Source organism: Pseudomonas paralactis, from assembly GCF_001439735.1.
In the GTDB taxonomy this organism is placed as follows: Bacteria; Pseudomonadota; Gammaproteobacteria; order Pseudomonadales; family Pseudomonadaceae; genus Aquipseudomonas; species Aquipseudomonas paralactis.
Genome location: NZ_JYLN01000001.1, coordinates 396,591 through 627,276 on the forward strand (window position 1 = coordinate 396,591; position 230,686 = coordinate 627,276).

The following is a 230,686-nucleotide window of genomic DNA, read 5'->3' on the forward strand; positions in this document are numbered from 1 at the left end:
GTAGCCCACCTTAGACCTAACAAGTGCACACGCTTCATCCATCAGACGCTCCCGTCTGTGCTTGATGGTGGCTGTGCGTAGGGCGTCCTCGGACGCGCCGGTTTTGTTAGGTTCCACCGGTCTACTAACCTGCGTACAGCTACCGCCCTTATTGTTTAGTAGCGATGGGGAAGTGGCCCAAGCAAGGAACTTAACCATGGTTAACGATTCAACCACCCTCTTCACCGTCGCCCCCAACGCCAGCAACGAAACCCTCATCACCAACAGCTACGAAACCTTCACCAGCGTCAGCACCCTGCTGCTCGACCTGTCCGAAGACCTCAACGGCAAACACCGCGACATCGCCCTCGCCATCCACCAACTAAGCGAACTGGGCGTACTTCTCACCGCCAGACTCCTTGACCGCGAAGCGCCCTGCCCTGGGTGATGATTAGCCCTTTAGCTCGCCGCGTCGTCATACGCCACAGAAAACGACTCGGCGATTTAGCTTCTGGTGGCCTTGGTGGCAATCGATGTGCCGCTAAGGCAGACGCTTTCTGCCAGAAGCGGACATTTCGATATGCATGTTGTTTTCTCTCGGGGATCCACTAGGCAGACCAGATTGAAACGCAATGAGTGACCATCACACGCCTTCGTTGCGGCATTTTTACACTACACTTATTTCAGACGTGCAACAGAGCACGTTACTAGACGGCAAAAGGTGAACAAATAACGCTTATTTGGTATTTGCGCATGGTTACGCCGTAGATGAGATATAACCTCAATATCTCATTTGAAGTTAAATGAGGTAACTTGAAGGAATAAAATATGAAAGCCTCGACATTAGCAGCCTTTCTTATCCTCACAGCCTCGACCAGCGCTCATGCTGATCGCTGCCCAGCCGACGATATGGGCTGCACGAAAGATAATTATCAACAAAAGTATGATGCGCGTATTGAGCAAGGGAAGCAGGAAGTAAAAGACGCAAAAAACATGAGAGAACGGGTTGATGCTGTGAAGTCAACCGTGGAAGACTGCGCTGACTGCGGCATGAAAGTTATATCTGATTCTGTTGGTGGCACCAGTGAACGCTAAGGTATAAACCCCCTTTCAAATCCGGCAAATAACCATTCTACGGTTATTTGCTGGCCTTCACTTCACGTTATCTTTTCAAAGCTACCGTCATCCCATACCCGGTGCTACATGACAAGCTGGGCGCATCGCATTTCTTAACAGCAATTGCTTGAATCGTATGGACCGAAAAGGGGATAGATTTATTTTCCTAGAAATAAATCTGTCCGCTTTTCCGCTATGAGCGGGCAACACAGTAAATATTGCGTTGCCCGGCGGTACTTACCCCTGTTCCCAATGAATGTACGGGATAGTGCAGCCGTCGTCTGCACGACATGGCTCATTGAAAGGATTTTTGCCAACGGCTAGCGCATTGGTGCCGAAGCCTAAAGCCAGCAAAGCAGAAAAAAGAACGATATGTAGTTTCATGAGGTCCTCCTTGAGCGACATTGCTCGCCTTAAGCGTAGTACGTGCTAGGCGGCAGGTCGCCCGCCCACACAGCGCTTAAAATCTGGTTCAGATTTTTCCTACACACCGTCGAGTTGATCGCGGAGCTGGGCGAAAGCGGCACAGATCAGGCGTTATGTTGAGCACTGCATCTTTCACCGCAATTGGTAGCGCCTGAAGGCAAAATCCGATTCACGCGCCGCGGCTTGCTCCATTGCCTACGCGTGCGTCAGAATCCGCCGGCTTGTGCGCTGAGGTAGCCGTCTCTAAGGTGGCTCGGTCGCTGAATTGTTCAGTGATTCGGGTTTAGTAGCCTGAATTTGGGTATCTATAAGTGCATGAGCGTCACCAATCAGACAGTGCGTCTGTGCTTGATGGTGGCTGTGCGTAGGGCGTCTTCGGGCGCGCCGGCTTTAGATATCCACCGGTCTACTAACCTGCGTACAGCTGCCACCCACTGTTTAGTAGCGGAAAGGTGGTGGCATCACTCAGGATGTCTACTCATGTCAAAAGCAGATTCAAGTGCCCTCTTCAACGTTGCCCCCAACGCCAGCAACGAAACCCTCATCACCAACAGCTACGAAACCTTCACCAGCGTCAGCACCCTGCTGCTCGACCTGTCCGAAGACCTCAACGGCAAACACCGCGACATCGCCCTCGCCATCTACCAACTGAGCGAACTGGGCGTACTCCTCACCGCCAGACTTCTTGACCGCGAAGCGCCCTGCCCTTGCTGATGAGCAGCTCTTCAACTCATTAGACCGATAAATCGCCGCGTCGTTGTAAGCCACATACAACGACTCGGCGAGTTGGAGGATATGGCCTTGGTGAATTCCGGCCTCAGCACAAACCCTCCGCGATGGCGAAAACGGCGACTGCTTTCAGCCAATAGCGGACGACTGGCAACGCTTGAAAAACAGGCTGAACCATCCATCGCGGTACCGATCTCTGCATCCGGCCAATGTCCAGAACTTTGTCAAAAGGTTAACTTAGAAAAAACCGCTTATGTAAATATCAAAAAATATAGGTAACCCATTGAAAATACATAATTTTTATAAATATGACAAGACTATGGATCAGGTGATGCCAGTTTGCTAGTGTGTTGAAATCTAACTGCAGCTCTCTCAAGGAAAATCATGGCCACAAAACGCGTGACTCAACAAACCACTCCTATGCCTTTAAAGCTGATTCAACCGCGTGACGAAGCAAAAAACAGGTTGGGAGAGCGAATTGAAAAAGGCCTAGAACTCAAGCAAAGGAAAGTCGACACCCGAGAAGCATATGACCTGTTATTGAGGGATTATCAGAAATGGGATGCTTTCAATAAGGAATTATTGAAGCAACTCTTCAGTACGGACGAACTAGCGAAAGAGTATAGCCATTATGGTGTAGCGGTGATTTCCATGCGAGAATCATCGCTAGGTGAAAAAATCGCGGACGCTTTCAAAAAAGTTGATAACAAAATTCATCGGATCGACTCAATTATTGAAAGAATAGAGCTGATCCCTATTGACGAAACCAAAGCTTCTGATTTGAGTACGCAAAACCATATCCCCTCTGAAAAACAACCTCGAACTAAAAAAGTATTTGTAGTTCACGGTCGCGATGAAATCTCCAAAACCAGTCTCGAAGTTTTTCTGCATGAAATAGGTTTGGAGCCTGTGGTACTCCACAGGCAAGCTGATGAAGGGATGACAATTATTGAGAAATTTGAAAAGCACAGCGATGTCGGCTATGTATTTATCTTGTTGACGCCTGATGAAATTGCATATCTAGTTGCTGAGGAGGAAAAACCCGATTCGGAGCGCAATAAAGAATTTAGAGCTCGCCCGAATGTGATATTTGAGTTTGGTTACTTTATAGGTAAATTCGGACGTTCAAGAGTTTGCTGCCTATACACAGGCAACGTTTCACTACCAAGCGATGTCAATGGAATTATTTATAAAAAATTTGACAAAAGCATCGAAGAAGTTGCTTATAGCGTAATTAAAGACTTAAAAGCATCAGGATATACTATTTCCTAATTCTTCCAGAAACTAAAAATCAGGATCAAGCGTCATGGATGAAAAGAACTTGAAAATAACAAGAAACCTTAAAGTTGGTGCACTTGATGCAGAGGCCGACACCGACCTGCTCAACAAGTGCTTTGTAGATAATGGCTATTTGGCGCAGATCATGGATGTCGACTCTCCTGCATCCATTGTTCTCGGACGAACTGGGTCGGGAAAGAGCGCTCTTCTTTATAAAATAGCCCAAACGACGCAGAAGCATGTGAGGCTGGATCCGAATGATGTGTCGATTAGGTTTTTGGAAAGCTCTGATATTGTTCAGTTTTTCGACACTTTGGGAGTAAGCCTTGATTTGTTTTATCGCCTCCTATGGCGGCATGTACTTACAGTAGAATTTCTTAAGCTAAGATATGATATAAAATCCGAGAATGATAGCAAAGGCTTTATCGACGGCCTTTTTAATTCATTTAGCAGAGATGTTACAAAGAGAAAAGCAATAGAATATTTTAACGAGTGGGGAAATAGTTTTTGGTTGGACACCGATGAGCACTTGAGAGAGATTACAAAAAAACTTGAAACCGATACGAAGAGCTCAATAGGTTTGAAGTATGCCGGAATCAATCTTTCGTCCGATGGAGCGTTAAAACTATCTGAACAAGAACGAACGGAAGTTAAACAAAGAGCCAGTCAAGTAGTAAGCAGCTTACAAATCAGAAAGCTTAATGAAATTCTGGAATTATTGTCCGAACATTCCTTCTCGGACCCACAAAAGAAATTCTTCATCCTTATAGATCATTTGGATGAAGAGTGGGCAGCAACTGAAACTAGAGTTAGATTTATTAGGGCGCTAATAGAGGAAATTAAAAGCTTTAGAAAGATAAGGCAAGTCAAAATAATTGCAGCATTGAGAGAGGACCTTTTAGATCAAGTATTTGATAGAACTCGAGACTCAGGATTTCAGCAAGAAAAATATGAGTCTTACTTAATGAGTCTTAAATGGTCAGTTGAGGACTTGACTAGAATGGTTGAGTTGCGGATCAATGAGGTCTTTAAAAGCCAATATACAAAACAACTAGTAATCATTAACGATCTCTTTCCTAAACCGAGAAAAGGCGGTGGGCAAACAGCAATTGATTTTATAATTGAAAGGACGCTAAGAAGGCCCAGGGACGTTCTTCAGTTTGTTAACGAATGCTTTGCGATCGCTTATGAACGCGAGAGAATATCTTGGAGAGCTTTACTTGCAGCCGAAGCTCAGTATTCCGAAAAGCGGCTGAAATCTTTAAAAGAAGAATGGGGAAATGTTTTCCCGAGCTTTGATGAAACAGTAGAAGTCCTACGAAACATCAAAGCAACCTTTTCCAAATCCATGGTAAAAGATACGATTTTAGAAGAAGTAATGATCGGATTGAGTGCCGGAGACCCTCGAGACCCGTGCGTTACAACAGTAAAGAAATATTACGAACCTAACAGCAACATAAAAGAATCCGACTTACTAATTGCTATGCTTTCATGCTTATATAGAGTTGGAGCAGTAGGCTTGAAAGCAAGTTCAGTGGACACTTACATTTGGTCTTATGTAGACCAATCGTCCGCCACAAGGGGTGAAATAAAAAGAGCGGAACATTTCAAGGTTCACAAAATGCTCTACCGATCTCTTGATATAATTGTTGAGCAGCATGAAATTTTCGATCAAGAGTTGATTGATTAAAAGAAAAAGGGGACGAAAAAGGGGACAAATTTATTTTACTTCTCTAGTTTTCTAGCGAATAGGAATTTTAAGTTTGGAAAATAAACCTATCCTTTTTTCGGTCCAAAAGTGCTACTGAACCTGGAGGTATCATTCCATTCCTGATGATAAGTGCGGATCCGTGAGCTGCGGTGAACGTCCTGCGATGCGCTTCGGTTAACCGCAAAGTTTCCCCTAATGCAGGTCGAGCTACGAGCCGTAGGCAACTCTCTGGAAGTTCAGTAATATTGAATTGTGCTCGGCCATGCCTGAAGCGTAATGAACGTGATTCGTGAGCAATTACTTGCGGTCATCGGGATTTCTGACCTTAACGTCCAGCCAATGAGCCGGGCTTTTCATTCGATGGAGCAGCGATGAAGCTGGTAGTGAACGAAGAGCAAGTAGCAGAAAACCTTGCTGAGCTGGACCGTGCGCGTTGTTCTGCCGGGGCTGATCGACAGATCTATCTCGACCTCGTCAAACATGGGAAGTGCTATCTGCCCTACCTAAATGAATCGGGTATCTCTTTTGCTCCATCACGCTTTATTGGTTACGAGAAAAACAAGATCCGAGTCCATGGTTCCAATCAGGACAAACACGGTAGCAGAACTAACGCTGCCCTTAACAGGATCTATGGTTCATACCCTGTCCAGAATGGAAGTTTGCAGCTCGAGTTCGAACGTTTCTGCATCTCAATTGGTGTTAAGCCAAGCCGCAATGGAAGCTTTGGTGCTACTCGAAAATATTGGCTAACCGAGGATGTGGCTGAGGTCATCGCAAAGGGGCAAGAGCAGCAGATTCTGGCTGACACGATGCTCACTGAAACAGAAAAAACTCAGATAATACTCGCGCGAGTCGGTCAGGGCGCTTTCCGCAAGAAACTGGTAGAGCTTTGGGGCAAATGCTCCGCCACGGGCTGCTCGCAAATCGACATTCTCAAAGCCTCTCACATCAAACCTTGGCGTGAGTCGAGCAACGCAGAACGGCTCGACGTATACAACGGGTTGCTTCTAAACCCAAGCCTCGACACCCTTTTTGACAATGGCTATGTTTCGTTTGACGATGAGGGGCACATCCTAATCTCGACGTACCTGTCTGACAGTGACCGGAAAATCCTGAATTGCTCAGTAGATTTGAACGTGAAGCTATCGCCTCAACACCTCAAATATCTCGCATGGCACCGGGAACATCTGTTTTGGGCTTGACCGAAAAGGGGACAGATTTAGGCTCACTAGTCGCCCGAGAACAGCATACAGGGCCACCCGCTATAGCGTTTACGCCGGACAACAAAAAAGGAAACGCACCATTTCCATGGACACTTCAGAAATCAAACAACGCCTGGTACGCCGCGCCGTAAAATTCAGTGCCGGCGGCTTTCGTCCTTCAGGCACCGACGAAGAAAGCTGGCTGGGCAATATCTTCCTGTTCCGTCCCGACGAAGGCGTGCCCACCAATCAGGCTGGGCAACAGCTGCTCCCCTATGCACAGTTTTACCTGCCCGCCCTTCCCTTCACCAGCCCTCGACTGAAAGGGGTTCGTGTTCTGACGGTGTTTATTTCAAACCCGTTTCCTGAGCATTTTGAGCCCATGGGCAATAACTGGGTAATCCGCGAATATGGGCCGCAGGATGTGTTGGTGCGTAAAGCGCTGCCGGTAGATGATTCATTTCTCAAAGCCTTCCCGCTAAAAGCCCAGGCAGTGCCGGAGGACTTTCCTCTGTGGGATGGCGGTAGCGTGCCGGCGGATGTTGAACAAGCAATACTCAAACTGGAACGTGCGGGCGAGATACAGAGCTATTACGACCTGATCACTCACACTTACGAACACAAGATCGGCGGCTACCCGTCGTTCTGTCAGGCGGGAGTGGATCCAGGTGAAGGTTTTGAGTTTGTCTTTCAAATTTCGTCAGACGCAAAGATCGGCCTGAATGTGATCGACAGCGGCAGCCTGATGTTCTGGAAGCACATCGAAACCGGCGAATGGGCGCTTTACTATGACTTTTACTAAGTTTTAGAGCGCTCAATGCATGAAAAGGGGATATTTCCTAGAAGTAAATCCGTCCCCTTTTCCAGACCTGCGCGTACTCTTCCAGCGAGGCAGGCGGTTCCCAGGACATGTAGCGAGTCAGAGACGGTGAGATACAAGAGAAAGACTCAACAGCGTCCTGCTCGCAGAAGGGCTCGATGCTCAGGCGTTGCGAGAGAATGCGGATTGCGTGGGTGTCCACTGGCATTGCAATTTCCTTCCTGGGGACCGTTACTCCATGTATGCCGTGAACATACCACGCAGGTCGCGTCATCAGTATCAGGCTCTCTATACTGAGCCCCCAGGATGGTAGCTAGAGCACCCAATATGCCCGTCGCACCCAATCAAAATTCCCCCATCACTTTGGCCCCAGTTCAACAAAGCGACTTGGATAACCTGGTAGCCATTCGAATTGAGGCCATGCGCGAAAGTCTGGAGCGTGTTGGGCGATTTGATCCAGCCCGTGCGCGGGAGCGGTTTGTCGGCGGCTTTGAAGCTCGCGACACACGCTATATCGAGGCGTCTGGAGAGAGGGTGGGTTTCGTAGTGGTGAAACATCACCCCAATGAACTCTTGCTCGACCACTTGTATGTAAGACCGAGTGCGCAAGGATCAGGGGTAGGGTCTGCTGTTCTCTCTCAGATTTTCAAAGAGGCGGATGCGGCTGCGCTTCCCATTAAAGTGGGGGCTCTCAAAGAAAGCGCTTCGAATCGCTTTTATACCCGCCATGGCTTCCAGTTCATCGAAAGCAGTGAATTCGACAATTATTATGTTCGTCAGCCTATTCCGGCGCTTGGCGCTCATTCCGGAACCATGAGCTGACGTGCACTACCCCTTCAGTTCACCAGCCCGATTGCTCGCCGCGTCGTCATACGCCACATACAACGACTCTGCGATTTGGCTTTTGATCGCCTTGGTGGCCTCCAAACCCAACACAAAACCCTCGGCTTTACCGCCAGCACGGTTGAGTTCTTCATGGGTGGAGGCGCCAGTAATAGCGTCAAGCAGCTTGGCGGCGTGGGGGCCGACGCCTTTGGGGAGGGAGATTTGGTCGATGGACATTATCGCTACCTTGAAAAATGGAGTTCGGGAGCGAGTGGAACCACTGCCGGGGCTGGCATGGTAGACCTGTTTGCCATGAAAGGGGTCGCTTTACGCGCAGCGGCGCTATTCTTTGCGGCTACGCAGTCAGATGGGGCCATTGGTAAATCTGGAGGGGTTTATGGAGTATTGCGTTGAGGGCTACTGCCTTCGGCCTTTGGCATGTGACGATTTCGAGAGGATCAGCCGTTACGAACGCGTCAACCGCAGGCATCTGCAACCCTGGGAGCCGCTCAGGGACGAGGAATACTTCACCACTGGCAACGCCAAGGCCAGGGTGGAGCAGCAGGTCAACAATATGCAGGCTGGCAACGCTCTATGTTTCCTCTTGCTTGAATCCGAAAGCGGAGAAGTTCTAGCGCGGTGTAACTACACAAACATTGTGAGGGGCGTTTTTCAGGCCTGTCATCTTGGCTTCTCGCTGGCGGAATCTGCCCAGGGTCGCGGCTTGATGAAAAAAACGCTTCAGGTCACTAACCGTCATTGCTTTGAGCAGTTGGGGCTTCATCGGATCATGGCCAATCATTTGCCCCGCAATGTGCGAAGTGAACGACTTCTGGAGTCGCTGGGGTTTGAGAAGGAGGGACATGCGCGAGCCTATCTAAAAATCGCTGGCGTTTGGGAGGACCATACGTTGAGATCGTTGATCAACCCTGAACAATAAGCGCCCCACCCCACTCAGGAATAAGCTGATGTCTACCGAGCCCCTCTGCCTGGTTTTCGTACCCGCCCTGGCAGCCGTGCTGACCGCCGCCGAATCGAAAAAAGGCGCCCCTCTCAGCGAAGTCGAAGTGTGCAATATCCGCGACCAGGCCACTTGCATTGCGGTAACCTTCTCCACCGCGTTGGCGATGGAACAAGAACGGGGTTACCCGGATATCGTTGCCGAGGATTGCTGGAATGAGTGGCAACGCTTGCGTCCCTCGCTTCAATAGCGCCCGCTCTGATCAGCATAGGTATCTACACAACTCTGTAGCGCTCAACGGTAACCACGATACGAAGCGAGTCGCTGTTGATCTTGATCTGCTTTTGATCTTGATCTCAGGCGCCCCGTTAAACCACGCTGGCCGGAATTCGACAGGGATTTGGGGGGTAAACCGGCAGGGATGCCGGTTTAGCCGCCCCGCGCCATGGATGGCGCGTGGCGGCGCCCCCCCCAAATCACTGGCGGATTACGGGCACACCGAGCCTAGGCGAGGTGCCGAGTGGTGGGGCAAGAGCGTTTTGCTTACTTTTGCGCTTTTCAAAAGTGAGCCGCCGTCAGGGCGGAACCCTAAGTGGCCGTTACCGCAGGAATGGATATGTACTCGGTATAGCTGTGTCGCCTATAAGGCCGCCTTCGCGAGCAAGCCCGCTCCCACAGTTTGATTGCGGGGTGTCAGGTAGATTGGCGTGGGCTGGCAGGCCGTCATCGCAGGCAAGCCAGCTCCCACATTTGGATTTCGGAGCGTCAGATGGATATGCATCGGCCGTCAGGCCGTCACGGGAGCAAGCTCCCTCGCCACAGATTTAGCGTCGTGCCGAAGTTGTGTAGATAGCTATGCTCTGATCAGCGCCCCAACCCACTCCCAGGACTCACAGACTTCCTTTATGCCGCCAGCCTCACGCGACCACGCCCGTATCGAACGCCGTCTAATTGCAGCCCTGACCGACGCCTGCGAGATCGCAAAAACCGAAATCCCGGGCTTCGACTGGTTGACCCACACCGTCGACTACCGCGCCTTCCCCCAAAGCCTGCGGGTGATCTGGGTGTTCGACAGCGTTGCGAGCAAGGCTCACGCCCTCGCGACCGGCGCGGACGCCCGTATGCGCGAGCTGACTACCGCCGCGCTGGATGACGCTGACGTGCACGTCCCGAACATCGCCCGCTGCGTCAGTTTCGACTCCGAAGAGGAATGCCACCTTCGGCATGGCGGCGATTGGCGTCGGCGGCTGGCTACTCTCCGGGCGATCTGAATCGTGCCACGGGTTGCTGACTTCGCTATTGCACCTTACACGTCAGCCAAGCCCCCCAGAACAGGCTGCTGAAGAAACGGGTCGCGTCGCCGAAGCCGGCGTCATGCAACAGCTTCTGAACCGCGGCCTCGGAATGGGGCGGGTCAGCGCCTTGAAGGATTTTGCCGAGCTTGGCCTTCACTTCGTCCGGGGTGGCGCCATGCTGGCGCCAGCGTTGGCCCCATGCCGTCAGCAGCAACGGCTGGCTGGCATACGCGTAATGATTGCCCGCGACGATCAGCGGTGCCCCCGGTTTCAGGTGCACCCGAATCGATTGCAGCATCCGGCCCTTGGCGTCGTCACCCTCCAGATGGTGAAGCACACCGATCAAGGTGGCGGCGTCGTATGACGCGTCCGCTGCCAGATCTTCAAGCGTCCCGAGATGCAGGGTGGTTCTATCAAGCAGGTGGTTGGCTTCCAACTGCTGCCTTGCCGCGTCCAGCATCGGCTGGGAGGGATCAACCGCCATGAAGCGCCAGCCCGGCTCAAGGTTGGCCATGGCGATGATCTCCTGCGCCGTACCGCCGGCGCCGACCACAAGTACCCTGGCCGAAGGGGCATCGCCAAGGCTCGCCGCGATCATGCAGGCTGCCAGATCCTGGCACGCGTCATAGCCCGCCAGCGCGATACGGCTTTGTCGCGCGTACTCGTTGGCTCTTGAGGTATCGAATTTGTCAGCAGGGTTGGATGAGGATGAGTTCAAGGCGGTTCTCCGTGGCCTTGACGCAAATTACGTTAACCGTCGCAGTAAGAAAAATGCATTAATTTTATGTGCTGCATTCCCGTGGGGAATGCGGGGCTGTGGGAGTGGAGGGGTTGCAGGATCGTACAAGCCTCTGACCTGTCGGCCCGGATAGTCTGGCCTTCTCACCGACAGGAAGGCTCAGCATGACTCACCTACAGCAACCCGCCCAACCGATAAACCTCGCGCAAAAAGCCTCGCTCATCGACCAACAATGGAGCCCAAGGGTAGTCGCCGAAATGAACGACTACCAATTCAAGGTGGTGCGCATCGAGGGCGAATTCATTTGGCACTCGCACCCGGAAACCGATGAGGCTTTTCTGGTACTTGAAGGCACGCTGCGTATCGACCTGCCGGATGGCCCGGTGTATGTGAAGCCGGGTGAGTTGTATGTGGTGCCGCGTGGCATTGAGCACAGGACGGCGGCCGAGGGAGAAGCCAAGCTGATGATGATCGAGCCAAGGGGCATCTTGAACACCGGACACGAAGGCGGAGAGCGGACGGCAGTCAACGATCAGTGGATTTGAGCGCAAGCGTACGCTGCTTAGCGCTGTACAACCCTTAACCAAAACCCATAAGATGAGAAGAGTTATCATTTAAGCCAAGCGAATCTCACATGTTCAACGACAGCACCGCCTCGCCGGTCGAGCAGTTATATACCCGCCACCGCACCTGGTTGCGGGGCTGGTTGCATCGACGCCTGGGGCACCGTGCCGATGCCGAGGACCTGGCCCACGACACCTTCGTGCGCGTGTTGTGTTCGCGCCAGGATGTGGGCGAACTGCGCCAGCCCATGGCGTTTCTGGCCAAGATTGCCAACGATCTGTTGATCAACCGTTGGCGGCGCCAGGCGATTGAACGCGCTTACCTGGAGGCATTGGCCGCGCGGCCCGAAGCGCTGGAGCCTTCGCCGGAGGAGCGGCTGCTGACCATCGAGACCCTGCTGCAACTCGACTCATTATTGGTGGGGCTGTCGATGCCGGTGCGGCGGATTTTCTTTTTGTCCCAGCTCGACGGCTTGACCTACCCGCAAATCGCCGCGCAGTTGAACCTCAGCGTGGCGCAGGTGCAGCGGGCCATGGGCAAGGCGTTCAGCGTGTGTTACGCGAGTCGTTTTGAATGAGCCTGCCGGTTGATCCGCAGGTCCGCGACAGCGCTATCGACTGGCTGGTGAAAAGCCAATCCGGGCTGATGAACGCTGCCGATTGTTTGGCTTTGCAGCAATGGCGCCAAGCCAATACCGAACATGAATACGCCTGGCAGCGCGTCAGCAGCTTGCCGTTGTCGTTGCAGCCGGGGGCGACGCTGTTGGCGGATGCCACCACGCGACGGGCGCTGGAAGCTGCCGGCAATGATCCACACCAACGCCGCCAGGTGCTCAAGGCCTTGCTCGCCGTCGGCCTGCTCGGCGGGTTGTCGTGGCAAGGTGCGCAGTCCACTGTGGTGCGTTCGGCGTTGACCACGTATAGCACCAGCACCGGCGAGCGGCGCCAATGGCGATTGGCGGACGGCAGTTCGTTATGGCTGAACACTGCCAGCGCGGTCAACCTGGACTTCAACGCCGCACAGCGCAGCGTGCAGTTGGTCGAGGGCGAGATGGCCCTGGACGCGCCCGTCGAATCGCGAGCACTGCAACTGAAGACACCCGACGCGACGCTGCACAGCCCGGGCGCTCATCTGCTGGTGCGCCATGACCGCCAGAGCACTCAGGTGACGGTCCTGCGCGGCTTGGTGCAGGTACATACGCGGGGCCACCCACTGCCCCTGCGGCTGGAAGCAGGTTGGCGCACCCAGGTGAACAGCCAGGGGGTCGCCGCGCCGGTCCCTGTCGATGGGTTCCTTGCTCAGGCCTGGCTGCGAGGTTTGCTGCCTGCCGAACGCATGCGCCTGGACGCGCTGCTGGCCGAACTCTCGCGCTATCGCCCAGGGATTTTGCGCTGTGGCGAAGCCGTTGCAGGCTTGCGCGTCACCGGCAGTTTCCAGCTCGACGATACCGATGCCGCCCTGGCCCTGCTCGCCCAAGCGCTGCCGGTGCGCATTGAGCGGCGCACGCGCTATTGGGTGAACGTGGTGCCGGCCTGAAAATATTTTCGTAATACAGCGCAGTTTTTTCCACGTCGCTTGGCCTATGGGAATAACCCATCGAAACAGGTGGGCCTTCACCCTCAGGAGCCCTGCATGACCTCCCCCCTCCATGTTCTGCGCAGCCGCACCGTCGGCCTGCTGTTTCTTGCCTTGCAACCGCTGTGCGGCGCGGCGGTGTTGGCAGCCGATGAGCGCCAGCGCTTCAACATCGACGCCGGTACGCTGGATCAGGTGCTCTCGCGCTTTGGCGTGCAGGCGGGCATCAGCATGGCGGGGCGTGCCACGCTGACTGCCGGCAAGAACAGCCAGGGCCTGACCGGCGACTTCACCACCGACGCCGCGTTGACAAAGCTGCTGGAAGGCACGCGCTTGAGTTATCAGCGCCTGGCCGATGGCAGCTACGAGCTGTACCAGGGCGGCACGGCCCTTGCGCTGCCCACGCAGAAAGTCATCGGCGAAGACCCGCAAAAACAGCAAGTGTATGCGGCGCCGCGTTCCTCCGTGTATATCTCCGGCGAGGACATGCAGCGCTTTGGCGTGATCTCCGCCGGCGACCTGCTCAAAGGCCAGCCCGGCGTACAGGTGGGTGACAGCCGCAACGGCGGCGGCCTGGATGTAAACATCCGCGGCATCCAGGGCCAGAGCCGCGTGGCGGTTACGGTGGATGGCGCGCAGCAAGCACTGGATGTGTATCGCGGCTACGCCGGCACCCAGCAGCGCAGTTACATCGACCCGGATTTGATCAGCGACGTGACCATCGACAAGGGCCCCAGCGTTGACTCCAGCGCCATCGGCGGCACGGTTAAAATGCGCACCCTGGGAGTTGAAGACATTCTGCGCGATGGGCAAAACATCGGCCTGCGCCTCAAGGGCGAGGCGTGGAACAACGGCGTTGCGCCCGCCTACCGCGACGGTCACTCATCAGAGGGCAGCCTGTACGCCGAACCGCACCGAAGCCGTGGCGGGTTGTTCGGCTCCCAAGCCGAATCCGGCAGCGCCGCGTTTGCCTACACCCATGACCTGTTCGATGTAGTCGCAGCCTACGCTCACCGCAATCAAGGTAACTATTTTTCGGGCAAGAAGGGCCAGGATCGCTACCGTACCTACGACCGCTATGGCGACGAAGAAAGCACGGTGGCCAGCACTTATAACGCCGGCGAAGAAGTACTCAATTCGTCGGCCGAGACCGAATCCTGGTTGCTCAAGACCACCCTCCGCCCCACCGACGAACACACCTTTGACCTGGGTTACCAGCGCTACAACGGGCACATCGGCGAGATCATGCCGTCGGACATTTTTCGGTTCGGCACCGGCGGCATCTACCAGTACCCACTGGGCCATACCCAGATCGACACCTATACCGCGCGCTACCATTACCTGCCCACCAACAACCCGCTGGTGGACCTTACCACCAGCTTGTGGATGACCGATGCGCAAACCAGCCAACTGACTTCAGTGCTCGCGCCCGCTTCCCAAGCCTACCGTTCGGACCGCAACTGGAGCCGCCAGGCCAACCGTCGCATCGGCGGCGACCTGGCCAATACTTCGCGGTTCACCAGCGACTATGGTGACCTCAAGCTGGACCTGGGCGGTGGCTTCCAGATCGAAGAGCTGCGCCCGCAAAAAGGCGTGGTCACCACCCAGCATGACATCAACGCCAACCGCAGTTTGCGCGATGGTTCACGCCAGGAATTCAACCTCAACGGCAAGCTCGAATACCAACCCGTGGACCGCCTGACACTATGGGGCGGTGGCCGCTATACCTATTACCGCACACAAGACCATGTGCCGCTTTCAACGGCGCGCTGGGAAGAGCGCCCGTTGCGCTACGTGTCAGCCACGAAGGCCGGGGCCTACGGCAACATGCTCTGGTTCCCCGACCTGAACGGGGACTACACCGACGCTACCGACCCGCGCCTGAACAACGGCATCGTTTTCAGTAACACGAACTACCCATTTGAAGGCCCGCGCTATGACGATTTCGGGGCCACGGATACCACGGTGTATGAGCCCCAGGTGGGCGAAGTGGTCAGCGGTTATGACTACTCCGGAAAAAACCGCAACAGCGGCGGCGCGTTTGCGCCTGCCTTCGGCATCAACCTGGAGGTGGCGCCCGACACCTTCGTCTACGCCTCTTACACTCAGGGCCTGCGGATGCCGTCGCTGTTCGAGACCAGCCAGGGCGTATTACAAACTTTACCCGGCAAAGGCTTGAAGCCCGAGCGTTCGAGTAACTGGGAAATCGGCGCCAGCACCCTCCAAAAAGGCCTGTTTGTGGCTGACGATGAGGCGGCGATCAAACTGGCGTACTTCAACAACACCATCAAAAACTACATCACCCGTTACTACGACCCCAGCCCAGGCCTGATGGGTCTGATGCAATTCAGCAACACCGACAGTTTCAAGACCAGCGGCCTGGAGTTGCAGTCCCATTACGATGCCGGCCGTGTGTTTGCCGACCTGTCATCCACCTACTACCTCAAGACCCAAACCTGCGACTCGGCGTTCGCCGCTCGCCTGCGTGCCAGCAGCAACCGCTATCGCGACACCAGCCAGACGCCCAACTGTACGCCCGGCAGTTTCATGGGCTCCTACACCAACACCCAGAACCCGCCACGCTTTGCCGCCAACCTGACCACCGGCCTGCGCTTTTTCGACCAGTCGCTGACGGTCGGCACGCGCATCACCTACACCTCCGGCCCCACGGTGACCGCCGATAAACCTTGGCAGACAGGCGCCACCACGCCGCAATTGGTCTATCGCGAAGTGACGCTGGTGGATCTGTTCCTCAACTACAAATTGCAGGACCACACCCAACTGAACGTCTCGCTGCAAAACCTCACCGACCGCTACTACCTGGACCCGCTGGCGCAAAGCTTTATGCCGGCGCCGGGCCGAATCCTCAGGGTGGGTCTACAGACAACGTTCTGACGCTAAGCTGAGCATCGCCCTATCGCCTTTGAATCTGCACCGTGGCAAACGTCGGCTCGTCGCGCGCCTGCTCCAGTGCATTTCTGGGCCTTTGCTGGGCCCGGGCTTGCACCTCGGGCCGTAGCTCAGGCGGCGGATGCAGGCGCATGTCCGAGCGCTCATCGCTGGGCGCAACGCCGAAGAAATCCCGGTAGCACTTGGAAAAATGCGGCGTAGACACAAAGCCGCAAATCACCGCCAGTTCGACAATCGAAATGGGCGTCTGCATCAGCAACTGGCGGGCACGGGTCAGGCGCAGCTTGAGGTAATAGCGCGATGGCGTGCAGTACAGGTGCTTCTGGAACATACGCTCCAACTGGCGGCGGGACACGTGCACGTAGGCGGCCAGTTCGTCGAGGTCGATGGGTTCTTCCAGGTTGGCTTCCATCAGGGCGACCACTTCTTGCAGCTTGGGCTGTTGCGTGCCGAGCAGGTGCTTGAGCGGCACGCGTTGGTGGTCGCGCTCGTTGCGAATGCGCTCGTACACGAACATCTGGGAAATCGCCGCCGACAGCGTGTGCCCGTGATCGCGGCCGATCAGGTGCAGCATCATGTCCAGCGGTGCAGTGCCGCCAGAGCTGGTAAAGCGGTTGCCATCGAGGGTGAACACGCTGGAGCTGACTTTGACGCGGGTAAACGCCTCCTGCATTGACGCCATCAGCTCCCAATGCACGCTGCACTGGAAGCCATCAAGCAACCCCGCCTGAGCCAGCGCCCAACTGCCGGTGCACACCGCGCCGAGACGTTTGCAGTACAAGCGCGCCTGGCTGCGCAACCAGGCGATGAGCGCAGGGCTGATAGCCTGTTGAATGCCCACGCCGCCGCACACGATCACCGCATCGAAGCCGCGCTGGTCCTGCGCGCAGGCATCCGGGGTCACCGACACGCCATCGCTGGCCCACACCGGCTGGCCGTCCAGGCTCAGGGTTTGCCAACGGTAGAGTTCTTCGCCCGCCAATTGGTTGGCCATGCGCAGCGGCTCGACCGCACACGACAGCGATATCAGCGTGAATTGGTCCAGCAGCAAAAAGCCGATGGTCTGGCAAACAGGTGCCTCGGTTTCCATCACCGCTACCCCGCAGGCGTGATCAGGACTGTTCCAGCGCCACCGGCTTGGGTGCCCGGTTGTGCTGGCGCGATGTGACCAGGCCAATAAAGGAAATCACCAACGCCAGGCCAATGGTCGAGGACACTTCGGTGCGGTGTTCCGGCGTCACCATCATCCCCCCCAGTGCCAGGCAGATGAATACGATCACCAGGTAAGTCAGCCAGGGAAACAGCCACATGCGAAAGGTCAGCTCGACGTTTTGCCGAAGCAGCAACCGACGCATACGCAGTTGCGAGATAGCGATGACCAGGTATACCAACAACGCGATGGCGCCGGAGCTGGCGAGCAGGAACTGGAACAGACCGGCAGGCATGAAGTAGCTCAGCAACGTAACGCCCGCACCGATGATGGTGCTGGCGATCACCGCCGCCCGGGGCACGCCCGCCTTTGAGGTGATTTTAAGTGCCGGTGGCGCATCGCCGCGTTTGCCCAGGGAAAACAACATGCGCGAAGAAATATAGATCGAGGAATTCATGCAACTGGCTACCGCGATCAACACCACCACATCGACCATGAACTTGGCGTTGGGGATGTTCATAATTTCCAGTGCTCGCTGATAGGAACCCACGGACGCCAGTAGCGGATCGTTCCAGGGCACCACGGAAATCACGACGGAGATCGACAGCAGGTAGAACACGCCAATGCGCCAGATCACCGAGCGCGTGGCCTTGGCGATGTTCTGCGCCGGGTTGCTTGATTCCGCTGCGGCGATGGTCACCGCCTCAGTGCCGATGAAGCTGAACATGATGGTAATAAACGCGCCCACCACTGCCGACAGGCCGTTGGGGGCAAACCCGCCGTGTTCCTCCATCAAGCGGCTCAAGCCGCTGGCTTCGCGATCCGGGATCCAGCCCATGAGTACGCTGAAGCCCAGGCCGATAAAGCCGATGATGGCAATCACCTTGGCCATGGCGAACCAGAATTCGAACTCGCCGTATTTGGCCACGCTGAACAGATTGGTGATCACCAGCAACACGATTGAGATCAACGCAAACAGCCACGCATCGACCTGAGGGAACCACTGGTTGAGCACATGCCCGGCGGCCAAGGCTTCGATGGGAATGACCAGCACCCAGAACCACCAATACAACCAGCCAATGGTAAACCCCGCCCACGGGCCAATGGCCTGGTCGGCGTAGGTGGAAAACGAGCCGGTGTCCGGGCGCGCCACCGCCATTTCCCCCAGCATGCGCATGACCAGCACCACCAGCAGGCCGGAAAACAGATAAGCCAGCAACACCGCTGGCCCGGCGGCGGCGATCGCGTGTCCGGAGCCGACAAACAACCCCGCGCCGATGATGCCGGCGATGGACAACATGGTCACGTGACGCGGCTTGAAGCCCTGCGCCAGCTGACCGTTGGAATCGTTGCAGTTGAGGCTAGTCATTGTTTTTGTTGTTCTCGGGCGGCCAATGACCTTCACCTTAAGTGCCCGAGGCCAGGCACAAGTAGCCTGGTTACGCCACCATCGTGCCTGATATCGACATGGGGAATAGTGGCATCCTGAAGTAACGGGCGGCGCGCCCTACTCTTGCGCGCTACGTATCAACGACCCGAACAGCTCGCCACGCGGCATCTTGCTCAGCTCGATATCGGCATTTTCAAACCATTCCCGCCCGGCTTCCGGATGCGGCCCGCTCAGCACAACCACGCCACGTTCGTAGGTATAGCGCGCCGCCGCCACGTCGCCATTGTGGTAGGTCGCGATGACCTTGTAAGGCGCAGCGGCGCTAGCTTTGGGGAAGTAAGGGCCGTCCTGATAGAACACAGAGTCAGGTTGCCCGTCCCACGTCACCTGCACGGCGGCGTCTTCAATGCCGGACACTTCAAAACCGGAACGGCCAGCTTCGGTATCAAGCGCCTGGGGGATCAGGCCGAGGTTGTTGTCGTCGGCCAGGTAAGCGCCCATGCACAGGCCGAGGTAGCGGCCGCCTTTGGCGACGTAGCCGCGGATGGCTTCGGCACGCGCATCGCCCAGGCTGTCGAGGGCGGCCGGGATGTCCTGGCCACCGCCGGGTTGCACATAGAGATCGTAGCGCGCCAGGGTTTGCGGGGTGATGTCGATGGGTTCGTCGGCACCGACGAAGTCGATCTGGTAATTGGGGTTGAGACGCTGCAGGGCGGTTTTCACGTTTTCCGAGCAGTCGGGGCAGCCTGCCGGGCCTCGGTAGATGGCGACATGGGTGATGGGGCCTGCGCCGTGTACGGGTAAAGGGTGCAGCGTCGCAACGGCGAGAAACGTGGCAGCGAGGGCAGGCAGTTTCATGGGTAGGCTCAACGGTCAGTTGAATGGGTTTGATCCAGACGTGGCAGCGCCAAGCCTATAACGATGAGCCTTTTGAATTCGTGAAGAGTTGTAAATCCAGGTCGGCCATTTATCCACTTCCCAGCATCTGCCACAACGACGCGCCCACACCAGTAATGCTCTCACCGGCGATCAGCCCCGCCGCTGCCGTGATCGCAAAGCGCTGCGTCACACTTGGCCAGCGACAGCTCACGGCCCAGGTCATGATCGCGCCAAGGGCCATCATCAGCGACACCGACGCAGGCAAGACAAACGCCAGTCCCAAGGCTGCCGCACTTGGCAGATAGCGGGCGCGATGTGTGGGTAATGTGCTGTCGAGTATGCCCAGCAGCACGCCGAACAAGCTTGCAATACCGATGGCCCAGCGGATGCTGGGGGACAGTGAATCCAAACCGTGGGTCAGGGTTTGGGCCACAGCTTTCCAGGTGGCGACGGCCGGGGCTGGCCATTGTTCGGTGAGCAGCATGGTTTGCGGGTCGGGGATCAACGCCAGGTACGCGAATACGCCGACGATGCTGCCGACAAAAATCCCGAGAATCTGGGCGATAACCTGTTTGTGCGGCGTCGCGCCAATCGCCTTGCCTACCTTGAAGTCATTCATCAGGTCCGTGCACTGCCCCGCCGAACCGCCGGCGGTGTTGGCGCTCATCAGGTTGATCGGCACCTGGCCCGGCGCAACGATGCCAAAGCTCAGTTGGGACAGTTGCCCGATGGCGCCAATCGGCGGAATACCGGTTGCCCCCACCACCCGCGCCGCCACGGCGGCCAGGCAGATCGCCAGGGGAATGGTCAGCAGCGCCATCCCAAGGTTGATACCGAACAACAGCGCTTGCAGGCTCACCACCAGCGCGATCGCCAAGGCGAACCCCACGGCAGGCCCAGGCTTGGGAACCGCCCAGGGCGTGCCGCCAGTCGCTCGGGTTGAGCGATGCAACGCCCACAGGCGAATCGCCAGGGACGCCAGGGTGGAACACACCATCAGGCTCACCCCGGGCCACAGCAGCCACTCCACCAGCGCGGCAAATTGTGGGCCGCTGCTGTCGGCGGGCAGGCTCACCAAGCCATTGGCCAACAGCCACGGCCCCAGCCCGCCCCATGCCAGCAAGGCGCCGAGCAGCAGGGTCAGGCCTACGCGAATGCCGATGATGCCGCCGAACCCCAGCAACAGCAGGGAGGGGTCGGCGGTGAAGGTCAGGCGCTCCAACTGGGCGTTCGGCGACCAGCGCGGGAAGGCCCACATGAAGGTATCCACCCACTTGACCAGCCCGGACAACAGCGCCGCGCCGAGCAGCACTTTCAAGCGCGTGGCGGCTTCGCGGCCATGGTTGTAGATGTGCAGCAGGGTTTCCAGGGTGGCCATGCCTTCGGGAAACTTCAGTGCCTTGTCATTTAGCAATGACGGCCGCAGGTACCACGCGATCCAGATCCCCAGGAAACTTACCGAAAACACCCAGGCAATCATCGGCAGCGCTGCCAGTTGGTTACCCGTCAGCAGGGTATACGCCGGGATAGGCGCGACCAGCCCGCCGGAAATGATCGACGCCGCGGCAGAGGCCACGGTCTGGTTGATATTGCTCTCGTGCAGGGTCCACGGCAGGTGTTCACCGGAACGCTTGGCCAGGCCCTGCCAGAGGCCATAGCCGATCAGCAAGGCGATGATCGACATATTGAACGACCAGCCGATCTTCAAGCCTGCGTACACGTTGGAGGGGGTCAGCAGGATACCCAGCACGATCCCGGTGATGACCGCCCGCAGGCTCAGTTCGCGCTCTACAGGCGCGATTGACGAGGTGGAGTGCATGCAGATTCCTTTCGAGAAAAGCCAGTGCCACCTCTTAAGTGAGCGCTGGGAGACTCGAAGGTTCACCTGCCAAAGCGGGTTAAACCGGTAAGGGACAAGCCCCGGTCACCTTCTGTAGGAGCGAGCTTGCTCGCGAAAAACCCAAAGGCGCCGCGTTCATCCAGGAAACACGCGTTATCGTTTACGTTTTTCGCGAGCAAGCTCGCTCCTACAGGAGGCGGTGTCGGTGGGCCCGCTATTTGGCGAACGCGTATTCCCCGCCCCGCTCCACCGCCTTGCGGTATGCCGGGCGCGCCTGGAGCTTTTGCAGCCACGCCGCGAGGTTCGGGTAGGCCTGCAATTTGCCCTGGGCCTGGGCGACTTCGCCGATAAAGCTCATCTGGATATCCGCGCCGCTGAGTGCGTCGCCCACCAGGTACGGCGTGTGGCCCAGCACATCATTCAGGTAGCCCAGGTAGTTGGCCAGTTCCGATTCGATCCGCGGATGCAGCGGTGCACCCGCTTCACCCAGGCGTCCGACGTAGAGGTTGAGCATCAGCGGCAGCATGGCCGAGCCTTCAGCAAAATGCAGCCATTGCACATAGCTGTCGTAGGCGTCGGTGGCCGGGTCGGGTTGCAGTTGGCCGTTGCCGTGGCGGCGGATGAGGTAGTCGATGATCGCGGCGGACTCGATCAGCACACGAGAGCCGTCTTCGATCACCGGGGATTTGCCCAGCGGGTGAATGGCCTTGAGTTCAGGCGGCGCCAGGTTGGTCTTGGCGTCACGCTGGTAGCGCTTGATGTCGTAGGGCAGGCCCAGTTCTTCAAGCGCCCACAGGATACGTTGCGAGCGGGAGTTGTTGAGGTGGTGAACAGTGATCATCGAGGCAACACCTTGGGGGGATTTAAGAGAAGACTACAGCGTAGCGGTGAAGTGCCGCGAATGTGGCTCACGCGAGCAATTGATCGATCCACTTCACCTGCTGCACGATCTCCTGCACTTTCTGCTCGGGCACCGCCTGCCGCGCCTGTTCGAGGCTGGCCAATGTCTTGCGCTTCTGGCGCAACATCCGTTGCCACTTCGCCACAAATACCGGGCGGCGGGCCTGCATTTGCAGCGGGCCGAAGTACAGTTGCTCGTCGGTGTAGGTCACCGCTCCAACACGTTCGGCAACGATGATTTCGTAGTAGAAGCGGTTTTCCAGCAACAGCTCCTCGTGCAGGATCCGGTAGCCGTTGCTCATCAACCATTGGCGCAGGGGCTGCTCGCCGCCGTTAGGTTGCAGGATCAAACGTTCCCGCCCGTTCAACCGCGCCTTGCCGCTGTCGAGAATATCGCGGATCGTCTCGCCGCCCATGCCGCACAGGCTGACAGCGGTAATGTCATCGCCGGCTTGAATCGCCGCCAAACCATCGGCCAGGCGCACGGTGATGTGCTGCGTCAGGCCATTGTCGGCCACGGTACGGTTGGCCGCATAAAACGGTGTCGCGGCCACTTCCCCCGCCACGGCCGCCGCAATAGCGCCGCGGTGTATCAGGGCCACCGGCAGGTAGGCGTGGTCCGAACCGATATCGGCCAGGCGGGCACCCGCCGGTATGTGCGCGGCCACGCGCTCCAGGCGCTGGGACAAGGTGTGTTGGTTCAACGGTGGTTCCTTAAGAGTGCCCGGAAAATCGATCCCGGCTGTTGGTCAAGTGCAGCACCATGGCCGCCCGTGCGGCGTCCGGGTCCTGGCGCTTGATAGCGTTGTAGATGGCCTCGTGTTCCAGGTTCGCCAACTGCCCCAGTTGGGCAAAGTCCGCGCCGCCGCGCTCGACGGCATTCACCTGGGTGCGCGGAATCATCGCCGTGCCCAGGTGCTGCATGATGTCGGTGAAAAACGTATTGCCGGTGGCTTCGGCGATCAGTTGGTGAAAGCGCTTGTCCTCCTCCACACAGCTGTCGTTGTTGGCCAGGGAGGCTTGGTAGTCGTCCAGTGCCTGGCGCATGTGGGCCAGCTGTGCCTCGCTCCTGCGCAGCGCGGCTAACGCCACCGCTTGCACTTCCAGGCCCAGGCGCAATTCGAGCATGTTACGCACGCTGGCGACCGTGTCCACATGCAGGCGCAGCCCCGGCTGCGTGTGCTGCTCCAGCACAAAGGTGCCGATGCCGTGACGCGTCTCCACCAGCCCCGACGCCTGCAACTTGGATAAGGCTTCACGCACCACGGTACGGCTCACCCCATGCTCAAGCACGATGGTGGATTCGGACGGCAGTTTTTCACCCGGCTTGAGTTGCCCCAACTGGATGCGCTGGGTCAGTGCCTCGACCACACCCTGGGCCAGGTTGGCGGAACGTTTGCGCACAAGCGGTGTGCTTTTAATCGGCATCGAGACGGGTCCACGGGGTTGGGCTGGGGGGAGCTTATCACCCTGAACGCACGGGGCGACGGGTGGCGGCGAAAAACCCCCAACTTGTATGACAACACACTCATCCCACATCACCAGACGCTGTCTTCGCTTTGAGAGAAGCGCACACCCCGTGCCGTCACCAGCGGGGCAAAACTCAATAAAATCTGGCAAATAACCAAAATAGCCAATCTCAATACCGGCTTATAAGAACAAAAACAGCCCTCCCAGGATTGCGGCCTTCAAAAAACAACTTGTATGATGTCTGTCAACAAAACACCAAGCCCGCATAAAAATAATCAGGGGGAGTTTTCATTCGTGAAGCATTCAAGCCCAGCACCTGCCGTACCCGAAAGTGATTCAGTGCTCGCCCGCGCCGTGAGCAAAGTGAAGGGCCATGTGCTCCCACTGTTCGTGGTCATGTTCATCCTCAACTACATCGACCGGGTCAATATCGGCTTCGTGCGCACGCACATGGAGCATGACCTGGGGATCGGCGCAGCGGCCTACGGCTTCGGCGCCGGGCTGTTCTTCATTGGCTATGCGCTGTTCGAAGTGCCGTCCAATATGCTGCTGCAAAAAGTCGGCGCCCGCATCTGGCTGACCCGCATCATGTTCACCTGGGGCATCGTCGCCACGCTGATGGCGTTTATCCAGAACGAAACCCACTTCTACATCCTGCGTTTCCTGCTGGGCGTGGCGGAAGCCGGGTTCTTCCCTGGCGTGATCTATTACTTCACGCGCTGGTTGCCCAGCGTGGAGCGTGGCAAGGCCATCGCGATCTTCCTCAGTGGTTCGGCGGTGGCGTCGTTGATCTCCGGGCCGTTGTCGGGTGCGTTGTTGCAGATCGAAGGTTTTGGTTTGCATGGCTGGCAATGGATGTTCGGCATCGAGGGCCTGGCCTCGGTGGCGCTGGGCTTCTTCGTGTGGTTCTGGCTGGACTCCAAACCCCATGACGCCAAGTGGCTGAGCCGCGAAGAGCAGGATGCGCTGGTGGGCGCCATCGATCAGGAGCAACGTGATCGCGAAGCCCTGACCACGGTGAAACCCACCCTCGGCAAGCTGCTCAAAGACCGCCAGATCCTGCTGTTCTGCGCTCTGTACTTCTGCATTCAACTGACGATCTACGCCGCCACCTTCTGGCTGCCGAGCATCATCAAGAAGATGGGTGACCTGAGTGATGTGCAGGTCGGTTTCTTCAACTCGATCCCCTGGCTGATCTCGATCATTGCCATGTACGCCTTTGCGTCGCTGTCGGGCAAGTTCAAGTTCCAGCAAGCCTGGGTCGCGGCGGCCCTGCTGATAGCGGCGGCCGGCATGTTCATGTCCACCACCGGCGGGCCGATCTTCGCTTTCGTGGCGATCTGTTTTGCGGCCATCGGGTTCAAGTCTGCGTCGTCGCTGTTCTGGCCGATCCCCCAGGGCTACCTGGATGTGCGCATCGCCGCCGCGGTGATCGCGCTGATCAACTCCATTGGCAACCTGGGCGGTTTTGTGGCGCCGACTACCTTCGGCTTTCTCGAACAAACCACCGGCTCGATTCAGGGCGGGCTGTATGGCCTGGCCTGCACCTCGGTGCTCGCGGCCATCCTGGTGTTCTTTGCCAAGACCTCACCCTCTGCCGTACCGGGCGTGCCCAGCGGCGCCACCATCAGCAAACCTCTTTGAACTCAGCCAGGAACGCGCCATGAATACCCCTGTCGTTACTCATTTCCAAGTAATCCCCGTCGCCGGCCACGACAGCATGTTGCTGAACCTCAGCGGCGCCCACGGGCCCTACTTCACGCGCAATATCGTCATCCTCAAGGACAGCAGCGGCAACACTGGCGTGGGCGAAGTGCCCGGCGGCGAGCGCATCCGCCAAACCCTGGAGGATGCCCGCGGCCTGGTGATCGGCCAGCCGATTGGCCAGTACCAGCGCGTCCTCAACCAGATGCGCAGCACCTTTGCGTCTCGAGACAGCGCGGGCCGCGGCCTGCAGACCTTTGATCTGCGCATCACCATTCACGCCGTCACCGCCATGGAGGCCGCGCTGCTCGATTTGCTGGGCCAGTTTCTTGAAGTGCCGGTGGCCGCCTTGCTTGGCGAAGGCCAGCAACGCGACGCAGTGAAGATGCTCGGCTACCTGTTCTATGTGGGGGATCGCAACGCCACCGACCTGGCCTACCGCAACGAGGCCGACGCCGATGATGAGTGGTTCCGCCTGCGCCATGAAACAGCCCTGACCGCCGACGCGGTAGTGCGCCTGGCCGAAGCGGCCAAGGCCAAATATGGCTTCAACGACTTTAAGCTCAAGGGTGGCGTATTGAGCGGCGACGCGGAAATCGAAGCCGTCACTGCGCTGGCCGAGCGTTTTCCCGATGCGCGCATCACCCTTGACCCCAACGGCGCATGGTCGTTGAAAGAAGCCATCCGCCTGTGCCGCGACCAGCATCATGTGCTGGCCTACGCCGAAGACCCGTGCGGCGCGGAAAACGGCTACTCGGGCCGCGAAGTCATGGCCGAATTCCGCCGCGCCACGGGCCTGAAAACCGCCACCAACATGATCGCCACCGACTGGCGTGAAATGGGCCACGCCATCCAGCTGCAATCAGTGGACATTCCCCTCGCCGACCCGCACTTCTGGACCATGCAGGGCTCGGTGCGCGTCGCGCAAATGTGCAACGAGTGGGGCCTGACCTGGGGCTCGCATTCCAACAACCACTTCGATATTTCCCTGGCGATGTTTACCCAGGTGGCCGCGGCCGCACCGGGCGAGATCACCGCCATTGACACCCACTGGATCTGGCAGGACGGCCAGCGCCTGACGCGCGAACCGTTGAAGATTGAAGGGGGTTACGTAAAAGTGCCGGCCAAGCCTGGCCTGGGTGTGGACATTGATATGGACGCCGTGGCCCAGGCCCATGAATTGTACAAAGGCATGGGCCTTGGAGCGCGGGATGACAGTGTGGCGATGCAGTTTCTGATCCCGGGTTGGAGCTTTGATAACAAGCGGCCTTGTTTGGTGCGGTAAATCGGCTTTATGAACGCTCAGCGCAATTTGAGCGTGACGCAAAAAATCCGATGCCCAAACAGGCATCGGATTTTAGTCAGATCAGAAGCTTAGCGGTTTGACATCCGGCACGTCTGCCAGAGGCCTCTTTGCGCTACTGCCGATTAGCGACCTCCAGATCCGCCTCATCCTGCTCCAGGCCAGAGAGATCAGTGCCATTGATCATCGGCCCATAACGGCGGCTGAATTCCCAATTGTAGGGCACGTGGTCTTTGCTGATCCCGTTGTCCCAATTCACCGACCAGGTCATCAGGCCCTTGATCGACAATCCTTTGTCGTGCAAACGCTTAAATGTATTGGTCACGGCTGTTGGGTTGATCACATAACCGGTGGCAGCCGCATCGACGTTAGCGGGCAGGCCAATGACGAACTTGTCGGCAGGGATTTTGGTAAACCCGCGCGTTCCGCTCACCAGACTTTCGGTCAGGTAAAACAGAAAGTCCTCTTTCATTGCGTCGTTGTTCTGGGCAATCCAGGCGCCGTTGCCGCTGTTGACCTCCTGCACCCAGATGCCGTCGCCACCCTGGTTGTAATACTGCGGGGCGATGAAGTCGTAATAGCCTTCCAGCGCCTGGATGTAACCGACGTATTTGCCGGCGGTGGTGAGGTACGGAAACTCCGGCGCCATGCTGATGATGAAGTGTTTGCCTTGAGCCGCGTAGTGGTCCTTGACCAGCTTCAACGCGGCGGGCAGGACAGTCTTGTTGTCGGCGAAATCAATCGCGCTCTGTTCAAGATCGATATCCAGGCCATCAAAGCCATAGGTTTCCACCAGGCGGATAATCTCGCTGGCCAGTAGCTGTTCGTTGCCTTTATGCAGTTCGATGTGTGCATCGGCGCCGCCAAGGGAAATCAGCACCGCCCTGCCCTGGCTGTTCAGCACACCCACCTGGCGACGGAACTCGGCGTCGGACATCTTGTACGGGGTGAAGGTTGGGATACCGTTACCCTTCATGAAAGCCACGGCCACCACGTTGTAATCCTTTGGCACATCCACCAGGCTCATATTGGCGAATTGGCCACGCTGGTAGCCATCGCTCGGGCCGGCAGGCCAGTTGTGCCAGAAGCCCATGAGGATCTTTTTGCCGGCAATGCTCGGCATCGGCGAAGCGGCATCGTTGAGCGGCGATTGCAGTGAGGTAAAGTCAATCTTTGACATGTTCTAATCCTTCAGAACGTGTGGGTTTAACGGCGCGGGCTTATTTGAAGTCCACGTCGAAGGCTTGATAGAAGGCGTTGCCGGTGTTGGCGACGATCCACATCAATACGATCACATGCTGGCCCTTCTTGTTGGCCGGCAGTTTCACCTCATGATTGACCTTGGCCTTCAGTTCGCCGGCATGGCTGTAGTACGGCACCTGGGCATAGAAGTCTTCAGCGAACGGCTGGGTTTCCAGTTGTGCGCGGGTGATGCGCTGTTTCGGATCCCAGCCATCCTTGGTGATCAGCCAGCGATAGCCACGGGTGGTGTGCGGCGCGGTGTATGCCCAAGTGACCTTGAAGGTCTGACCCGGCTCGACATTGAGCAACGGCCAGGTGAAGGCGCGGCCAAGTTTCTTGGCCATTTCCTCGTGGGTGAAGTTGATGCAGTCACGGGCATCGGTCTTGCCACCGCTGAGGATAAAGCCGTCGGCGGGAGGGGTGACGCTATCACTGTCGGTTTGATAAGGCGCCGGGAACGCACCGGCCGTCAGTGCCGGGAAGTTCTTGCCGCCTTCCATTTCATTGACCTGCCAGGTTTCCAGCAGGCCAAGATCCACGGCGACTGCGCCACGGCTGGAAGGGGATGTGACACGACCATGGCGAAGAGGTGTCTGGGTTTGTGGTTTGTTCATGTTGTGACTCCATTGATTTGATTAAGAACTCTCCTTTCTTGAAGGAGAGGACCTCAACCTAACGGAGTGGCTTTTTTTTGCCACAGGCCCATTTTTCACTCATTTTCGGTTCATGAGCGCGCAGACCTGCAAATACTGGATATATAACCAGTACAATAGTGGAACCCTTACGCTACCAGAGGTCGATTTCCTACAAGACCAGGCGCATTTCAATACAGCTTCTCTGTCAATCGCTTGGTCCCGTTCGTAAGGGATGGGCCTCGGTGGACAAAAAGGGACGTCACTATTTTCAATCAAATAAACCGTCCTCTGTTTGGTCCATCAGGTTTTGCCGACGACAGCCGTTTTTTTAGCGGTGGTCGCGGTAATCGGTCGCACCGTCAGTTCCACGCCCAATGCCAACATCAGCTTCTGGACCGTCTCATAACGCGTCTTTGAGCCGCCTTTGAGGGTTTTATACAGGCTCTCCCGATTCACCCCCGCCGCTTCGGCAACCTTGTTCACGCCCAGGGCCTTGGTAACCTCGGCCAGCGCCTTCATAAGAACTTGCGGGTCATGGCACGCCATGCTTTGCGCAAGATAAGCACTGATGGTTTGCGGGCTATCAAGGAAGCGCGAAGCCTCATAGGCACTGGTGCCGGATGTATCCAGCTCGAGGACCGGCATGTCCTCTGGTTTGAATGTTGACTGACTCATGTCATTGACCTCTCAGGGCATCGAGAATCTCTTTTGCCCGCTTGATTCCTCGGGCGTCCCGCCGATCGTATTGGTCACAGATTCAAATGTAGCCTACTGGCTACCTTTTTGTAGATGCCAGTGAATTTTTAATGTCGGTGTGCACCGCCAGAAAAAATCCTAGTTCAGCCGCTGCGCAGCCAGCCGAGCAATACTATTAGCCCTTATGTCCTCAAGACCGAAACGTTGCGTCGCGACTGTAGGAGCGAGCTTGCTCGCGAAGAACGTAAAGATAAGGTGTGCATCCAGAGTGAACGCGGCGCCTATGATTTTTTCGCGAGCAAGCTCGCTCCTACAGTGAGTGGGCCGGCGTTGATGTGGACCCGTCCTACAGCAAGCTTCACCACCTTGCTCCATTGCCTACAGTTGCGTCAGAATCCGCCGGCTTGTGCGCTTGGATGGGCGTCTCTAAGGTGGCTCGGTCGCTGACAGTTCAGTGATCGGGTTTAGTAGCCCGAGGGTCAATTACACTTAGTGCATGAGCTTCATCTATCAGACGTTCCTGTCTGTGCCTGATGGTGGCTGTGCGTAGGGCGCCTTCGGGCGCGCCGGCTTTGTGTAATTCCCCGGTCTACTAACCTGCGTACAGCTGCCCCCCTTTCGTTTAGTAGCGAAACGGTGTCGGCCCAACTCAGGAATTACGCATATGTATAAAGTCACGCCTAACCCTCCAAACGATCCAAACCTCAAGCTTGATCACGCATCCCTTAACCCCCCCGCCGAACCACCACCCTCACCGCTGTTCAGCGTTGCCGACGATGCCAGCAGCGAAATGCTCATCGCCAACAGCTACGAAACCTTTTCCTCGGTCACCGCATTGCTGCTTGATCTGTCGGATGAACTGACGGGTAAACAGCGCGATGTCGCGTTGGCGATTCATCAGTTGAGTGAATTGGGGGTTTTGTTGGTGGACAAATTGATGGCGAGGGAAAGTGCTTCAACGGTTAGCTAGCCTTGCAGCCATCAGTCGTCATGATCGACGTCACGACGACTCGACAGCGCCTTGCGCCGGTCAGGCCCTCGGAGCCTGGCGGGCGCTCTTTCTCTTGGTAGACGCTGGAGCCGCCCCTTCCTCGCGCAGACGATCAATCAGCATCTGCGCATTCTCGGCACATGCCATGCCCTCGGGCCTACCTTCGATGCCCTTGATGACGTTCAGCAACTGAGCCTTGTTTTGGGCCAGCCGTTGTTGCAGGACCTCGATTTCCTCGACCTTGTGCTTGAGCCCGCTGAGCAACTCTTCATGCTGCCAACCACCGGCACTTCTGGGCATTAACTGCCGGATTTCTTCCAGAGAGAAACCGGCTGCCTGGGCCCCCTTGATGATCTCCAACACCGCCTCGGTGCCGGGCGCATAGTCTCGATAGCCGTTGGATTTACGCGCAACCGATTGGATCAGGCCGCTCGCCTCGTAAAAGCGGATGCGTGAGGCCGCCAACCCGCTGATTTTTGCCAGCTCGCCTATTCTCATGTCCCACCCACAAAAACCCGTTGACCTTAAAGTTGACTTTAAACCTAAAGTCATTGGACGGCCAAGGCGACCGTTGCCCTCTACCTGAACGGCCCGTTTCAGTTCATGCTGCGCCCTCTCTTTCAAGGACGAAAAAAGCATGAAAGCCCCCCTCGCCGCTCTGCTGCTGATGTGCCTGAACGCTCCCGCATTCGCCGCCGAGAACCCCGTCGGCTTCCAAACCACCACCTTGCCGGACACCCACAACAACCGCCCGCTGGAAATGGCCGTGTGGTACCCCGCCACTACTACCGCGCAACCCAAGCTGATCGCCGACAACCGGGTATTCATTGGTGTGCTTGTGGTACCTGATGCCGCACCGACGCCCGGCAAGCATCCGTTGGTGGTGCTCTCCCACGGCTACGGTGGTAACTGGGGCAATCAGGCGTGGCTGGCCAGTGCGCTGGCCCGGCAGGGTTATATCGTGGCAGCGGTCAACCACCCGGGCACTACCAGCCAGGATCGCAGCGCCGAGGCCGCTGCGCAGTTGTGGCAACGGCCCAGGGATTTGAGCCGGGCCATCGATGCGCTGTTGGCGCAGCCCGAGCCATTCGGTGCGGTGGATAACGGCCGGATCGCGGTGGTGGGTCATTCCCTCGGGGGTTGGACGGTCATGGAGACGGCCGGTGCACGTTTCGACCCGGCGCTGTTTGCCCGGGACTGCAGCGCCCATCCGACGCTAATCGCGTGTACCGCCTACCGTGAGATGAACCCTGAGGGCACTCCCAACGGGAAGGCGCAATTGGCCGCGGACTTGAGCGACAAGCGCGTCAGCGCCGTGGTGTCTTTGGACCTGGGCCTGTCGCGCGGGTTTACCGATGCAAGCATGGCGGCGCTGCCGGTGCGGGCGTTGGTGATAGCGGCGGGTGTACCGTCAGCGGATTTGCCAGCGCAGATGGAATCGGCCGACATGGCCAAGCGGCTGCCAAAAGCCTCGACGCAGTACGTGGAGATCCAGGACGCCAACCACTTCAGTTTTATGTCCCAGTGCAAACCGGGCGCGGCAGCGGTGCTTGACGCTGATGTGCCCGGCGACAGCATCATTTGCCAGGACGGCGAAGGCGCGCGGCCACGGCCCGTGATCCAGCAGCAGATAACCACGCTGATCACCCGGTTCCTGGCGCGCTGAACCCGTGGCGAGGGAGCTTGCTCCCGCTGGAGTGCGCAGCGCTCCCAGCTTTTTTGGGGCCGCTACGCAGCCCAGCGGGAGCAAGCTCCCTCGCCACAGTTACCGGCTCTGCCTTAACTGACTGGTATTAACCCAGCGCCCGGTCACATTTGTTGAAACTGGTATCATCCGCGCCTTTCCCCTTCAGGCAACGAAACATGAACCGCCAGAAAAAACTCCAGCAGCTCTTCAAAGCCAAAGCGAAAAAGGCCAGTGCCAAGCTGGCGCCCAAAAGCAAAGACAAATACATCAGCAAGGCGGACCGCTTGAAGCTGGCGACCGAAGCCGGCCAAGAGTCGGTCACGGCTGTCGAGACGCCTGCTGAGTAAGACGCATGGCTGAAGGGGTTGCCGCTTCATATTTGCCCCAGATACGCCGCAGATGCCGCGCAGAACCAAAGCCTGCGCGCTCGGCGATGGCTTCAATGTCCAGGGCCGACTCGGCCAGCAGTTCACGGGCTACGGCCAGGCGCAGGCGGTGCAGATAGTCCAGCGGGCTGGTGCCGACATGCTCCTGAAACAAGCGCGCCAGGTGGCGGCTGCCGGTACAGGCCAGGGCCGCCATGCGGGTGACCGTCCAGGTTTCACAGGGGGCGGCGGCGATGGCGTCTTGCACACGATGCACCGCCGGGTGCAGGTGATTACGCCCGGTTATCCAGGGCGACAACTGCGGGTCGCTGCCGCTGCGGCGCATGTACACCACCATGTCTCGCGCCACCGCGCACGCCAAGCGTGGCCCGGCCAGTTCGGCAACCAGATGCAACATCAGGTCGATACCCGCTGTGACACCGGCGCTGCAACTGACCGGGCCATCGGTGACGTACAGGCGGTTTTCCAGAACCCGGGCCTCGGGGGCGAGGGCCTGCAAGGTGGCGCACAGCGAATGGTGCGTGGTGCATTGGCGCCCATCGAGCAGCCCGGCCCTGGCGGCACTCAATGCGCCGGCGCACACGCACACGAGGCGCTCGGCCGAGGGCGCGAAGACGTTTTGCAACCACTGGGTGAGCTGATGGCTGGCCGATTCGAAGGCCTTTTGGTGGGTTTTCGACACGTTCATCGTGGAGCCCACCAACACCACCAGCGTACCGGGGACCAGGGTCGGCGGCAGCGGCGCCAGCCCCGTCAGCGGCAAGCCGATGGAGGTGTGCAGCGTTGCCACCGGGCTGACGTATTGCAAGTCGAAATCCACCGCCGCCGAGTCATCGACCTGCGCGGCCAGGCGCAGCACTTCCGCAGGCCCAGCCAGGTCGAGCATCAGCACGTTTGGCAATAGCACGAACAGCACCGGTACGCTCACCGCGTCACTCCGCCAGTGCCTGGGCGACCGTCACGATGCGGGCGAAGCGGTCATCGAGGACCAACTCCGTGCGTTCGCGAATCTCGGCCGGCGTATAGACCCGGCCACTGCGCGCATGGGTCATCGGGAAGGTCAGGGTCGCCTCGCTGACAAAATCCACCTTGAAGCCGCTGTCCGCAGCCTGCCGCGTGGTGGTCTCGCAGCATTGCTCAGTGCGGATGCCGCTGATGATCAGCGTGGTGACGCCCATTTCCACCAACCGAGCGGCCAGTGGCGTACCGGCAAAGGCACTGTGGTAGCGCTTATGGATCACCAGTTGCGGATTGATCGACAGCTCGCTCAATGCCCTGACGTTGCCCGACTGCATGGAGAAATGCCCCTGGTCTTCAACATGGAAGACTTGTATCACCGGGATGCCCCGCTGAATACAACCATCAATGAGGGCCTGCTGTTTTTCCAGGTAGTCGGGCAGGTCATTTTCGGACCAGTAGGCTGAATGGCGGAAGGAATGTTGCGCGTCGATCACGATCAGGGCTTTATGGGTCATGGACAGTCCTTGTGGCTTGCATCAGTGGGTAAACGATGCACGCCATGGTAAGGACCACCCACAGTGCGCGACAGACGCAAGGCAGACTACTTCAGGACGGATTCGGACATGTCACCTGGCACGCCATGGCACAACGGCTGCCGGGTTCGAAGCCATGGGCGTACTCATCCGCCAGGATCGTTTCCAGACGCGAATCAACGTGAGGCGCAAAGCCCAGGCGCCGGTAGAACGGAGCATTCCAGGGTACATGCACGAAGGTGGTCAGCGTCACCGCACGCAGGTGTTGGGCGCGGGCATGATCTATCGCCGTTTCCACCAATCTGCGCCCCCAGCCCTGGCCTTGCAGCGGCTGAGCCACCGACACTTCATGGATATGCAGGTCGTCGCCAAAGCGTTCTGCGCTGAGGAAGCCTTGAAGGTGATCGTGGTCATCAACCACCACCCAACAGGTCGATAGCGCGATCCACTGCCGATGGCGTTCGATGCTGATCGGCGCGGCATCCGCCAGCCAAGCCAGCCCTTCGATTGCGCGAAACGCCTGGGCCGCGCACTGCTCGATGGCGGGCAAAAAACCGGCATCTTGCATGCGCCCCAGGCGAATGTGGGTGGACTGCTCAGCAGCCACTCAAGGCCACCTGGGGCCGTTCGCCCGCAAAGAAGAAGGGCTGCAGGCGCACGCCCACGCCGTTGCCGATAAAGGCCGCCACCAGCCACACCCAGCCATGCAGGCTGCCCGAGGCGATGCCACTGAAGTACGCGCCGATGTTGCAGCCATAGGCCAGGCGCGAACCGTAGCCGAGCATCAGGCCGCCGATCACAGCCGCGATCAATGAGCGCAGCGGGATGTTCAGGCTGGGCGCGAAACGCCCGGCCAGGCCTGCGGCCAGCAGCGCGCCGAGGACAATGCCGATGTCCATGACGCTGGTGATGTCTTCCCACACCGGTGCAGCCAGGGCCTTGGCATTGCCCGGCATTTGCCAGAATGCCCAACTGGCAACGTCCACGCCGAGCCCGCTCGCCACCTTGGCGCCCCACAGCGCGAACGCCGAGGTAATGCCCCACGGCCGCCCAGCCAGGGCCAGGGTGGCGTAGTTGAGCAGCGCCAGGCCAATTGCGCCCCAGACTAACGGCCATGGCCCGCGCAGAAAGCGGCGTAGCCCTTGGTGCTCGCTCTGCACGCCTTGTTCAAGCTGGCCGTGACGGCGCTTTTCCAGGCGCACGGTTACCATTGCAATCAGCCCGAACACCGCCAGGCTCAGAACCAGCGCCGGCAGCACACCGAAACTTTTGACAATGGAAACCGCCGGGAACGATGGCAGTGCAAACCACCAGTCGACGTGATGGGTGGCGATCAACGAGCCACAGATAAAGAACAGCAGTGTCACCAACATCCGCGCATTACCGCCACCGACGGTGAACAAGGTGCCCGACGCACACCCGCCGCCCAGCTGCATGCCGATCCCGAAAATAAACGCCCCGAACACCACCGACACACCCGCTGGCGCCACCAGCCCCACGACCGGCTGACCGAACAAAGTGCCCGCGCCCAGCGCCGGGAAAAACAGCAGCACCGCCAACGCCAGCATCACCATCTGCGCACGCAAGCCAGCGCCACGCCGATCATTGATAAACACACGCCAGGCCGAGGTAAAACCGAAGGCTGCGTGATACAGCGTCAGGCCCAGCGCGGCGCCGACCACCAGCAGCAACACCTGGCGTGCGCCGACCATGTTTTGCAGGAACAGCGCGCCCGCCACCAGGATGATAAAGGCGATCAGTGGCGCGACGGGCTTGCGCGCGGGCGTCAGGGAAAGAGACGTGCTCATGGGGTTCTCGATTGTTTGGAAGGAGGCAAGTATAGTCTCAGACGGCATTTGATCAGGTGGGGGCATTACCGAAAGGATCATCGTTTGAACCACCGCTATCGCAGCCTCGCTGAAGCTCGACAGCTCCCACAGGGGACCGGCTGTGTATGTGGAATCACGCTTTGCAGGGCCATCGCGCCAAGCACAACTCTCGACAGCAACACCGCCCAAATGTGGGAGCTGTCGAGCCCCAGCGAGGCTGCGATGGCGGCGGCACAGGCAACCTCTTCATCGCCTGCACCACTGCTTTCGCAGCCTCGCTGAAGCTCGACAGCTCCCACAGGGGATCGGCTGTGTATGTGGAATCACGCTTTGCAGGGCCATCACGCCAAACACAACTCTCGACAGCAACACCGCCCAAATGTGGGAGCTCCCGAGCCCCAGCGAGGCTGCGATGGCGGCGGCACAGATAACCTCTTCATCGCCTGCACCACTGCTTTCGCAGCCTCGCTAAAGCTCGACAGCTCCCACAGGAGATCGGCGGTGTATGTGGAATTGAGCTTTGCAGGCCATCGCGCCAAGCACAACTCTCGACAGCAACACCGCCCAAATGTGGGAGCTGTCGAGCCCCAGCGAGGCTGCGATGGCGGCGGCACAGACAACCTCTTCATCGCCTGCACCACTGCTTTCGCAGCCTCGCTAAAGCTCGACAGCTCCCACAGGAGATCGGCGGTGTATGTAGAATTGAGCTTTGCAGGCCATCGCGCCAAGCACAACTCTCGACAGCAACACCGCCCAAATGTGGGAGCTGTCGAGCCCCAGCGAGGCTGCGATGGCGGCGGTACAGGCAACCTCTTCATCGCCTGAACCACCGCTTTCGCAGCCTCGCTGAAGCTCGACAGCTCCCACAGGGGATGGAGGACTGACTAACCCAGGCTGATCGACTTCCACGCGGCTTCAGCCAGCAGTTCGCGGTACTCAAAGGGGCTTTTTTTGACCTTCGCCGACAGCCACGCACGCGAGTAGCTTTCGGCCGCGCCAATGATCAGCGAAGGGATAAGTTCTGCGGGCAAATGACTGAAGTGCTCCTTGCGCCCTTCCCCGCCCATCCACTCCTTCAACTGCTGGTTGCGCTGCTTGTTGCGGGCAATCAACTCGTCCTTGAACGGCCCGTTGGACACGGCAAAACGGCTCTGGAAAACAAACCGCGCCCAGTCCGGCTGGGCGGTGACCCACTCAACGTAGCTGTACACCAGGCCGACCACACCGGCATGGACCGTATCCGCCGCTTGCAAATAGTGGTCACGCAGGGCGGCCTGGTCTTCCAGCGCAGCGAAGAACAGCGCGGCGACCAGCCCTTCCTTGTTGCCGAAGTGGTGATAGATAGCGCCCACACTGGTGTCGCAGCGCGCACGAATGGTCTCGATGTTGGTCGCCTCGATGCCTGCCTCGTTAAAACAGGCCAGCGCCTCACGCAGGATGGTACGTTTGAGGTCGCTGCGCCTGCCGGGGAAGGTGCGCTCGATGAGATCGATGGAGTGCATGGGAGAACGCCAAATCAAAACAGTTTATAGGCTGAGCGACCAGCAGAGAAAGCTCAGGTTGACAGCTGCGGAATTAACAGAATATTGTTCTGTTACAGAATACTATTCTGCAACTAACCCTTGAGGATATTCCGATGAGCCAAGCCCTGAGCATGTTCAATAGCGTAGGCCCCGCCGCATTCAGCAACCTGGCGTGCCAAATGGCGCCGTACTTCAGCACCATCACTCCCGAGATCGCGGAGCTCAAACCCAACCATGCGGTGGTCACCGTGCCGTTTCGCAAGGAAATCACCAACCACCTGGCGTCGGTGCATGCCATCGCGCTGTGCAACGCCGCCGAACTGGCCGGCGGCATGATGACCGACGCGTCCATTCCTGCCGGCGCACGCTGGATTCCCAAGGGTATGACGGTGGAATACCTGGCCAAGGCGAAAACCGATATCCGCGCTGTTGCCGATGGCAGCGCTATCGATTGGCAAACCGCCGGAGACAAGATCGTGCCGGTGGAGATCTTCGATGCGGGTGGCGTCAAGGTCTTCACTGCTCACATCACCATGAATGTGAAGCTCGCTTAGGCACAATCGTTCAACATGCTCCAGGTGCGCCGTCTGCCGGCGGCGTGTCCCGCACGCTCGTAAAATCAAGAATGACCGTAAACCGTTGCTGCTCGCGGAGCACCTCAATCTGCCAGCCCAGCTTTGCGCATAACTGCCGCATCAACTGCAACCCTAAACCATATCCATAGTCGTCGGATTCCTGCCGCGGCTTGGCCTCGTTGATGTAATTGGCAATCACCAGCCTGGGGTATTTGAAACTGATGTCCACCGTGCCCTCTTCCGCGTATTGCAGCGCATTGCGCAGGAAGTTGCCGATCACGATACGGCACGCTGTAGGGGGTAACCGGCAAGGTTCGTTGTGGATGTCGATGCTCAGCTTGATGTCTCGGTTACCGATCAGGTAGCGGTGCTTTTCAATCAGTTCGCCGACGACCTCGCTCAGGTTAACGTCTTCCTCGGGCAACGATTCGGGACGCTCGCGGCTCATCCACAGCAATGTCTCGGCGATCAACTGCATGTTCAGCACAGAGCGTTCTATGCGCTGCAACGAGGGTGGCAGCACACCGCCCGATTGCAGGGCCAACAATTCGATATTGGCCTTGAGCACCGCCAGTGGCGTGCGCAGTTCATGGCTGGTGTAGCGCAACAAACGGCCTTCACGCTGGCTGGCGGCCTGCACCTGCTCAACACTTTTGGCCAGCGCATCGGCCAGCATATTGAACTCCTTGAAACTGAAACCAGGTCGAGCGCCGGTCAGTGCCTCAGGGTCTTTGAGTGTGCCGGACCATTGCACCAGGCGCCCCAGCGGCCGAACCAGCCACCAGACCAGCAAGGCGATGATAATCAGCGCCGGCACGAATACCGCCAGGCTGATGAACTTGACACTCTCTATGACCTGATCGAAATAGGCATCAGACAACGGCGTCTCCACCTCTCCACCTGCTTCCTTATCGTGGTCGATGTCGTACATGTAGAGGGTTTTGCCGTCACCCAGGGGCTGTTCGAGGATGATCTGGAACGGCTCATCGTCGTCATCGGAATAGAGATCGCCGAAGATATTCACCGCGCCAAAGGACAGGCTCGGCGATGTAGTGAGCAACTCGCGCACGTCCTGCGGCAACGCCTCCTTGCCGATGACGCTGGTATAGAAGTAATTGTGCGGCGTCGGCGTGGTCGGGTCCTGTTTGTAGTGCCGGAGAAAATACTGAGCCTCCTCCTCCATCATCGCGCTGGCGGTGTAGAACAGGCCCCGCACGGTGAATTCAGGCAGCAGCTTGCTGTAGATCACCAGCACCACCGCAATCAGGCACAGGAAGCTGCCGCTGATTACCCACTTCAGGCTCAGTCCGTTACGCATGGGGTTTTACCTGAATGCCGACACCCGCCAGGGTATGGATCAATGGCCGGCCAAACGGTTTGTCTACCGCCTTGCGCAGCCGATGCATATGTACTTTGAGCGAATTACTGTCGGGCGGCTCATCGCCCCAGATCTTCGCCTCCAGGCGCTGCCGAGAGACCGGTTGAGGACTTGCGCGCATCAGGTTTTCCAACAAGGTCCAACAGATGGGCGACAAATGCAGCTCCTGCCCTGCCCGGCTGACTTTACGCGTGGTCAGTTCCATTACCAGGTCGTCCACTTGCAGCCGACTGGTTTGGCCGCTGCGACGCAGGCTCAAGGCGCGAATCCTGGCGACCAGCTCGGCCAGTTCGAACGGTTTGACCAGGTAGTCGTCGGCGCCAGCGGCAAAACTGGCGAGCTTGTCGGATAACGCGTCCAGCGAGGTCAGCATCAGGATCGGCGTCTGGATGCCTTGCTGGCGCAACCGATCGCATACCTGCTGGCCGTCCAGTCGCGGCAGCATGATGTCCAGGAGAATGACGTCGTAATGCTGATTGAGGGCCAGGTTAAGCCCGGTCTGACCATTGCTGACGTGATCGCAGACGATGCCGCTGATGTCCAGGTACTCGATGACGGTGGTGGCCAGGTCCAGGTTGTCCTCGACCAGCAGCAGATGAATATGCACGGAAAAAACCCCTCGGGCAGGCAGTGCGCAGCGGTGTGAAGGATAGCGGAAGTCGGGCGGTTTCCCGTGATGTTTACCTGACGTTAACCCGGTGCGGCTTAGGCTAAGGCTCTTCTTATCCAGAGCTCGTCACCGTCATGAACCTGTATTCGATGATCAAAGGGGTGCTGTTAGCCGTGATTTTCCTCGCGCTGATGGTGGGCATCCTTCCACAGCAAGCGCAGTTGGTACGCATGGGAGGCAATGGCTGGTTTCTGGTTGGCCAGAATGTTGAGCAGACAGGGTCGTGTCATGTCGCCCGTACATCGTAATGAGATGGGCGCCAGCTATGCCAGCCAGTTGGTCGCCTGTGTGGTGCTGGTTATTGGCGTGGCGGTTTCGATGGCCATCTATATCGCGCGCTTGAATGCGCACCTGGATGAGCAACGCGACCTGTCCTCGGTGTATCTGCCTAACTGCCCTGACGGCCGCGGTGGCTTTATGGTCTATCCCGATGACAGGCGCAGCGGTGACCAGTGCTACACCGCCGATCAGGATGAGTCGATGGAGGTCGATGAGGTGCAGCGGCTATCAGGCTCGAACCTGGCGCAATGGTTCGACTCCATCCTGCCTGCGGTTCAAACCCCGAGCAGGCTTAGATAAGTAATGCCGTTCAGTGACCTTTGTAGGAGCGAGCTTGCTCGCGAAAAACGTCAACGATAACGCGTGCTTCCTGAGTGAACGCGGCGCCTGTGAGTTTTTCGCGAGCAAGCTCGCTCCTACGAGCCTATTGCTCTGGCCAGCCGCCGCATGGCTGTTTCGATTTCATGGGCGGTCAAGGATGAATACCCCAACAGCCAACCTTGTTTCTTCTCGTCTCCTGCGTACAACCGACTGAGTCCGGGCAACTGCACGCCTGCGCTGGCAGCTTGGCGAATGGTGGTTTCCTCCGACCAGCCATCGGCCAAAAGACAGGGCATCTGCAGCCCGCCATGGGGGCACAAGGCTGTGGCAATCCCCTTCAGGCGTTTGCCGATGGCGGTGAGCATGACGGCACGGCGCGCAGCGTACAGTTTGCGCATGGCCCGGACATGGGCGTGGTAGTGGCCGTCCTCCATGAAGCGCGCCAGCGTCAGTTGGAGGATCTGTGGCGTGTGACCGTCCATGATGCTTCGCGCATAGGTGAATGCGCTGACCAGTCCGGCAGGCAGCACCATGTAGCCCATCCGCAATCCGGGATAGAGGGTTTTGCTGAAGGTACCGAGGTAGATCGTGCGCTGGTACGGGTCCAGGCCCTGGACGCAGGCAATCGGCGGCCCGTCGTAGTGGAACTCGCTGTCATAGTCGTCCTCGATGATCCACTTGGCCTGCTCGGCCGCCCAGTTGATCAACTCCAACCGGCGCTCCAGCGCTAACGTGGCGCCGGTGGGGTATTGATGCGAAGGCGTCACATAGACGCAATTGGCACCGCTGCGGTCTACCCGCAACAGGTCGGTGCGGATACCCAGTGCATCAACGTCAATAGGCACCACCTGGGTCTCGGCCGCTTCAAAAGCCTTCTTGGCACCGTAGTAACCGGGGTTTTCCAGGAGGATGGGCTTGCCGGCATCCACTAATAATTGGGCACACAGGTACAGCGCCTGGCGAGTGCTGCTCAATACCAGAATCTGATTGGGTGAACATTTGGCGCCGCGTTCGAGGTTCAAATAGGTGGTGATCGCCTTGCGCAGGGGCTCGGCGCCTTGCGGGTCGCCATGCAGCAGGACGTTACCCCGGTAGTCCTTCATGGCCTGGCGTTGCAGACGCTCCCATATATCGACAGGAAAGGTACGGGTTTCCGGCAGCCCGGTGGCAAAGGCCTTCACCGCCTGTTGATCGGTCACGCCACCCGTGTCGAACATCATCCGGCCACGCCGGCTCAAGCCCGCCCCTGGCACTGCATCGCTGCGCTGGGTGTTTTGGATGTTGATGCGCTGGCGCGCAGCCCCGCGTAACTCGGTGCCCACAGCCTCCGATACATAGCTGCCAGAGCCCTCGCGCCGCACAATGAAGCCGTCCCGGTGCAAATGCACATAGGCGTTCTCGACCGTGTCGCGGGCAACGCCAAGCGTCTTGGCCAGCACTCGGGTCGCCGGCAGCTTGAGGCCCCCATCAAGGGCTCCCTCCAGAATCAATGCCCGCAGGGCGCGCTGAATTCGCAGGTGCAGATCCAGCCGCTGAAACTCGGCATCGTTGAGCCGTATTTTTAGTGTTTCGAGCTCGAAGGTTTTTGCCATGCGGTCTGCTTTATATGGATAAATTGGCCTGAAATAGCAGGCCAGTTTATCCGTAGACTCTGCGCTTCGCCATTTGCAAGGAGCAACGTAACGCCATGCCTTCGTCAACATCCAACGCATCGGTTCGCCTCAGCGACCTCATCCCGCCGATTGTCGCCGGCCTGATCTCGGTCATCGTCAATTATGGCGGCACCTTCATTCTGGTGTTCCAGGCCGCCAAGGTCGCTGGGCTAAGCCCTGAGTTGACGGCGTCCTGGGTGTGGTCGGTGTCCATCGGCGTGGGGGTTACCGGGCTGTTTCTCAGCTGGGTTTCCCGCACACCTATCATCACCGCCTGGTCCACACCGGCTGCTGCCTTTCTGGTTGTGGCCCTGTCCACCACGCCCTATGCCGAGGCGGTGGGCGCCTACATGATCTCGGCCGCGGCCTTCGTGCTGCTGGGCTTATCCGGCTATTTCGAAAAAGTCATCCGGCTGATCCCCTCAGGTGTGGCCGCCGGGTTGCTCGCCGGTATTCTGTTGCAGTTCGGCATCGGTGCTTTCGGCGGCATGAGCCTTGACCCGATGCTGGTCGGCTTGCTGATTGTTGCCTACCTCGTGCTCAAACGCCTGACCGCACGCTACGCGGTTGTGGGCATTCTGGCGTTGGGGCTAGCCTTCCTGCTGGTTCAGGGGCGGGTCGACTTGTCGGGCCTGGAACTGCAACTGGCGGCGCCCGTGTTCACCCGGCCTGAGTTCTCGCTCAATGCTCTGCTCAGTGTCGCGCTGCCGCTGTTTCTGATCACCCTGACCGGCCAGTACATGCCCGGCATGTTGGTTCTGCGCAACGATGGGTTCAACACCAGCGCCAACCCCATCGTGAGTATTACCGGGCTGGGCTCCTTGCTCATGGCGCCCTTTGGTTCCCACGCGTTCAATATCGCGGCGATCACTGCTGCCATCTGCACCGGCAAGCAAGCCCACGAAGAGCCCTCCAAGCGCTGGATCGCCGGCATTGCGGCAGGTGTTTTCTACATCCTGGTCGGAGTCTTCGGCGTGACCCTCGCTGCGCTGTTCATGGCCTTTCCGGCCACCTTCATCACCACCCTGGCCGGGCTCGCCCTGCTCGGCACTATCGGCGGCAGCCTGGCCGGCGCCATGGCCGATGCCAGCTCCCGTGAGGCTTCGCTGATTACCTTTTTGGCAGCGGCCGCCAACATCACGTTGTTCGGGATTGGCGGGGCGTTTTGGGGGCTGCTGATTGGGTTGGCGGCGTACGTCGTGCTTAATGGGCGGTTGCCGCGTCGGGAGCTTGATACTCGTGAGAACGCTGCTAACTGAGGCTCCACGACCTGGGCTCAAACCCTGCCCGCCTACCACGCAAACGCTTCGATATGACATTCGGTCATGTCTATACACGCCTTCCGACAAAGAAAACAGAACCTGGCTACGTAAACAGACGCCCGTTGCGCACGGAAATCCGCAGGCAATCTCTGCAAGATCAAGCTCCAACTGATCGGAGGGAAAATGGCGTGTGCACGGTATAGATCGTCACAGCCGATCATCCTGCCTGATCGTCCATTCATCGCTTTTCATACATATAAAATATGCATAATGAAAACTTTCATGGTTCAATTCGATAACACCAAAAACATCGCTAATCAGCGCAAGCATAAAGGCGTAAGCCTAGCTGATGCCGAACCGGTGTTTTACGACGAGGCAGCCCTGACCATGCAAGATTACGATCACGGAGAAGAACGCTGGGTGATCATGGGCACCGACGCAAATGGACGCGTGTTGGTAGTGGCCTACACCTACCGCGATCCCAATTTCGTACGCATCATCAGCGCCCGGCTTGCATCCAAAAATGAACGGCGTCAGTACCTGGAGGTTTGAGCCATGAAAGACGAATACGACTTCAGTAACGCCAAACGAGGCGCTATCGCCAGCAACAAAGGTAAAACCCGTATCACGATCATGCTGGACGATGCTGTGATCGAAGCCGCCCGTGAACGTGCCCAGAGTGCAGGCACCGGCTATCAGACCGTGATCAACAATCTACTGCGACAGGCATTGGTTTCCCAGGACACCTATAACCTAGCGCCAGCCTCGAAGAAGCAAGCCAAAACCTTGCAAGTCCTCAACAATGGCATCAGCGTCTCAGAGGTCGAAGCGTTGGAACAGCAGTTGATAGCGCTCGCTGGCGAATTGAACCGAATGCTTGTTAATCCACTGCCTGCCAAATCAAAAAGCAAACCTGTCTGAATCGAAGGGCTAGAGTTTGCCTCTTGCGAATCGCGCCATGCAGGCCAAATCCAAGGCAAAAAAAGCCTGCATCTCTGCAGCCCGTCTCCCGAGCAAGAGTCTCTCCCAGGTATCCTAGCTGAGCCAGACGCTACCAAGGCGGCTAGGAAAAAATTCCGTTTTGTGGAAGTTGTTTCTATCAGGTCGATGTAATTCATAGGAAATGAAAGCCATGTACTTCAAGTTCATCACTCTGCTCGCACTCGCATTGCTCACTGGCTGCACGACAATCCCCTACGAAAAACCGCAAGACCAGTTGAACATCCAGAAAGATCTGTCTTTAAAACCTGAGGAAATCGTCACAATGACCCAGGTGAATTGGTGCGCCTACGCCTATGGCGAAGTGACGCCTTGCCACCCTCAGGAAGCGCTGGGGGTTCAGACTCGGACAAAATTGATATTGGCCAGTTACGACAAGCCCCACTACAAAACAATGGTTGAAGTACAAGCCAGCGACATCATGTGCGCGCACCTGCAAACACCGGTAGATACCGCTCCCAATCTGTTTTTGTTCGCCCAAGACTATGCCGTGCAGATTTGGCCAGTAGAGCCGAGTTTTAAACCGGATATCGCGAAGAAAAAGCTCATTGTGGAAACCCTGCTCCAACCAGGAAAGCGAACCTTGGTGGGCACTGAAAAGGATTATGTAAGGGACACGGGGCGAGGGAGAGCGGGGATGACAATGACCTCCATCGTAAACCTGGTTAATCCTTGTTCGCTTTGAACTGTAGGATAACTGTAGCGCCCAGCGCTGCCAGAGGCTCCACATCTCTATAAAGCTGGAGCATTCCGCGCTGAAACTCCCTCGCAGTCAGCATATCGGGAGTGATAGGAAAAATAGCCATCTGAGCGCCTAGCAACGCCACTTCAAGGACAATGGAGCGTGCGCTCTGGGTGTCGACAAGGATCAGGTCGAAATCTTGAGCGAACGCCGGTATTAAATTCTGGAGGCGAAAGCGTCCATCGAGATGGCGTCATGCTAAGCGCGCTAAGCGTTTGGATTGCTGGGTCAAATTCCAAGCAAAAAAAAGCCTGCATCTCTGCAGGCTTTTCTCTATCTGGCTCCACGACCTGGACTCGAACCAGGGACCCAATGATTAACAGTCATTTGCTCTACCAACTGAGCTATCGCGGAATGCGCCGTATGTTACTGATTAAAAAGAAGAAGTCAAGCATCCTCAGAAACTTTCCGCAAATCGCCCCCCTGCTCGCTTGAATACGACGGTTCCCTGGCCAGATCCAACCAGGCCCGTGCTGCCGGTGGCAGGTGGGCGCTCGCGCGCCAGGCCAGGGCGATGTGCCAATCGGTGTGGGGCTCGTCCAGGGGGATCAAGGCGATGCCGGGGTGTTGGTGCTTGTGCGCCAGCATTCGCGGCAGGAAGGCGACGCCCAGGCCGGCGGTGACCAGGTCGACGATAAAGTCGATCTGCCCGCTGCGAGCAGTGACTTTGGGGGTTACGCCTTTGCGTTCGCACGCACTGAGAATCTTCGCGTTGAGGGCAAAACCCGCTTCGAACAGGATGAACGGCGAGTCCGCCAGGTCGGTGAAGTCGATGCGCTTGCGGCGGGCCAGTGGGTGGCTGATGGGCAGCACTGCGATCAGAGGTTCGTTGCGTACTGGCTGGTAGTCAAAGCCTTCGTCCACCGGCAGCAGCAGTGCGGCCAGATCGACCTCCCCGGCCTCCAGGCATTCGCGCAGTTTTTTACTGCCGTACTCGGTCAATTCGATGTCGATGCCTGGGTAACGGCTGCGGTAAGTGGCAAACATGGCCGCAAACAGCACACCGCACCCCACCGGCGGCAGGCCGATGCGTAGCACGCCACGGGTGAGACCGCGCAGGTCGTTGATTTCAGCCATCAGGTCATTGCGTTCGGCGAGCATCACCAAGGCTCGGCGGTAGGCAATTTCGCCGGCGGCGGTGAGTTCGTTCCTTTGGCCAAGACGATTGAGCAGCGGTGTGCCCAACTCGTCCTCCAGGGTCTTGACCGCCTTGCTGACGGTGGACTGGGTCAACGCCACCACCTCGGCTGCCTGGGAAAACCCGCCCTGGCGCACCACTTCGACAAACGCACGCAATGTTCGCAGGTTCATCAGCATTCCTTTTGCGACTGGAGATCAGTGATAAAAGTTGTTTTTATCATGTCACAACTTTGCTTATGGTGTAGCACTTTGCCCTGTGGAGACACCGTCGATGATCATCTCGTCCGCTTCCGACTACCGCGCTGCGGCCAAGCGCAAGTTGCCGCGCTTTCTGTTCGACTATATCGACGGCGGCGCGTACGCCGAGCACACGTTGCGCGCCAACAGTTCGGACCTGGCCGAGATCAGCCTGCGCCAGCGTGTTTTGCGCAATGTCGACAAGCTGAGCCTGAGCACCCACCTGTTCGGCACGGAGCTGGCGATGCCGGTCATCCTCAGCCCGGTGGGCCTGACCGGCATGTATGCGCGACGCGGTGAAGTGCAAGCGGCCAAGGCGGCGGCCAACAAAAACATCCCCTTCTGCCTGTCGACGGTGTCGGTGTGTTCAATTGAGGAAGTGGCCTCGCAAAGCCCGCAGTCGATCTGGTTCCAGCTGTACGTACTCAAGGATCGCGGTTTCATGCGCAATGCGCTGGAGCGGGCGCAGGCGGCCGGCGTGACCACGCTGGTGTTTACGGTGGATATGCCCACACCCGGCGCCCGCTACCGCGATGCGCACTCGGGCATGTCCGGGCCGTACGCGGCGCAGCGGCGCATGTTGCAAGCGGTGACCAAACCGCAATGGGCTTTCGATGTGGGCTTGATGGGTCGCCCCCACGACCTGGGCAATATCTCCAAATACCTGGGCAAACCCACCCACCTGGAGGACTACATTGGCTGGCTGGCCAACAACTTCGACCCGTCGATCAGTTGGAAAGACCTGGAGTGGATCCGCGAGTTCTGGAAAGGCCCGATGATCATCAAGGGCATCCTCGACCCGCAGGATGCCAAGGACGCGTTGAGTTTTGGCGCCGACGGTATCGTTGTGTCCAACCATGGCGGCCGCCAGCTCGACGGCGTGCTGTCCACCGCCAAGGCGTTGCCGCCGATTGCCGATGCGGTGGGCGATGACCTGACCGTGCTGGTGGACTCCGGCATTCGATCCGGGCTCGACGTCGTGCGTATGCTCGCCCTGGGGGCCAAGGCGTGCCTGCTGGGGCGTGCGACCACCTATGCGCTGGCCGCCGAAGGCCAACACGGGGTAGAGAACGTGCTGGATATTTTCGCCAAGGAAATGCGCGTGGCCATGACCCTGACCGGCGTCACCTCCATCGCACAGATCGACCGCACGACGCTGGTCCAGCCGTGATGGCCGTAGTGTAATTTATGTGCGCTTTAATGGAGGCGTGGTTTATTAGCGACAAACAACTCAAGCCACAGCGATAGTAAAGTTGAACGGGTCGACGGCAACGCCGGCCCAAACCAGCCAAATAACTGGCGCCATTATTTAAAAGACGTTTTTTGGTTTAAATACAATCTTTTGATTTATAAGAACTTTCTAAAATAAAACGATATTGGCACGAATCTCGCTCTCGCACTTTCCAAACAGGTTAAGTGATGACAAGACGTGCGGCACGTGTCTCGGGGTTATAACCCAATGCAAAGCGGTTTAAACTGTTCTCCATGTTTTACGGAATTGAAGGAACAGTAAGACGCCTGGCACTTGCCGCCCTCATCCCGCCTGTAAGACAGCCAAGTGCTTAGAGGCCACCCACTTATGAAAACACCCACCCAGACCAACGCAATTGACTTCGACAGTGCCAAATTGCAGCGCCTGGGATTTGGCCAGCCTTCCCTGCGCCCACGTCGCCCCGCAACCCTGACCGAGCTTTGCCAGCAACTGAGCCAGCAGCTGCAAACCAGCCTGGAGCCGGAGCGCATCCTCGGCCTGTTCTTTCGCGAAGTACAACGCCTGGTGCCGCTGGATGCGTTGCAGTACCGCCATGTCGCCAGCGACCTGCGCCTTGAGTTCGGGCATCGTGGCCACCATTCGGTGAGCTACACCTTGAGCCACGAAGGCGAGCACCTTGGAGAGCTGGTGTTTCGCCGCAACCAACGGTTGATCGATGAGGAACTGAGCCAGCTCGAATCGCTGTTGGTGACGTTGCTGTATCCAATGCGCAACGCCCTGCTCTACCGCGCTGCCACCCGCAGCGCCCTGCGCGATTCGCTGACCGAAACCGGCAACCGCGTGGCCATGGATCAGACGTTGCAACGGGAAATCGACATGGCCAGGCGGCATCTGCACCCCTTGTCCGTACTGATGCTGGACATCGACCACTTCAAGAGAATCAATGACACCCATGGTCACGCCGCCGGCGATAGCGTGCTGCGCACCGTGGCAGGGGCGATCAAACGCCAGCTGCGTAACGTCGACATGGTCTTTCGGTTTGGCGGGGAAGAGTTTCTGATCCTGCTGTCCAACACCGGGCGCGATGCGGCGAAGATGGTCGGTGAGCGCTTGCGCCAGGCGGCACAGAGCCAGGACTATTGGGTGGAAGGCACGCGGATCGAATTGACGGTGAGCCTGGGTTGCTCGACGCTGTTGGCGGCCGAGTCGGCTGAAAGCCTGTTGCGCCGGGCCGATAATGCGCTGTACGTGGCCAAGCGCGAAGGCCGTAACCGCCTGGCGATGGCGGGGTAAGCCGCAATAGGGTTGCACTGTGGCGAGGGAGCTTGCTCCCTCGCCACAAGTTACCGTCAGAACAGTTACATCACGCCTCGCTGGCAATGCGCACCGGGCGCTCGCGAACGGCTGGCGCCTTCTCTTTGTCTCTCTCTATGTTCTCAAGGCGCATGCAGCTTTCCAGGAACAGGTACATATAGTCGTAGCTTTTGCACACCGCCTGGCGCAACTCTTCCTGCAGGGCCTTGCTCGGGTTGTTGCCGGCCAGGGTGCAGATGATTTCCAGGGCTTCCCACGGGTGAGCGTCGTCGTACTGGGCGTGCATCTTCAGCCACTTCATCGCCCGCTTGCGATCTTCCTCGGGGAAGGCATCGGCATACACGCCGGTAGAACAGACCACCGCGGACCACTCCCCCGTTGCCCCCTCGATCGCATAGTTGGTGGCGGCAATCGCGACAATCAACGAATCCGCCGAGCTGGTGTGCCAGCACCAATGGCTCAGTGCATGCAATTCCGGCGGCACGTCCTGGGCTTGCAGCTCTTCAAGGCTGACATCATGGGCACGCGCCCAATTCACCCAATAATCGGCATGGTTGAGTTCCACGCGAATATTGCGCATCAGCCAACGCCGCGCCATATCCTCACCCGGGTGGCGAGCAAACTTGGTCTTGGTCAGGTTTTGCGCCATGTACAACGCAAACTGCTCCACCACCGGCCAACCACCAATCAGGTAGTGGCGCATGGTCTTGGCGCTGAGGGCGTTGTCGCGCATACGCTGATACAGTTCGTGCTCGACAACCCGACGCTTGCTCTCGCTACAGGCCTGGATCAATTGCTGCGCCCAGGCTGGGTAACTCGAGGCTTCCATAAGCGGCCCGGTTCTGTTGAATGTGTCGATCACTGTAGGGCTCCTTTTTAAGTGTGATTTTACAGACCAGCAAACGTTTCAGCGGAATGTGCCGGGCGCCTTGAATACCAGGGGCTGAGGCCGCACAGGTCGACACTGCAGGCTATCAAAGGTAAACAATTGCGGGCGTTCAATCAGGTAGCCCTGAGCGTAATCCACACCGATCTCAAGCAACGCTTGTTCGATCTGGGGTGTTTCAACAAATTCGGCAATTGTGCGCTTACCCATGACGTGGCCGATGTGGTTGATCACTTCGACCATGGCGCGGTTAATCGGGTCGTCCAGCATATCCTTTACGAAACTTCCATCGATCTTCAGGAAGTCTACAGGTAAATGTTTCAAATATGCGAATGAGGACATTCCGGCGCAAAAGTCGTCGAGTGAAAATTGGCAACCTAACGCTTTGAGTTCATTAATAAATCGAATGGCGCTACCCAAATTGGCTATAGCGCTGGTTTCAGTTATTTCAAAACAAATCATTTCCGGTGGAATGCTGTAAGTACCGAATTTCTCACGTAAAAAACCCAAGAAATCGTCATCGCCGATCGTTATTCCTGACAGATTAATCGCACACATGGCCATAGGACGGCCCGGACGTTCAGTCATGCATCGAGCAATGATCTTGAACACGTTTTCAACCACCCAACGATCCAGCGAGGTCATCAGGCCGTATCGTTCGGCTGCCGGAATAAAACTGTCGGGCAAAATGATGCGCCCGGCTTCGTCATGCAGGCGTAGCAGAATTTCGATGTGCCCATTGCCAGCTTCGGTGTGGCCCAACGGCGAGATTTCCTGGGCGTAGAGGCAAAATCGATCCTCTTCAAGGGCAATGTGCAGGCGCTGCACCCAGGCCATTTCGCCAAAGCGCAGCGACAACTCGGAATCATCGGCGTGATAGACCTGTATGCGGTTGCGCCCTTTTTCCTTGGCCATGTAGCAGGCCATGTCGGCAGCCCGCAGGGAGGTTTCCAGGGTGGTTGGGGTTTGCGAGATATGCACCAGGCCGATGCTGACTGTTGTCATGAACGGTCGGCCTTTCCACACAAAGTGCAGGCTTTGCACGGTATGGCGCAAGCTCTCGGCGATCTTTTCCGCCACCGGCGCCGGGCAGTTCTCCAGCAGAATGCCGAACTCGTCGCCGCCCAGGCGGGCCAACGTATCGCCCTCGCGCAAGTCAGATTGCAACAGCGCGCAGATATGGCGCAGGAGTTCGTCGCCTGCCGCATGGCCGCAGGTGTCGTTGACCAGCTTGAACTGGTCAAGATCAAGGAACATCAACGCATGTCGCCCACTTTGCTGGCGTGCCACCTGTTGCAGCACCTGCTCAAGACGGAACTCGAACTCACGGCGGTTGGCCAGGCCAGTCAAGGCATCATGGGTCGCCTGCCACGAGAGGTTGGCGATGTACTGGCGCTCCTGGGTCATGTCGTGCAGCACCAGCACCGCACCGCTGACCTTGCCGGCACTGCGAATCGGCGCGCCCACCAGCGTGACGGAGACAGTGCTGCCGTCCAGGCGCTGGATCAGCTTGGAATGCTCGCTGCCGCCACTGAGTTGGCCCTTGATGATGTGTTCAATCAAGGTGAAGCCGTCAGGCTCGGCGTTTTCATCCAGCAACTTGAACAATGCCGCCAACGGCAAGCCCTGGGCCTGTTCCGACCTCCAGTGGGTCAGCGCTTCGGCCGCGGGGTTCATATAGGCAATGGCGCCGTCGACGTCGGTGGTGATCACCCCGTCGCCAATCGACTCCAACGTGATCTGCGCCCGCTCCTTCTCCGCTTGCAGCGCGTCAGCGAAGGCGTGGCGCTGGGCCAACAATTTATGGGTACGCAACAGCGCCAGGACGATCAGCCCCAGGGCGGTGGCCAGGTTGGTGATCAACAACAGGCGCAGGATCATCCGCGAACCTTCGCCCAGCGCATCGCTGAACGCCTTGGCGGCCGGCGTTACGCCCTCATTGATGGCAATAATGCGCGCTTTCCAGGCGAGCACATCCCGATCGGTGACCTGATCGGTGCTGATGGCGCTGTGCATTTGCTGGGCCAGTTCGTCCAGTTGCTCAAGGTAGCCATCGCCCACCGTCCATAGCTCAATGGCTTTTTCCAGGTAGCTGAAATGGCGGAAGTTGAGGTACAGCCAAATCAGGCTGGGGACGTCGTCCGGGTGGTTGCCCCCCTTGAGGATCCCCAGGCGGGCGGCAGGCAGGTTTGGCGCAGCCCTGTCCAGGGCGATGCGCAGCTCATGGCCGCCTTGAGGCACGGCAATGGCGTTCTGGTATTTGAGATAGGTGGCGTCGTCGCGGCTATCGGCATAAAGCGTCAGGTAATAGATGGCATCCTTCTGGCCCTTGGACCATAAGCTTTCGCCTGCCACATAACCACGCACTGCAGAAAGCACGTAGAGACTGCCACAGCCCAACAATGCCTGGAACAAGACAACGGCAATAAAGGGCCAGACGATACCCAACAGCCGTGGCGTTCCGAGAGTCCGCTTTTGCTTCATGAAGTCCCTTACACATGCACAGCTTGATACGCACGCGAAAATCCGCTCCCGATAGCACAGCCTAAGCTAAATCAACGCACTTGTTGCAGATGTCCGTAAAGTTTGGCGTAGAGCCCGCCATCGGCGATCAATTGCTGATGATCACCATCCTCGGCGATATGCCCGCCATCGAACACCAGTACTCGGTCAGCCTGTTTCACCGCAGACAGTCGGTGGGCGATGATCAGTGTAGTACGCCCGCTGAGAAACCGCGCCAATGCCTGGTGCAGGTTGTATTCGGTCGCCGCGTCCAGTGCCGAGGTGGCTTCGTCCAGAATCACCACTTTTGGCTCGGCGAGTACCATGCGGGCGATGGCCAGGCGTTGCCGTTGACCGCCGGAGAAGCGCACACCAGAGCGCCCCACCACACTGTCCAGACCCATAGGCAGTGCTCTGACGGTAGCATCCAGTTGGGCGATTTCCAGCGCCTGCCAGCAAGCTTGATCGGAGCGGGTACGCCCCATGGTCAAGTTGGCGCGCACAGTGTCGTTAAACAGCGCCGGGTGTTGCAGCACCACGGCGACGTTTTCACGAATGGTTTCCAGGCCGATCTCCTGCTGGGTAGCCCCCCCAAAACGAATGCTGCCGGCCTGTGGTGTGTAGAGCCCCAGCAGCAACTGCACGAGGGTACTTTTACCGCCGCCGCTGGCACCCACAATCGCCACCTTCTCCCCCGGCGCGATTGCCAGGTTCAATTGGTCGAGCACCAGGTCCTCGCCGTAGCCAAAGTTCAGGCCACGCACCTCGATACCGACAGTGTCATGCCCGACAAACGGGTCTGCACCACCGGCATATTGCGGCTCATCGGCACGTGCCAACAGCTCATTGATCCGCGTCAGCGCGCCGCCCGCTGCGTAGTAGGCGTATTGCAGGTTCAGCAGTTGTTCAACCGGGCCGATCATGAACCACAGGTAGCTGAATACGGCGAGCATCTGGCCGATGGACAGGTCGGAGAACAGCACCGTCAGCATGGCTGCAGCGCGGAAAATGTCGATACCAAACTGGAACAGCAAACCACTGGCACGGCTGGAAGCGTCGGTTTTCCATTGGGAATGAATCGCGTAGTCACGCACTTCCCGGGCACGCTGGCCCAGGCGACCAAGGAAGAAACCCTGGCGATTGCCGGCGCGCACCTCCTGAATGGCATCGAGGGTTTCGGTCAACGCCTGGGTAAAGCGCGACGTGCTGTCGTTTTCCAGCTTTTTCAGGTGTTTGACGCGCTTGCCCAATTGCACCGTGGCGTAGATCACCAACGGGTTGAACAACAGGATCAACAGCGCCAGCTGCCAATGCATCCATACCAGGATCGCTGAGGTGCCGACCAGGGTAAGCATGGCCACCAGGAAACGGCTGAGGGTTTCGCCGACGAATTTGTCCAGGGTGTCCAGGTCGGTCACCAGATGAGTCGTGACCGTGCCGCTGCCCAGGCTTTCGTACTCCCCCAGGGAGATACGTTTGAGGCGTTCGATCAGGCGCACGCGAATGCGATAGACGATGTCCTTGGCCAGGCGCGCAAACAGGCGCGCCTGTACCACGTTGAACACCAGCGCACCACAGCGCAGGGCCAGGGTCACCAGGAGCATCAGGCCGATGTAACCGGCGGCTTTCTGCCAACCCAGGGGCAACGCGTGGTTCATCACCTTGAGCGCGGCATCGCCGTGGCCCAGCAGCACTTCGTCCACCAGCAATGGCAACAGCAAGGGGATAGGCACACTGCACAACGTCGCCAGCACGGCCACACCATTGGCGATCCACAAGGATTTCTTGTGACGCAGCGCCAGGCGGCGAATCTCTGCCCAGGTCAGGCGGTCAGTGCGTTGAGGTTGCTCATACACAGGCAGCTCGCTCCAGCCATCGACCCAATAACGGCGACAGCTCGGACAGCGGCTGATAACCATTGGTCAGCAAGGCCAACTGGCCATTGCGTTCTGCGAGCAACGTCGGGAAACCGGCGATCCCCAGATCCTGCACCCAGGTGAAATCCGCTGCCGTGGCGGCATGCTGCTCGGCACGATCGAACTCGCCTGCAAACTCGATACGCGGAATTCCAGCCTGCTCGGCCAGCTCCACCAACACGTGGGCGAGGGTCACGTCCCGTCCCTCGACATAGAACGCGCGCTGGATCAGCCCCAGCAGCGTCCAGGCGCAATCCGGCGCCAGGCTGCGTGCGGTGACGATGGCGCGGCAAGCAGGCTCGGTGTCATAGACGAAGCCGTCGGGCAATGCGCCGTCACGCTTGAACGTCTGGCCGGTGGCCTCGGTGACCGCCTGCCAGTGTTCAAGGATGTAGCGCCGGGTGGTCGGCTCCAAGGCTGCACCGCTGCCGGTGCGCAAGCCGCCCACCACCAGGTGCACGTCCACACCGGCCGCCTGGGCCTGCTCTACCAGCGCCTGCGCGACCGGGGCAAAGCCCCAGCACCAGGAACACATTGGGTCCATTACATAGAGCAGGCGCGCAGACATGGCTCAGGCCTCGGAAGGAGTTTGCTTATAGTTGAAGCCAATCGGGTGCGGCATGTTACGGGCCTTGGCCAGCTCGATCTGCTTCTGGCGATCGATCGCGCTGCGACGGGTCTTCTCCGGCAGCTTATCCCAGCAATGGGGGCAACTGATGCCGGCCACATAATGCTCGGAGGCGCGATCTTCTACGCTTACCGGTGTGCGGCAGGCATGACATTGATCGTAGTCGCCTTCGCTCAAGTCGTGGCGCACGGTCACGCGATTGTCGAACACAAAGCAGTCGCCCTGCCATTTGGTTTCTTCCTGGGGCACCTCTTCAAGGTACTTCAGGATGCCGCCCTTGAGGTGATACACCTCATCAAAGCCTTCGCTGAGCATGTAGCTCGACGCCTTCTCGCAGCGTATGCCGCCGGTGCAGAACATGGCGACCTTCTTGTGCTTGGCCGGGTCGAAGTTGGCTTTGATATAGTCGGGAAATTCGCGAAAACTGGTGGTTTTCGGGTCGATTGCGCCCTCAAATGTACCAATAGACACCTCATAATCGTTACGGGTGTCGATCAGCAGTACTTCAGGGTCGCTGATCAGGGCATTCCAGTCTTGCGGGTCGACGTAGGTGCCGACCTTTTTGTTTGGATCAACGCCTTCGACGCCCAGGGTTACGATCTCTTTTTTGAGTTTGACCTTGGTGCGATAGAACGGCTGGTCGTCGCAGTAGGATTCCTTGTGGTCGATGTCGACCATACGCGGATCTTTTTTCAGCCAGGCCATCAGGCCATCGATACCTTCGCGGCTGCCGGAAACGGTGCCGTTGATGCCTTCTTCGGCGATCAGCAAGGTGCCTTTGATGCCGTTGTCGACCATCGCCTGCAACAGGGGCTCACGCAGGGCGACGTAATCTTCGAGGGTGACGAACTTGTACAGTGCCGCCACGACAATCGGGTGGGTCATGGGTGTTCTCTCCAGGTGGCTACCCTCGTAAGGGGTGAACCGGATGCAAAAAAAACGCGCCGGCTAAGCGGCGCGTTGCGGATTCTATCAGGGTTACCCCGTCAATGTCCGCCGGCGCAGGTCGGCGAGGCCGGGGCTGCGTCGATTGTCGCCCATTCTTCGGGCGTATAGGTATGCAGCGCCAGCGCATGGAACTCGCTCATCAGGTCACCCAGCGTGGCGTAGACCTTCTGGTGGCGCTTGACGCGGTTGAGCCCCTCGAACTGCGGGCTGACCAGCACGGCCTTGAAGTGGGTCTGCAACCCACGGCTGTGCATGTGGCTTTCATCCAGCACACTCAAGTGTTGCGGGCCCAGGGCGGCGAGCGCCGTTTCGATACGCTGTTGCATGATCATTGCTGCTTACTTCTTCTTGGCCGGGGCGGCGGCTTTTGGTGCCAGCTCGTTGGTCATGTCTTCCAACAGCTTGTTCACCACCGGTACGGCGCTTTCCAGTTTGGCCTGGGTCATCTGGGCCGATTGCTGGGTCAGCTGCGGCATTTTTTCCAGGACTTTCTTGCCCAGTGGCGACTGGTAGAACGCTACCAGGTCCTTGAGCTCGGATTCGCTGAAGTTGGTGGTGTAGAGCTTGACCATGTCGGGCTTGAGCTTCGGCCAGCCGATGGCCTGGTCCAGAGCGGCGTTGGCCTTGGCCTGGTAGCTGTCCAGTACGGACTGCTTGGCGGCAGGCGCCTTGGTCTGTTCGAAACGCTGGGCGAACATTTGCTGCACTTGCATGTACACCGGGGTCCCCAGCTTGTCAGCATGGGCCAGGGTAAGGAAGGCTTCGGCACTGGCGTTGTGGCTGGCGGTATCGGCAAGAACCTGGCCGCTGGCGCAAACCAGAGCAACCGCGGTACAGATGGCACGAAGACGAGTCATCGAGTTTCCTTTTCTAGCAGGCGAGGTAAGACCCCAAGGGCGACCATTCTGCGCCTAAAAAACCTCGCGGCTCAACCCCACCCCTCGGCAAGCCCTGGTTTCACGGGGCGCGAGGGCACAAATGCGCTTTTAGGGAACCCACGCTGGCCGCCAGGGCCTAAACTGACCAATCACGACTGGATAAGGAGGGTGACCGATGAGCCGTATCGAAACCGACAGCCTGGGGGAAGTACAGGTCCCTGATGACGCCTATTGGGGCGCGCAAACCCAACGTTCGCTGGTCAATTTCGCGATTGGCGAGCAGCGCATGCCGCTGGCGGTATTGCATGCCTTGGCCTTGATCAAGAAGGCTGCGGCACGGGTCAACGACCGTAACGGCGACCTGCCCGCCGATATTGCCCGCCTGATCGAGCAGGCTGCCGACGAGGTTCTGGACGGCCAGCACGACGACCAGTTCCCGCTGGTAGTCTGGCAGACCGGCAGTGGCACCCAGAGCAACATGAACGCCAACGAAGTGATCGCCGGCCGCGCCAACGAACTGGCCGGCAACAACCGCGGCGGCAAGAGCCCGGTGCACCCCAACGATCACGTCAACCGTTCCCAGAGTTCCAACGACTGCTTTCCTACTGCTATGAGCATTGCTGCGGTGCAAGCGGTGAACAAGCAACTGCTGCCGGCGATCGCCACCTTGTCCGGTGGCCTGGCGGAATTGGCCGCGCGACATATGAAGCTGGTCAAGACCGGCCGTACCCACATGATGGATGCCACGCCGATCACCTTCGGCCAGGAACTTTCGGCGTTTATCACCCAGCTCGATTACGCCGAGCGTGCGATCCGCAGCGCCCTGCCCGCGGTGTGCGAGCTGGCCCAGGGCGGCACCGCAGTGGGCACCGGGCTCAATGCGCCCCATGGCTTCGGCGAGGCGATCGCCTCCGAACTGGCGGCGTTGTCGGGCTTGCCCTTCGTGACCGCGCCGAACAAATTCGCCGCCCTCTCCGGCCACGAGCCGCTGGTGACCCTGCACGGCGCGCTGAAAACCCTGGCCGTGGCGCTGATGAAAATCGCCAACGACCTGCGCCTGCTGGGTTCCGGCCCGCGCACCGGGCTGGCCGAAGTCAAGTTGCCGGCCAACGAGCCGGGCAGTTCGATCATGCCCGGCAAGGTCAACCCCACCCAGTGCGAAGCGCTGTCGATGCTGGCCTGCCAGGTACTGGGCAACGACGTGACCATCGGCATGGCCGCCAGCCAGGGGCACTTGCAGTTGAACGTGTACAAACCGGTGATCATCCACAACCTGCTGGAATCGATCCGCCTGTTGGCCGATGGCTGCAACAACTTCCAGGAGCATTGCATCGCCGGTCTTGAGCCAGACGCCAAGCAGATGGCCGAGCACCTGGAGCGCGGGCTGATGCTGGTCACCGCGCTCAACCCGCATATCGGCTACGACAAGTCAGCCGAAATCGCCAAGAAGGCTTACGCCGAAGGGCTGACACTGCGCGAGGCCGCGCTGGAGCTGGGCTACCTGACCGATGCCGAGTTTGATCAGTGGGTGCGCCCGGAAAACATGCTCGGCGCTTAAACCGACATCCGCAGCCGCCGGGCCCTGAGCCCGGCGAGCAGCGACGGCGCCAGTGCGACGGTTGCCGAACCCAGCACCACCACAAACGCGCCGAAGTAGCCCAAAGCATTGATCTCTTCGGCCTGCACATACTCGGGCCACAGCCACGCCGCCAAGGCAACCGCCACAAAGGTCACCAACGGCGTCAACGCCAGGGTCGCACTGACCCGCGAGGCTTCCCAATGCGCCAGGGCTTCGGCAAATGCGCCGTAGGCCACCAGTGTATTCATGCAGCACGCCAGCAGCAGCCAGCCTTGCAGCGGGCTCAACTGCAACGCCTCCAGCGGGTGCGCCCAGGGCGTGAGCAACACCGCGCACGACAGGTAGATCACCATCATCACCTGCAACGAATTCCACACCGTCAGCAACTGCTTCTGCCCCAGCGCATAGAACACCCAGATGGTGGTGGCGAGCAGGATCGTCAGCACACCGGCGGTGTAGGTGCCCAGGGACGTCAGCAACTCCACCAGGCGTTGGTTGAAGAACAAGCCAAAGCCTGCGATCAGCACCACCAGCCCCACCCCCTGCCCCAGGCTGAAGCGTTCCTTGAACACAAACACACTGGCGACCATCAGAAAGATCGGACCCATCTGCACCACCAACTGCGCGGTGCCCGGGCTGAGCATTTTCAGCCCAACCAGATACAGCACGTAGTTGCCGACCAGGCCGCACACCGCCATGCCCACCAGCCATCCGCCTTTGGGGCCAAGCACTTTGCGGCTGGGCAGACGCTTGGTGGCTGCCAGGTAAACGAACAGGCACGTGCCCGCTGCCATCAGGCGAAACCAGGTCACGGTGATCGGGTCCATCACCTGCAACACTTGCTTGAGCTTGATCGGCAGAATGCCCCACAGAAACGCGGTCAGCAGGGTCAGGAAAAAACCGTAGACCCAGCGGCCGGAAGAGATGTGCATGAGTGCCCCAGATGCCAGAGGAAGTGGAGCAGGCATTCTAGGGGCAAGTCACTGAGTTCGGATACGTCACAGTCTTGAATGTGGGAGCTGGCTTGCCTGCGATGGCGGTTTATCTGTGCCCAATCTGTCGCTGACCCACCGCTATCGCAGGCAAGCCAGCTCCCACATTGGCCGTATTCCAACCTGACTCAGCGTACGGCTTCGAAGAGTCCCGTAGCACCCATCCCGCCACCCACGCACATGGTGACAATCCCGTAGCGCAGGTTGCGCCGTTGCAGCTCGCGCACCAGATGCCCCACCTGTCGCGAGCCGGTCATGCCGAACGGGTGGCCGATGGAGATCGAGCCGCCGTTGACGTTGTATTTGGCGTTGTCGATCTCCAGCCGATTGCGCGCATACAGACACTGGGAAGCAAAGGCTTCATTGAGTTCCCACAGGTCAATATCCGCTATCTGCAACCCTTTGGCCTTGAGCAGCCTGGGCACCGAAAACACCGGGCCGATGCCCATCTCGTCCGGCTCGCACCCGGCCACGGTAAAACCACGGAAAAACGCCTTGGGCTTGAGCCCTAACGCGAGGGCTTTTTCCAGGCTCATCACCAGGGTCATCGAAGCGCCGTCGGAGAGCTGCGAGGAATTGCCCGCCGTCACCGAACCGTCCTCGGCAAACACAGGCTTGAGACCGGCAAGACTGGCCAGTGTGGTGTCGGGGCGATTGCAGTCGTCTCTGTCTACCACGCCATCAAGGATCTGCACCTCACCGGTATTTTTGTCTTCGACCTTGTACTTGACCGCCATTGGCACGATCTCGTCATTGAACAAGCCATCGGCCTGGGCCTGGGCCGTGCGCTGCTGGCTTTGCAGGGCGTAAAGGTCCTGGTCTTCACGGCTGACGTGATAGCGACGGGCAACGATTTCGGCGGTCTGGCCCATGGGAAAGTAGAGGCCGGGCACCTGCTCTTTAAGCAGCGGGTTGATCAGGTTATCGGTATTGACGCTTTTCATGGTCAGGCTGATGGACTCGACACCGCCGGCGACAATGATGTCGCTGCAACCCGAAGCAATCTGGTTGGCGGCAATGGCAATCGCCTGCAAGCCCGACGAACAGAAACGGTTGAGGGTCATGCCCGCCGTACCGGTGCCCAGTTGCGAGAGCACCGCCACGTTGCGCCCGATGTTATAGCCCTGGGCGCCTTCGTTGGAGCCGGCACCGACGATGCAGTCTTCCACCGTCGCCGGGTCAATGCCGTTGCGAGTCAATAGCGCATTGACGCAATGGGCCGCCATGTCATCGGGCCTGGTCTGATTGAATTTGCCACGAAAGGACTTGGCCAGGCCGGTTCGTACGCTGTCGACGATCACTACTTCACGCATGGGCTACCTCGATCTTTTGGTTGTAGATCGAGAATAGAGCCGGGCCTGGCCGACCGCGATGATCATTCATCCCATGGATGCAAAAGCATGGGGCCTTGGTAGGAGCGAGCTTGCTCGCGAAAAAACCCCAGGCGCCGCGTTTATTCAGGAAACACGCGTTATCGTTGAGATTTTTCGCGAGCAAGCTCGCTCCTACAGACCCTCCCACCCTAGATGGCTATTTCTTTTTCTTTTTGTCGTGCTTATCGCTTTTATCAAACGCCTCTTCCAGCGCACGGTTGATGGTGCGCAGCACCTTGACCCGCGCCCAGCGCTTGTCGTTGGCCTCTACCAGGGTCCAGGGCGCCACCTCGGTGCTGGTGCGGTCAACCATGTCGCCCACCGCCGCGCGGTAGTCGTCCCATTTGTCGCGGTTGCGCCAGTCGTCTTCGGTGATTTTGAAGCGCTTGAACGGGATCTCCTCGCGGGCCTGGAAGCGTTCCAGCTGGGTGTCCTTGTCGATGGCCAGCCAGAACTTGACCACGATCACACCGGCATCGCGCAATTGCTCTTCGAAGTCATTGATCTCGCCATAGGCGCGCATCCAATCGGCCGGGGTGCAGAAGCCTTCGATGCGTTCGACCAGCACGCGGCCGTACCACGAGCGGTCGAACACAGTGAACATGCCGCGCGCCGGGATCTTCTGCCAGAAGCGCCACAAGTAGGGCTGGGCACGTTCGTCTTCGCTGGGCGCGGCAATCGGCACGATGTGGTACTGACGCGGGTCCAGCGCCGCCGCCACGCGCCGAATCGCCCCGCCCTTGCCGGCCGCGTCGTTGCCTTCGAATACGCTCACCAGTGCGTGCTTGCGCATACGCTTATCGCGCATCAGCCCAGAGAAGCGCGCCTGCTCGGTGATCAGTTGTTCTTCGTAATCGTCCTTGTCCAGACGCAGGGTCATGTCCAGGCTGTCGAGCAGGCTCTTGCGGTCTACCGAGGCGAGCAACGGCGCCGGGTTCATGCCGCTGGCCTTGACCTTGGCCTGTTTCAACGCGCTTTGCAGGCCCTCCAGCAGGATCTTGCCCACGGTCAGCCCACGGTAATGCGGATCGACGCCTTCGATCACATGCCACGGCGCGTAATCTCGGCTGGTACGGCGCAACACACGCTCACCGAAATGCACGAACTTGTCGTAGGTCTTGGACTGTTGCCAATCCAGCGGGCTGATGCGCCAGCTGTGCAGCGGGTCATCGGCCAGGGCCTTGAGGCGCGCCTTCATCTGTTTTTTCGACAGGTGGAACCAGAACTTGAAGATCAGCGCGCCTTCATCGCAGAGCATCTTTTCCAGGCGCTCGGCACCGGCAATCGCCTGGTCGAGCCGCGCGTCCTTGATCTGCCCATGCACCCGACCCTGCAGCATCTGGCTGTACCAGTTGCCGAAAAAGATCCCCATGCGCCCCTTGGCCGGCAGTTGCCGCCAGTAGCGCCAGGCGGGCGGGCGGGCCAGTTCTTCGTCGGTCTGCTGGTCGAAGGTGCGCACTTCGATCAGGCGCGGGTCCATCCACTCATTGAGCAGCTTGACGGTTTCGCCCTTGCCCGCGCCTTCGATGCCGTTGATCAGAATGATCACCGGGAAGCGCTTCTGCTGTTGCAGCTCGTACTGCACCTCCAACAAGGCTTCACGCAGGGCCGGCACTTCGGCGTCATAGGTGTCTTTGTCGATGGCGTGACCGATTTCGGCGGATTCGAACATGGGCAGCTCCGTTTCAAGATGGCTCAAGACTAGCGGATTGGGCCGCAACAGGTGGAAGGAAATTCCACCGCGGCTTGCCGTGGGTCAATCCCCTGCCGTTTGATCGGCTAGAATGGCCGCCTTGTGTTTGCCTGCCGTTATTTTTATGAGCCGCCCATGACCCCCATCACCCACGCCCAGCTCGACTGGGATGACCAAGGTCGCCCGCATTCGCGAGTGTTCGACGACGTGTACTTCTCCGACCAGTCGGGCCTTGAAGAAACCCGTTATGTATTTCTCGAACAGAACCGCTTGCAGGAGCGCTTTGCCGCCTTGCCGATGGGCGGGCGGCTGGTGATCGGCGAAACCGGCTTCGGCACCGGTTTGAATTTTTTGTGCGCCTGGCAGTTGTTCGATCAACACGCGGTAGCCGGTGCGCGTCTGCATTTTGTCAGTGTGGAAAAATACCCGCTCAGCCATGCCGACCTGCAACGCGCCCTCGCCCTCTGGCCCGAACTGCAACCCTACGCCGAACAATTGCTGGCCCAGTACATCGCCATCCATCAAGGCTTCCAGCGCCTGGTATTGGACAATGGCCGTGTAACCCTGACCCTGTTGATCGGCGACGCTCTGGAGCAATTGCCGCAACTGGATGCACAAATAGATGCATGGTTTCTCGACGGTTTTGCCCCGGCAAAAAACCCGGATATGTGGACCGCCGAACTGTTCGCCGAGCTGGCGCGCCTGGCGGCACCGGGCTCGACCATCAGCACCTTTACCAGTACCGGCTGGGTCCGCCGGCTGATCAACGCCGCCGGGTTCAAGATGAAACGCACGCCGGGTATCGGCCACAAATGGGAGATCCTGCGCGGCGAGTTTCTCGGCTGGCCCGAACTAACGCCCAGGCCCGCCGTCACCGCCCCCTGGTTCGCACGCCCTGCGCCTCACACTGGCGAGCGCCGAGCGCTGGTGATCGGCGGCGGAATGGCCGGCTGCTGCACCGCCGCCAGCCTCGCGGCACGCGGTTGGCAGGTGTGCCTGCTGGAACGTCACGCGGCCCTGGCGCAGGAAGCGTCAGGCAACCCGCAAGGTGTGCTGTACCTGAAACTGTCGGCCCACGGCACCGCGCTGTCGCAGTTGATCGTCAGCGGCTTTGGCTACACCCGCCGGTTGCTTGAGCATTTGCAGCGTGGCGTCGATTGGGACGCGTGCGGCGTGTTGCAATTGGCCTTCAATGCCAAGGAAGCCGAACGCCAGGCCCAACTGGCCGAGGCCTTTGCGCCAGACCTGCTGCACAGGGTGGATGCAACCCAGGCACAAGCCCACGCCGGCATCCCGCTGGAGCAAGGTGGCTTGTTCTTCCCCGACGGCGGCTGGGTGCATCCGCCGGCGCTGTGCGAGTGGCAGGCCCGGCATCCGAATATCGAGGTGAAGCTGCATCAGGAGGCCCTGACCTTGCAGCGCGTCGATGGCCAGTGGCAGGCCCGGGACGGCGACACGCCGATTGCCGATGCGCCCGTGGTGGTACTTGCCGGCGCCGCCGAGATAAAGCGCTTCCCCTTCAGCGCCGCGCTGCCGCTCAAACGCATTCGCGGGCAAATTACGCGCCTGCCGCACACCGCTCAAAGCCAGGAACTGAGCACCGTGGTATGCGCCCAGGGCTATGTCGCCCCGGCACGGTTAGGCGAACATACCCTGGGCGCCAGTTTCGACTTCAAGAGCGATGATCTGACCCCTACCCTCGCCGAACACGCCGACAACCTGGAGCTGCTGCGGGAAATTTCCCCGACCTTGCTGCAGGCTTTGCACCCCGACAACCAGGCACTGGACACCCTGGAAGGCCGCGCCGCCTTCCGCTGCACCAGCCCGGACTATCTGCCCATCGTCGGCCCGCTGGCCGATGCCGACGCATTTGCACAGGCCTTCGGCATACTGGCGCGGGATGCGCGCCAAGTGCCGGATACGCCCTGCCCCTGGCTGGAGGGGGTGTATATCAATAGCGGCCACGGCTCACGCGGTTTGATCACCGCACCGTTATCCGCACAACTGCTGGCGGCATGGCTGGACAACGAACCGCTCCCCTTGCCCATCAGCGTGGCCCAGGCCTGTCACCCCAACCGGTTTGCTTTGCGTGAGTTGATTCGAGGCAAATCGCACAAGACACCATGAGCCAATAACGCACCAGCGGCACTTAACGAATCGCGCAAACATTGAGTGCCTCGGCGCGAATAGCCTCTTGGGTGAGCCGCTGGATCTCGGCACTTTCGGATGCCGCTTTATCACGACTGATGTGGTCCACACTCGCCGTTCGGGCCGCCTCATCGAGGTCCGGGTCGGCGAGTACCGCCTGTAAACGCGTATGAAACGGCGTGCCAATGGCTTCAAAGCTGTCAGCATGTGTGCGCTTGAGATACTTTTGCCAGTAGGGCAACTCGTGCATGAATGTCGGGAAAGCCTCGGTCGCCTCTGCCTCCCTGACCTCGCGTTCAGCAGCATCAAGTGCTTGGGGCGTCACCCCGGCTAAAATGCCGAAACGCATGTGCTGTGGCTGCCCTGGAAGATAAAAACGATTCGCCAGGCCGGTGCGAAAAGCCAGGCTCACTTCCAGGCCCTCGGTTGCCGGGTTTTTGAGGTGATAATCACGGGCAATCTGTTCCAGACGATCCAGCCGAAACAAGCCACGCCCCAGCTTCAGCAGTGGCCCGACGGACAGATTCCCACCCTCGATCTGCCGGCGCATCTCACTGACTTCAAGCAGGATCTCCAGATCGCCGAAGCTCACCGCGGCATCGTCGTCACAATTGAGTTGGGTGCCCGCCCATTCAAACACCTCATCGGCCAGATCGGCGCGCGCTCTGACCGCATCAAGCACTCGCCACACCCTGCGCGTCATGTCCTGCTTCACCCGTTCCAGATCCGCCGAGCCGCCCAGCTCGGCCAGATGCTTGAACAGGCCATCGCTGCCCCTGGCATCCTTGAGCATTTGCCAGGTAGTGAGCTTGGCCTGGTAGTCCGCCGCCAGCGGCTCCGGCAGCCAGAGTTGCCGCGCGGCCTGTTCGCTGATGATCGGAATATCATCTTCATAGACCCCCATGCCAAACCCTCTCAGGCGACGATATTCCAGAACTCGCATCCGCGTCGGCAGGGTCAACGGATTACGGCTCAAATTGATGGGGCGGGTGCGCGCCGGACCGGCGTTGAATAACCAGTTCGGCAGCTCGGTAATGTCGTTGTCCCGCAGGTCGACATGTTCAAGCAAAGCCAAAGGCGCCAGACCTTCGGGAAACGTTTTGAGTCGACAGTTACTCAGGAACAGCTCGCGCAAACCGATCATGCCATGCAGTTTGGGCGGATCAATCAGTGGGTTGCCCGCCAGGTTCAGGCTTTTGAGACTGCGCATGCCTGCCAACTTGGCGCGCGTGTAGTCGGTCAGCGTCAGTTGATTATTATCCAGGTACAACGACTCCAGTTGCGGCACGGTCGAGACAACCTCCGGCAGACGCGTCAAGCGGTTCCCCGACACGTCCAGGGATTTCAGCCCGGTAAAATGCTTCAGGAAATACGCCAGCTCGTCACTCACCTCCATGTTGCGCATCGATAGCTGGCGCACATGCTCAAAACCGACTGTGGGCGGCAACACAGGCAACGGGCCACCGAGCATGCCATCGAGTGATAGCCGATGCACCTCACCAGGGCCAGTCATACGCCGCCAGCACGCTTCAAGCCGCTGTGCGATGTTATTGCGGCTAAGCCGTGCTTGCGCCAACGGCCCGGGGATCTTTGCCAATGCCGCTTTATCGCTGCGCCAGGCCGTCAGTACGGCACACAGCGTTTGCAGGTTGCGCTGCAACGCCTTGACCGCCCGGGCGCGTGCCAGATGATCGGCTCCCAACGCCTGGACAAACGTCGACGCCTGGGCCTCGTCAAACAAGGGGAAGAGCTTTCTGACCTTGCGCAGCAGCGTCGCCGGCTGTTGCGGCACCTCGGGTGGTGCCGCCTGTACGCATCCCTCGCGCCAGGCAGGCAGCGGTTCGGCCGACGGTTCGCGCAGATAGCGCTCCACATCGGCACGTTCATCGCCGACCTGCCAACGCAACTTCAGTTGCAGCTGCATAGCCCCAGGCTCCCCTGTGTCGTAGATGCCCAGGCGGGTGCGCTGTGCAGCCGACAACGTATTGAGCAGTGCCTGGTAAAAACCGGAGGGCCCAGGGACAGGATCGTGCAAGGCAACGTCCCGCTCATCGAACGCCTGATAGCCCCGTGCAGACTTGACCACTTTGCGCAGAACACTCGCCGACGCGTTTTCCTGCTTACCAAGCAAGGCGCCTTCCAGGGTCTGCTCATGCAGCTGCACGCGCAGTTGCGCGGGCCAGCCCCGCAACTTGCCGAGCAGGGCAATCGCCAGGCGCTCGGTCGATTCGTTGGCCAACTGCGGCAAATAAAATCCCGCCACCGCACGGTCTTCCTGTAGCTCGTGCAACGCCAGCCTGGCACGCTGAGCCAGGCGCAGGGGCACGCGGCGAGTGTTATGCAGGTACAGGCGCTCCTGCGAGGTGGCCTGCAACAGCAGTTCCTGCGCCATTCCGGTCGGCAGGTGCGGGAAGTGATTCTTGAGCAGGGCGGCATTGCCCTGGGGGAGCGGGTCGGAGTCCAGGTAAAGCTGCTCGAACAGTTCGCCATAATGTTCTTTAACCACTGACAACAGACGGGCCGACAATGCCTTCTGCGCCTCCTCAGGCTCGACGTTCGGCCCCAGCAACGCCTCACGCTCTTCGTTATCGAGCGCGTCGAGCAAGGTTTGCATCAACTGTCCGTTATTGATCTGCTGTTCACTGACGTGAATGCTTAAATCTTCGTAATCGAATGGAGCGGTGTCCGGGAACCGCTGGAGTAAATCACCGTGTTCATCCAACAGCTCGAAAAAGCGCCCCTGGGGCCAGCCGTCCAGCAAAGGCAAGGCAAACATTTGCAGGCGAGCGGTAGACGGATGCGTCTGGCTCTGGAATTGCAATTGCCAGATCAGGTCATGAAACACTTGTTCCTGCCGCCAGCGCACCACACTGTCGCGCAGGCGTTGCGGCAATGCCTGGTTGCGCTCCACCAGTTGCCGTAACCAGGGTAATTGGCTGTTGGTCGTGGTGATAATTTCATCCAACTGGCTCTGCGACAGGGACTTGAGGTCCGGCGACAGCCGCTTGAGCACATAGGCCGGCGTGTGCCACTGATCGACTTGTTCGGACTGATGGCGCCAACCACCGACGCCATTGTGCTCCAACGGCGGGCGGTAAGCTGTGTCACGCACGGGATGCACTGCTCGCCAGCGCCCAAGGGCGGAATCAAAGTTAACCCGGTAAAGCGCGCCGTCCATCGCAGCATAAGAGCGCCCCCGATACTGGTAAATCCCTCGGTAACTGGGCGTGGCCAGTACCTCATCGCCGATGGTTTGCTGATACGGACGAAGGGAACGACGCCAAAGCCGCGCGCCACCGCCAGACAATCGCACCGCGTCAAACTGGTCGAAAAATGCAGCGGCCTCCTTTTGCGTACGCGTAAACATCGACCCCACAACCTTGCCCCCCGCCGCCAACACCATCATTGAACCGATGCCTTCCGCCACGTTGAACAAATGCTCCAGCGCCTGCGTCTTGCGGTGATGCTCCCAATCTTCAACGCCTTCATAGACTTCACCCAGCAACTGCCCTACCCCCACGCCCAGCATCAGTTGGCCGAGGCCGGGCACGAAAAAACCGGCGACATTGGCCAGGGTCAACCCCAGGTCCACATAGCGTTCGAGCAATGCAGTGCGTGCCTCCTCGTCCACGTCCGCCACGGGCACCGCCAGTACCCTGGCGTCCAGTTGCGCCTTGCCGACGTAAACGTCGAAGAAAAACCGCGCAATGCTGACGTTAACCGCAACCGCCTCCAGGCTTTCTACGGCATTGCGGGTATCGAACCGTTGGAAAAAATCCGGGCGCTCGGACTCGTCCAGATAGCCTTTGAAAAACTCGCGATAGGCAGGCACCTGCAATTGCCCTGACAGGTAACTATTGAATGCGGCGAGGGTGTCGTATTCGAACCAGGGCCGCTCCGGCTCGTTGGGCATATACACCACACAATGCCCCGAGGGCAGGCTCTGCGACGCACCGCCGGAAAACACCAACACACTCCACGCGCACGCCTGATCAACATTTAATCCGTGCCAGGTCAACGGCCCCCCATCCATCTGCAGAACCTTGCTCGGCGGGGTATCGCCATTGCTCTTGAGCTGCTTGAGCAACGTTGCAGCCGTGTCCTTGCTCACGTGCCCCTTGCCCGACGCTATGTGCAGGTCCAGGAGCATATCGCTCATCTTGAGATTGGCAATGTCCCGGGCCACCGGGTCATGCGTATGCGTAGTCGGCGGGGCATTCGGGGGCGGCAGATCGAACACCTCTCGCAGGTGCAGTTGGTAGGCGCCGCCCAAATCCAGTTCACGACAACAGCGCACAAATTCAAGGGCACTTAGGGTGTCGACTTTCTGGCCGGTAGCTTTGCTGCGGATCAGCGCACCGATTACCAGTCCACTGGACTGGGCCCGCGCAGCACTGAAGTTCTGCATGGCAGCCTGCAACAGGGTGTGCTTTTCAACGGTGACCGTCACTGTCAACGGCCCCATCAAGTCGGGGTTGAGGTTCGTCATCTCGCGATGCGGCATTTCCAACACGTCGTGCTGCACATCCAACGTATGCCCCTTGGATAACAGATAGGCTTCAAGGCGCTCGATGCAAAACTCATCGAGGGGCTCCAGCGCCTGCAACCGGGTATGGACAGTGTCTCGCAGCGGCCCACTGATTTCGTGCGCCTGCCAAATGGCGGTCCGCGTTTCGGGAGCGGTCTGCACCAACCAGCCAGGCAGGTTGTCGAGAAGCGTCTGGGCTATATCCAGATCCTGAGTCATTTCCAGCAATTTGCGCGGCAGCTGCGCGCTGAGTCGGGGGCCAACCACTTCATTTACCTGCGGCATGCGACCTCCCTGGGCCAAAGCCCGCCACACCGTTTCTGTCCTTGATCTGCATTCATTGATGACCGTCCTTGATGGCTCTGATGGTTAACGCTCGAAGATAAGCCCACCGCCGCCGCCGAAGGGTTTGAATACTCGCTGGATTGAGCGGCTTAACGCCCTGCAATTCCCATCAATTCTTGCCGTATTTACCGCCCTTTCGCGGCACGCCAAGCCAGCCGGCGAATGGGCAACGAGCCATTAGGCCTGGAAGGCTTATAACTTATCGTTCTAAAACTCCCTGGTTTTACCTGGGTCAGTTTCTGGGTACGCGCCCTTTTGGGCGTATTGAGTATTGACCCCTCCCCAACGGAAAAACCGGTAAGGAACTTATGTGTGGACTAGCTGGCGAGTTACGCTTTGATCATCAACCTGCCGACCTGGCAGCCGTAGAACGCATCACGCACCACCTCGCCCCCCGCGGCCCAGACGCCTGGGGCTTTCACGCCCAAGGGCCGATTGCCCTGGGCCATCGCCGCCTGAAAATCATGGACCTGTCGGACGGCTCCGCCCAACCGATGGTCGACGCCCAACTGGGGTTGTCCCTGGCGTTCAATGGCGCGATTTACAATTTCCCGGAACTGCGAAAAGAGCTGGAAGCCCTGGGCTACGCCTTCTATTCCGGCGGCGATACCGAAGTGCTGCTCAAGGGCTATCACGCCTGGGGTGAAGCGCTGCTGCCCAAGCTCAACGGCATGTTTGCGTTCGCCATCTGGGAGCGCGATGCACAGCGTCTGTTCATCGCCCGTGACCGTCTCGGTGTGAAGCCCTTGTACCTGTCACGCACCGGCCAACGCCTGCGTTTCGCCTCGGCGTTGCCGGCCTTGCTCAAGGGGGGCGATATCAACCCGATCCTCGATCCGGTTGCGCTCAACCACTACCTGAATTTCCACGCCGTGGTGCCTGCGCCGCGCACGCTGTTGGCGGGTATTGAAAAGCTGCCGCCCGCCAGTTGGATGCGCATCGAGGCCAGCGGCAAGACCGAACAGAAAACCTGGTGGACCCTGCCCTACGGCCCCCGCGAGGATGAACAGAATCTGAGCCTGGAAGACTGGACCGACCGCGTACTCGACAGCACCCGCGAAGCCGTGGCCATTCGCCAACGTGCGGCGGTGGATGTCGGCGTGCTGCTCTCCGGCGGGGTCGATTCGAGCATGCTCGTCGGCCTGCTGCGCGAAGTGGGCGTAGAGGATTTGTCGACCTTCTCCATCGGCTTCGAGGATGCCGGTGGCGAGCGTGGCGACGAGTTCCAGTATTCGGATCTGATCGCCAACCATTACGGCACTCGCCACCACCAATTGCGCATCGCTGAAAGCGAGATCATCGAGCAACTGCCGGCCGCCTTCCGCGCCATGAGCGAGCCGATGGTCAGCCACGACTGCATCGCTTTCTACCTGCTGTCACGAGAAGTGGCCAAGCATTGCAAAGTGGTGCAGAGCGGCCAGGGCGCCGATGAATTGTTCGCCGGCTACCACTGGTACCCGCAGGTGGACGGCGCCAGCGACCCGTATGCCGCGTATCGCGACGCTTTTTTCGACCGCAGCTACGACGACTATGCCGCCACCGTTGCGCCGAAATGGCTGACCGCCAACGACGCCGCCGGCGACTTCGTACGCGAACACTTTGCCATGCCGGGAGCAGACGCCGCCGTGGACAAGGCCCTGCGCTTGGACAGCACCGTGATGCTGGTGGATGACCCGGTCAAACGCGTCGACAACATGACCATGGCCTGGGGCCTGGAAGCCCGTACGCCGTTCCTCGACTACCGCCTGGTGGAGCTGTCGGCGCGCGTGCCGGGCAAGTTCAAATTGCCCGATGGCGGCAAGCAGGTGCTCAAAGAGGCTGCGCGCCGAGTGATCCCCAGCGAAGTCATCGACCGTAAAAAAGGCTACTTCCCGGTGCCCGGCCTCAAGCACTTGCAGGGCGACACCCTGAACTGGGTGCGCGAACTGCTGCTGGATCCGAGCCAGGACCGCGGCCTGTTCAACCCCGCCATGCTCGACCGCCTGCTGACGGACCCACAGGGTCAACTGACCCCATTGCGCGGCTCCAAGCTGTGGCAACTGGCGGCGCTGAACCTGTGGCTCAGCGAACAAGGAATCTGATCCATGAAACCTAACGCCGCGGCGTATAGCCAACGCTTGATCAAGGGCCAGGCGCCGTCCTACGAGCGCCTGCAGGCCCGGCTCGCCGAAGACGGCAGCCCGCAAGGCCCCGAACCGATTGCCGTGCATTGCGGTTGGGGGCGCTTGTTGATCGGGCATACCTTTGCCGACCCTGCCAGCCTCGCCCAGGAGCTGCTCAACGAACAACCCGGCGAGCGTGACATCGCCCTGTATGTGGCCGCGCCCCAGCAAATCCTCGGGATCGATCCGCAGCAATTGTTTCTGGACCCATCCGACACGCTGCGCCTGTGGTTCAGTGACTACCGCCCCGCCACCCGCGTGTTTCGCGGCTTTCGGATCCGTCGGGTGCAAAGCGAAGCCGATTGGCACGCCGTCAACCTGCTGTATCAGGGCCGCGGCATGTTGCCCGTCGACGCCGAACGCCTCACGCCGCGCCATCAAGGCGGCCCGGTGTACTGGCTGGCTGAGGACGAAGACAGCGGCGCGGTGATCGGCAGCGTAATGGGCCTCAACCATCAAAAAGCCTTTCACGATCCGGAGAACGGTTGCAGCCTGTGGTGCCTGGCGGTAGACCCGCAGTGCACCCGCCCCGGCGTCGGTGAAGTACTGGTGCGCCACCTGGTGGAGCACTTCATGAGCCGTGGCTTGAGCTATCTGGACCTGTCGGTGCTGCACGATAACCGCCAGGCCAAGAGCCTTTACGTCAAGCTGGGTTTTCGCGCACTGACCACCTTTGCGATCAAGCACAAGAACGGCATCAACCAGCCGCTGTTCCTCGGCCCCGGGCCGCAGGCCGGGTTCAACCCCTATGCGCGAATCATCGTCGAAGAAGCCCATCGGCGCGGCATCGATGTGCAGGTGGATGACGCCGATGCCGGGCTGTTCACCCTCAGCCACGGCGGGCGCCGCGTGCGCTGCCGCGAGTCGCTGAGCGACCTGACCAGTGCCATCAGCATGACCCTGTGCCAGGACAAGAGCCTGACCCACAAGGTACTCAAGGCCGCTGGCCTTAAGTTGCCTGCGCAGCAGTTGGCAGGTAGTGCCGACGACAACCTGGAGTTTCTCGACGAGCACCAGCGCGTGGTGGTCAAGCCGCTTGATGGCGAACAGGGCCAGGGCGTGGCGGTGGACCTGGGAACGATCGAGGAGGTGCAGCAGGCCATCGAAGCGGCACGCCAGTTCGACAGCAGGGTGTTGCTCGAAAGCTTTCACGAGGGTTTGGACCTGCGCATCCTGGTGATCGGCTTTGAAGTGGTCGCCGCCGCGATTCGCCGCCCTGCTGAAGTGATCGGCGATGGTCAGCATTCGATTCGCGCTTTGATCCAAGCGCAAAGCCGACGTCGTCAGGCCGCCACCGATGGTGAAAGCAAGATCCCCCTGGACGGCGAGACCGAGCGTACGCTCAAGGCCGCCGGTTACGACTACGACAGCATCCTGCCCCGTGGTCAGACGTTGGCCGTGCGACGAACCGCTAACCTGCATACCGGCGGTTGCCTGGAAGACGTCACCGCCATCCTGCACCCGACCTTGGTGGACGCTGCCGTACGCGCCGCCCGCGCCCTGGATATTCCCATGGTCGGCCTGGACCTGATGGTGCCCGCGGCCGATCAGCCGGAGTATGTGTTTATCGAAGCCAATGAACGGGCCGGGCTGGCCAACCATGAACCGCAACCGACTGCAGAGAAGTTTGTGGATTTGTTGTTTCCCCACAGTCAGCCGACGGCTTGAACGATGTGTCGCCTGCTCCGGCGCTATCGCGGGCAAGCCCGGCTCCCACAGTGACTGCATTCCAATGTGGGAGCCGGGCTTGCCCGCGATGAGGCCGGCCCAGGCGACGACGCTCCAGCCCCTTCATCGAAACCATCGATGCCCTCAACTCATCAGGAGTTTCCATGACCCGAACCATCCCAGAACCCGATCTCGCCTACCTGCAAAAAGTGCTGCTGGAGATGCTCGCCATTCCCAGCCCCACCGGGTTTACCGACACCATCGTGCGCTATGTCGCCGAGCGCCTGGAAGAACTCGGCATCCCGTTTGAAATGACCCGGCGCGGCACCATTCGCGCCACCCTCAAGGGCCAGAAAAACAGCCCTGACCGTGCCGTCTCTGCGCACCTGGACACCATCGGCGCCGCCGTGCGCGCGATCAAGGACAACGGCCGTCTGACCCTGGCACCGGTGGGCTGCTGGTCGAGCCGCTTTGCCGAAGGCAGCCGGGTCAGCCTGTTCACCGATAACGGTGTGATCCGCGGCAGCGTATTGCCGTTGATGGCATCCGGGCACGCGTTCAACACTGCCGTGGATGAAATGCCGGTGAGCTGGGACCATGTCGAGCTGCGCCTGGACGCTTACTGCGCCACCCGGGCCGACTGCGATTCCCTGGGCATCAGCGTGGGCGACTATGTGGCCTTCGACCCACTGCCCGAATTCACCGAGAGCGGGCACATCAGCGCCCGCCACCTGGATGACAAGGCGGGTGTCGCCGCCCTGCTCGCGGCGCTCAAGGCCATTATCGACAGTGGCGAACCGCTGCTGATCGACTGCCACCCGCTGTTCACCATCACCGAGGAAACCGGCAGTGGCGCAGCGGCCGCCCTGCCCTGGGATGTCAGTGAATTTGTCGGCATCGACATCGCCCCGGTCGCCCCGGGCCAGCACTCCAGCGAACACGCGGTAAGCGTGGCGATGCAGGATTCCGGCGGGCCATACGACTATCACCTGTCGCGGCACTTGCTGCGCCTGGCCGCCGATAACGACCTGCCGGTGCGCCGCGATCTGTTCCGCTATTACTTCAGCGATGCGCACTCGGCGGTCACCGCCGGCCACGATATTCGCACCGCACTGCTGGCCTTCGGTTGCGATGCCACCCACGGCTACGAGCGAACTCATATCGACAGCCTGGCCGCTCTGAGCCGCTTGCTGGGCGCCTATATCCTCAGCCCGCCGGTATTTGCCAGTGACGCGCAACCGGCCCAGGGTTCCCTGGATCGGTTCAGTCATCAGATCGAGCATGAAACACAAATGGAGAGCGACACCCGCGTGCCGTCGGTGGATAGCCTGGTCGGCAACAAGTCCTGACGCCGGCAACCGCTGCTACTGGCAACCTGGGTCCCGGCGCAGTAGCATCGCCGGGACCTGACACCTGAGGCTTGTATGCTGATTCCCTACGATGCACTTGAAGTCGACACCCTGACCCGCCTCATCGAAGACTTTGTCACCCGCGACGGCACCGACAATGGCGACGACACGCCACTGGAAACCCGCGTACTGCGCGTACGCCAGGCACTGACCAAGGGCCAGGCGCTGATTATCTTTGACCCCGAGAGCGAGCAATGCCAGCTGATGCTCAAGCACGATGTGCCCAAGCATCTGTTCGATTGAAAACCTGCCTAAGGGTTGGGTACCGGCACGGGATGCGTGACGGGCCCCTGGCGTTCGCGAATCTTGCGGTAGACCTCGGCACGGTGCACGTTGACGCCCACAGGAGCTTCGATGCCGAATTTCACGTGTGCGCCGTTCACTTCGAGGATATAGACGGTGATGTCATCGCCGATAGCGATGGCTTCGCCTATGGCGCGGCTTAAGACCAGCATGGCGTGTGTCCTTTTCAAGTAGCAGGACCTGGACCATGCACCCTTGAAAATGGACCGGCAATGGCTTGCTGGAAAATCAGGCACTACCTACGCTGGTAGGTAATTTGCCTGACAGACTCCACCTAAATCAGCCCTTAATAGCCTGCGCCTTGGCGCGCATCTTGTCAGCCATCAGGGTCATCTCGTCGTACAGCAACTGCGGGTTTTTCTGCTTCAATGCCCAGGCCATGCGCCCTTGTTCATGGGGCAGGATCATAAATTCGCCTGCGGCCACGCGCTGGTAGATGTAATCAGCGATATCGGCCGCCGAAATAGGTGAACTTTCAAGCAACTTGCCCACCTGCGCCTTCATGGCGGGGGTCGGACCACGGAAGGAGTCGAGCAGGTTGGTCTGGAAAAACGACGGGCACACCACGTGCACACCCACTTCCTGCTGCTTGAGTTCTACCAACAGGCTTTCCGACAACGCCACCACGCCAGCCTTGGCCACGTTGTAGTTGCTCATGGCCGGCCCCTGCATCAGTGCAGCCATCGACGCGATGTTGATGATCCGGCCCTTGCTCTTTTCCAATAGCGGCAGGAACGCCTTGCAGCCCTTGACCACACCCATCAGGTTGATTGCGATCTGCCAGTCCCAATCTTCCAGAGACAGTTCGGCGAAGAACCCACCCGAGGCCACGCCTGCGTTGTTGACGATCACATCAATGCCACCGAGCTTGACCTCACACGCCTGGGCAAACGCGGTGAGCTGGCTGTAGTCGCGCACGTCGCAGCGCTGGGTAAACCCGTCACCCCCCGCCTCGCGCACAAGCTTGAGGGTTTCGTGCAAACCGGGCTCGCTGACATCCGACAACGCCAACTGCCAGCCCTCACGGGCCCAGCGCAGAGCGATTTCACGACCCAGGCCGGACCCGGCGCCAGTGATCATCATGCGGTTTTGCATAGAAGTAACCTTGTGGTTTACCGAAGAAGTGACCGGCAGTGTAGCGAAGGTTTTTCCCGCACCCACGCACCATCAGATTGATGAATGCCAGAAGCAAACCCGTGGCTGGGTCGCAGCCGCACATATAGCTCAAGTTCCATTTTTTTCAACTGATTAGTTAAAGTTGCGTACGGGTTAAAAGAAATAAGCAACTAATCAAAATGTTTTAGAAAAACAATGAATTTTCTGCCAAGTGCATGAGTCGGAATGGTTAAGGCGTCCCAATACACATGGACGAGATAACGGTCAAACAGCCGGTTTTTGCACAGAACCTATAAGGAATAAAACATGAGCCTCATTCTAATCATTATCCTGATCCTTCTATTGGTCGGTGGCCTGCCGGTGTTCCCGCACTCGCGTAACTGGGGTTATGGTCCGTCGGGTATCCTGGGTGTGGTGCTGGTCGTCCTGCTGGTGCTGTTGTTGCTCGGCAAGATATAAACGCCGCGCTACGCTTTTTGTAGGAGCGAGCTTGCTCGCGAGAAACGTCAACGGTAACGCGCACTGCCTGGTTAACTGCGGTGTATCGACGTTCTTCGCGAGCAAGCGAGCGCCTACAATTCACAAGCAAAAAAAAGAGGCCCTCTCTCTAGAGGGCCTCTTTTTTATTGCCGGTCAGTTAGTCCGGTTTGCCATCTACCACACCTGCGGTGTTATCCAGCAGGCTCTTGGTAGCAGTCTGCAGGAACGACTCAAGTTTCTGCTTGAGTGCGGCTTCGTCCGGCGAATCGGGGATCACCTTGCCAGTGGGTTCTGCGCCCAGGGTGTATTCCCACAACTTGGGTGGCATTTCCTTGGGCAATACCAGCACGCGGTCACCGGTGAGCAAGGCGACGGTCTGGTCGCTGCCCGAAGGTTTGATCACGCCGAAGCCCTTGTCGCCTTCCGGCAGGTTCAACAGGTCACGCCCCCAGCACTGATGCAACGTATCGCCACCCAGGCGGCCCATGATGGTTGGCACGATGTCGATCTGGGTGCCCACGGTGTGGTCACGTACACCAAACTTTTCCTGCATGCCCGGTGCGATCATCAGCATCGGCACGTTGAAGCGGCCCAGGTCCATTTCGGTGATCTGTTGTTCGTTGCCGAAACCGTGGTCGCCCACAATCACGAACAGAGTTTCCTTGAAGTACGGCTCCTTGCGGGCCTTTTCAAAAAACTGGCCCAGGGCCCAGTCAGAGTAGCGCATGGCCGTCAAATGCTCGTTGAGGCTGCCACGGTCGGTGACTTTCTCAACCGGCAATGGCGTCGGCAACGCGTACGGCGTGTGGTTGGACAGGGTTTGCAGCAACGCGTAGAACGGTTTGCCGCCTTCGCGAGCCTTGAGCTCCTCCAGACCACGGTTGAACATGTCCTGGTCGGACACGCCCCAGGTGGGGTCGGAGAACACCGGGTCGACAAAGTCGTTGCGGCCGATGAAGTTGGTCATGCCCTGGTTGCTGAAAAAGCCCGACTGGTTGTCCCAGGCGAAATCGCCGTTATAGACATACACATCGTCGAAATCACGTGCACTGAGCAACTGCGGCAGGCCCGACAACTTGTGGCTGCCTTCGGGCGTCTGCATCAGGTATTCGAAGCCCGGCAGGTTCGGGAAGCAGGCCATGGTGGCGAACATACCCTGGTGGGTATGAGTGCCGTTGGAGAAGAAGCGGTCAAACAGCAAGCCTTCCTTGGTCAGCTTGTCGAAGTACGGCGTGATATCGCCCGGACGGCCCAATGCGCCCACCGAGTGACCGGCGAAGCTTTCCATCAGGATCACGACGACGTTCTTGATCGGCAAGGTTTTCTCGGCCGGAGGCGTGAAGTCACGGCGCACGGCAGCGGTGTCGGTGTCTACCAGCTTCTCTTGCGGCAGCACCAGCATGTCGCGCACGGTCTGGGTGGCCAGCGGTTGTTCCAGCGTCGCCTTCCAGATATTGGCGCGGTCTTCACCGAAGCGCGCCTTGGCCGCCGCGATCAGCGACAGGGTGCCATTGAGGCCCAACTGGTTGGCGAAATTGGAATCGGTGGTATAGACATCACCCCAGCGCAGCGGCGGGCCCTGGCGCAGGGTGCCGCGGATGGCGACCACGGCGACCAGCAGGCACACCACGAATACGGCGATGCGGCTGTACCACGGAGCCACTTGGCGCGTGCTGATGGTGCCGCCGCTGAACGGGCCACGCGGGCGCGTTGCACGGTCGGCGCCCTTGAAGGCCATGCTCAGAATCAGCGTGCCCACGGCCCAGGCGAGCAGGTAGCGCACCACCGGGAAACCGTACCAGAGCATGCTCATCACGGTTTTCGGGTCTTCCTTTACATACTGGAAGACCAGGCCGTTGAGGCGTTGGTGGAATTCACGGTAGAAGTCCATCTCCATCAGGCCCAGGAACAGGGTGATGCTGGACACGACGGTCAGCCACAAACGGAAGAATCCCCGTGCCGCCATGGCCCGTACACTGAACAATGCCAGCAGCAGCGGAATCAGCAGGTACATCACCAGGCGGATGTCCAGGCGCAGGCCATTGGCGAACGCTTCCAGGAAGGTCGAGGCCGGCGTGTCCAGGATCATCTCGCGGTTGTAGACCAGCAACGCCAGGCGCAGCAGGGAGAACATCACCATCATGACCAGTGCGCAGAGCAGCGTGTACGCCAGATGGGATTTGACGGTCGGTTGCAGCAGGCGATTTGAGGCTCGCTGCTGATTCAGGGCGTCCGGGTTTGCCATGTCGTTTTAGGACCCATTGGAAGTTTAAGTTGCGAAATAATGCAGTGGCGTCCGCCCTCGCCCAGGCTGGCTGGGGTAAGCGGTTTACGCGGTGGCACAAATGGTGCCCGATCAAGGCCGGCAAGGCTATTAATTACTGAACGTGTACCACGCTCCAACCTTTAAGAGCGTTGCAGTCAGAGCCTTGGCAAGGGGATAAAGCCGGCAAATTGTCTTGGATGGGATGTGAAAATTTCGTGCAGCGAATACTTTCGACACACAAATCCAGTTGTCGCAGTGAAAACCAATGTGGGAGGGGGCTTGCCCCCGATAACCATGGGTATCTACACAACTTTTTGTAGCCGCTGCCGACCTAACCACGATGCGAAGCGAGCCGCTCTTGATCTGCTTTTGATCTGCTTTTGATCTGCTTTTGATCTTGATCTCAGGCGCCCCGTCAAACCACGCTGGCCGGAATTCGACAGGGATTTGGGGGGTAAACCGGCAGGGATGCCGGTTTAGCCGCCCCGCGCCATGGATGGCGCGTGGCGGCGGCCCCCCAAATCCATGGCGGATTACGGGCACACCGAGCCTAGGCGAGGTGCCGAGTGGTGGGGCAAGAGCCCTTTTGGTTACTTTTGGGGCTCTTTTCCAAAAGTGACCCGCTGTAAAAGCGGAACCAATAGCAGCCGTTACCCAAATAACGGATATGTACTCGATCAAAGCCCAACATCCTGGCCGGCTCTTAGGCCGCCATCGGGGGCAAGCCCCCTCCCACATTGACTGAGCCCACTCCAGAAGGAGTGAGGTCTTAGATCCGCACGTTACCGCGTGGCCCGGCGATAGCCCAGATAATCAGACCCAGTACCGGCAACAGCAGGATCAACAGGATCCACAGCACTTTGGCGCCCGTGCTTGCGCCGCTTTTGAACACGTTGATGATCGCCCAGATATCCAGCGCGAGGATGATCAGGCCAATCAGACCGTTGAAAGTGGAACCCATGGTGTCGCTCCTAAAGTGAGGGCATGCACTTGTAGGATAGTCAGCCTTGGCGGGGGTTCCGTTTTAATTTCAGACGTGTACGGCGATCTTCAGTGCTTCAAGCGACGGTTCAGCCTTGATGCCCACTTCAGCGCACAGTTGCAGCACGCGCGGCAGGTCATTGCCGAACACCAATACGGCCTGGATTTCGTCATCCAGCAGTTGGCTGAAGTTCATCAGCACATAACCGCCGTCTTCCGGGCTCAGGGCGCTCATCTGGATCTGGATGCGGTTCAACGCCGTCAGGTCTTCAGTCTTGGCCAATTGCTTGGGTTTGAGATTGAAGGCCACGCCCGGACCAAACGAGGCGACGATCTGGGCAAACAGGTCGCCGTAGGTATCAGCCTGGAACAACACCGTATCGGGCAGACTGCCCACCACCACCCACTCTCCCAGCGGGATCGGGAAGCTGTCGTCGTAGTTGATATCCGGGTTTGCCGCCAGGAACGCTACCGGGTCTGCGTAGGCTTGCGCCGCTTCGTCGGCGATACGCGCCACCTCATCCTCAGCCATGACGCCGGCGCTGATTTTGCTGATGAGTTCGACGAGGGCGGTTTTCATGGGCGATCCTGTAGCGAGCGGGTTTTGGAGGGCGCGTAGCCTACACCAGTTTCTGCAACTGCGCCGCCGTATCCACCGCGCCCATGGTCTGTGCCGCCGCCAGCGCCGTGGCGCCTTGCGCGTCGATAGCCTTGGGATTGGCGCCTTGACCGAGCAGGTACTCGACCATTTCAACGCGGTTGAACATCGCCGCCATCATCAACGCCGTACGCCCGTCCGATGAGGCCGCCTCAACCGGCGTGCCGCCCTCGATCAGCGCCTGAACCACCGGCAGGTTGCCTTTAAACGCTGCGCCGGCAATCGGCAGCTGATTTTTGTCGTTGGCGATCAAGGGATCGGCCTTGAATTCGAGCAACACTTTCACCGCCTCGGCGTGGCCGTGGTAGGCCGCGAGCATCAATAAGGTGTCGCCATTGTGATTACGAAAGTTGGCCGGCAAGCCCTTGGCCAACAACGCAGCGAGCATGGCGGCGTCGCCGCGGCGAGCCACGTCGAAAACCTGCTCGGCAAATTCGGCAGCTTCGTCTTCGGTCATTTGTTTAGGCTGGTCTGACATGGGGGCTCCTTGCTGAGGCGGCTTGTGTAACTGGATAAGGCGCCCAGTGTCGCGATGGAGTTCCCCGCTGTCATGGCTTTTTTGTCAAAAGCCGCCATAGCCAGAATCAATAACGAAAGTGCCCGCCCTGGATCTGCGCCAACAACTGCCCGGTAACCGGCACGTAGCTCTGCGAACCCGGCAGCCAGGCATACACCGGGTCATTGCCGGCCAGGGCGGGGTCGAACGCTTCCTCTTTGAGTTTCATTTTCTGGTACTTGAAGGTGCCGGTGGTTTCCATCTTCACCTTGATCCGCAGGAACAGCGGCACCGCATAATGCGGCAACTGGCCGTGAGCAAATTGCAGCAGTTCGCGCATGTCCAGGGCAGCCAAAGACTCACTGGGGGTGATGGCGACCATGCCTGCACGGCCATTGGTGTTCGCGATCTCGACACCATAAGCCACCACTTCGGCGATTTGCGGATGTTGCAGCAGCACGTTTTCCACTTCGGTGGTCGAGACGTTTTCACCCTTCCATCGGTAGGTGTCGCCCAGGCGATCAACAAATTGCGCATGACCGAAGCCGATGCTGCGTACCAGGTCGCCGGTATTGAAATAGCGATCGCCTTTCTCGAAGACGTCGCTGATCACCACCTTGCGATTTTTCTCGGGGTCGGTGTAACCATCGAACGGCGACTTTTCATCGATCTTCGCCAGCAACAAGCCCTGCCCGCCCGTGGAGACCTTGTGCATGAACCCGTCACTGCCGCGCAACGGCTCCCCTGTATCAGGGGCGTAATCCACCAACGCCCAATGCTGCAGGCAAAAGCCGATGGTGTTGTCAAAATTCAGCACGTTGGTAAAACCGATATTGCCGTCACTGGCCGCATACAGCTCGCAGATATGCTCGACCTCATAGCGCTGTTTGAACTGCGCCCACACGCCGGGGCGCAGGCCATTGCCAACCATCTTGGTCACGCGGTTATCGCAATCCTGGTCGCTGGGCGGCTGGTCGAGCAAATAGCGGCATAACTCACCGACATAGCCGAGAGTGGTCGCGTTGAACCTGCGCGCATCCTCCCAGAACTGGCTGGCGCTGAATTTGCGTCGAATGGCGAAGCCGGACGCGCCGATAATGGCCGAGCCCCAGCACACACACAAACCGGTGCCGTGATACAGCGGCAAGGTGCAATAGAGGACGTCCTGCGTTGACATGTCCAGGGCAATGCTGCCGAAGCTCACGGCGGTCTTGGTCCAGCGTCCATGCTTCATGATGCCGGCCTTGGGCAGGCCGGTGGTGCCGGAGGTATAAATATAGAAGCAGGGATCGTTGTATGAAATCTGCGCGCAGATCGCAAGGTTGTCTACCGGGTGCCCGGCGCTGGCGGCCATCAGGTCGATATAGCCCTCGGGAATCGCACTGTCGGGTGGCTCCGCCACATACCAGGTGCGCTGGGGCGGAATCTGCACCTGATCGCGCACCGCCGCGTAGGCGCTCAGCAACTCTGCCCCCACCACAATGGCAACCGGGTTGACCAACGTCAGGCTGTGCACCAGCGTCCCCTGGGTCTGCGACGTATTGAGCATGGCGCAGACACCGCCCAACTTGGCCACAGCCAATACGTTGAGCAGCAACTCGGGACGATTTTCAATCAGTAGCGCCACCACGTCGCCTTTGCGAACACCCTGGTCGTGCAGGTAATGGGCGATGCGATTGGCCTGCTGATTGGCGTCGCGGTAGCTGATCACCTTGTCAGCGTAAAGCAGCGCAGCACCGTCAGGATTGCGCAAGGTCGCTTGCTCGAAATGCCAACCCAGGCCGCAAGGTTGCCTGGGGTCAGTGACATTGGCCGCACGCATACCGCGAACCACACGGGGGAGCGCTCGAACGATGGCTGGCACCTTTCGCAGCATCATGCCCCAGGTAATCATGTCGTTTTGCCGATGGCTCATGGCGGGACGTCCTTTTTCTTATTTTTGGTCGGGTCCGGATACATCGACAGGCCCTTGGGTTCGCGCGATGCGTTACAGGAAAATACGTCAGCCCTTCTTTGGCTGTACACGCGGGATTTGCAAAGTTTTGTATCCCAAAGGACAGCTGCCGCGATCAATGGAATTTTCCAGCAAAAAAAGCGGTCAATAGCGGTAAGGCAAGCCCGACACCGTCCCCAAGTCGTCGAGCAAATAACGCAAAATGCAGGATGCACGATGGCCTTTCATGCAAATTGCACGAAAATGAAAATCAGAAAATTTTATAACTTACTGATTTTAAAAGACTTTTTTCTTTAACCAATACTGGCACAATCACTGCACTTATCACTCCATGCTTGCCAACTTGAGCCAATGGAGCTGATAGACATGAGCCTGATCCAAGATAAATTCGCTTCAGTATTCTCCAACTACGACGTCACCACCCAGCCCCGTCCAGACGGTGGCATCCTGTTGACCTTGCGCAACAGCGAAGGCAAACAGGTCAAGCGCTCGATCTCGTACCAGCAACTGCACACCGCCGATCAACTGACTTGGGTGATCAGCGCCATTCGCCGTGACCTGGCCGAACAAGCCAGCGAGTTGCCACAGATTTCGATGCTGCAAAGCCAGAACCGCTTCGCGCTGCCGACTTACCATTCGGCATAAACGACAGACATAAAAAGGGCCGCGACGCCGTTGAGCGTCGCGGCCCTTTTTTGTGGCTTCAGCACAAGCCTTGGCGAGTGGCTTCGTTTTTCGCCTGTACCCGGTTGGTGACGTCCAGCTTGCCGTAGATATTGCGCAGATGGAACTTGACCGCCGCTTCGGAGGTGGCGCGAATCTGGCTGATTTCCCAGATGGTCTTGCCCTCGGAAGCCCACCGCAGGATTTCCAGCTCCGTTGGTGTAAGGGGCTTGCCGGACAAGTTCAGGCGTTTTCTGATAGCCGTCGGCACGCTATCCATGGGGTGACACGTCTGGTCTGGGCTGCTCATTGCTCTCTCCTTATATATGCTGATGCGGCACCGCCTTTCGGACTCCTCCTATTGACAGATGACATAAACATTGGCGCCGCACAGAGAGTTACATAACGAGCGGAATGAAAGCGTACAACACAGAACAAACAGCTTTACCCTACGAATATTCAGGCTTTTTCCCACAACAAGTTCCAACTTGCCTGGGTTGAACATTTAGATATGTATGCTTAGTCGTCCAGCCCTGGAAAACCAGCGGCAATAGGATCTGGGCTGAACGTCGGCACCTCGCCCTGGGCGGTGTTGAACAAACGCAGCGCCACCAAATGCGGGTTCTCGCCGATGTCGAACCAGTGCGGTATACCCGCCGGGATAACCAGCAGGTCATTTTTCTCGGCACGCACGCCGTATACGTAATCCCCCACATGCAACATGAACAGGCCCTGGCCGGCGATGAAGAAGCACGCGCTATCTTCACTGTAGGTGCGCTCTACCAGGAACTGATCACGTAACTCGGGCTTGTGGGGATGATCACCCGTCACGCTGACCACCTGCGTCGTGGCATAGCCAAGGGCATCGATCTGTGGACGGTACGCTGTGATCATTTGCGCCTCACTGGCGCCTTTCTCGATAACGCCGGGCTGCCAGCGTTCAAAGCCTACGCCGTGCTCGGCCAGGGTCGACTGGATGTCGTCGAAATGGGTCAACACCTTGTTGGGGGTGTTTGCAGTGGCGATGTGGTAGACGGCTACATAACTCATTGCACGGTTCCTTGGTTCGGCTCTTGCAATCGAAGGCCAATAATAATGGCGGCGGCCAGGGCCGCGAGGCTGGCGATACTGAATGTCAGGGTCGGACCCAAGAGGTTCCAGCTATACCCGGAATACAGAGCACCGAGGGCACCGCCGGTACCGGCCAAAGCAGCATACAGGGCTTGACCCTGGCCCTGCTGACGATCACCGAAGCTGCGCTGCACGAAGGCAATCGCCGCCGCGTGAAAACTGCCGAATGTGGCCGCGTGCATGAGTTGCGCCAACAGCAACACCCAGAAAAATTCGGCGAAGGAGCCCAGCAGCAACCAGCGCAACGCTGCCAGCACAAAGCTGGCCAGCAGCACCCGGCGCACCGAAAAGCGCGCAAGGATGCGGCTCATGGCCAGGAACATCAGCACCTCCGCCACCACCCCCAGGGCCCACAACATACCGATCACGCCACGGCTGTAGCCCAAGTGTTCCAGGTGCAGGGTGAGGAAGGTGTAATACGGGCCATGGCTCATTTGCATCAGTGCTACGCAGGCATAGAACGCCAGCACCCCGGGGCTGCGCAGTTGTTTGAGGAAGCCGTCACCGGCCAGGCGGTTGCCATGACTGGCCGGCTGGGCATTGGGCACCCACAGGCTGGCGCCGATGATGCCGGCCATGATCACCACCACCACGACCGGGTAGATATCCAGGCTCAGCCAGTCGAACAGGCGCCCCATGATCACGACGGTGAGGATAAAGCCGATGGAGCCCCACAGACGGATCTGGCTGTAGCGCGAGGTTTGCTTGTGCAGGTGGGCCAGGGTGATGACTTCAAACTGCGGCAGCACTGCGTGCCAGAAGAACGCGTGCAGGGCCATGACCATCGCCAGCCAGGCGTAGGTCTTGCTGAAGAAGATCAGACAAAAACTGGCCAGGGTACAGACCGCGCCAAATCGCACGATGGCCAGGCGCCGGCCGGTGATGTCGCCGATCCAGCCCCACAGGTTCGGCGCCACGCAGCGCATCAGCATGGGGATGGCCACCAGCTCGCCGATGCGCGCACTGGAAAAACCCAGGTGATCGAAGTACAGCGCCAGGAACGGCGCTGTCGCCCCGAGCAGGGCGAAGTAGAACAGGTAGAAGCTGGAGAGGCGCCAGTATGGGAGCACGGGGGTCATTTTATTGGGGCTGCTTCACCGCCCAGCGCGAGCAAGCTTGCTCGCCACAACAAGCTCGCTCGCGTGCCGGCGGCGATCACAGCTGACCCAGTACCGGTGTGGTCACACGCACATCGGCATTTTGCCCACGGTTGCGCAGCAGGTGGTCCATCAACACGATGGCCATCATGGCCTCGGCAATCGGCGTGGCGCGGATGCCGACGCACGGGTCGTGACGGCCCTTGGTGATCACGTCCACCGGGTTGCCGTGTACATCGATCGAACGGCCCGGGGTAGTAATGCTCGAAGTCGCCTTGAGCGCCAGGTGCGCAACAATCGGTTGGCCGGAGGAAATACCGCCAAGGATGCCACCGGCGTTATTGCTGAGGAAACCTTCAGGCGTCAGCTCATCGCGATGTTCGGTACCGCGCTGGGCAACGCAGGAGAAACCCGCACCGATCTCCACGCCCTTCACTGCGTTGATGCTCATCAGCGCGTGGGCCAGTTCGGCGTCAAGGCGGTCGAAGATCGGCTCGCCCAGGCCCGGCTTCACGCCTTCGGCCACCACGGTGATCTTGGCGCCGACGGAGTCCTGGTCGCGGCGCAGCTGGTCCATATAGGCTTCCAGCTCGGGCACCTTGTCCGGGTCGGGACAGAAGAAGGCGTTGTCTTGCACGCTGTCCCAGGTTTTGAACGGGATCTCAATCGGGCCCAACTGGCTCATGTAGCCACGGATGACAATGCCCTGGGTGGCCAGGTATTTCTTGGCGATGGCACCGGCGGCCACGCGCATGGCGGTTTCGCGCGCCGAGCTGCGGCCACCGCCGCGGTAGTCGCGCTCGCCGTATTTGTGGTGGTACGTGTAGTCGGCATGGGCCGGACGGAACAGGTCCTTGATGGCCGAGTAGTCCTTGGACTTCTGGTCGGTGTTGCGAATCAACAGGCCAATGGCGCAGCCGGTGGTGCGGCCCTCGAACACCCCGGAAAGGATTTCGACTTCGTCCGGCTCCTGGCGCTGGGTGGTGTGGCGGCTGGTGCCGGGCTTGCGGCGGTCGAGGTCGCGCTGCAGGTCGTCCAGGCTCAGCTCGAGGCCTGGTGGGCAGCCGTCGACAATGGCGACCAACGCCGGGCCGTGGCTTTCGCCGGCGGTGGTGACAGTGAACAGCTTGCCGAAGGTATTGCCGGACATGCAGGGCGCTCCGTGAAATCAGTTGAATCAAGTCAACCGTAATAACTTAAGGCGGCCAGTATACGCAGGCTAACCGACTAGTTCATCCTCGAAACCTTACCGGTAGACATTGGTCCAACCGGCACCTCACTGATGATGGCGCGATGATGCTGCGAGTTCTGCTGTTCACCCTCACCCTGTTTACCGCCGCGGTCCAGGCCGCCTCCCCTGTGGTACTGCAACGCCCTATCAGCCTGGACACCGGCAGCGGCCAACTGTTTGGCTCATTATTGTTGCCTCAATCCGACAAACCCGTGCCGGTGGTGCTGATCATCGCCGGCTCCGGCCCTACCGACCGCAATGGCAACAGCGCCGACGGCGCCCGCAATGACAGCCTCAAGCGCCTGGCCTGGGTGCTCGCCCGGCATAACATCGCCAGCGTGCGCTACGACAAGCGCGGCGTGGCCGCCAGCCTGGCCGCCACGCCGGATGAGCGCAACCTCACCCTCGACGCCTATGTGGCCGACGCCGTGGCCTGGGGCAAGTTGCTCAAGGCCGACAAGCGCATGGGCCCACTGATTGTGCTGGGCCACAGTGAAGGCGCGCTGGTCGCCGCCCTCGCCGCGCCGCAGCTTGAACCGGCCGGGGTCATTTCCTTGTCTGGCAGCGCGCGTCCGGTCGACCAGGTGATTCGTCAGCAACTGGCCGATCACTTGCCCCCTGCCCTGTTGCTGCGCAGCAATGAAATCCTCGACCACCTCAAGGCCGGCCAGGTGGATACCGACGTACCGCGCCCACTGGAGGGCATCTTCCGGCCGAGCGTGCAGCCCTACCTGATCAGCCTGTTCCGCGCCGATCCATCGGCCGCCTTCGCCAGGCTGAACATGCCGGCATTGATCATCCAGGGCACCAACGATATTCAGGTCGGTGTCGCGGATGCCCAGCAGCTCAAACAAGCCAAGCCCGACGCGCAGTTGAGGGTCATCGAAGGCATGAACCACGTCATGCGCATCGTGCCCAACAACGTGAAGCAGCAACTGGCCTCCTACAATGACCCGAAACTGCCGCTGGCCGCCGAACTGGGCCAGCGTATCGTCGCGTTTATCGACGGACTTCAACCCCGTTAAGCGACAATTTGCCTCCAGTCCTGGGGAAAGCGGCCGATAAGTCCAGAGTCGACAGTAAAAAGACTGTCGGCTTGCTGGGCTTGGACAGGATCGCGCCGCATGACAACCACCGAAGCAACACCCGAATCTACCCCCGACACCTCGACTGCAACCGCGGCCGTCGAGGCGGCGGCCCTGCCGTGGGCGGACGTCCACGCCGAACATTTCAAGATGCTGCGCCTGGCTCCGCTGACAACCGACCGTGCCACGGGTGCACGACCGTTGCGCTTCGTGCAGTTCGGCTACGCCGAGCGCCATGACAGGCACCACAGCCTGTTGCGCATGGTTGTTCAACTGCCCGGCCAGCGGGTACGCAGCGAGCAGAACCACCTGGATATCTGGGTGGACCACGATAAACACCGCGTGCATTTCGGCCCTGGTAACAGCCTGGAAATCGAACCGGCCAACCGCGGTATCGGCCGCTTCCTGGTGGCTCAGGCCGCCGCCTGGGCGAAAAAGAAGTGGTCCCACTACCGCGTCGACGGTGTGGACCTGGCCAACAAGGACGCCCTCAACGAAGCCACGCGCCTGCGCCGCGATCACTTCCTGCGTATCCAGGGATTTGATGTGGCCTATGCCGATGTGCAGCACCTCAAAGGCAATGTGCAGCCGGGCAAGGTCGGCGACGTGCTGGACAGCTGGAACACCGAGAAGGTGCAGTTCGTGGAGATTCTCGAAGCTGCGCAGATGCTGCAACAGGCCGATCAGAACCTGGCGGAACAGGAAGTGAAGCTGCGCAAGGAAGAGGAAAAAGTCATCAAGTTCAAGCGTGAGGACAGCGGGCTGCGCTTTACCATCACCTGCCTGGTGGCGTTTACGGTGTTTCAGGCGGGCTTGTTGATCTGGATTGCCACGCACCGCTGATAGGCTGCAATGCGGTCAGTGTGAGGCTTGCCCTGATGCCAGTAGGAGCGAGCTTGCTCGCGAAAAACCCATAGGCGCCGCGTTTATTCAGGAAACACGCGTTATCGTTGGCGCTTTTCGCGAGCAAGCTCGCTCCTACAGCGTGTCTACAATCAGATCCGGGCAGCGAAAACGGCCTGGTGTTGGCGGCACTGCTCAGCCGTCAACATAAACACCCCATGCCCACCCCGCTGGAAGTCCAGCCAGGCAAAGTCCACTTCCGGGTACAGCGCGTCAACATGCACCTGGCTGTTGCCCACTTCGACAATCAGCAAACCCTTCTCGGTCAGGTGGTCCGCCGCTTCGGCCAGCATCCGGCGTACCAGGTTCAAACCGTCGTCACCGCAGGCCAGGCCCAGCTCCGGCTCGTGCTGGTATTCGTCCGGCATGTCGGCAAAGTCTTCGGCATCCACATACGGCGGGTTTGACACGATCAGGTCGAAACGCTGGCCCGGCAAACCGTCAAAACCATCGCCCTGCACGGTATAGACCCGCTCATCGACGCCATGGCGCTCGATATTCTGGTTCGCCACTTCAAGGGCTTCGAAGGACAGGTCACCCAGCACCACTTCGGCCTCCTGGAACTCGTAGGCACAGGCAATGCCGATGCAACCGGAGCCAGTGCACAGGTCAAGAATGCGCACCGGTGGCTGCGCCAACCAGGGTTCGAAGCGGTTTTCGATCAGTTCGCCAATCGGTGAACGCGGGATCAGCACGCGCTCATCGACAATAAACGACATGCCGCAGAACCAGGCCTCTTTCAACAGGTAAGCGGTGGGCACACGCTCGTGAATACGACGATGCAGTAAACGCTGCACATGGGAGATTTCCTCTTCTTCGAGGTTGCAATCGAGGTAGCTGTCGGCAATTTCCCACGGCAGGTGCAAGGCGCCGAGCACCAATTGGCGGGCTTCGTCCCAGGCATTGTCGGTGCCATGGCCAAAAAACAGGTCTTCCCCATGGAAACGGCTGACAGCCCAACGGATATGGTCGCGCAAGGTGCGCAGGCGGGAAGTGATCACGGGGCAAGCTCCTGGAAAAAACGACTGGCGATTCTAACAGCCTTCACCTGTACCGACGATGTACGAAAAGCCTGGCACCGTACGTCGATTTTCATCCAATTGACCCGCATTGTGTTAAACAGGCTCACCTCTTGACATGGCTGCACGCCAGCAACGGCGTACCTTACGATAGTAGCGATTCACAGAAGCGCTCAGCCAGTGGACAATGTCGCAAAAGCCCCACTCACAGGAGCCCCAGAATGTCCGTTCCAAAGACGATGTTTCAACTCAGCGGTCGCGGTTACGCAGCAGCCAACCTCAGTCATGCGACCCTCGTGATCATCGACGCCCAGAAGGAATACCTCAGCGGCCCGCTCGCCCTCTCGGGCATGGACGCAGCTGTCGCTAATATCAAACAACTGGTCAGCGCCGCGCGCAACGCCGGGCGCCCGATTGTGCATGTGCGCCACCTGGGCACCGTAGGCGGTCTGTTTGACCCACAGGGCGAGCGCGGCGAATTCATCCCGGGCCTTGAGCCTGAAGGTGACGAAACCATCATCGGCAAACTGCTGCCGAGCGCCTTCCACGGCACCGGCCTGGAAAAACACCTGCAAGACCTTGGCTCCCTGGACCTGATCGTCTGCGGCTTCATGAGCCACTCCAGCGTCAGCACCACCGTGCGCGCGGCCAAGAACCTGGGCTTTCGCTGCACCCTGGTGGAAGACGCCTGCGCCACCCGCGACCTGCCCTACAAGGGCGGCATCCTGAGCGCCGATCACGTGCAGCAGACCGAAATGGCGATCATGGCCGACAACTTCGCCACCCTCGCACTGACTAAAGATCTGATCTGATCATTCCTGCGTTGAGCGGCGCGTTTATTGCTCCGCTCATCCGCAAAGCCCTTTCATTTGGCGCATTTACCCCTCCCTCCGGAACAACCTGTGTATTGTCCGGTCGAAGGGCCGATACCCTGGAGGAAAGGTCGGAATGAAGATATCCGATGGTTTTGATGCTCGTCGCTTGCGCCCCAAGGGCCCGAGCAACTGGCGTCTGCGCCTGGTGGCGGGCATTGCCGCGTTGCTGGCGATCATAGGTTTGTTGTTGGCGGGCGCTGGTGGCGCCGGCCTGTTTGGGCACTCGCCGGCACTGGGCGAATTGAATGCCAGCCCAGGCGGCTCGGCGATTCTGCTGGTGATCGGCCTGCTGGTGCTGTGGTTGGGCGTATGGTTATGGCGCCGCAGCCGTCGGCGGATGCGCCAGCCCTTGTCGTTGAATATCGCCTCGCATCTGATGAAAAAGCACGACTGATGGCGCTTGGATAGCGTTTGCTACGCCCTGGCCGCCGCGATTTAGGTAAACTGCCCGCCCTTCGCGGAGGCTGACATGCAAGACGACGATTTTTCCCTGTTCAAAAACGAGCTGCGCGGCGTCAAGCCGATCAAGCACGACCGCGCCGACACCGGCAAACCCAAGGCCGACCGGGCGCAGATCGCCAAGCTGCGCCAGGCCGCGACCGTGCGCACCGATGCCACCACCGTGGATGGCCTGTCGGATCAGTTCGTGATTGACGTCGGCCCCGAAGACGAGTTGATGTGGGCCCGCGACGGCGTGCAGGAAAGCCAGATGCGCAAGCTCAAGGCCGGCCAGGTCCCGTTCGAAGGCAGCCTCGACCTGCACGGCATGAACGTGGAAAAGGCCCGGGAAACCCTGTGGGCTTTCCTCGCCGAAGCAACCAAATTCGAAATCCGCTGTGTGCGTGTGACCCACGGCAAGGCCGTGCGGTTGGATGGCAAGCGGCCAATGATCAAGAGCCACGTCAACACCTGGCTGCGTCAACATGCCCAAGTGCTTGGTTTTACCTCCTGCCAGGCCCGCCACGGCGGCGCCGGTGCGGTGTATGTGATGCTCAAGCGCACCATGCTCGAAGGCCGCGACGAGTAAAGTGCCATCGTCAGGCTTGCAGCGATGTGCCCGCCACCGTAACCTTGCGCTTTGCGAAAATCCCACAGGTAGTTTCATGTCCCTGGAACAGAATTACACAGAGATTCTCGGCCAACTCGGCGAGGACGTCTCCCGCGAGGGTCTGCTCGACACGCCAAAGCGTGCCGCCAAGGCGATGCAGTACCTTTGCCGCGGTTATGAACAGACGCTCGAGGAAGTCACCAACGGTGCCTTGTTCAGCTCCGATAACAGCGAAATGGTGCTGGTCAAGGACATCGAGCTGTACTCGTTGTGCGAACACCATCTGCTGCCGTTTATCGGCAAGGCCCACGTGGCCTATATCCCGAGCGGCAAAGTGCTGGGCCTGTCGAAGGTCGCACGCATCGTCGACATGTATGCGCGCCGCTTGCAGATCCAGGAAAACCTCAGCCGCCAGATCGCCGATGCGGTGCTGGAAGTGACCGGCGCCCTGGGCGTGGCCGTGGTGATCGAAGCCAAGCACATGTGCATGATGATGCGCGGTGTGGAGAAACAGAACTCGTCGATGATCACCTCGGTGATGCTCGGTGAGTTCCGCGACAACGCGGCCACTCGCAGCGAATTCCTCAGCCTGATCAAGTAACCGGCGGGGCAGAAAAGAACCGGCGTTCATCGCCGGTTTTTTTTCGCCTGCAGAAATCAGGTAAGCTGCGCCCCCTCAGTTATGGGCAAGAGGTAACAGCCATGTTCGTCAAAGCACTTCGAGTGGGCCTCGGCCAGATCATCATCGCCGGCGATTTCCTGACCCGTCCACGCAAAAAGCAACGCCCTGCCGAACAACAGGCGCAAGTGAACGAAGCGGCCAAAGCGCTGACGCTGTATCAGTTCCACGCCTGCCCGTTTTGCGTGAAGACGCGGCGCACCCTGCATCGCCTGAACGTGCCGGTAGCCCTTAAAGACGCGAAAAACAACGAGCAGGACCGCCAGACCCTGCTGGAGCAAGGCGGCAAGATCAAGGTGCCGTGCCTGCGCATCGAAGAGAACGGCCAGACCACCTGGATGTATGACTCCAAGGTGATCATCGACTACCTGGACAAGCGCTTCGCAGCGATCTGAAGCCCGCTGCGGTCAATGTGGGAGCAGGCTTGCCTGCGATGCAGACACCTCGGTTTAGCCGGGGCACCAGAGTGACGCTATCGCAGGCAAGCCAGCTCCCACATTGGACCGAGGGAGTCAGTCGAGCATCGCCACGTACTTGGGATGACTGGCCACGCGCTGCAACCACGCCTGCACCGCCGGATACGGCGCCAGGTCAAAGCCGCCTTCATGGGCCACATGGGTGTAGGCATACAACGCAATATCGGCAATGGAAAATTGCTCGCCCACTAAATAAGGCGTGGCTTGAAGCTGACGCTCCATCACCCTCAAGGCCTTGTAACCGCCTTTGTGGGTGGTCTTGTATTCTTCCAGCCGATCCTCGGGCATGTTCAGGTAAAACTGAATGAACCGCGCCACCGCAATGTAGGGCTCGTGGCTGTATTGCTCGAAGAATTGCCACTGCAGGACTTGCGTGCGCAGGCGCGGTTCGGTCGGCAGAAATTCGCTGCCATCGGCGAGGAAATTAAGAATCGCATTGGATTCCCACAGGCAGGTGCCGTCTTCGAGCTCCAATACCGGGACCTTGCCATTGGGGTTCTTGGCCAGGAACGCCGGGGTCTGGGTATCACCCTTGAGGATATCGATATCGATCCATTCATACGGGATGCCCAACAGATTGAGCATCAATTTGACCTTGTAGCAATTGCCCGACTTGTAATCGCCATAAACCTTGTACATGGGGCTCCCCTTTTTCGCCGCGCTGACCGAATGCTTGCGCCCACAAGGTGCGGGTATCGAAGGCTTGTTTCAAGGCGTCGTGCAGAATAAATCCCTTGGCCTGGGCCTTTCATCCCTTTTCGCCGAGATATTCGAAAACATTATTTGCTTTATTTGTATACAAAAGCATAATTCGCTTCGTGCGAGTTCCTGACCTTTTGGTCAACAAAGCCCGCCGGTACCTCAAAGCGCTGTCGCCCACTCATGTGACCGGCGCTGGACATAACAATAAAACGATTGAGGAGTACTCGCTGTGGATAGCCGTAAAACCGAAGCCCCTACGTTGGACCTCGCCACGCCGCAAGGCGGCTGGCTGGAACGCCTGTTCAAACTGCGCTTGCATGGCACCACAGTGAAGACCGAGTTGATCGCCGGCCTCACCACGTTCATCACCATGGCCTACATCATCTTCGTCAACCCCAACATCATGGCCGATGCCGGTATCGATCACGGCGCGGCGTTTGTCGCCACGTGCATCGCCGCCGCCCTGGGCTGCCTGTTGATGGGCCTGTACGCCAACTGGCCGGTCGGCCTGGCGCCGGGCATGGGCTTGAACGCGTTTTTCACCTACACCGTGGTCGGCACCATGGGCTACAACTGGGAAACCGCCCTCGGCGCGGTATTTGTCTCGGGTGTGCTGTTCATGATCCTGACGCTGTCACGCATACGCGAATGGTTGCTCAACAGTATCCCGGTCAGCCTGCGCCATGCCATGGGCGCGGGCGTGGGCCTGTTCCTGGGGGTGATCGGCCTGAAAACCGCCGGCATTATCGTCGACAGCCCGGCCACCCTGATCAAGCTCGGCTCCCTGCATGAACCCGCCCCACTGCTGGCGGCGGTGTGCTTCCTGCTGATCGCCATCCTCAGTTACCACCGCGTATTCGGCGCGATCCTGATCAGTATCATCGCCGTGACCCTGGCGGGCTGGGGCCTGGGCCTGGTGCATTACAACGGCATTCTCTCCACCCCACCGAGCCTGGCACCGACCTGGATGGCCATGGACGTGATGGGTGTGTTCAATGTGAGCATGATCAGCGTGGTATTTGCCTTTCTTTTTGTACACATGTTCGACACTGCCGGTACACTGATGGGCGTTGCCCAACGCGCCGGGCTAGTCAAGGCAGACGGCAAGATCGACAACCTGTCTCGTGCATTAAAAGCCGACAGTGCTTCCAGCGTATTCGGCGCCATGGTTGGCGTGCCGCCTGTGACCAGCTATGTGGAAAGCGCTGCCGGTGTCGCTGCCGGCGGCCGCACCGGCTTGACTGCCGTGACTGTAGGCGTGCTGTTTGTGGCGGCAATGTTTTTCGCGCCGCTGGCGGGCATGATTCCCGCCTATGCCACGGCGGGCGCGTTGATTTACGTGGCAATGCTGATGATGGCGAGCATGGCCCATATCAATTGGGATGAAGCCACCGACAGCATTCCGGCCATCGTGACCGCGATCATGATGCCGTTGACATTTTCGGTCGCCGACGGAATCGCCCTGGGCTTTATCACCTATGTGGCGTTGAAGGCCGGCACCGGCAAGTACCGTGAAATTTCCATCAGCCTGTGGGTGCTGTGCGCGATCTTTATCGCCAAGTTCATCTTTCTGTAGTTCAGGAAGGGCTGAAAAACCGCCTCACCTTAGGGTGGGGCTTTTGCACGTAAGGGAGAACTGTAGATGAACCTGGATACCTGGCTGTTGTTCAGCGGCGCTGCGCTGGTGGTGATCCTGATCCCCGGCCCGCTGTCATTGTTGATGATCAGCAACAGCCTCAACTTCGGCCTGCGCCGCTCTTACCCGGCGTTTCTGGGCGGCGTATTTGCTTCGATCTGTCTGCTGAGCGCCTCGGCACTTGGCCTCGGCGCGCTGTTGCTGGCATCCGAGCAATTGTTCAGCGCACTGAAGATCGTCGGCGCGCTGTACCTGTTCTACCTCGCCTGGCAAAGCTGGCAGCAATCTCGCCTGCCGAGCGCAGGCGCCGAAGTGCCGCAGTCCCCGGCGGTGCCGCGCTTTGGTGCGTTGTTTGGCCGGGCCTTCGTACTGGGGGCCAGCAACCCCAAGGACATCCTGTTTTTTGCGGCCTTCCTGCCGCAGTTTCTCAGCGCCGAGCAGGCGTTTTTACCGCAATTGTTGACCATGATCGCCACCTGGACGGTGCTCGACCTGTTATGCAAGTTGGCTTACGGCTTGGGCGCCCATGGCGCCGCGCGGTATTTGCGCAGCGGTTCGGGCCAGAGCTGGTTCAACCGCACCAGCGCTGCGCTGTTTGGCGGCGCCGGTGCAATGGCTCTCATCAACGCTAAGGGTTCAATTTGACGAAATAAACAGTGGGGGCCAGCTGGCCCTTTGTGGGCCACTGGATACCGGCCACAATCCGCACCAAGCGTTGTTCTTGCATCGCGTTGTCAACCGCCCTTAATAAAGCAGAGTCAGGGTGGGAGTTGATGGCTACCCGAACCCACTTGTCCGAAAGCTTCGTTCTCACGCTAATTCGCCCTATCTCAAACCATTGGTAGGCCACGTAGTAAATTGTGCTCGAACGGGGATGAGTCACGACTGATTCAATACTGTTTTCTCCAGGAGGTAACCCTGGGCGTCGCACAGACAAGTCCACAATGCGGTAACCCTGCTGCTCCAACACGGTTCTGACGGCGGCGCGCTCTGCTTCAAGCCTCTGCGTCCTGACCGGTCTGACAGCATATTGCAGGCTCGGGTCTAACGGATGAGGCGGTATGAAGTCTACACGCGTGAAGCCGGGCGCCTTGCCTTCAAAACCGATGTATAGATATTCGCTGCGCCGTTCATTAGGTCGCAACATCCGGAGTAAATCATCCGTTTGACCGCTCCTCGCAGGAGGCGCAGGTAGCCATTCGTCCAGCGTCGCGCGGATGTCAAGCAAATGGCTTGCCGTGGCAGCCCGGGAAGGACCTGACAATTCAACCAACCTTATGACGGCAAACGTTCGAGCGTCATTCGTCAGGGTGGGAAAGGCCATGGTCACATACTGCCTCAACGGCCTGTCGAACAGTGCCGGATGATTTTGCCACCCCCCTGAAGGCAGGCGTGATACGGGAATAGGCTGGTCGCGAATATCAGTGCTTGTCCAGCGCATGATATCGGCTAACGCGGATCGTCCCGGTGGCTCATTTCGGGTGATAAACACCAGGCCGTTCAACGGTGCACGATCACCCTGCGGGAGCATCCGGTAGAAACCGCTGTTCGGATCCTGGATGGCGGTATAAGGAGGAGCCACGCGTAAAAACCTGGCATTGAGCTCAGAACCTCTGGGCCCCACGCCTACCTCAAACACGCCAGCCGCCGGAAAGTCCACAATTTGACTGGGTTGGACTTGAACACGCCAACTCAGCCATTGAGTATCCGTTGTACGTGACTGCACAATCCGGTTCTCGGTAGCCGTGCGCGTACGAGGGGGTTGCCAATCCGGCAATGGGGAAACGGGCCATGGGTTATGCACCCCGGAGCTGGGCCCAGGTTGTGGCGCATTCATGCCCAACAACCACTCTTTAGGCTCTTGAATGTTGAGGACCAACTCATCCAGCCCCGGTTCCCGGCGATTTCGCAGGCGAAATACCTCTTCGTTTTCACGCTGGTAAACCGGGTAATGGTGCGTATCGTCCGCAACGAACTGCTCGCCGTTCTTGACATGCACGCCTTGCCTGCCCGGCCCTTTCAACGCTACGGCGCCCTCAGGCTTACCCTTGATTCTGAAACGGTCCAAGAGCTTCGATTGCGTCACCAGCGACGAAGACGCGCTGGGCAAATGACTACGTATTGCCATCGGCAAGCGACGGATACGACTCAGAACCTTCATCGGCGAACGCATACCTATGATCTTACCGCCCCTCACTTTGGGAACAGGCGCAAAGTCTGTCGCCAGTTCGACCGCCAGAAACAGGGTCATGAACGCCACATCCACGGCATCGTTAGGGTCACCAAAGCGATGATAGCGTCGGGCAGCCAACAGCAAATCATGGAAGTCGTTAGCCTTACCGAATAACGGAATCAAAATACCCAGCAACCCGCGCCTGGTGACCTCGCTCTGCTCTTCAAGACGTTGAACCCGATAAGTCGCCAACATCCAGCTGGAGTTACTGACGGCTTGAACCCGCCCTTGCAGCTCCAGCGAGCTGGCCGCATACAGCAGTGCCATGGCGTCACAGTAGGTGGTGGGCACCACCGCCAACCAGTTCGACGGTGCACTGGCAATCTGCTCGTGGATCAGCTCTTCGATTTCACTGACCGCTGGCGTAGGCTCAAGGTGCGTGATTTTGAATGAGCGGAAAAACTCATAGCTCTTCCACACACCTGCGACGAATGAAAAACCGGCGAGGATATAGTCCACGTAATAAATCGAGCTGTTCTTGTTTGTTGCATCGACGTTATGGGCGATGGCCTCGAATGCCCAACCCGGTGCAACCTGTCGCGCCAGAACCTTAACGTAATCGGGCGCTGCCGCCATACGATTGAGCGCCGCCAGGGCTACTCCCACACTGGTGTATTCGCTGATGACCAACGCGTGGGGCGCGGCCGGCCAGTAAACCACGCAACGTCCGCTGGCCTGGTCCGCCATCACCACAATGCCTGCGATGTAACGATCGTGCAGCATCGTGTGCCCTACCAGATGTACCACGAACAGCGTCAGCCGATGCCCGTTCTTTAACAGGTCTTCAGCCGTGCGGGCTGCCATTGCAACCTTGAACAGGCTCTGCGCCTGGGCGCTCAAACCCTGGGCGATCGCCGAAAAAAGCTGCATCTGCGCGCAATCCCGCAACGTGCGATTTATCAGCACAGGGATACGTTCTTCCCTCTGACCGCTCGCCCCCGCAGGGTAAAATGCACGGTGGGCCCGTATCGCGTAATGACCGCCGATATCCAGCGAAGACACGGTGTTGATCAGATAATCGGCGTTCAGTCGCTGGCGCCACTGCGGTTGCAGATAGCGGCCGCGTGTCAATCGCGGGCGTGTCCAGGGCGCTTGCGAGTCAAGGTTATGCAACGCCAGTTGCAGCATACTGAACGTGTGGCGTTTGAGGCTGGGGGTCACGATGACTTTGCGATCGCCCGGCGTGCAGCGACTTTCGTGGCCACAAAAACTGCTGTAGGTGTCATCCGGCAAGTCGATCAACGGCTTGTCGATGTCCAGTTCCGGGTAAAAACCGTCTTCAGTCAAACGAGCGATCAACGCACTGCGGGCGAAGGTGTCCAGGTCAGGCAGGATCTGCACGAGCCCGCTTTCAGCGGCAGCGGCACTGCCCAGGTACCTGCGCTTGAGGCGTTGGAATTGTTTGAGCTGGGTACGCGTTGCGCTGGCCAGCCACGGTGGAGATTCTTTCATCTCAAGCGCAACTTTACGCAGCACGTCCACATTGGCCAACGCCTGGCTCAAGGCATGGTTGGGAGGAAACGCGAGATGTTGGTGCAACTCGACCACCCACAACAAGCGGCTGACCATCGCATCCTTCACCTCGCCGAAAAGCCCCGCCATGCCACCGATGCGTTTGCTCAACCCTGCGTAGTACATCACCAGGTTTTTCAGCGAGAGACCCGTGGGGCTGATGTCGACAGGCTCGTAACGCACAGCCAGCGTGTTGCGCACCGCATGGGCGCGCAAGTCGTGGAGCTTATCCCGTTCGACACAACCCCATAACCTGGAATAGTCACTGCTGCCCAGTGTCGCTTTGAGCCCCTGCGTCAGCGCCTCCAGGCCGGAAAAAGCCATAAGCCCGCCATAGTCTCCAAACGCATACAGCACCACCGGAATTGCGCCTGCCGGTTTTTTCAGCGCAGTCACTCGCGTCACCACCCACACGTTATGCAGCGGATAGAAGGCATCCGGCGCGCTGCCCACCGAGACCGACAGCACCTGGGTTTGACTGCCAGGGCGTTTGCGCGCTGCAGGCTGGTCCAGCACTTCGCTAATCACGTCACGATGCGCCGTGGATATGAGCTTGAGCTGGTGTTGCAACTCAACCTCACAGCGCAATGCTTCGACCTGGGCGCGCAAAAACAGCGCAGCACGCCTGCGCCCTCCCCCAGGGCGCGCAAGCCAGAACGGCAAATCGAACAGTTGATGCTGCGCATCCTTGATCTGTGCGCTCAACACCTGCGTGTGCTCCTTGCGCTGACGCTCGAGCGCCAACACCTGTTCAAACGCCGCGCTCTGCGCACTCGGATCATCCTGGTTAAGCAACGCAACCAGGCCTTTTTCATAGCGTTTGACCTGTTGCTCTGCTGTAAGCCGGGCCAGCTCGGGCATCGCACTGGCAAACAGGATTTCTGGCTCCCGTCGTTGCCGGTCCCAGGTAAGTAATTGGTCGCACACGTTGTGCAGCCGGGCGCTGCCTGCCAGCCGTTTGCGAGCTTGCTCGATCGAACGGAGAAAGGCCGTGGCCGACAACGTTTCAGGCCGCGGCCTGCTTGCAGCGAACACATGCGCATGATTGATCGCCAGCGCGCAGGCCAACTCATTCGCCCACTGGCCATCCAGCAACGCCCGGGCGCTCAGCGCCAACGCATCCTCCGTCACCGCCGCGCCACGCACGACAACGGAGGCTGGGCTCAGGTGATCGGGTCGGCATAATTGGTGACGACGCTTTAATGGCAAGCATTGCCAGAGTTCATCGAACAGCGTTTGACTGGTCAACGCCAACAGGCCGCATTGAAGCGAGAAGAACGACGGGTACTCGTAAAAATGGCGGGCCACGCCCGGCAGATAAATCACATGCGGCGCGCCCTCGGGGTCGCCGTCTCGATAAATATGCAGTGCCCCGGGAATCGCGACTGCCGGCAAGCCTGGCCACATCAATTGGCTTACCCGCACGCTGGCCCAACTGCCCCCGGCGCGCTGGCGCGCCTCGGTGTCGGGGGCATCCACCAATTGCTGGACCAGCGTCATTCCCGCTTTGGAAATCTCATCCAGTTGCCGTGCCATGAATGCCTGCTCGGCAAAAGCTGCGGCGTATGATTCAGCCCAGCGTTCCTGACGTGTGTGCCACGATCCATGCGCCAAGGCCTGCCAATATTCCGTGACCGCTTGAGGCAACCGCTCCAGCAGGTTCATCGCGATCATGCGTCGCAACACCTGCAAAGGCGTATACGGCAGCCGACGGTTTGGATCGCCCTTGACACTCAAGGAGGTGAATTGATTGAGATTGTCCGGTACCGAAGGCAATGCCAGCGACAGCAGCGCCCGGTCGGTCAAACTGTCAACTTTGGCGGCCGCCCCCGGCAATGCCGCCTGGGTAAACAGCAGGCTGTCGGGGTCAATTTCAAATTCCTTGCGCAGCGCGGCACGAATCACGCCCAGAACCCGGGGCGCATGACCTATCAAGCGGGCGAGCGCTCTGGTCGAATCGACACACCGCCGGTCGGCCTGCGCGAGCTGGTTGATCAGGCGGCCGGGCTGGGGATGAGTGTTGATGCGCCGAGTCAGTTGATCACGCATCTGCTGCAGGCGTTCGGCAGCGATATCCGGATCATCTGAATAGATGTTGCCGATGGCTGAAGTCATGGTGCTTTCTTCTTGATGGAAGGACAAACACCAGCCTAGGCAGCGTAGCGGCTCAAAAGGCGTTAGATAGTTGAACACACCACGGGCGAAAAAAAGCCCGCAGTGTGCGCGGGCGAAACCAACGAAGAGCATTTGGGGGTATGAAGCGAGGTGACGACTCAGCTACCGCGATAGGTGGAATAGCTGTAAGGCGAAATCAACAGGGGTACATGGTAATGCTCTTGCTCGGCGCTGATGCCAAAGCGTAGTACCACTACATCCAGGAAAGCCGGCTCCGGCAATTGCACGCCACGGGCGCGGTAGTAATCGCCGGCGTTGAATTGCAGCTGGTAGACACCGCTGCGGTAATCGTCGCCTTGCAACAGCGGCGCATCGCAGCGGCCGTCGCTGTTGGTTGTAGCGGTAGCGACCAGCTCAAGCTGCGCACCTTCGACGCGGTACAGCTCAACCTTGATTGCGCTGCCGGGGCAACCGTGCGCGGCGTCCAAAACGTGTGTGGTTAAACGTCCCATGGCGTTTATGCGCCTCCCGAAGTCAGTCATAGAGAAACCCGCACTCTTTCAGGGCAGTGAAAAAGCCGGCGATGGCTGATTAAGACACTTTTCAGAAAAATTGTACACAATAAATTCAACAGCCTTCCAATCCCCCGTGGGAGCGAGCTTGCTCGCGAAAAACGCCAACGATGACGCGGGCTTTCAGGGTGAAACGTGGCGCCCTCAGGTTATTCGCGAGCAAGCTCGCTCCTGCAGTGGGCTTTTTCATTTTAACCTGACCACGCAGGCAAGTTTCTTGCAGAGACCCGCAGAGAGACCGTTCAGAAAAAATGCAGAAATGCAGGCTTACAAAGTTCGCAATAAGTTGTATACAATCACTCATCGCTGTGACGCCACTCAGTCATTTCACTGCCCGGACGCCACACACATCTGCTACCACGAACAAGAAGGAAGACTGCAGTGAGCGCTGACTACCCACGCGACCTGATCGGTTACGGCAGTAACCCTCCTCACCCCCACTGGCCGGGCAAGGCACGCATTGCGCTGTCGTTCGTACTCAACTACGAAGAAGGCGGCGAGCGCAATATCCTGCATGGCGACAAAGAGTCCGAAGCCTTCCTTTCGGAAATGGTCTCGGCCCAACCGCTGCAAGGCGAGCGCAACATGAGCATGGAGTCGCTGTATGAGTACGGCAGCCGTGCCGGTGTGTGGCGCATCCTCAAGTTGTTCAAAGAATTCGACATCCCGCTGACCATCTTCGCTGTGGCCATGGCCGCCCAGCGTCATCCGGATGTGATCCGCGCCATGGTCGCCGCCGGCCACGAGATTTGCAGCCACGGCTACCGCTGGATCGACTATCAGTACATGGACGAGGCCCAGGAGCGCGAGCACATGCTCGAAGCCATCCGCATCCTCACCGAACTCACCGGTGAACGCCCACTGGGCTGGTACACCGGTCGCACCGGCCCCAACACCCGTCGCCTGGTGATGGAGGAAGGCGGCTTCCTGTACGACTGCGACACCTACGACGATGACCTGCCCTACTGGGAACCCAACACCCCCAACGGCAAGCCGCACCTGGTGATCCCCTACACCCTGGACACCAACGACATGCGCTTCACCCAGGTGCAGGGTTTCAACAAGGGCGATGACTTTTTCGAGTACCTCAAGGATGCCTTCGACGTGCTGTATGCCGAAGGCGCCGAAGCGCCGAAGATGCTATCGATCGGCCTGCATTGCCGCCTGATCGGCCGCCCGGCACGCCTGGCCTCGCTCAAGCGCTTCATTGAATACGTCAAAGGCCATGAACAGGTGTGGTTCACCCGCCGCGTGGACATCGCCCGTCACTGGCACCAAACCCACCCTTTCCCGGGAGCGGCGAAATGACTGCGTTCCAAACCCTCAAACCTTCGACCTTGAGCCGCGACGCCTTCGTCCAGGCCTTTGCCGACATCTACGAACACTCGCCATGGGTGGCCGAAAAGGCCTTCGACCTGGGCCAGGACGCGTCGATCGACCAGATCGAAACCCTGCACCAGCGCATGAGCGATATCCTGTTGAGTGCTGATCACGCCTCGCAACTGGCGCTGATCAATGCTCACCCGGACCTGGCCGGAAAAGCTGCCGTCCAGGGCCAACTGACCCAAGCCAGCACCGATGAACAAGCGGGCGCGGGTATTCACCAATGCACGGCCGAAGAGTTTTCTCGCTTCACCGAGCTGAACGAGGCCTACAAAGCCAAGTTCAAGTTTCCCTTCATCATGGCGGTAAAAGGCAGCAACCGGCATCAGATCCTCGCCGCGTTCGAAACGCGCATCCACAACTCTGCGGACGCCGAGTTCAAGTGCGCGCTGGACGAGATCAACAAGATCGCGTTGTTCCGTTTACTGACCCTCTAGCAGTCCATCCCCAGCCACTCTATCTAAGGCAGACAAGAAGAATGAAAGCTTACGCCGTACCTTTCGAAAAGTTCGTCAACCTGGCCGACGCCCGCCTGGGCACCAAGATCATCTCGGTGACCGATGACTGGTTCGCTGACGCCAACCGCCTGTTCCAGCCGACACCGGCCGTGTGGAAGGAGGGCGTTTTCGATGACAACGGCAAGTGGATGGACGGCTGGGAGTCACGCCGCAAGCGCTTCGAAGGCTACGACAGTGCGGTGATCCGCCTGGGCGTGCCGGGTTCGATCAAAGGCGTGGACATCGACACTTCATTCTTCACCGGCAACTTCCCGCCGTCGGCCTCCCTGGAAGCCTGCTTCCTGGCCTCGGGCGAGCCGGATGCCAACACCCAGTGGGTGGAAGTGCTGTCGGCCGTCGAGCTGCAAGGCAACAGCCACCACTACCACGAGATCAACAACGACCAGGCGTTCAGCCACCTGCGCTTCAACATCTACCCGGATGGCGGCGTGGCCCGTCTGCGTGTGTACGGCGTGCCGTTCCGCGACTGGTCTTCGGTGGGCGACAACGAACAGGTCGACCTGGCCGCCGCGCTCAATGGCGGTCGTGCCCTGGCCTGTTCCGATGAACACTTCGGCCGCATGAGCAACATCCTCAACCCGGGCCGTGGCATCAACATGGGCGACGGCTGGGAAACCGCACGTCGTCGCACGCCAGGCAATGACTGGGTGATCGTCGCCCTGGGCCACCCGGGCGAAATCGAGAAAATCGTGGTCGACACCCTGCACTTCAAGGGCAACTACCCGGACACCTGCTCGATCCAGGGCGCCTTCGTGAAAGGCGGCACCGACAGCCAGATCGAAACCCAGTCGCTGTTCTGGCGTGAACTGTTGCCGTCGCAGAAACTGGAAATGCACGCCGAACACACCTTCGCCGAGCAGATCAAGGCGCTGGGGCCGATTACCCACATCCGCTTGAACGTGTTCCCGGATGGTGGTGTGAGTCGCCTGCGCGTGCTGGGCAAAGTGTCGAAATAAGCGGTGATGCCATCGCAGGCAAGCCAGCTCCCACAGGGGAATGCATTCCAAATGTGGGAGCGGGCTTGCCCGCGATAGCAATAGAACAAACAACACAGTATTCGGATAAGAAGACAGCCATGCGCACACTGATGATCGAACCTTTGACCAAAGAAGCCTTCGCCCCCTTCGGAGACGTTATCGAAACCGATGGCAGCGATCACTTCATGATCAACAACGGGTCGACCATGCGCTTTCACAAACTGGCCACGGTCGAAACCGCGAAGCCGGAAGACCACGCCATTATCAGCATCTTCCGCGCCGACGCGCAGGACATGCCGCTGACCGTGTGCATGCTGGAGAGACACCCGCTGGGCAGCCAGGCTTTTATACCGCTGCTCGGCAACCCCTTTCTGATCGTGGTCGCGCCACTTGGCGATGAACCTGTATCGGGCTTGGTCCGCGCCTTCGTTACCAACGGCAGGCAGGGCATTAATTACCATCGCGGCGTCTGGCACCACCCGGTGCTGACGATCGAAAAGCGGGATGACTTCCTGGTGGTTGATCGCAGTGGCACAGGCAATAACTGCGATGAGCATTTTTTCAAAGAGGATGAGCGTTTGATCCTCGCCCCCCACCAATAAGAGAAGGTCTGATCACCCGACAACAAGGGTGACAGGCGAGAGGTAAAGACTGTGGAAGCACATCTGTTGGAATGGCTGAACCTGAGCGTGCGCTGGGTTCACATGATCACTGGCGTCGCCTGGATCGGCGCTTCTTTCTACTTCGTCTGGCTGGAAAACAACCTTAATCGCGTCAACCCCAAGAACGGCCTGGCCGGTGACTTGTGGGCGATCCACGGTGGCGGTATCTACCACCTGGAAAAATACAAACTGGCCCCGCCGACCATGCCGGACAACCTGCACTGGTTCAAATGGGAAGCCTATTTCACCTGGATGTCGGGCGTCGCGCTGCTGTGCGTGGTGTTCTACTTCAACCCGACGCTGTACCTGCTCGCCCCCGGCAGCAGCCTCAGCGGCACCGAAGGCGTATTGCTGGGCATCGGCTCACTGTTCGCCGGCTGGTTCATCTACTCCTTCCTCTGCGACTCGGCCCTGGGCAAACGCCCTGCCCTGCTCGGCTTGATCCTGTTTGTGCTGTTGATTGCAGCGGCCTATGGCTTCAGCAAGGTGTTCAGCGGCCGTGGCGCCTACCTGCATGTGGGCGCGGTGATCGGCACGATCATGGTCGGTAACGTGTTCCGCATCATCATGCCCGCCCAGCGTGCGCTGGTGGCGGCCATCGCCGAGAACCGCACACCGGACCCGGCGCTGCCGGCCAAGGGTTTGCTGCGCTCACGGCACAACAACTACTTCACCTTGCCGGTGCTGTTCATCATGATCAGCAACCACTTCCCGAGCACCTACGGCAGCCAATACAACTGGCTGATCCTGGCCGGGATCGCCGTGGCGGCGGTGTTGGTAAGGCATTACTTCAATACCCGGCATGACAGCCAGAAGTATGCGTGGACCTTGCCGGTGGGCGCGTTGGCAATGATCAGCCTGGCGTATGTGACCGGGCCCAAGCCTGCCGAACCGATTGCCAAGGCACCGGCGGCGATCGAGTATCAGCCGCTGCCGGAAACCGCATTGGGCGGTGGTTTGAAACCCGCAGCGCCGGCAGCACCCGCCGCTGAACCGGCACCCGCCCAGGCCACCACGGACTTCGGTCAGGTACACCATGTGATCGAGCAACGCTGCACCGTGTGCCACTCGGCCAAGCCCACCAGCCCGCTGTTCAGCACCGCCCCGGCTGGGGTGATGTTCGACACACCGGCACAGATCCAGCAGCAGGCCGCGCGGATTCAAGCGCAGGCCGTGGCCAGCCAGATCATGCCGCTGGGCAACATCACCCAGATGACCCAGCAGGAGCGGGATTTGATTGGTTCCTGGATTAATCAGGGGGCCCGTACCAACTGACTGTTTCACACGGGACCTATGTGGGAGCAGGCAAGCCAGCTCCCACAATTGAGATCTGCCGTGTTTTGAAAATTGCTTTGCAAACAACACAAAAATAAAAAGATTCGAGGTGTTGCATGTCCCAGTTAGAAACGCAGACTCCTGCCGCGCCCGCCATGGTGCGGCTGCCCCTCTTGCAACTGATTCTGGTTGGCTTGCAACACGTCTTGCTGATGTACGGCGGCGCCGTCGCCGTCCCCCTGATCATTGGCCAGGCCGCAGGCTTGAGCCGTGAAGAAATCGCCTTTCTGATCAACGCCGACCTGCTGGTGGCCGGTATCGCCACCATGGTGCAGTCGTTCGGCATCGGCCCGGTGGGTATCCGTATGCCGGTGATGATGGGCGCCAGTTTTGCCGCGGTCGGCAGCATGGTCGCCATGGCCGGTATGCCCGGTATCGGTTTGCAGGGCATCTTCGGCGCGACCATAGCCGCCGGGTTCTTCGGTATGCTGATCGCGCCATTCATGTCCAAGGTGGTGCGCTTTTTCCCGCCGTTGGTGACCGGTACGGTGATTACCGCCATCGGACTTTCGCTGTTTCCCGTGGCCGTGAACTGGGCCGGTGGCGGCAGCGCTGCCGCCACGTTCGGCTCACCGGTGTACCTGGCGATTGCCGCCCTGGTATTGGCGACCATCCTGCTGATCAACCGCTTCATGCGCGGCTTCTGGGTGAATATCTCGGTGCTGATCGGCATGGGCCTGGGTTACGGATTGTGCGGGGCTATCGGCATGGTCGACCTCAGCGGCCTGGCCCAGGCGCCCTGGGTGCAGGTGGTGACACCGTTGCACTTCGGTATGCCCAAATTCGAGTTGGCGCCGATCCTGTCGATGTGCCTGGTGGTGGTGATCATCTTTGTCGAATCCACCGGTATGTTCCTCGCCCTGGGCAAGATCACCGGCCAGGAGGTCACGCCGAAAATGCTGCGCCGCGGCCTGTTGTGTGACGCCGGTGCGTCGTTTTTTGCCGGTTTCTTCAACACCTTTACCCACTCCTCATTCGCCCAGAACATCGGTCTGGTACAAATGACCGGCGTGCGCTGCCGCTCGGTCACGATCATGGCAGGGGCCTTTCTGATTGTGCTGAGCCTGTTGCCCAAGGCCGCCTACCTGGTGGCGTCGATCCCACCGGCGGTACTCGGTGGCGCAGCGATAGCCATGTTCGGCATGGTGGCTGCGACCGGGATCAAGATCCTGCAGGAAGCCGACATCGCCGACCGCCGCAACCAACTGCTGGTGGCGGTGAGCATCGGCATGGGCCTGATCCCCGTGGTACGCCCGGAGTTCTTCGCGCAGCTGCCACTGTGGATGAGCCCGATTACCCACAGCGGCATCGCCATGGCCACCCTCAGCGCGTTGTCGCTGAACATCCTGTTCAACATCCTCGGCGGCGCTGAACGCCCCGAAGTCGCCCATACGCATTGATTCCTTTGTTAGTACAAAAATAACAACAAACAGGGAACCCCCACATGCACAGCCTTGAACCGGGGCCGGCCACACGCCGCGCCCCATTCTCGCCCCTCGCGCTCTGTTACAGCGCACTTGAGCCCAGGCCTGGGAGCCAGTATTCTCCGCGCCCGCTCGAATCGACTCAAAAAAAAACAGCGAATGTAAAAGCTGACTTCAAGGCCAACTTATCCCGGCCTTATGTTTGCTGCCAAAGTGCGCAAAAGTCCTCTGAATTCGACTGCATCCGCTGCAGCCGACGGGGATTTTTTGGCTTTTCAAACACCTTGGCGCAGCTCTTGCTAAAAGCATTAAAGCTGACCGAACAGACGATTTTTGCAGCGAACCAAAAGGCGCCATACCAGAGCGCCTGCGTAGAAGAAAAAAAACCATAAAACTTTAACTCGGGAGCAACCGAATGAAACCCATGTTCAAAGGCCTGATGCTGGCGGGATCCCTGCTGGCGGGTGGCCAGGCCGTAGCCGGTGATTTGTTGCAGTGGCAGAACAACAGCCTGACTTACCTGTGGGGCAAGAGCTTTACCGTCAACCCACAGATCCAGCAAACCGTCACCTTCGAACATGCCGACGCATGGAAGTACGGCGACAACTTCTTCTTCCTCGACCGTATCTTTTACAACGGCAAGGAAGACGGCAATGTCGGCCCGAATACTTACTACGGCGAGTTCAGCCCGCGTTTGTCGTTCGGCAAGATCCTGGACAAGGACCTGTCGTTCGGCCCGATCAAGGACGTGCTGCTGGCCTTCACCTATGAGTTCGGCGAGGGCGATAACGAGTCCTACCTGCTGGGTCCGGCATTCGACTTGAACATCCCCGGTTTCGACTACTTCCAGTTGAACTTCTACCAGCGCCAGACCGAGGGCAATCGTCCGGGTGACGGTGTATGGCAGATCACTCCGGTCTGGTCGTACACCATCCCCGTGGGTAATTCCGACGTGCTGATCGACGGTTTCATGGACTGGGTGGTGGATAACGACAAGAACGCCCGCGGCACTTATCACGCCAACCTGCACTTCAACCCGCAGGTCAAATATGACTTGGGCAAGGCGCTGCATTGGGGCGACAAGCAGTTGTATGTGGGTTTTGAATACGACTACTGGAAGAACAAGTACGGGATTGAAGACAGCGGTGCCTTCAAGACGACTCAGGACACGGCAAGCTTCCTGGTCAAGTACCACTTCTAAAGGTCGATCGCGGTTCCCTGTGGGAGCTGGCTTGCCTGCGATCGCGGTGTGTCTGTACCAGCAGTGTTGGCTGGCATACCGCTATCGCAGGCAAGCCAGCTCCCACATTCAGTTCGGCGTCAGGCCGAGGAACCGAGCGATTTCTTCGCGCTTGGCCAGCGCATCCTTGCGCCCTAGTTCGATCAACTCGCTGCAATACCCCGCCTCGAACAGCAGATAACTCAACACCCCCGCCCCGCTGGTCTTGGTCGCCCCCGGCCCACGCAAGAACACACGCAACGCCGCCGGCAATTCCTGGCGATGTCGTGCAGCGATTTCATCGATGGGCTGGCTGGGCGCAATCACCAGCACATCCACCGGCGCCAGGCCCTGTACCGCGGCATCGGCAGGGACAACCCGACTGAACTGATTCAAGCGCTCCAGCAGTTCAATGTCGCTTTCCAGGCTGTCAATGAAGGTACTGTTGAGCATATGCCCACCGATTTGCGCCAGGGTCGGTTGCTGGCCGGTGTAGGTGCGCTGCGTCGAGGCTTCGTTACCCCTGGGATTGCCGCTCACACCGACGACCAACACACGGCTGGCCCCCAGGTGCAAGGCCGGGCTGATGGGCGCTGACTGCCGCACGGCGCCATCGCCAAAGTACTCTTCGTCAAGTTTGACCGGAGCGAACAACAGCGGAATCGCGGAGCTTGCCAATAGGTGCTCTACCGTCAATTGGGTCGGTATGCCAATGCGCCGATGACGCAACCAGGCATCGATGGTGCCGCCGCCCTGGTAGAAGGTCACCGCTTGCCCGGACTCATAACCAAAGGCCGTCACCGCCACCGCCTGCAAGTGCTTGCGGCGGATAGCCTCGTCGATGCCGTCCAGGTTCAAGCGCGCTTGCAGCAAGTCGCGCAGTGGGGAGCTATTGAGCAACGCCACCGGCACCTGGGCACCCAGGCCCAACAGGCTGTGGATCAGGAAGCGACTGGCCTGGCGTATGACTCCCGGCCAATCGCTGCGCAGCACCTGGTGGCTGCGAAAGCCTTGCCAGAACGCTGTCAGCCGTTGGACAGCCGCGCAGAAGTCACTGGCCCCACTGGCCAGGCTCACCGCATTGATCGCACCAGCCGAGGTGCCGACGATCACCGGAAAAGGATTCGGCGCCCCCGGCGGCAGCAACTCGGCAATTGCCGCCAACACCCCCACCTGATACGCCGCTCGCGCCCCGCCGCCGGAAAGAATCAAGCCTGTGACCGGTTCAACTGGGCGCATTGCGTCACTCCATGTGGCGAAAAGTTGGGCTTATCAACGTCATATCACGGCACGGTTATCGACGGCGCTTCTCGTATAGCTTGGGCTCACCCGGCGGCCGACTCTTGAAGCGGCGATGGGTCCACAGGTATTGCTCGGGGCAGTCGCGCACCGAGGCCTCGACCCATTGGTTGATGCGCAGGCAGTCGATTTCGTCGGTTTCACCCGGGAAGTCGGTCAACGGCGGATGGATCACCAAACGGTAACCGCTGCCATCGGCCAGGCGCTCCTGGGTGAACGGCACCACCAGCGCCTTGCCCAGGCGTGCGAACTTGCTGGTGGCAGTGACGGTGGCCGCCTGGATACCGAACAGCGGCACGAAGATGCTTTGCTTGGCGCCGTAGTCCTGGTCCGGTGCGTACCAGATGGCCCGGCCGGCGCGCAGCAGCTTGAGCATACCGCGCACGTCGTCGCGCTCCACGGCCAGGGAATCGAGGTTATGGCGTTCACGGCCACGGCGCTGGATAAAGTCGAACAGCGGGTTGCCGTGTTCGCGGTACATGCCGTCAATGGTGTGCTTCTGCCCCAGCAGCGCCGCGCCGATTTCCAGGGTGGTGAAGTGCAGGGCCATCAGGATCACGCCCTTGCCTTCCAGGTGCGCCTGGGTGAGGTGTTCCAGCCCTTCAACATGGGCCAGGCGCGCCAGGCGCGGCTTGGGCCACCACCAGCTCATGGCCATTTCAAAGAAGGCGATACCGGTGGAGGCAAAGTTTTCCTTGAGCAGGCGTTTGCGTTCTTTGGCGGATTTTTCCGGGAAGCACAGTTCAAGGTTGCGCGCCGCAATACGGCGACGATCGCCAGCCACACGGTACATGCTCGCGCCCAGCAGGCGACCAATGGTCAACAACGCCCGGTACGGCAACTGGGTGACCAGCCACAGCAGGCCGAGCCCCAGCCATAGCAGCCAAAAACGCGGGTGAAGAAATACAGCTCGAAAACGCGGGCGATCCATTACAGATTCCGGTAAAGACAAGGGCCGCGCATTCTACAACGGTTCGACTCGGCTTGCGGCGGGTGAGTGTTCTCGTTATAAGTCTCGACACTTTTCGTGACAAGCCGCTTTCGCCGACCATGAGCCAAACCGAACCGCTAGACCAAGATCCCGTGTTCCAGCTAAAAGGCAGCATGCTCGCCATTACCGTGCTGGAACTGGCCCGCAATGACCTCGATGCCCTGGACCGCCAACTGGCCGCCAAGGTCGCCCTGGCGCCTAACTTTTTCAACAACGCCCCGCTGGTGCTGGCCCTGGACAAGCTGCCGGCCGGCCAGGGCGTGATTGATTTGCCCGGGCTGATGCGCGTGTGCCGCTCCCATGGCCTGCGCACCCTGGCGATTCGTGCCAGCCGCATCGAAGACATTGCCGCCGCCATCGCCATTGAACTGCCAGTACTGCCACCGTCCGGTGCCCGCGAGCGTCCCCTGGAACCGCCGGTCGGTGAAGAGAAGAAAAAACCGGAAAAACCACCCGAGCCTGCGATCAAGCCTACAAAGATCATCACCTCGCCGGTACGCGGCGGGCAGCAGATTTATGCGCAGGGCGGTGACCTTGTGGTGATCTCCTCGGTCAGCCCGGGGGCGGAACTTCTCGCCGATGGCAACATCCATGTATACGGCCCGATGCGCGGACGTGCCCTCGCCGGCATCAAGGGTGATACCAGAGCGCGGATTTTCTGCCAGCAGTTGACCGCCGAGCTGGTTTCCATCGCGGGTCAGTACAAGGTTTCCGAAGATTTGCGCCGTGATCCGCTGTGGGGCGCTTCGGTACAGGTCAACCTGTCGGGCGATGTGTTGAACATCATCCGGCTTTAACGGATACTGCCGCATTTTCCAAGCATCTCTAGACTCTGATAGCAAAGCGAAACCGGCAAGACTTGTGTAGGACTAATTGGAAGTTGGTGTTTCCCCATGGAAACTCCTTCTTTTTCCTGCAAAGGCTGTCCGCCTGCAGCGAGTTTCAAGAGATGTTTTTCAGGGACCGAAAGTCCTTTTTCCTTAGGGGTGAAACACCTTGGCCAAGATTCTCGTGGTTACATCCGGCAAGGGTGGTGTGGGTAAGACCACCACCAGCGCCGCTATCGGTACCGGCCTCGCTCTGCGCGGCCACAAGACAGTCATCGTCGACTTCGACGTCGGTTTGCGTAACCTCGACCTGATCATGGGCTGCGAACGCCGCGTGGTGTACGACTTCGTCAACGTGGTGAACGGCGAAGCCAACCTGCAACAGGCCCTGATCAAGGACAAGCGCCTTGAGAACCTGTATGTACTGGCCGCCAGCCAGACCCGCGACAAAGACGCGCTGACCAAGGAAGGCGTGGGCAAGGTTCTGGCCGAGCTCAAGGAGACTTTCGAATACGTGGTGTGCGATTCCCCGGCCGGTATCGAAACCGGTGCTCACCTGGCGATGTACTTCGCCGATGAAGCCATCGTGGTGACCAACCCGGAAGTCTCCTCGGTACGTGACTCGGACCGTATGCTGGGCCTCTTGGCCAGCAAGTCCAAGCGCGCCGAAGAAGGCCAGGACCCGATCAAGGAACACCTGCTGCTCACTCGCTACAACCCGGAGCGCGTCAACAATGGCGAAATGCTCGGCGTTGAAGACGTGAAGGAAATCCTCGCCGTCACCCTGCTGGGCGTGATTCCGGAATCCCAGGCCGTCCTGAAGGCATCCAACCAGGGCGTGCCGGTGATTCTTGACGACCAGAGTGACGCCGGCCAGGCGTACAGCGATGCAGTCGATCGCTTGCTGGGCAAGACCGTGGAACACCGCTTCCTCGATGTTAAGAAGAAGGGATTCTTCGAGCGTATCTTTGGAGGCAACTAAACAATGAAATTTCTCGACTTCTTTCGCGCCAACAAAAAGCCAAGTACCGCGTCGGTAGCGAAAGAGCGTCTACAGATCATCGTGGCGCACGAACGCGGCCAACGCAGCACGCCGGATTACCTGCCAGCCTTGCAGAAGGAACTGGTCGAGGTGATCCGCAAGTACGTCAATATCGGCAACGATGACGTGCATGTCGCTCTGGAAAATGACGGCAGCTGCTCGATTCTGGAACTCAATATCACCCTGCCCGATCGTTGATCGAAAGGGCGGTCGCCACGGCGGCTCCGCTACCTGGCCCCTGTACTGCTGTAGGAGCGAGCTTGCTCGCGAAGAACCTGAGAACACCGCGTTTCACCTGAATGAACGCGGTGCCGATGAGTTCTTCGCGAGCAAGCTCGCTCCTACAGGGTGAGGGGGCAGTCAGTGGAGCCGCCGTTGGCGTTTGTTACGAGGCTGTTTAATGCCGCTGTCCAATATCCACATCCTGCATCAGGACGACGCCGTCCTGGTGGTGAACAAGCCGACCCTGCTGCTTTCGGTGCCTGGTCGTGCCGACGACAACAAGGATTGCCTGATCACCCGCCTGCAGGAAAACGGCTACCCCGAAGCCCGCATCGTCCATCGCCTGGACTGGGAAACCTCAGGGATCATCCTGCTGGCCCGGGACGCGGATACCCACCGCGAACTGTCCCGCCAGTTTCACGACCGTGAAACCGAAAAGGCCTACACCGCACTGGCCTGGGGCCAACCGGCACTGGACAGCGGCAGTATCGACCTGCCCCTGCGCTACGACCCGCCGACCAAGCCCCGCCACGTGGTCGACCATGAGTTCGGCAAACATGCACTGACCTTCTGGAAAGTGCTGGAGCGTTGTGGCGACTGGTGCCGCGTGGAACTGACGCCGATCACCGGGCGCTCGCACCAGTTGCGTGTGCATATGCTCTCCATTGGGCACCCGTTGCTCGGTGATGGCTTATACGCGCACGAACAAGCCCTGACCGCCTGGCCACGCCTGTGCCTGCATGCAAGCATGCTCAGCTTCACCCATCCGCAAAGCGGCGAGCGCCTGCGCTTCGAGTGCCCAGCCCCTTTTTGAAGGGCTGATGCGGTCAAATGTGGGAGCTGGCTTGCCTGCGATATCGGCGTGCCAGCCACTACATCTGGCACAGAAAGACCGCTATCGCAGGCAAGCCAGCTCTCACAGGGTTTGGTGTGGTTCTCGGCCATGCACGCTCACTCCAAATATCTGGCCAATACGGTAAACTCTCGCCACTGCTGTCTGGAGCTAATTATGCGCGAAGCGTTGAATCAAGGCCTGATCGACTTCCTCAAGGCCTCCCCTACTCCTTTTCATGCCACAGCCGCCCTCGCCCAGCGCCTGGAAGCGGCCGGTTACCAGCGGCTCGACGAGCGCGACACCTGGGCCACCGAGGCCAACGGTCGCTACTACGTGACCCGCAACGACTCCTCGATCATCGCCTTCAAGCTCGGCCGCCACTCGCCGCTGCTGGGCGGCATCCGCCTGGTTGGCGCCCACACCGACAGCCCGTGCCTGCGGGTCAAACCTCAGCCTGAGCTGCAAAGGCAGGGGTTCTGGCAGTTGGGCGTGGAAGTCTACGGCGGCGCACTGCTGGCGCCGTGGTTCGACCGCGACCTGTCGCTGGCCGGCCGCGTCACCTTCCGCCGCGACGGCAAGGTCGAAAGCCAACTGATCGACTTCAAGCTGCCGATCGCCATCATCCCCAACCTGGCCATTCACTTGAACCGTGAGGCCAACCAGGGTTGGGCGATCAATGCCCAGACCGAGCTGCCGCCGATCCTTGCGCAATTTGCCGGTGACGAACGCGTGGACTTTCGCGCCGTGCTCACCGAGCAGCTGGCCCGCGAGCATGGGCTGAACGCCGATGTGGTGCTCGACTACGAGCTGAGCTTCTACGACACCCAAAGCGCGGCAGTTATCGGCCTCAATGGCGACTTCATCGCAGGGGCGCGCCTGGACAACCTGCTGTCGTGCTACGCCGGCCTGCAAGCCCTGCTGACCAGCGAGACCGACGAAACCTGTGTGCTGGTGTGCAACGACCACGAAGAAGTCGGCTCCTGCTCGGCCTGTGGCGCCGATGGCCCGATGCTGGAACAGACCCTGCGCCGCCTGTTGCCTGAAGGTGATGAATTCGTACGCACCATTCAGAAATCACTGCTGGTATCGGCGGACAACGCCCACGGCGTGCACCCTAACTACGCCGAGAAGCACGACGCCAACCACGGCCCGAAACTCAATGCCGGCCCGGTGATCAAGGTCAACAGCAACCAGCGTTACGCCACCAACAGCGAAACCGCCGGGTTCTTCCGTCATCTGTGCATGGCCGAGGAAGTGCCGGTACAGAGCTTTGTGGTGCGCAGCGACATGGGCTGCGGTTCGACCATCGGTCCCATCACCGCCAGCCACCTGGGCGTACGCACCGTGGATATCGGCTTGCCGACCTTTGCCATGCACTCGATCCGCGAGCTGTGCGGCAGCCATGACCTGGCACATCTGGTGAAGGTGTTGGGTGCGTTCTACGCCAGTCGCGATTTACCCTGAGACCGAGGCGCGCCCATCGCGGGCAAGCCCGCTCCCACATTTGATCTGTGAATGCATTTCAGTGTGGGAGCGGGCTTGCCCGCGATGGGTTTCCAAACAGATATAAAGCTATCTGACTCACGTCAACTGCACTTCTGCCAATCCGGCCTAGACTTGTCAGAACTTCCAGTCCGACAAGGCCGCCCCTCGCCATGATCTCAATGTCCTCCTTCCACGCCATGCTGATCCCCATCGTGATCGGCATGATCATGCTCGCGGTCGGCTTCAACTTTCGCGACAAGCCCCTCGGCGTGTTCGGCATGTGGATTGGTATGCTGTTGATCCTGGGCACCGTGGTCTACAAAATCCTCGCCAAGCTGGCGCAATGACAAATGCGCTCGCATTGGGCATAGCGGCCTCGTACACTCGGTCAATTCGTCGTTTTCAAGGTTGACCGCCTCGTGCTTTCCCGTCTGTTTGCCCTGCCCTGCTACCTGCTGATCGCCCTGCTCACGCTGCTGCCGCTGTCATCCGCCCAAGCCGTCGGCTTGCCCGGGATGCTGGGCGGTTCCAGCAAGACCCAACCCCAGGCCGAAGTGCCCCTGGGGCAGTCGCTGGACGAGGTGATCAAGACCCTCGAAAACGACCAACAGCGTACCCAACTGCTGAGCGACCTGAAGAAGCTGCGCGCCGCCACGCAAAAGGCCCAACCCGCAGCCGAACAAGGTGTGCTCGGGCTGATCGGCAGTACGCTGTCGGGCTTTGAACAGCAGTTTTCCGGTGCCGACAGCCCGTTGGGGCGCTGGTCCAATGAAGTCGACCTGGCCAAGGACGAACTGGGCGCGCTGATGCTGCCGGCCAGCGAGTGGCTGCCGATCATCTTCGGCTTTGCCGTGATCCTGGCGGTGTGGAGCCTGCTGGCCGCCGCGCTGATCTGGCTCAGCCACCGGGTGCGTGAGCGCTTCGGCCTACCCGAAGAGTTACCGCAACACCCGCGCACCTGGGACATGCTGCGCTTTGCCCTGCGCAAGCTGGGCCCCTGGTTGATCGCCCTGGTGATCACGGTTTACCTGAGCTACGCCCTGCCTTCCTCCCTGGGCAAATCCTTGGCGATGGTGCTGGCCTATGCCCTGGTCGTGGGCACCTGTTTCTCGGCAATCTGCGTGATTGCCTTCTCCGTGCTCGACGGCCCGCACCGCCACCGCGCGCTGTATATCCTGCGCCACCAGGCGTTCCGCCCGCTGTGGTGGATCGGCAGTTTTGCCGCCTTCGGTGAAGCCTTGAGCGATCCGCGCCTGGTCGAGGCGCTTGGCCAACACCTGGCCCACACCGCCGCGACGGTCGCCAATGTAATGGCGGCGCTGTCCACCGGCGTGTTTATCCTGCGTTTCCGCCGACCGATTGCGCATTTGATCCGCAACCAGCCGCTGTCGCGCCGCCTGACCCGCCGCGCCCTCACCGACACCCTGTCGATCATCGGCACCTTCTGGTACATCCCGGCTCTGCTGCTGGTGGGCATCTCACTGTTCGCCACCTTCCTGTCGGCCGGCGACACCAGCACCGCCCTGCGCCAGTCGCTGCTGTGCACGGTGTTGCTGGTGTTGTGCATGGTGATCAACGGCCTGGTGCGCCGCCACGCTCTCAAGCCGCAACGCGGGCACAAACGCCACGCGCTGTACTCCGAACGGCTCAAAGGCTTTGTCTACACCCTGGTGCACCTGGTGGTGTGGCTGGTGTTTATCGAATTGGGGCTGCGGGTCTGGGGCCTGTCGATGATTCGCTTTACCGAAGGTGAAGGTCATGAAATAGCCGTGAAGCTGTTCGGCCTCGGTGGGACCTTGTTGTTTGCCTGGCTGATCTGGATCCTCAGCGACACCGCGATTCACCACGCCCTGACCCGCTCGCGCAAAGGCCTGGCCAACGCGCGTGCGCAAACCATGATGCCGCTGATCCGCAACGTGCTGTTCGTGACCATCTTCATCATCGCCGCCATCGTGGCGCTGGCGAACATGGGCATGAACGTCACGCCGCTGCTGGCCGGTGCGGGTGTGATCGGTATCGCCATCGGTTTTGGTGCGCAATCGCTGGTAGCCGACTTGATCACCGGCTTGTTCATCATCATCGAAGACTCCCTGGCCATCGACGACTACGTGGACGTCGGCGGCCACCTCGGCACGGTGGAAGGCCTGACCATCCGCACCGTGCGCCTGCGCGATATCGACGGCATTGTGCACACCATCCCGTTCAGTGAAATCAAGAGCATCAAGAACTACTCCCGGGAGTTCGGCTACGCGATCTTCCGGGTGGCGATCCCCTACAACATGGAAATCGACGACGCGATCAAGCTAATGCGCGATGTCGGCCACGCCATGCGCAACGACCCATTGCAGCGCCGCAACATTTGGTCGCCGCTGGAGATCCAGGGCGTGGAAAGCTTCGAATCCGGCAGCGCAATCCTGCGCGCACGCTTCAAGACCGCGCCGATCAAACAATGGGAAGTCTCACGAGCGTTCAACCTCTCGCTCAAGCGCCACCTGGATGAAGCCGGACTCGACCTGGCAACGCCGCGCTTGAGTGTGCAGGTCGTGACGGCAGGCAGCGTGCAGGAAAAGGACCCGCAACCCAACACAACGCTGTAGCCCCACCGGTAATTACGATACGAAGCGAGCCGCTCTTGATCTGCTTTTGATCTTGGGCGGCTCGGCAGGACGCCATCGGGGGCAAGCCCCCTCCCACATTGGCTCAATGGTGAATCAGTTAGTCAGTGCGGCGCCGTCCATCTTCTGGCGCAAGCTCAACGGCCGCATATCCGTCCACACTTCCTCGATATAGGCCAGGCACTCCTTCTTCATCCCGCTCTTGCCCACAGTACGCCAACCCTCCGGCACAGCCTTATAGTCAGGCCAGATCGAATACTGCTCTTCATGGTTGACCACTACCTGAAACAGGATATCGTCGCGGTCAAATACTGAGGTCATTGCTGTTCTCCATCGCTCAAAGGCTGGCTGCGCACCACGCGCAGCGCTGATATCTGTAAAAACGTACCAGGCATCGAAAAAATTAGACGCCGGCCACCGCCGCTGCCAAAGCGCGCCCGAAGATCTCGGCCACCTGGTCGACTTCCGCCGCGGTAATCACCAGCGGCGGCAGAAAACGAACCACGCCGCCATGGCGCCCGCCCATCTCCAGGATCAACCCGCGCTTGAGGCACTCACGCTGCACCAGCGGTGCCAACAGGCGATGCACCGGCGGGTGACCCTGGCTATCTAGCGGGCCCGTCGGATCCACCAGTTCCACCCCCAGCATCAGCCCACGGCCCCGGATATCTCCCAACTGCGGGAAGTCGCGCTGCAGGATGCGCAGGTGCTCACACAGGCGCTCGCCCATGGCCGCCGCATGACCGGCCAGGTCGTGATCCTTGAGGTAGCGCATCACTGCCGAACCTGCCGCCATTGCCATCTGGTTGCCGCGGAACGTCCCGGCATGGGCGCCTGGCAGCCAGGTGTCGAGCCAGTCGCGATACACCACTACCGCCAGCGGCAGGCTGCCGCCAATGGCCTTGGACATCACCACCACATCCGGAATGATGCCGGCGTGTTCGAAGGCAAACATCTTGCCGGTGCGCCCAAAGCCGCTCTGAATTTCATCGACGATCAGCGCCACTCCCGCTTGCGCGGTGATACGCCTTAAGCCACGCAGCCAGTCGAGGTCGGCAGGGATCACGCCGCCCTCTCCCTGAATCACTTCAACAATCACCGCCGCCGGCAGCACTACCCCGGCTTCGGGATCGCTGAGCAGGTTTTCCAGGTAATGCAGGTTGGCCCGCACACCTTGGGCGCCGCCCAGTCCGAACGGGCAACGGTAGTCATACGGAAACGGCAGGAACTGCACGCCATTGCCCAGCAACGCCCCCAGCGGTTTCTTCGGCCCCAGGCTGCCCATCAGGCTCAACGCGCCCTGGCTCATGCCGTGGTAAGCCCCCTGGAACGACAGCACAGTGCTGCGCCCGGTGGCGGTGCGCACCAGCTTCAATGCAGCCTCCACCGCATCGGTGCCGGTGGGGCCGCAGAACTGGATTTTCGCTTCCCGCGCCAACTCCGACGGCAACAAGCCGAACAGGTCCTGCACGAACTGATCCTTGACCGGCGTGGTCAGGTCCAGGGTGTGCAGCGGCAGCTCATCGCTCAGCACCTGCTGGATGGCCTGGATCACCACCGGGTGGTTATGCCCCAGCGCCAGGGTGCCGGCGCCGGCCAGGCAGTCGATGAAACGACGCCCTTCGACGTCCTCCACATACAGGCCCTTGGCGCGCTTGAGCGCCAGGGGGATACGCCGCGGGTAGCTGCGGGCGTTGGACTCCTGCTGGCGCTGGCGGGCCAGCAGCGGACTTTCGTCGAACTGGTAGAGCGTTTCCGCAGGCGCCAGGGCGTCTTCGATACGGCTGGTAGCGACTGACATCTCTCGATCCCTCAATACGCTGATGATGACCAAACTGCCGATCCGTTGGCGGCTGGCCCAAGGGCATGCGCACGGATTTCCTGTTGTGGAAACGCATCAGCGGGAAAAGGATTTAGGGGACAAGGGCTGTTAACTGATGAATGAAGATCCAATTGTAGGAGCGAGCTTGCTCGCGAAAAACTCCCCGGCGCCGCGTTTATCCAGAAAGCCCGCGGTATCGTTGACGTTTTTCGCGAGCAAGCTCGCTCCTACCTTTGAACAGTGCTCGGTATTAAATCCCGCGGTATTTTTCGTTCAGGGCATACAAGATCGCGCAGGTCTCTGCATCCAGGAACCCGCAATAATCCCTGGCCCGAAAGTGCATCTGGAACGCTCGGGTGCGCTGTTCAAAAGCCCGGCGATTCTGCGCCGGCTTATAGCCGTAGCGCTGAAACGCCCGCTCCACCTCGACCTCTGGCGGCAAAGCGACGCAAAAGCGGCGCTGGTACATTGCGCGTGCTGGCTCATCAAACCAGGCCCCAATCCCGGCCTCATGCAGAACACGCCAGGGCAGCCGAGGCCCCGGGTCGCTCTTGCGCCAATAGGCCACATCCGAATGCCCGAGCAGGTCAGTCGGGCCGACCTGCGGATAACGAGCAAGCACGTCGCGAACCAACGCAATCAGCACGTCGATCTGTGCTTCGGGGTATTCGGGAAAGGTAAATACCCCGGCGTCATACCGCGCCAGGTTGACGATTTCAACGCCAATCGAGCGGCTATTGAGGTCGTCTCTCCCCGCCCAATGGCTTACCCCCGCGTGCCAGGCGCGCTTGTCTTCATCCACCAGGCGAAACACGCGCAGCTCTTCATAACCCGCGGCGCGGTAGCTGGGTTCATCGGGATCGGGCAGTAGATAGTGGGCGCTGACGCCGTGGTGCGTGAGGGTACGCAGGGACGACGCAAAAGGCGCCGCGGTGTAATGCAGAACAACCTGCTGCACGGGCTCGCCCGCGCGCTCATTGAAATCCCTGGCAGGGAAACTGGTGTCGATAACCAACATAAGAACCGTCCTTTTCATTTCAGGCCGAATCATTCGGCCCGTTCAAGCGCAAAAAAATTACCGCCATCCTGAAGGGTTGAATGTCAGGCGGGCGGTAATTACTTGGCACATGAAAAGCAAGGTTCAGCGGCGCAGCGGCATACCCAGCTCAACCCGCAAGCCGTCCGGCTGGCTGTCGAACGTCAGCGAGCAGGCGCAGCGCTGCACAATCGCCTGGACGATCGCCAGGCCCAGGCCGCAGCCTTCGCTGTTGCCATTACGCCAGAAGCGCTGGGTAAGGTATTGCAGGTCTTCACTGGAGATCTGCTTGCCATGGTCACGCACGCGAAACACCACGTGATCAGCGTGGCTGGACACGTTCAGTTCCACGCGGCTATCGGCCGGGGTATGGCGCAAGGCGTTATCCAATAGATTACGCAAGGCCGCGACGGCCAGGCCCACGGGCATTTCCAGCGGTGTACCGGCTAGATCATCGGCCAACACCAGGTCGATCCGACGATTATCACCGGCGTTGGCGTCCTGGATCGCCAACCGGGCGACTTCTTCGGCACTGGACTGCAAACCATCGTCAAATGACAAGCTGCCTTCCACCCGCGCCAGCAACAACAATTGCTCCAGGGTGCGATGCAAGCGATCGGCGCCCTCCTCGGCGTGCGCCAGGGACTGGTCGCGCGCCGCGCCTTCGGTCATACGCGCCACTTGCAGGTGGGTCTTGATGGCCGTCAGCGGGCTGCGCAGTTCATGGGCGGCGTCACCGGTCAGGCGGCGCTCACGCTCGATGGTCTTGGCAATGCGCTGCAACAGTTGGTTCTGGGTGTCGAGCAACGGCTTGAGCTCGCTGGGCAACGGGTGAATCTGCAAGGGTTCAAGAGAGTCGGCGCTGCGGCGCATCAAGGCATCACGCATACGATTGAGCGGCACCAGGCTTTGACCAATGCCCAGCCACAACAGGCACAGGCAACCGAGCAACGCGACGCCGACCGGTACCGAAGCCGCCAGCAGGATCGACAGGTTAAGCGCTTCACGCTCCACTTGACGATCGGCGGTAGTAATCAGCAGGTCGCCCCGAGACAGGGTGAAACTGCGCCAACCCACGCCGTCGATCATCTGGTCGCGAAAGCCGCTGCGGCGCGACTCCAGCCCTTCATCCGGGGTGGTGTGGCTGCGGGCCAGGATCTCGCCGCGCAAGGAACTGACCTGACAGGCCATGCCCCCCGGCACATTCAACTGTTCGGTGCGCAAATGCGCGCCGCCGCTGACGCTGGCCAACCCCGGCATCTGCTCGGTGAGCCCAGCCACCATACGCGCTGAGGCCACCAGGCGCTGGTCGAGGGAAAACATCATCTGGTTACGCAAATCGTTGAGCATCCAGGCGGCCGCCAGCACCCAGATCAGCACAAAAGCGGCGCCCAGCTTGAATGTCAGGCGCAGGCGCAAGCTCATCACTGAGTGTTTTCTCCAGCATCAGCCGGGCCCAGGCGATAGCCCAGGCCCCTGACGGTCTCGACGATGCCATTGCCCAACTTGCGCCGCAGGTGATGGATATGCACGTTGAGCGCGTTGCTTTCCAGCTCATCGCTGAACCCGTAGACGCTGTCCTTGAGCTGCTCGCTGGACAACACGCGGCCCTTGTTGTGCAGCAGCGCCTGCAACAGCGCTTGCTCACGACGGGACAGGTCCACCGGCTCGCCGCCCAGGAAGGTCTCGCGGCTGCTGGGGTCGTAGGCCAGGCGGCCGTGTTCGATCAGGTTGACGCTGCGCCCCGCCACTCGGCGCAACAGGGTTTGCAGGCGAGCGGCGAGTTCGCGCAGGTCGAAGGGCTTGAGCAGGTAGTCATCGGCGCCAGCTTGCAGGCCGTCGACGCGGTTGGTTACCGAGTCTCGTGCGGTAAGGATCAGCACGGGAATTTCCAGGCCCTGGCTGCGCTGTTGTTGCAGCAGCTTGAGGCCATCTTCGTCAGGCAGGCCGAGATCGAGCACCATGATGTCGAACGCCGCGGCCTTGAGCATCGCCCTGGCGGCTGCGGCCGTGGCCACGCGCTCGACCGTAAAGCCCTGGGCACCGAGGCCGGCCACGATACCGCTGGCGATCAGTTCGTCGTCTTCACAGACCAGTACGTGCATGCTGAACCCTTCATGAAAGATGGGGTGATTAGAAAAGGGGCAGATTAAGCGCGCATTATGCCGCTAAAGTTCGCAACATCAGATTATCCCTACACTCTAGGGGGCGTTCTCAATTAGTTTCCCCGTCGCGCCGGGTCTGCTGTTGTGCAGGGCAAGGCGCGAGAAGCGTGGTTTGGTCATTCCAAATAAGCTTCGAGCAACGCAGCCCTGCACAACAGCAGGCCCGGCCCTTCGGGTTGTCGCCTTAAAGCGGGCCAGCCTGCGTTGCAGGCCTTGGAAAGGGAACAACCATTCCCTGCGGCCTGCGCCTTGCCTGGCCCGCTTTAAGGCGACAACGCGGCGGGGAAACTAATTGAGAACGCCCCCTAGAATAGCGTCCGGTTAATCATCGGTTAATCAACGCCACACATTGTGTGCCTCACTTGCATCGAACTAAGGCTTGACCATGCGGCATCTGTTTACCTTTCTGCTGGTGTTGTTCGCGGGATTCGCCCAGGCAGCGCCGGGCAACCCCTTCGAAACCAAACCCGATTTCCTCCCGGTGGGCAAGGCCTTCACCTTTACCTCCGAACGCCTTGAAAGTGGCGAAACCCAGCTGTATTGGCAGATTGCCGACGGTTACTACCTGTACCAGCAACGCATGAAGTTCGACGGTTTGGCCGAACAACCCGTGCTGCCTCAGGGTGAAGCCCATAGCGATGAGTTCTTCGGCGAACAGCAAGTGTACCGCCAGGGCCTGGAAGTGAAGATCCCCGCTGGCACCACCGGCAAGGTCAAGCTCGGCTGGCAGGGCTGCGCCGATGCGGGCCTGTGCTATCCACCGCAGTCGATCACCCTAGACCTGGGCGGCAACCCGGCCGTAGCCGCTACCGCGCAGGCCCAGGACCAAAGCCTGGCCAGCGGCCTGCAGCAACGCAGCCTGGGCTGGAGCCTATTGATCTTTTTCGGCCTGGGCCTGCTGCTGGCGTTCGCGCCGTGCTCGCTGCCGATGCTGCCGATCCTCGCCGGCCTGGTGGTCGGTAGCGGCGCCAGCCCGCGTCGCGGCTTTGCCCTGGCCGGCAGCTACGTGGTGTGCATGGCGCTGGTGTATGCCGCCCTGGGTGTGATGGCCGCGCTACTCGGCGCCAACCTCGCCGCGCTTTTGCAAACCCCGTGGATCCTCGGCAGCTTTGCGGCGTTGTTCGTGCTGCTCGCTCTGCCGATGTTCGGCTTCTTTGAGCTGCAACTGCCCGCCTTCCTGCGTGACCGTCTCGATAACGTCAGCCGCCAGCAAAGCGGTGGCAGCCTGGTGGGCGCCGGTATTCTCGGCGCGTTGTCCGGCCTGCTGGTGGGCCCGTGCATGACCGCGCCTTTGGCCGGCGCCCTGCTGTATATCGCCCAAAGCGGCAATGCGCTGCACGGCGGCCTGATCCTGTTCGCCATGGGCATCGGTATCGGCATTCCGTTGTTGCTGTTGGTCACTGTGGGCAACCGCTTCCTGCCCAAGCCGGGTACCTGGATGAACGTGCTCAAGGGCATCTTCGGCTTCCTGTTCCTGGGCACCGCGGTGCTGATGATTCGCCCGGTGGTCGGCGACAGCCTGTGGATCGGCCTGTGGGGTGCCCTGGCGCTGGTGATGGCTTACTGCGGCTGGACGCTGGCCCGTGAGTTCGGCCTGGCGGCCAAGGTGTTCGGCGCCGGTTCCCTGGTGCTGGGCCTGTGGGGCGCGGTGCTGGTGGTGGGCGCAGCCGGTGGCAGCGATGAACTGTGGCAACCCTTGAAGGTTTACAGCGGCTCAAAGGTCGCCGGTGCACCGAGCGCCCACGATGCCTTTACCACCATCAACGACCCGGCCGTGCTGCAAAGCCAACTCGACAGCGCCAAGGCCCAGGGCCAATGGGTGCTGCTGGACTACTACGCCGACTGGTGCGTGTCGTGCAAGATCATGGAAAAACAGGTATTCGGCAAACCCGAGGTAATGGACGCACTCAAAGACGTGCGCCTGCTGCGCCTGGACGTCACCGCCGACAACGCCGCCAGCCGCGAGCTGCTGGGCCGCTACAAGGTGCCGGGGCCACCGAGCTTCGTGTGGATCGGCCCGGACGGTGAAGAACGCCGTGCCCAACGCATCACCGGCGAAGTGGATGCCACCGCCTTCCTGCAACGCTGGACGCAAACCCGAGACGCGCGCTGATGTTGACCCTGACCATCGGCACCTTCGCCATCGCCCTGAATCACATCCTGCTGATCAGCGCACTGATTCTCGCCACTCTGGTGGGCTGGCGCGTGGCCAAGCGTGGCGGTGAAAACCCCGAATCGGTGTTGTTCAGCCTGTTCCTGCTGGGCATGTTGGCCGCGCGCATCAGCTTCGTGCTGATGTACTGGAGTTATTACAGCAACGACTGGGTCGAGATGGTCGATTTGCGTGACGGTGGTTTCCTCGCCTGGCCCGGCATCATCGCGCTGGTGCTCGGCGCACTGGTGTACGGCTGGCGTCGCCCCGCACTGCGCAAGCCGCTCAGCGCCGGGGTGATCACCGGCTTGTTGTTCTGGGGCATGGCCAGCCTGTCCCTGAGCCTGTATGAAAAAGGCACGCGCCTGCCGGACATCACCCTGCGCAACGCCAACGGCGAAGTGGTGCAACTGGCGGACTACCAGGGCGGCCCGCTGGTGATCAACCTGTGGGCCACCTGGTGCCCCCCGTGCAGGCGCGAAATGCCCGTGCTGGAAAACGCCCAGCGTATGCGCCCCGACGTGACCTTCCTGTTCGTCAACCAGGCCGAAAGCATGCAAAGCGTCAGCACCTACCTGGCCACTCAGGGCCTGAACCTGGACAACGTGCTGTTTGACGCCAGCGGCCGCCTCGGCCAGGCCGTGGGTTCCATGGCCCTGCCGACCACGCTGTTCTACCAAGCCGATGGGCGCCTGATCAACAGCCACCTGGGCGAACTCTCCGAAGCCAGCCTGGCCCGCGCCATGGAACCCTTCGATGACACCACGACAAGGAAACCGACATGCCTCGCCTCCGCCACCTGCTGACCCTGCTGCCCTTGACGCTCGCCGCCACCCTGGCCCAGGCCGAAGACTGGCCGGCGCCGATCAAACAGATCGAAGCCAAGGGCGCCAAAATCATCGGTAAATTCGATGCGCCCAGCGGCCTCACCGGCTACGCCGCCCAGTACCAGAACCGTGGCATGGCCCTGTACCTGACCGCCGACGGCAAAAACGTGATCGCCGGCAACCTGTACGACGCCCAGGGCAATGACCTGAGCACCGCCCCCCTGGAAAAACTGGTGTACGCGCCGATGGCCAAGGAAGTCTGGGCCAAGATGGAACACAGCAGCTGGATCCAGGACGGCGACAAAAACGCCCCGCGCACCGTGTACCTGTTCAGCGACCCCAACTGCCCGTACTGCAACATGTTCTGGGAACAGGCGCGGCCATGGGTAAAAGCCGGCAAGGTGCAACTGCGCCACATCATGGTCGGCATTATTCGCGAAGACAGCCCCGGCAAATCCGCCGCCCTGCTCGCTGCCAAAGACCCGCAAAAAGCCCTGCAAGACCACGAAGCGGCCGGCAAGGGCAGCAAACTCAAGGCGCTGGAAAAAATCCCGGCCGAGGTCGAGGCCAAGCTTGATGCGAATATGAAGCTGATGGATGAACTGGAGTTGTCGGCGACGCCGGCGATTTTCTATCTGGATGACAAGGGTGGGTTGCAACAGCAGCAAGGGGCGCCGTCGCCGGAGAAGTTGGTGAAGATTCTTGGGCCGAAATAAGGTTTTTTCTACAAAAAAGACCTCCTGAATCGGAGGCCTTTTTTTTTGACTCGGCAACCTCTGATCAAACCTCCTTCACGGTGATGCCTGTTACGGCGAAGTCATTTTCCGGGTCGATACCCATTTCCATATTATCCAGCGAAAGTCTCAAGGAACTTGAACTGGCCTGGAAGGTACCTTTAAGCAATTCCCAAGCAGTGCCCGGCCGCGTTATCAAAGTAATGTTTACGCCTTGAACTACGAGCACCAACGCAGGCTTCCTACCGGTACCTGGCGAATAACGATCATGGACCCAGGCACTGAATTCGTACCGTTTCCCCACTTCCAGCCCTGTAAAGTTCTTGAACATTTTCTCGCGCTGTGTAGCGGGATTAGTTGTATTGGTGTATCCCCCGTCTTCCCGATAATATCCATTCGCAAAATCCGGCGGCACTGGACCTTGTTTCAGCCATAAATCTCTCGAATCGGTGGCACCCGCGCCCCTTTGCCAGTTATTCCAGTCTTTTCCGGTAGGGTTGAAGTCCGTGTAATCGTAAAACGCCTTACGAAACTCCAGGTGCAGGACAGGAAACTCAATCGCGCTGGCTTCATGGCCACCAGTCTCTGCCGTGCACTTGAACACCACATCCAACGCGGTTCTATTGCGCAGTTTTTCCAGTTCCTGGCGCTTGAGCACCCGCAATACGCTATCGGCCACATCAGCTGGGGTAATCGGCTCGTTGAGCATCACCCTGATAGTGTAGGGAGAGCCATTTTCCTGAGTGCCTCGACACTCTAGCCATCCCACCTGGCCTGCCAGAATGAACCACCATTGTTCCACAGTGATATGCGCATCCCCTGTAAAGTTCCTCAGGTCCAAAATCCCCCCCTTGGATGCCGGTGGCGTAGCCTGCGGTACAACGGGTGTCGGCAACCGGGTCGGCACACTGATCTTCAACGCAAGCGTCTTCGACGGCGCCAGCTTACAACTACTGGTCACTATGTAATGGATCAGGATGGTTTTACCTGCGCCCTGGATCACCGCTTCACGCGGGATCGCAAAATCGACATAGCCAGGATCGCTATTGCCCGGTTTTGATTCCAACGGCAGGCTCGTACCGTCCGGTTTGACCCACTTCACCTCGATCTCATGACTGGAGCTGACCCGCTCATACTCCACCCGCACCGTCACACCGTTCCGGCCATTCCAGATGGTCAGTTGATCATCCACCGCTTCACACACCCTTGGAGGGGGTAGTGTCAAAGCCTCTTGCTCGATGCTGAAAGTCCGAACAGGGAACTCCACGGCGCTTTCCAGCGCACACTGACCATCGAAGTTCGCCGCAAAATGCAGCTCAAACTCGCTGCAATCCGCCAGCTTTTGCAACTGGGTCCTGTCCATCGGCGTATCGACCCCATCGTGTAACCAGGCAGCATCAAGCGGCACGCCTTCCAACACATAAAAACAATAGTCGCTGCCATCCTCAAGCGTACCGGTTACCCACATCCAGCAACATTGCTTCTCTACCGCATAATTCCAAACAGGCACCACCCCCGTCGCATTCCCCCTAAAGTTGTTGAGGTCCAAGGTATTCCCCGTTGCCTGTTCAACGCTTGGTCTGGTCAGTTGTGGCGCAAGTACTTTGATCAAGCGCTCAGGCGAATACTGGGGCTCGTAACTGTTGAATCGAAGGCTGTAGTTAAGAGTCAAGGTCTTGTTGAAAAGGGCTGCGATGATGTCTGGAGCGACATCGAATGACAGGTTCGTTTCGCCGCTCTTCACGCCCTGGCAACCGAGTGCCACAGGCCCGTAATTTGGCCCGGACGCGTAAGCACAGACATGGTCACCTTCATACATGCCTTCATAACTGACAATGGCATGCCCACCGTTGACCGTGTTGGTGGGATTGACCTGCCATTGGCCTGGAGGCAGCTCAACCGATTCGCGCAAATGGGGTGGGTCCAGATCCTGGGCCGGGTCGACCTGCAAGAGCGAGGTCGTGCGCAGGTGGAAGTCCTCAGCATTGATAGGCAGCGGATTTTCCAGAAGCGGGTCGCCCGGCTCGGGAAACACAGGCGCAGTCTTGTCCCAAATCACTCCCAGATGGGCGGTGATAGCCGAATAGTCTTCGAGTCTGGATAACCAACCTCGCGAAAGAGAGAACTTGAAAACGTGATCAGCATGAGCCTCATGGGGCTGCACCACGTGATCCAACGCCACCCAGATGAAGCGATACGGGGTGACGTGCTGATTACCAGCGACGGTGACGAACAGACGTTGGCCTTCATAGATCATCGGCCACGCCTTGATGTGAACGATTTCATCGCCGGTGAAGTTCTGCATCCTCAGCCACGAGGTGTTCGACTCGTTCCTGGCGTGAAAAAATACCGGCCTCGATACAATCAAATCTTCCTCCCTGATTTGCTGGACTTCCAACTCCAGCGTCAAGGACTCGTGTAATCGACCTCCCGCCGTGGCCGTGTATTTGAACAGCACGGTGTGCCCAATACAGTAGCTGATCAACTGTGCCGGAATATCGACGACTTCAACGCCGTCAGCCACGGAAACGGGCTCGAAAACTGGCTCATCCTGCCCTTTGATAGCCATGTACAACATGACATTGGTGGCCCCCGTCGGGAGTGTCAGTGTGGCTGTCGTGCCCTTTTCTGCATCAATGGGGTACAACACGCTGTTATTCGCTGCGAACTTGATGATTGGGTAAGGCAATTCCGCTGCGGCCAGCGCTCCTGTAGACGAGGTTGACGTAACGCTTACTGCTTGAGCGGAGGGCATATTTTTGGGGGCGGGCTTATTAGCCATGCTAAGACTCCTGTTCTGCGTCAGATAAGTATCATCGTTGGTCATGGGGCCAGAAACTCGACCTATCTAACGCTGGAGTCAGGAGGTTGACTACTGTCAGAATTGACAGTTCTCACGGAAAAGACGGCGCTGCCCGACCAACGGGCAGCCCCCCATTCATGCCTTAAAGCCCCTCAAGCTCCGCCATCAAATCACTCAACCGATCCACCTTCTCGGCACTGATCTCGTTGACCGCCAACCCGTCGATATACTCGGCCAGTTCCGCTACCGTGCTGCACTCGAACATCGCCCGCAGCGGCACGTCGCGCTGCAACGTCTTCTGCACTCGCGACGCGATTTGCGTAGCCAGCAGCGAATGCCCACCCAGTTCGAAGAAGTTGTCTTGCACCCCAACCCTTTCAACCTTCAACACCTCGGCCCAAATTCCGGCAAGGGTGGTTTCCAGTTCATTGCGCGGAGCCACAAAGTCCTGGCTGTGCAACTGGCCGATCTCCAGGGCCGGCAGGGCTTGGCGATCGAGTTTGCCGTTGGCGTTTAGCGGCAGGCGGTCGAGCCATAACCAGTGCAGTGGCACCATGTATTCGGGCAGTTCGGCACGCAGGCGTTGTTTGATGCGGTCCAGGCGCTCGCCAGGGTTCAGCGTTGCATCAGCCGCCACCAGGTAGCCAACCAGATGCTTGCCATTGACGCCCTCCTGCACGCCAACCGCCGCATCACGCAGCTGCGGTTGTTCGTGCAGGCGCGCTTCGATTTCACCCAGCTCGATGCGGTAGCCGCGAATTTTCACTTGGTGGTCGATACGCCCGACATACTCCAGCACGCCATCGCTGCGGCGCCGCGCCAGGTCGCCGGTACGGTAAAGCCGCTCGCCAGGTGCGCCAAATGGGTTGGGCACGAATACCTGGGCGGTGCGCAGCGGATCGCTGACATAACCGCGGCCCACACCGGTGCCAGCGACGCACAGTTCACCGACCGCACCCTGGGGCACCAGGTCGAGCGCACCGTCGAGCAGGTACAAACGGTTATTGTCGGTCGGCGTACCAATTGGCAGGTAAGTACCACGGGTCGAGGCCAGGTCGACGCGGAAGAACGCTACATCATCCGAACATTCCGCCGGGCCATACGCGTTAACCAGACCGATCTGCGGATAGCGCAGCAACCACTGGTGCGCCAGCTCCGGCGGCATGGCCTCCCCGGTCGGCAACATCCAGCGCAAGCCGTCGAGGCTAATACGCTCCTGAGCCAACATGCCCTGGATCAGCGACGGCACACTCTCCAGCACCGTGATGCCCTGTGCTTGAACGTGTGCCAGCAACCCTTGCGGATCATGGGCAATGGTGTTCGGCACAATATCTACCCGCGCCCCAAACAGCGGTGCGGCGAGGAACTGCCAGACGGAAATATCAAAGCTTTGCGAAGCGGTCTGGGCGATCACATCGGCGTCAGTCAGGTGCAGGTACGGCACCTTGCTCAACTGGTTGTTGAGCATCCCGCGCTGTTCGACCATCACACCCTTGGGCAAACCGGTGGAACCCGAGGTGTAGATCACGTAGGCAAGGTTGTCCGGGCCACTGTAGACACCTGGGTTTTCGCCACGGGCGGGAATGTCCTCCCACACCAGCAACTGGCAATCGACGTCTTCGAGCAACGCGATAGCCTGCTCGCGACACGCCTCGGTGCACACCAGCAACGGCGTGCGGCTCAGGTCGATGATGCGGCTCAGGCGCTGGCCCGGCAGGCCCGGGTCCAGCGGCAGGTAGCCGGCGCCGGCCTTGAAGCTGCCGATGATCATGCCGAGCAAATCCAGCCCACGTTCAGCCAACAACGCCACCGGTTGGTCCAGGCCGACACCCGCCGCAATCAGCGCGTGGCCCAGACCATTGCTGCGGCGATTCAGATCCTCATAGCTCCATTGCTGGTCAAGACAACTGGCGGCGATACGCTGTGGATGCTGCGCGACCTGCTCCTCGAACAATTCGATATAGCTGCGCTCCAGCGGGTAGGCATGTGCGCTCTGGTTACAGCCGTCCACGAGAAATTCACGCTCCTGCTCGCCAATCAGCGGTAGCTCGGCCATGTCGCCATGGAAACCCTGCACCAGCGCCAGCAACAGGCGCTTGAACTCGGCGAGCATAACTTGCACGGTGTTTTCGTCGAAGTAACGCTGGTCGTAGGACAGGTGCAAACCGAGGTCATCCCCCGGATAGCACACGGCCGTCAGCGGGAAGTTGGTGTGGGTGCGCCCGGAATCCGAGGTGGCATTCAGGCTTTGCGCACGGTCCAGCACCGAGGTTTCCACCGGGGCGTTTTCGAACACGAACAAGCTGTCGAACAGCGGCTGGCCCTTGGGCAATTCGCTGTGTTCCTGAATCGTCACCAGCGGCAGATATTCGTACTCGCGCAACTGCATATTGCTGTCGAGCAAAGCGCTCAACCACTGGCGCACGCTGCAAGGCTGATCATCCTCGGGCAGTTTCACCCGCAGCGCGATACTGTTGATAAACAGCCCGACGGTGCGTTGCATTTCGGGCATTTCCACCGGGCGCCCAGCCACGGTGACACCGAACAGCACATCGCGATCGCCACTCAAGCGCCGCAGCACCAGTGCCCATGCTGCCTGGGCGAAGGTGTTGACGGTGAGCTGATGCGCCTGGGCCAGCTCGCGCAGTTGCGCACCGTCGCGGGCATCCAGGCGGGTGTAGCAGTCGCCCACCACCATGCCGCCACTGCCACCGGCGTGTTCACGCAGGAAGGGGCGGTCGCTGGGGATCGGCGTGGCGCGTTCGAAGCCTTGCAGGTTTTGCTGCCACCACTGACGCGCTTCATTGAGGTCCTGGCGTTGCAGCCAGGCAATGTAGTCGCGGTAGCGCGGCGGCGTCGCCAATTGCGCGTCGCGGCCTTCGCCCAGGGCCATGTAGATATCGAAGAAGTCATTCATCAGCAGCGAACGGCACCAGGCATCGATCAGGATGTGGTGGTTGCTCATCATGAACCAGTAGCGTGCCTCACCCACGCGGATCAGGCGCAAGTGGAACGGGGCCTGGTTGAGCAGATCGAAACCGGCTTCGCGCTCGGCCTTGAGCAAGGCTTGCAGGCGCGGTTCCTGCTCGGTCTCGGGGTCGGCGCTCCAGTCCAGGTATTCAATCGGCGTGCTGCCGGGCTTGTGGATCACCTGCAGCATGTCTTCGCCGACGTTCCAGCAGAACGAGGCGCGCAGGGCTTCGTGGCGGGCGATCACCGCTTGCCAGGCCTGGGCGAAACGCTCGGGGTCCAGAGCGCTGTTGATGCGGTAACGGTCCTGCATGTAATACAGGCCGGTGCCCGGTTCCAGCAAGGTATGCAGCAGCAGGCCCTCTTGCATCGGGGTCAGCGGGTAGACGTCTTCGATGGCGCTCGCTGGAACCGGCAAGGCATCCAGCTGCGTCTGGGTCAGGTGCGCCAGAGGGAAATCGGACGGCGTGAGGCCACCGGCATCCTCCCGCAGGCAATGGGCAATCAGGCTGCGCAGTTCGGCCAGGTAGGCGTCGGCCAGGTTGCCGATGGTGTGCGCATCGTGGCGCTCACGGCTGAAGGTCCAACGCAGTACCAATTCACCGCCGTACACCTGGCTGTCGACACTCAGTTCGTTGGGCAGCGGTGCATCCGGATCGTGGGCCAGGCCGGCGGACTCATCCAGCGGGTGGAACAGCGCCTGGGCGCCAAAGCTCTGGTCGAACTGACCGAGGTAGTTGAAGGTGATGCCGGCACTTGGCAATGCCGCCATGCTGCGTTTGCACAGGTCGTCCGCCAGGTAGCGCAGCACGCCGTAACCCAGGCCCTTGTGCGGTACGCCGCGCAGTTGCTCCTTGATCGCCTTGATCGAGGCGCCCTGCTCGGCCAGCGGGGTCAGACGCAACGGGTAGGCACTGGTGAACCAACCGACACTGCGCGTCAGGTCGATCTCATCGAACAGCGTTTCGCGGCCGTGGCCTTCCAGTTGAATCAACGCCGAGTCGTGGCCGCTCCAGCGGCACAGCACGCGGGCCAGGGCCGTCAGCAGCAGGTCGTTGACCTGGGTGCGATAGGCGCTCGGCGCTTGCTGCAACAGTTGGCGGGTGGCCTCTGCCTCCAGGCGCACGCTGACCGTCTCGGCATCACGATTGCGCAGGCTGCCCTGCGCACGCGCCACCGGCAGTGGCACTACCGGGCCGGCCAACCGGTCCTGCCACAGGCTTAACTCTTCGCGCAGGGATTCACTGCCGGCGTACGCCTGCAAACGTGCAGCCCAATCGCGCAACGCGCTGGTCTTGGCCGGCAGGCTGACAGACTGGCCGTCACTGAGTTGGCGATAAACGTTTTGCAAATCCTCCAGCACTACGCGCCACGACACGCCATCGACCACCAGGTGATGGATCGCGATCAGCAAGCGCTGTTGGCCTTGCGGCCCGTCCACCAGCAACGCACGCAACAGCGGCCCGTGCTCAAGGTCGAGGCTGCGCTGGGTGTCGGTGAACAGCGCGGTGCAGTGCTCCATGTCGCGTACCTGCGCTTGCATCAGCACACCGCCTTGCGGCACGGCCAGGTGTTCGGCATGCCACTGTGCATCGCGCCGGGTGAAGCTCAGGCGCAGCGCGTCGTGATGTTCCAGCACCGCCAGCAACGCCTGCTCCAGGCGATGGGGGTCGAGCAATTGCAATGGCTTGAGTACCAACGCCTGGTTCCAGTGCTGGCGTGCCGCAATATCGGTGTCGAAGAACCAATGCTGGATCGGCGTAAGCCCCGAGCTGCCGGTCAATACACCCTGCTCGGCGGTGACTTGCTGTGAGCGGGTGGCGACGGCGGCCAGGGTTTGCACGGTCTGGTGCTGGAACAGGTCACGGGGGCTGAAATGGATCCCGGCCTGGCGCGCACGACTGACCACCTGGATCGACAGGATCGAGTCACCGCCCAGTTCAAAGAAGTTATCGTCGAGGCCCACTTGCTGCACATTCAACACCGCGCACCAGATGGCGGCCAGGCTGTGTTCAAGCGCGTTGCGTGGCGCCACGTACTGTTGGCGATTGGCGTGCGGATCCGGCTCGGGCAAGGCGCGGCGGTCGAGTTTGCCGTTGGCGGTCAGCGGCATACTGTCCAGCACAATCAGATGCGCAGGCACCATGTAGTCCGGCAGTTGCGCCTTGAGGTGCGCCTTCAGCGCCTCGCGCAAGGCACCAGGCTCGGCATCGCTGACCAGGTACGCCACCAGCTGCTTGCCGCTCGGTGCATCCAGGGCCAGCACTACCGCTTCGCGCACGGCGGCATGTTCGAGCAAGCGCGTTTCAATCTCGCCCAACTCGATTCGGAAACCGCGAATCTTCACCTGATGGTCGATACGCCCCAGGTATTCCACCAGGCCATCGGCGCGTTGGCGCACCAGATCGCCAGTGCGGTACAGGCGCCCGCCATTGGCGGCAAACGGGTCGGCGACAAACCGCTCCGCCGTCATCCCTGGCCGGCGGTGATAACCCTGAGCCAGACCGGCACCGCCGATATACAACTCACCGCTTGCACCCTGGGGCACCAGCGCCAGGTCGGCGTCGAGAATATACGCCACGCGCGCACCGATGATGCTGCCAATCGGCACGCTGCCGGCGCCCTCCTCCAACTGCTGCGGCGCCAGGCTGGCCAGCGGCATCACCACGGTCTCGGTGGGGCCGTAAGCGTTGAAGAACACTTCGGGGGTGAACGCCGCACGGATACGTTGCAGGTGTTCGCCGGTCAAGGCTTCGCCACCGGTGATGCACATGCGCACCGGCAAGGTCTGCTGCCGGGTCGCCAGCCACTGCGCGAGCTGGCTGCCGTAGCTGGGGGTAAAGCCCAGAACATTGATGCGATGGGTACGAATCAGCTCACAGATTTCTTCGGCATCCCACTGGCCCTGGGCGCGCAATACCACCTGGGCACCGCTAAGCAGCGGTACCAGCAAACGCTCGGTGGCGGCGTCGAAGTTGATCGAATAAAAGTGCAACTCGCAGTCATCGGCGCGCATACCGAACCGCTCGATCACCGCCTGGCAATGCATGGCAATTTCACCGTGGGACACCACCACGCCTTTGGGCTTGCCGGTGGAGCCGGAGGTGTAGATCAGGTACGCCTGGTGTTGCGCCAGACTGGCAAACGGCAGCGCATCGGCAGGGTAATTCTCCAGCACCGGCAGGTCATCCTCCAGGCACCAGCACGCCACCGTTGCTGGCAATTCACCGAGGGCTTCGAACATTGCCGCATCGCTGAGCAGCAGGCCGATGTCGCTGTCCTCGATCATGTAGTGCAGGCGGTCCAGCGGGTATTCCGGGTCCAGCGGCACGTAGGCGCCGCCGGCCTTGAGGATCGCCAGCAGGCCGATGACCATTTCCAGCGAACGCGGCAGTGCCAGGCCGACACGTACCTGCGGGCCCACCCCGCGCTCGCGCAGCATCCAGGCCAGGCGGTTGGCGCGGGCGTCCAGCTCAGCATAGGTGAGCGTCACACCGGCAAAGGTCAGCGCTGGGGCATCGGCACGCTGGCTGGCCTGCTGGCTGAACAGCTGATGGATGCACTGATCGAGGCAATGCTCGCCCTTCTCAACCCCGAGGCTGTCCTGCAATGCGCGCTGTTCATCTGCGCTCAGCAACGGCAATTCGCTGAGACGCTGCTGCGGGTTGGCGATCAAGGCTTGCAACAGGTTGCGCCAATGTTCGGCCATGCGCGCAATGCGCGGTTCATCGAACAGGTCGGTGCTGTAGGTCAGGCAGCAACCCAGGCGATGGTCGAGGTCGGTGACTTCCAGGTTGAGGTCGAACTTGGTCGCCCGTGCGTCGTTGGCCAAGTACTCGACGGTCATGCCCGCCAATTGGCGGCTCTGCTGGAACTCCCAGCGCTGCACGTTGCACATCACCTGGAACAGCGGGTTGTACGCGGCGCTTCGCGCAGGTTGCAGGGCTTCCACCAGATGATCGAACGGCAGGTCCTGGTGAGACTGGCCCTCGATCACCGTATGGCGGACTTGCTCGAACAGCTGGGCGACACTCATCTGCCCATCGAGCTGGCAACGCAGCACCTGGGTGTTGAGGAACGCGCCGATCAGCCCTTCGCTTTCCGGGCGAATGCGGTTGGCGACCGGCGCGCCGATGCGCAGGTCGGTCTGGCCGCTGTAGCGGTAGAGCAACACGGCCAGGGTGGCGGTCATGGTCATGAACAGCGTGAGGCCGCGCTCGGCATTGAACGCCCGTACACGCGCCGCTAATTCATCGCTCAAATCGAAGCGATACAGCTCGCCCTGGTGGCTTTGCACCGCAGGCCGCGGGCGATCGCCGGGCAGCTCCAGCAGCGGGTGTTCGGTGCCCAGTTGCGCGGTCCAGTAATCCAGCTGACGTTGACGTTCGCCGGCTTCCAGCCACTGGCGTTGCCACACGCTGTAGTCGAGGTACTGCACCGGCAACGGCGCCAGCGGTGAGTCGCGCTCGTCGATAAAGGCTTCGTACAAGGCGCTGAGTTCACGGGCAAAGATGTCCATGGCCCAGCCTTCGGTGACGATATGGTGCAGGGTCAGCACCAGGTAATGTTCCTGCTCGCCTGCCTTCACCAGACAGGCGCGTAACAACGGCCCGGTTTCCAGGTTAAATGGCGTGTGCGCCTCGACATCCGCCAGTTGTTGCAAACGCTGCTGGCGCTCGGCCTCGCTCAACGCCGAGAAGTCCTGCCAGTCCATGCGCAGGCCGGTTTGTGGCGAGACTTTTTGGCAGGCCACGCCATCGACGCTGGGGAAGGTGGTGCGCAGGGTTTCATGACGCATGATCAACGCCTGCAGGGCCGCTTCAAAACGCCCCACATCCAGCACGCCGCGCAGGCGTGCCATACCGCCGACGTTATAGGCTGGGCTGTCCGGCTCCATCTGCCAGAGGAACCACATGCGCTGCTGGGAATAGGACAATGGCACAGGCGCGCTACGGTCGACTTTGGCAATTGCGCTTTGTTGGTTGCGTTGCCCCGCCGCCTGGATCAGCCCGACCTGCTCGGCAAAGGCGCCCAATTCACTGGCTTCGAACAGGGTGCGCAGCGGCAGCTCGACGTCACACGCCTGGCGGGTGCGGGAGATGATCTGCGTGGCCAGCAACGAGTGCCCGCCCAACGCGAAGAAGTCATCGCGCAGGCCGATGCGCGGCAGGCCCAGGACCTCGCGCCAGATCGCGGCGATTTGCAGCTGCAAAGGGGTACTGGGCTCAACGTGTTCGCGGGTTTGCCAGACCGGCTCGGGCAAGGCGCGGCGGTCGAGCTTGCCGCTGGGGCTCAGGGGCATGGCGTCCAGGCGCATCAGCAGCGCGGGCACCATGTACTCCGGCAACTCGGCGGCCAGTGCGGTTTTGACCTGTTGTTCATCCAGTTGGGTGTGGGCGGTGTAGTAGCCGATCAACTGCGCGTTGCGCACCAGCACCACGGCTTGGGCGACGCCCTTGATGGCCAGCAGGCGCGCTTCGATTTCTTCCGGCTCCACACGGAACCCACGCAGCTTGACCTGCTGATCCAGGCGCCCGAGGTATTCGAGCACACCGTTGGCGCTCCAGCGCACCCGGTCACCGGTGCGGTACAGGCGTGCGCCCGCCTCGCCCAACGGGTCGGCAACAAAGCGCTCGGCCGTCAGCCCGGCACGGCCAAGGTAACCACGCGCCAGGCCGATGCCGCCGATGCACAACTCGCCCGGCACACCGGCCGGCAGCGGGTTGAGCTGCTCGTCGAGCACGCGACAGATCACATTGCCCAATGGCCGACCAATCGGCGAGCGCTCGCCATCGGCGGCGGTGCAGTGCCAATGGGTGACGTTGATCGCAGTTTCGGTCGGGCCATAACGGTTGTGCAATTGCACCGCCGGCAACTGCGCCAACACGCGGTTGCGCAACTCGGCGGGCAAGGCTTCGCCGCCGGAGAACACACGACGCAAGCTGGTGCACTCGGCTGCCAGCGGTTCGTCGATAAACAGCTGTAACAACGGCGGCACGAAGTGCAGCGTGGTCACCCCATGCTCCTGCACCAACCGCGCGATGCGATGCGGGTCGCGATGTTCACCCGGCCCCGCGAGCACCAGGCGGCAACCGGTGATCAGCGGCCAGAAACACTCCCACACCGACACGTCGAAACTGATCGGCGCCTTTTGCAGCAGCACATCGGTTTTATTCAATTGGTAGGTGGCCTGCATCCACTGCAAACGCTCGGCCAGCGCGCCATGGGTGTTGCCCACGCCCTTGGGTTGGCCGGTGGAGCCGGAGGTGTAGATCACATAAGCGAGGTTATCGCCGTGCAGGTGCAGGCCTGGCGCCTGGGTCGGCCAGCTGTCCAGGTGCAGACTGTCCATGGCAATCACGCACACGCCTTCGGCCGTCGGCAACTGCTCCAGCAACGCGGTTTGAGTCAGCAGCAGGTGCACGCCACTGTCCTTGAGCATGTAGGCCAGGCGCTCGGCGGGATAATCCGGGTCGAGCGGCACGTAGGCGCCACCGGCCTTGATAATCGCCAACAGGCCGATCAGCAGTTGCGGCGATCGCTCGGCAGCGATGGCCACGCACACGTCCGGGCCGACGCCTTTGTCGCGCAGGTAATGGGCCAGGCGATTGGCCTGGGTATGCAGTTGGGCGAAGGTCAGGCTGCCGTGCTGCCAGACCAGGGCGGTGGCGTCCGACGTCTGTTGGCTGAGCAGCTCGGGCAACCATTGCCGGGCCGGCTCGCAGGGCGCTTCGCCCCAGGGTTGTTGCTGGCCGGGCGGCATCAACGGCAGGTCACCGATGGCCTGTTGCGGTTGCTGGCAGACCGCTTGCAACACGCTGACGTAGTGCTCGGCCAGACGCTGAATAGTCGCGCTGTCGAACAGCTCATCGGCGTAGTCGAACGACAGGCTCAAGCGCCCGTTGCGGTCTTCTTCGCTATGCAGTTGCAGATCGAACTTGGCTTGGCGGCTATGCCATGGCAGTTCATCGGCCAACAGCCCCGGCAAGCGGCGCAAGGCACTCAGGTCACGTTGCTGATGGTTGAACATCACCTGGAACAGGCCTTGTTCACGGGCCTGAGGGAAGGCTTCCAGCAGTTGTTCGAAAGGCAAGTCCTGATGGGCCTGGGCCCCCAACGCACTGTGGCGAGTGGCTGCCAGCAACTGGTCGAACGGCAGTCGCCCGTCCAGCTCGGCACGCAGCACCAGGGTGTTGATAAAGAACCCGATCAGGCCCTGGGTTTCCTGGCGCGGGCGGTTGGCATTGGGCACGCCGATGCGGATATCACGCTGACCACTGTAGCGATAGAGCACGGTCTGGAACGCCGCCAGCAACAGCATGAACGGGGTCGATTCATGGGCCTGGGCGGTTTGGCGAATCGCGGCGCTGAGGCGTGTATCCAGACGCAGGCGGTGGCGCGAGGCACTGTGCCGATGCTGGGCGGAACGCGGATGATCGGTGGCCAGGTTGAGGGCCGGATGCTCCTCACCCAACTGCGCCTTCCAGTACGCCAGCTGGCGCGAGCCTTCGCCTTCGGCCAGCCATTGGCGCTGCCAGCTGCCGTAGTCGGCGTATTGCAGGGCCAGCGGCGGCAGCTCAAGCGGCTGGCCCTGAACGGCAGCGGCGTACAGGCGCGAGAACTCGTCGATCAGGATATTCAGCGACCAACCATCGGCAATGATGTGGTGCAGCGTTACCAGCAGCTGGTGATCTTCATCGTCCAGACGCACCAGGGTGACCCGCAGCAGCGGGCCTTTCTCCAGATCGAATTGGGTATGCGCTTGATCTTCGCGAATCTGCTGCGCGCGCACTTCGCGCTCGGCGTGGGGCAAGTCGCTGAGGTCGATGACGTGCAGTGCAAAATCCACCTGCGGCTCGACACGCTGAAAGCCCTGGCCCTCGCGCTCGTAAAAGCGTGTGCGCAGGGCTTCGTGGCGCTGGATCAATTGCTGGAAGCTTGCGCGCAATGCCTCTTCATCCAGCTCGCCGCGCAGGTGTAAAGCGCCGGGGATGGTGTAGGCGCTGCTGTATGGGTCCAGTTGCCAGGTGATCCAGAGGCGGTTCTGTGCCAGCGACTGAGGCAGGTCTTCCTGGCGCGACAACGCCTGGATTGCACCCTGGGCAACACCACCGTCCTGCTGCAATTGCGCCACGCCCGCCGCAAAGGCAGACAGCGTTGGCGCTTCGAACAGCAGGCGCAGGTTCAACTCCAGGCCCAGGGTTTCGCGCAGGCGGGCAACCACTTGGGTGGCGGTGATCGAGTTACCGCCGAGCAGGAAGAAGTGATCGTCGGCGGCCACGTTGGGCAGTTGCAGTTGCTCGCACCAGATCGCCGCGATTTGTTGTTGCACCTCGCACGCCAGCGCCGCCCCGCTCGCTGCCTCCTGTACTCCCGGGAACTGCGCGTAGCTGTCGAGGCTGCCATCGGCATGGCGAAGTGCGCAGGCTGCACGCTGTACCTTGCCGCTGGACGTCTTCGGCAGCGCACCGGGGTTAAGCAGCACTACCACGCTCGGGGCTTGTTGGCAGGACTCGGCCACGGCCTGGCGGATCGCCTTGATCAGCGCTTCTGGCGGCAGGATTTTCTGTACGCTGCGGCTGATTTCTGCAGCGATGCCAATGCCTTCCAGGCCCTGATCATTCACGGCAAACGCAGCGACGCGACCTTTGCGCACCACCTCCACTTCGCGCTCGATGGTTTGCTCAATATCCTGGGGGTAGAGGTTGTGACCGCGCACGATCAGCAGGTCTTTGAGGCGACCGGTGATGTACACCTCGCCGTTGCGGATGAAACCCAAGTCACCGGTGCGCAGCCAGGTGCGGCCGGCGTGTTGGACAAAGGTTTTGGCGCTGGCTTCGGGGTTGCGCCAGTAGCCGTGGGCGATGCTCGGGCCCGTGGCCCAAAGTTCACCGATGCAGTTGTCGGCAAGCTCGGTGAGGGTATGGGGGTCGGCGATCAGTACGGCGTGGTCCGGCTGGCTGGTGCCGCAACTCATGATCGCAGTGCCCTGCCCCGGTTCGGCACGGTTGGCGGCCAGCGCTTGCTCGTCCACGCGCATGGCGGGAATGCCGCATCCACGGGTGCCACCGGCAACAAACAGGGTCGCTTCGGCCAAGCCGTAGGAGGCGAAGAAGTTGTTCGGGGTGAAACCGCAGGCGGCGAATTTTTCTGCGAAGCGCTCCAGGGTGTCGAGGCGAATCGGCTCGGAACCGGAATAGGCCACGCGCCAGCGGCTCAAATCCAGACGTTCAAGGGCCGACTCACTGACCCGCTCGCTGCACAGACGGTAGGCGAAATCCGGGCCGCCGCTGATGGTGCCACCGTATTCGCTGATCGCTTCCAGCCAACGCAACGGCCGGCCGAGAAAATAGGCTGGCGACATCAACACACAGGGCACACCGCTGAAAATCGGTTGCAGCAGGCCTCCGATCAGGCCCATGTCGTGGTACAGCGGCAGCCAACTGACGATCACGTCATCGGGGTTGAGGTCGATACCGAAGCCTCGGCGGATCAGCACTTCGTTGGCCACCAGGTTGCCGTGACTGACTTGCACGCCCTTGGGCAAGGCGGTGGAGCCCGAGGTGTATTGCAGGAAGGCGATGTCGTCTGCTTGCAGCTCAGATTCCACCCAGTGCTCGGCCTGCTGTGCATCCAGGGTATCCACGCTCAATACCGGCGGCGCATTTTCAATCTGCGCAAGGTCCTCGCTGAGGCTGGCGATTGTCAGCAACAGGCGCGGTTCGGCATCGCTGATGATCGATAACAGGCGCTCCTGATGATGGCGGCGCGTGGACTCCGGCGGATAAGCCGGCACCGCGATCACCCCGGCGTACAGGCACCCAAAGAACGCCGCGACGTAGTCCGGGCCGCTGGGAAACAGCAGCACCGCCCGTTCACCCTGACCGGCTTTGGCTTGCAAGGCGGCGGCGATGGTGCGGGCGCGTTGGTCCAGGTCGCGGTAGCTGAGTACCACGCTGCGCTCGGCGCTTTCGGCAAGGAAGCGCAGCGCGACCTGATCCGGTGTCTGCGCGGCGCGGCGTTGAAGGGACTGGACCAAAGTGTGGGGGAGTTCGAAGGCGTCCATCATGGGGGTTCCTGCCTGAAATCGGCTTACGGGAAATTCGGGAAGTCGGTGGGTTCAGCCGGCGGCGAGTTGCCGCGCCGCCCCGATGCGCCAGCGCGTCAGGTGCTCGTCGGCATAGCGTCGCAAGCAACGCAATACGGCGCTTTCGTGCTGTACGAGAAAGAAGTGGTGGCCGTCGAACATGTCCAGGGAAAAACCGCTGGCGGCGTCGAGCTGCCAGTCGAGCAACTGGTCGGCGCGTACGCTGTCCTGCTTGCCGCCAAACACATGAATCGGCAGGCCAAGCGGCTCGCGCTCGCCGTAGATGAAGCTGCCGCACAGCAGGAAGTCGGCGCGCAGGATCGGCAACATCAACTGCATTAACTCGGGGTTGGCCAGGGCTTCCTCGGCAGTGCCCTGCAATTCGCGCAGGCGGGCGATGAGTTGGGCATCGGTCTTTTCGATGGCGTATTCACTGACATCGCGCCGCGCCGGGCCAGCCGTGCCTGACACGAATAACGCCAGCGGCGCAGGCACATTGCGCGCGCTCAAGGCATGGGCCAACTCGAACGCCAACAACCCACCCAGGCTGTGACCGAACAAGGCATAAGGGCCGTTGAGGTCACGGCTGATTTCCTCAGCCAGTTGCGCCGCCAGTGCCTTGATATTGCGCTGCAACGGCTCGTCCATGCGCCTGCCGCGCCCGGGTAATTCCAGCGGGCATACCTGCAACCAATCCGGCAGAACGCGGCGCCAGCGTGCATAGACCGAGGCGCTGGCGCCTGAGTGGGGCAGGCAAAACAGACGCAGCCGGGTGGGCGTATTCATCACGCAAGCGCTCCAAACTGACACATGCCCAATGCACGATAAAAACCCATCTGGTCCTCCTGCGGGTGCTGATCCTTGGCCGTTTGTTAACAAGCCTGTCACCCAGAAGAACGGACGGCCCCGGCAAATAATTAGTCGCAGCCGGCGAGCGAGACGTGGTTCACACCTTCCACAAAGGCATAAGATTAGTTCGCCTTCTCATTTGACAATCATTATCATTCAGCATAATTTGTTGCCCGATGTGTAGGAGGCCTCAGCAAGGATGCCCTCCCCAAACCTATTAGCAGCAAGGTGATTTCCATGACGGAACAAGTATCCACAGGCAGGTGCGATTCACCCCTTCTCCAGGCATTCGTAGACAATCGACTGATACTGGTGAAGATCGCCGCACGCATTACTGGGTGCCGCTCCCGTGCCGAAGACGTAGTGCAGGACGCCTACTTCCGTTTGCAGTCGGCACCGACGATCACTTCATCGTTCAAGGCCCAGCTGAGCTACCTGTTCCAGATCGTGCGTAACCTGGCGATCGATCACTACCGCAAGCAAGCGCTGGAGCTCAAATACTCGGGCACAGAAGAGGAAGGCTTGAATGTGGTTATTCACGGCGCTTCACCGGAAACCTCCCACATCAACTTCAACACCCTGGAAAACATCGCCGACGCCCTGACAGAACTGCCCCAGCGCACCCGCTATGCGTTCGAGATGTATCGCCTGCATGGCGTGCCGCAGAAAGACATTGCCAAGGAATTGGGGGTTTCGCCGACGCTGGTGAACTTCATGATTCGCGATGCACTCGTGCATTGCCGCAAGGTGTCGGGCAGCCATAGCGATACGTTTGCGCGCAGAGTTTGAACGCGGCATAAACATATAGTGTGGAAAGAGCGGCGCGGGTATCGGTAACCACGATGCGAAGCGAGCCGCTCTTGCTCTTGATCTGCTTTTGATCTTGATCTTAGGCGCCCCGTCAAACCACGCTGGCCGTAATCCGCCATGGATTTGGGGGGTAAACCGGCAAGGATGCCGGTTTAGCCGCCCCGCGCCATGGATGGCGCGTGGCGGCGGCCCCCCAAATCCATGGCGGATTACGGGCACACCGAGCCTAAGCGAGGTGCCGAGTGGTGGGGCAAGAGCCCTTTTGGTTACTTTTGGGGCTCTTTTCCAAAAGTGACCCGCTGTAAAAGCGGAACCAATATCAGCCGTGACCCAAATAACGGATATGCACTCGATCAAAGTCCAGCATCCTGGCCGGCCCTGAGCCCGCCATCGGGAGCAAGTCGAATCGTCGCACCGCCCCTCCCACATTTGGATCTCGGCGTGTCAGGTAGATATGCGCCACCTATCCGACCGTCACGGGAGCAAGCTCCCTCGCCACACGTCTCGCGCCCCATCAAAAAGTTTGGGCAAATCCCTCTCAGGGCACTGGCGTCAGATCAATGCGATACGGCTCGAAAATCTTCAGCATCTGACCATTGTCCCGCAAGCCCTTGAGCAATGCGGCAAACGCCTCTGCCGTGATCGGCGCCCTGGGCCGCAGCAACGCGTAATGGTGATACACCTGATCGATGCGCTCGGACACCAGAAATTGCCCGGCCATGTCCGCGTTGCGCACCATAAAATCACTCAAGTACGAACGCGTCACCAGGGCAATATCAGCCCGCCCACGCGCAACCATCAGCAGGTTGCTGTCATGGGAATAGGTCAAGGTGGCATTGAAGTGCTGAGCCATGTTCTTGGGGTCGGGGTTGAAGCCCGCGAAGGCGTAGTGATAGCCGCTGAAGACTGCCAGACGCTTGCCGGCAAGGTCGGAAAAATAGCTTTCGTCGCGCCCGGGCTGACGTTGAGCGACGAAGATTTCTGCATCTTCCAGGCCCATGTCGACGCTGGTATGGGCAATCTCCCGCCAGCCCCAGGACGGATTTTCGAAAATAGCCATGTCGACCCGGCCTTGCTCGAAATCGCGGAAACGCCGTGGGATAGACGTGGGCACCAATACAAACTGGTAGTCGGTTTGCGCAGCGTTCAGGGCCTCGATCAATTGCGGCAGCAGACCGGTGTCGGCTCCCTGCTCAGGCCTAACGGTGTAGGGCGGAAAATGCGCCGCGCCGACCCTCACCAACTGCGCAGCCTGCGCCTGCGTCCACACGGCGGTGCCCAGTGCCCAAAGAGTCAGTCCTGCAGCCAGCCGCCATGGCAAAAACATTGAGGCACACACCGTTGAATAGATTGATGGCGCTAAGCTAGGCGTTTTTAACGGGGGAGACAACGTTCGCCCTCAAATTAATAGCGCGCGCCTCAGTCAGCCTTTAACACCATCAGCAGCGCCTCTTCGGCCAATTCTTCAAGGGTCAGGCTGCCCTGGGTACGGAACCAGGTGGTGGTCCAGGACAACGCGCCCGTCAGGAAACGCCGAGTGATAAACACATCACCGCGGATATAGCCGGCGGCCTTGGCCTCACCCAATACCTGCAACCAGATATCTTCATAAACGTCGCGCAAGGCCAGCACCTGAGCCTGACCTTCGGCCGACAGCGAGCGCCATTCGTAGACCAGCACCGCCATGGCCTCACCACTGCCCCCCATGATCGACTGCAACTCGCAGCGAATCAGCGCCAGCACACGCTCGCGCACCGTGCTCGCCTCCTCCAGGGCAGCGCGCATCATCGCGGTGTTGTAGTGAATGGTTTCTTCCATCACCGCCCGCAGGATCTCGTCCTTGCTTTTGAAGTGATGAAAGATGCTGCCCGACTGGATGCCCACAGCGCTGGCGAGGTCGCGCACGGTGGTGCGCTCAAAACCCTTGTTGCGAAACAGGTGAGCCGCAGTTTGCAGCAATTTGCCGCGGGCGCTCTCGGGGTCGGTCAATCGGCCACCGTCGACCATGGCGCGCATCACCCCCAGGGCTTTGTGCTCATCCATGCTGCTCTCCTTTACTTGTGCTGACGTCTTGGGCGGCAATTTAGGCCGTGGCCGTCACCCAAGCAAGCGCTTGGGTAAAACTTGTGTGCATAGTTTACAAACCAAGCGCTTGCTTGGTAGTCTCGACGCCAGCCCCTGGAGGAAGGATTTCTCATGAGCAAGACGGTTCGTATCGGCTGCGCCAGCGCCTTTTGGGGCGATACCTGCACGGCGGCCGCTCAGTTGGTGCACGGCGGCGCTCTGGATTACCTGGTGTTCGACTACCTGGCGGAAGTCACCATGTCGATCCTTGCCGGCGCACGCATGAAAGACCCCAAGGCCGGTTACGCCACGGACTTTGTCGAGGTCCTCACGCCCTTGCTGGCGGATATCCAGCGCCAGGGCATCCGCGTAATCAGCAATGCCGGCGGCATCAACCCTCAGGCCTGCGCCGCCGCCCTGCAAACGGCCTGCGACCAGGCCGGCATCGCCCTGAAAATCGCGGTATTGCTCGGCGATGATCTGCAACCCCAACTCAAACACCTGCCCAACATCACCGACATGTTCAACGGCGCCCCGCTGCCCCCCATGTGCGTGTCCGCCAATGCCTACCTCGGCGCGCCGGGCATTGCCCAGGCCCTGGGGCTCGGCGCCGACATCGTCATCACCGGCCGGGTGGTCGACAGCGCGGTGGTCAGCGCAGCGCTGGTGCATGAATTCAACTGGTCATGGCAAGACTACGATCACCTGGCCCAGGCCGCCCTGGCCGGGCATATCATCGAATGCGGTGCCCAGTGCACCGGCGGCAACTTCACCGATTGGCGCGACGTACCGGACTACGAGCACATCGGCTTCCCCATCGTCGAAGTCAGCGCCGACGGCCAGTTTACTGTCAACAAAGTCGCAGACAGCGGCGGCCTGATCAGTGAACTCAGCGTCGCCGAGCAGTTGCTGTATGAAATCGGTGATCCGCGCGCCTACCTGCTGCCGGATGTGATCTGCGATTTCAGCCAGGTCAAATTGCAGCAGCAAGGCAAGCATTGTGTGCGGGTGCACGGCGCCAAGGGGCTGCCCCCCACCGACCAGTACAAAGTCAGCGCCACCTACCCTGATGGCTTCCGCTGCACCGCCAGTTGCCTGCTCGCCGGGATCGATGCGGTGGCCAAGGCCGAACGGGTCAGCCAGGCGCTCATCAACAAGACCGCGCAGCTGTTCGACCAGCGCGGTTGGGCGCCCTACACCGACGTCAATGTCGAACTGCTGGGCAGCGAAGCCACCTACGGCGCCCATGCCCGGCGTGAGGATTGCCGCGAAGTGGTGATGAAACTGGCCGTGCGGCACCCGAGCAAACAGGCCCTGGTACTGTTCGCCCGCGAGATCGCGCAAGCAGCCACCGGCATGGCGCCCGGGCTCACCGGCATCGTCGGCGGGCGGCCTGCGGTCTACCCGTTGATTCGGCTGTTTTCATTCCTGATCGACAAGGCGGCCTGTGCAGTGAGCATCGATTATCAAGGCCAACGCCACGCCGTCGAGCTGCCTGCCGCGCTCCCCATACGCACACCCGCTGCCCCCATCGAACCGCCCAAACCACAGGGCCGCGCCGATGCCAGTGTGCCCCTGGTGAAACTCGCCGTGGCGCGCTCCGGAGACAAGGGCAACCACAGCAATATCGGCGTGATCGCCCGCCACCCTGACTACCTGCCATGGATCGCCGAAACGCTGACCCGGGAGGTGATCGTCGACTGGATGGACCACGTGCTCGACCCGATCCATGGCCGCGTCGAGCGCTGGTACTTACCCGGCAGCCACAGCCTGAATTTCCTGCTGGAAAACGCCCTGGGCGGCGGCGGTATCGCCAGCCTGCGCAGCGACCCGCAAGGCAAAGCCTTCGCTCAGCAACTGCTGGAAATCCCCATCGCCGTGCCGCAACACATTGCCGACCAACTCACCTAAAGGACCGTCGCCGTGGCCTTCGAATCGATCTTCAAAGCCGACCTGTTTAAGGGGCAAACCGTGATTGTCACCGGAGGCGGCAGTGGCATTGGCCGCTGCACCGCCCATGAGCTGGCGGCCCTTGGTGCCTGCGTGATCCTGGTGGGGCGCAAGCCGGAAAAACTGCAAAAGGTCGCGGCGGAAATTGCCGAAGATGGCGGCGTCGCCCATTGGCATGTCTGTGATATTCGTGATGAAGAAGCGGTGAAAGCGCTGGTCACGCAGATCCTGCACGACCATGGCGCCATCCATGGCCTGGTCAATAACGCGGGCGGCCAATACCCCTCGCCCCTGGCCGCCATCAACCAAAAGGGATTTGAAACCGTACTGCGCACCAACCTGGTGGGTGGTTTTCTGGTAGCGCGGGAGGTGTTTAACCAGTCGATGAGCAAGCACGGTGGATCGATCGTCAACATGCTCGCCGACATGTGGGGCGGTATGCCCGGCATGGGCCACTCCGGCGCAGCACGCGCGGGCATGGATAACTTCACCAAGACCGCCGCGTTTGAATGGGGCTATGCCGGGGTGCGCGTCAACGCCGTGGCGCCCGGCTGGATCGCCTCCAGCGGCATGGATACCTATGAAGGCGCGTTCAAGGCCGTGATCCCGACCTTGCGCGAGCATGTGCCGCTCAAGCGTATCGGCACCGAGTCGGAAGTCAGCGCGGCCATCGTTTTTCTGCTCAGCCCGGCTGCGGCCTTTGTCAGCGGCAGCACCTTGCGCATTGACGGCGCCGCCAGCCTGGGCAGCCGGGCGTGGCCGCTGCACAAGGCGCAAGCGCCGAGCCAACCCTTCAATGGGTTCCACCGTGCCTACCTGCCGGATGTGCTCAAGACGGAGCAATAACACCATGCCGACGATTGAAACCCTGGTTGACCCCCACAGCCCACAGTTCGCGCAAAACCGCGCCGCCATGCTGGCCGCCATCGCCCAGCTGCACCAACTGGAACACAACCTGCTGGCGAAGGCAGAGGAAGCCAGGCCCAAGTTCGACAAGCGCGGCCAATTGCTGCCCCGCGAACGCCTCAACCTGTTGCTGGACCCCGGCGCACCGTTTCTGGAGCTGGCCAGCCTGGCCGGCTACAAACTCCACGACGACAAGGACGGCAGCGCCGCCGGTGGCGGGCTGATCGCCGGCATCGGTTATGTCAGCGGCGTACGCATGTTGGTGGTGGCCAACAACAGCGCGATCAAGGGCGGCACCATTTCGCCCTCGGGCCTGAAGAAATCCCTGCGCCTGCAACAGATCGCCATGGAGAACAAACTACCGGTGGTGACTCTCGCCGAAAGCGGTGGCGCCAACCTCAATTATGCCGCCGAGATTTTCGTCGAAGGCGCGCGCAGCTTTGCCAACCAGGCGCGCATGTCAGCCATGGGCCTGCCGCAGATCACCGTGGTGCACGGTTCGGCCACCGCAGGCGGTGCCTATCAGCCGGGTTTGTCGGATTACGTGGTGGTGGTACGCGGCAAGGCCAAACTGTTTCTGGCCGGGCCACCACTGCTCAAGGCCGCTACCGGCGAAGTCGCCAGTGACGAAGAATTGGGCGGTGCGCAGATGCACGCACAAACCGCCGGTACCGCTGAATACCTGGCGGAAAATGACGCCGATGGCGTGCGTATCGTGCGAGAAATTGTCGGCCTGCTGCCGTGGAATGACCGGCTGCCACCCGCCGCAAAAACCGCCTACGCGGAGCCGCTGTACCCCATCGACGAGTTGCTGGGGCTGATCCCCGACGACCCGAAAAAACCCTACGACGTGCGCGAAATCCTCGCGCGCCTGGCCGATGCCTCCCACTTCCTGGAGTTCAAAAGCGAGTTCGATGCCCATACCGTCTGCGGCCACCTGCATATCCAGGGCCGCGCCGTCGGTGTGATCGGCAACAACGGCCCCATCACGCCCAAGGGCGCGAGCAAGGCCGCGCAATTTATCCAGCTGTGTGACCAGAGCCATACGCCACTGCTGTTCCTGCACAACACCACCGGTTTCATGGTGGGCACCGAGTCCGAACAGCAAGGGGTGATCAAGCACGGCGCGAAGATGATCCAGGCGGTGGCCAATGCCCGCGTGCCCAAGCTCACGGTGGTAGTCGGCGGCTCCTACGGTGCCGGTAACTATGCCATGTGCGGGCGCGGCCTCGACCCCCGCTTTATCTTCGCCTGGCCCAACAGCCGCACGGCAGTGATGGGCGGTGCGCAGGCCGGCAAGGTGCTGCGTATCGTCACCGAGGCCAAGCAGTTGAAAGACGGTTTGGTGCCCGACCCCAAGGTGTTGGACATGCTCGAACAGGTCACTGCGCAAAAGCTCGACAGCCAGTCCACCGCGCTCTACGGCAGCGCCAACCTGTGGGATGACGGACTGATTGATCCCCGGGATACCCGCACACTCTTGGGCTTCTTGCTGGATATTTGCCATGAGGCGCAAGCACGGCAACTGCAACCGAACAGCTTTGGCGTGGCGCGATTCTAATCAGGAGAACAATAAAAATGATCTTCACCCAGGAACATCAGGAACTGCGCCGCACCGTGCGCGCCTTTGTCGACCGCGAGATCAACCCCCATGTCGATGAGTGGGAAAAAGCCGGGCGCTTTCCCATTCACGAGATCTTCCGCAAGGCCGGTGACCTGGGCCTGCTGGGCATTTCCAAGCCGGAGCAGTTCGGCGGCATGGGCCTGGATTACAGCTACTCCATCGTCGCCGCCGAAGAGTTCGGCAGCATCCGCTGTGGCGGCATCCCCATGTCCATCGGCGTGCAGACTGACATGTGCACCCCGGCCCTGGCTCGCTTCGGCTCCGATCAATTGCGTGAAGAGTTCCTGCGCCCAGCCATCAGCGGTGAACAGGTCGGCTGCATCGGCGTGTCGGAAACCGGCGCCGGCTCCGACGTGGCCGGGCTCAAGACCCATGCGCGCAAGGACGGTGATGACTATGTGATCAACGGCAGCAAGATGTGGATCACCAACTCGCCGAGCGCCGACTTTATCTGCCTGCTCGCCAACACGTCCGACGACAAGCCGCATATCAACAAGTCGCTGATCATGGTGCCGATGAACAGCCCGGGCATCAGCGTCAGCCCACCCCTGGACAAGCTCGGCATGCACAGCTCCGAAACCGCCCAGGTGTTCTTCGACGGCGTGCGTGTACCGCAGCGCAATCGCATCGGTCATGAAGGCGCAGGCTTCATGATGCAAATGTTGCAGTTCCAGGAAGAACGCCTGTTTGGCGCGGCCAATATGATCAAGGGCCTGGAGTACTGCATCGACAGCACCATCGAATACTGCAAAGAGCGCCAGACCTTCGGCAAGGCGCTGATCGACAACCAGGTGATCCACTTTCGCCTGGCTGAACTGGCCACCGAAATCGAATGCCTGCGCGCTCTGGTCTACCAGGCTACCGAGCAATACATCAAGGGCCAGGACGTGACCCGCCTGGCGTCCATGGCCAAGCTCAAGGCCGGGCGCCTGGGCCGTGAGGTCAGCGACAGTTGCCTGCAATATTGGGGCGGCATGGGCTTTATGTGGGACAACCCGGTGGCCCGCGCCTACCGTGACGTGCGCCTGGTATCGATTGGCGGCGGTGCCGACGAGATCATGCTGGGCATCATCTGCAAACTGATGGGCACCCTGCCCGGTAAAAAGCCATGAGTACCCTGCTGCTGGAAGCCCATAACGGCGTGCTGCACATCACCCTCAACCGGCCCGAATGCCGCAATGCGATGAGCCTTGAAATGGTCAATGAACTGCGAGCGGTACTGGCGCAGTTGGACAGTCAGGTGCGCGCCGTGGTGATCAGCGGTGCGGGGGGGCATTTCTGTGCGGGGGCCGATGTGAAGGACCTGGTCGGTGCGGGGGATCAGTTACAAGCGCTGAACCGCGCGTTTGGCACCTTGCTGCAAGAGGTTCAAGCGCTGCCGCAGGTGGTGGTCGTAGTGCTGCAAGGCGCGGTGCTGGGCGGTGGGTTTGGGTTGGCGTGTGTGAGCGATATTGCAATCGCTGACCACAAAACGCAGTTTGGCTTGCCGGAGACCAGCCTGGGGTTGTTGCCGGCGCAGATTGCGCCGTTTGTAGTCAAGCGTATTGGCTTGACCCAGGCACGCAGGCTGGCGCTGACGGCGGCGCGCTTTGATGGCATTGAGGCTGGCCGATTGGGGGTGGTGCATTTTGTCGAGCACGATGCGCAGGCACTGGCGCAGCGGCTGGATGAAGTGTTGGGCCAGGTATTGCAGTGCGCGCCGGGGGCCAATGCGCGAACCAAAGCCCTGTTGCTGGCAAGCGTGGATGAACCGCTTGACGACGTATTGGACCGTGGGGCGCAGTGGTTTGCCGAGGCGGTGAGGAGTGAAGAAGGGGTCGAGGGGACGCAGGCCTTTGTGCAGAAGCGAAAGCCGAGTTGGTCTCGATGACGCCATCGCAGGCAAGCCAGCTCCCACAGGGGCACACATTTCAAATGTGGGAGCTGGCTTGCCTGCGAAGAGGCCCCAACACACGCCACATTCATCAAGGGATAACCCAATGCCCACATTCACCAAGATCCTCATCGCCAACCGCGGCGAAATCGCCTGCCGCATCCAGCGCACCGCCCAGGCACTGGGCTATCGCACCGTAGCTGTCTACAGCGAGGCAGATTCCGATGCCCTGCACGTGCAGATGGCCGACGAAGCCGTAAACATAGGCCCGGCGCCGGTGCAGCAGTCCTACCTGAACATCCCTGCCCTCCTCAACGCCGCCCAACTCACCGGCGCCGACGCCATCCACCCCGGCTACGGCTTCCTCTCGGAAAACCCCGACTTCGCCCGCGCCTGCCAGCAGGCCAATCTCACCTTCATCGGCCCCAGCGTCGAGGCCATCGAACTGATGGGCAGCAAACGCCTGTCCAAACTCGCCATGCTCGACGCCGGCGTACCCTGCATCGCCGGTTACCAAGGCAGCGCCCAGGACGACGCCACGCTGCAACAGGAAGCCGAGCGCATCGGCTTCCCGCTGATGATCAAGGCCAGCGCCGGTGGCGGTGGGCGCGGCATGCGCCTGGTGCACCAACCTGGCCAACTGCTGGAACAACTGCGCACGGCGCGCTCCGAGGCGCTGAACGCGTTCGGCAGCGACGAACTGATCCTTGAGCAGGCCCTGATCGAACCGCGCCACGTTGAGGTGCAACTGTTTGGCGACAGCCATGGCAACCTGATCTACCTGGGCGAGCGCGACTGTTCTATCCAGCGCCGCCATCAGAAAGTCATCGAAGAAGCGCCCTGCCCAGTGATGACGCCGGAACTGCGCCAGGCCATGGGCGACGCGGCACTCAAGGCAGGGCGTGCAGTGAGCTACGTCGGCGCCGGTACCGTGGAGTTTCTGCTCGACCGCAATGGCCGGTTTTATTTCCTGGAAATGAACACGCGCCTGCAAGTCGAACACCCGGTGACCGAGCTGATCACCGGCCTTGACCTGGTGGACTGGCAGTTGCAGATCGCCGCCGGCCAACCGCTGCCACTCACCCAATCACAGGTGACCCTGACCGGCCACGCCATGGAAGTGCGCCTGTACGCCGAAGACCCGGCCCAGGGCTTCCTGCCGCAAACCGGTGACGTGTTGCGCTGGGAGCCCGCCGCCTGCGTGCGCATCGACCATGGCCTACGCGAAGGCGAAACCATCAGCCCGTTCTACGACCCGATGCTGGGCAAGATCATCGCCCACGGCGCCACCCGTGAAGAAGCCCGCCGAAAGTTGCTGCGGGCCGTGGAAGACACCGTGCTACTGGGTGTCACCACCAATCAGCGGCTCTTGGTTGATTTGCTCAAACAGCCGGATTTTATCGCCGGCAAGTTCAGCACCGCCTTTATCGCCGAACACTTCGGCCAGATAGCGCCTCAGGCGCCATCGGTTGAACAGCTCAGTCTGGCAGCGGCGCTGTTTTACCGACACAGCGCCGACCAGCATCCCCAAGGCCTGGCGGGATGGCGTAACACCGCCCATGTCCCGTGCACTTATCGCCTGGAGGTCAATGGCCAAATCCACACCGTGAGTGCAGATGACCTGCAACTCACCACCGACGGTCGCTGGGCCACCCTGGTGCTCAACGGCATTCGCCGACGTGTCCCCTACGCTCTCGACGCTACCCGGCTGTGGCTACCCGGCGTGCAGGTGAGCAACCGCACCCAGCAAGTCGCCAGCCGCCAGGTGGATGCCAGCAGCGGCACGATCAAGGCGCCGATGGATGGCGCGATTGTCGACATCCAGGTCAGCGTCGGCGACACGGTCACCCAGGGCCAGCTGTTGCTGGTACTCGAAGCAATGAAAATGGAGCACCCGCTGAAGGCCGGTATCGACGGCATCGTCAAGGCGGTGCAGGTCATGGCGGGCGATCAAGTGCGCAATCGTCAGGTTTTGCTACAGATCGAATAACGCCCCTAGGCGGAACTACAGGGCCGGGCTACGCTCTATCCCCAACAGAAAGGGACGAGTACGGGAACCTGCACCATGCCTCATTGGCTGATTATTGACCTTGAAGCCACAACGGATGACGGCGGCTGGCCCGTGACGGAGATGGAAGTCATCGAGATCGGCGCCAGCCTGGTCAACCGCCAGGGCCGCGAACTGGATCACTTTCAGCGCTTTGTGCGGCCACTGCGACGGCCGTTGCTGACGCCCTTTTGCCGCCAACTGACCCATATCACCCAGGCCAATATTGACGCAGCCACACCGATCACCGAGGTGTGGCCGCTGTTCGAACGCTGGCTGGGCCAGCACCAGGCACGCCTGGAAGGCTGGGCCAGCTGGGGTGACTATGATCGCGTGCAGCTTGAGCTGGAGTGGCAGCGCCATGGCCTGGCCAGCGCACTGGGGCAAACGCCCCATGTGAACCTCAAGCAACGCTTTGCCAAGGCCCGGCGCCTGGACAAGCCCCTGGGGCTCAATGGTGCGCTGCAATTGGCGGGGATGCAGTTCAATGGCCAGCAGCATCGGGCCCTGGAGGATGCACGCAACACCGCGCGCCTGTTGCCGTTGATTTTGCCGGTCTAGGCAGCGTCCACAGCCTTGGGCATACTGGACAACCACTTTCCTTGATGCTGCCCACCTGTAGGAGCGAGCTTGCTCGCGAAAAACCTGAGAGCACCGCGTTTAACCGGATGCGCTGCGTTATCGTTAACGATCTTCGCGAGCAAGCTCGCTCCTACAATGGTTAGCGTAAGCCTTGACCCTTTTTTGAGGATTCACCCATGTTCAAAGTCAACGAATACTTCGACGGCACCGTCAAGTCGATCGCTTTCGGCACCGCAGAAGGTCCGGCGACCATCGGCGTAATGGCTCCGGGTGAATACGAATTCGGCACCGCCCAACGTGAAATCATGCACGTGGTCTCCGGCGCCCTGATCGTCAAACTGCCCGACGCCGAGTGGGAAACCTTCGCCGCCGGCAGCCAGTTCAACGTACCGGCCAACAGCAAGTTCCAGTTGAAGGTCGCCGTGGACACCGCTTACCTGTGTGAATACCGCGGCTAAGCGATACCCGATACAAAAAAATGCCCGTCTCCTGCGAGACGGGCATTTTTTATTCCAGGATGGTCACCGGCATACCAACTTCCAGATGCCCAATGCCATCGTTGACCAGGTTCTGGCCGAACATCGCGCCCTTCTCGGTATTGCGATAGGCCTGAAGTGTCGCGAAGGGTTCGCGGTCGGGGCTGCGCTCGCCGGTGCGCGGGTCGATGGTGGTGAGGATGCACCGCGAGCACGGCTTGACCACCCGGAACTCCACATCGCCGATGCGCAAGCGCTTCCAGCCATCTTCGGCAAAGGCCTCGGCGCCTTCGATCACCAGGTTGGGGCGAAAACGCAGCATCTCCATCGGGCGGCCGATCTTCTCACACAGGTCGTCCAGGGAGCCCTGACCGATCAGCAGCAACGGGTAGCCGTCGGCAAAACCGACCTTGTCGTCGTCCTTGCCGTAGCCGGCTTCGGTAGTGCGTGCACGCTCCAGTGGCAGTTGCACCAGGCGCGTCGGCTTGCCAATAAACTCGCCGACCCAGGCGGCGGCCTCATCCCCGGCATCCGGCACGCGCAGGGTGTCGCGCCAAATGGTCACGCCGCGCAGTTCGCTGGCGCCATCGGGCAACGCCACGTCCAACGTCGAGTAGCCCGGCGAACGCAGGGTCAGGCCGCCTGCGTCGCTCCACAGCGCCGACAATTGGCTCATCTTCGCCACAGCCCGCTGCGTCAGGAACCGCCCACTGGCTTCGTCCACCAGCATCCAGCGTCGATCCCCTTGCAGGCCGAGTTTATCCAGGCCGATGTGCTGCAAGGCTTCGGCCTTGCCGGATTTAAGGGGGTAACGGTACAACGCGCTGAGACGAAGCATGGGCCTGCCTTCCTGGGAAACAAAGTGTCATCCTAAGGTCAGGCGGGCACTTCGTCCAACATCAGTCGCTGGCGTACTACATCCACCAGCTTGTCCGGCTGGAATTTGGAGAGGAAATTGTCGCAGCCGACCTTCTTCACCATCGACTCGTTGAAGCTGCCCGACAGCGAGGTGTGCAGCACCACATAGAGGCCGCGCAGGCGCGGGTCGTTGCGGATTTCAGTGGTGAGGCGGTAGCCGTCCATCTCGGGCATTTCGGCGTCGGTGAAGATCATCAGCAGTTTATCGGTCATCACCTGGCCGCTGTCGGCCCAGGCCTTGAGCATGTTCAACGCCTTGAGGCCGTCGCTGGCGATGTGCATCTTCACGCCCAACTGCCCGAGGGTATCGCGCAACTGCGAGAGGGCCACGTTGGAGTCGTCCACCAGCAGCACTTCGCGACCACGGGCGCGTTCGAGCACCGGGTCTTCGAGTTTTTCCCGCGAAACCTTGGCGTTATAAGGCACGATCTCGGCGAGGACCTTTTCCACGTCGATGATTTCCACCAATTGGTCATCGACCTTGCTGATGGCGGTGAGATAGTGCTGGCGACCGGCGCTGGTCGGCGGCGGCAGGATGGCTTCCCAGTTCATGTTGACGATGCGGTCGACGCCGCCCACCAGAAACGCCTGCACTGAACGGTTGTACTCGGTGACGATGATGGTGCTGTTGGGGCCCGGCACCAAAGGGCGCATACCGATGGCCTGGGACAGGTCGATCACCGGCAGGGTCTGACCACGCAGGTTGACCACCCCGCACACGAACGGGTGGCGCTGGGGCATCAGTGTCAGCTTGGGTAATTGCAGCACTTCCTGCACTTTGAACACATTGATCGCGAACAACTGCCGTCCGAAGAGGCGGAACATGAGAATTTCCAGGCGGTTCTCACCCACCAATTGCGTGCGTTGATCTACCGTGTCGAGAATGCCGGCCATTAAAAGCTCCTGGTGTACACGCCGCAGGCGCATTGAGAGGGTGTGCAGTTGTATAGGCACGTTATCGGCGGCAAGCGCCAGACCTTGACCCCGATAAAATGCCATGTAAATTCATTGATGTCACACTGACATCATGCTTTACTGCTTCGTGCCTTACCGCTATTTCAAGGCACCTTGCGCGACAGTCGAATCAACGTGCAGTTCCGCCATATAGGGGATTCCCCTATACGCAATCAGGTCCAACCTGATATTCGCGATATCTAATAGCCATTAATGTGACGCCATTCTCATTGCATGAATGGAGTCAGGCTTTTGTTTGCCATCCCCAGCCGTTGGCCCACGGGCCTTTCAGGCACTCACGTATCGGCAACTGAAGTCGTGTCATCCCGCACACCAGGGGCTACATACGACTTTCGTGAGCATTTCAATAAACATCCTACTAAAACATCGGAAGCGACCTACAAGTCCCAGTCGTATTTCAGCGCTAGTTTTAAGCCATTCACCCGGTGCGACATCTCATCACCCGACCTTACGTTGCGGAGACTTGCATGATGAATAGCGCAAACGAATGGCAAACAGCACTTCTCGCTTTCTTGAGCGAGGCTCAACTGCTTTTGGGCAAGTCCGAAGAGTGTTTGAGCCATCTGCATCTGATCCGCAACGACAGCGACGCCATCGACTGCATGAAAGCCAGCCTGGCCAAACTGGCTGAAAAAGCCGATGGCCTGGCGCTGCAGGCGATCAGCGAGTTCTCGGGGCATCTTCAAAATCTGATCGCCAATGCCCAAAGCCCCCTGCAGTTGCATGACGAAGCGCTGGATGCGCTGCATGACTGCCTGACCCTGCTGGCCTGGCAACTGGAACTGATCGACACACGCACCGGCGAACTAAGCCTGGATGAAAGCGAGCAAACTTCATTGATCGCCACGGTTGCCTTGCAGATTCCGCAAAAGGATTTGAGCCATAAGCCGCCGCACGTGCATCACCGGTCGTAGGCGCTCGTGCAGGTCGTATTTAACTGCCTGGTTATCTAAAAACGACCTGCTTGGAGGCAATGGGTAAATTTCAATTAGCCATCAACGCAATAAACTATACAAACCAACTTCGTTAATACAACTTACCACTTTCAACTCTGGGATTAACGCCCAGAGTATTTGTGTGGACCAAAGCCAATCAGACGACCAACGGTAAGCGGGGGTGGTACTATGCCCCCTCTCGAAGTGATGTAACTTCACTATGTTTAAAGACGATTTGGCAGCAGACTCCACACAGAGCCCGGTCAACCGGCCTCCCCGTAGTGAACCCTCATTGGCTCCATCCGCTATGTTCGCCCGTCTCAAGTTACTTATCGCCAGGTCCGTGTCCCGCCGCCATGCGCGCCGCCTTACCCTTGCGCTGTGCCTGTGCTCATTGCTGGCCAGCTTGTGGGCCTATCTGCAGCACGAGCCGCTGCCGTTGCTGATCCTGCTGCTCAACCTCGCCACGCTGGTAGCGGTGGGCCTGCAACAGTGGCATTCGCGCAAGGCCATCAAGTTCGAGCCCCAGGAGCTGGCCGACCGCCTGTTGCAAGTTCAAGAGAACGAACGTCACCGGCTCAGCCGCGAACTGCATGATGATATCGGCCAACTGCTGACCGCCGCCAAACTGCAAAGCGAATGGTTGCAGCGCCGCCTGCCCCCGGATCTGCACAACCATTGCTCGGTGCTGTGCAATACCCTGAATGAAACCCTGGCCAAGGTGCGCGACGTCTCCGCCATCCTCAACCCCCGCCAATTGACCAGCCTGGGCCTGGAAGCCAGCCTGCGCGCGCACCTGCTCAAGACCCTGGAAAACACCCAGGTGTGCTGGAGCCTGGAGTGCCAGCAACGGCTCACCGGCATCCCCGAAGAAATGGCCGTGGCGGCCTTTCGCATCACCCAGGAAGCGGTGACCAACATGCTTCGCCATGCACAGGCGCACAACCTGCTGGTGCGCCTGCAACGCCTGCCTGAAGGCCTGTCGCTGATAATCTGCGATGACGGCCAGGGGTTCTCGCCCGCCCCCGACCCGGGCCGGGAAGGCCAACGGGGCATGGCCGGTATGTGTGAACGCACACACCAGCTGGGGGGCACCTTTTCCATCAGCAGCCAGCCCGGCAAAGGCACCCGCATCAACGCACTTTTCCCCTGGGCGCCGCGCGCTCTCGAACGGGCCAGCGCCCCTAAGGTTCTCGAGTGATCTGTAATTTACTCCTGGTGGATGACCACGCCCTGATTCGCGCCGGTGTGCGTGCGCTGATTCTGGATATTCCCGGCTACAACGTGATCGGTGAAGCCAGCGATGGCGCGCAATTGGTGGAGCAATACAGTGCCTTGCAGCCGGATATCGTGCTGCTCGACCTGTCGATGAAGCACACCGGCGGGCTGGATGCCTTGCAGCAACTCAAACGCTTTTACCCCAAGTGCAAAGTGCTGATTCTGTCGATGCACACCGAGCCGGACCTGATCATGCGCGCGCTGGAATCCGGCGCCCACGGCTACCTGCTCAAGGACACCACCGCCACCGAGCTGGAACATGCCCTGCTGGCCCTGCGTAACAACGAACGCTACCTGAGCCCCGCCATCGCCCACACGGTGATCAACCAGGCGCTGGTCCGCAGCCAGGGCCCCAGCGCACCCGTTGCCCACAGCCATAACCTCACGGCGCGGCAACTGGAGATTTTGCGCTTGATCGTACGCGGCAAGTCCACCCGGGAAATCGCCCACGGCCTGGGCTTGAGCATCAAGACCGTGGAAGCCCACCGCTCGCAGATCATGAAGCGTTTGCAGATTTTCGACGTGGCGGGCCTGGTGTTATTCGCCGTGCGTGAGCAAATCATCAGCCTGGACGACTAACGGCGAACCCAACGGCAGGTGCACGCGCAGCGCCTTGGGCAGCGCTTCGAAATGCAGGTCGTCGCCCTCCAGCGGCTCGCCATCAAGGTTGATATACAAGCCTTGCGCCATCTTGATATCCACCCACGGCAGGCGCGCGCGGACGAACATGGTGTCCAGCTCCCACCCATTGCTCATTAACTCGCGCAGGGTGCCGACCACTTCCTGGGGCGCCGGCAGGATGCTGACGTCCAACAGCCCGTCATCGGCCAGTGCGCCGGGGCACAGCACATGCCCGCCGCCGGCCTGACGACCGTTACCGATGCCCAGCGCAAGCAATTCACCTTTCCAGTGGAAATCCGGACCTTCCAATTCACCGTAGGCGGCCTTCAATTCGCTGAAGCGCGACAAACCGGTGAACAGGTAAGCGGCGCCGCCGAGGACTTTCTTCAGGTCTTCGGAGGTGTTGGCCGTCACCTGGCTGCCGAAACCGCCGGTGGCCATGTTCAGGAAAATCTGCCCGCCCACCTGGCCCAGATCGATGGCCCTGGGCTCGACGTCCAGCAACGCCAGGGCACCGGCCGGCTCCAACGGCACACCCGCAGCCTTGGCAAAGTCATTGGCGGTGCCCAGCGGCATCAACACCAGGCTGGCGTCGGCCTTGGCCTGCGCCATGGCCTCGGCCACATCACGCAGCGTGCCGTCGCCGCCGCCGGCGACGATGTGGGTGTAACCATCAGCCAGCGCTTCATGGACCAGGCGCTTGGCATCACCGCCCTCCCAGGTCACCCGCACCGCCAGCTCCCAACCCTGCTCACGTCGGGCCAGCACAGCGGCACGCACGTCCTCGTTCAGGGCTTGTTTGCCATGGAGGATCAACAGGGCTTTGGGGGTGGTCATTTGGGGGTATCTCCTGGGTCAAGGTGCTTGAAGGATGTTGACCCTTGGAGAACGGGAAAAGTCTGTCGCAGGAGAAAAATTGGCTGATGCTCAAAAGGTACCTACTGTAGGAGCGAGCTTGCTCGCGAGAAACCCACAGGCACCACGCTTAATCAGGAAACACGCGTCATGTTGAGGTTTTTCGCGAGCAAGCTCGCTCCCACATTGAACCCAGCCAACCGAATCAGCTCTTGTGCAATTTACTCATCAACTGCGCCTCGGCCTGGGTCAAGCCGCAGGACTGGGTCAGCTCATCCACCGTCGCGCCCATCCCCACCAGCTTGGCCGCCTGGGCAAACGACAGGTTGGAAGGATCGCGCTGTTCCAACTGCACCAACTTATCCGGCAAAGGCCCGAGAATCGCGCGCAGTTCGTGCACTTCATCACCGACCCGCACTGCACTCTGCTGGTAATGATCCACGCGCTTGACCAGCTCCAGAATGCGCCGGTCACGTACGGCGTCGCGTTCGGCCTGTTGCAAGGCCAACTCCCGTTGCTGACGCATATAGCGCAGTACAAACGCCAAGGTCCCGGCCCACAACAGGGCCAGGACAATCACCGCCGCCTCAAGGAACAATCAGATGCTCTCCAGTTCCGACCACTCTTCTTCGCTCATCATCTTGTCCAGCTCAACCAGGATCAGCAGTTCGTTGTTCTTGTTGCACACGCCCTGGATGAACTTGGCCGATTCTTCGTTACCGACGTTCGGCGCGGTTTCCACTTCCGATTGGCGCAGGTAAACCACTTCGGCCACGCTGTCGACCATGATCCCGACCACTTGCTTGTCGGCTTCGATGATCACGATACGGGTGTTGTCGCTGACTTCAACCGTGTCCAGGCCAAAACGCTGGCGGGTGTCGATGACCGTCACCACATTGCCACGCAGGTTGATAATGCCCAGCACGTAGCTCGGTGCACCCGGTACCGGAGCGATCTCGGTGTAGCGCAGCACTTCCTGCACGCGCATCACGTTAATACCGTAGGTCTCGTTGTCGAGTTTGAAGGTAACCCATTGCAGAATCGGATCATCCAAACCTTGTGCGGACGCTGACTTGTTCATTCGTGTAACCCCTTCAAGTGCCGCTATCGACGGCGTGTGTACTAGTGCGCCGCGCAACCGCACGGCCCTTATTGTTCAATCAACTGCGTGTGTTCTGAGGCATCGCCTTGACCGCACCGCTGGCGATCAACTCGGCCAGTTCAGCGACATCCAGCAATGCGCACATGTGTTCAATCACGGTGCCCGCCAGCCAGGGGCGCTGGCCACGGTGGCTGCGCCATTTGATTTCATTGGGGTCCAGACGCAACGAGCGGCTGACCTGGTGCACCGCCAGCCCCCATTCGTAGCCCTGCACCGAAATCACGTATTGCAGACCCTGGCGAAAATCGTCGCGGTAGCGGTCGGGCATCACCCAACGCGCGGTGTCCAGCACCTTGAGGTTGCCGGCCTGGCTGGGCAGGATGCCGAGGAACCACTCCGGCTGGCCGAACAACGGTGTCAGCTCCTGGCCTTCGAGCGAATAGATCGAGCCCAGGCACACCAGCGGCACTGCCAGGGTCAAGCCGGCGACGTCGAACAGCAGGCACTCGAACGGCTCGGCCGCCCACGCCGGGCGACCGTCACCGGTAACCGGCGGTGGCGTGATACTCGGCGGCAAGTGCACCTCCACCACCGGCTCGACCACCACCGGCGCCACCACTGCAGGGGTGATCGGCACCACGACTGGAGCCTCCGCCACCTGCGCATCGCGCGCCTGCTCTTGCATCACGGCCTGCTGGAATTCGTCCAGCGTACTGACAGGCTCGACAGCAGGTTCAAGTACCAGAATCGGTTCCGGTAGTTCCTCGTCCGTCGCATCCTGCAGCAGGGCATCCAGGTAGGATTCCAGCGCCAGTTGCGGTCGGGTCTTGAATTCGACAGGACGGTTCATCACGCCACCTGCGCCACAAGCTGCTGTGACAGCAGATGCTTGAGCAACGCACGGTAGGCCAGCACGCCACGGCTCTTGCCGTCGAACTGCGACGGCGTAAGCCCCGCACGGCTGGCGTCACGCAGGCGTGTGTCCACCGGGATGTAACCGTTCCAGATGGTGTCCGGGTAGGCATCACGCAATACCCGCAAGGTGCCAAGGGATGCCTGGGTACGGCGGTCGAACAACGTCGGCACGATGCTGAACGGCAGCGCCTGTTTGCGCGAACGGTTGATCATCGCCAGGGTGCTGACCATGCGCTCCAGGCCTTTGACGGCCAGGTGCTCGGTCTGTACCGGGATCACCAATTGCTGGCTGGCCGCCAGGGCATTGACCATCAGCACGCCCAGCAACGGCGGGCTGTCGATGATCGCGTAGTCGAAGTCCTGCCACAGTTGCGCCAGGGTCTTGGCGATCACCAGGCCCAGGCCGCTCTGCCCTGGCGACTGACGCTCAAGGGTGGCCAGCGCAGTGCTCGACGGCAACAGTGAAATGCTCTCGTTGCTGGTGGGCAACAGCAGTTGCCCGGGTAGATCCGCCGGCACGCTGCCCTTGTGCAGGAACAGGTCATAGCAGCTGTGTTCCAGCGCATCCGGGTCGTAGCCAAAATAGCTGGTCATGGACCCGTGGGGGTCGAGGTCGACCACGACCACACGCTTGCCCGCTTCGGCCAGCAAGCCGGCCAAGGCGATGGAAGTGGTGGTCTTGCCGACTCCACCCTTTTGATTGGCAACTGCCCAGACTCTCATTCGGTTGGTTCCTCCCGGTGGGCACAGGCGCGACCGAGACATTGCATAAGGTTATTGAGCCGGTGACGGAGAATTGACGGCGCTTGCCCGTACCGGCGGCTTTGCAGGGGCCGGTGCAGTTTGTGTGCCAGCGCGCTTCAACGCCGCATCCGGTGTTGCATTTGCCGTGCCGGTACCGGTCAGGCTGCGTCGTACATCCAGGTTGCGCGACACCACCAGCACCACCCGGCGGTTGCGTGCACGCCCTTCCACTGTGGCGTTATTGGCCACCGGCTGGAATTCACCATAGCCCACCGACGCCAGCCGCTGCGGGTTCACACCCTGCATGGCCAACATGCGCACGATGCTCGACGCACGGGCCGAGGACAGTTCCCAGTTGGTCGGGTACTGCGCGGTGCTGATGGGAAAATTGTCGGTGAAACCTTCCACGTGGATGGGGTTTTCAAACGGTTTAAGGATTGCCGCCACCTTGTCGATGATGGTGAACGCCTGATCACTGGGCAACGCATCGGCGCTGGCGAACAACAGGCTGGAGTTGAGTTCGATCTCCACCCACAACTCGTTGCCGCGTACGGTCATCTGGTTGGAACTGATCAGGTCGCCAAAGGCGGCACTGATGTCGTCGGCGATGCTTTTGAGCGGGTCGCTGGTACCGCCGACACCGGCGGCGATTTCATCGCTGTCGTTGACCAGCGGCTTGGCCGGGGTGACGGTCCTGGGCCGCTCTTCACCGATGGGAATCGGCTTGAGCGCGCGCTCGGTATCGTTGAACACGCCCACCAGCGCCTGGGAAATGATCTTGTACTTGCCTTCGTTGATCGACGAGATCGAGTACATCACCACAAAAAACGCGAACAGCAAGGTGATGAAATCCGCGTAGGACACCAGCCAGCGCTCGTGGTTGACGTGTTCTTCAGGCTCGCGACGGCGACGGCTCACAGGCACTCCCCTCCACACACCCACCCCACTGTAGGAGCGAGCTTGCTCGCGAAAAACGTCAATACAGACGCGGGCATTCTGGATGCACGCGGCGCTCTCGGGTTCTTCGCGAGCAAGCTCGCTCCTACGGGAATACGGGTGTTCATGTGCATCAATCCATGAAGCCCTGAAGCTTCAATTCGATGGAGCGCGGGTTCTCGCCCTCGGCAATCGACAGGATGCCTTCGAGCAGCATTTCGCGGTAACGCGACTGGCGCATGGCAATCGACTTGAGCTTGCTGGCCACCGGCAGCAGCACCAGGTTGGCACTGGCCACACCATAGATGGTCGCCACAAACGCCACGGCAATACCGCTGCCCAGTTGCGAAGGATCAGCCAGGTTGCCCATCACGTGGATCAGGCCCATCACCGCGCCGATAATGCCGATGGTCGGCGCGTAGCCGCCCATGCTTTCAAAGACTTTCGCCGCATTGATGTCACGGCTTTCCTGGGTATAGAAATCCACCTCCAGAATGCTGCGGATCGCTTCCGGCTCAGCGCCGTCCACCAGCAGTTGCAGGCCCTTGCGGGCGTAGCTGTCGGGCTCGGCATCGGCCACGCCTTCCAGGCCCAGCAAACCTTCCTTGCGAGCGGTGAGGCTCCAGTTGACCACGCGGTCTATGCCGCCAGGCAGGTCGACCCGTGGGGGGAAAATGATCCACACCAGAATCTGCATGGCCCGCTTGAACGAGCTCAACGGCGACTGCAACAGCGCCGCGCCCACGGTGCCACCGATCACGATCAACGCCGCCGGGCCATTGGCCAGGGCGCCAAGGTGGCCGCCTTCGAGGTAGTTGCCGCCGATGATGGCGACAAACGCCATGGTGATCCCGATCAGGCTCAAGACATCCATCAGAGGCAGGCCTCCACCAGATGCTTGCCAATGTCGTCCAGGCTGTAGACCGCATCAGCCAGGTCAGCCTTGACGATGGCCATAGGCATGCCATAGATCACGCAGCTGGCTTCGTCCTGGGCCCAGATGGCGCTGCCACCCTGCTTGAGCAGGCGGGCGCCTTCACGGCCATCGGCGCCCATGCCGGTGAGCACCACCGCCAGAACTTTGTCGCCGTAGGACTTGGCTGCCGAACCGAAGGTGATGTCCACACACGGTTTGTAGTTCAGGCGCTCATCGCCCGGCAGGATTTTGATCGCACCGCGGCCGTCGACCATCATCTGCTTGCCACCCGGTGCCAGCAGCGCCAGGCCAGGGCGCAGGATGTCGCCATCCTCGGCTTCCTTGACGGTGATCCGGCACAGCTTGTCCAAACGCTCGGCGAACGCCTTGGTGAAGGCGGCGGGCATGTGCTGCACCAGCACGATCGGCGCCGGGAAGTTGGCCGGCAGTTGGGTCAACACCCGCTGCAAGGCCACCGGGCCGCCGGTGGAGGTGCCGATGGCAACCAGCTTATAAGCCTTGCGCTTGGGCGCTGGCGAATGGGCGCTCGGTGCGGCGGCGGCACGTACAGGCGCCACCGCAGGCCGGGCCACTGGCGCAGGCGCCGGGCGTGCAAACGATGACGTCGGCGCGGCCGCGGCGGGCGCAGGTGCAGGGGCCGGCGCAGGTGTACTGAACAGGCTGCGACGGTTACTGCGAGAGATGCTATGCACCTTCTCGCACAGCATCTGCTTGACCTTGTCGGGGTTGCGCGAGATGTCTTCGAAATTCTTCGGCAGAAAATCCACCGCGCCGGCATCCAGCGCGTCGAGGGTTACCCGCGCGCCTTCGTGAGTCAGCGACGAGAACATCAATACCGGGGTGGGGCAGCGCTGCATGATGTGACGTACGGCGGTGATGCCGTCCATCATCGGCATCTCGTAGTCCATGGTGATCACGTCCGGCTTCAACGCGATGGCCTGATCGATCGCCTCTTTACCGTTGGTGGCCGTGCCGACCACCTGGATCGTTGGATCGGCGGAAAGAATTTCCGAGACGCGGCGGCGGAAGAAACCCGAATCGTCCACCACCAGGACCTTGACTGCCATAAACACTCCGTTAGGCGGGGCGGGCATGACCGCCCTGCCCCACCAGAATCAAATACGCCGTGCGGCGTAACGCTTGAGCATGCTTGGAACATCGAGAATCAGCGCGATGCGACCGTCACCGGTAATGGTCGCGCCCGACATGCCCGGGGTGCCCTGCAGCATCTTGCCCAAAGGCTTGATCACCACTTCTTCCTGGCCCACCAGTTGATCGACCACAAAACCGATGCGCTGGGTGCCCACGGACAGAATCACCACATGGCCTTCGCGCTGCTCTTCATGGGCAGCCGAGGCCACCAGCCAACGCTTGAGGTAGAACAACGGCAACGCCTTGTCGCGCACGATCACCACTTCCTGGCCGTCCACCACATTGGTGCGCGACAGGTCGAGGTGGAAGATCTCGTTGACGTTGACCAGCGGGAAAGCGAACGCCTGATTGCCCAGCATCACCATCAGGGTCGGCATGATCGCCAGAGTCAACGGCACCTTGATGACGATCTTGGAGCCCTGGCCCTTGGTCGAGTAGATGTTGATCGAGCCGTTGAGCTGGCTGATCTTGGTTTTCACCACGTCCATGCCCACGCCACGGCCGGACACGTCGGAAATCTCGGTCTTGGTCGAGAAGCCCGGGGCGAAGATCAGGTTGTAGCACTCGGTGTCGGTCAGGCGGTCGGCGGCGTCCTTGTCCATCACGCCACGCTTGACCGCGATATTGCGCAAGATGGTCGGGTCCATGCCTTTGCCGTCATCGGTGATCGACAGCAGGATGTGGTCGCCCTCTTGCTCCGCCGCCAAAATCACTTTGCCGTTGCGCGACTTGCCGGCGGCTTCGCGCTCTTCCGGGGTTTCTACCCCGTGGTCGACCGCGTTGCGCACCAAGTGGACCAGCGGGTCGGCCAGGGCCTCGACGAGGTTCTTGTCCAGGTCGGTTTCTTCGCCCACCAGTTCCAGGTTGATTTCTTTCTTGAGCTGGCGCGCCAGGTCGCGAACCAGGCGCGGGAAACGGCCGAAGACTTTTTTGATCGGCTGCATCCGCGTTTTCATCACCGCGGTTTGCAGGTCGGCGGTGACCACGTCGAGGTTCGACACGGCCTTTTGCATGGCTTCGTCGCCGCTGTTCAGGCCCAGGCGCACCAGGCGATTACGCACCAGCACCAGTTCGCCGACCATGTTCATGATGTCGTCCAGACGTGCGGTATCCACACGCACGGTGGTTTCGGCTTCACTGGCGGGCTTTTCCGCGGCGGCCGGTGCCGCTGCACGGGCAGGTGTCGGCGCGGGTACCGGTTTGGCGGCCGGCGCAGGGGCTTTGGCAGCCGCCGGTGCTGCGGTGGCGACCGCTGCGGCGGCAGCCGGGGCCACTTCGGTGAACTTGCCTTTGCCGTGCAACTCGTCCAGCAGGGCTTCGAACTCGTGATCGGAGATCAGCCCGTCGCCTGCTGGCTCTGCCTTGGCGGCCGGGGCGGCAGCCGTGGCCGCAACTTCCGGCAGGGCTTCGGCCGCAAAGGTGCCCTTGCCATGCAGTTGGTCGAGCAGCGCTTCGAACTCATCGTCGGTAATGTCGGTGCTGGCAGTGGCAGACGACGCTTGCGGCGGCGCCACAGGGGCCACGGCATCGGCGGCGAACTGGCCCTTGCCATGCAACTGGTCGAGCAGGGATTCAAATTCTGCGTCGGTGATGTCTTCGCTGGTCGGCGTGGCGACAGGTGCAGGCGGTGCTTCTGCCTCGGCCTTGACCGCATTGAGCGAGTCCAGCAGTTGTTCGAACTCGCTGTCGGTCACGTCCGGCTCGGCTTCTACCACCGGCTCCGGCGCGGCTTGTGCCACCGGTGCAGCCGCGGCAGGTTCAGCCAGGCGCGCCAGGGCAGCCAGCAGTTCCGGGGTGGCCGCCGTGATCGGTGCACGTTCACGCACTTGGCTGAACATGCCGTTGACCGCATCCAGTGCTTCGAGAATCACGTCCATCAATTCCGAATCAACGTGACGCTCACCCTTGCGCAGGATGTCGAACACGTTCTCGGCGATGTGGCAGCACTCCACCAGCTCATGGAGCTGGAGGAAGCCGGCGCCCCCTTTTACAGTGTGAAAACCGCGAAAAATTGCATTGAGCAGGTTCGCATCATCCGGTCGGCTTTCCAGCTCGACCAGTTGTTCGGACAGTTGCTCTAAAATTTCGCCGGCCTCTACAAGGAAATCCTGAAGGATTTCTTCATCGGCGCCGAAGCTCATGTGGGTGCTCCTTAGAAGCCTAAACTGGATAACAGGTCATCTACGTCATCCTGACCTGACACAACGTCTTCACGTTTATCGGCATGAATCTGCGGACCTTCACCCTTGGCGAGATGTTTTTGTGGATCTTTTTCCGAGAGGATCGCTTCGCGGTCGTGTTCGATGCCGGCAAAACGGTCGACCTGGCCGGCCATCAGCACCAATTTGAGCAAGTTGCTTTCCACTTCGGTGACCAACTGGGTCACGCGCTTGATCACCTGACCGGTGAGGTCCTGGTAATCCTGGGCCAGCAGAATGTCGTTGAGGTTGCTGGCCACCGTGCGGTTCTCTTGCTCGCTGCGCGACAGGAAACCGTCGACCCGACGGGCCAACTCACGAAACTCTTCAGCCCCCACTTCACGGCGCATGAAGCGGCCCCAGTCAACGCTCAGGGCCTGGGCTTCGCTGGCCATGCCGTTGACCAGAGGCGTGGCGTTTTCCACCAGGTCCATGGTGCGGTTGGCCGCAGCCTCGGTCAGCCTGACCACATAGGACAGGCGCTCGGTGGCGTCGGTAATCTGGGAAATTTCTTCGGCCTGGGGCATGCGCGGGTCAATCTGGAAATTGACGATCGCACTGTGCAGCTCGCGTGTGAGCTTGCCCACTTCCTGGTACAGGCCGCGGTCACGGGTCTGGTTAAGCTCATGGATCAACTGCACCGCATCGGCGAACTGGCCTTTTTCCAGGCTGTCGACCAATTGGTGAGCATGTTTTTTCAGGGTCGACTCAAAGTCGCCCTGTGACGTTTCGTTATGCTCCATAGCTCCCCCGCGATGGCATTAGCCGTGGATGCGTTCGAAGATTTTCTCGATCTTCTCTTTCAAGGCCAGTGCCGTGAATGGCTTGACCACGTAACCGTTGACCCCGGCCTGGGCGGCTTCGATGATCTGTTCACGCTTGGCTTCGGCGGTCACCATCAGCACAGGCAGGCTGCGCAGTTTTTCATCGGCGCGCACATGGCGCAGCAGGTCGATACCGGTCATACCCGGCATGTTCCAGTCGGTTACCAGAAAGTCGATGCTCCCGCTGTTGAGGATCGGAATCGCCGTCAGGCCGTCATCCGCCTCGACCGTGTTGGTGAACCCAAGGTCACGCAACAGGTTTTTAATGATCCGCCGCATCGTTGAGAAGTCATCAACGATGAGGATTTTCATGTTCTTGTCCAATTCGACCTCCAAGCAGTCTTAAACGCGCCCAGCACCTGGACGCGCCATTTCAATCAACAGGCGTTACACAAAAAGGACTGCCCAGGGCACCACGGTACTCACCCGCAAAACCCTGCGGTTTGGCGGTAGTGTCTGCAGTGTCCCCACACTGCCTGTCAGCGCGCGCGCCACTCTCCCAATCGCCCACGCAAGCGGGCAGCGCACTGGCTATGCAACTGGCTGACACGCGACTCGCTGACCCCCAGGACCTCACCGATTTCCTTGAGGTTCAGCTCTTCGTCGTAGTACAGCGCCAGCACCAGGCGCTCACGCTCGGGCAAGTTGGCAATCGCGTCCGCCAACGCTTTCTGGAAACGTTCATCTTCCAGATCGCGCGACGGCTCAAGATGTGCACTCGCGCCGTCCTCGTGCAGCCCTTCGTGTTCGCCGTCCTGTAAAAGGTCGTCGAAACTGAACAGGCGGCTGCCCAAGGTATCGTTCAAAATCCCGTAATAATCGTCGAGACTCAATTGGAGTTCGGCCGCAACTTCATGATCTTTAGCGTCACGACCGGTTTTTGCTTCAATTGCACGAATGGCATCACTGACCATGCGGGTATTGCGGTGTACCGAACGCGGCGCCCAATCGCCTTTACGCACCTCGTCGAGCATTGCCCCGCGGATACGAATACCCGCGTATGTCTCGAAACTGGCACCCTTGCTCGCGTCGTATTTGGTCGACACTTCAAGCAGGCCGATCATGCCGGCCTGGATCAAGTCTTCGACCTGCACACTCGCCGGCAGGCGCGCCAACAGGTGATAGGCAATGCGCTTGACCAGAGGCGCATAGCGCTCGATCAATTCGCCCTGGCTGTCACGTGCCGACTTTTTGTAAAGGTTGTAGCCGCTGGATGTCATAGCACCGGTCCCGCACTCGTCTGATGCACCAAACGCTCGACGAAAAACTCCAGATGCCCCCGCGGATTGGCGGGCAACGGCCAGGTATCGACCTTCTGGGCAATGGCCTTGAACGCCAGTGCGCATTTCGAACGAGGGAACGCTTCGTAGACCGCACGCTGCTTTTGCACGGCCTTGCGCACACACTCGTCATAGGGAACTGCGCCGACGTATTGTAAAGCCACATCGAGGAAGCGATCCGTGACCTTGGTCAACTTGGCAAACAGGTTGCGCCCTTCCTGCGGGCTCTGGGCCATGTTGGCCAACACGCGAAAGCGGTTCATGCCGTAGTCGCGGTTAAGCAGTTTGATCAGCGCGTAGGCGTCGGTGATGGAAGTGGGTTCGTCGCACACCACCAGCAGCACTTCCTGCGCTGCGCGCACAAAGCTGACCACTGACTCGCCGATCCCGGCGGCGGTGTCGATCACCAGCACGTCGAGGTTGTCGCCGATGTCACTGAAGGCCTGGATCAGCCCGGCATGTTGCGCAGGGCTCAGATGCACCATGCTCTGGGTGCCCGAGGCCGCCGGCACGATACGAATGCCACCGGGGCCCTGGAGCAGCACATCGCGCAGCTCGCAGCGGCCCTCGATCACATCGGCAAGGGTATGTTTGGGTGTCAGCCCCAGCAGAACGTCCACGTTCGCCAAGCCCAGGTCAGCATCCAGCAGCATGACGCGACGGCCAAGCTCTGCCAGGGCCAGGGACAAATTCACTGACACGTTAGTTTTGCCGACGCCACCTTTGCCGCCGGTCACCGCGATCACCTGTACGGGATGCATGCTGCCCATTTTATTTCTTTACCTTGTCTTGCTTAGACGCAGGCTACATGGCTTGGCCGCTTGAAGCGCTTGCAGACCATCGATGTAGGTACATTTCACGGTGTTCATCCTGCCTCAACCGACCCGTTTTGCCGGGTGGTGGTAAAGGTCGGCGAACATATCGGCCATCGCTTCCTCGCTAGGCTCTTCTTGCATTTGCACACTGACGGCACGGCTGACCAACTGATGACGGCGCGGCAGATGCAGATCATCCGGGATCCGCGGCCCGTCGGTCAGGTAGGCAACCGGTAATTCATGACTGATGGCCAGGCTCAACACTTCGCCCAGGCTCGCGGTTTCGTCGAGCTTGGTGAGAATGCAGCCGGCCAGACCGCAGCGTTTGTAACTATGGTACGCGGCGGTAAGAACCTGTTTCTGGCTGGTGGTTGCAAGCACCAGGTAATTTTTCGACTTGATCCCACGCCCGGCCAGGCTTTCGAGCTGCATACGCAGCGCCGGGTCGCTGGCTTGCAGGCCGGCGGTGTCGATCAGCACCACGCGCTTGCGCAACAGCGGGTCGAGGGCATTGGCCAGGGACTGGCCCGGGTCAACGTGGGTCACCGGCACATTGAGGATGCGGCCCAGGGTCTTGAGCTGCTCCTGGGCGCCGATGCGGTAGCTGTCCATGCTCACCAGCGCGATGTTCTGAGCACCGTACTTGAGTACATAGCGTGCGGCCAGTTTGGCCAGGGTGGTGGTCTTGCCCATGCCGGCAGGGCCGACCATGGCGATCACACCGCCCTCTTCCAGGGGTTCGATTTGCGGGGTGGCGATCATGCGCGCCAAGTGCGCCAGCAACATGCGCCAGGCCTGGCGTGGCTCTTCGACTTCGGCGGTCAAGGCCAGCAAATCGCGGGACAACGGGCCGGACAAACCGATGCGTTGCAGGCGGCGCCACAGGTTGGCCTGCTGGGGCTTGCTGCCTTGCAACTGCGTCCAGGCCAACGAACCCAACTGCACTTCCAACAGTTCACGCAGGCCATTGAGTTCAAAGCGCATCGAATCGAACACACGCTGGTCCACAGCAGCGGCCGGGGCTGGCGCAGCTGGACGCGGTGGTTCGACAAACGTTGGCTCTACCAGCGGCTCGGCGGCGGTCAACGGCAGGCCGGCGAACAATTGGCGATTGGTGCTGGCATCGCTGTCGCCACGCATACTCAGTTCAGCCTGTGCCGACACAATGCGCGAGGCGGTCTTGCGCAACTCGTCTTCGAGTTCCATGTTCGGCACGCGCGGGGCCAGCGCCTGGGGGGTGTAATCCAGGGCAGCCGTCAGCTCGACGCCGCCGGCAATCCGACGGTTACCGATAATCGCGGCATCGGCGCCCAGCTCATCACGGACCAGTTTCATGGCCTGACGCATATCGGCGGCGAAAAAACGCTTAACTTGCATAACCCACTACCTCAGCCATTGGGCCCAACTGTCGCGACGATAGTCACTTGCTTATTGTCAGGAATTTCCTGGTAAGCCAACACGTGCAAATTCGGTACAGCCAGGCGTCCAAACCGCGACAACATCGCCCGAACCGGGCCGGCCACCAGCAGAATCACCGGGTTGCCCTGCATTTCCTGGCGCTGTGCGGCGTCGATCAACGAACGCTGCAGTTTTTCAGCCATGCTCGGCTCCAGCAAAACACCCTCTTCCTGGCCTTGCCCTGCCTTCTGAATACTATTGAGCAATATTTGTTCCAACCTGGGTTCCAGGGTGATCACAGGCAGCTCGGACTCAATGCCTACAATGCTTTGCACGATGGCGCGCGACAATCCGACGCGCACCGCCGCCACCAGAGCGGCAGTATCTTGACTCTTGGCGGCATTGTTGGCGATGGCCTCGGCAATGCTGCGAATGTCACGCACCGGCACCTGTTCGGCCAACAGCGCTTGCAGCACCTTGAGCAATTGCGACAGTGACAACACGCCCGGCACCAGTTCTTCAGCCAGTTTTGGCGAAGACTTGGCCAGCAAGCCCATCAATTGCTGGACTTCCTCGTGGCCGATCAGCTCGTGGGAGTGTTTATAAAGAATCTGGTTGAGGTGCGTGGCGACCACAGTGCTGGCATCCACCACGGTGTAACCCAGCGATTGCGCCTGACTGCGCTGGCTGACTTCGATCCACACCGCCTCCAGGCCAAAAGCCGGATCTTTGGCGGTAATGCCGTTGAGCGTGCCGAATACCTGCCCGGGGTTGATCGCCAGTTCGCGGTCCGGGTAGATCTCGGCTTCGGCGAGGATCACGCCCATCAGGGTCAGGCGATAGGCGCTGGGGGCCAGGTCGAGGTTGTCGCGGATATGCACGGTGGGCATCAAAAAGCCCAGGTCCTGGGACAGCTTCTTGCGCACGCCCTTGATCCGCGCCAGCAGTTGCCCACCCTGGTTGCGATCTACGAGTGGGATCAGGCGGTAGCCGACTTCCAGACCGATCATGTCGATGGGCGTGACGTCGTCCCAACCCAGTTCTTTGGTTTCCTGGGCGCGGGCCGGGGATGGCAGCAGATCCTGCTGGCGGGCAATCTCTTGCTGGGCCTGGACCTTGACCGCGTTCTGCTTTTTCCAGAACAGGTAAGCCGCGCCGCCGGCCAGGGCCGCCATGCTCAGGAACGAGAAGTGGGGCATACCCGGCACAATGCCCATGATCGCCATGATACCCGCCGCCACGGCCAGGGCCTTGGGCGAAGCGAACATCTGGCGGCTGATCTGCTTGCCCATGTCTTCGGAGCCCGAAGCACGGGTAACCATGATGGCCGCCGCTGTGGATAACAACAGTGATGGCAATTGCGCCACTAAACCGTCACCGATGGTCAGCAAGGCGTACACCTTGCCCGCATCACCGAAGGTCATGCCGTGCTGGAAGATACCGACCGCCATGCCGCCAATCAGGTTGATAAACAGAATCAACAGGCCGGCGATGGCGTCGCCGCGCACAAATTTGCTGGCGCCGTCCATGGAGCCGTAGAACTCGGCTTCCTGAGCAACTTCGGCCCTGCGCGACTTGGCCTGGTTCTGGTCGATCAGGCCAGCATTGAGGTCGGCGTCGATGGCCATTTGCTTGCCAGGCATGGCATCCAGGGTAAACCGCGCGCTCACCTCGGAAATCCGCCCGGCGCCCTTGGTCACCACGACGAAGTTGATGATCATCAGGATCGCGAACACCACGATACCGACCACGTAGTTACCGCCGATCACCACCTCACCGAACGCCTGGATCACCTTACCGGCAGCGGCGTGGCCGTCCTGGCCGTGGAGCATCACCACCCGCGTGGAGGCCACGTTCAATGCCAGACGCAGCAGGGTCGCCACCAGCAGAATGGTGGGGAATACCGCAAAATCCAGCGGCCGCAGGGCGTACACGCACACCAGCAAGACCACGACAGACAGGGCAATGTTGAAGGTAAAGAACACGTCGAGCAGGAACGGCGGCATCGGCAACATCATCATTGCCAGCATCACCAGCAACAACAACGGCACACCCAGATTGCCCCGCGACAGATCAGTCAGGGTGCCACGGGCCGTGTTGAGCATTTGAGAGCGATCTACCACCGGTATTCCTCGGGTCCTTGAAGCAAAGTTTTGACGCTGGAGGGCGACTTGGAGGCGGGGTTGCAAGAAGCCTTCCAACTTTGCTTTTGGGGCGATTTTCGGGTGATAACCGATTCAAGTGTGGGAGCTGGCTTGCCTGCGATTGCGGTGGGCCAGCCACTGAGATATTGGCTGTGAGTCAGCCATCGCAGGCAAGCCAGCTCCCACATTTGGATTTGTGTGCATCGTGGGTATCGAGGAAATTTCCGACATGGATTTGGGGTTGCCCCTAGGAAATGTGATCTCTAGTCTCCGTACACCGCTGCAAATGCAGCGGACGGGCGTCGCGGCCCGGTTCACAACGGAGCAAAAGCACCATCTCCCTTTCAGTAAAAGGAGCTTCACAGTGATCAAACCCGCCCCAAATTCCCCCACCCGGCTGTTTACCGTAGCCGACGGCATCAGCACCGAAGACCTGCTGGTCAACCTCAGTGAAACACTCGCTTCGGCCAATGCCTTGAGCTGCGACCTGGCCTTTGATCTGGACGGCCCTAAACGAGAGGAATTGCTCGGTGTGGCGCAGTTGATCGAACTGGCGCAGTTACTGGCTGATCGCCTGCACGTTGGCGCCGCAAGCGGCGGGTGACACGGTCCAAACTGTGGGAGGGGGCTTGCCCCCGATCGCGGTGTATCAGGCAATGGATTCATTGACTTAGCCACTGCTATCGGGGGCAAGCCCCCTCCCACATTTGGACTGTGTTTTGCTTGGGAATGACTGGGTGGACTTTATAAAATAGGGAATATTCTCTTAGCTAGCAGGAATTTTGGACCTTGTTCGACCTCAAACCTTACTCGCTGCCCCTCCACCAGATATTTAAAACCATCTGTCTGGATTTCCTTGAAGTGGGCCCAAATGTCCGTCCCGTCATCATCCCGAGTAATATAACCAAACCCTTGGTCATCGTTAAACAACTTCACCGTGCCAGTTGTCATTAACATTGCCATTCTCCCTACACTTCATTTGAGACCCGATTCACGTGGGCTGTGCGGCTTGATAGGCAGCGCATAAATACCCTCGGGTCTATGGACCATTTGGAACTCCATGCGCTTGCCAAACCACAGCGCAGTGCAACGCCAGTCCCTGCCATTGATAAACACATCCTCTCCCCCGCCATCGGGTTTGATCAACCAATCGCCTCTGAGCCAGACGTAGTATCTGACCGTACCCGTAGCCACCTTCAAGACCACCCTCCCTGCATCTCGTTTACTACATACGCGCAGTACATGGTGAGTAATAAAACAGCGAGACGCGGCGCTTGGCTACTGTCAGAGTTGACAGGTAGACGCGCGCTTTAGATGGGTGGTAGTCAGGGCAGTATTGCGGATCATGCGTCCGCTGATTTTTTGCGCTTGCGCGGTTTGCGCAGCTTGGGAAGCGCTGGCGGGTCTTCCACGCATTTGACGTGCGTCGACTGAACGGCAACCTCGTTGCCATCGCGATCCCGGGCAATAAAGCCGATGCCTTTGACCGCATCGAACCACCTGACCGTACCCCTATCCATCACCGCCTCCCGAGCCGCGCACGGTTGCGCGCCTCATCGCTGTATCAGACAGTGAAGGCGGCGTAATGGCTACTGTCAAAGTTGACAGGTAGATGCCCATCTCTGTAGGAGCGAGCTTGCTCGCGAAGGTGGGTAACGATAACGCGGGAAGTCAGGATGAACGCGGCGACGGTGAGTTTTTCGCGAGCAAGCTCGCTCCTACAGTGAGCAGCAGCGTTCAGGAATCGCGGCGCAGGTCTGGCGGGATCGGCAGGTCTTTGAGCGGATCAGGCCGTTTGCCCTTGCCGGCGCGGTATTGGCGGATCTGGTACACGTACGCCAATACCTGGGCAACGGCCAGGTACAAGCCGGCCGGGATTTCCTGGTCCAGGTCGGTGGAGTAGAAAATCGAGCGCGCCAACGCCGGCGATTCCAGCAACAGAATGTCGTTGGCCACGGCGATTTCGCGGATTTTCAACGCGGTGAAGTCGCTGCCCTTGGCCAGCAGCATCGGCGCGCCGCCCTTCTCCGGGTCGTACTTGAGGGCCACGGCGTAGTGGGTCGGGTTGGTGATGATCACATCGGCGTCGGGCACCGAGGCCATCATCTTGCGCTGGGACATTTCCCGCTGCAGTTGGCGGATGCGCTGCTTGACCTCGGGGCGGCCTTCCTGGTCCTTGTGTTCGTCGCGCACTTCCTGCTTGGTCATCAGCAGTTTCTTGTGGCTTTCCCACAGCTGGATCGGCGCATCTACGGCGGCGATCAGGATCAGCCCAAGCGCCATCCACAGCGCGCTCCAGCCCACCACTTGCACACTGTGGATGATCGCTGATTCCAGCGGCTCATGGGCGATGCGCAGCAAGTCGTCGATGTCGGACGACAACACCGCCAACGCCACGAACAGAATCAGGAAAAACTTGGCCAGGGCCTTGAGCAATTCAATCAGGGCCTTGGCAGAGAACATGCGCTTGAGCCCCGCCCCCGGGTTCATGCGGCTGAACTTGGGCGCCATGCTGCCGGCGGCAAACAACCAGCCGCCGAGGGCGACCGGGCCGATCAGCGCGGCCAGCAGCAAGGTGATCAAGATCGGTTGCACCGCCAACAGGGCAATTTTGCCTGAGTGCAGCAGGTACTGGCCCATGGCATCGGGGTTGAGCAACACTTCGCGCGGCAAGCTGAAGTTGTGCTTCATCATCTCCAGCAGGTCCAGCGCCAGGCCTCCTCCATAGATCAACAAGGCCCCGGCACCGGCGATCATGGTGGCGAAGGTGTTGAGCTCTTTGGAGCGCGCGATTTCGCCCTTTTCCCTGGAGTCCTTTTTACGTTTCTCCGTGGGGTCTTCTGTTTTGTCCTGACCACTCTCGCTCTCGGCCATGGCTCAGCGCGCCCGTGCCAGATCACGTAAGAACTGCAAGGCATCGGTGGCCAGCGGTTGATACTGATTGAGAATGTCAGCCAGGCCGACCCAGAAAATCCCCATGCCCAACACCAGGGTCAGCGGGAAACCAATCGAGAAGATGTTCAGTTGCGGCGCCGCGCGGGTCATCACGCCGAACGCGATATTGACCACCAACAGCGCCGTGATCGCCGGCAACACCAGCAACAGCGCCGCGCCCAACACCCAACCAAGGCGCCCCACCAGTTCCCAGAAATGGTTGACCACCAAGCCCGAGCCCACCGGCAAGGTGGTGAAGCTTTCGGTCAAGACTTCGAATGCCACCAGGTGACCGTTCATGGCCAAAAACAGCAAGGTCACCAGCATGGTCAGGAATTGCCCGATCACCGCCGCCGACACGCCATTGGTGGGGTCGACCATGGACGCGAAGCCCATGCCCATCTGGATCGAAATAATTTGCCCGGCCACCACAAAGGCCTGGAAAAACAGGGTCAGGGAAAACCCCAGCATGGCGCCGATCAGGATCTGTTCGGCGATCAGCAGCAAGGCGCTCAGATCCAGTGCGTTCACCGGCGGCATCGGCGGCAGGCCCGGCACGATCACCACGGTGATCGCCACGGCGAAATACAAGCGCACGCGACGCGGAACCAGGGTGGTGCCGAACACCGGCATGGCCATCAACATCGCCGTGACGCGAAACAGCGGCAGGATGAACGAGGCCACCCAGGTGCTGATCTGGGTGTCGGTCAACGCCAGCAAGGACTGCATCGGCTCAGCCGATCAACTGCGGAATACTGCCGTACAACTGCAGGATGTATTCCATGAAGGTTTGCACCAGCCACGGGCCGGCAACAATCAATGTCACCAGCATCACCAGCAGGCGCGGCAGAAAGCTCAGGGTTTGTTCGTTGATTTGGGTGGCGGCCTGGAACATCGCCACCAACAGGCCGACCAACAGGCTGGGCACCACCAGCACGGCGACCATCAAGGTGGTCAGCCACAGCGCTTCGCGGAACAGGTCGACGGCAACTTCCGGGGTCATGGCCCTATACCCCCCCGAAACTGCCGGCCAGGGTGCCGATAATCAGCGCCCAGCCGTCCACCAGCACAAACAGCATAATCTTGAACGGCAGCGAGATGATCAACGGCGACAGCATCATCATACCCATGGCCATCAACACGCTCGCCACCACCAGGTCGATGATCAGGAACGGGATAAAGATCATGAAGCCGATCTGGAATGCAGTCTTCAATTCGGAGGTGACAAACGCCGGCACCAGAATGGTCAGCGGTGCCTGGTCCGGGGTGGCGATGTCGGTACGCTTGGACAGGCGCATGAACAGTTCAAGGTCGCTGGAGCGGGTCTGCGACAGCATGAAATCCTTGATCGGGCCTTGAGCCTTGTCGATCGCGTCCTGAGCGTTGAGCTTTTCTGCGAGGTAAGGCTGCAGGGCTTGCTGGTTCACCTTGTCGAACACCGGCGCCATGATGAACAGCGTCAGGAACAAGGCCATGCCGGTGAGGATCTGGTTCGACGGCGTCTGTTGCAGGCCCAGGGCCTGACGCAGGATCGAGAACACGATGATGATCCGCGTAAAGCTGGTCATCAGCATCACGAACGCCGGGATAAAACTCAGCGCGGTCATGATCAGCAGGATCTGCAAACTGACCGAATATTCCTGCGCGCCCGCCGCGTTGGTGCCCAGGGTGATCGCCGGGATCGACAACGGGTCGGCGCCCAGGGCCATCGGCGCGGCCAGCAACAGCATGAGCGTCAACAAAACGCGCATTACTTCTTATCCTTCTGATCCTTGCCCAGCAACTCCATCAGGCGCTGGGCGAATTCTGGCGTGGCGGTCTCGGTCTTGGCCGCGTCCACCGGATTCTTGAGTACATGCAGCGGGGTGATGCGGCCGGGGGTGATGCCCAGCAGGATCTGCTCTTCGCCGACCTGCACCAGCACCAGCCGGTCCCGCGGGCCGAGGGCGCGCGAACCGACCAGCTCGATCACCTGGCCATTGCCCGGGCCGATGCGCTGTACGCGGCGCATCAGCCAGGCCAGCACAAAGATCAGGCCGATCACCAGTAACAGGCCCAGCACCAGCTGCGTCAGTTGCCCACCGACGCTGCCGACCGCCGGGGCCGCAGCCGCCTGCGCGACCGGCTCCACCGCCAGGGCGCTCAATGGCAGCGCCAGCAACAGTCCCGCCATCGAGTACTTCATCTCAGCGCAACTTCTTGATGCGTTCGCTCGGGCTGATCACGTCCGTCAGGCGGATGCCGAACTTCTCGTTGACCACCACCACCTCGCCATGGGCAATCAGGGTGCCGTTGACCAGCACGTCCAATGGCTCACCGGCCAGGCGGTCGAGCTCGATCACCGAGCCCTGGTTGAGTTGCAGCAGGTTGCGGATATTGATTTCGGTGCTGCCCACTTCCATGGAAATCGACACGGGGATGTCGAGAATCACATCCAGGTTCGGGCCGTCGAGGGTCACCGGGTCGTTGTTTTTCGGCACGCTGCCGAATTCTTCCATGGGCAGGCGCTTGCCGGCAGGCGCCGTGGCGGCGTCGGCGGCCAGCAGCGCGTCGATGTCGTCCTGGCCGACATCGCCGGTTTCTTCCAGGGCCGCGGCCCACTCGTCAGCCAGGGCCTGGTCTTCGGCGGAAGTGTTTTCGTGTTCGGTAGCCATTACATGTCCTCGGCGCAGCTAACAATCATAAATAGGGGATGCATCAACGTCGGTTGATCGGCTCAACCACTTGCAACGCCAGGTTGCCTTTGTGGGAACCGAGCTTGACCTTGAATGACGGCACGCCGTTGGCGCGCATGATCAGTTCTTCCGGCAGGTCGACAGGGATCACATCCCCGGGCTGCATGTGCAAAATATCGCGCAGGCGCAACTGTCGACGGGCGACGGTGGCGCTCAGCGGCACATCGACGTCCAGCAGGTCTTCGCGCAGGGCTTTGACCCAGCGCTCGTCCTGGTCGTCGAGGTCGGACTGGAAACCGGCATCGAGCATTTCGCGCACCGGCTCGATCATCGAGTACGGCATGGTCACGTGCAGGTCGCCGCCACCGCCATCGAGTTCGATGTGGAAGGTCGACACCACAATGGCTTCGCTGGGGCCGACGATGTTGGCCATGGCCGGGTTCACTTCCGAGTTGATGTACTCGAAATTGACTTCCATGATCGCTTGCCAGGCTTCCTTCAAGTCGATAAAGGCCTGTTCCAGCACCATACGCACGACACGCAGTTCGGTGGGGGTGAATTCACGCCCTTCGATCTTGGCGTGACGGCCGTCGCCGCCGAAGAAGTTGTCCACCAGCTTGAACACCAGTTTGGCGTCGAGGATGAACAGCGCCGTACCGCGCAGCGGCTTGATCTTGACCAGGTTGAGGCTGGTGGGCACGTACAACGAGTGCACGTATTCGCCGAACTTCATGACCTGCACGCCGCCCACCGCCACGTCCGCCGAACGGCGCAGCATGTTGAACATGCTGATACGGGTGTAGCGAGCGAAACGTTCGTTGATCATTTCCAGGGTCGGCATACGTCCACGGACGATGCGATCCTGGCTGGTCAGGTCATAACTTTTGACACTGCCGGGCTCGGCAGCCATTTCGGTCTGTACCAGACCATCGTCCACGCCATGCAACAGCGCGTCGATTTCATCCTGGGACAGCAGGTCTTGCACGGCCATGTCGTGATCCTACTGCAATACGAAGTTAGTGAAGAGCGCCTGCTCGACCACGACTTTGCCGAGTTCTTTCTGGGCCACTTCCTGCACACTGGCAGTGACCTTCTGACGCAGCATTTCCTGGCCGACTGGGGTGGCCAGGCTGTCGAAGCTCTGCCCCGAGAACAGCATCACCAGGTTGTTGCGGATCACCGGCATATGCACTTTGAGGGCATCCAGGTCCGCCTGGTTGCGCGCCAGCAAGGTAATGCTCACTTGCAGGTAGCGCTGACGACCGTTGACGTTGTAATTGGCAACAAACGCCGGGAGCATCTGCTCGAAGATTGCCGGTTGCTTGACGTTAGTGGCGGTTTCGGCGGCGGGCGCCGGTGTGCTTGCACTGCGGTGCATGATGTACCAGGTGCCGCCAATCGAGGCACCGATAGCCAAAAGCAGGCCCAGCACAATCAACAGGATCAGCTTGAGCTTGCCTTTGCCTGCGGGGGGAGTTGCTGCGTCGTCGCTCTTCGCCATGCCAATAATCCGTCACTATTCGGGGATTCATAGATCTACGGGAAGGCAAGAGCAAGTGTTATGCCAGAGTTGGCCGAGGCGAAGGCAACCTAAATCAAATGTGGGAGCTGGCTTGCCTGCGATGGCGGTGGGTCAATGCACATGTGTGTCACTGATACACCGCCATCGCAGGCAAGCCAGCTCCCCCACTGACCGGGTTTGGACAGGACGTCAGGCGTAGTAGTCGACAGCGCTGGAGCCGATCACAGTCTGGGTCACCGGCGCGATTGCTTCGGCCACCTCCACCTGGCTGCCGCTGTCGCCACCACGTCCACCGTTGCCGCTGGCGCTCACGCCACGGGTGTGGGCCTGTTGTTGCTGCTGTTCCTGGCCTCGGGACTGGTCGGAGACGTTGACATCCACCTGCCCCATTCCCTGCTGGGCAAACATTTCACGCAGGCGGCCAGACTGGCTTTCCAGCGCTTCGCGCACCACCGCATGGCCGCTCATGAAATTGACCTGGGCTTGCTGGTCTGCCGTCATGTTGACCTTGATATCCAGACGCCCCAGCTCAGCCGGTTGCAACTGAATCTCGGCCGATTTGAGGTTGGCGCTGGAGAGGTACATCACGCGGTTGACCACCTCTTCGGTCCAGCCGCTCTGATGCATGGCCAGCGGCGCGTTGGCAACCGGCGGCAAGGCGTTGGCGGTTTTGGGCGTGGCGGCCTGGGTCAGCGCGGCGAGGCGGTTGGCGAAGTCGTCCACGCGGGTGTCACTGTTGGCGTTTTTGAGGTCCTTGAGGCCGTCATCGATCAACGCGCCGAAAGCCTTGTCGCCACCCTGGTCGGTGCTGTCCTTGGTGGCTTGCTGGTCGACCATCGTGGCCAGGCCGGCGGCAAAGTTCTGCGCGGCGGTCGGTTGATCCGTAGGGGCGGCGGCGCTTTTCTGCGGCGCCTGGCTGCTGGCCGAGACGTGACCACCCTGCTCCATCGCCAGGCGCACAGCCGGCATGGCATCCAGGGGGTCGGCCTCTGGGTCGAAGGCAGGCTGCTGGGCCTCATCGACCACGACAACCACCGGCAGGGCCTTGGCGTCCTCATCAATAACCGCCGACGCTTGTACGGGCACCGCCACCGGCGTTACCGCAGCGATCACTGCGGGGTCGACAACAGGGTCTACCGCAGTTGGCTGCGCCAGAGCCGGATCGCCGGGTTTATCGCCCTCGGCGTCACCGCTGGCATCGGGCTTGGCCGACGGCTTGGCAGGCAAGGGATTGCCGCTATCGGCAACCGCCGGCTTGCTGGCGGCAGGCTTGTCGCTGCCGGCAGCCGGTTTGGCGCCGGTATCGGAAGGCTTGTCACGCGTGACTTTATTGGGGGTCTCGTCACCCTTCAACGTCGGCTTAGAGCCTTGGTTGGCGAACACTTGCGCAAAGCCTGCGCCCTTGTCCCGCGGGGCCGCAGCCGCTACCGGCGGGTTGGCGGCGGGCGCGGAAGGCTTGGCCGTTGGGGCAGCCTGAAGGAGCGAATTAGGGGCGACTGGCATGGGTAAGGTTCTCCACTGCATGGGGTCGGGGATGCAGTCTGTGGAGATAGAGCAAGAGTCGGGCCAGGTTTGCAAAGTACCTGGAATATCAGATTCAAAGTAGGAGCGAGCTTGCTCGCGAAGCCCCCAAAGGCAGTGCATTTACCCAGAAAGCACGCGTTATCATTGACGTTTTTCGCGAGCAAGCTCGCTCCTACACTCGTAAAGCGGCTTGACCAGCGCAAACTCATGATCAATCTGATCCACCAGCGCGCCCAGGTCCGACGCAGCCTCAACGGCCTCGGTCTCCAGAAGCTGACACAACTGCGCCAACCGCACCGCCCCAAGGTTGCCGCTGCTGCCTTTGAAGCTATGGGCAATGCGCCCCAACGCCTTGGCGTCAGCCCCGGCCTTACGCAATTCTTCGACACGTTTTTGCGAGTCATCGAGGAAGGTGTCGAGCAACGTCGGGTACTCGCTCTCCATGACTTCCTGCAAGTCCGACAACACGTCGGGGTCCAGATGAATCTCAGCCACTTGCTCGCTCCTTGATCAAGAATCGGCGGATTATGCCAGAGCTTCCCAGCAAAACTCTACGCAGACACGGCGCCCGCCTTCAGACCAGCGTACAACGCTGCTTAGTTGACGCACCAGGTTCAAGCCTCGCCCAGACAGACGGTCAATATCCAGGGGCCTTGCCAGCTCCTGCTCGACGTCAAAACCCGGCCCGCTGTCTTCGACACACAAGGTCAACTTGCCGCCCCTGTCGGTCGGTACCACCTGCACATCCACGCGCACGTACCCACTGCTCAGCTGCGCCAGACGCTCATTGCGCTGATGATAATACTGCGCAAAACCTTGCGCATCGCGCTTGAGCCGTGAGTCCAGGCCCAGCACACCATGCTCCAGGGCGTTGGAATACAACTCGGCCATCACGCTGTAGAGCGCCCCGCTCTGCTCGCGCAGCCCATGGATCTCCAGCAGCAGTTGCAGCAGGTACGGCAACGGGTTGTAGCGCTGCAGCGTCTGAGCGCGAAACTCGAAACTCACCGACCAATCCAGCGGGCATGACTGGCCGCTGTCGGCATACATCGGCTCGGCCACCCGCGGCGCCTGGCCGGACAGCAAGGTGATCTCGACCATGCTGACGTCATCACGCGCGCGCCCGCGAAACGCCGCCAGCGCCTGCTCGATATCCTCAAATAGACGGTCGGGCTCGCGGTTGGCGGCGAACACTTGCTGCAACCGCTCGGCGCCGAACAGTTGATCATTGGCGTCAGCAGTATCCAGCACGCCGTCGGAGAGCAGGAACACCCGGTCGCCCAGGGCCATGGGCCAGACCTCGGTGCTGTCATCGAAGCTTTCCGCCGACAGCACGCCCAGGGGCAGATGCCGCGACATCAGCGGCGTGCGCTTGCCGGTGGCCACCTCATGCACATAGCCTTCAGGCATACCGCCGTTCCACACCTCGACTGCACGGCGCTGAGCACTCAGGCACAACAAGGTGGCGCAACAGAACATGTCCACCGGCAGGATGCGTTTGAGCTTGGCGTTCATTTCCCGCAGCGTCTGCGTCAGGCCGTAGCCCTTGGCGGTCATGCCGTAGAACACTTCGGCAAGTGGCATGGCGCCGATGGCGGCCGGAAGGCCATGGCCGGTGAAATCGCCGAGCAGCACATGCATATCGCCGGACGGCGTATAGGCCGCCAACAACAAATCACCGTTGAACAATGCATAGGGCGATTGCAGGTAGCGGATATTGGGCGCCGCATTGATACAACCGGAGTGGGCAACCTTGTCGAACACCGCCTTGGCTGCCCGCTGCTCATGCATCAGGTGCTCGTGGTGCCTGGCGATCAGGTCGCGCTGTTGCAATACCGTGGCTTGCAGGCGGCGCAGGCGATCCATGGCGTTGATCTTCGCCGCCAATATCAGCGGGTTGTAAGGCTTGGGCAGGAAGTCATCGCCGCCGGCATCCAGGCATTGGGCCAGCGCCTGGCTTTCGCGCAGGGAGGTGAGGAAGATGATCGGCACCAGCGCCTCCCCCGCCAGTTGCTTGATCTGCCGTGCGGCTTCAAAGCCGTCCATCACCGGCATCAGCGCATCCATCAACACCAGTTGCGGACGCTCACGACTGAAGACCTCTACGGCCTCGGCACCATTGCTGGCAGTCAGCACCTGATGGCCCTGACGGCGGATGATGCTCGCCAGCAACAGGCGGTCGGCGGCGCTGTCTTCGGCGATCAGGATAGTCAGTGCCTCAAGGACCGGGGCCAAGGCGCTCAACGGATGTGGAACAGTTTGTCGAAGTTGGAGATGGCGAGGATCTTGCGCACATCGGAGTTGCTGTTGATCACCTGCACTTGGGCTTTATCACCACCGGCATGGTCACGCAGCAGCAGGAGCATACCCAGGGCGGAGCTGTCCATGTAGGTGGCTTCTTTCAAGTCCACCACGTAGACCTCGGGCACCTTGTAGAAACGCTCGTAGGACTCCCGAAACGCATGGTGACTGCCGAAATCGAACCGGCCCTTGATTGCGATCGTCAACTTCTTCCCATCCAGGGATACTTCTGACGCTATGAGCATGTGACGGCTTCCTTGTCATTGGCACTGTGCAACAAGGTGTAGCAGCTGAACCGCATCTGAGCAACACAGTCAATCGACTGTGGGAGCTGGCTTGCCTGCGATGGCAGCGTGTCAGCCACTGAATCTTTAACTGAACCTCCGCTTTCGCAGGCAAGCCAGCTCCCACACTGGATTTGTGGTGCCGGTTAGAACTGTTCCTGGCGGGGAAGGCGTTGGGACAATTCATCGAGCAGTTTTTGCTCGCGTTTATCTTCGATCGCCCGCGCTTCGTCGATATAGCGCTGCACCAGCTTGCGCAGCCCCTCGACCCGGGCAAACGCCTGTTGCCAGCTCTCCCGGGCTTTATCGAGGTTGTTCTGGTGCCAGGCCAGGCTCTGGCGCTGTTGGCCGACGGCTGTTTCAAGCTGATTGAGAAAGCCTTGATACCCCATCAGCCACTGGCCCGACACGCCCTTGCTGCCACGCTCGATCCACTGCTGCTGGTACTCCAGGCGAAAGCGCTCCAGGTCGCCCAGCTTGCTTTCGGCCAGGCGCACCTGGCCTTGAAAATAGCCCAGGCGTTGCACGGCGGTTTTCTCGGCTTTTTCGGCCATGTCCACCACCGGGGCCAAGCGCGCGGCGCGGCTATTGGCCATGACTTAACCGCCTGGCGCGGGGGCGAAGATCGACTGCAGATGCGCTTCGCTTTCGCCCATGCTGATCTTGTCATTGAGCCCCTGGCGCAGGTAGGTCACCAACTGCGGTTGCAAGGCGATGGCCAGGTCGGTGTCGCGGTCGCCGCCGGCCACATAGGCGCCGACACTGATCAGGTCGCGGCTCTGCTGGTAACGCGACCACAGCTGCTTGAACTGCTGGGCCCGCGCCATATGCTCAGGGGTGACCACCGCCGGCATCACCCGGCTGATGGACGCTTCGATGTCGATGGCCGGGTAGTGCCCTTCTTCGGCCAGGCGTCGCGACAGCACAATGTGGCCGTCGAGCACGCCCCGCGCCGAGTCGGCAATCGGGTCCTGCTGGTCGTCGCCTTCGGACAACACCGTATAAAACGCTGTGATCGAGCCACCGCCGGCCTCGGCATTACCGGCGCGCTCCACCAGCTTGGGCAGCTTGGCAAACACCGATGGCGGATAGCCTTTGGTGGCGGGCGGCTCACCGATGGCCAGGGCGATCTCTCGCTGGGCCTGGGCAAAACGCGTCAGCGAGTCCATCAACAACAGCACATTCTTGCCCTTGTCGCGGAAATACTCGGCGATGCGTGTGCAGTACATCGCCGCGCGCAGGCGCATCAAGGGCGCATCGTCCGCAGGCGACGCCACCACCACCGAGCGCTTGAGCCCTTCTTCACCGAGGCTGTGCTCGATGAACTCCTTGACCTCACGGCCCCGCTCGCCGATCAGCCCGACCACGATAATGTCGGCCTCGGTAAAGCGCGTCATCATGCCCAGCAATACCGACTTACCTACACCGGTACCGGCAAACAGCCCTAGACGCTGGCCGCGACCGACCGTCAATAAACCGTTGATGCTGCGAATGCCCACGTCCAGCGGCACGCTGATGGGGTTGCGGTTGAGCGGGTTGATGGTGGGGCCGTCCATCGGCACCCAGTCCTCGGCCTTCATGCCACCCTTGCCATCCAGGGCACGCCCGGCACCGTCGAGGACGCGGCCGAGCATACTCATGCCCATCGGCAAGCGGCCGGTGTCGGCCAGCGGTACCACCCGCGCACCGGGGGCGATACCGGCCAGGCTGCCGACCGGCATCAGGAAAATCTTGCTGCCGGAAAAGCCCATCACTTCGGCTTCGACCTGCACCGGGTGGTAGCTGTCGTCGTTGATCACCAGGCAGCGGCTGCCCATGGCGGCGCGCAGGCCCTCGGCTTCAAGGGTCAGGCCGACCATGCGCAACAAGCGTCCTTCAAGGATCGGCTGGCCGGGCAACTCGGTCACCTCGGCGTAGCTGCCCAGGCGCTTGGCGAAGCTGGTGCGATCAAGGCGCATCGGGGGCGTCCAGGTCCACGCTCACGTCAGGCGCTGCCGGGTGCAGGGCTTGCTCATGCAGTTGATCCAACAATTTGGCCATGATCTGGCTGATGCGGGTTTCCACCGTGGCATCGATGCGGCTGTGTTCGGTTTCAACGCGGCAGCCACCGGGCTGCAACGCGGCATCCTCGACGATGCGCCAGGTTTCTTCATGACGCTCGCGCAAGGCTTTGACCTGCTCGAAATCCTGCGGGTTGATGTACAGCCGCACATTGCCGACGCCCAGGGGCAGCAGCTTGAGGGCTTCACGCATCACGCTTTCGATCTGGCTGGAGTCCAGCACCAATTCACGCTGGATCACCTGACGGGCAATATGCTGCACCAGGCCGACCATGGATTTCTCCAGCTGGGTGTCCTGTTCGGCAATCGGGTCGAACAGGTGGCCCATCAGCCGTTCCAGGCTAGCCAGCTTGGTGCCCAGCGCTGCCTCGGCTTCCTGGCGGACCTTGAGGGTGGTGCTGCGAAAACCGTCTTTCTCGCCCGCCGCAAAGCCTTCGTTGTAGGCTTCCTGGCGAATGGCTTCGAGTTCTTCGAGGGTCAGTGGCTGCACTTCATCCAGCGGTACTTCTTCCATCTCCACCGGCAGCTCTTCGACCGGCTCTGGCTCGGGCTCGGGCACATGGGGGTCGAAGCTGGGCAACGACCAGATGTCGAACCCGCCGACATCCCGCGCGCGAATCAGATCGCTGGGCGTCTCATCTTTGTTCGACATGCAGGGCGCCTTAGATCATTTCTTCGCCGCCCTTCCCGCCGAGAACGATTTCTCCGGCTTCGGCCATACGGCGGGCAATGGTGAGGATTTCCTTCTGCGCGGTTTCCACGTCGCTGACGCGCACCGGGCCCTTGGCTTCCAGGTCGTCGCGAAGCAATTCAGACGCACGCTTGGACATGTTTTTGAAGATCTTCTCTTTGACGTTTTCGTCCGAGCCCTTGAGGGCCAGCACCAGCACGTCCGAGGACACTTCGCGCAGCAGCGCCTGGATGCCACGGTCATCGACATCGGCCAGGTTGTTGAACACGAACATCAGGTCTTCGATCTGGCCGGACAGGGTGTCGTCGATCTCGCGGATCGAGTCCATCAACTGGCCTTCGACCGAACTGTCGAGGAAGTTCATGATGTCGGCCGCGCGCTTGATGCCACCCAGGGTGGTGCGCGAGGCATTCGAGTTGCCGGAGAACTGCTTCTCCAGAATCGTGTTGAGTTCCTTGAGCGCCGCCGGTTGCACGGTGTTGAGCGACGACACGCGCAGGATGATGTCCAGGCGCACTTTATGGTCGAAGTGGCCAAGCACTTCACCGGCCTGGTCCGGGTCGAGGTAGGCCACCACGATCGCCTGGATCTGCGGGTGCTCATAGCGGATCACGTCCGCCACCGCGCGTGGTTCCATCCACTTGAGGCTGTCCAGGCCGCTGGTGTTGCCACCCAGCAGGATGCGGTCAATCAGGCCGTTGGCCTTGTCTTCGCCCAGCGCCGAGGTAAGCATCTTGCGAATGTAGCTGTCGGAGCCGACGCCCAGGCTGGTCTGGTCGCCGACGATCTCGACGAACTCGCTCATCACCTGCTCGACTTGCTCGCGGTGCACATTGCGCATCTGCGCCATGGCCACGCCGACACGCTGGACCTCTTTGGGGCCCATGTGGCGCAACACTTGGGCAGCGTCGGTTTCACCCAGGGACAGCAGCAACACGGCGGCTTTGTCGACCCGGGACAGCTTGGCCACAGCGGCTCGATCATTCATCTGCGTTAATCCACTCTTTCACGACCTGGGCCACACGGCCCGGGTCTTCTGCCACCAAACTCTTGATTGCGTTCAACTGAGCGTCATAGCCTTCGCTCGGGCTTGGCAACAGGATGCTTTGCGGGCCGCCGAGGCTGACGCGGTCGTTGGCCAGTTCGCCATCCAGGCCGCCCATGCCACCCAACTCGACGTCGCCACCGGCCAGTGCCAGTTGCTTCTTGCCGCCACCGGTGATGTTGTTGAGCACCGGGCGCAGCACGCCAAACACCAGCACCAGGATGAACAACACGCCCAGCACTTGTTTGACGATGTCCCAGAACCACGGCTGGGTGTAGAACGCCGGATCGGCGATCACTTCACCGCGCTCGGCTGAGAACGGCATGTTGATCACGCTGACGCTGTCGCCACGGCTGGCATCGAAACCAACGGCGTCCTGCACCAGGCGGGTGAAGCGCGCCAATTCATCGGCGGTCCAGGGCGCGCGGGTCACGGCGCCATCGGCTGCGTTGACCTTGACCTGATCATCGACCACTACCGACACCGACAGGCGATTGATCTTGCCCTGTTGCTGCTTGGTGTGGCTGATGGAACGGTCGAGTTCGAAGTTCTTGGTGGACTGGTTACGCTTGTCCGCAGGATACGGTGCGAGCATCGGCTGGCCGGTGGCCGGGTCCATGATCTGCTGGCCGTTGGCATCCAACAGCGGCTGACCAGGCTGGATCGCGCCAGCGGTAGCGGCAGCGCCACCGGTGGTCTGCGGTGCCGAGGCCGGCGCCGGTGGCTGGTTGCTCAGGGCGCCAGGCACACCTTGGGGGCCATTGCTGGCGGTGCGTTGTTCGCTGGTGGACTGCTCGCTGCGCAGGGCCGGCTGGTCCGGGTTGAACTGCTCGGAGGTGGATTCGACGGCGCTGAAATCCACATCGGCGGAGACTTCAGCCTTGTAGCGGTCGTTGCCCAGCACCGGTTGCAGAATGTTGTGTACACGCTGGGTGAGCATGCTTTCCATGCGGCGGCTGTAGTCGAACTGCTTGCCGGCCTGGGTCAGCGCGGAGTTTTCGGCCATGTCGGAGAGCAGGTTGCCCTTCTGGTCCACCACAGTAATTTGCGACTTGCTCAATTCGGGAACGCTGGTTGCCACCAGGTTGACGATCGCCAGTACCTGGCCAGGCTCCAGGGAGCGGCCGGCAAAGAGTTCGACCAGTACCGAGGCGCTGGGCTTGCGTTCGTCGCGCACGAACACCGAGCTCTTCGGAATCGCCAGGTGTACGCGGGCAGCCTTGACGTTATTGAGGCTGGAAATGGTACGCGCCAGTTCGCCTTCCAGGCCACGGCGATAACGGGTGGCTTCCATGAACTGGCTGGTGCCCAGGCCCTGGTCTTTGTCGAGAATCTCGAAACCGATGTTGCTGTCGGACGGCGCCACACCCGCGGCGGCCAATTTCATGCGTGCGCGAGCTACGTCATCGGCCTTGACCAGCAAGGCGCCGGAGTTGGGCTCCACGGTGTAGGCGATGTCGGCAGCGGCGAGGGTTTCCATGATCTGCTTGGAATCCATGCCCGACAGGCTGCCATACAGGGGGCGGTAATCGGGTTGCTGCGACCACAGCACCACGGCAAAACCAATCGCCACGCTGGCTGCCAGGCCCACCATCAGGCCCACCTGACGCAGCATGGTCATTTGCGAGAGGTTTTCCAGGAACGACAGGCCAAACAACGGCGGCTTGCCGTCTGCCTTGGCGGGGAGGTTGTCGGAGACTGCTTCTGCCATGACTTAAATCTCGCCCTTAAACCGGCATCTGCATGATGTCTTGATAAGCCTGAACCAGCTTGTTACGCACTTGAGTCAAGGCCTGGAAGGACACACTGGCCTTTTGCGAAGCGACCATCACATCGGTGAGGTCCACGCCGCTTTTACCGATCTCGAACGCCGTCGCCAACTGGCTGGAGGCCTGCTGGGTATCACTGACTTTATTGATTGCCTGACCGAGCATGTCGGCAAAACTGCTTTGGCCCAATTCCGGCGCTGGCGCGACGGATTTCGGTTGAGCCATGGCATCCATTTGCATGGCGCGCATATCCAACATCAACCGATTGAACTCAATACCCTGGCTCATGACCTTCTCTCTCCGACGACCCGCAATTTTTTGACACTACGCAGCGGTTACCAGGGGTGGTAGCAACAAGGGTGCCAGCTCTGTGACAACTCGTAAGAAAAGGCGACAAAGCTTGTCGAACTTGTTACCGCACGTTTTCGGCCCTTCTTACCGCACGGTTTTTTGTAGGAGCGAGCTTGCTCGCGAAAAACGCCAACGATAACGCGTGCTTCCAGAATGCCCGCGGCGCCTATGGGTTCTTCGCGAGCAAGCTCGCTCCTACACAGAGCATTGGTCATGTGGCGAAAAGATAGGCTTCCACATCCATGCCGGCATCGCGCATCTGCGCCAGCTTGTAGCGCAAGGTGCGCGGGCTGATGCCCAGGCGCTCGGCCGCTTCTTTGCGGCGCCCGCGCTCGGCGCGCAGGGTGTCGATGATCATCTGGAATTCCCGGCGACGCAGGTCATCGCCCAAGGCACCGGCTGATTCTGCCTCGGCAACCACAGGGGCGGGGGCCAGGCTCGGCAACGGCGCAGCGCCATTGCCCATGGCCAGGCAGAAATCCTGCGGCTGGATCAAACCGCCTTGCTGCAAAATCAGCGCACGCTGGATGGCATTGTCCAGCTCGCGCACATTGCCCGGCCACGGATAGCTGAGCAGGCACGCCTGGGCCTCGGGCGACAACCGCGCCTGGGCGTGCTTCATTTTTTTGACGTGGTTGCCCAGCAGGCGCTCGGCCAACGGAATGATATCCGCCGGGCGCTCGCGCAATGGGCGCCAGGCCAGGGGGAACACCGAGAGCCGGTAGAACAAGTCTTCACGGAAGCGCCCCGCCGCCACTTCGCCCGCCAGGTCGCGGTTGGTGGTGGCAACCACGCGAATATCCAGCTGGATCGGCTTGCGTGCCCCCACGCGCTCCACTTCACGCTCCTGCAACACGCGCAGCAACTTGGCTTGCAGGCCCAGGGGCATTTCCGAGATTTCGTCGAGCAGGATGGTGCCGCCGTCGGCCTGTTCGAATTTGCCGGCCTGGGCCGCAATGGCGCCGGTAAACGAGCCCTTTTCATGGCCAAACAACGTGGCTTCGAGCATGTTGTCGGGGATCGCCGCGCAGTTGATCGCAATGAACGGTTGCAGGGCACGGCTGGACTGCTGATGGATGTAACGCGCCAGCACTTCTTTACCGGTGCCGGACTCGCCGGAAATCAGCACAGTGGAATCACTGCGCGCCACCCGCGCGGCCAGTTCCAGCAATTGCGCGCTGGCCGGTTCAAAGGCAATCGGGCCATCGCCCTCGCCCGCCGACGCTACGCCCAGAGCATGTCGGGCCACCAGTTCGATCAGCGCCTTGGGCTCGAACGGCTTGACCAGGTAATCCGCCGCCCCCTGGCGCATGGCGTCCACCGCCCGCTCCACGGCGCCATGGGCGGTCATCAGCAGCACCGGCAGTTGCGGCTGGCGCGCACGCAACAGGCCGAGCAACTGGTGGCCGTCCATGCCGGGCATATTCACATCGCTGACCACCAGGCTGAAGGCTTGCTGCTCAACCGCCGCCAAGGCCTCCTCGGCAGAGCCGACCGCGCAGTAGTCATGGCCCGCCAACAGCAGCGTGTCAGCCAATGCTTCACGCAGGGCGCGATCGTCTTCCACCAATAAAACCTTGATAGCCATCATCCTTTTACTCCGCGCTTGCCGCGCTGGAAAACAGCGGCAAGGTCATCAATGCACAGGTGCCGCGCCCCAACCGGGAGCGCAACTGCAATTCTCCCTGATGGGCGCGTGCCACTGCCTTGACCACGGTCAGGCCCAGGCCGGTGCCGTTGGTCTTGGTGGTAAAAAACGGTTCGCCCAGGCGTTGCAGCACCTGGGGGTCGATGCCGCTGCCGCTGTCGCTGATACACAGGCGCAGGGTTTGTTCGCGGGTGTAGAGGTGCACCTTGAGGCGCGCATCCGGGCCGCTGGCCTGGGTGGCGTTTTCGATCAGGTTGAGCAGCGCGCCGACCAGAGTGTCGCGATTGCACAGCAACTCGCCCTGATGGCTGTCACATTGCCAACGCAGGTTGGCGCCCTGCACATGGGTCGCCGCTGCCGCTTGCAGCGCCTGCATCAACCCGGCAGGCGTGACGCGGTCAGTCAGCGGCAATTCGCCGCGGGCGAACACCAGCATGTCGCGCACCTGGTGCTCCAATTCGTGCAGGCGCTCCTTGAGGCGCCCGGCAAAGCGTTGCTGGGTGGCCACGGGCAATTGCTCATCAGTCAAATGACTGGCGTAGATCAACGCCGCCGACAACGGCGTACGGATCTGATGCGCCAACGAGGCGACCATCCTGCCCAGCGACGACAACCGCTCATGACGGGCCAACTGGTCTTGCAGGTGACGGGTTTGCGTCAGGTCATTGAGCAGCACCAATTGGCCCGGCTCGGCGTCCAGTGAGCGAGTGGCGATAGATAAGCGGCGCCCGTCCTTGAGGGAGACTTCGTGGCCGTCGTCTTCTCGCGGCGCGAAGCAGCGGGTGATGACATGGCGCCACAGCTCGCCTTCCAGCGGCAGGCCCAGCAGGTCGCAGGCCGCCGGGTTGGCTTCGCGCACGCGGCCCTGATCATCGATGACGATCACGCCACCGGGCAACAGATCCAACAGGTTTTGCAGACGGTTGGCCAGGCGTTCTTTTTCCGCCAGCTCCTGCATACGCTGGGCGCTGACCACCGCCAGCTCGCCCTTGAGCTCAGACACCCGCGCCTCAAGCAGGCTGTAGGAGTCGGTCAGTTGGCTCGACATCTGGCTGAACTGCGAGAACGCCTGTTCCAGGCCCTGGCGGGTCGGCGGTTCTACAGGCGAAACCAGCCCCTGGATGGCAGGGGCCGAAGATAGTTGGGCGGCGTGGGGCATGATGCTCTCTCGCTTGGCTGACCGTCAGTTAAACGGAACGTTGCGAGGGCTGTAGCAATACCCGTGCCGAAAAAAAACCGCTGATAAATCAGCGGCTTGAAAAACAGGCGTCAATCATCCGCCTGTTCATCACCTTCTTTGCGGCTCATACCGTACTTGCGCATCTTCTCCACCAGGGTGGTGCGACGGATGCGCAGACGCTCGGCGGCTCGGGCAACGATGCCATGGGCATCGTCCAGGGCCTGCTGAATCAACCCCTGTTCCAGGTTGCCGAGGTAGTCCTTAAGGTCAAGGCCTTCGGGCGGCAGCATGGCGGTGGCACCAAAGTCCGGGGTATGACCGTTGATGGCCACGCGCTCTTCCATATCACTGCGCAGGCTGTCCAGTTGCTCGTCTTCATCATCGACGTAGCGGAATTTCTTCGGCAGTTCGACCACGCCGATCACCCCGTACGGATGCATGATCGCCATGCGCTCCACCAGGTTGGCCAGCTCGCGGACGTTGCCCGGCCAGCCGTGGCGGCACAGGGACATGATTGCCGCGGAGTTGAAGCGAATGGAGCCGCGCTTTTCGTGCTCCATGCGCGAGATCAGTTCGTTCATCAGCAACGGGATGTCTTCCACGCGCTCGCGCAGCGGGGCCATCTCGATAGGGAATACATTGAGGCGGTAGTACAGGTCTTCGCGGAAGCTGCCGACCTCGATCATGCTTTCGAGGTTCTTGTGGGTCGCGGCAATGATGCGCACGTCCACGCTTTGGGTCTTGTTGCTGCCCACGCGTTCGAAGGTGCGCTCCTGCAACACGCGCAGCAACTTGACCTGCATCGGCAACGGCATGTCGCCAATTTCGTCAAGGAACAGGGTGCCGCCATTGGCCAGCTCAAAGCGCCCGGCACGACTGGTGATCGCCCCGGTAAAGGCGCCCTTCTCGTGGCCGAACAATTCGCTTTCCAGCAGCTCTGCCGGGATCGCCCCGCAGTTGACCGGTACAAAAGGTCCGTCGCGACGCTTGGAGTGATAGTGCAGGTTGCGCGCCACCACTTCCTTGCCGGTGCCCGACTCACCGAGGATCAGCACACTGGCGTCGGTGTCGGCCACTTGCTGCATCATCTGGCGCACATGCTGGATCGCCCGGCTGGTGCCGACGAGGCTGCGAAACAGGTTGGGTTCACGGTGACGGCCGCGCTCGCGGGCCTGGTCGTACATCTCGCGATAGACCTGGGCACGGTGCAGCGAATCGAGCAATTTGCTGTAGCTGGGCGGCATTTCCAGGGTGGAAAGCACGCGGCGGCGCTGGTCTTCCGGCAGGTCCACAGAAGAAATATCGCCCATCAGCAACACCGGAAGGAACTCATCCCAGGTTGACAGTGTCTTTAACAAGCCCAGAACTGCGCCAGGAGCGTTTACCGTCCCGATCAACACACAAATGACTTCACGGCTCGATGCCAACGAGCTGACTGCCTGCTGCCAATCGTGGCTGGCGCAGGGTAAATTTTCTTCACCAAGAAAATTTAAAATCACCGCTAAATCGCGGCGGCGGACGCTATCGTCATCGATCAGCAGAATTTTGGTTTCACGCCACATGCAATAGCAACTTCCCTAGTAAAACTTCCTGCCCCGGAATGAGGGCAATCTAGACGTCTGTAAGATTTGTTACCTACTAGACGTCTGAAATCTGAAAACAGCACTAGTTAAGTCAAAAATGCTGGCACAGTCAAATATATGACGCGCCGTGCGGATTAACTGCGCCCGTTCAACCGAACAGATGGTAAACCTTTGACGCATTTTTCGCTTGGTTGATCTGCGACATCTCTTCGAAAATCGCCTGGCGCTCGCCGGTCGTCACCTCCAGCAACTGCTGGTACACCACCAACAAACTTTCCAGCTTCTCGCGCAATGCGCCCTCGTCTACCGGTGCCTCACTGAGCACCTCATCAATCACCGCGCGGCAACCCAGGTCCAACTCGCCCACAGCTTCCCAATTGCGCTCGGCCAGCGCGCCGAGAAGGGCTTCGCGGGTCTCGTCGATGCGTTGCAGTGCATGGCTCATGATGTGTCCCTCAAGGCGATCGGCCTTATTGTGGAGCGATGGCATCCCAGCCGGTCTTGACGGTGATCAGCAGGCGGGCGACTTCGTCGATCATCTCGGCGTCGTTGACGCGATTGGCCTCGACCAAGCGATTGCCCATGTAGTTGTACAGGGCATCCAGACGCTGGATCGCGGCCGGATCTTCGGCTTTCTCCGGCTCCAGGCCATCGCGCAGGCCGGAAATGATTTCGATCGCCTTGCCCAGCATCAGGCCTTTTTGCGCGATGTCCCCGCGGCTCAACGCACCCTTGGCCTGCGCCATGCGATCAAGGCCACCTTCCATCAGCATTTGCACCAGACGATGCGGGCTGGCTTCGGAGACTTGAGCGTGGGCGTTGACCTTCTGGTACTGACGAAGGGCTCTCATTGGGTTCATGTTGCTACCTCGTAACTGGGCGACAATCGAATAGGTTTGCTTAACCAGTTTTTCGACCGTGACAACCAAAACTTTAATCCAGCACCCTGCGCCAGGGCCCTCAAAATAGGGCCCTGCACACACCGTTTATCAGTTCGACTTCGGATTGTTCAACGAGTTGAGAGTGGTCAGGATACTGGAGCTGCTGGCGTTGATCTGCGCGATCATGGTGTCCATCGCCGTGTACTTGGCGGTCAGGGACTTCTGCAAGGCATCCATGCGCCGCGTCAGGTCGTCGGTCTCTTTGGTCAAGTCGGTCAACTTGTTGTTGAGATCGGTCGCCCGGGTCGCCAGGGTGCCGGTGGTGCCCACGTAGCTCTTGGTCGCCTTGTTCATGCGCGTGATCAAACCAGTGTCGCCAGTGAACAGCTTGGCAATATCGCCAGCACCCTTGACCACAGCCTTGTCCCAGGTTTTGTCATCCAGGCTCAGCAGACCGGTTTTCTGGTCGGTGGTGATGCCCATCTGCGCCAGGCTGGTCATGGTGCCCGCACCGGAGCCGTTGACCAGCTCGGAGCGCAGGCTGTTGACCAACTGACGCATTGACGCATCGCCGGTCAAGGCACCAGCGGTGGTGGTGGAGGCATCGCCGGTGGCGGTGACTTTGGTCTGGGTGTTGATCGCCGTCATCAGCGTGTTGTAGGCGCTGACGAAGGACTGCACCGAGGTTTTCAGGGTGTCGGTGTTGCTGGCCACGGTGATGGTGGTCGGCTTGGTGATGTCTACCGTGTCCAACAGGTCCAGGGTCACGCCGCTGATCGCGGAGGTGATCTTGTTGCTGTTCGATGACATTTCAATGCCGTCGATGGAGTACTTGGCGTTGGTCGGCGGCGTGCCTTTGTCGTACCCGGTAGCCAGTTGCGAATCACCGCTGAGGGTGATGTCGGTGCCCTCGCCCATGGTGGTCGAAGTCAGTACCAGCCGCGCGCCGTTGGAGTCACTCAGTACGTTGGCACTGATGCCTTGGGACGACAGCTGAGTATTGATGGACTCGCGCACCTGTTGCAGGGTTGCGCCGCCGGGGATCACCACGTCGTAGCTTTTGCCCGACTGGTTGATGGTCAGCGTCTGGTCCTCGTCGGTGCTGTTGGCCTTGCCCGACGCGCCATCCGCGTTCACCGCCGTGGTGACTTTCGAGGCAGTCGCAAGGTTGGCGATCTTCAACAGGTACTTGCCGCTGGACGCACCGTCGGTCAGGGTGACCTTGGCGTTTTTCTCTTCCGAAGAAGTCGCCGCCAGCCCGTTGAAGGCCGAGGCATTGTTCAACTTGGTGATCGCCGCCTGGTAGGCTTCCAACGCCGTCTTGACCGAGCCCACGGCAGACAACTGCACGGTGGCTTTTTTCTGCTCGTTGGTGATCTGAGCCTGCTTGGGTGCCTGCTCGGCACCGACCAACGCCTTGACGATAGCCTGGGTGTCGTAGCCCGAACCAGGGCCGGAAATCGTTGAACTAGCCATTTGTCATTCTCCTTGTCCTGCGGCGGCCGTTTTTTTGGCGCTTGAACGCTTAGACCGCAATCAGAAACATGTTTCGTGCCAACTCAAGCCTTGCTATCAAACAGCAGGCTGCCGGCATCGCTCAGGTTCTGCGCCAATTTCAGCGCGGTCTCCGATGGAATCTGTCGAATCACTTCACCACTGTCGGTGGCGATCACCTTGACCACTACCTTGCCGGTGGAGTCATCGATGGAAAAATCCAGGTTGCGCTGTGAAGCCTGCACAAACTCACGCATATCGGTAACAGCCTTTTCCAGCGCCACGCGCTGAGGCTCTTCACTTTTGATCGGCTCATTGCTGGCCACAGGCTTGGCCTGGGACACCACTGCGCCAAGGTTGGCCGGGGCCGGGGCTGCGGGGTAAGACGAGGTCAGCTTGATGCTCATGTCCATGTCACCACCTCCAAACTGAAAAAACGGAAGGGCACGTTGTTAAACGCACCCTCCCGTTATTTAACCGCTAGCGCTATTACTGAAGCAGCTTCAGAACAGACGATGGCAGTTGGTTGGCCTGGGACAGGATCGCAGTGGAAGCCTGTTGCAGGGTTTGTTGCTTGGTCAGCTCAGCGGCTTCAGAAGCGAAGTCAGCGTCTTCTACGCGGCCTTTGGCAGCGGAGGAGTTCTGCGAAATGCTCTGCAGGTTGGCCACGGTGCTGGCGAAGCGGTTTTGTACGGCACCCAGCTGCGAACGCTGGCTGTCGATTTGCTGCATGGCATCGTCCAGAGCCTGGATGGCCTGCTGCGAAGAAGCGGCAGTCAGGATGCTCAGGTCGGAAACGCTGGTTTCCATGGTGACGGCGGACTTAGTGCCGGCCGCAGCTACAGCGGTCAGACCCAATGCAGCCAGGCCAGTACCGGCGCTACCATCCTTGATGGTGATGTCTTTGTCAGCAAACAGGTTCAGGGTACCGTCAGCGTTTTTGCTGGCTTGAACACCGGTGCTGGCGCTGTTGATCGAAGCAACAATGGCGTCAGAGGTGTCGCCCTTCTTGAATTTGACTTCAACGCCGTTCACGTCGATCGAAGTATCAGCGGTCAGTTTGGCTTGGGTAGTACCAGCCGAAAGGCCCAACTGCGACAGAGAACCGCTGGTGGTGTTGGCCAGCTTGATATCTGCGCCGTCACCCGAGGTCAGCTTGACACGACCGTCAGCGAAAGTAGCGGAAGCACCGTTAGCAGCACCGCCGGCAGCGGTAGTCAGCTTGGTCAATACGCTGGTCAGAGTGTCAGTGTTAGTCCAAGTAACGGCATTGCCGTTAACAGACACTGCACCTGCCGCACCCATGGCGCTTGCGCCAGTAGTTGCTACAGCTGCGGTAGTGCCAGGAGCACCAAGGCCAAGTTTGGCGAGACCGTCAGTGGCAGTACCGCCAGCAAGCGCCAAAGTGATATCGCTCTTGGAAGACAGCGTCACAACACCGGCAGCATCCGTACTTGCAGTAACACCAGTTTCAGCGGTCTTAGCGTTGATATCTGCAACTGCAGAGGTACCACCAGCTGCGCCTGCAGCTGCAGCGGTCAGGTTGATAGTCACACCATTGATGGTGAATGCGTCGCCTGCAACAATTGCTGTAGCTGCTGTACCAGTTTTAGAAGCCTTGTCACCCAGCACCGAACCAGTAGCAGTGGCTGCCAGGCCTTTCATCGCGGCACCGTCTACAGCCGCTTCTTTGTAGTTACCCTTCAGCGCAGTCGAGCTGATGTCGGTCATACCGAACGAGATAGTCTCGTTGGCGTTGGCGCCGATCTGGAACGCTACGTTGTTGAACGAGCCGTCGAGCAGGTTACGACCACCGAAGGTGGTGGTGCTGGCGATACGGTTCAGCTCGCCCACTTTAGCGGTGAATTCTTGCTGCAGGGAAACACGGTCAGCGTCGCTTTTATCACCGTTGGCCGCTTGCAGGGCGAGTTCACGCAGACGCTGCAGGGTGTTGGTGGATTCTTGCATCGCGCCTTCAGCGGTCTGGGCAATCGACACGCCGTTGTTGGCGTTGGCGATGGCAACGTTCAGGCCTTTGACCTGGTTGTTCAGACGGTTGGCGATCTGCATGCCGGCAGCGTCGTCTTTGGCGCTGTTGATTTTCAGGCCGGAGGACAGACGGTTCATCGACTGGCTCAGAGCGTCGGAAGCTTTGTTCAGGTTCTTCTGGACACCCAGGGAGGTGATGTTGGTGTTTACTGATAATGCCATGACGAAATCCTCGTGATTTGGATACTGCGGCTTCCGGCCCTGGCGACCGCCGGGTGTGGCCTAGAGAACCTACGTAATAGTTATCGTCGTGGTAGCCGGTTGCTTGAGGATTTTTTTGATTTTTTTTAGTAGCCCTGTGCCAGCCCTTGTATTTCAAGGGCTTATAGAGGCGTGAAACGCCCGCAATCACGGGTTACTGGCGCCAAAACTTCGCCTTCAAGACAGCCCCCCCCTTGTAGGAGCGAGCTTGCTCGCGAAGAACCTGAGAACGCCGCGTGCATTCTGAATGCCCGCGTTATCGTTAACGTTCTTCGCGAGCAAGCTCGCTCCTACAGGGGGACGCAAAAAAAACGCCGATGATCGTGGGATCATCGGCGTTTTTTTGTGCAGCGGCTAAAGCATCACGGACGATAGAGAATCGCCGAGCCCCACGACAGGCCCACGCCAAAACCACTGATGGCCACGCGCTTCCAGGTGGCGTCCATCACGTGCTTTTCCAGCAGCAGCGGGATGCTCGACGACACGGTGTTGCCGGTCTCGACCATGTCCTTGATGAACTTGTCCACCGGCGCCTCTTCAAAACGGCGTGCCACGGCATCGACGATGGCCGCGCTGCCCTGATGGATGCAGAACGCATCGATGTCATCGGCCTTGAGGTCCGACTCGGCGAGCAGCTCGTGCAAGTGCGCCGGCACTTTGAGCAAAGCGAAGTTGAACACCTGGCGGCCGTTCATGAAGAACACGCCGTCGCTGACCTTCAGGTGGGGCGCGCCGGAACCGTCGGTGCCGAACTTGGACTTGCCGAGCAACCACGGCGCGTCTACGCCCATCCAGGTGGCGGTGGCGGCATCGCCGAACAGCATGGTGGTGTTGCGGTCTTCCGGGTCGACGATCTTGGAGTACGGGTCTGCGGTAATCAGCAGGCCGTTTTTAAGGCCCGCGGCTTCCATGAAGCCCTTCATCGCGTAGATGCCGTAGACGTAGCCGGAGCAGCCCAGCGAGATGTCGAACGCGGCAACGTGGGTTGGCAGGCCCAGTTTGTCCTGCACGATGGCGGCGGTGTGAGGCAGGCCCTCTTCATCGCCGTTCTGGGTGACGACGATCAGCGCGTCGATGGACTCGCGCTTCAATTGCGGGTTGTTGGCAAACAAGGCGTTGACCGCCTCGACACACAGATCCGAGGTTTCCTGTGCCGCTTCCTTGCGCGGCAGGAACGCCGAACCGATCTTGCCGATGATGAATTCTTCATCCTTGGCGAACTTGGCACCCTGGGCGTAGTTATCGATCCCGTCCGCCGGCACGTAACTGGCGATGCTTTTTATGCCAATCATTGTGGCTTCCCAATACTAAATAGCTGGAGAACACCCCTCGGGCTATGCCGGAAGTGCTGACAATAAAGGGGATAACCCCATAAAAATCCCGCTGAAAGCCGCCCGATGAAGGCCCTGTGACGACTTATCCTTTTCACACGATACAGTGAAGATGCGCTTTATGACTCACAGGTCACTCAATTGTGCGTGGTTTATGCAAAACCTTTCAACAATTTGGCCCCGCAAACGACGACGGCCCAGCCTGTTTCCAGGCTGGGCCGTCGTGCACAGCGCCGATTACATCTTGTTGAACAGACTCAGCTGCGAGATTTTCACAAAGGCCAACTGCGAGGCTTGCAGCATGGTTTGCTGCAAGCTCAGGTTGATGGCGGCTTCGGCGAAGTCGACATTACCCAGGTCATTCATGGTGGTGGTATTGGCCAGGTCCAGGCTGATGTTTTCCTTGGACTGAATATCCAGGCCATTGAGGCGCGCGCCCAGGGAGCCGCGTGCCTGGTCGATCTGGCTGTAGGCATTGGTCAGGTTGCCAATGGACTTGGCCACCACATCCTTGAGTTCCTTCTGCGCCGCCGGGTTGCCGTCTGACGGCGTTTCCAGGATTTTGCGCAAGTGGCTCAGGGTGTCGAGGACGTTCTCGTTCTTGTTGCTGGTGGCACTGATCGAAAACTGGTCGCCGGCTGCGGGCGCCGGTGCGGTGGTGACATCGAAGGTCACCCCTGCCGCCGTGATTGAGGTTGCGCCAGCTGCCAGAGTGCCGCTGGCGATGGATTTGCTGTCTGCGGTATAGGGTTGCGCATATAGGTCATAGGCACCGGCCGCGCCGAACTTGACGACGACACCCGAGTTGGGAAAGGTGCTGGCGTAAGCCGCCGGATCGCTCACCGTGCCGCCGCTCAATTGGGCAGTGGACGAATTGCTCGGGGTGCGCGAAACGCTGAAAGTGTCCGGCTTGACCGACAGGCTGAACTCGCGATCCTTGACGATAGCGTCCGACGGCGCGCCGGGCAGTATATCTTTGCCCAGGGCGTCTTTGCCCAGGTTCAAACCGATGTCGAACTTGACCCCGCGCAGATTGATACTCGAACCGCCTTCCTTGGTGGCATCGAAGGTGCCGTTGCCCGGAATCTCCGAGGTGATGTCCTTGCCGGCATTGTCCGTTACGACATATTGGGTGCTGCTGGTGAAGGTCAGCTTATACGGCTGGCCGTCGGAAAAACTGCTGTTATAGCTGGTGTTGGCCGCGATCAGCCCGGCAGACACGGTGACCTTGCCATCATCGACCGCTGGCGGCACGAGGATCGGTGCCGTTTGCGTACGGCCCGTATTCGCCGAGCTTTCCAGCATACTCTTGGCGGTGTTGCCCATGGCAACCGACAGGTTTTCCGCAATCTTCAGGCTCAACGGCGTGTCATCGCCCTGGTAGCTGTAGGTGCCGTCATTGTTGCGGGTGTAGGGAGGTGTGTCGGTCTTGCTCCCGGAGAACAGGTAATTACCGCTGGCGTCCTTGGTATTGAGCAGGCCCAGGACCTGGTCTTCAATGGCGCCAATTTCGGCGGCGGTCGACTTGCGGTCAGCGTCGCTGATGCCGACGTTACCCGCCTTGAGCGCCAACTCACTGGCCCTTTGAATCGCGATATTGATATTTTCCAGCACGCCGTCCTGGGTGGTCAGCGAGTTTTTCAGCGTGCTGATGTTGCCATTGAACTGAGCCAGCATGTCTTTCTGCTGTTGCAGCATCAGCAGCCGCGCCGCCGCCACCGGATCATCTGCAGCGGTTTGCACACGGATACCGGTGCTGGCCTGGTCCTGGGCCTTGACCACGCTGGAATAGTTACTCTGGTACTTGGCAGAGCTGGTCTCGAAATACTGCTGTGTAGAAATACGCATCGTCCCAGCCTCCCTTAAAGAGCATTCATCAGTGTGGTGAAGGTTTCTTGCGCAGCCTTGATGATCTGCGACGACGCGGTGTAGTACTGCTGGAACTTGATCATGTCACCCGCTTCGTCATCCAGGTTGACCCCGGACACCGAGTTGCGCGCATCTTTATTGGCGCTCAGCAACGCACCGGTGGCGGCGCTGTCGACCCCGGCCTGGCTGGCCTTGGCGCCGACCGTGGAGACCAGCTTGCTGTTGGCCCCCACCAGGCTGGTGCCGCCATTGCCCTCGCCCATGCCGACGGTGGCCTTGGTTTGCAGGTTCAGCAGCTCCTGGGCATTGCGACCATCGGATTTGCCGCCACTGTTGAAGGCGAAGGTGGTGCTGTCGCCGTCTGCCGGGGAGCCATTGACGGTGGTGTCGAACTTGAAGCTCTTGCCGGGGATGGCTGCGCCGCTGGCGTCGCGCATCGGCACGTCGACGGTGATCTTGTTGCCCTGCCCCGGGATGATCGAGCCCGTGCCGATCGGGTTGCCCTTGGAGTCGCTGATCGTATAGGACTGCGTGCCGTCGGCGGCGGGCTTGCCGAATACCATCTTCACCGGCATCGAGTTTTCAATACCGGCGCGCAGTTGTGCGGTGTCGGTGCCGCCATGGATATCCAGCGGCGCCGTCAACGATGGCTGGGTAAACGTGCCCGTGCCGCTGTTGGTCGTGCTGCTGGTACCCTTCAACGGGCCGGCAAACGCCAGCTTGTTCGCATCGGTGAGCGCCACACCAATACCGCTTGCGCCGGTGGCGGTCGGGCTGACCTTGAAACTGTCGCCATACGCCATGGTGCCCTTGCCATCCAGCGCCAGGGTAAAGCCATCCATGGTCGGCGGCGGCGTGGAGCCCATGTCAAAGGTGCCCATGGCCTTGCCGTCCGAGCGCAGTACCGTGACCTTGTTGGGGTCGGTCTTGTCGCTGAAGGTCACGGTGTAGTCAAACGTGGACAACTGGCTGCTGTCCTTGATTGTCACGTTCAGGTTGCCTGACCCGGCACTGTTGCCCGAAGCACCCTGGCTGCGCGAAGCAATGGCGGCGGCACTGTTGATGTCTTTGAACAGCGAAACGCCGAAGTCACCATTGAGGTCCAGGCCTTGGCCCAGTTGGCTATTGATGGTGTCTGCGGTCGCGATGGCGATACGGCCCAGGTCGTTGATGGCCGGCATCAGGGCATCACTGCGATAACGCAGCAGGCCACCGATGCTGCCGCCACTGATCACACCGCCCAGGTCGAGAGCGGTACCGTTCATGTCGAGCTGGATGGTGTACTGGCTGTTATCGGTTTTGCTCGGCACCGCCGAAATCGTGTTGGAAATCCCGCCTTCCACCAGCGACTGGCCGCTGCCGGTGGTCACGCTGAACTGGCCGTTCTTCTCGGTGGCCGTGACGCCGATCAACTGATTGAGCGAGCGCACTGCCTCGTTACGCGAGTCCAGCAGGTTGGCCGGTGCATTGCCCGATGCCCCCTGCACTTGGGTGATCTGCTTGTTGAGCGAGGCAATCGAGGCAGTCAATTGATTGACTTGTTCGCTCATGCTGCCCAATTGGTTGTTGATGGTCTCTTTCTGCTGGGTCAACTGCGTCGAGATCGCGTTGAAACGGCTGCTCAGGGTCTGGGCGTTGGTCACCAGCAGTTGGCGGGCCGACAGGTCGCTGGGGTTGGACGCTGCGGTTTGCAGGGTGGCGAAGAACGAGCTGAGTACCGAAGACAGACCGGTGGTTTTGTCCGACAGCACTTTGTCGACGGCGCCGACCTGATCCAGGTACGCCTTGGCATCGTTGTTCAGGGCCGTGCTGTTCTGGTAGGCGGTGTCCAGGTATTCGTTGTACACCCGGCGCACGTCGGCCAGGGTGGTGCCAGTGCCGATGAACACGCCGCCAAACGGGTTCGACGCGTTGGTATTTTGCGTGGTCTGCTGACGCGAATACCCCGGGGTGTTCACGTTGGCGATGTTGTTACTCAAGACCGATAGCGATCCTTGAGCGGCGTTGAGCCCTGACATCCCGATACTGAGCAAACTCATGGTTCAGACCTTATAAATGTGTGGTTGCGCCAGCGGCAGCGTAGTTCTGGTAACTGTTCATGGTTTTTGCGATCTGCGAAATCTTGCTGGCGTAATCCGGGTCGGTTGCATAACCGGCTTTTTGCAACTCGCGTACAAACTGTTCCGGGTTGTCGGCTGATTTCACAACTTCTTTATAGCGATCATGGCTTTGCAGCAAGGTCACGAGGTCGTGGAAGCTGTCCTGGTAGGAGCTGTAGGAGCGGAACTGCGCCGTTTCCTTGACCATCGCCCCATCGCGAAACTCGCTGGTGATCGCGCGGGCCTGACCGCCCTGCCAACTCTGGCCGGCCTTGATGCCGAACAGGTTGTGGCTGCTGCTGCCGTCTTCGGCACGCATGACCGATTTGCCCCAGCCGGTTTCCAACGCCGCCTGGGCCACCAGGTATTTGGGGTCGATGCCAATCCGTGCGGCGGCGGCCTTGGCCATCGGCAGCATGGTGGCGACGAACTCATCCTGGGAACTGAAGGCTTTCTTGGCCGGTGCCAGCGGTGGCTGGGCAATGGCTCGGCCATACACCTGCATGCGCCCGCTGGGTACGGCAAAGGTGCGCGCACTGCTGTTGATGACGTTGTCATCGGCGGCGCTGTTGCGCAGCGGCGCGGCCTTGGCCTCGACCTGGGTGCTGGGCACGATGCCGGCAAGCAAACGGTCGGTCAGCTTGCTGGGCAAGGCGATACGGCGCTGATTCATCAGCTCCATGTCGTTGCTGTGGGACGCAACGGCGCCTGCCTGCGGCTCCGCCACGCGATAGGCCCACAATGGGCGCTGCCCATTGGAGCGCCCCAACGGGCCTTCGGCCTGGGTACCGGCGGCAATCTCGGTCGGCACATCGACTTTCTTCACCGGCGCATCCGCCGCCGGGCCTTGCAAGGTGGCGGCCTGGGCCTCTACCGGTTTGTTCTTTTGCATCTGGCGCATCAGCACGTCCGCCAGGCCGATACCACCGCCCTCGCGGGACATCGATACCGCCAGCTGCTGGTCGTACATTTCCTGGTACTGCTTGGCCGCCGGCGTATTCAACGGGTTGTCCTTGCCCAGGGCATCGGTGGCCGAGCGCATGGACTTGAGCATCTCGTTCAAAAACAGCGATTCGAACTCCTGCGCCACCTTGCGCATGTTGCCTTCGCTGTTCTTGTCGTCACCGACTTTGAGCTGGTTAAGCCGGTTCAGGTCGGAGTAAGACCCCGAGTCTGCCGTGCTGCTGATGCCGCTCTTGCGCATATCCATGGCCATGGCCTCAGATCACGATCAGGTCGGCTTGCAAGGCGCCGGCCTGTTTCAAAGCTTCGAGGATGGCCATCAAGTCGCCGGGCGCTGCGCCCACCTGATTCACCGCACGGACGATCTCGTCCAGCGTGGTACCGGGGCCGAATTTGAACATCGGCTTGGCTTCTTGCTGGGCATTGACCCGCGAGCGTGGGACCACGGCGGTCTGGCCATTGGACAACGGGCCAGGCTGACTGACGATCGGGTCTTCGGTGATGGTCACCGTCAGGCTGCCGTGGGTCACCGCCGCCGGCGAGACCTTGACGTTCTGGCCAATCACGATGGTGCCGGTACGCGAGTTGATGATGACTTTCGCCACGGCCTGGCCTGGATCGACCTCCAGGTTCTCCAGGATCGACAGGTAGTCCACACGCTGGCTTGGGTCCAGTGGCGCAGTGACGCGAATCGAACCGCCGTCGATGGCCTGGGCCACGCCAGGGCCGAGCATGTCGTTGATCTTGTCGACCACGCGCTTGGCGGTGGTGAAGTCGGAGCGGTTAAGGTTCAGGGTCAGGCTGTTGCCCTGGTTGAAACCGCTCGGCACGGTGCGTTCAACCGTGGCGCCACCGGGAATGCGCCCGGCCGACGGTACGTTGACAGTGATCTTCGAACCGTCGCGGCCTTCAGCGTCAAACCCGCCCACCACCAGGTTGCCCTGGGCGATGGCGTAGACGTTGCCGTCGATACCTTTGAGCGGTGTCATCAGCAAGGTGCCGCCACGCAGGCTTTTGGAGTTGCCCATGGACGAAACGGTGATGTCCACCACCTGGCCCGGCTTGGAGAACGGCGGCAAATCGGCACTGATCGACACTGCGGCGACGTTCTTCAACTGCACGTTGCCCGAGCCTGGCGGCACCTTGATACCGAACTGCGAGAGCATGTTGTTGAAGGTCTGCAGGGTGAACGGCGTTTGGGTGGTCTGGTCACCCGTGCCATTGAGCCCCACCACCAGGCCGTAGCCGATCAACTGGTTGGAGCGCACGCCGGAAATACTGGCGATGTCTTTGAGTCGCTCGGCCTGGGCCACGGCGCTCAAGGCCAGCAGGAGTGCCGTCGCCATCAGCTGTTTGAAATTCAAAATGGCCACCTAGAAAGGGAACAGCGGGCTAAGGAAGAAACGATCGAACCAGCCCGGCTGGCTTGCATCAGCAAACGAACCCGTCCCCGAGTAGGTGATGCGCGCATCGGCAATACGCGTCGACGGCACAGTGTTGTCGGTGGAAATATCATCGGCACGGACCATGCCGGCAATGCGCACCAGCTCGTCGCCGGTGTTGAGGGTCATCCACTTTTCACCGCGGATGGCGATGATGCCGTTGGGCAATACGTCGGCCACGGTCACGGTGATCGAACCGGTCAGGCTGTTGCCCTGCCCCGCCGCACTTTTGCCGTTGGTGGCACGGTCGCCGCTGTAACCGGCGTCCAGGCTCAGGTCCCCACTGCCCAGCGGGTTGTTGGTGTTCAGGCCACCGCCAAACAGCGAGGTCAGGCCAATGCTGGTCTTGCTGTTCTTGCCGATCTGCGAGTTGGCGTTCTTGCTGGCCTGGGTCTTCTCGTTGAGGGTGATGGTGATGATGTCACCGACCCGGAAGGCCTTGCGGTCGCTGTAGAGGTTCTGTTCGAAACCGGCCTGGTAGATCGAGCCGTTATTGGCCGCCGCCGGCAACGGCGTGCGGGGCAACACCGGCGCGTAGTACGGGTCATTGGGCTTTGGCGTAGGGGCGACACAGCCCGCAAGCACGGCGATCCCACTCAATGCCAAAACGGAAACATAGCGATTCATGACCCTTACCTCATGGTGTTGCAGGCGCCGTCAAAAGCGCCCCATAGACGTGATTACAGATTCTGCGTGACGAACGAGAGCATCTGGTCGGCGGTGGAAATCACCTTGGAGTTCATCTCGTAGGCGCGCTGGGTGGTGATCATGTTGACCATCTCCTCAACGGTGCTGACGTTGGAGGTTTCCAGGGTGCTTTGCAGGGTGGTGCCAAACCCGTTCAGGCCCGGGGTGCCGATTTGCGGCGCGCCGCTGGAGGCGGTTTCCAGGAACAGGTTGTTGCCCATCGCTTGCAGGCCGGCCGGGTTGATGAAATCGGCGGTTTGCAGGTTGCCGATCACTTGCGACGCCGGGTTGCCGGCCACAGTGATCGACACGGTGCCGTCGTTGCCGACGGTGAAGGTCTTGGCATCCGCCGGAACCACCACGGCAGGCTCCAGGGCGAAACCGTTGGCGGTGACGATCTGGCCGTTGGAGTCCAGGTGGAACGTACCGTCGCGGGTGTAGGAGGTAGTCCCATCCGGTTGCAGGATCTGGAAGAAACCACGGCCATTGATGGCCATGTCCAGCGGCTGCCCGGTTTGCTGCAGGTTACCGGCGCTGAAGTTTTTCTGGGTGCCGACGATCTGCACACCGGTACCCAATTGCAGACCCGACGGCAATTCGCTGTCCTGGGTGGATTGGGCGCCGGGCTGCTTCTTGATCTGATAGAGCAGGTCCTGGAACTCGGCGCGATCACGCTTGAAACCCGTGGTCGACACGTTCGCCAGGTTGTTGGAAATGGTGGTCAGGTTGGTGTCCTGGGCGGACAGGCCTGTCTTGGCAACCCATAGAGCCGGAAGCATGCTGTTCTCCTTCGTGCGCCGGGTGGTTGGCGCTACGTTGCAAATTAGTTAATGGGCTTGAATCAGCTCATCTGCATGACGCGCGTCATGGCCTGGTCGTCTTCTTTGGCGCTGTTCATCATCTTGATGTGCAGCTCGAACTGCTTGGAAAGCGCCAACACCGCAGTCATTTCTTCCACCGCATTGACGTTGCTCGCCTGCAGGAAACCCGAGGTCAGCTTGACGTTCGCGTCGGCCTGGGCCGGCTGGCCATCCTTGGTGTGGATGGTGCCGTCCAGGCCCTTGGTCATGTTCTTGAGGTCAGGCTGGACCATCTTGATGCGGTCCACTTCCGCCATCACCCGCGGGCCTTCGCCCATGGCGCGGATGCTGATGGTGCCGTCGGCACCCACTTCGATTTTCTGCTGGGGCGGCACGGCAATCGGGCCACCGTTGCCCATGATCGGCATACCGTTGCCGGCACGCAGCACACCCAGCGCATCCACGTTCATGCTGGCGCTGCGCACGTAGGCTTCGCCGCCATCCGGGGTTTGCACGGCCATCCAGCCGTCGCCGCTGACGGCTACGTCCAGGTCGCGGCCGGTCTCGATCATTGCGCCCGGGGAAAAGTCGGTAGCCGGACGTTCGGTCAAGGCAAACGCCCGCGCCGGAAAGCTGTCACCGAACACCGGCATCGAACGCGCCTGCTCCAGGTCACGTTGGAAACCGTTGGTGGAAATGTTCGCCAGGTTGTTGGCATGGGCCTTCTGCGCCAGTGCATTCTGGCTGGCGCCGGTCATTGCCACATAAAGGTACTTGTCCACGCTCTTTCCTCTTTCTGACGGACGCTTGCCGCCCACCGCTGTACTGAGGTGGCTTAAGCAATTTGCGAACCAACTTTTAAAAAGAGGAGAAAGTCCAGGCGGGGCGGGGGTTAGCGGCGAGGTCAGATGATTTGAGGCAGGAGAGCGAGTCGAAAAAACGGCGGACTACTGCCGCCTGCGGCAAACCCCGGCCTGAAAAACGACAGAGCTCAAATGTGGGCTTGCTCGCGAATGCGGTGGCTCAGTCACTGATATGTTGAATGACCTACCGCATTCGCGGGCAAGCCCGCTCCCACAGGGGATTGATGCCGGGCGCTGATTGCGTGGGCAATACCCAACCCATGTGGGAGCTGGCTTGCCTGCGATAGCGGTGGAACAGGCACTGACATGTCAACTGACAGTGGGCTGTAGCAGCAGACGGTACCCACGATGCGAAGCGAGCCGCTCTTGATCTTGATCTGCTTTTGATCTTAGGCGCCCCGTTAAACCACGCTGGCCGGAATTCGACAGGGATTTGGGGGGGTAAACCGGCAGGGATGCCGGTTTAGCCGCCCCGCGCCATGGATGGCGCGTGGCGGCGGCCCCCCAAATCACTGGCGGATTACGGGCACACCGAGCCTAGGCGAGGTGCCGAGTGGTGGGGCAAGAGCGTTTTGCTTACTTTTGCGCTGTTCAAAAGTGAGCCGCCGTCAGGGCGGAACCCTAAGTGGCCGTTACCTAAATATCGGATATGTACCCGATCCAACTGTGTTGACTGTTAGGCCGTCTTCGCAGGCAAGCCAGCTCCCACATTTGGATCGCGGTGCGTCAGTTAGATCAGCGCCGGCCGTCACAGGAGCAAGCTCCCACCGTTTTAACTGCGATCAGCCTTGAGCACTTCGTAATCACGCAGTTTGTTGGCAATGGTGGTGTGCGACACCCCCAGGCGCTTGCCCAACTGGCGACTGCTCGGGTGTTCGGCATACAGGCTTTCCAACACCGCCTTCTCAAAGCGCCCGACGATGACTTCCAGGCTCCCCTCCAGAGAAAAATCGCCAAGGGGCTGGCGCACGCCGTAGTCCGGCAGGCGAATATGCTCAACCTTCACCGTGCCACCCTCACACAGCGACACCGCCTGGAACAGCACGTTTTCCAACTGCCGCACGTTACCCGGCCAGTGGTAGTGGCTGAGTTTGTCCATGGCCGCAGGGGCCAGCTTGGGCAGTGGGCAACCGATCTGTCGACTGGCCTGATCCAGGAAGTGCTCAACCAGCGGCGCCAACCCATCCAGGCATTCGCGCAACGGCGGGATATGCAACGACAACACGTTCAAGCGGTGATAAAGGTCCTGGCGAAATTCGCCGCGGGCGCAGAGTTCCGACAAATCTACCTGGGTCGCGCAGATCACCCGCACATCCAGGTACACCTCTTCATCACTGCCCACCCGGCGAAAACAACCATCCTGCAAAAAGCGCAGCAGCTTGACCTGCAAGCGCGCGCTCATTTCTCCCACGCCGTCGAGAAACAAGGTACCGCCCGCCGTCAGCTCAAGCAGGCCCAATTTACCTTCCGCCCGCGCCCCTTCAAATGCGCCGGGGCCGTAGCCAAACAGTTCAGTCTCGGCCATCGACTCGGGCAACCCCGCACAATTGAGCGCCATCAACGGCGACTGCCCCCGCGGGCTGGCCAGGTGACAGGCACGGGCCAGCAGTTCCTTGCCGGTACCTGTTTCGCCTTCTATTAATAGCGGTGCATCCAAGGGTGCCATGCGCCGCGCTTCGCGGACCACCGCAGCCATGACCTTGGAGCTTTGAAAGATGCTGTCGAAACCGCGCAGCTCTTGCTTGCGCACATTGTAGATACGCTCACCGACACGGTCAGCGCGATGCAAGGTCAATACAGCACCGGCCATGGCCTCGCTGTCATCATGCTCACTGGATTGCAGTGGAGCGATATCCGCCAAAAACACGTCGCCCTTGACCTTGACCCGCAAACCGTTGATCCGCGATTTGCTGGCACGCACCAGTTCCGGCAAATCGAAGTCCTCGGCGTAGCGCGACAGCGGAATCCCCGGCACCTCGTCCACTCGCACACCGAGCAACTGCGCCGCCGCACGGTTGGCGGCAACGATGGAACCCCCCATGTCGATGGACAACACGGGGAACTCCAGGGCACCCAGCAGCGCGTTGAGCTCCATGTGCCGTCGCTCACTGGGCATCAACCCGACCCGTTTGACGCCAAACACCCCGGCAATCGCCTCGAACTGCGGGCGCAACGCCTGAAACTGCATGTTCACCAGGTTGGGGCAAAACAGGTAGATGGCATTGCCATGCTCGCCGCCGACCTCGCCCTTGGCGACGTTGACGCCGTATTCCACCAACAGGTTGAGGATGTCCCGCAGGATGCCGATGCGGTTCTGGCAGTGCACTTTGATACGCATGGAAAGACTCGAAGAGTGAGTAGGCGCCGCGTCTTTTTGTCGCTGGGCGAAGATAGTCGTCAAGATTATGTGACAGGACTCGGGATTTTCCCAGCCCACCACCGTGGAAGAACGCCCATTCGTAACGAATACTTTACAATTATTGGTAATTTTTCCTACACAACGACATTGAGGGAACTGGATTCTCGCGCGCATCGGGTTATCAATAGAGACATCGCAGGACATAACAAGAACGAATGCCTAGCAGGAGAGCCGTATGAAGCAGACGCACTACGTGGCCCGCGAGCCCGATGCGCAAGGTTTTATCCACTACCCGCCTGAAGAACATGCGGTGTGGAACACGCTGATCACTCGCCAACTCAAAGTGATCGAAGGCCGCGCCTGCCAGGAATACCTGGACGGCATCGACAAGCTCGGCCTGCCGCTGGACCGCATCCCGCAGTTGGGCGAGATCAACAAGGTGCTGGCCGACACCACCGGCTGGCAAGTCGCCCGAGTACCGGCGCTGATTCCCTTCCAGACCTTTTTTGAACTGCTCGCCAGCAAGCAATTCCCGGTGGCGACCTTTATTCGTACCCGTGAAGAACTGGACTACCTGCAAGAGCCGGATATTTTCCACGAGATCTTCGGTCACTGCCCGCTGCTGACCAACCCCTGGTTTGCCGAATTCACCCACACCTACGGCAAGCTCGGTCTGGCGGCTACCAAGGAGCAAAGGGTGTACCTGGCGCGCCTGTACTGGATGACCATCGAGTTCGGCCTGGTGGACACTCCCGAAGGGCGGCGCATCTACGGTGGCGGCATTCTGTCGTCGCCTAAAGAAAGCGTGTATTGCCTGTCGGACGAGCCCGAGCACCAGGCCTTCGATCCGCTGGAAGCGATGCGCACCCCTTATCGCATCGATATTCTGCAGCCGCTGTACTTCGTCTTGCCCGAGCTCAAGCGCCTGTTCGACGTGGCGCAGGAAGACATCATGGGCATGGTCGAGCGCGGTATGCAGCTGGGTCTGCACGCACCGCTCTTCACCCCAAAGGCAGTCCCGCCCAAACCCAACGCCGCGTGAACCTTTCGTTTTAAGGCCAGGTGAGTCTGTTCCCTGGCCCCGCGTTGCTTTAGGGTAATGCCACTGACCTTCAATCATTCGAATTCAGGACACCTTCCATGACCACCTTGAACCAAGCCCACTGCGAAGCCTGCCGCGCCGATGCCCCGCAAGTCAGCGATGAAGAACTGCCGGTGCTGATCAAGCAGATCCCTGACTGGAACATTGAAGTGCGCGACGGCGTGATGCAGCTGGAAAAGGTTTTCCTGTTCAAGAACTTCAAATTCGCCCTGGCCTTCACCAACGCCATGGGTGAAATCTCCGAAGCCGAAGGCCATCACCCTGGCCTGCTCACTGAATGGGGCAAAGTCACCGTGACCTGGTGGAGCCACTCCATCAAGGGCCTGCACCGCAACGACTTCATTATGGCCGCGCGTACCGACGAAGTGGCCAAGAGCGCCGAGGGCCGCAAGTAATGCATTTCGATGCGATTGACCGCGTACCCGGCGACCCGATCCTCGGGCTGATGGACCTGTACGCCCAGGATACCAACCCGAACAAGTTCGATCTGGGCGTGGGCGTCTACAAGGACGACCAGGGCCTGACGCCGATTCCCCACTCGGTGAAACTGGCGGAACAGCGCCTGGTCGACACCCAAGTGACCAAAACCTACATCGGCGGCCATGGCGACGCAGCCTTCGGTGCGCTGATCAGCGAGCTGGTGCTCGGCGCCGACTCTAGCTTGCTGCGCGATCGCCGTGCCGGCGCCACGCAAACTCCAGGCGGCACCGGCGCCTTGCGCTTGAGTGCCGACTTCATTGCCCAGAACCTGCCTGGTCGCGGCGTGTGGCTGAGCAACCCGACGTGGCCGATCCACGAAACCATCTTCGCCAAGGCCGGGCTCAAAGTCAGTCATTACCCTTACGTGGGCAGCGACAACCGGCTGGATGTAGCGGCGATGCTGGCGACTCTGTCCACGGTGCCCAAGGGTGACGTGGTGCTGTTGCACGCCTGCTGCCACAACCCGACCGGCTTCGACCTGTCCCAGGATGACTGGCGCCAAGTGTTGCAGATTGTGCGTGAACGCCAACTGCTGCCGTTGATCGACTTCGCCTACCAGGGCTTTGGCGATGGCCTGGAGCAGGACGCGTGGGCGGTGCGGCTGTTTGCCGCCGAGTTGCCGGAAGTGCTGGTCACCAGTTCCTGCTCGAAGAACTTCGGTCTGTACCGCGACCGGGTCGGCGCATTGATTGTGTGTGCGGCGGACGCGAATAAGCTCACCGATGTGCGCAGCCAACTGGCGAACATCGCCCGCAACCTGTGGTCGACACCGCCGGATCATGGCGCTGCCGTGGTGGCGACTATCCTCGGTGATGCACAGCTGAAAAAGTTCTGGAGCGAGGAAGTCGAAGCCATGCGCTCGCGGATCGCGCAGTTGCGCTCCGGGTTGGTGGAAGCCCTGGCGCCCCATGGCCTGGCCGAGAAGTTTGCCCATATTGGCGCGCAGCGCGGGATGTTTTCCTATACCGGTTTGAGTGCCGAGCAGGTCAAGCAACTGCGCGAGAAACACAGCGTGTATATGGTCAGTTCAGGCCGGGCCAACGTGGCCGGGGTTGATGCGACACGTTTGACGCTGCTGGCCCAAGCCATCGCCGACGTTTCCAACTGAAAACCCCGGGACCCAATGTGGGAGGGGGCAAGCCCCCTCCCACATTTTTAACCGAGTTGGTTTTTAGCCCGTGACCATTTCAGCCTTGAGCTGCGCCTCCCGGGCCTGCGCATCCGCCAACCGATACAACTCGATATGCCCATCCCAGTGCTCGATCAACGCCGTGCACGACTCCACCCAATCCCCGCAGTTGAGGTAATCCACCTCGCCCACCTTGCGAATCTCGGCATGGTGGATATGCCCGCAGACCACCCCATGCAGTTCGCGCCGGGTCACTTCGTGGGCAATGGCTTCTTCGAAATCGCTGATAAAGCTCACAGCGGTTTTAACCTTGTGCTTCAGGTACGCCGACAGCGACCAGTAGCCATAGCCATAGCGTGCACGCCAATGATTGAGCCAGCGGTTGAGGGTGAGGGTGAATTCGTAGGCCGAGTCGCCGAGGAACGCCAGCCAGCGGTGATAGCGTGTGATCACATCAAACTGGTCGCCATGGATCACCAGCAGGTGGCGGCCATCGGCGGTGACGTGCACGGCTTCATCCACCAACTGGATATTGCCCAGGATCAGCTTGGAGTAGCGCCGTAAAAATTCATCATGGTTGCCGGTGACGTAGATCACCTCAGTGCCGCGCTTGGCCATGGTCAGCAGTCGACGGATCACATTGGTATGGGCCTGTGGCCAATACATACCCCCGCGCATTTTCCAGCCGTCGATAATATCGCCCACCAGGTAGACCTTGTCGGCGTGGTAACCCTTGAGAAACCGCGACAAATGTTCGGCCTGGCAATCCCGAGTGCCCAAGTGCACGTCGGAAATCCACAGGGTTCGCACCCGTTGCTTGCGGCTGGGCTTGGTGAACTCGGCACGGGTCATGGGCATCCCTCGACGCTGTTTTGGCGAGCTTGCGCCTTGGCGATTAATAGCCCATGACAAGCGTGCGTCAGTCTGATGACAGCGCTCGTCGCTCGCCAAGCGTTGTAGACTGACAGCTTGCCGCCCTGGAGACCGCGATGAGCCCGACCCTCACGCTACGCCACTATCTCGAAGCACCCATTGCCCACAGCCATGACCATGCGCAGTTGATGTTCGGCCTGTCCGGGCACCTGGACCTGGAAGTGGATGGCCGTGGCAGCCAGGTGCGCGAAAGCAGCGTGATGGTGCTGCCCTTCTCCACCCATCATGCCTGCATCAGCCGCGATGGCAGCCGCTGCCTGGTGCTGGATGTACCGACTGAGCACTGGGTGGTGCAATCCTTGGGCGAACATGCCGACGCCTGCCGCCGCTTGCTCGACCAACCCGCGCACCTGGCGCTGGATGCCCGGCAACACCAACTGGTGGAGTGGCTGGCACAAAGCCCGGTGCACGACCCGCTGATCGTCCAGCAAGGCGCTGTGTTGTTACTGGCCAGCCTCAACCACCCTCAGGCCCAACCGCTGCCTGGCCTGCGCCTGCCTTATGCTGCGTTCAATACCCATATCGAGCGCCATGCGGCGCGTCCGCTCCAGGTGGCCGACCTGGCACGGATTGCCGATTTGTCCGTGCCGCGCCTGCATGCCCGGTTTATGGCTGAATGCGGACAGACGCCGATGGACTATCTACGCAATCGTCGCTTGCACATGGCGCTCAGGCTGTTACGCGAAACCTCCCTGCCCATCGGCGAGATTGCCGAGCGCGTCGGCTACGCCTCGCAAAGTGCATTTTGCGCGGCCATGCTACGGTTTTTTGGCGCCTCGCCTGGGGCGTTGCGTCGAGCGGACTAGCAAGAGTCTTGCGCTAAAAATCACCCCACTCTCGACAGACGCCCACCCGCCAACCCTCTAGACTGCGAGGCTGTCACCCCCTGTTGGATCAAGGAACGCAATGACTCCCCGCTCAGCCCTTGGCGCCCTGCATATCGGCGCATTGATGTTTGGCCTCACTGGCGTATTCGGCAAGCTGGCGGCGGCCTCCCCCGCCATCATCGTATTTGGCCGGGCGGCGTTTGCCGTGCTGGCGCTGGCGGTGTTTGCGCGCTTTGCCAGCAATGCTCCGTGGAAGAGGCTGGAGATGCGCGACTGGCGCCGGCTGCTGGTCAGCGGTGTGTTGTTGGCCGCCCATTGGGTGACGTTCTTTATCGCCGTCAAAGTCGCCGGTGTGGCCGTGGCGACCCTGGGGTTCACCGCGTTTCCGGCCTTTACGGTGATCCTTGAGGGGCTGATCTTCCGCGAGCGCATTCGCGCCAATGAAGTACTGCTGGTGGTGCTGGTCACCGTTGGCCTGGTGCTGGTGACCCCGGACTTCAATCTCGCCAGCGAAGCCACAAGCGGGCTGCTGTGGGGCATTGCTTCGGGGCTGTTGTTCTCGTTGTTGTCGCTGAACAATCGCGCCAGTTCCGGGCGCATTCCGGCGGTACAGGCCGCCCTTTGCCAGAACGTCGTGGTCGCCGCGTGCCTGCTGCCGGTGGCCGCGCCGGGGCTGGCGGATGTGCGTGCAATCGACTGGCTGTGGATCGGGCTGCTGGGAGTGTTTTGTACTGGCCTGGCCCACAGCCTGTTCGTCGCCAGCCTCGCCGTGATCAAGGCGCGCACCGCCTCGGTGGTGTTTGCCATGGAACCGGTCTACGGCATTACCTTGGCCTGGCTGTTGTTTGCCGAAACCCCAACCTTGCGCATGTTGCTGGGCGGCGCCTTGATCATCGTCGCCATCGTACTCTCCGGCCTGATGGGCAGCCCAGCCAGGCCAAGCAACCAGCAGTAGTCTGACCTTACGCGGTACGGTCGTTATGCCCCAGATCGCGCTGCGGATCGATCTGGTCGCGCACTCGCTGCTTAAGCACCTTGGCCTCGGGAAAACCACCATCCGCCTTACGCTCCCAGATCTGCACACCATCACAGGTGATGCGAAAGGCGCCACCGGTGGACGGTTCCAGCGCCACGCGCCCCAGGTCATCGGCAAACGTACTGAGTAACTCCTGGGCCAGCCACGCGGCGCGCAGCAACCACTGGCATTGGGTGCAATAGGTGATAACGATCTCGGGTTTGCTTGCGGACATGATTTGAGAGGTTCCTGACGTTACGGGCTCGGCGGATCGAGTGGCTATAATAGCGGCCTTTATCGCCCAGCCTTGAGATTGATGATGCGCCGCCTGCTGTCTTGCCTGTTCCTGTGCTTAGTCCCCCTGCTTGCCGACGCCCTGGAAGCGCCCCGCCCCAAGATCGGCCTGGTGTTGTCCGGCGGTGCCGCCCGTGGCCTGGCGCATATCGGCGTGCTCAAGGCGCTTGAGGAACAGGGTATCCATATCGATGCGATTGCCGGCACCAGCATGGGTGCGGTGATTGGCGGGCTGTACGCATCGGGCTACAAGATCGACGAGCTGGAGAAGCTGGCGCTGGGCATTGATTGGCAACAGGCGCTTTCGGACGCACCGCCGCGGGAGGACGTACCGTTCCGGCGCAAACAGGATGACCGGGATTTTTTGGTCAAGCAGAAACTCAGTTTTCGCGACGACGGCAGCCTGGGCCTGCCACTGGGCGTGATCCAGGGCCAGAACCTGGCGCTGTTGCTGGAAAGCATGTTTGCCCACAGCAGCAACACCCGTAACTTCGACAAGCTGCCGATCCCCTTCCGCGCCGTGGCCACCGACATCACCACCGGCGAAAAAGTCGTGTTCAGCAAGGGCCACCTGCCCCAGGTGATACGCGCCAGCATGTCGATCCCCGCCGTGTTCGCCCCGGTGGAGCTGGACGGTCGCCTGCTGGTTGACGGCGGCATGACTGACAACATCCCGTTGGACGTGGCACGGGAGATGGGCGTCGATATTGCCATCGTGGTCGACATCGGCACCCCGCTGCGCTCGCGCAAGCAATTGGCAACTGTGGTGGACGTGCTCAACCAGTCCATCACCCTGATGACCCGGCGCAATTCCGAGGAGCAACTCAAGGCCCTGAACCCCAAGGATGTGCTGATCCAGCCGCCTCTGGCCGCCTATGGCGTGACCGACTTCGGCCGCGCCAAAGACATGATCGACGCCGGTTACCGCGCCACCCGTGCCCTCGACGTGCGCCTGGCGAACCTGCGCCCTGTCGAGCCTATTGACGCGCAACTGGTGGCTGCACGCACCCCGGGCGAGCGCACCCCGGTAATCACCGCCATCAAGGTGGAGAACGACTCCAAAGTCAGCGACGACGTGATCCGCTATTACATTCGCCAGGGGTTGGCCGAACCGCTGAACCTGGGGCGTCTGCAGTCGGACATGGGCACCCTGTACGGCCTGGATTACTTCGAGCAGGTGCAATACCGCGTGGTCAAAAAGGGCCAGGACAATACCCTGGTGATCAGCGCACGGGGCAAGCGCAGCGGCACCGACTACCTGCGCCTGGGCTTGAACCTGTCGGATGACATGCGCGGCGACAGCGCCTTCAACCTTGGTGCCAGCTATCGCGTGAACGGCATCAACCGCCTCGGCGCGGAGTGGCTGACGCGGGTGCAGATCGGTGATCGACAGGAGCTGTACAGCGAGTTCTACCAGCCGATGGACACCGGCTCTCGCTACTTCGTCGCGCCTTATATCAGAGCCGAGGCGCAGAACGTCGAGCTGATCCTGGACAACGATCCCATCTCAGAATATCGCCTGGAGCGCTATGGCTTCGGCTTGAACGTTGGACGCCAGATCGGCAACAGCGGCGAAATCCGCTTCGGCGTAGGTGAGGCGTGGGGCAAGGCGGATGTGCGTATCGGCGAGCGCGACCAGCCGAGCGTGAGTTTCAGCGAAGGCTTCTATGAGCTTAAGTATTCCTTCGACTCCCTCGACAACGTCTACTTTCCGCACAGCGGTGAGGACATCGGCCTGGCCTTTCGCGAGTTCGAACCTGGCCTGGGTTCGGACCAGCGCTACCGTCAGTGGGAGTTCAAACTGGACAAGGCCATGAGCCATGGCCCGGACACCCTGATACTCGGCGGACGTTATGGACGCACGCTGGATAATTCGGATGTGGTGATTTCCAGCTTCCTGCTGGGCGGGGCGCGGCAATTGTCGGGCTTTCGTCAGGATGCAATTTCAGGCCAGAACATTAGCCTGATGCGTGCGGTGTACTTCCGCCGGCTGACCCCGCGCTCGTACCTGCCGCTGGACTTCCCGTTGTACCTGGGCGCCTCACTGGAACGGGGCCGGGCGTGGAACAACGACAATGAGTTCGACAGCGGCTATATCAACGCCGCGAGTATCTTCCTGGGGTTTGATACGCCACTGGGGCCACTGAATTTCAGCTATGGGTTCAATGACGATAATCAGAAGGCCGTGTACTTGAACCTGGGACAGACGTTCTAAGAAGCCGAACACTAAACCCAATGTGGCAGCTGGCTTGCCTGCGATAGCGGTGCGTCAGTCAGCTAATCACTTGACTGAATGTCCGTCATCGCAGGCAAGCCAGCTCCCACATTATTTAGATCAGGACTTTTCCAGGTTCGCCAGGATGTGCTCATGCACACGCATGCACACCCTCAGGTCTTCCTCATTCACGCCCACGAACAACTCATGGCGCAACGCCGTAGCGATGGTCTCAATCTGATCGATCAGCGGTTGAGCGGTATCACACAACAAGATGCGTTTGGCCCGGCGGTCTTCCACCACGGCTTGGCGTTGCACCAGGCCCTGGCCTTCCAGGCTGTCGAGCAGACGTGCCAGGGTCGGCCCTTCGACGCCGACACTTTGTGCCAGTTCTCGCTGGGTAGGTGCCTCGACAAAACGGGCCAGATGCAGCAATACCAGCCAGCGCGCCTGGGACAGGCCCAGGCCCGCCAAACGGCGATCCAGCTCGGCGCGCCAACCTCGGGACATTTGCGCCAACTGCATGCCAAAACGGTGTTGATCGGTTAACGGCATAAAAAACTCATGTTTAAGACTGAAAATAAAATGTGGCTAATTATTAGTCAGCTAAGCATGAGCCATGCCAGTAGGCAAGGCCCGGTATGTACTGATTCGTTACATTGTCGTAATTGCCACACTAAATTTCGAATTCCGACTGCAAAGCGGCACGCACGCAGTACAAAACACCCTCGGGAACACGCCCGGTGAACAACGGGGCGATCTCCACCACAGGTGGCAATTCGCCTTCTCCGTCAAGGAAGGCGTCCTGGATTTCGCCGAGTAAATCCTCAGGCAAATCAAGGGCCTGCTCCAGCGACAACTGTTGTTTGCCAACGGCTTCGGCAAGCAGCGTATACACGTTTTTTTCCGAGCATTGCAGCTGGCCGGCGATCTGGATCGGGGTCATGCCGGCGCGGGCCAGGCTGATCAGTTCGTGGCGTATATCGGCAATCTCTTTCGGCGCTTCTGCCTGGCCGCCGAGTACTTCGAGGAAGGCCTGGCCGTAGCGCTCCAGCTTGCGCGCACCCACGCCACTGACCCGAGCCATCTCGGCCATGGTGGTCGGTTGCTCGCGCAGCATTTCCAGCAAGGTGGAGTCGGGGAAGATAACGTAGGGCGGCACGCTGTGTTCCTGCGCCAGTTTGCGTCGCAGGGTGCGCAACGCCTCCCACTGCTCGCGCTCCTCGCCCCGTACGAGCTGGCTGGCCTGGCTGGTGCTGCTGCTCTTGGCGGTGGTCTGCGGCTTGAGGTCGCGGCGCAGTTCCAGGCTAACTTCACCCTTGAGCAATGGCCGGCAACTGTCGTTCAGGCGCAGCCCGCCATAGCCTTCGATATCAATGTCGACGAGGCCACGGGCAACCATCTGACGGAACAGCGAACGCCATTCGCCTTCGGCACGGGCCTTGCCGACACCGTAGACCGACAATTTCTCGTGGCCGAAGCTGCGCACTTTTTCGTTGTCCTTGCCGAGCAACACATCCACCAGATGACCCACGCCGTAGCGCTGGCCGGTGCGATAGATCGTCGACAATGCCTGACGAGCCGGCTCGGTCGCGTCCCAGGTTTGCACGCCATCCATGCAGTTATCGCAGTGGCCGCAAGGTTGCGGCATATCTTCGTCGAAATACGCCAGCAGCGTCTGACGGCGGCAGCGGGTTTCTTCGCACAACGAAAGCATGGCGTCGAGCTTGTGCTGCTCCAGACGCTTGTGGCGCTCGTCCCCTTCGGAGTTCTGCAGCATCTGCTTGAGCATCACCACGTCCTGCAGGCCGTAGACCATCCAGGCATCCGCCGGCAAGCCATCACGGCCGGCACGACCGGTTTCCTGGTAGTAAGCCTCAAGGGACTTGGGCAGATCCATGTGCGCCACGAAACGCACGTTGGATTTGTCGATACCCATGCCGAAGGCAATGGTCGCCACCATGATCAGGCCTTCCTCGTTCAGGAAGCGTTTCTGGTGCGCAGAGCGCGTTTCATTGGGCAGGCCGGCGTGGTAAGGCAGCGCCGGGTAGCCTTGCTCGCACAGGAACGCGGCGACTTCATCGACCTTCTTGCGTGACAGGCAGTAGACAATACCCGCATCGCTGCGCCGCTCGGAGAGGAACGCGAGCAACTGCTTGCGTGGCTGCTCCTTGGGCACGATGCGGTAGAAGATATTCGGCCGGTCAAAGCTGGACAGGAAACGCTCGGCGTTCTGCAAGTGCAGGCGCTCGACGATCTCTTCACGGGTACGCTTGTCGGCCGTGGCGGTCAGGGCGATGCGCGGCACGTCGGGAAACAGCTGCGCCAATTGACCCAGCTGCAAATATTCGCGACGGAAATCGTGGCCCCATTGCGATACGCAGTGGGCTTCGTCGATGGCAAACAGGGCAATTTCCAGGCTCTGCAAGAAGGCCAACATGCGCGGCTGTACCAGACGCTCCGGCGCCAGGTACAACATCTTCACTTCACCGCGCTTGATTCGCGCGGCCAGGTCGCGTTGCTGCTCGGCGCTGAGGGTGGAGTTCAGGGACGCGGCGGCGACGCCCAGCTCTTCGAGGGTGGCAACCTGATCGTCCATCAACGCGATCAACGGGGACACCACCACCGCCAGGCCGTTGCGCAACAACGCAGGTACCTGGAAGCACAACGACTTGCCGCCACCGGTAGGCATCAGTACCAGGGCATCGCCGCCCTTGGCCACGCGCTCAATGATCGCACCCTGGCGGCCACGAAAACTGTCGTAGCCGAAGATGTCCTTGAGGACGCGTTGAGCCTGATCGAGCATGTAAAACTCCAAAATGGTGCCGAAATCCCTCTGTACAGGCTGGCCGAAAAAACGCGCTTTCACGGAAAATAATCCGTAAGCGAAGTTTTCCCGGATTGGCGCTGGGCCTGCAGGGGCATCACAAAACGCGGCAGTATACCCGAGCGTCACAGGCCAAAGGGCGCGACTGACGAATAGACGCTCGCTCTAAAACCGGGCAAATATGCCGTGCGGCTGGCCTGGGCGCTCAAGAAAGCCTAGAATTCAGCATCGTTTATTCCCAAGGTAGCCCTTCAATGTCCTTCGCTGAGCAACTAACCCGCCTGCAAGCCTTCCTCGACGCCGATGAGCTGCATGACGAGGCGCTGGACTACGTGGCCGCCCACGGCTACCTGACCGCCCTGTCGATCTGCTCCGATCCCGTCCCGGACCGTGAATGGATCGACGCACTGTTCGCTGAAGAGCCTCATTACAGCGACGCCGCCCAGCGCGAAGAGATCGAGTCCACCCTGATCGCCCTTAAGGCCCACATCGCACGCCAACTGGCTGCCGACGAAGAGTTCGAGCTGCCATGCGACCTCGACCTGGGCGATGACCCGGATGACTCCGACCTGCGCGGCTGGTGCATTGGCTTCATGGAAGGCGTGTTCCTGCGTGAAGCTGCCTGGTTCGAAACCGCTGAAGAAGAAGTCAGCGAAATGCTCCTGCCGATCATGGTCGGTTCGGGCTTGTTCGAAGAAGAAGCAGAGTTTTCCGACATCGCCGCCGATGCCAACTTGATGGACGACATGATCGTGCAGATCCCGGAAGCCCTGACCGCGCTGTACCTGCTGTGCAACGCGCCTGACGAAAAACCGGCGATCCTCAAGCCACGTCACCACTGAGTCGCTTGCCCGTGGCACCCATGGGCAACCGTTCACTGCTCCTGCGCTACGTACTGCTGGCCATCGGCTGGCTGAGCGTAGCGCTGGGAGTGATCGGCATTTTCCTGCCGGTACTGCCGACCACGCCCTTTCTGCTGCTGGCCGCCGCCTGCTTCGCTCGAAGCTCCCCGCGTTTCTACCACTGGCTGGTGGACCACCCACGGCTGGGCCCATGGATTCGTGATTACCTGGCGGGCAACGGCATTCCCCTCAAGGGCAAGGTCTACGCCATCGGCCTGATGTGGCTGAGCATTGCGCTGTCCTGTTACCTGGTGCCGTTGCCGTGGGCTCGCGGGTTCATGCTGACCAGCGCGGTGCTGGTGACGATCTACATCCTGCGTCAGAAAACCCTGCCCCCGCGCTGAACGCACCTGCGACATTAGATCCCACACGACCTTGGTCGACACTGACTAACAACAGGCATCATGCGAGACTGTCCAACCGGGCCCGGAATGCCCGGGTGTTCTTATGCTCGGAGTTACCATGACGCTGTCCAGCGGGCTGATCGCCGCCGTTGCCCTGGCCTATATGGCCATTATGTTTGCAATCGCCTTTTACGGTGACCGCCGCCATGCGCCGCTGCCGCCACGGGTGCGTGCGTGGGTCTATAGCTTGTCGCTGGCGGTGTACTGCACCAGCTGGACGTTCTTCGGAGCGGTAGGCCAAGCCGCCGAGCAGCTGTGGGCGTTTTTACCGATCTACCTGGGCCCCGTGCTGTTACTGGTGTTGGCGCCCTGGGTGCTGCAGAAGATGATCCTGATCAGCAAGCAGGAAAACATCACCTCCATCGCTGACTTTATCGCCGCTCGCTATGGTAAATCCCAATCCCTGGCGGTGGTGGTGGCGTTGATCTGTCTGGTCGGCGTGCTGCCCTACATCGCCCTGCAACTCAAAGGTATTGTGCTGGGCGTAAACCTGTTGATCGGCGCCGGACCCGACACCACCGGCACCCGGGCTCAGGACACCGCCTTGATCGTGTCGCTGGTGCTGGCGCTGTTTACCATCGTGTTTGGTACGCGCAACCTCGATGCCACCGAACACCACCGGGGCATGGTGTTGGCGATTGCCTTTGAGTCCCTGGTCAAGCTGTTCGCATTTCTCGCGGTCGGTGCGTTTGTGACCTACGGCTTGTACGACGGTTTCGGCGATCTGTTCAGCCAGGCCATGCTCGCGCCGCGCTTGGAGGAATACTGGAAAGAAACCATCAACTGGCCCTCAATGGTGGTGCAGACCGGCGTCGCGATGATGGCGATCATCTGTCTGCCCCGGCAGTTTCATGTGACCGTCGTCGAGAACATTGACCCGCAGGACCTGCGCCTGGCCAAGTGGGTATTCCCGGCGTACTTGATCCTCGCCGCGCTGTTTGTAGTACCGATCGCCCTGGGCGGCAAAATGCTGTTGCCCGGTTCAGTGCTGCCCGACTCCTACGTGATCAGCCTGCCGATGGCCCAGGCCCATCCGGCCCTCGCCGTGCTGGCATTCATCGGCGGGGCGTCGGCAGCCACCGGCATGGTCATTGTGGCCAGCATCGCGCTGTCGACCATGGTCTCCAACGACATGCTGTTGCCCTGGTTGCTGCGCCGCTCCAGCGCCGAACGACCGTTCGAAGTGTTCCGCCACTGGATGCTCTCGGTACGCCGGGTGAGCATTGTGATCATTCTGCTGCTGGCGTATGTGAGCTACCGCCTGCTGGGCTCGACCGCCAGCCTGGCCACCATCGGTCAGATCGCTTTTGCCGCCGTGACCCAACTGGCCCCGGCGATGCTCGGCGCGCTCTACTGGAAGCAGGCCAACCGGCGCGGTGTATTTGCCGGTCTGGCCGCCGGTACTTTCCTGTGGTTCTACACCTTGGTCCTACCGGTGACGGCGAAAAGTCTTGGCTGGTCGCTCAGCCTCTTCCCCGGCCTGACCTGGATGCACTCCCACCCATTCGGACTGTCGGTGACGTCGCTGACCTTGGGCACCGTGTGCTCCCTGGCGGGTAACTTCACCCTCTTCGTGTGGGTGTCGATGCTGTCGCGTACGCGGGTTTCCGAACACTGGCAGGCAGGCCGTTTTATCGGCCAGGAAATCAGCCAGCGCGCCAGCGCACGGTCCATGTTGTCGGTGCAGATCAGCGACCTGCTGAGCCTGGCTGCACGCTTTGTCGGTGAAGAACGCGCCCAGCAGAGCTTTATCCGCTTCGCCTATCGCCAGGGCAAAGGTTTTAACCCCAACCAGAATGCCGACAACGATTGGATCGCCCATACCGAGCGTTTGTTGGCCGGCGTACTCGGCGCCTCCTCGACGCGGGCAGTGGTGAAAGCTGCGATCGAAGGGCGGGAAATGCAGCTGGAGGACGTCGTACGCATCGCCGACGAAGCCTCCGAGGTGCTGCAATTCAACCGCGCCCTGCTGCAAGGCGCTATCGAGAACATCACCCAGGGCATCAGCGTGGTGGACCAGTCGCTCAAGCTGGTGGCCTGGAACCGCCGCTACCTGGAGCTGTTTAACTACCCGGACGGTTTGATCAGCGTTGGCCGGCCGATTGCCGACATCATTCGCTACAACGCCGAGCGCGGTTTGTGCGGGCCGGGTGAAGCCGAGGTGCATGTGGCGCGACGCCTGCACTGGATGCGCCAGGGTCGCGCGCATACCTCCGAGCGCCTGTTCCCCAATGGCCGGGTAATCGAGTTGATCGGCAACCCGATGCCCGGTGGCGGTTTTGTCATGAGTTTCACCGATATCACCGCGTTCCGCGAAGCCGAACAAGCGTTGACCGAGGCCAACGAGGGCCTGGAGCAACGCGTGACCGAGCGCACCCATGAGCTGTCGCAGCTCAACGTGGCGCTGACCGACGCCAAAGGCGTGGCCGAATCCGCCAGTCAGTCGAAGACGCGGTTTTTGGCGGCAGTCAGTCATGACCTGATGCAACCGTTGAACGCGGCGCGGTTATTCTCCGCCGCCCTCTCCCACCAGCACGATGGCCTGTCCGACGAAGCACGGCAGTTGGTGCAGCATCTGGACAGCTCGTTGCGCTCGGCCGAAGACCTGATCAGCGACTTGCTGGATATATCGCGCCTGGAAAACGGCAAGATCAACCCACAACGCCAGCCCTTTGTACTCAGTGAGCTATTCGACACACTGGGCGCAGAATTCAAGGCGCTGGCCCATGAGCAAGGCTTGCGCTTTCGTTGGCGCGGCAGCCGTCTGCGGGTGGACAGCGACATCAAGTTGCTGCGGCGGATCTTGCAGAACTTTCTGACCAATGCCTTCCGTTATGCCGACGGTCCTGTGTTGCTGGGCGTACGTCGACGCGAAGGTGAACTGTGCCTGGAAGTATGGGATCGAGGCCCGGGCATTCCACCGGATAAGCAAAAGGTGATTTTCGAAGAGTTCAAGCGCCTGGACAGCCACCAGACCCGCGCCGAGAAGGGCCTGGGACTGGGCCTGGCGATTGCCGACGGCCTGTGCCGCGTGCTGGGCCATCGCCTGAGCGTGCGCTCCTGGCCGGGCAAGGGCAGCGTGTTTAGCGTGTGCGTGCCGCTGGCGCGCAACCAGGCAAGCCCTCAGCCAAAAGCCGCCGTAGAGAATGGCCTGCCCCTGAGCGGCGCGCGGGTGCTGTGCGTGGATAACGAGGAAAGCATCCTGATCGGTATGCGCAGCCTGCTGACGCGCTGGGGCTGCGAAGTCTGGACGGCCACCGACCAGGCCCAGTGCGCAGCGCTGCTGGCCGACGGTATGCGACCGCAACTGGCGCTGGTGGATTACCACCTGGACCATGGCGAAACCGGCACCGAACTGATGGGCTGGCTGCGGGCCCAATTGGCCGAGCCGATTCCCGG

204 protein-coding genes, 1 tRNA gene and 1 pseudogene (1 of these 206 running past the window's edge) are annotated in these 230,686 nt (G+C 60.3%); 85 read left to right on the forward strand and 121 right to left on the reverse strand.

From position 1 onward, the window contains the following. Positions 1-196 precede the first annotated feature (196 nt). Positions 197-427 carry a DUF6124 family protein gene (locus TX23_RS01905; RefSeq protein WP_057700777.1) on the forward strand — a complete coding sequence of 77 codons (231 nt, stop codon included), beginning with the start codon at positions 197-199 and terminating at the stop codon, positions 425-427. Positions 428-807: 380 nt separating this feature from the next. Further along, entirely contained in the window at positions 808-1,074 is a 267-nt protein-coding gene (locus tag TX23_RS01910; protein ID WP_057700778.1) for a hypothetical protein, read from the forward strand. Positions 1,075-1,332: 258 nt separating this feature from the next. Here TX23_RS01910 and TX23_RS27945 read toward each other — a convergent pair whose 3' ends face one another. Beyond that, on the reverse strand, positions 1,333-1,479 hold the full coding sequence (locus tag TX23_RS27945) for a hypothetical protein (RefSeq protein ID WP_156382957.1): 147 nt from the start codon (positions 1,477-1,479) through the stop codon (positions 1,333-1,335). A 522-nt stretch (positions 1,480-2,001) separates the two neighbouring features. Here TX23_RS27945 and TX23_RS01915 point away from each other — a divergent pair. The 6 genes from TX23_RS01915 to TX23_RS01945 all read left to right on the forward strand — a co-directional run bounded on the left by TX23_RS01915 (position 2,002) and on the right by TX23_RS01945 (position 8,083). Then, positions 2,002-2,235, forward strand: coding sequence for a DUF6124 family protein (locus TX23_RS01915; RefSeq protein WP_057700779.1), 234 nt, complete (start codon positions 2,002-2,004; stop codon positions 2,233-2,235). A 399-nt stretch (positions 2,236-2,634) separates the two neighbouring features. Beyond that, on the forward strand, positions 2,635-3,522 hold the full coding sequence (locus TX23_RS01920; protein WP_057700780.1) for a TIR domain-containing protein: 888 nt from the start codon (positions 2,635-2,637) through the stop codon (positions 3,520-3,522). Between the two features lie 34 nt (positions 3,523-3,556). Next, positions 3,557-5,218, forward strand: coding sequence for a P-loop ATPase, Sll1717 family (locus tag TX23_RS01925; protein WP_057700781.1), 1,662 nt, complete (start codon positions 3,557-3,559; stop codon positions 5,216-5,218). Between the two features lie 392 nt (positions 5,219-5,610). Then, complete coding sequence (locus TX23_RS01930; protein ID WP_057700782.1) at positions 5,611-6,441, forward strand: HNH endonuclease; 831 nt, start codon at positions 5,611-5,613, stop codon at positions 6,439-6,441. 106 nt (positions 6,442-6,547) lie between these two features. Further along, positions 6,548-7,243: a DUF1963 domain-containing protein gene (locus TX23_RS01935; protein WP_057700783.1), complete on the forward strand. Its 696-nt coding sequence runs from the start codon at positions 6,548-6,550 to the stop codon at positions 7,241-7,243. Positions 7,244-7,588: 345 nt separating this feature from the next. Continuing rightward, entirely contained in the window at positions 7,589-8,083 is a 495-nt protein-coding gene (locus TX23_RS01945) for a GNAT family N-acetyltransferase (protein ID WP_057700785.1), read from the forward strand. A gap of 6 nt (positions 8,084-8,089) precedes the next feature. Here TX23_RS01945 and TX23_RS01950 read toward each other — a convergent pair whose 3' ends face one another. Then, the gene (locus tag TX23_RS01950) at positions 8,090-8,323 is read right to left on the reverse strand and encodes a hypothetical protein (protein WP_003192651.1); all 234 of its coding nucleotides are present in this window, start codon (positions 8,321-8,323) and stop codon (positions 8,090-8,092) included. A 160-nt stretch (positions 8,324-8,483) separates the two neighbouring features. Between TX23_RS01950 and TX23_RS01955 the strand changes: the two genes are divergently transcribed. The 3 genes from TX23_RS01955 to TX23_RS01965 all read left to right on the forward strand — a co-directional run bounded on the left by TX23_RS01955 (position 8,484) and on the right by TX23_RS01965 (position 10,318). Further along, a complete protein-coding gene (locus TX23_RS01955) occupies positions 8,484-9,026 on the forward strand; it encodes a GNAT family N-acetyltransferase (RefSeq protein ID WP_057700786.1) in 543 nt (180 codons plus the stop codon). Positions 9,027-9,054: 28 nt separating this feature from the next. Further along, positions 9,055-9,297 (forward strand): hypothetical protein, encoded by a 243-nt coding sequence (locus tag TX23_RS01960; RefSeq protein ID WP_057700787.1) that lies wholly within the window; start codon positions 9,055-9,057, stop codon positions 9,295-9,297. A gap of 655 nt (positions 9,298-9,952) precedes the next feature. Beyond that, a complete protein-coding gene (locus TX23_RS01965; protein WP_057700788.1) occupies positions 9,953-10,318 on the forward strand; it encodes a hypothetical protein in 366 nt (121 codons plus the stop codon). A gap of 25 nt (positions 10,319-10,343) precedes the next feature. On the opposite strand, the gene TX23_RS01970 is transcribed toward TX23_RS01965, so the two are convergent. Continuing rightward, on the reverse strand, positions 10,344-11,060 hold the full coding sequence (locus tag TX23_RS01970) for a class I SAM-dependent methyltransferase (RefSeq protein WP_057700789.1): 717 nt from the start codon (positions 11,058-11,060) through the stop codon (positions 10,344-10,346). Positions 11,061-11,245: 185 nt separating this feature from the next. Here TX23_RS01970 and TX23_RS01975 point away from each other — a divergent pair, with 185 nt between their 5' ends. The 4 genes from TX23_RS01975 to TX23_RS01990 all read left to right on the forward strand — a co-directional run bounded on the left by TX23_RS01975 (position 11,246) and on the right by TX23_RS01990 (position 16,115). Then, positions 11,246-11,626 (forward strand): cupin domain-containing protein, encoded by a 381-nt coding sequence (locus TX23_RS01975; protein WP_057700790.1) that lies wholly within the window; start codon positions 11,246-11,248, stop codon positions 11,624-11,626. 89 nt (positions 11,627-11,715) lie between these two features. Continuing rightward, a complete protein-coding gene (locus TX23_RS01980; protein ID WP_003192659.1) occupies positions 11,716-12,222 on the forward strand; it encodes a sigma-70 family RNA polymerase sigma factor in 507 nt (168 codons plus the stop codon). Then, entirely contained in the window at positions 12,219-13,181 is a 963-nt protein-coding gene (locus TX23_RS01985) for a FecR domain-containing protein (protein WP_057700791.1), read from the forward strand. The genes TX23_RS01980 and TX23_RS01985 overlap by 4 nt, the downstream gene beginning before the upstream one ends. 96 nt (positions 13,182-13,277) lie before the next feature. Further along, on the forward strand, positions 13,278-16,115 hold the full coding sequence (locus tag TX23_RS01990) for a TonB-dependent receptor (protein WP_057700792.1): 2,838 nt from the start codon (positions 13,278-13,280) through the stop codon (positions 16,113-16,115). A gap of 19 nt (positions 16,116-16,134) precedes the next feature. On the opposite strand, the gene gbdR is transcribed toward TX23_RS01990, so the two are convergent. From gbdR to TX23_RS02025, 7 genes are all read right to left on the reverse strand, one after another. After that, positions 16,135-17,220 carry a choline metabolism transcriptional regulator GbdR gene (gene gbdR / locus TX23_RS01995; protein ID WP_057700793.1) on the reverse strand — a complete coding sequence of 362 codons (1,086 nt, stop codon included), beginning with the start codon at positions 17,218-17,220 and terminating at the stop codon, positions 16,135-16,137. Between the two features lie 22 nt (positions 17,221-17,242). Beyond that, the gene (locus TX23_RS02000; protein ID WP_057700794.1) at positions 17,243-18,649 is read right to left on the reverse strand and encodes an amino acid permease; all 1,407 of its coding nucleotides are present in this window, start codon (positions 18,647-18,649) and stop codon (positions 17,243-17,245) included. Between the two features lie 138 nt (positions 18,650-18,787). Next, complete coding sequence (locus tag TX23_RS02005; protein ID WP_057700795.1) at positions 18,788-19,528, reverse strand: BPL-N domain-containing protein; 741 nt, start codon at positions 19,526-19,528, stop codon at positions 18,788-18,790. 109 nt (positions 19,529-19,637) lie between these two features. Then, complete coding sequence (locus TX23_RS02010) at positions 19,638-21,368, reverse strand: OPT family oligopeptide transporter (RefSeq protein WP_003192669.1); 1,731 nt, start codon at positions 21,366-21,368, stop codon at positions 19,638-19,640. Positions 21,369-21,603: 235 nt separating this feature from the next. Then, positions 21,604-22,230 (reverse strand): glutathione S-transferase family protein, encoded by a 627-nt coding sequence (locus TX23_RS02015; protein WP_034126187.1) that lies wholly within the window; start codon positions 22,228-22,230, stop codon positions 21,604-21,606. A 67-nt stretch (positions 22,231-22,297) separates the two neighbouring features. Continuing rightward, positions 22,298-22,993, reverse strand: coding sequence for a tRNA (adenine(22)-N(1))-methyltransferase (locus TX23_RS02020; protein WP_057700796.1), 696 nt, complete (start codon positions 22,991-22,993; stop codon positions 22,298-22,300). Positions 22,994-23,003: 10 nt separating this feature from the next. Then, positions 23,004-23,717 carry a FadR/GntR family transcriptional regulator gene (locus TX23_RS02025; protein ID WP_057700797.1) on the reverse strand — a complete coding sequence of 238 codons (714 nt, stop codon included), beginning with the start codon at positions 23,715-23,717 and terminating at the stop codon, positions 23,004-23,006. A gap of 336 nt (positions 23,718-24,053) precedes the next feature. On the opposite strand from TX23_RS02025, the gene TX23_RS02030 reads away from it, so the two are divergent. Together TX23_RS02030 and gudD are read left to right on the forward strand one after the other, a co-directional pair. Further along, positions 24,054-25,403, forward strand: a complete 1,350-nt coding sequence (locus TX23_RS02030) for an MFS transporter (RefSeq protein ID WP_057701130.1) — start codon at positions 24,054-24,056, stop codon at positions 25,401-25,403. Positions 25,404-25,422: 19 nt separating this feature from the next. Beyond that, the gene (gene gudD / locus TX23_RS02035) at positions 25,423-26,748 is read left to right on the forward strand and encodes a glucarate dehydratase (RefSeq protein WP_057700798.1); all 1,326 of its coding nucleotides are present in this window, start codon (positions 25,423-25,425) and stop codon (positions 26,746-26,748) included. 196 nt (positions 26,749-26,944) lie between these two features. On the opposite strand, the pseudogene TX23_RS02040 reads toward gudD, so the two are convergent. The 3 genes and pseudogenes from TX23_RS02040 to TX23_RS02050 form a co-directional block, all read right to left on the reverse strand. Continuing rightward, a pseudogene (locus tag TX23_RS02040) lies at positions 26,945-27,946 on the reverse strand (chitinase); the annotation flags it as partial. Positions 27,947-27,986: 40 nt separating this feature from the next. Further along, positions 27,987-28,622: a lytic polysaccharide monooxygenase auxiliary activity family 9 protein gene (locus TX23_RS02045; RefSeq protein ID WP_057700800.1), complete on the reverse strand. Its 636-nt coding sequence runs from the start codon at positions 28,620-28,622 to the stop codon at positions 27,987-27,989. 321 nt (positions 28,623-28,943) lie between these two features. After that, positions 28,944-29,318: an addiction module antidote protein gene (locus TX23_RS02050; RefSeq protein ID WP_057700801.1), complete on the reverse strand. Its 375-nt coding sequence runs from the start codon at positions 29,316-29,318 to the stop codon at positions 28,944-28,946. Positions 29,319-30,003: 685 nt separating this feature from the next. Between TX23_RS02050 and TX23_RS02055 the strand changes: the two genes are divergently transcribed. Further along, positions 30,004-30,309, forward strand: a complete 306-nt coding sequence (locus TX23_RS02055; protein ID WP_057700802.1) for a DUF6124 family protein — start codon at positions 30,004-30,006, stop codon at positions 30,307-30,309. A gap of 60 nt (positions 30,310-30,369) precedes the next feature. Here TX23_RS02055 and TX23_RS02060 read toward each other — a convergent pair whose 3' ends face one another. Next, positions 30,370-30,828, reverse strand: a complete 459-nt coding sequence (locus TX23_RS02060; protein WP_057701131.1) for a MerR family transcriptional regulator — start codon at positions 30,826-30,828, stop codon at positions 30,370-30,372. A 139-nt stretch (positions 30,829-30,967) separates the two neighbouring features. On the opposite strand from TX23_RS02060, the gene TX23_RS02065 reads away from it, so the two are divergent. Continuing rightward, a complete protein-coding gene (locus TX23_RS02065) occupies positions 30,968-31,996 on the forward strand; it encodes an alpha/beta hydrolase family protein (RefSeq protein WP_057700803.1) in 1,029 nt (342 codons plus the stop codon). A gap of 197 nt (positions 31,997-32,193) precedes the next feature. After that, entirely contained in the window at positions 32,194-32,364 is a 171-nt protein-coding gene (locus TX23_RS26760; RefSeq protein ID WP_082629552.1) for a DUF2986 domain-containing protein, read from the forward strand. On the opposite strand, the gene TX23_RS02070 is transcribed toward TX23_RS26760, so the two are convergent. The 5 genes from TX23_RS02070 to TX23_RS02090 all read right to left on the reverse strand — a co-directional run bounded on the left by TX23_RS02070 (position 32,336) and on the right by TX23_RS02090 (position 37,227). After that, positions 32,336-33,331 carry a GlxA family transcriptional regulator gene (locus TX23_RS02070; RefSeq protein WP_057700804.1) on the reverse strand — a complete coding sequence of 332 codons (996 nt, stop codon included), beginning with the start codon at positions 33,329-33,331 and terminating at the stop codon, positions 32,336-32,338. The two genes, TX23_RS26760 and TX23_RS02070, sit on opposite strands and share 29 nt — an antisense overlap. A gap of 4 nt (positions 33,332-33,335) precedes the next feature. Continuing rightward, positions 33,336-33,878 (reverse strand): cysteine hydrolase family protein, encoded by a 543-nt coding sequence (locus tag TX23_RS02075; protein ID WP_057700805.1) that lies wholly within the window; start codon positions 33,876-33,878, stop codon positions 33,336-33,338. A 91-nt stretch (positions 33,879-33,969) separates the two neighbouring features. Then, positions 33,970-34,503, reverse strand: coding sequence for a GNAT family N-acetyltransferase (locus TX23_RS02080; protein WP_082629553.1), 534 nt, complete (start codon positions 34,501-34,503; stop codon positions 33,970-33,972). Further along, entirely contained in the window at positions 34,493-35,704 is a 1,212-nt protein-coding gene (locus TX23_RS02085) for a YeeE/YedE family protein (RefSeq protein WP_057700806.1), read from the reverse strand. Before TX23_RS02085 ends, TX23_RS02080 begins: the two co-directional genes overlap by 11 nt. Before the next feature lie 905 nt (positions 35,705-36,609). Then, positions 36,610-37,227 (reverse strand): TetR/AcrR family transcriptional regulator, encoded by a 618-nt coding sequence (locus TX23_RS02090; protein WP_057700807.1) that lies wholly within the window; start codon positions 37,225-37,227, stop codon positions 36,610-36,612. A gap of 134 nt (positions 37,228-37,361) precedes the next feature. On the opposite strand from TX23_RS02090, the gene TX23_RS02095 reads away from it, so the two are divergent. Next, positions 37,362-37,802 (forward strand): hotdog fold domain-containing protein, encoded by a 441-nt coding sequence (locus TX23_RS02095; protein ID WP_003192702.1) that lies wholly within the window; start codon positions 37,362-37,364, stop codon positions 37,800-37,802. Between the two features lie 10 nt (positions 37,803-37,812). On the opposite strand, the gene TX23_RS02100 is transcribed toward TX23_RS02095, so the two are convergent. The 3 genes from TX23_RS02100 to TX23_RS28650 form a co-directional block, all read right to left on the reverse strand. Further along, entirely contained in the window at positions 37,813-39,141 is a 1,329-nt protein-coding gene (locus TX23_RS02100; protein ID WP_057700808.1) for a sensor histidine kinase, read from the reverse strand. Next, positions 39,134-39,808, reverse strand: a complete 675-nt coding sequence (locus TX23_RS02105; protein WP_057700809.1) for a response regulator transcription factor — start codon at positions 39,806-39,808, stop codon at positions 39,134-39,136. The genes TX23_RS02100 and TX23_RS02105 overlap by 8 nt, the downstream gene beginning before the upstream one ends. Positions 39,809-39,978: 170 nt before the next feature. Then, positions 39,979-40,101 (reverse strand): hypothetical protein, encoded by a 123-nt coding sequence (locus TX23_RS28650; protein ID WP_269812666.1) that lies wholly within the window; start codon positions 40,099-40,101, stop codon positions 39,979-39,981. Here TX23_RS28650 and TX23_RS02110 point away from each other — a divergent pair. Beyond that, entirely contained in the window at positions 40,100-40,450 is a 351-nt protein-coding gene (locus TX23_RS02110; protein WP_057700810.1) for a hypothetical protein, read from the forward strand. The two genes, TX23_RS28650 and TX23_RS02110, sit on opposite strands and share 2 nt — an antisense overlap. Positions 40,451-40,566: 116 nt before the next feature. Here the strand turns inward: TX23_RS02110 and pdxR are convergent, their stop codons facing one another. Continuing rightward, positions 40,567-42,063 (reverse strand): MocR-like pyridoxine biosynthesis transcription factor PdxR, encoded by a 1,497-nt coding sequence (pdxR, locus tag TX23_RS02115; protein ID WP_057700811.1) that lies wholly within the window; start codon positions 42,061-42,063, stop codon positions 40,567-40,569. 95 nt (positions 42,064-42,158) lie between these two features. Between pdxR and TX23_RS02120 the strand changes: the two genes are divergently transcribed. The 4 genes from TX23_RS02120 to TX23_RS02135 all read left to right on the forward strand — a co-directional run bounded on the left by TX23_RS02120 (position 42,159) and on the right by TX23_RS02135 (position 45,069). After that, positions 42,159-43,382, forward strand: a complete 1,224-nt coding sequence (locus tag TX23_RS02120; protein WP_057700812.1) for a benzoate/H(+) symporter BenE family transporter — start codon at positions 42,159-42,161, stop codon at positions 43,380-43,382. 273 nt (positions 43,383-43,655) lie between these two features. Next, the gene (locus TX23_RS02125; protein ID WP_057700813.1) at positions 43,656-43,937 is read left to right on the forward strand and encodes a BrnT family toxin; all 282 of its coding nucleotides are present in this window, start codon (positions 43,656-43,658) and stop codon (positions 43,935-43,937) included. A 3-nt stretch (positions 43,938-43,940) separates the two neighbouring features. Continuing rightward, entirely contained in the window at positions 43,941-44,306 is a 366-nt protein-coding gene (locus TX23_RS02130; RefSeq protein ID WP_032896063.1) for a BrnA antitoxin family protein, read from the forward strand. Between the two features lie 211 nt (positions 44,307-44,517). Then, positions 44,518-45,069 carry a hypothetical protein gene (locus TX23_RS02135; protein ID WP_057700814.1) on the forward strand — a complete coding sequence of 184 codons (552 nt, stop codon included), beginning with the start codon at positions 44,518-44,520 and terminating at the stop codon, positions 45,067-45,069. A gap of 335 nt (positions 45,070-45,404) precedes the next feature. Here TX23_RS02135 and TX23_RS02145 read toward each other — a convergent pair. Beyond that, positions 45,405-45,480, reverse strand: a tRNA-Asn gene (locus TX23_RS02145). Positions 45,481-45,513: 33 nt separating this feature from the next. After that, a complete protein-coding gene (locus TX23_RS02150) occupies positions 45,514-46,437 on the reverse strand; it encodes a LysR family transcriptional regulator (protein ID WP_057700815.1) in 924 nt (307 codons plus the stop codon). A gap of 100 nt (positions 46,438-46,537) precedes the next feature. Between TX23_RS02150 and lldD the strand changes: the two genes are divergently transcribed. Both lldD and TX23_RS02160 read left to right on the forward strand, forming a co-directional pair. Further along, a complete protein-coding gene (lldD, locus tag TX23_RS02155; RefSeq protein ID WP_057700816.1) occupies positions 46,538-47,674 on the forward strand; it encodes an FMN-dependent L-lactate dehydrogenase LldD in 1,137 nt (378 codons plus the stop codon). A 408-nt stretch (positions 47,675-48,082) separates the two neighbouring features. Next, the gene (locus tag TX23_RS02160; protein WP_057700817.1) at positions 48,083-49,009 is read left to right on the forward strand and encodes a GGDEF domain-containing protein; all 927 of its coding nucleotides are present in this window, start codon (positions 48,083-48,085) and stop codon (positions 49,007-49,009) included. Positions 49,010-49,079: 70 nt separating this feature from the next. Here the strand turns inward: TX23_RS02160 and TX23_RS02165 are convergent, their stop codons facing one another. The 7 genes from TX23_RS02165 to TX23_RS02195 form a co-directional block, all read right to left on the reverse strand. Next, positions 49,080-49,859 carry a TenA family transcriptional regulator gene (locus TX23_RS02165; protein ID WP_232910575.1) on the reverse strand — a complete coding sequence of 260 codons (780 nt, stop codon included), beginning with the start codon at positions 49,857-49,859 and terminating at the stop codon, positions 49,080-49,082. Between the two features lie 78 nt (positions 49,860-49,937). Next, positions 49,938-52,400 (reverse strand): EAL domain-containing protein, encoded by a 2,463-nt coding sequence (locus TX23_RS02170; RefSeq protein WP_057700819.1) that lies wholly within the window; start codon positions 52,398-52,400, stop codon positions 49,938-49,940. Positions 52,401-52,471: 71 nt separating this feature from the next. Continuing rightward, complete coding sequence (locus TX23_RS02175; protein WP_057700820.1) at positions 52,472-54,274, reverse strand: ABC transporter ATP-binding protein; 1,803 nt, start codon at positions 54,272-54,274, stop codon at positions 52,472-52,474. After that, complete coding sequence (locus tag TX23_RS02180) at positions 54,267-54,869, reverse strand: DsbA family protein (protein ID WP_186558540.1); 603 nt, start codon at positions 54,867-54,869, stop codon at positions 54,267-54,269. The genes TX23_RS02175 and TX23_RS02180 overlap by 8 nt, the downstream gene beginning before the upstream one ends. A gap of 36 nt (positions 54,870-54,905) precedes the next feature. Then, a complete protein-coding gene (gene trhO, locus TX23_RS02185; RefSeq protein WP_057700822.1) occupies positions 54,906-55,847 on the reverse strand; it encodes an oxygen-dependent tRNA uridine(34) hydroxylase TrhO in 942 nt (313 codons plus the stop codon). Positions 55,848-55,948: 101 nt separating this feature from the next. After that, entirely contained in the window at positions 55,949-56,242 is a 294-nt protein-coding gene (locus TX23_RS02190) for a BolA family protein (RefSeq protein WP_057700823.1), read from the reverse strand. Between the two features lie 6 nt (positions 56,243-56,248). After that, complete coding sequence (locus TX23_RS02195; protein ID WP_014719258.1) at positions 56,249-56,767, reverse strand: DUF2059 domain-containing protein; 519 nt, start codon at positions 56,765-56,767, stop codon at positions 56,249-56,251. 196 nt (positions 56,768-56,963) lie between these two features. Here TX23_RS02195 and TX23_RS02200 point away from each other — a divergent pair, with 196 nt between their 5' ends. Beyond that, positions 56,964-58,346: a class II fumarate hydratase gene (locus tag TX23_RS02200; RefSeq protein WP_057700824.1), complete on the forward strand. Its 1,383-nt coding sequence runs from the start codon at positions 56,964-56,966 to the stop codon at positions 58,344-58,346. On the opposite strand, the gene TX23_RS02205 is transcribed toward TX23_RS02200, so the two are convergent. From TX23_RS02205 to pap, 3 genes are all read right to left on the reverse strand, one after another. After that, positions 58,343-59,299, reverse strand: a complete 957-nt coding sequence (locus tag TX23_RS02205) for a DMT family transporter (RefSeq protein ID WP_057700825.1) — start codon at positions 59,297-59,299, stop codon at positions 58,343-58,345. The two genes, TX23_RS02200 and TX23_RS02205, sit on opposite strands and share 4 nt — an antisense overlap. Positions 59,300-59,487: 188 nt before the next feature. Beyond that, entirely contained in the window at positions 59,488-60,672 is a 1,185-nt protein-coding gene (locus TX23_RS02210) for a thiolase family protein (RefSeq protein WP_057700826.1), read from the reverse strand. 217 nt (positions 60,673-60,889) lie between these two features. Beyond that, the gene (gene pap, locus TX23_RS02220; RefSeq protein WP_057700828.1) at positions 60,890-62,404 is read right to left on the reverse strand and encodes a polyphosphate:AMP phosphotransferase; all 1,515 of its coding nucleotides are present in this window, start codon (positions 62,402-62,404) and stop codon (positions 60,890-60,892) included. Between the two features lie 156 nt (positions 62,405-62,560). Here pap and mnmC point away from each other — a divergent pair, with 156 nt between their 5' ends. Next, complete coding sequence (gene mnmC, locus TX23_RS02225; protein ID WP_057700829.1) at positions 62,561-64,552, forward strand: bifunctional tRNA (5-methylaminomethyl-2-thiouridine)(34)-methyltransferase MnmD/FAD-dependent 5-carboxymethylaminomethyl-2-thiouridine(34) oxidoreductase MnmC; 1,992 nt, start codon at positions 62,561-62,563, stop codon at positions 64,550-64,552. A gap of 22 nt (positions 64,553-64,574) precedes the next feature. On the opposite strand, the gene TX23_RS02230 is transcribed toward mnmC, so the two are convergent. After that, entirely contained in the window at positions 64,575-69,386 is a 4,812-nt protein-coding gene (locus TX23_RS02230; protein ID WP_057700830.1) for an NEL-type E3 ubiquitin ligase domain-containing protein, read from the reverse strand. A 368-nt stretch (positions 69,387-69,754) separates the two neighbouring features. Between TX23_RS02230 and TX23_RS02235 the strand changes: the two genes are divergently transcribed. The 4 genes from TX23_RS02235 (at position 69,755) to TX23_RS02250 (ending at position 74,928) form a co-directional block, all read left to right on the forward strand. Next, a complete protein-coding gene (locus TX23_RS02235; RefSeq protein WP_057700831.1) occupies positions 69,755-71,527 on the forward strand; it encodes an N-acetylglutaminylglutamine amidotransferase in 1,773 nt (590 codons plus the stop codon). A gap of 3 nt (positions 71,528-71,530) precedes the next feature. Further along, positions 71,531-73,276, forward strand: coding sequence for an N-acetylglutaminylglutamine synthetase (ngg, locus tag TX23_RS02240; protein WP_057700832.1), 1,746 nt, complete (start codon positions 71,531-71,533; stop codon positions 73,274-73,276). A gap of 164 nt (positions 73,277-73,440) precedes the next feature. Further along, a complete protein-coding gene (locus tag TX23_RS02245; RefSeq protein ID WP_057700833.1) occupies positions 73,441-74,625 on the forward strand; it encodes an osmoprotectant NAGGN system M42 family peptidase in 1,185 nt (394 codons plus the stop codon). A gap of 75 nt (positions 74,626-74,700) precedes the next feature. Continuing rightward, positions 74,701-74,928 (forward strand): YheU family protein, encoded by a 228-nt coding sequence (locus TX23_RS02250; protein WP_057700834.1) that lies wholly within the window; start codon positions 74,701-74,703, stop codon positions 74,926-74,928. An 8-nt stretch (positions 74,929-74,936) separates the two neighbouring features. Here TX23_RS02250 and csrA read toward each other — a convergent pair whose 3' ends face one another. Next, positions 74,937-75,140, reverse strand: coding sequence for a carbon storage regulator CsrA (gene csrA / locus TX23_RS02255; protein ID WP_057700835.1), 204 nt, complete (start codon positions 75,138-75,140; stop codon positions 74,937-74,939). A 127-nt stretch (positions 75,141-75,267) separates the two neighbouring features. After that, a complete protein-coding gene (locus tag TX23_RS02260) occupies positions 75,268-76,083 on the reverse strand; it encodes an SDR family oxidoreductase (protein WP_057700836.1) in 816 nt (271 codons plus the stop codon). Between the two features lie 327 nt (positions 76,084-76,410). On the opposite strand from TX23_RS02260, the gene TX23_RS26765 reads away from it, so the two are divergent. Continuing rightward, entirely contained in the window at positions 76,411-76,563 is a 153-nt protein-coding gene (locus TX23_RS26765; RefSeq protein WP_003192767.1) for a DUF3309 family protein, read from the forward strand. A 178-nt stretch (positions 76,564-76,741) separates the two neighbouring features. On the opposite strand, the gene TX23_RS02265 is transcribed toward TX23_RS26765, so the two are convergent. The 5 genes from TX23_RS02265 to TX23_RS02285 all read right to left on the reverse strand — a co-directional run bounded on the left by TX23_RS02265 (position 76,742) and on the right by TX23_RS02285 (position 82,900). Next, positions 76,742-78,829 carry an LTA synthase family protein gene (locus TX23_RS02265; protein ID WP_057700837.1) on the reverse strand — a complete coding sequence of 696 codons (2,088 nt, stop codon included), beginning with the start codon at positions 78,827-78,829 and terminating at the stop codon, positions 76,742-76,744. A gap of 790 nt (positions 78,830-79,619) precedes the next feature. Beyond that, a complete protein-coding gene (locus TX23_RS02270; RefSeq protein ID WP_003172956.1) occupies positions 79,620-79,811 on the reverse strand; it encodes a PLDc N-terminal domain-containing protein in 192 nt (63 codons plus the stop codon). A gap of 69 nt (positions 79,812-79,880) precedes the next feature. Continuing rightward, positions 79,881-80,411: a hypothetical protein gene (locus TX23_RS02275; protein ID WP_057700838.1), complete on the reverse strand. Its 531-nt coding sequence runs from the start codon at positions 80,409-80,411 to the stop codon at positions 79,881-79,883. Positions 80,412-80,451: 40 nt separating this feature from the next. Then, on the reverse strand, positions 80,452-80,967 hold the full coding sequence (locus TX23_RS02280; protein ID WP_057700839.1) for an ankyrin repeat domain-containing protein: 516 nt from the start codon (positions 80,965-80,967) through the stop codon (positions 80,452-80,454). A gap of 106 nt (positions 80,968-81,073) precedes the next feature. Further along, positions 81,074-82,900, reverse strand: a complete 1,827-nt coding sequence (locus tag TX23_RS02285) for a long-chain-acyl-CoA synthetase (protein WP_057700840.1) — start codon at positions 82,898-82,900, stop codon at positions 81,074-81,076. A gap of 405 nt (positions 82,901-83,305) precedes the next feature. On the opposite strand from TX23_RS02285, the gene TX23_RS02295 reads away from it, so the two are divergent. After that, complete coding sequence (locus TX23_RS02295) at positions 83,306-83,584, forward strand: DUF3509 domain-containing protein (RefSeq protein ID WP_003172952.1); 279 nt, start codon at positions 83,306-83,308, stop codon at positions 83,582-83,584. Positions 83,585-83,642: 58 nt separating this feature from the next. Here TX23_RS02295 and TX23_RS02300 read toward each other — a convergent pair whose 3' ends face one another. From TX23_RS02300 to aroC, 4 genes are all read right to left on the reverse strand, one after another. Next, the gene (locus TX23_RS02300; protein WP_057700842.1) at positions 83,643-83,912 is read right to left on the reverse strand and encodes a response regulator transcription factor; all 270 of its coding nucleotides are present in this window, start codon (positions 83,910-83,912) and stop codon (positions 83,643-83,645) included. A gap of 209 nt (positions 83,913-84,121) precedes the next feature. Continuing rightward, positions 84,122-84,652 (reverse strand): acireductone dioxygenase, encoded by a 531-nt coding sequence (locus TX23_RS02305; protein WP_057700843.1) that lies wholly within the window; start codon positions 84,650-84,652, stop codon positions 84,122-84,124. Next, positions 84,649-85,812, reverse strand: coding sequence for an MFS transporter (locus tag TX23_RS02310; RefSeq protein WP_057700844.1), 1,164 nt, complete (start codon positions 85,810-85,812; stop codon positions 84,649-84,651). Before TX23_RS02310 ends, TX23_RS02305 begins: the two co-directional genes overlap by 4 nt. 76 nt (positions 85,813-85,888) lie before the next feature. Next, a complete protein-coding gene (aroC, locus tag TX23_RS02315; RefSeq protein WP_057700845.1) occupies positions 85,889-86,980 on the reverse strand; it encodes a chorismate synthase in 1,092 nt (363 codons plus the stop codon). A 143-nt stretch (positions 86,981-87,123) separates the two neighbouring features. Between aroC and TX23_RS02320 the strand changes: the two genes are divergently transcribed. Both TX23_RS02320 and TX23_RS02325 read left to right on the forward strand, forming a co-directional pair. Next, complete coding sequence (locus TX23_RS02320; RefSeq protein WP_057700846.1) at positions 87,124-88,086, forward strand: alpha/beta hydrolase; 963 nt, start codon at positions 87,124-87,126, stop codon at positions 88,084-88,086. Between the two features lie 99 nt (positions 88,087-88,185). Continuing rightward, positions 88,186-88,989, forward strand: a complete 804-nt coding sequence (locus TX23_RS02325; protein ID WP_057700847.1) for a hypothetical protein — start codon at positions 88,186-88,188, stop codon at positions 88,987-88,989. Positions 88,990-89,141: 152 nt separating this feature from the next. Here the strand turns inward: TX23_RS02325 and prmB are convergent, their stop codons facing one another. After that, complete coding sequence (gene prmB / locus TX23_RS02330) at positions 89,142-90,050, reverse strand: 50S ribosomal protein L3 N(5)-glutamine methyltransferase (RefSeq protein WP_057700848.1); 909 nt, start codon at positions 90,048-90,050, stop codon at positions 89,142-89,144. A gap of 239 nt (positions 90,051-90,289) precedes the next feature. Between prmB and TX23_RS02335 the strand changes: the two genes are divergently transcribed. From TX23_RS02335 to TX23_RS02355, 5 genes are all read left to right on the forward strand, one after another. Continuing rightward, entirely contained in the window at positions 90,290-90,880 is a 591-nt protein-coding gene (locus tag TX23_RS02335; protein ID WP_057700849.1) for a cysteine hydrolase family protein, read from the forward strand. Positions 90,881-91,016: 136 nt separating this feature from the next. Then, positions 91,017-91,337, forward strand: a complete 321-nt coding sequence (locus tag TX23_RS02340) for a hypothetical protein (RefSeq protein ID WP_057700850.1) — start codon at positions 91,017-91,019, stop codon at positions 91,335-91,337. Positions 91,338-91,412: 75 nt separating this feature from the next. After that, on the forward strand, positions 91,413-91,970 hold the full coding sequence (locus TX23_RS02345) for a Smr/MutS family protein (protein WP_057700851.1): 558 nt from the start codon (positions 91,413-91,415) through the stop codon (positions 91,968-91,970). A 76-nt stretch (positions 91,971-92,046) separates the two neighbouring features. Next, complete coding sequence (gene folE / locus TX23_RS02350) at positions 92,047-92,592, forward strand: GTP cyclohydrolase I FolE (RefSeq protein ID WP_057700852.1); 546 nt, start codon at positions 92,047-92,049, stop codon at positions 92,590-92,592. 101 nt (positions 92,593-92,693) lie between these two features. Then, entirely contained in the window at positions 92,694-93,065 is a 372-nt protein-coding gene (locus TX23_RS02355) for a glutathione S-transferase N-terminal domain-containing protein (RefSeq protein ID WP_057700853.1), read from the forward strand. Between the two features lie 117 nt (positions 93,066-93,182). Here TX23_RS02355 and TX23_RS02360 read toward each other — a convergent pair whose 3' ends face one another. Beyond that, entirely contained in the window at positions 93,183-93,785 is a 603-nt protein-coding gene (locus TX23_RS02360; protein ID WP_034126138.1) for a glutathione S-transferase family protein, read from the reverse strand. 292 nt (positions 93,786-94,077) lie between these two features. On the opposite strand from TX23_RS02360, the gene TX23_RS02365 reads away from it, so the two are divergent. Next, complete coding sequence (locus TX23_RS02365) at positions 94,078-95,424, forward strand: NCS2 family permease (RefSeq protein WP_057700854.1); 1,347 nt, start codon at positions 94,078-94,080, stop codon at positions 95,422-95,424. Between the two features lie 66 nt (positions 95,425-95,490). Beyond that, the gene (locus tag TX23_RS02370; RefSeq protein ID WP_057700855.1) at positions 95,491-96,129 is read left to right on the forward strand and encodes a LysE family translocator; all 639 of its coding nucleotides are present in this window, start codon (positions 95,491-95,493) and stop codon (positions 96,127-96,129) included. Here TX23_RS02370 and TX23_RS02375 read toward each other — a convergent pair. Both TX23_RS02375 and uraH read right to left on the reverse strand, forming a co-directional pair. Next, positions 96,113-101,344, reverse strand: a complete 5,232-nt coding sequence (locus tag TX23_RS02375; RefSeq protein ID WP_057700856.1) for a dermonecrotic toxin domain-containing protein — start codon at positions 101,342-101,344, stop codon at positions 96,113-96,115. The two genes, TX23_RS02370 and TX23_RS02375, sit on opposite strands and share 17 nt — an antisense overlap. Positions 101,345-101,502: 158 nt before the next feature. Next, entirely contained in the window at positions 101,503-101,856 is a 354-nt protein-coding gene (gene uraH / locus TX23_RS02380; protein ID WP_034126134.1) for a hydroxyisourate hydrolase, read from the reverse strand. Between the two features lie 441 nt (positions 101,857-102,297). Between uraH and puuE the strand changes: the two genes are divergently transcribed. The 8 genes from puuE (at position 102,298) to TX23_RS02415 (ending at position 109,416) form a co-directional block, all read left to right on the forward strand. Further along, entirely contained in the window at positions 102,298-103,224 is a 927-nt protein-coding gene (gene puuE / locus TX23_RS02385; protein ID WP_057700857.1) for an allantoinase PuuE, read from the forward strand. Continuing rightward, complete coding sequence (uraD, locus tag TX23_RS02390) at positions 103,221-103,736, forward strand: 2-oxo-4-hydroxy-4-carboxy-5-ureidoimidazoline decarboxylase (RefSeq protein ID WP_047711477.1); 516 nt, start codon at positions 103,221-103,223, stop codon at positions 103,734-103,736. Before puuE ends, uraD begins: the two co-directional genes overlap by 4 nt. Before the next feature lie 41 nt (positions 103,737-103,777). After that, positions 103,778-104,773 (forward strand): allantoicase, encoded by a 996-nt coding sequence (alc, locus tag TX23_RS02395; protein WP_057700858.1) that lies wholly within the window; start codon positions 103,778-103,780, stop codon positions 104,771-104,773. A gap of 119 nt (positions 104,774-104,892) precedes the next feature. Continuing rightward, the gene (locus TX23_RS02400; RefSeq protein WP_003192823.1) at positions 104,893-105,396 is read left to right on the forward strand and encodes an ureidoglycolate lyase; all 504 of its coding nucleotides are present in this window, start codon (positions 104,893-104,895) and stop codon (positions 105,394-105,396) included. A 51-nt stretch (positions 105,397-105,447) separates the two neighbouring features. After that, positions 105,448-106,731 carry a urate hydroxylase PuuD gene (locus TX23_RS02405; protein ID WP_057700859.1) on the forward strand — a complete coding sequence of 428 codons (1,284 nt, stop codon included), beginning with the start codon at positions 105,448-105,450 and terminating at the stop codon, positions 106,729-106,731. 116 nt (positions 106,732-106,847) lie between these two features. Beyond that, positions 106,848-108,191: a nucleobase:cation symporter-2 family protein gene (locus TX23_RS02410; RefSeq protein ID WP_057700860.1), complete on the forward strand. Its 1,344-nt coding sequence runs from the start codon at positions 106,848-106,850 to the stop codon at positions 108,189-108,191. Positions 108,192-108,235: 44 nt separating this feature from the next. Beyond that, positions 108,236-108,607, forward strand: a complete 372-nt coding sequence (locus tag TX23_RS27950) for a hypothetical protein (RefSeq protein WP_157243895.1) — start codon at positions 108,236-108,238, stop codon at positions 108,605-108,607. A gap of 23 nt (positions 108,608-108,630) precedes the next feature. After that, on the forward strand, positions 108,631-109,416 hold the full coding sequence (locus TX23_RS02415) for an outer membrane protein OmpK (RefSeq protein WP_003192827.1): 786 nt from the start codon (positions 108,631-108,633) through the stop codon (positions 109,414-109,416). 108 nt (positions 109,417-109,524) lie between these two features. On the opposite strand, the gene TX23_RS02420 is transcribed toward TX23_RS02415, so the two are convergent. Together TX23_RS02420 and TX23_RS02425 are read right to left on the reverse strand one after the other, a co-directional pair. Further along, entirely contained in the window at positions 109,525-110,673 is a 1,149-nt protein-coding gene (locus TX23_RS02420; RefSeq protein ID WP_057700861.1) for a patatin-like phospholipase family protein, read from the reverse strand. Between the two features lie 55 nt (positions 110,674-110,728). Then, positions 110,729-111,664, reverse strand: a complete 936-nt coding sequence (locus TX23_RS02425; protein ID WP_057700862.1) for a lipid A biosynthesis lauroyl acyltransferase — start codon at positions 111,662-111,664, stop codon at positions 110,729-110,731. Positions 111,665-111,783: 119 nt separating this feature from the next. Between TX23_RS02425 and minC the strand changes: the two genes are divergently transcribed. The 7 genes from minC to TX23_RS02455 all read left to right on the forward strand — a co-directional run bounded on the left by minC (position 111,784) and on the right by TX23_RS02455 (position 118,732). Continuing rightward, positions 111,784-112,521: a septum site-determining protein MinC gene (gene minC / locus TX23_RS02430; RefSeq protein ID WP_057700863.1), complete on the forward strand. Its 738-nt coding sequence runs from the start codon at positions 111,784-111,786 to the stop codon at positions 112,519-112,521. Between the two features lie 199 nt (positions 112,522-112,720). Then, positions 112,721-113,533, forward strand: coding sequence for a septum site-determining protein MinD (gene minD, locus TX23_RS02435; RefSeq protein ID WP_003192835.1), 813 nt, complete (start codon positions 112,721-112,723; stop codon positions 113,531-113,533). Between the two features lie 3 nt (positions 113,534-113,536). Continuing rightward, a complete protein-coding gene (gene minE / locus TX23_RS02440; RefSeq protein ID WP_003175252.1) occupies positions 113,537-113,791 on the forward strand; it encodes a cell division topological specificity factor MinE in 255 nt (84 codons plus the stop codon). 202 nt (positions 113,792-113,993) lie between these two features. Next, the gene (locus TX23_RS02445; RefSeq protein ID WP_057700864.1) at positions 113,994-114,629 is read left to right on the forward strand and encodes an RluA family pseudouridine synthase; all 636 of its coding nucleotides are present in this window, start codon (positions 113,994-113,996) and stop codon (positions 114,627-114,629) included. A gap of 195 nt (positions 114,630-114,824) precedes the next feature. Continuing rightward, a complete protein-coding gene (locus TX23_RS02450) occupies positions 114,825-116,114 on the forward strand; it encodes a M18 family aminopeptidase (protein WP_057700865.1) in 1,290 nt (429 codons plus the stop codon). 191 nt (positions 116,115-116,305) lie between these two features. Then, positions 116,306-116,482, forward strand: a complete 177-nt coding sequence (locus TX23_RS28140; protein ID WP_005789968.1) for a hypothetical protein — start codon at positions 116,306-116,308, stop codon at positions 116,480-116,482. 72 nt (positions 116,483-116,554) lie between these two features. Beyond that, complete coding sequence (locus TX23_RS02455; protein WP_057700866.1) at positions 116,555-118,732, forward strand: mechanosensitive ion channel family protein; 2,178 nt, start codon at positions 116,555-116,557, stop codon at positions 118,730-118,732. 114 nt (positions 118,733-118,846) lie between these two features. Here TX23_RS02455 and TX23_RS02460 read toward each other — a convergent pair whose 3' ends face one another. The 5 genes from TX23_RS02460 to TX23_RS02480 form a co-directional block, all read right to left on the reverse strand. Then, a complete protein-coding gene (locus TX23_RS02460) occupies positions 118,847-119,071 on the reverse strand; it encodes an MbtH family protein (RefSeq protein WP_049712200.1) in 225 nt (74 codons plus the stop codon). An 82-nt stretch (positions 119,072-119,153) separates the two neighbouring features. Then, on the reverse strand, positions 119,154-120,551 hold the full coding sequence (locus TX23_RS02465) for an aspartate aminotransferase family protein (protein ID WP_057700867.1): 1,398 nt from the start codon (positions 120,549-120,551) through the stop codon (positions 119,154-119,156). A 271-nt stretch (positions 120,552-120,822) separates the two neighbouring features. Further along, the gene (locus tag TX23_RS02470) at positions 120,823-121,590 is read right to left on the reverse strand and encodes an N-acetylmuramoyl-L-alanine amidase (protein ID WP_057700868.1); all 768 of its coding nucleotides are present in this window, start codon (positions 121,588-121,590) and stop codon (positions 120,823-120,825) included. A gap of 123 nt (positions 121,591-121,713) precedes the next feature. Then, the gene (locus TX23_RS02475; RefSeq protein WP_057700869.1) at positions 121,714-123,033 is read right to left on the reverse strand and encodes an ATP-binding protein; all 1,320 of its coding nucleotides are present in this window, start codon (positions 123,031-123,033) and stop codon (positions 121,714-121,716) included. After that, positions 123,033-123,713, reverse strand: coding sequence for a response regulator (locus TX23_RS02480; protein WP_057700870.1), 681 nt, complete (start codon positions 123,711-123,713; stop codon positions 123,033-123,035). The genes TX23_RS02475 and TX23_RS02480 overlap by 1 nt, the downstream gene beginning before the upstream one ends. 445 nt (positions 123,714-124,158) lie before the next feature. On the opposite strand from TX23_RS02480, the gene dsbD reads away from it, so the two are divergent. Genes dsbD through dsbG form a run of 3 tightly spaced genes read left to right on the forward strand, consistent with a single transcriptional unit; the run spans position 124,159 to position 127,468 of the window. Further along, complete coding sequence (gene dsbD, locus TX23_RS02485) at positions 124,159-125,886, forward strand: protein-disulfide reductase DsbD (protein ID WP_057700871.1); 1,728 nt, start codon at positions 124,159-124,161, stop codon at positions 125,884-125,886. Then, a complete protein-coding gene (locus TX23_RS02490; protein WP_057700872.1) occupies positions 125,886-126,731 on the forward strand; it encodes a TlpA disulfide reductase family protein in 846 nt (281 codons plus the stop codon). Before dsbD ends, TX23_RS02490 begins: the two co-directional genes overlap by 1 nt. Continuing rightward, complete coding sequence (gene dsbG / locus TX23_RS02495) at positions 126,707-127,468, forward strand: thiol:disulfide interchange protein DsbG (RefSeq protein WP_057700873.1); 762 nt, start codon at positions 126,707-126,709, stop codon at positions 127,466-127,468. Before TX23_RS02490 ends, dsbG begins: the two co-directional genes overlap by 25 nt. Before the next feature lie 64 nt (positions 127,469-127,532). On the opposite strand, the gene TX23_RS02500 is transcribed toward dsbG, so the two are convergent. From TX23_RS02500 to TX23_RS02510, 3 genes are all read right to left on the reverse strand, one after another. Continuing rightward, positions 127,533-130,268, reverse strand: a complete 2,736-nt coding sequence (locus TX23_RS02500) for a hypothetical protein (protein WP_157243896.1) — start codon at positions 130,266-130,268, stop codon at positions 127,533-127,535. Positions 130,269-130,431: 163 nt separating this feature from the next. Beyond that, a complete protein-coding gene (locus TX23_RS02505; RefSeq protein ID WP_057700874.1) occupies positions 130,432-143,328 on the reverse strand; it encodes a non-ribosomal peptide synthetase in 12,897 nt (4,298 codons plus the stop codon). A gap of 51 nt (positions 143,329-143,379) precedes the next feature. Continuing rightward, a complete protein-coding gene (locus TX23_RS02510; RefSeq protein ID WP_057700875.1) occupies positions 143,380-144,132 on the reverse strand; it encodes a thioesterase II family protein in 753 nt (250 codons plus the stop codon). Positions 144,133-144,432: 300 nt separating this feature from the next. On the opposite strand from TX23_RS02510, the gene TX23_RS02515 reads away from it, so the two are divergent. Next, positions 144,433-144,984 carry an RNA polymerase factor sigma-70 gene (locus TX23_RS02515; protein WP_005789991.1) on the forward strand — a complete coding sequence of 184 codons (552 nt, stop codon included), beginning with the start codon at positions 144,433-144,435 and terminating at the stop codon, positions 144,982-144,984. Between the two features lie 559 nt (positions 144,985-145,543). Here the strand turns inward: TX23_RS02515 and TX23_RS02520 are convergent. Beyond that, positions 145,544-146,332 (reverse strand): substrate-binding periplasmic protein, encoded by a 789-nt coding sequence (locus TX23_RS02520; RefSeq protein ID WP_057700876.1) that lies wholly within the window; start codon positions 146,330-146,332, stop codon positions 145,544-145,546. 92 nt (positions 146,333-146,424) lie between these two features. Next, positions 146,425-147,048, reverse strand: coding sequence for a TetR/AcrR family transcriptional regulator (locus TX23_RS02525; RefSeq protein WP_057700877.1), 624 nt, complete (start codon positions 147,046-147,048; stop codon positions 146,425-146,427). A 153-nt stretch (positions 147,049-147,201) separates the two neighbouring features. On the opposite strand from TX23_RS02525, the gene TX23_RS02530 reads away from it, so the two are divergent. The 8 genes from TX23_RS02530 (at position 147,202) to ppnP (ending at position 156,509) form a co-directional block, all read left to right on the forward strand. Beyond that, positions 147,202-148,980: an acyclic terpene utilization AtuA family protein gene (locus tag TX23_RS02530; RefSeq protein ID WP_057700878.1), complete on the forward strand. Its 1,779-nt coding sequence runs from the start codon at positions 147,202-147,204 to the stop codon at positions 148,978-148,980. 12 nt (positions 148,981-148,992) lie between these two features. Continuing rightward, positions 148,993-149,865 carry an SDR family oxidoreductase gene (locus tag TX23_RS02535; protein ID WP_057700879.1) on the forward strand — a complete coding sequence of 291 codons (873 nt, stop codon included), beginning with the start codon at positions 148,993-148,995 and terminating at the stop codon, positions 149,863-149,865. Between the two features lie 4 nt (positions 149,866-149,869). Next, positions 149,870-151,486, forward strand: coding sequence for a geranyl-CoA carboxylase subunit beta (gene atuC / locus TX23_RS02540; protein ID WP_057700880.1), 1,617 nt, complete (start codon positions 149,870-149,872; stop codon positions 151,484-151,486). Between the two features lie 17 nt (positions 151,487-151,503). Continuing rightward, on the forward strand, positions 151,504-152,661 hold the full coding sequence (gene atuD, locus TX23_RS02545; RefSeq protein ID WP_057700881.1) for a citronellyl-CoA dehydrogenase: 1,158 nt from the start codon (positions 151,504-151,506) through the stop codon (positions 152,659-152,661). Then, positions 152,658-153,419 carry an enoyl-CoA hydratase-related protein gene (locus TX23_RS02550; RefSeq protein ID WP_057700882.1) on the forward strand — a complete coding sequence of 254 codons (762 nt, stop codon included), beginning with the start codon at positions 152,658-152,660 and terminating at the stop codon, positions 153,417-153,419. The genes atuD and TX23_RS02550 overlap by 4 nt, the downstream gene beginning before the upstream one ends. Before the next feature lie 109 nt (positions 153,420-153,528). Then, positions 153,529-155,412, forward strand: coding sequence for an acetyl-CoA carboxylase biotin carboxylase subunit (locus tag TX23_RS02555; protein ID WP_057700883.1), 1,884 nt, complete (start codon positions 153,529-153,531; stop codon positions 155,410-155,412). 75 nt (positions 155,413-155,487) lie between these two features. Beyond that, entirely contained in the window at positions 155,488-156,030 is a 543-nt protein-coding gene (locus tag TX23_RS02560; RefSeq protein ID WP_057700884.1) for an exonuclease domain-containing protein, read from the forward strand. 197 nt (positions 156,031-156,227) lie between these two features. Next, on the forward strand, positions 156,228-156,509 hold the full coding sequence (gene ppnP, locus TX23_RS02565; protein WP_017527650.1) for a pyrimidine/purine nucleoside phosphorylase: 282 nt from the start codon (positions 156,228-156,230) through the stop codon (positions 156,507-156,509). 49 nt (positions 156,510-156,558) lie between these two features. Here the strand turns inward: ppnP and TX23_RS02570 are convergent, their stop codons facing one another. Next, the gene (locus tag TX23_RS02570; RefSeq protein WP_057700885.1) at positions 156,559-157,365 is read right to left on the reverse strand and encodes an MOSC domain-containing protein; all 807 of its coding nucleotides are present in this window, start codon (positions 157,363-157,365) and stop codon (positions 156,559-156,561) included. Positions 157,366-157,403: 38 nt separating this feature from the next. Next, positions 157,404-158,339 carry a chemotaxis protein CheV gene (locus tag TX23_RS02575; protein WP_057700886.1) on the reverse strand — a complete coding sequence of 312 codons (936 nt, stop codon included), beginning with the start codon at positions 158,337-158,339 and terminating at the stop codon, positions 157,404-157,406. Positions 158,340-158,887: 548 nt separating this feature from the next. Here TX23_RS02575 and TX23_RS02580 point away from each other — a divergent pair. The 3 genes from TX23_RS02580 (at position 158,888) to TX23_RS02590 (ending at position 161,212) form a co-directional block, all read left to right on the forward strand. After that, a complete protein-coding gene (locus TX23_RS02580) occupies positions 158,888-159,334 on the forward strand; it encodes a hypothetical protein (protein WP_186558462.1) in 447 nt (148 codons plus the stop codon). A 328-nt stretch (positions 159,335-159,662) separates the two neighbouring features. Next, the gene (locus TX23_RS02585; RefSeq protein WP_057700887.1) at positions 159,663-160,556 is read left to right on the forward strand and encodes a sensor histidine kinase; all 894 of its coding nucleotides are present in this window, start codon (positions 159,663-159,665) and stop codon (positions 160,554-160,556) included. Beyond that, on the forward strand, positions 160,553-161,212 hold the full coding sequence (locus TX23_RS02590) for a response regulator (protein WP_057700888.1): 660 nt from the start codon (positions 160,553-160,555) through the stop codon (positions 161,210-161,212). The genes TX23_RS02585 and TX23_RS02590 overlap by 4 nt, the downstream gene beginning before the upstream one ends. On the opposite strand, the gene yegS is transcribed toward TX23_RS02590, so the two are convergent. The 15 genes from yegS to flhA form a co-directional block, all read right to left on the reverse strand. After that, a complete protein-coding gene (gene yegS, locus TX23_RS02595) occupies positions 161,171-162,091 on the reverse strand; it encodes a lipid kinase YegS (RefSeq protein WP_057700889.1) in 921 nt (306 codons plus the stop codon). The genes TX23_RS02590 and yegS overlap by 42 nt on opposite strands. A 223-nt stretch (positions 162,092-162,314) precedes the next feature. Further along, complete coding sequence (locus TX23_RS02600) at positions 162,315-162,707, reverse strand: DUF2802 domain-containing protein (protein WP_005790023.1); 393 nt, start codon at positions 162,705-162,707, stop codon at positions 162,315-162,317. After that, on the reverse strand, positions 162,708-163,190 hold the full coding sequence (locus tag TX23_RS02605; RefSeq protein WP_005790025.1) for a chemotaxis protein CheW: 483 nt from the start codon (positions 163,188-163,190) through the stop codon (positions 162,708-162,710). 79 nt (positions 163,191-163,269) lie between these two features. Then, positions 163,270-164,061 carry a CheW domain-containing protein gene (locus TX23_RS02610; protein ID WP_057700890.1) on the reverse strand — a complete coding sequence of 264 codons (792 nt, stop codon included), beginning with the start codon at positions 164,059-164,061 and terminating at the stop codon, positions 163,270-163,272. After that, positions 164,061-164,849, reverse strand: coding sequence for a ParA family protein (locus TX23_RS02615; protein WP_014719332.1), 789 nt, complete (start codon positions 164,847-164,849; stop codon positions 164,061-164,063). The genes TX23_RS02610 and TX23_RS02615 overlap by 1 nt, the downstream gene beginning before the upstream one ends. 51 nt (positions 164,850-164,900) lie before the next feature. Continuing rightward, the gene (gene motD / locus TX23_RS02620; protein WP_057700891.1) at positions 164,901-165,788 is read right to left on the reverse strand and encodes a flagellar motor protein MotD; all 888 of its coding nucleotides are present in this window, start codon (positions 165,786-165,788) and stop codon (positions 164,901-164,903) included. Positions 165,789-165,939: 151 nt separating this feature from the next. Then, the gene (locus TX23_RS02625) at positions 165,940-166,680 is read right to left on the reverse strand and encodes a flagellar motor protein (protein ID WP_005790033.1); all 741 of its coding nucleotides are present in this window, start codon (positions 166,678-166,680) and stop codon (positions 165,940-165,942) included. Beyond that, entirely contained in the window at positions 166,680-167,810 is a 1,131-nt protein-coding gene (locus TX23_RS02630; protein WP_057700892.1) for a protein-glutamate methylesterase/protein-glutamine glutaminase, read from the reverse strand. The genes TX23_RS02625 and TX23_RS02630 overlap by 1 nt, the downstream gene beginning before the upstream one ends. A gap of 48 nt (positions 167,811-167,858) precedes the next feature. Then, positions 167,859-170,036, reverse strand: a complete 2,178-nt coding sequence (locus tag TX23_RS02635) for a chemotaxis protein CheA (protein WP_057700893.1) — start codon at positions 170,034-170,036, stop codon at positions 167,859-167,861. Positions 170,037-170,047: 11 nt separating this feature from the next. Beyond that, positions 170,048-170,836, reverse strand: coding sequence for a protein phosphatase CheZ (locus tag TX23_RS02640; protein ID WP_005790038.1), 789 nt, complete (start codon positions 170,834-170,836; stop codon positions 170,048-170,050). 18 nt (positions 170,837-170,854) lie between these two features. After that, the gene (locus TX23_RS02645; RefSeq protein WP_003192908.1) at positions 170,855-171,229 is read right to left on the reverse strand and encodes a chemotaxis response regulator CheY; all 375 of its coding nucleotides are present in this window, start codon (positions 171,227-171,229) and stop codon (positions 170,855-170,857) included. A 167-nt stretch (positions 171,230-171,396) separates the two neighbouring features. Beyond that, on the reverse strand, positions 171,397-172,137 hold the full coding sequence (fliA, locus tag TX23_RS02650) for an RNA polymerase sigma factor FliA (RefSeq protein WP_005790042.1): 741 nt from the start codon (positions 172,135-172,137) through the stop codon (positions 171,397-171,399). Beyond that, positions 172,134-172,967: a flagellar synthesis regulator FleN gene (gene fleN, locus TX23_RS02655; protein ID WP_003192912.1), complete on the reverse strand. Its 834-nt coding sequence runs from the start codon at positions 172,965-172,967 to the stop codon at positions 172,134-172,136. Before fleN ends, fliA begins: the two co-directional genes overlap by 4 nt. Before the next feature lie 105 nt (positions 172,968-173,072). Continuing rightward, positions 173,073-174,389 carry a flagellar biosynthesis protein FlhF gene (flhF, locus tag TX23_RS02660; RefSeq protein ID WP_057700894.1) on the reverse strand — a complete coding sequence of 439 codons (1,317 nt, stop codon included), beginning with the start codon at positions 174,387-174,389 and terminating at the stop codon, positions 173,073-173,075. 11 nt (positions 174,390-174,400) lie between these two features. After that, complete coding sequence (gene flhA / locus TX23_RS02665; protein ID WP_057700895.1) at positions 174,401-176,515, reverse strand: flagellar biosynthesis protein FlhA; 2,115 nt, start codon at positions 176,513-176,515, stop codon at positions 174,401-174,403. A 403-nt stretch (positions 176,516-176,918) separates the two neighbouring features. Between flhA and TX23_RS02670 the strand changes: the two genes are divergently transcribed. Then, positions 176,919-177,158 carry a DUF6124 family protein gene (locus TX23_RS02670; RefSeq protein WP_057700896.1) on the forward strand — a complete coding sequence of 80 codons (240 nt, stop codon included), beginning with the start codon at positions 176,919-176,921 and terminating at the stop codon, positions 177,156-177,158. Positions 177,159-177,298: 140 nt separating this feature from the next. On the opposite strand, the gene TX23_RS02675 is transcribed toward TX23_RS02670, so the two are convergent. The 37 genes from TX23_RS02675 to TX23_RS02855 form a co-directional block, all read right to left on the reverse strand. Further along, on the reverse strand, positions 177,299-177,511 hold the full coding sequence (locus tag TX23_RS02675) for a cold-shock protein (RefSeq protein ID WP_407071372.1): 213 nt from the start codon (positions 177,509-177,511) through the stop codon (positions 177,299-177,301). A gap of 386 nt (positions 177,512-177,897) precedes the next feature. Beyond that, positions 177,898-178,074 (reverse strand): cold-shock protein, encoded by a 177-nt coding sequence (locus tag TX23_RS27955; RefSeq protein ID WP_157243897.1) that lies wholly within the window; start codon positions 178,072-178,074, stop codon positions 177,898-177,900. Between the two features lie 217 nt (positions 178,075-178,291). Then, complete coding sequence (gene flhB / locus TX23_RS02685; RefSeq protein ID WP_057700898.1) at positions 178,292-179,428, reverse strand: flagellar biosynthesis protein FlhB; 1,137 nt, start codon at positions 179,426-179,428, stop codon at positions 178,292-178,294. Positions 179,429-179,431: 3 nt separating this feature from the next. Beyond that, positions 179,432-180,217, reverse strand: a complete 786-nt coding sequence (gene fliR / locus TX23_RS02690) for a flagellar biosynthetic protein FliR (protein ID WP_057700899.1) — start codon at positions 180,215-180,217, stop codon at positions 179,432-179,434. A 4-nt stretch (positions 180,218-180,221) separates the two neighbouring features. Next, entirely contained in the window at positions 180,222-180,491 is a 270-nt protein-coding gene (fliQ, locus tag TX23_RS02695) for a flagellar biosynthesis protein FliQ (RefSeq protein ID WP_003192936.1), read from the reverse strand. 4 nt (positions 180,492-180,495) lie between these two features. Next, positions 180,496-181,239: a flagellar type III secretion system pore protein FliP gene (gene fliP / locus TX23_RS02700; RefSeq protein WP_057700900.1), complete on the reverse strand. Its 744-nt coding sequence runs from the start codon at positions 181,237-181,239 to the stop codon at positions 180,496-180,498. Further along, on the reverse strand, positions 181,239-181,673 hold the full coding sequence (gene fliO / locus TX23_RS02705; RefSeq protein ID WP_057700901.1) for a flagellar biosynthetic protein FliO: 435 nt from the start codon (positions 181,671-181,673) through the stop codon (positions 181,239-181,241). The genes fliP and fliO overlap by 1 nt, the downstream gene beginning before the upstream one ends. Position 181,674: 1 nt before the next feature. Next, on the reverse strand, positions 181,675-182,142 hold the full coding sequence (fliN, locus tag TX23_RS02710; protein ID WP_057700902.1) for a flagellar motor switch protein FliN: 468 nt from the start codon (positions 182,140-182,142) through the stop codon (positions 181,675-181,677). Between the two features lie 43 nt (positions 182,143-182,185). Then, positions 182,186-183,154 (reverse strand): flagellar motor switch protein FliM, encoded by a 969-nt coding sequence (gene fliM / locus TX23_RS02715; RefSeq protein ID WP_005790068.1) that lies wholly within the window; start codon positions 183,152-183,154, stop codon positions 182,186-182,188. A gap of 9 nt (positions 183,155-183,163) precedes the next feature. Next, positions 183,164-183,664 carry a flagellar basal body-associated protein FliL gene (gene fliL, locus TX23_RS02720; protein ID WP_057700903.1) on the reverse strand — a complete coding sequence of 167 codons (501 nt, stop codon included), beginning with the start codon at positions 183,662-183,664 and terminating at the stop codon, positions 183,164-183,166. Positions 183,665-183,874: 210 nt separating this feature from the next. Next, complete coding sequence (locus TX23_RS02725) at positions 183,875-185,188, reverse strand: flagellar hook-length control protein FliK (RefSeq protein WP_057700904.1); 1,314 nt, start codon at positions 185,186-185,188, stop codon at positions 183,875-183,877. 162 nt (positions 185,189-185,350) lie between these two features. Beyond that, positions 185,351-185,704, reverse strand: coding sequence for an Hpt domain-containing protein (locus TX23_RS02730; protein WP_057700905.1), 354 nt, complete (start codon positions 185,702-185,704; stop codon positions 185,351-185,353). A gap of 30 nt (positions 185,705-185,734) precedes the next feature. Next, positions 185,735-187,453: an ATP-binding SpoIIE family protein phosphatase gene (locus TX23_RS02735; protein ID WP_057700906.1), complete on the reverse strand. Its 1,719-nt coding sequence runs from the start codon at positions 187,451-187,453 to the stop codon at positions 185,735-185,737. Continuing rightward, a complete protein-coding gene (locus TX23_RS02740) occupies positions 187,450-187,755 on the reverse strand; it encodes an STAS domain-containing protein (RefSeq protein WP_057700907.1) in 306 nt (101 codons plus the stop codon). The genes TX23_RS02735 and TX23_RS02740 overlap by 4 nt, the downstream gene beginning before the upstream one ends. A 185-nt stretch (positions 187,756-187,940) precedes the next feature. Continuing rightward, complete coding sequence (gene fliJ, locus TX23_RS02745) at positions 187,941-188,390, reverse strand: flagellar export protein FliJ (protein WP_057700908.1); 450 nt, start codon at positions 188,388-188,390, stop codon at positions 187,941-187,943. 3 nt (positions 188,391-188,393) lie between these two features. Next, positions 188,394-189,752: a flagellar protein export ATPase FliI gene (gene fliI, locus TX23_RS02750; RefSeq protein WP_057700909.1), complete on the reverse strand. Its 1,359-nt coding sequence runs from the start codon at positions 189,750-189,752 to the stop codon at positions 188,394-188,396. Further along, the gene (fliH, locus tag TX23_RS02755) at positions 189,742-190,506 is read right to left on the reverse strand and encodes a flagellar assembly protein FliH (protein WP_057700910.1); all 765 of its coding nucleotides are present in this window, start codon (positions 190,504-190,506) and stop codon (positions 189,742-189,744) included. The genes fliI and fliH overlap by 11 nt, the downstream gene beginning before the upstream one ends. Positions 190,507-190,516: 10 nt before the next feature. Next, complete coding sequence (fliG, locus tag TX23_RS02760; RefSeq protein ID WP_003192957.1) at positions 190,517-191,533, reverse strand: flagellar motor switch protein FliG; 1,017 nt, start codon at positions 191,531-191,533, stop codon at positions 190,517-190,519. After that, entirely contained in the window at positions 191,526-193,301 is a 1,776-nt protein-coding gene (fliF, locus tag TX23_RS02765; RefSeq protein WP_057700911.1) for a flagellar basal-body MS-ring/collar protein FliF, read from the reverse strand. Before fliF ends, fliG begins: the two co-directional genes overlap by 8 nt. A gap of 16 nt (positions 193,302-193,317) precedes the next feature. Next, complete coding sequence (gene fliE / locus TX23_RS02770) at positions 193,318-193,647, reverse strand: flagellar hook-basal body complex protein FliE (RefSeq protein WP_005790083.1); 330 nt, start codon at positions 193,645-193,647, stop codon at positions 193,318-193,320. 274 nt (positions 193,648-193,921) lie between these two features. Next, the gene (locus TX23_RS02775; protein ID WP_057701136.1) at positions 193,922-195,298 is read right to left on the reverse strand and encodes a sigma-54-dependent transcriptional regulator; all 1,377 of its coding nucleotides are present in this window, start codon (positions 195,296-195,298) and stop codon (positions 193,922-193,924) included. Between the two features lie 7 nt (positions 195,299-195,305). Then, on the reverse strand, positions 195,306-196,517 hold the full coding sequence (locus tag TX23_RS02780) for a sensor histidine kinase (RefSeq protein ID WP_057700912.1): 1,212 nt from the start codon (positions 196,515-196,517) through the stop codon (positions 195,306-195,308). Between the two features lie 110 nt (positions 196,518-196,627). Further along, on the reverse strand, positions 196,628-198,100 hold the full coding sequence (locus tag TX23_RS02785) for a sigma-54 dependent transcriptional regulator (RefSeq protein ID WP_057700913.1): 1,473 nt from the start codon (positions 198,098-198,100) through the stop codon (positions 196,628-196,630). Positions 198,101-198,269: 169 nt separating this feature from the next. After that, positions 198,270-198,566, reverse strand: coding sequence for a hypothetical protein (locus TX23_RS02790; protein WP_014719354.1), 297 nt, complete (start codon positions 198,564-198,566; stop codon positions 198,270-198,272). Positions 198,567-198,591: 25 nt separating this feature from the next. Beyond that, positions 198,592-198,981: a flagellar export chaperone FliS gene (gene fliS / locus TX23_RS02795; protein WP_020302689.1), complete on the reverse strand. Its 390-nt coding sequence runs from the start codon at positions 198,979-198,981 to the stop codon at positions 198,592-198,594. Between the two features lie 129 nt (positions 198,982-199,110). Continuing rightward, positions 199,111-200,478, reverse strand: a complete 1,368-nt coding sequence (gene fliD, locus TX23_RS02800) for a flagellar filament capping protein FliD (protein ID WP_057700914.1) — start codon at positions 200,476-200,478, stop codon at positions 199,111-199,113. Between the two features lie 83 nt (positions 200,479-200,561). Continuing rightward, on the reverse strand, positions 200,562-200,909 hold the full coding sequence (locus tag TX23_RS02805; protein WP_057700915.1) for a flagellar protein FlaG: 348 nt from the start codon (positions 200,907-200,909) through the stop codon (positions 200,562-200,564). A 76-nt stretch (positions 200,910-200,985) separates the two neighbouring features. Further along, positions 200,986-202,707 (reverse strand): flagellin N-terminal helical domain-containing protein, encoded by a 1,722-nt coding sequence (locus TX23_RS02810; protein WP_057700916.1) that lies wholly within the window; start codon positions 202,705-202,707, stop codon positions 200,986-200,988. Positions 202,708-203,108: 401 nt separating this feature from the next. Next, positions 203,109-204,038, reverse strand: a complete 930-nt coding sequence (locus TX23_RS02815) for a ketoacyl-ACP synthase III (protein ID WP_057700917.1) — start codon at positions 204,036-204,038, stop codon at positions 203,109-203,111. Positions 204,039-204,314: 276 nt separating this feature from the next. Beyond that, entirely contained in the window at positions 204,315-205,925 is a 1,611-nt protein-coding gene (locus TX23_RS02820) for a flagellar hook-associated protein 3 (RefSeq protein ID WP_057700918.1), read from the reverse strand. A gap of 14 nt (positions 205,926-205,939) precedes the next feature. Beyond that, a complete protein-coding gene (gene flgK, locus TX23_RS02825) occupies positions 205,940-207,985 on the reverse strand; it encodes a flagellar hook-associated protein FlgK (protein WP_057700919.1) in 2,046 nt (681 codons plus the stop codon). A 10-nt stretch (positions 207,986-207,995) separates the two neighbouring features. Continuing rightward, entirely contained in the window at positions 207,996-209,261 is a 1,266-nt protein-coding gene (gene flgJ / locus TX23_RS02830) for a flagellar assembly peptidoglycan hydrolase FlgJ (protein ID WP_057700920.1), read from the reverse strand. Positions 209,262-209,265: 4 nt separating this feature from the next. Beyond that, a complete protein-coding gene (locus tag TX23_RS02835) occupies positions 209,266-210,375 on the reverse strand; it encodes a flagellar basal body P-ring protein FlgI (protein WP_407071374.1) in 1,110 nt (369 codons plus the stop codon). Positions 210,376-210,381: 6 nt separating this feature from the next. Then, positions 210,382-211,077 carry a flagellar basal body L-ring protein FlgH gene (flgH, locus tag TX23_RS02840; protein WP_057700922.1) on the reverse strand — a complete coding sequence of 232 codons (696 nt, stop codon included), beginning with the start codon at positions 211,075-211,077 and terminating at the stop codon, positions 210,382-210,384. A gap of 53 nt (positions 211,078-211,130) precedes the next feature. After that, positions 211,131-211,916 carry a flagellar basal-body rod protein FlgG gene (gene flgG, locus TX23_RS02845; protein ID WP_005790105.1) on the reverse strand — a complete coding sequence of 262 codons (786 nt, stop codon included), beginning with the start codon at positions 211,914-211,916 and terminating at the stop codon, positions 211,131-211,133. A 62-nt stretch (positions 211,917-211,978) separates the two neighbouring features. Continuing rightward, the gene (locus tag TX23_RS02850) at positions 211,979-212,719 is read right to left on the reverse strand and encodes a flagellar basal body rod protein FlgF (protein WP_057700923.1); all 741 of its coding nucleotides are present in this window, start codon (positions 212,717-212,719) and stop codon (positions 211,979-211,981) included. 853 nt (positions 212,720-213,572) lie between these two features. After that, positions 213,573-215,138 (reverse strand): sigma-54-dependent transcriptional regulator, encoded by a 1,566-nt coding sequence (locus TX23_RS02855; protein WP_057700924.1) that lies wholly within the window; start codon positions 215,136-215,138, stop codon positions 213,573-213,575. A 256-nt stretch (positions 215,139-215,394) separates the two neighbouring features. On the opposite strand from TX23_RS02855, the gene phhA reads away from it, so the two are divergent. The 3 genes from phhA (at position 215,395) to TX23_RS02870 (ending at position 217,849) form a co-directional block, all read left to right on the forward strand. Further along, complete coding sequence (gene phhA, locus TX23_RS02860; RefSeq protein ID WP_057700925.1) at positions 215,395-216,201, forward strand: phenylalanine 4-monooxygenase; 807 nt, start codon at positions 215,395-215,397, stop codon at positions 216,199-216,201. A 98-nt stretch (positions 216,202-216,299) separates the two neighbouring features. Continuing rightward, complete coding sequence (locus TX23_RS02865; RefSeq protein WP_057700926.1) at positions 216,300-216,656, forward strand: 4a-hydroxytetrahydrobiopterin dehydratase; 357 nt, start codon at positions 216,300-216,302, stop codon at positions 216,654-216,656. Next, positions 216,656-217,849, forward strand: a complete 1,194-nt coding sequence (locus TX23_RS02870; protein WP_057700927.1) for an amino acid aminotransferase — start codon at positions 216,656-216,658, stop codon at positions 217,847-217,849. The genes TX23_RS02865 and TX23_RS02870 overlap by 1 nt, the downstream gene beginning before the upstream one ends. A 63-nt stretch (positions 217,850-217,912) precedes the next feature. On the opposite strand, the gene TX23_RS02875 is transcribed toward TX23_RS02870, so the two are convergent. Beyond that, positions 217,913-218,722, reverse strand: a complete 810-nt coding sequence (locus tag TX23_RS02875) for a UDP-2,3-diacylglucosamine diphosphatase (protein ID WP_057700928.1) — start codon at positions 218,720-218,722, stop codon at positions 217,913-217,915. A gap of 137 nt (positions 218,723-218,859) precedes the next feature. On the opposite strand from TX23_RS02875, the gene TX23_RS02880 reads away from it, so the two are divergent. Further along, complete coding sequence (locus tag TX23_RS02880) at positions 218,860-219,609, forward strand: helix-turn-helix transcriptional regulator (RefSeq protein ID WP_057700929.1); 750 nt, start codon at positions 218,860-218,862, stop codon at positions 219,607-219,609. Positions 219,610-219,709: 100 nt separating this feature from the next. Next, entirely contained in the window at positions 219,710-220,585 is an 876-nt protein-coding gene (locus TX23_RS02885; protein ID WP_057700930.1) for a DMT family transporter, read from the forward strand. Between the two features lie 7 nt (positions 220,586-220,592). Here TX23_RS02885 and TX23_RS02890 read toward each other — a convergent pair whose 3' ends face one another. Beyond that, a complete protein-coding gene (locus tag TX23_RS02890) occupies positions 220,593-220,880 on the reverse strand; it encodes a SelT/SelW/SelH family protein (RefSeq protein ID WP_057700931.1) in 288 nt (95 codons plus the stop codon). An 84-nt stretch (positions 220,881-220,964) separates the two neighbouring features. Here TX23_RS02890 and TX23_RS02895 point away from each other — a divergent pair, with 84 nt between their 5' ends. Next, positions 220,965-223,154, forward strand: a complete 2,190-nt coding sequence (locus TX23_RS02895; protein WP_057700932.1) for a patatin-like phospholipase family protein — start codon at positions 220,965-220,967, stop codon at positions 223,152-223,154. 120 nt (positions 223,155-223,274) lie between these two features. On the opposite strand, the gene TX23_RS02900 is transcribed toward TX23_RS02895, so the two are convergent. Together TX23_RS02900 and recQ are read right to left on the reverse strand one after the other, a co-directional pair. After that, positions 223,275-223,709, reverse strand: a complete 435-nt coding sequence (locus tag TX23_RS02900; protein ID WP_003193007.1) for a MarR family transcriptional regulator — start codon at positions 223,707-223,709, stop codon at positions 223,275-223,277. A 121-nt stretch (positions 223,710-223,830) separates the two neighbouring features. Next, positions 223,831-225,960: a DNA helicase RecQ gene (gene recQ / locus TX23_RS02905; protein ID WP_057701137.1), complete on the reverse strand. Its 2,130-nt coding sequence runs from the start codon at positions 225,958-225,960 to the stop codon at positions 223,831-223,833. 275 nt (positions 225,961-226,235) lie between these two features. Here recQ and TX23_RS02910 point away from each other — a divergent pair, with 275 nt between their 5' ends. The 3 genes from TX23_RS02910 to TX23_RS02920 all read left to right on the forward strand — a co-directional run. Continuing rightward, positions 226,236-226,823 (forward strand): UPF0149 family protein, encoded by a 588-nt coding sequence (locus TX23_RS02910; protein WP_057700933.1) that lies wholly within the window; start codon positions 226,236-226,238, stop codon positions 226,821-226,823. A gap of 20 nt (positions 226,824-226,843) precedes the next feature. Further along, the gene (locus TX23_RS02915; protein ID WP_057700934.1) at positions 226,844-227,227 is read left to right on the forward strand and encodes a YbaN family protein; all 384 of its coding nucleotides are present in this window, start codon (positions 226,844-226,846) and stop codon (positions 227,225-227,227) included. Positions 227,228-227,345: 118 nt separating this feature from the next. Continuing rightward, a protein-coding gene (locus tag TX23_RS02920; protein WP_057700935.1) for a hybrid sensor histidine kinase/response regulator crosses the window boundary here: on the forward strand, positions 227,346-230,686 show its 5' portion. The gene runs 130 nt beyond the window's last position; the window shows 3,341 of its 3,471 coding nt (coding positions 1-3,341); its start codon is at positions 227,346-227,348; its stop codon lies beyond the right edge, outside the window.

What these genes read in the sequence shown, in the direction of transcription:
- TX23_RS02200 (WP_057700824.1), top strand. Translation starts at nt 56,964, where the DNA reads ATGAGCCGTATCGAAACCGACAGCCTGGGGGAAGTACAGGTCCCTGAT.
- TX23_RS02130 (WP_032896063.1), top strand. Translation starts at nt 43,941, where the DNA reads ATGAAAGACGAATACGACTTCAGTAACGCCAAACGAGGCGCTATCGCC.
- TX23_RS02250 (WP_057700834.1), top strand. Translation starts at nt 74,701, where the DNA reads ATGCTGATTCCCTACGATGCACTTGAAGTCGACACCCTGACCCGCCTC.
- TX23_RS02520 (WP_057700876.1), bottom strand. Translation starts at nt 146,332, where the DNA reads ATGTTTTTGCCATGGCGGCTGGCTGCAGGACTGACTCTTTGGGCACTG.
- TX23_RS02550 (WP_057700882.1), top strand. Translation starts at nt 152,658, where the DNA reads ATGAGTACCCTGCTGCTGGAAGCCCATAACGGCGTGCTGCACATCACC.
- TX23_RS02560 (WP_057700884.1), top strand. Translation starts at nt 155,488, where the DNA reads ATGCCTCATTGGCTGATTATTGACCTTGAAGCCACAACGGATGACGGC.
- yegS (WP_057700889.1), bottom strand. Translation starts at nt 162,091, where the DNA reads ATGACCACCCCCAAAGCCCTGTTGATCCTCCATGGCAAACAAGCCCTG.
- TX23_RS27950 (WP_157243895.1), top strand. Translation starts at nt 108,236, where the DNA reads ATGCACAGCCTTGAACCGGGGCCGGCCACACGCCGCGCCCCATTCTCG.
- fliP (WP_057700900.1), bottom strand. Translation starts at nt 181,239, where the DNA reads ATGCGCGTTTTGTTGACGCTCATGCTGTTGCTGGCCGCGCCGATGGCC.
- TX23_RS01965 (WP_057700788.1), top strand. Translation starts at nt 9,953, where the DNA reads ATGCCGCCAGCCTCACGCGACCACGCCCGTATCGAACGCCGTCTAATT.
- TX23_RS02300 (WP_057700842.1), bottom strand. Translation starts at nt 83,912, where the DNA reads ATGAGCAGCCCAGACCAGACGTGTCACCCCATGGATAGCGTGCCGACG.
- flhB (WP_057700898.1), bottom strand. Translation starts at nt 179,428, where the DNA reads ATGGCCGAGAGCGAGAGTGGTCAGGACAAAACAGAAGACCCCACGGAG.
- TX23_RS02125 (WP_057700813.1), top strand. Translation starts at nt 43,656, where the DNA reads ATGAAAACTTTCATGGTTCAATTCGATAACACCAAAAACATCGCTAAT.
- minC (WP_057700863.1), top strand. Translation starts at nt 111,784, where the DNA reads ATGAGCCAAACCGAACCGCTAGACCAAGATCCCGTGTTCCAGCTAAAA.
- TX23_RS02335 (WP_057700849.1), top strand. Translation starts at nt 90,290, where the DNA reads ATGTCCGTTCCAAAGACGATGTTTCAACTCAGCGGTCGCGGTTACGCA.
- TX23_RS01980 (WP_003192659.1), top strand. Translation starts at nt 11,716, where the DNA reads ATGTTCAACGACAGCACCGCCTCGCCGGTCGAGCAGTTATATACCCGC.
- ngg (WP_057700832.1), top strand. Translation starts at nt 71,531, where the DNA reads ATGAAACCTAACGCCGCGGCGTATAGCCAACGCTTGATCAAGGGCCAG.
- TX23_RS02345 (WP_057700851.1), top strand. Translation starts at nt 91,413, where the DNA reads ATGCAAGACGACGATTTTTCCCTGTTCAAAAACGAGCTGCGCGGCGTC.
- TX23_RS02615 (WP_014719332.1), bottom strand. Translation starts at nt 164,849, where the DNA reads ATGAGAGTCTGGGCAGTTGCCAATCAAAAGGGTGGAGTCGGCAAGACC.
- TX23_RS02915 (WP_057700934.1), top strand. Translation starts at nt 226,844, where the DNA reads ATGGGCAACCGTTCACTGCTCCTGCGCTACGTACTGCTGGCCATCGGC.
- TX23_RS02375 (WP_057700856.1), bottom strand. Translation starts at nt 101,344, where the DNA reads ATGACTTCAGCCATCGGCAACATCTATTCAGATGATCCGGATATCGCT.
- pdxR (WP_057700811.1), bottom strand. Translation starts at nt 42,063, where the DNA reads ATGGCAAAAACCTTCGAGCTCGAAACACTAAAAATACGGCTCAACGAT.
- TX23_RS02780 (WP_057700912.1), bottom strand. Translation starts at nt 196,517, where the DNA reads ATGCCCCACGCCGCCCAACTATCTTCGGCCCCTGCCATCCAGGGGCTG.
- TX23_RS02165 (WP_232910575.1), bottom strand. Translation starts at nt 49,859, where the DNA reads ATGGAAGCCTCGAGTTACCCAGCCTGGGCGCAGCAATTGATCCAGGCC.
- TX23_RS02460 (WP_049712200.1), bottom strand. Translation starts at nt 119,071, where the DNA reads ATGACCTCAGTATTTGACCGCGACGATATCCTGTTTCAGGTAGTGGTC.
- TX23_RS02110 (WP_057700810.1), top strand. Translation starts at nt 40,100, where the DNA reads ATGTCGCCCGTACATCGTAATGAGATGGGCGCCAGCTATGCCAGCCAG.
- TX23_RS28650 (WP_269812666.1), bottom strand. Translation starts at nt 40,101, where the DNA reads ATGACACGACCCTGTCTGCTCAACATTCTGGCCAACCAGAAACCAGCC.
- TX23_RS02470 (WP_057700868.1), bottom strand. Translation starts at nt 121,590, where the DNA reads ATGTTGGTTATCGACACCAGTTTCCCTGCCAGGGATTTCAATGAGCGC.
- TX23_RS02045 (WP_057700800.1), bottom strand. Translation starts at nt 28,622, where the DNA reads ATGAACAAACCACAAACCCAGACACCTCTTCGCCATGGTCGTGTCACA.
- TX23_RS01915 (WP_057700779.1), top strand. Translation starts at nt 2,002, where the DNA reads ATGTCAAAAGCAGATTCAAGTGCCCTCTTCAACGTTGCCCCCAACGCC.
- TX23_RS02160 (WP_057700817.1), top strand. Translation starts at nt 48,083, where the DNA reads ATGAAAACACCCACCCAGACCAACGCAATTGACTTCGACAGTGCCAAA.
- TX23_RS01930 (WP_057700782.1), top strand. Translation starts at nt 5,611, where the DNA reads ATGAAGCTGGTAGTGAACGAAGAGCAAGTAGCAGAAAACCTTGCTGAG.
- csrA (WP_057700835.1), bottom strand. Translation starts at nt 75,140, where the DNA reads ATGCTGGTCTTAAGCCGCGCCATAGGCGAAGCCATCGCTATCGGCGAT.
- TX23_RS02275 (WP_057700838.1), bottom strand. Translation starts at nt 80,411, where the DNA reads ATGAAAACCGCCCTCGTCGAACTCATCAGCAAAATCAGCGCCGGCGTC.
- TX23_RS02320 (WP_057700846.1), top strand. Translation starts at nt 87,124, where the DNA reads ATGATGCTGCGAGTTCTGCTGTTCACCCTCACCCTGTTTACCGCCGCG.
- TX23_RS02000 (WP_057700794.1), bottom strand. Translation starts at nt 18,649, where the DNA reads ATGACTAGCCTCAACTGCAACGATTCCAACGGTCAGCTGGCGCAGGGC.
- aroC (WP_057700845.1), bottom strand. Translation starts at nt 86,980, where the DNA reads ATGTCCGGCAATACCTTCGGCAAGCTGTTCACTGTCACCACCGCCGGC.
- TX23_RS02015 (WP_034126187.1), bottom strand. Translation starts at nt 22,230, where the DNA reads ATGATCACTGTTCACCACCTCAACAACTCCCGCTCGCAACGTATCCTG.
- dsbG (WP_057700873.1), top strand. Translation starts at nt 126,707, where the DNA reads ATGCCTCGCCTCCGCCACCTGCTGACCCTGCTGCCCTTGACGCTCGCC.
- phhA (WP_057700925.1), top strand. Translation starts at nt 215,395, where the DNA reads ATGAAGCAGACGCACTACGTGGCCCGCGAGCCCGATGCGCAAGGTTTT.
- alc (WP_057700858.1), top strand. Translation starts at nt 103,778, where the DNA reads ATGAAAGCTTACGCCGTACCTTTCGAAAAGTTCGTCAACCTGGCCGAC.
- TX23_RS02055 (WP_057700802.1), top strand. Translation starts at nt 30,004, where the DNA reads ATGTATAAAGTCACGCCTAACCCTCCAAACGATCCAAACCTCAAGCTT.
- TX23_RS02195 (WP_014719258.1), bottom strand. Translation starts at nt 56,767, where the DNA reads ATGACTCGTCTTCGTGCCATCTGTACCGCGGTTGCTCTGGTTTGCGCC.
- TX23_RS01955 (WP_057700786.1), top strand. Translation starts at nt 8,484, where the DNA reads ATGGAGTATTGCGTTGAGGGCTACTGCCTTCGGCCTTTGGCATGTGAC.
- fliI (WP_057700909.1), bottom strand. Translation starts at nt 189,752, where the DNA reads ATGCGCCTTGATCGCACCAGCTTCGCCAAGCGCCTGGGCAGCTACGCC.
- TX23_RS02005 (WP_057700795.1), bottom strand. Translation starts at nt 19,528, where the DNA reads ATGAAACTGCCTGCCCTCGCTGCCACGTTTCTCGCCGTTGCGACGCTG.
- TX23_RS02245 (WP_057700833.1), top strand. Translation starts at nt 73,441, where the DNA reads ATGACCCGAACCATCCCAGAACCCGATCTCGCCTACCTGCAAAAAGTG.
- TX23_RS02205 (WP_057700825.1), bottom strand. Translation starts at nt 59,299, where the DNA reads ATGCACATCTCTTCCGGCCGCTGGGTCTACGGTTTTTTCCTGACCCTG.
- TX23_RS02095 (WP_003192702.1), top strand. Translation starts at nt 37,362, where the DNA reads ATGAGCCAAGCCCTGAGCATGTTCAATAGCGTAGGCCCCGCCGCATTC.
- TX23_RS02425 (WP_057700862.1), bottom strand. Translation starts at nt 111,664, where the DNA reads ATGGATCGCCCGCGTTTTCGAGCTGTATTTCTTCACCCGCGTTTTTGG.
- TX23_RS02725 (WP_057700904.1), bottom strand. Translation starts at nt 185,188, where the DNA reads ATGCCAGTCGCCCCTAATTCGCTCCTTCAGGCTGCCCCAACGGCCAAG.
- TX23_RS01950 (WP_003192651.1), bottom strand. Translation starts at nt 8,323, where the DNA reads ATGTCCATCGACCAAATCTCCCTCCCCAAAGGCGTCGGCCCCCACGCC.
- TX23_RS02235 (WP_057700831.1), top strand. Translation starts at nt 69,755, where the DNA reads ATGTGTGGACTAGCTGGCGAGTTACGCTTTGATCATCAACCTGCCGAC.
- TX23_RS02585 (WP_057700887.1), top strand. Translation starts at nt 159,663, where the DNA reads ATGTTCGCCCGTCTCAAGTTACTTATCGCCAGGTCCGTGTCCCGCCGC.
- TX23_RS02805 (WP_057700915.1), bottom strand. Translation starts at nt 200,909, where the DNA reads ATGGACATGAGCATCAAGCTGACCTCGTCTTACCCCGCAGCCCCGGCC.
- TX23_RS02530 (WP_057700878.1), top strand. Translation starts at nt 147,202, where the DNA reads ATGAGCAAGACGGTTCGTATCGGCTGCGCCAGCGCCTTTTGGGGCGAT.
- TX23_RS02855 (WP_057700924.1), bottom strand. Translation starts at nt 215,138, where the DNA reads ATGCGTATCAAAGTGCACTGCCAGAACCGCATCGGCATCCTGCGGGAC.
- TX23_RS02500 (WP_157243896.1), bottom strand. Translation starts at nt 130,268, where the DNA reads ATGGCTAATAAGCCCGCCCCCAAAAATATGCCCTCCGCTCAAGCAGTA.
- TX23_RS02075 (WP_057700805.1), bottom strand. Translation starts at nt 33,878, where the DNA reads ATGACCCATAAAGCCCTGATCGTGATCGACGCGCAACATTCCTTCCGC.
- TX23_RS02265 (WP_057700837.1), bottom strand. Translation starts at nt 78,829, where the DNA reads ATGGCAAACCCGGACGCCCTGAATCAGCAGCGAGCCTCAAATCGCCTG.
- atuD (WP_057700881.1), top strand. Translation starts at nt 151,504, where the DNA reads ATGATCTTCACCCAGGAACATCAGGAACTGCGCCGCACCGTGCGCGCC.
- TX23_RS02790 (WP_014719354.1), bottom strand. Translation starts at nt 198,566, where the DNA reads ATGAGCCATGCACTGCAACGCATCGACGAGACCCGCGAAGCCCTTCTC.
- TX23_RS02555 (WP_057700883.1), top strand. Translation starts at nt 153,529, where the DNA reads ATGCCCACATTCACCAAGATCCTCATCGCCAACCGCGGCGAAATCGCC.
- TX23_RS02475 (WP_057700869.1), bottom strand. Translation starts at nt 123,033, where the DNA reads ATGAGCTTGCGCCTGCGCCTGACATTCAAGCTGGGCGCCGCTTTTGTG.
- TX23_RS01960 (WP_057700787.1), top strand. Translation starts at nt 9,055, where the DNA reads ATGTCTACCGAGCCCCTCTGCCTGGTTTTCGTACCCGCCCTGGCAGCC.
- fliS (WP_020302689.1), bottom strand. Translation starts at nt 198,981, where the DNA reads ATGAACCCAATGAGAGCCCTTCGTCAGTACCAGAAGGTCAACGCCCAC.
- ppnP (WP_017527650.1), top strand. Translation starts at nt 156,228, where the DNA reads ATGTTCAAAGTCAACGAATACTTCGACGGCACCGTCAAGTCGATCGCT.
- fliJ (WP_057700908.1), bottom strand. Translation starts at nt 188,390, where the DNA reads ATGGCCAATAGCCGCGCCGCGCGCTTGGCCCCGGTGGTGGACATGGCC.
- TX23_RS02875 (WP_057700928.1), bottom strand. Translation starts at nt 218,722, where the DNA reads ATGACCCGTGCCGAGTTCACCAAGCCCAGCCGCAAGCAACGGGTGCGA.
- lldD (WP_057700816.1), top strand. Translation starts at nt 46,538, where the DNA reads ATGATCATCTCGTCCGCTTCCGACTACCGCGCTGCGGCCAAGCGCAAG.
- flhA (WP_057700895.1), bottom strand. Translation starts at nt 176,515, where the DNA reads ATGCTCAACACGGCCCGTGGCACCCTGACTGATCTGTCGCGGGGCAAT.
- TX23_RS02010 (WP_003192669.1), bottom strand. Translation starts at nt 21,368, where the DNA reads ATGCACTCCACCTCGTCAATCGCGCCTGTAGAGCGCGAACTGAGCCTG.
- TX23_RS02610 (WP_057700890.1), bottom strand. Translation starts at nt 164,061, where the DNA reads ATGAACCGTCCTGTCGAATTCAAGACCCGACCGCAACTGGCGCTGGAA.
- TX23_RS02635 (WP_057700893.1), bottom strand. Translation starts at nt 170,036, where the DNA reads ATGAGCTTCGGCGCCGATGAAGAAATCCTTCAGGATTTCCTTGTAGAG.
- TX23_RS02480 (WP_057700870.1), bottom strand. Translation starts at nt 123,713, where the DNA reads ATGCACGTACTGGTCTGTGAAGACGACGAACTGATCGCCAGCGGTATC.
- TX23_RS02630 (WP_057700892.1), bottom strand. Translation starts at nt 167,810, where the DNA reads ATGGCAGTCAAGGTCCTGGTGGTGGACGATTCGGGTTTCTTCCGCCGC.
- TX23_RS02575 (WP_057700886.1), bottom strand. Translation starts at nt 158,339, where the DNA reads ATGGCCGGCATTCTCGACACGGTAGATCAACGCACGCAATTGGTGGGT.
- TX23_RS26765 (WP_003192767.1), top strand. Translation starts at nt 76,411, where the DNA reads ATGAGCCTCATTCTAATCATTATCCTGATCCTTCTATTGGTCGGTGGC.
- TX23_RS02580 (WP_186558462.1), top strand. Translation starts at nt 158,888, where the DNA reads ATGATGAATAGCGCAAACGAATGGCAAACAGCACTTCTCGCTTTCTTG.
- TX23_RS02785 (WP_057700913.1), bottom strand. Translation starts at nt 198,100, where the DNA reads ATGTGGCGTGAAACCAAAATTCTGCTGATCGATGACGATAGCGTCCGC.
- TX23_RS02675 (WP_407071372.1), bottom strand. Translation starts at nt 177,511, where the DNA reads ATGTTAATGACAACTGGCACGGTGAAGTTGTTTAACGATGACCAAGGG.
- TX23_RS28140 (WP_005789968.1), top strand. Translation starts at nt 116,306, where the DNA reads ATGATCTCAATGTCCTCCTTCCACGCCATGCTGATCCCCATCGTGATC.
- TX23_RS02880 (WP_057700929.1), top strand. Translation starts at nt 218,860, where the DNA reads ATGAGCCCGACCCTCACGCTACGCCACTATCTCGAAGCACCCATTGCC.
- TX23_RS01990 (WP_057700792.1), top strand. Translation starts at nt 13,278, where the DNA reads ATGACCTCCCCCCTCCATGTTCTGCGCAGCCGCACCGTCGGCCTGCTG.
- TX23_RS02355 (WP_057700853.1), top strand. Translation starts at nt 92,694, where the DNA reads ATGTTCGTCAAAGCACTTCGAGTGGGCCTCGGCCAGATCATCATCGCC.
- TX23_RS02740 (WP_057700907.1), bottom strand. Translation starts at nt 187,755, where the DNA reads ATGCTCATAGCGTCAGAAGTATCCCTGGATGGGAAGAAGTTGACGATC.
- TX23_RS02150 (WP_057700815.1), bottom strand. Translation starts at nt 46,437, where the DNA reads ATGAACCTGCGAACATTGCGTGCGTTTGTCGAAGTGGTGCGCCAGGGC.
- gbdR (WP_057700793.1), bottom strand. Translation starts at nt 17,220, where the DNA reads ATGGAAACCGAGGCACCTGTTTGCCAGACCATCGGCTTTTTGCTGCTG.
- TX23_RS02410 (WP_057700860.1), top strand. Translation starts at nt 106,848, where the DNA reads ATGTCCCAGTTAGAAACGCAGACTCCTGCCGCGCCCGCCATGGTGCGG.
- TX23_RS02280 (WP_057700839.1), bottom strand. Translation starts at nt 80,967, where the DNA reads ATGTCAGACCAGCCTAAACAAATGACCGAAGACGAAGCTGCCGAATTT.
- uraD (WP_047711477.1), top strand. Translation starts at nt 103,221, where the DNA reads ATGACTGCGTTCCAAACCCTCAAACCTTCGACCTTGAGCCGCGACGCC.
- TX23_RS02400 (WP_003192823.1), top strand. Translation starts at nt 104,893, where the DNA reads ATGCGCACACTGATGATCGAACCTTTGACCAAAGAAGCCTTCGCCCCC.
- TX23_RS02310 (WP_057700844.1), bottom strand. Translation starts at nt 85,812, where the DNA reads ATGACCCCCGTGCTCCCATACTGGCGCCTCTCCAGCTTCTACCTGTTC.
- fliA (WP_005790042.1), bottom strand. Translation starts at nt 172,137, where the DNA reads ATGACATCCAGCGGCTACAACCTTTACAAAAAGTCGGCACGTGACAGC.
- TX23_RS01925 (WP_057700781.1), top strand. Translation starts at nt 3,557, where the DNA reads ATGGATGAAAAGAACTTGAAAATAACAAGAAACCTTAAAGTTGGTGCA.
- TX23_RS27955 (WP_157243897.1), bottom strand. Translation starts at nt 178,074, where the DNA reads ATGGATAGGGGTACGGTCAGGTGGTTCGATGCGGTCAAAGGCATCGGC.
- TX23_RS02325 (WP_057700847.1), top strand. Translation starts at nt 88,186, where the DNA reads ATGACAACCACCGAAGCAACACCCGAATCTACCCCCGACACCTCGACT.
- TX23_RS01935 (WP_057700783.1), top strand. Translation starts at nt 6,548, where the DNA reads ATGGACACTTCAGAAATCAAACAACGCCTGGTACGCCGCGCCGTAAAA.
- TX23_RS02625 (WP_005790033.1), bottom strand. Translation starts at nt 166,680, where the DNA reads ATGGATGTCTTGAGCCTGATCGGGATCACCATGGCGTTTGTCGCCATC.
- TX23_RS02065 (WP_057700803.1), top strand. Translation starts at nt 30,968, where the DNA reads ATGAAAGCCCCCCTCGCCGCTCTGCTGCTGATGTGCCTGAACGCTCCC.
- TX23_RS02775 (WP_057701136.1), bottom strand. Translation starts at nt 195,298, where the DNA reads ATGGCTATCAAGGTTTTATTGGTGGAAGACGATCGCGCCCTGCGTGAA.
- TX23_RS02230 (WP_057700830.1), bottom strand. Translation starts at nt 69,386, where the DNA reads ATGCCGCAGGTAAATGAAGTGGTTGGCCCCCGACTCAGCGCGCAGCTG.
- fliL (WP_057700903.1), bottom strand. Translation starts at nt 183,664, where the DNA reads ATGGCGAAGAGCGACGACGCAGCAACTCCCCCCGCAGGCAAAGGCAAG.
- atuC (WP_057700880.1), top strand. Translation starts at nt 149,870, where the DNA reads ATGCCGACGATTGAAACCCTGGTTGACCCCCACAGCCCACAGTTCGCG.
- TX23_RS02895 (WP_057700932.1), top strand. Translation starts at nt 220,965, where the DNA reads ATGCGCCGCCTGCTGTCTTGCCTGTTCCTGTGCTTAGTCCCCCTGCTT.
- TX23_RS02815 (WP_057700917.1), bottom strand. Translation starts at nt 204,038, where the DNA reads ATGATTGGCATAAAAAGCATCGCCAGTTACGTGCCGGCGGACGGGATC.
- TX23_RS02505 (WP_057700874.1), bottom strand. Translation starts at nt 143,328, where the DNA reads ATGATGGACGCCTTCGAACTCCCCCACACTTTGGTCCAGTCCCTTCAA.
- TX23_RS02120 (WP_057700812.1), top strand. Translation starts at nt 42,159, where the DNA reads ATGCCTTCGTCAACATCCAACGCATCGGTTCGCCTCAGCGACCTCATC.
- TX23_RS02090 (WP_057700807.1), bottom strand. Translation starts at nt 37,227, where the DNA reads ATGCACTCCATCGATCTCATCGAGCGCACCTTCCCCGGCAGGCGCAGC.
- TX23_RS02180 (WP_186558540.1), bottom strand. Translation starts at nt 54,869, where the DNA reads ATGTGTTCCTGGTGCTGGGGCTTTGCCCCGGTCGCGCAGGCGCTGGTA.
- fliQ (WP_003192936.1), bottom strand. Translation starts at nt 180,491, where the DNA reads ATGACCCCGGAAGTTGCCGTCGACCTGTTCCGCGAAGCGCTGTGGCTG.
- TX23_RS02490 (WP_057700872.1), top strand. Translation starts at nt 125,886, where the DNA reads ATGTTGACCCTGACCATCGGCACCTTCGCCATCGCCCTGAATCACATC.
- TX23_RS02100 (WP_057700808.1), bottom strand. Translation starts at nt 39,141, where the DNA reads ATGCGTAACGGACTGAGCCTGAAGTGGGTAATCAGCGGCAGCTTCCTG.
- TX23_RS02645 (WP_003192908.1), bottom strand. Translation starts at nt 171,229, where the DNA reads ATGAAAATCCTCATCGTTGATGACTTCTCAACGATGCGGCGGATCATT.
- recQ (WP_057701137.1), bottom strand. Translation starts at nt 225,960, where the DNA reads ATGCTCGATCAGGCTCAACGCGTCCTCAAGGACATCTTCGGCTACGAC.
- TX23_RS02570 (WP_057700885.1), bottom strand. Translation starts at nt 157,365, where the DNA reads ATGCTTCGTCTCAGCGCGTTGTACCGTTACCCCCTTAAATCCGGCAAG.
- fleN (WP_003192912.1), bottom strand. Translation starts at nt 172,967, where the DNA reads ATGGGCAGCATGCATCCCGTACAGGTGATCGCGGTGACCGGCGGCAAA.
- TX23_RS27945 (WP_156382957.1), bottom strand. Translation starts at nt 1,479, where the DNA reads ATGAAACTACATATCGTTCTTTTTTCTGCTTTGCTGGCTTTAGGCTTC.
- TX23_RS02085 (WP_057700806.1), bottom strand. Translation starts at nt 35,704, where the DNA reads ATGAGCACGTCTCTTTCCCTGACGCCCGCGCGCAAGCCCGTCGCGCCA.
- TX23_RS02465 (WP_057700867.1), bottom strand. Translation starts at nt 120,551, where the DNA reads ATGTCAGTCGCTACCAGCCGTATCGAAGACGCCCTGGCGCCTGCGGAA.
- TX23_RS02340 (WP_057700850.1), top strand. Translation starts at nt 91,017, where the DNA reads ATGAAGATATCCGATGGTTTTGATGCTCGTCGCTTGCGCCCCAAGGGC.
- TX23_RS02820 (WP_057700918.1), bottom strand. Translation starts at nt 205,925, where the DNA reads ATGCGTATTTCTACACAGCAGTATTTCGAGACCAGCTCTGCCAAGTAC.
- TX23_RS02525 (WP_057700877.1), bottom strand. Translation starts at nt 147,048, where the DNA reads ATGGATGAGCACAAAGCCCTGGGGGTGATGCGCGCCATGGTCGACGGT.
- fliD (WP_057700914.1), bottom strand. Translation starts at nt 200,478, where the DNA reads ATGGCTAGTTCAACGATTTCCGGCCCTGGTTCGGGCTACGACACCCAG.
- fliH (WP_057700910.1), bottom strand. Translation starts at nt 190,506, where the DNA reads ATGTCGAACAAAGATGAGACGCCCAGCGATCTGATTCGCGCGCGGGAT.
- fliF (WP_057700911.1), bottom strand. Translation starts at nt 193,301, where the DNA reads ATGGCAGAAGCAGTCTCCGACAACCTCCCCGCCAAGGCAGACGGCAAG.
- TX23_RS02515 (WP_005789991.1), top strand. Translation starts at nt 144,433, where the DNA reads ATGACGGAACAAGTATCCACAGGCAGGTGCGATTCACCCCTTCTCCAG.
- minE (WP_003175252.1), top strand. Translation starts at nt 113,537, where the DNA reads ATGAAATTTCTCGACTTCTTTCGCGCCAACAAAAAGCCAAGTACCGCG.
- TX23_RS02025 (WP_057700797.1), bottom strand. Translation starts at nt 23,717, where the DNA reads ATGCCGATTAAAAGCACACCGCTTGTGCGCAAACGTTCCGCCAACCTG.
- TX23_RS02885 (WP_057700930.1), top strand. Translation starts at nt 219,710, where the DNA reads ATGACTCCCCGCTCAGCCCTTGGCGCCCTGCATATCGGCGCATTGATG.
- TX23_RS02640 (WP_005790038.1), bottom strand. Translation starts at nt 170,836, where the DNA reads ATGGAGCATAACGAAACGTCACAGGGCGACTTTGAGTCGACCCTGAAA.
- TX23_RS02415 (WP_003192827.1), top strand. Translation starts at nt 108,631, where the DNA reads ATGAAACCCATGTTCAAAGGCCTGATGCTGGCGGGATCCCTGCTGGCG.
- TX23_RS02900 (WP_003193007.1), bottom strand. Translation starts at nt 223,709, where the DNA reads ATGCCGTTAACCGATCAACACCGTTTTGGCATGCAGTTGGCGCAAATG.
- TX23_RS02450 (WP_057700865.1), top strand. Translation starts at nt 114,825, where the DNA reads ATGCGCGAAGCGTTGAATCAAGGCCTGATCGACTTCCTCAAGGCCTCC.
- TX23_RS02050 (WP_057700801.1), bottom strand. Translation starts at nt 29,318, where the DNA reads ATGAGTCAGTCAACATTCAAACCAGAGGACATGCCGGTCCTCGAGCTG.
- gudD (WP_057700798.1), top strand. Translation starts at nt 25,423, where the DNA reads ATGAATACCCCTGTCGTTACTCATTTCCAAGTAATCCCCGTCGCCGGC.
- TX23_RS02865 (WP_057700926.1), top strand. Translation starts at nt 216,300, where the DNA reads ATGACCACCTTGAACCAAGCCCACTGCGAAGCCTGCCGCGCCGATGCC.
- TX23_RS02285 (WP_057700840.1), bottom strand. Translation starts at nt 82,900, where the DNA reads ATGAGCCATCGGCAAAACGACATGATTACCTGGGGCATGATGCTGCGA.
- TX23_RS02510 (WP_057700875.1), bottom strand. Translation starts at nt 144,132, where the DNA reads ATGAATACGCCCACCCGGCTGCGTCTGTTTTGCCTGCCCCACTCAGGC.
- trhO (WP_057700822.1), bottom strand. Translation starts at nt 55,847, where the DNA reads ATGACCCACCCGATTGTCGTGGCGGCACTGTACAAGTTCGTCACCCTC.
- TX23_RS02210 (WP_057700826.1), bottom strand. Translation starts at nt 60,672, where the DNA reads ATGCGTGAAGTAGTGATCGTCGACAGCGTACGAACCGGCCTGGCCAAG.
- fliM (WP_005790068.1), bottom strand. Translation starts at nt 183,154, where the DNA reads ATGGCCGTGCAAGACCTGCTGTCCCAGGATGAAATCGACGCGCTGTTG.
- TX23_RS02305 (WP_057700843.1), bottom strand. Translation starts at nt 84,652, where the DNA reads ATGAGTTATGTAGCCGTCTACCACATCGCCACTGCAAACACCCCCAAC.
- fliE (WP_005790083.1), bottom strand. Translation starts at nt 193,647, where the DNA reads ATGAGCCAGGGTATTGAGTTCAATCGGTTGATGTTGGATATGCGCGCC.
- flgJ (WP_057700920.1), bottom strand. Translation starts at nt 209,261, where the DNA reads ATGGCCATGGATATGCGCAAGAGCGGCATCAGCAGCACGGCAGACTCG.
- TX23_RS01975 (WP_057700790.1), top strand. Translation starts at nt 11,246, where the DNA reads ATGACTCACCTACAGCAACCCGCCCAACCGATAAACCTCGCGCAAAAA.
- TX23_RS02445 (WP_057700864.1), top strand. Translation starts at nt 113,994, where the DNA reads ATGCCGCTGTCCAATATCCACATCCTGCATCAGGACGACGCCGTCCTG.
- TX23_RS26760 (WP_082629552.1), top strand. Translation starts at nt 32,194, where the DNA reads ATGAACCGCCAGAAAAAACTCCAGCAGCTCTTCAAAGCCAAAGCGAAA.
- TX23_RS02190 (WP_057700823.1), bottom strand. Translation starts at nt 56,242, where the DNA reads ATGATCATGCAACAGCGTATCGAAACGGCGCTCGCCGCCCTGGGCCCG.
- TX23_RS02295 (WP_003172952.1), top strand. Translation starts at nt 83,306, where the DNA reads ATGAGCCTGATCCAAGATAAATTCGCTTCAGTATTCTCCAACTACGAC.
- TX23_RS02605 (WP_005790025.1), bottom strand. Translation starts at nt 163,190, where the DNA reads ATGAACAAGTCAGCGTCCGCACAAGGTTTGGATGATCCGATTCTGCAA.
- folE (WP_057700852.1), top strand. Translation starts at nt 92,047, where the DNA reads ATGTCCCTGGAACAGAATTACACAGAGATTCTCGGCCAACTCGGCGAG.
- pap (WP_057700828.1), bottom strand. Translation starts at nt 62,404, where the DNA reads ATGTTCGAATCCGCCGAAATCGGTCACGCCATCGACAAAGACACCTAT.
- TX23_RS01985 (WP_057700791.1), top strand. Translation starts at nt 12,219, where the DNA reads ATGAGCCTGCCGGTTGATCCGCAGGTCCGCGACAGCGCTATCGACTGG.
- TX23_RS02910 (WP_057700933.1), top strand. Translation starts at nt 226,236, where the DNA reads ATGTCCTTCGCTGAGCAACTAACCCGCCTGCAAGCCTTCCTCGACGCC.
- fliO (WP_057700901.1), bottom strand. Translation starts at nt 181,673, where the DNA reads ATGAAGTACTCGATGGCGGGACTGTTGCTGGCGCTGCCATTGAGCGCC.
- TX23_RS01910 (WP_057700778.1), top strand. Translation starts at nt 808, where the DNA reads ATGAAAGCCTCGACATTAGCAGCCTTTCTTATCCTCACAGCCTCGACC.
- flhF (WP_057700894.1), bottom strand. Translation starts at nt 174,389, where the DNA reads ATGCAAGTTAAGCGTTTTTTCGCCGCCGATATGCGTCAGGCCATGAAA.
- flgG (WP_005790105.1), bottom strand. Translation starts at nt 211,916, where the DNA reads ATGCTTCCGGCTCTATGGGTTGCCAAGACAGGCCTGTCCGCCCAGGAC.
- TX23_RS02260 (WP_057700836.1), bottom strand. Translation starts at nt 76,083, where the DNA reads ATGCAAAACCGCATGATGATCACTGGCGCCGGGTCCGGCCTGGGTCGT.
- TX23_RS02370 (WP_057700855.1), top strand. Translation starts at nt 95,491, where the DNA reads ATGAACCTGGATACCTGGCTGTTGTTCAGCGGCGCTGCGCTGGTGGTG.
- TX23_RS02420 (WP_057700861.1), bottom strand. Translation starts at nt 110,673, where the DNA reads ATGCGCCCAGTTGAACCGGTCACAGGCTTGATTCTTTCCGGCGGCGGG.
- flgK (WP_057700919.1), bottom strand. Translation starts at nt 207,985, where the DNA reads ATGAGTTTGCTCAGTATCGGGATGTCAGGGCTCAACGCCGCTCAAGGA.
- dsbD (WP_057700871.1), top strand. Translation starts at nt 124,159, where the DNA reads ATGCGGCATCTGTTTACCTTTCTGCTGGTGTTGTTCGCGGGATTCGCC.
- TX23_RS02135 (WP_057700814.1), top strand. Translation starts at nt 44,518, where the DNA reads ATGTACTTCAAGTTCATCACTCTGCTCGCACTCGCATTGCTCACTGGC.
- TX23_RS02270 (WP_003172956.1), bottom strand. Translation starts at nt 79,811, where the DNA reads ATGGGTTCCACTTTCAACGGTCTGATTGGCCTGATCATCCTCGCGCTG.
- TX23_RS01920 (WP_057700780.1), top strand. Translation starts at nt 2,635, where the DNA reads ATGGCCACAAAACGCGTGACTCAACAAACCACTCCTATGCCTTTAAAG.
- TX23_RS02870 (WP_057700927.1), top strand. Translation starts at nt 216,656, where the DNA reads ATGCATTTCGATGCGATTGACCGCGTACCCGGCGACCCGATCCTCGGG.
- flgH (WP_057700922.1), bottom strand. Translation starts at nt 211,077, where the DNA reads ATGAATCGCTATGTTTCCGTTTTGGCATTGAGTGGGATCGCCGTGCTT.
- TX23_RS01905 (WP_057700777.1), top strand. Translation starts at nt 197, where the DNA reads ATGGTTAACGATTCAACCACCCTCTTCACCGTCGCCCCCAACGCCAGC.
- uraH (WP_034126134.1), bottom strand. Translation starts at nt 101,856, where the DNA reads ATGGGACGTTTAACCACACACGTTTTGGACGCCGCGCACGGTTGCCCC.
- TX23_RS01945 (WP_057700785.1), top strand. Translation starts at nt 7,589, where the DNA reads ATGCCCGTCGCACCCAATCAAAATTCCCCCATCACTTTGGCCCCAGTT.
- TX23_RS02890 (WP_057700931.1), bottom strand. Translation starts at nt 220,880, where the DNA reads ATGTCCGCAAGCAAACCCGAGATCGTTATCACCTATTGCACCCAATGC.
- TX23_RS02360 (WP_034126138.1), bottom strand. Translation starts at nt 93,785, where the DNA reads ATGTACAAGGTTTATGGCGATTACAAGTCGGGCAATTGCTACAAGGTC.
- mnmC (WP_057700829.1), top strand. Translation starts at nt 62,561, where the DNA reads ATGACCCCCATCACCCACGCCCAGCTCGACTGGGATGACCAAGGTCGC.
- TX23_RS02810 (WP_057700916.1), bottom strand. Translation starts at nt 202,707, where the DNA reads ATGGCATTATCAGTAAACACCAACATCACCTCCCTGGGTGTCCAGAAG.
- fliG (WP_003192957.1), bottom strand. Translation starts at nt 191,533, where the DNA reads ATGAATGATCGAGCCGCTGTGGCCAAGCTGTCCCGGGTCGACAAAGCC.
- fliN (WP_057700902.1), bottom strand. Translation starts at nt 182,142, where the DNA reads ATGGCTACCGAACACGAAAACACTTCCGCCGAAGACCAGGCCCTGGCT.
- TX23_RS02170 (WP_057700819.1), bottom strand. Translation starts at nt 52,400, where the DNA reads ATGAAGCAAAAGCGGACTCTCGGAACGCCACGGCTGTTGGGTATCGTC.
- TX23_RS02060 (WP_057701131.1), bottom strand. Translation starts at nt 30,828, where the DNA reads ATGAGAATAGGCGAGCTGGCAAAAATCAGCGGGTTGGCGGCCTCACGC.
- fliR (WP_057700899.1), bottom strand. Translation starts at nt 180,217, where the DNA reads ATGCAGTCCTTGCTGGCGTTGACCGACACCCAGATCAGCACCTGGGTG.